The organism is Streptomyces sp. NPDC048671 (assembly GCF_055587045.1).
Genome location: NZ_JBVJHB010000005.1, coordinates 1 through 226,210, shown reverse-complemented (window position 1 = coordinate 226,210; position 226,210 = coordinate 1). Strand labels below are relative to the sequence as shown.

The 226,210-nt window shown below is 70.3% G+C and carries 201 protein-coding genes, 2 tRNA genes, 1 other RNA gene, 7 pseudogenes and 1 riboswitch (1 of these 212 cut by a window edge); of the genes and pseudogenes, 79 read left to right on the top strand and 132 right to left on the bottom strand.

What is annotated here, in order from left to right; all coding sequences use genetic code 11:
- Nucleotides 1-2,869 carry the 3' portion of a Z1 domain-containing protein gene (locus ACZ6S6_RS12140; RefSeq protein WP_469705273.1) on the top strand. Its footprint begins 62 nt before the window's first position, so only the last 2,869 of its 2,931 coding nucleotides appear in the window; the start codon falls outside the window, past its left edge; the stop codon is at nt 2,867-2,869.
- Between the two features lie 13 nt (nt 2,870-2,882).
- The gene (locus ACZ6S6_RS12135; RefSeq protein ID WP_469705270.1) at nt 2,883-3,350 is read left to right on the top strand and encodes a very short patch repair endonuclease; all 468 of its coding nucleotides are present in this window, start codon (nt 2,883-2,885) and stop codon (nt 3,348-3,350) included.
- Here the strand turns inward: ACZ6S6_RS12135 and ACZ6S6_RS12130 are convergent.
- The 7 genes from ACZ6S6_RS12130 to ACZ6S6_RS12100 all read right to left on the bottom strand — a co-directional run bounded on the left by ACZ6S6_RS12130 (nt 3,285) and on the right by ACZ6S6_RS12100 (nt 9,589).
- Nucleotides 3,285-4,580 (bottom strand): DNA cytosine methyltransferase, encoded by a 1,296-nt coding sequence (locus ACZ6S6_RS12130; protein WP_469705605.1) that lies wholly within the window; start codon nt 4,578-4,580, stop codon nt 3,285-3,287. The two genes, ACZ6S6_RS12135 and ACZ6S6_RS12130, sit on opposite strands and share 66 nt — an antisense overlap.
- Before the next feature lie 374 nt (nt 4,581-4,954).
- On the bottom strand, nt 4,955-5,692 hold the full coding sequence (locus ACZ6S6_RS12125) for a class I SAM-dependent methyltransferase (RefSeq protein ID WP_469705268.1): 738 nt from the start codon (nt 5,690-5,692) through the stop codon (nt 4,955-4,957).
- Nucleotides 5,693-5,755: 63 nt separating this feature from the next.
- Nucleotides 5,756-7,150, bottom strand: a complete 1,395-nt coding sequence (locus tag ACZ6S6_RS12120) for a hypothetical protein (protein WP_469705266.1) — start codon at nt 7,148-7,150, stop codon at nt 5,756-5,758.
- Between the two features lie 2 nt (nt 7,151-7,152).
- Nucleotides 7,153-7,917, bottom strand: a complete 765-nt coding sequence (locus ACZ6S6_RS12115; RefSeq protein WP_469705264.1) for a hypothetical protein — start codon at nt 7,915-7,917, stop codon at nt 7,153-7,155.
- Nucleotides 7,918-7,955: 38 nt separating this feature from the next.
- Nucleotides 7,956-8,540, bottom strand: a complete 585-nt coding sequence (locus ACZ6S6_RS12110; RefSeq protein WP_469705262.1) for a hypothetical protein — start codon at nt 8,538-8,540, stop codon at nt 7,956-7,958.
- Nucleotides 8,541-8,699: 159 nt separating this feature from the next.
- Nucleotides 8,700-8,999 (bottom strand): hypothetical protein, encoded by a 300-nt coding sequence (locus ACZ6S6_RS12105; RefSeq protein ID WP_469705260.1) that lies wholly within the window; start codon nt 8,997-8,999, stop codon nt 8,700-8,702.
- A gap of 80 nt (nt 9,000-9,079) precedes the next feature.
- Nucleotides 9,080-9,589, bottom strand: a complete 510-nt coding sequence (locus tag ACZ6S6_RS12100) for a nucleoside-diphosphate kinase (RefSeq protein ID WP_469705258.1) — start codon at nt 9,587-9,589, stop codon at nt 9,080-9,082.
- Nucleotides 9,590-9,990: 401 nt separating this feature from the next.
- Here ACZ6S6_RS12100 and ACZ6S6_RS12095 point away from each other — a divergent pair, with 401 nt between their 5' ends.
- Both ACZ6S6_RS12095 and ACZ6S6_RS12090 read left to right on the top strand, forming a co-directional pair.
- The gene (locus tag ACZ6S6_RS12095) at nt 9,991-10,650 is read left to right on the top strand and encodes an NUDIX hydrolase (RefSeq protein WP_469705256.1); all 660 of its coding nucleotides are present in this window, start codon (nt 9,991-9,993) and stop codon (nt 10,648-10,650) included.
- Entirely contained in the window at nt 10,647-11,060 is a 414-nt protein-coding gene (locus tag ACZ6S6_RS12090; RefSeq protein ID WP_469705254.1) for an NUDIX hydrolase, read from the top strand. The genes ACZ6S6_RS12095 and ACZ6S6_RS12090 overlap by 4 nt, the downstream gene beginning before the upstream one ends.
- Nucleotides 11,061-11,228: 168 nt before the next feature.
- On the opposite strand, the gene ACZ6S6_RS12085 is transcribed toward ACZ6S6_RS12090, so the two are convergent.
- From ACZ6S6_RS12085 to ACZ6S6_RS12070, 4 genes are all read right to left on the bottom strand, one after another.
- Nucleotides 11,229-11,828 carry a protein NO VEIN domain-containing protein gene (locus ACZ6S6_RS12085; protein WP_469705252.1) on the bottom strand — a complete coding sequence of 200 codons (600 nt, stop codon included), beginning with the start codon at nt 11,826-11,828 and terminating at the stop codon, nt 11,229-11,231.
- Between the two features lie 151 nt (nt 11,829-11,979).
- Nucleotides 11,980-13,806, bottom strand: a complete 1,827-nt coding sequence (locus ACZ6S6_RS12080) for a DEAD/DEAH box helicase (RefSeq protein WP_469705603.1) — start codon at nt 13,804-13,806, stop codon at nt 11,980-11,982.
- A gap of 2 nt (nt 13,807-13,808) precedes the next feature.
- Complete coding sequence (locus tag ACZ6S6_RS12075) at nt 13,809-15,236, bottom strand: ParB N-terminal domain-containing protein (RefSeq protein WP_469705250.1); 1,428 nt, start codon at nt 15,234-15,236, stop codon at nt 13,809-13,811.
- 89 nt (nt 15,237-15,325) lie between these two features.
- Nucleotides 15,326-16,012, bottom strand: coding sequence for a hypothetical protein (locus ACZ6S6_RS12070; protein ID WP_469705248.1), 687 nt, complete (start codon nt 16,010-16,012; stop codon nt 15,326-15,328).
- Between the two features lie 214 nt (nt 16,013-16,226).
- On the opposite strand from ACZ6S6_RS12070, the gene ACZ6S6_RS12065 reads away from it, so the two are divergent.
- Nucleotides 16,227-17,033: a hypothetical protein gene (locus tag ACZ6S6_RS12065; RefSeq protein WP_469705245.1), complete on the top strand. Its 807-nt coding sequence runs from the start codon at nt 16,227-16,229 to the stop codon at nt 17,031-17,033.
- 17 nt (nt 17,034-17,050) lie between these two features.
- Here the strand turns inward: ACZ6S6_RS12065 and ACZ6S6_RS12060 are convergent, their stop codons facing one another.
- Complete coding sequence (locus tag ACZ6S6_RS12060) at nt 17,051-17,368, bottom strand: hypothetical protein (protein ID WP_469705243.1); 318 nt, start codon at nt 17,366-17,368, stop codon at nt 17,051-17,053.
- Nucleotides 17,369-17,431: 63 nt separating this feature from the next.
- Between ACZ6S6_RS12060 and ACZ6S6_RS12055 the strand changes: the two are divergent.
- A pseudogene (locus ACZ6S6_RS12055) lies at nt 17,432-18,299 on the top strand (helix-turn-helix domain-containing protein).
- Nucleotides 18,280-18,489: a DUF397 domain-containing protein gene (locus tag ACZ6S6_RS12050; protein WP_469705241.1), complete on the top strand. Its 210-nt coding sequence runs from the start codon at nt 18,280-18,282 to the stop codon at nt 18,487-18,489. The pseudogene ACZ6S6_RS12055 and the gene ACZ6S6_RS12050 overlap by 20 nt, the downstream one beginning before the upstream one ends.
- Nucleotides 18,490-18,633: 144 nt before the next feature.
- Here ACZ6S6_RS12050 and ACZ6S6_RS12045 read toward each other — a convergent pair whose 3' ends face one another.
- From ACZ6S6_RS12045 to ACZ6S6_RS12035, 3 genes are all read right to left on the bottom strand, one after another.
- Nucleotides 18,634-19,008: a hypothetical protein gene (locus ACZ6S6_RS12045; protein WP_469705239.1), complete on the bottom strand. Its 375-nt coding sequence runs from the start codon at nt 19,006-19,008 to the stop codon at nt 18,634-18,636.
- The gene (locus ACZ6S6_RS12040) at nt 18,914-19,129 is read right to left on the bottom strand and encodes an Lsr2 family DNA-binding protein (RefSeq protein ID WP_469705601.1); all 216 of its coding nucleotides are present in this window, start codon (nt 19,127-19,129) and stop codon (nt 18,914-18,916) included. Before ACZ6S6_RS12040 ends, ACZ6S6_RS12045 begins: the two co-directional genes overlap by 95 nt.
- Nucleotides 19,130-19,248: 119 nt before the next feature.
- Nucleotides 19,249-19,980, bottom strand: coding sequence for a DUF5919 domain-containing protein (locus tag ACZ6S6_RS12035; protein ID WP_362957817.1), 732 nt, complete (start codon nt 19,978-19,980; stop codon nt 19,249-19,251).
- A 1,404-nt stretch (nt 19,981-21,384) separates the two neighbouring features.
- On the opposite strand from ACZ6S6_RS12035, the gene ACZ6S6_RS12030 reads away from it, so the two are divergent.
- On the top strand, nt 21,385-22,491 hold the full coding sequence (locus ACZ6S6_RS12030) for a hypothetical protein (RefSeq protein ID WP_469705237.1): 1,107 nt from the start codon (nt 21,385-21,387) through the stop codon (nt 22,489-22,491).
- Between the two features lie 777 nt (nt 22,492-23,268).
- Here ACZ6S6_RS12030 and ACZ6S6_RS12025 read toward each other — a convergent pair.
- Together ACZ6S6_RS12025 and ACZ6S6_RS12020 are read right to left on the bottom strand one after the other, a co-directional pair.
- The gene (locus ACZ6S6_RS12025) at nt 23,269-24,219 is read right to left on the bottom strand and encodes an SMI1/KNR4 family protein (protein WP_469705235.1); all 951 of its coding nucleotides are present in this window, start codon (nt 24,217-24,219) and stop codon (nt 23,269-23,271) included.
- Nucleotides 24,220-24,379: 160 nt separating this feature from the next.
- Nucleotides 24,380-24,973 (bottom strand): TetR/AcrR family transcriptional regulator, encoded by a 594-nt coding sequence (locus ACZ6S6_RS12020; RefSeq protein WP_469705233.1) that lies wholly within the window; start codon nt 24,971-24,973, stop codon nt 24,380-24,382.
- Between the two features lie 89 nt (nt 24,974-25,062).
- Here ACZ6S6_RS12020 and ACZ6S6_RS12015 point away from each other — a divergent pair, with 89 nt between their 5' ends.
- On the top strand, nt 25,063-25,488 hold the full coding sequence (locus tag ACZ6S6_RS12015; protein WP_469705231.1) for a nuclear transport factor 2 family protein: 426 nt from the start codon (nt 25,063-25,065) through the stop codon (nt 25,486-25,488).
- A complete protein-coding gene (locus ACZ6S6_RS12010; RefSeq protein WP_469705229.1) occupies nt 25,485-26,339 on the top strand; it encodes an NmrA family NAD(P)-binding protein in 855 nt (284 codons plus the stop codon). The genes ACZ6S6_RS12015 and ACZ6S6_RS12010 overlap by 4 nt, the downstream gene beginning before the upstream one ends.
- A 9-nt stretch (nt 26,340-26,348) precedes the next feature.
- Here ACZ6S6_RS12010 and ACZ6S6_RS12005 read toward each other — a convergent pair.
- From ACZ6S6_RS12005 to ACZ6S6_RS11990, 4 genes and pseudogenes are all read right to left on the bottom strand, one after another.
- Nucleotides 26,349-27,092: pseudogene (locus tag ACZ6S6_RS12005) on the bottom strand (serine/threonine-protein kinase); the annotation flags it as partial.
- Nucleotides 27,093-27,239: 147 nt separating this feature from the next.
- Nucleotides 27,240-27,899: pseudogene (locus ACZ6S6_RS12000) on the bottom strand (SPFH domain-containing protein); the annotation flags it as partial.
- Nucleotides 27,900-28,135: 236 nt separating this feature from the next.
- Nucleotides 28,136-28,774: a zinc ribbon domain-containing protein gene (locus ACZ6S6_RS11995; protein WP_362957831.1), complete on the bottom strand. Its 639-nt coding sequence runs from the start codon at nt 28,772-28,774 to the stop codon at nt 28,136-28,138.
- Between the two features lie 167 nt (nt 28,775-28,941).
- Nucleotides 28,942-29,481 carry a TetR/AcrR family transcriptional regulator gene (locus ACZ6S6_RS11990; protein WP_362957833.1) on the bottom strand — a complete coding sequence of 180 codons (540 nt, stop codon included), beginning with the start codon at nt 29,479-29,481 and terminating at the stop codon, nt 28,942-28,944.
- A gap of 282 nt (nt 29,482-29,763) precedes the next feature.
- On the opposite strand from ACZ6S6_RS11990, the gene ACZ6S6_RS11985 reads away from it, so the two are divergent.
- Both ACZ6S6_RS11985 and ACZ6S6_RS11980 read left to right on the top strand, forming a co-directional pair.
- Nucleotides 29,764-31,443: a cellulase family glycosylhydrolase gene (locus ACZ6S6_RS11985; protein ID WP_469705226.1), complete on the top strand. Its 1,680-nt coding sequence runs from the start codon at nt 29,764-29,766 to the stop codon at nt 31,441-31,443.
- A gap of 201 nt (nt 31,444-31,644) precedes the next feature.
- On the top strand, nt 31,645-32,457 hold the full coding sequence (locus ACZ6S6_RS11980; protein ID WP_469705224.1) for an alpha/beta fold hydrolase: 813 nt from the start codon (nt 31,645-31,647) through the stop codon (nt 32,455-32,457).
- On the opposite strand, the gene ACZ6S6_RS11975 is transcribed toward ACZ6S6_RS11980, so the two are convergent.
- The 4 genes from ACZ6S6_RS11975 to ACZ6S6_RS11960 all read right to left on the bottom strand — a co-directional run bounded on the left by ACZ6S6_RS11975 (nt 32,451) and on the right by ACZ6S6_RS11960 (nt 36,552).
- Nucleotides 32,451-34,430 carry a protein kinase domain-containing protein gene (locus ACZ6S6_RS11975; RefSeq protein WP_469705222.1) on the bottom strand — a complete coding sequence of 660 codons (1,980 nt, stop codon included), beginning with the start codon at nt 34,428-34,430 and terminating at the stop codon, nt 32,451-32,453. The genes ACZ6S6_RS11980 and ACZ6S6_RS11975 overlap by 7 nt on opposite strands.
- Nucleotides 34,431-34,556: 126 nt before the next feature.
- Nucleotides 34,557-35,177: a dihydrofolate reductase family protein gene (locus ACZ6S6_RS11970; RefSeq protein WP_469705220.1), complete on the bottom strand. Its 621-nt coding sequence runs from the start codon at nt 35,175-35,177 to the stop codon at nt 34,557-34,559.
- Nucleotides 35,178-35,374: 197 nt separating this feature from the next.
- Nucleotides 35,375-35,758, bottom strand: a complete 384-nt coding sequence (locus tag ACZ6S6_RS11965; RefSeq protein WP_469705217.1) for a hypothetical protein — start codon at nt 35,756-35,758, stop codon at nt 35,375-35,377.
- Nucleotides 35,759-35,925: 167 nt separating this feature from the next.
- Nucleotides 35,926-36,552 (bottom strand): hypothetical protein, encoded by a 627-nt coding sequence (locus tag ACZ6S6_RS11960; RefSeq protein ID WP_469705215.1) that lies wholly within the window; start codon nt 36,550-36,552, stop codon nt 35,926-35,928.
- A 199-nt stretch (nt 36,553-36,751) separates the two neighbouring features.
- Here ACZ6S6_RS11960 and ACZ6S6_RS11955 point away from each other — a divergent pair, with 199 nt between their 5' ends.
- Nucleotides 36,752-37,498 carry a DUF1838 family protein gene (locus ACZ6S6_RS11955; RefSeq protein ID WP_469705213.1) on the top strand — a complete coding sequence of 249 codons (747 nt, stop codon included), beginning with the start codon at nt 36,752-36,754 and terminating at the stop codon, nt 37,496-37,498.
- A gap of 101 nt (nt 37,499-37,599) precedes the next feature.
- Here the strand turns inward: ACZ6S6_RS11955 and ACZ6S6_RS11950 are convergent, their stop codons facing one another.
- The 4 genes from ACZ6S6_RS11950 to ACZ6S6_RS11935 form a co-directional block, all read right to left on the bottom strand.
- The gene (locus ACZ6S6_RS11950; RefSeq protein WP_469705599.1) at nt 37,600-38,412 is read right to left on the bottom strand and encodes an IS982 family transposase; all 813 of its coding nucleotides are present in this window, start codon (nt 38,410-38,412) and stop codon (nt 37,600-37,602) included.
- Between the two features lie 129 nt (nt 38,413-38,541).
- Complete coding sequence (locus ACZ6S6_RS11945) at nt 38,542-39,480, bottom strand: helix-turn-helix domain-containing protein (RefSeq protein WP_469705211.1); 939 nt, start codon at nt 39,478-39,480, stop codon at nt 38,542-38,544.
- 195 nt (nt 39,481-39,675) lie between these two features.
- Nucleotides 39,676-40,278: a GNAT family N-acetyltransferase gene (locus tag ACZ6S6_RS11940; protein WP_469705209.1), complete on the bottom strand. Its 603-nt coding sequence runs from the start codon at nt 40,276-40,278 to the stop codon at nt 39,676-39,678.
- A 37-nt stretch (nt 40,279-40,315) separates the two neighbouring features.
- Nucleotides 40,316-41,245 carry an acetamidase/formamidase family protein gene (locus tag ACZ6S6_RS11935; protein WP_469705206.1) on the bottom strand — a complete coding sequence of 310 codons (930 nt, stop codon included), beginning with the start codon at nt 41,243-41,245 and terminating at the stop codon, nt 40,316-40,318.
- Nucleotides 41,246-41,616: 371 nt separating this feature from the next.
- Here ACZ6S6_RS11935 and ACZ6S6_RS11930 point away from each other — a divergent pair, with 371 nt between their 5' ends.
- Nucleotides 41,617-41,964: a hypothetical protein gene (locus ACZ6S6_RS11930; protein WP_362957864.1), complete on the top strand. Its 348-nt coding sequence runs from the start codon at nt 41,617-41,619 to the stop codon at nt 41,962-41,964.
- Between the two features lie 33 nt (nt 41,965-41,997).
- Here the strand turns inward: ACZ6S6_RS11930 and ACZ6S6_RS11925 are convergent, their stop codons facing one another.
- Nucleotides 41,998-42,585 carry an ArsR/SmtB family transcription factor gene (locus ACZ6S6_RS11925; RefSeq protein WP_469705204.1) on the bottom strand — a complete coding sequence of 196 codons (588 nt, stop codon included), beginning with the start codon at nt 42,583-42,585 and terminating at the stop codon, nt 41,998-42,000.
- Nucleotides 42,586-42,726: 141 nt separating this feature from the next.
- Here ACZ6S6_RS11925 and def point away from each other — a divergent pair, with 141 nt between their 5' ends.
- A complete protein-coding gene (gene def, locus ACZ6S6_RS11920) occupies nt 42,727-43,341 on the top strand; it encodes a peptide deformylase (RefSeq protein WP_469705595.1) in 615 nt (204 codons plus the stop codon).
- 156 nt (nt 43,342-43,497) lie between these two features.
- On the opposite strand, the gene ACZ6S6_RS11915 is transcribed toward def, so the two are convergent.
- The 9 genes from ACZ6S6_RS11915 to ACZ6S6_RS11875 all read right to left on the bottom strand — a co-directional run bounded on the left by ACZ6S6_RS11915 (nt 43,498) and on the right by ACZ6S6_RS11875 (nt 50,581).
- Complete coding sequence (locus ACZ6S6_RS11915; protein ID WP_469705201.1) at nt 43,498-44,052, bottom strand: hypothetical protein; 555 nt, start codon at nt 44,050-44,052, stop codon at nt 43,498-43,500.
- 100 nt (nt 44,053-44,152) lie between these two features.
- On the bottom strand, nt 44,153-44,707 hold the full coding sequence (locus ACZ6S6_RS11910; RefSeq protein WP_362957874.1) for a hypothetical protein: 555 nt from the start codon (nt 44,705-44,707) through the stop codon (nt 44,153-44,155).
- Nucleotides 44,676-44,909 (bottom strand): hypothetical protein, encoded by a 234-nt coding sequence (locus ACZ6S6_RS11905; protein WP_362957877.1) that lies wholly within the window; start codon nt 44,907-44,909, stop codon nt 44,676-44,678. Before ACZ6S6_RS11905 ends, ACZ6S6_RS11910 begins: the two co-directional genes overlap by 32 nt.
- Nucleotides 44,890-46,410 (bottom strand): hypothetical protein, encoded by a 1,521-nt coding sequence (locus ACZ6S6_RS11900; RefSeq protein WP_362957879.1) that lies wholly within the window; start codon nt 46,408-46,410, stop codon nt 44,890-44,892. The genes ACZ6S6_RS11905 and ACZ6S6_RS11900 overlap by 20 nt, the downstream gene beginning before the upstream one ends.
- Before the next feature lie 5 nt (nt 46,411-46,415).
- Entirely contained in the window at nt 46,416-47,132 is a 717-nt protein-coding gene (locus ACZ6S6_RS11895) for an ABC transporter ATP-binding protein (protein WP_362957882.1), read from the bottom strand.
- Nucleotides 47,133-47,216: 84 nt separating this feature from the next.
- Entirely contained in the window at nt 47,217-47,549 is a 333-nt protein-coding gene (locus ACZ6S6_RS11890; protein ID WP_362957885.1) for a hypothetical protein, read from the bottom strand.
- Between the two features lie 227 nt (nt 47,550-47,776).
- Nucleotides 47,777-48,019, bottom strand: coding sequence for a helix-turn-helix domain-containing protein (locus ACZ6S6_RS11885; RefSeq protein ID WP_469705196.1), 243 nt, complete (start codon nt 48,017-48,019; stop codon nt 47,777-47,779).
- Nucleotides 48,020-48,494: 475 nt separating this feature from the next.
- Nucleotides 48,495-49,073, bottom strand: coding sequence for a TetR/AcrR family transcriptional regulator (locus ACZ6S6_RS11880; protein ID WP_362964989.1), 579 nt, complete (start codon nt 49,071-49,073; stop codon nt 48,495-48,497).
- Complete coding sequence (locus ACZ6S6_RS11875) at nt 49,070-50,581, bottom strand: MFS transporter (RefSeq protein WP_469705193.1); 1,512 nt, start codon at nt 50,579-50,581, stop codon at nt 49,070-49,072. Before ACZ6S6_RS11875 ends, ACZ6S6_RS11880 begins: the two co-directional genes overlap by 4 nt.
- 179 nt (nt 50,582-50,760) lie before the next feature.
- On the opposite strand from ACZ6S6_RS11875, the gene ACZ6S6_RS11870 reads away from it, so the two are divergent.
- The 3 genes from ACZ6S6_RS11870 to ACZ6S6_RS11860 all read left to right on the top strand — a co-directional run bounded on the left by ACZ6S6_RS11870 (nt 50,761) and on the right by ACZ6S6_RS11860 (nt 53,611).
- On the top strand, nt 50,761-51,063 hold the full coding sequence (locus ACZ6S6_RS11870) for a hypothetical protein (RefSeq protein WP_362964994.1): 303 nt from the start codon (nt 50,761-50,763) through the stop codon (nt 51,061-51,063).
- A 104-nt stretch (nt 51,064-51,167) separates the two neighbouring features.
- Nucleotides 51,168-51,596 (top strand): hypothetical protein, encoded by a 429-nt coding sequence (locus tag ACZ6S6_RS11865; protein WP_362964996.1) that lies wholly within the window; start codon nt 51,168-51,170, stop codon nt 51,594-51,596.
- Nucleotides 51,593-53,611, top strand: coding sequence for a CHAT domain-containing protein (locus tag ACZ6S6_RS11860; protein WP_469705191.1), 2,019 nt, complete (start codon nt 51,593-51,595; stop codon nt 53,609-53,611). The genes ACZ6S6_RS11865 and ACZ6S6_RS11860 overlap by 4 nt, the downstream gene beginning before the upstream one ends.
- 35 nt (nt 53,612-53,646) lie before the next feature.
- Here the strand turns inward: ACZ6S6_RS11860 and ACZ6S6_RS11855 are convergent, their stop codons facing one another.
- The gene (locus ACZ6S6_RS11855) at nt 53,647-55,035 is read right to left on the bottom strand and encodes a DUF445 domain-containing protein (RefSeq protein ID WP_469705189.1); all 1,389 of its coding nucleotides are present in this window, start codon (nt 55,033-55,035) and stop codon (nt 53,647-53,649) included.
- 144 nt (nt 55,036-55,179) lie between these two features.
- Between ACZ6S6_RS11855 and ACZ6S6_RS11850 the strand changes: the two genes are divergently transcribed.
- Nucleotides 55,180-56,424, top strand: coding sequence for an SGNH/GDSL hydrolase family protein (locus ACZ6S6_RS11850; RefSeq protein WP_362965002.1), 1,245 nt, complete (start codon nt 55,180-55,182; stop codon nt 56,422-56,424).
- 30 nt (nt 56,425-56,454) lie between these two features.
- On the opposite strand, the gene ACZ6S6_RS11845 is transcribed toward ACZ6S6_RS11850, so the two are convergent.
- Genes ACZ6S6_RS11845 through ACZ6S6_RS11830 form a run of 4 tightly spaced genes read right to left on the bottom strand, consistent with a single transcriptional unit; the run spans nt 56,455 to nt 59,902 of the window.
- Nucleotides 56,455-57,156 (bottom strand): DUF1707 SHOCT-like domain-containing protein, encoded by a 702-nt coding sequence (locus tag ACZ6S6_RS11845; protein ID WP_469705593.1) that lies wholly within the window; start codon nt 57,154-57,156, stop codon nt 56,455-56,457.
- A gap of 31 nt (nt 57,157-57,187) precedes the next feature.
- Nucleotides 57,188-58,210 carry an ABC transporter ATP-binding protein gene (locus tag ACZ6S6_RS11840; RefSeq protein ID WP_362965066.1) on the bottom strand — a complete coding sequence of 341 codons (1,023 nt, stop codon included), beginning with the start codon at nt 58,208-58,210 and terminating at the stop codon, nt 57,188-57,190.
- 29 nt (nt 58,211-58,239) lie between these two features.
- On the bottom strand, nt 58,240-59,109 hold the full coding sequence (locus tag ACZ6S6_RS11835) for an ABC transporter permease (protein WP_469705186.1): 870 nt from the start codon (nt 59,107-59,109) through the stop codon (nt 58,240-58,242).
- A complete protein-coding gene (locus ACZ6S6_RS11830) occupies nt 59,102-59,902 on the bottom strand; it encodes an ABC transporter permease (RefSeq protein WP_362965004.1) in 801 nt (266 codons plus the stop codon). The genes ACZ6S6_RS11835 and ACZ6S6_RS11830 overlap by 8 nt, the downstream gene beginning before the upstream one ends.
- Before the next feature lie 172 nt (nt 59,903-60,074).
- On the opposite strand from ACZ6S6_RS11830, the gene ACZ6S6_RS11825 reads away from it, so the two are divergent.
- On the top strand, nt 60,075-62,498 hold the full coding sequence (locus ACZ6S6_RS11825; RefSeq protein WP_469705183.1) for a transglycosylase domain-containing protein: 2,424 nt from the start codon (nt 60,075-60,077) through the stop codon (nt 62,496-62,498).
- Between the two features lie 142 nt (nt 62,499-62,640).
- Nucleotides 62,641-62,865 carry a hypothetical protein gene (locus ACZ6S6_RS11820; protein WP_469705181.1) on the top strand — a complete coding sequence of 75 codons (225 nt, stop codon included), beginning with the start codon at nt 62,641-62,643 and terminating at the stop codon, nt 62,863-62,865.
- A gap of 4 nt (nt 62,866-62,869) precedes the next feature.
- Here the strand turns inward: ACZ6S6_RS11820 and ACZ6S6_RS11815 are convergent, their stop codons facing one another.
- From ACZ6S6_RS11815 to ACZ6S6_RS11805, 3 genes are all read right to left on the bottom strand, one after another.
- On the bottom strand, nt 62,870-63,190 hold the full coding sequence (locus ACZ6S6_RS11815; RefSeq protein WP_362965010.1) for a DMT family transporter: 321 nt from the start codon (nt 63,188-63,190) through the stop codon (nt 62,870-62,872).
- Nucleotides 63,191-63,230: 40 nt separating this feature from the next.
- Nucleotides 63,231-63,296, bottom strand: a riboswitch (guanidine-III (ykkC-III) riboswitch).
- A 78-nt stretch (nt 63,297-63,374) separates the two neighbouring features.
- Nucleotides 63,375-63,713: a GroES family chaperonin gene (locus ACZ6S6_RS11810; RefSeq protein WP_024491022.1), complete on the bottom strand. Its 339-nt coding sequence runs from the start codon at nt 63,711-63,713 to the stop codon at nt 63,375-63,377.
- Nucleotides 63,714-63,779: 66 nt separating this feature from the next.
- Nucleotides 63,780-64,100 carry a DUF3618 domain-containing protein gene (locus tag ACZ6S6_RS11805; protein ID WP_469705178.1) on the bottom strand — a complete coding sequence of 107 codons (321 nt, stop codon included), beginning with the start codon at nt 64,098-64,100 and terminating at the stop codon, nt 63,780-63,782.
- A gap of 128 nt (nt 64,101-64,228) precedes the next feature.
- Here ACZ6S6_RS11805 and bcp point away from each other — a divergent pair, with 128 nt between their 5' ends.
- The 3 genes from bcp to ACZ6S6_RS11790 all read left to right on the top strand — a co-directional run bounded on the left by bcp (nt 64,229) and on the right by ACZ6S6_RS11790 (nt 66,601).
- A complete protein-coding gene (gene bcp / locus ACZ6S6_RS11800; RefSeq protein ID WP_362965015.1) occupies nt 64,229-64,696 on the top strand; it encodes a thioredoxin-dependent thiol peroxidase in 468 nt (155 codons plus the stop codon).
- A gap of 129 nt (nt 64,697-64,825) precedes the next feature.
- The gene (gene proP / locus ACZ6S6_RS11795; RefSeq protein WP_362965017.1) at nt 64,826-66,322 is read left to right on the top strand and encodes a glycine betaine/L-proline transporter ProP; all 1,497 of its coding nucleotides are present in this window, start codon (nt 64,826-64,828) and stop codon (nt 66,320-66,322) included.
- Nucleotides 66,323-66,517: 195 nt separating this feature from the next.
- Nucleotides 66,518-66,601, top strand: a tRNA-Leu gene (locus tag ACZ6S6_RS11790).
- 62 nt (nt 66,602-66,663) lie between these two features.
- Here ACZ6S6_RS11790 and rdgB read toward each other — a convergent pair.
- From rdgB to ACZ6S6_RS11775, 3 genes are all read right to left on the bottom strand, one after another.
- On the bottom strand, nt 66,664-67,266 hold the full coding sequence (gene rdgB, locus ACZ6S6_RS11785; RefSeq protein WP_469705174.1) for an RdgB/HAM1 family non-canonical purine NTP pyrophosphatase: 603 nt from the start codon (nt 67,264-67,266) through the stop codon (nt 66,664-66,666).
- Nucleotides 67,267-67,440: 174 nt separating this feature from the next.
- Nucleotides 67,441-68,178: a ribonuclease PH gene (gene rph / locus ACZ6S6_RS11780; RefSeq protein WP_469705172.1), complete on the bottom strand. Its 738-nt coding sequence runs from the start codon at nt 68,176-68,178 to the stop codon at nt 67,441-67,443.
- A 167-nt stretch (nt 68,179-68,345) separates the two neighbouring features.
- Complete coding sequence (locus ACZ6S6_RS11775) at nt 68,346-68,579, bottom strand: PTS sugar transporter subunit IIB (RefSeq protein WP_018517946.1); 234 nt, start codon at nt 68,577-68,579, stop codon at nt 68,346-68,348.
- A gap of 222 nt (nt 68,580-68,801) precedes the next feature.
- Here ACZ6S6_RS11775 and ACZ6S6_RS11770 point away from each other — a divergent pair, with 222 nt between their 5' ends.
- A complete protein-coding gene (locus ACZ6S6_RS11770) occupies nt 68,802-70,112 on the top strand; it encodes a PTS transporter subunit EIIC (RefSeq protein ID WP_362965023.1) in 1,311 nt (436 codons plus the stop codon).
- Nucleotides 70,113-70,374: 262 nt separating this feature from the next.
- Nucleotides 70,375-71,652: a PTS transporter subunit EIIC gene (locus ACZ6S6_RS11765; RefSeq protein ID WP_362965025.1), complete on the top strand. Its 1,278-nt coding sequence runs from the start codon at nt 70,375-70,377 to the stop codon at nt 71,650-71,652.
- A 374-nt stretch (nt 71,653-72,026) separates the two neighbouring features.
- Here the strand turns inward: ACZ6S6_RS11765 and ACZ6S6_RS11760 are convergent, their stop codons facing one another.
- From ACZ6S6_RS11760 to clpS, 8 genes are all read right to left on the bottom strand, one after another.
- Nucleotides 72,027-72,779: an MBL fold metallo-hydrolase gene (locus ACZ6S6_RS11760; RefSeq protein WP_362965027.1), complete on the bottom strand. Its 753-nt coding sequence runs from the start codon at nt 72,777-72,779 to the stop codon at nt 72,027-72,029.
- A gap of 386 nt (nt 72,780-73,165) precedes the next feature.
- Nucleotides 73,166-74,116, bottom strand: coding sequence for a PLP-dependent cysteine synthase family protein (locus ACZ6S6_RS11755; protein ID WP_362965029.1), 951 nt, complete (start codon nt 74,114-74,116; stop codon nt 73,166-73,168).
- The gene (locus tag ACZ6S6_RS11750; RefSeq protein WP_362965031.1) at nt 74,116-74,394 is read right to left on the bottom strand and encodes a MoaD/ThiS family protein; all 279 of its coding nucleotides are present in this window, start codon (nt 74,392-74,394) and stop codon (nt 74,116-74,118) included. The genes ACZ6S6_RS11755 and ACZ6S6_RS11750 overlap by 1 nt, the downstream gene beginning before the upstream one ends.
- Nucleotides 74,395-74,518: 124 nt before the next feature.
- Nucleotides 74,519-74,644 (bottom strand): putative leader peptide, encoded by a 126-nt coding sequence (locus tag ACZ6S6_RS11745; RefSeq protein ID WP_311305474.1) that lies wholly within the window; start codon nt 74,642-74,644, stop codon nt 74,519-74,521.
- Nucleotides 74,645-74,777: 133 nt separating this feature from the next.
- Complete coding sequence (locus ACZ6S6_RS11740) at nt 74,778-75,209, bottom strand: M67 family metallopeptidase (protein WP_362965033.1); 432 nt, start codon at nt 75,207-75,209, stop codon at nt 74,778-74,780.
- Between the two features lie 138 nt (nt 75,210-75,347).
- Nucleotides 75,348-76,781, bottom strand: coding sequence for an amino acid permease (locus tag ACZ6S6_RS11735; protein ID WP_469705166.1), 1,434 nt, complete (start codon nt 76,779-76,781; stop codon nt 75,348-75,350).
- Between the two features lie 151 nt (nt 76,782-76,932).
- Nucleotides 76,933-77,517, bottom strand: coding sequence for a DUF2017 domain-containing protein (locus ACZ6S6_RS11730; protein WP_469705164.1), 585 nt, complete (start codon nt 77,515-77,517; stop codon nt 76,933-76,935).
- A gap of 65 nt (nt 77,518-77,582) precedes the next feature.
- Nucleotides 77,583-77,888, bottom strand: a complete 306-nt coding sequence (clpS, locus tag ACZ6S6_RS11725; protein ID WP_018555894.1) for an ATP-dependent Clp protease adapter ClpS — start codon at nt 77,886-77,888, stop codon at nt 77,583-77,585.
- A gap of 111 nt (nt 77,889-77,999) precedes the next feature.
- Between clpS and ACZ6S6_RS11720 the strand changes: the two genes are divergently transcribed.
- Entirely contained in the window at nt 78,000-79,328 is a 1,329-nt protein-coding gene (locus ACZ6S6_RS11720) for a nicotinate phosphoribosyltransferase (RefSeq protein ID WP_362965039.1), read from the top strand.
- Between the two features lie 180 nt (nt 79,329-79,508).
- The gene (locus ACZ6S6_RS11715) at nt 79,509-80,093 is read left to right on the top strand and encodes an isochorismatase family protein (RefSeq protein ID WP_362965041.1); all 585 of its coding nucleotides are present in this window, start codon (nt 79,509-79,511) and stop codon (nt 80,091-80,093) included.
- A gap of 10 nt (nt 80,094-80,103) precedes the next feature.
- Here the strand turns inward: ACZ6S6_RS11715 and ACZ6S6_RS11710 are convergent, their stop codons facing one another.
- Nucleotides 80,104-80,436 carry a hypothetical protein gene (locus tag ACZ6S6_RS11710; protein ID WP_362965043.1) on the bottom strand — a complete coding sequence of 111 codons (333 nt, stop codon included), beginning with the start codon at nt 80,434-80,436 and terminating at the stop codon, nt 80,104-80,106.
- A gap of 124 nt (nt 80,437-80,560) precedes the next feature.
- Nucleotides 80,561-82,960 (bottom strand): immune inhibitor A domain-containing protein, encoded by a 2,400-nt coding sequence (locus ACZ6S6_RS11705; RefSeq protein ID WP_362965045.1) that lies wholly within the window; start codon nt 82,958-82,960, stop codon nt 80,561-80,563.
- A gap of 369 nt (nt 82,961-83,329) precedes the next feature.
- Between ACZ6S6_RS11705 and ACZ6S6_RS11700 the strand changes: the two genes are divergently transcribed.
- Nucleotides 83,330-83,656 carry a hypothetical protein gene (locus tag ACZ6S6_RS11700; protein WP_469705159.1) on the top strand — a complete coding sequence of 109 codons (327 nt, stop codon included), beginning with the start codon at nt 83,330-83,332 and terminating at the stop codon, nt 83,654-83,656.
- 183 nt (nt 83,657-83,839) lie between these two features.
- Here the strand turns inward: ACZ6S6_RS11700 and ACZ6S6_RS11695 are convergent, their stop codons facing one another.
- Nucleotides 83,840-84,514: an RDD family protein gene (locus ACZ6S6_RS11695; protein WP_362965049.1), complete on the bottom strand. Its 675-nt coding sequence runs from the start codon at nt 84,512-84,514 to the stop codon at nt 83,840-83,842.
- 175 nt (nt 84,515-84,689) lie between these two features.
- Entirely contained in the window at nt 84,690-86,426 is a 1,737-nt protein-coding gene (locus ACZ6S6_RS11690) for an RDD family protein (RefSeq protein ID WP_469705156.1), read from the bottom strand.
- 209 nt (nt 86,427-86,635) lie between these two features.
- Between ACZ6S6_RS11690 and ACZ6S6_RS11685 the strand changes: the two genes are divergently transcribed.
- Complete coding sequence (locus ACZ6S6_RS11685) at nt 86,636-87,112, top strand: SsgA family sporulation/cell division regulator (protein WP_362965053.1); 477 nt, start codon at nt 86,636-86,638, stop codon at nt 87,110-87,112.
- Between the two features lie 23 nt (nt 87,113-87,135).
- Here the strand turns inward: ACZ6S6_RS11685 and ACZ6S6_RS11680 are convergent, their stop codons facing one another.
- Complete coding sequence (locus ACZ6S6_RS11680; RefSeq protein WP_469705153.1) at nt 87,136-88,503, bottom strand: FAD-binding oxidoreductase; 1,368 nt, start codon at nt 88,501-88,503, stop codon at nt 87,136-87,138.
- A gap of 97 nt (nt 88,504-88,600) precedes the next feature.
- Here ACZ6S6_RS11680 and ACZ6S6_RS11675 point away from each other — a divergent pair, with 97 nt between their 5' ends.
- Nucleotides 88,601-90,286 (top strand): tetratricopeptide repeat protein, encoded by a 1,686-nt coding sequence (locus ACZ6S6_RS11675; RefSeq protein WP_469705151.1) that lies wholly within the window; start codon nt 88,601-88,603, stop codon nt 90,284-90,286.
- Nucleotides 90,287-90,640: 354 nt separating this feature from the next.
- On the opposite strand, the gene ACZ6S6_RS11670 is transcribed toward ACZ6S6_RS11675, so the two are convergent.
- Together ACZ6S6_RS11670 and ACZ6S6_RS11665 are read right to left on the bottom strand one after the other, a co-directional pair.
- Nucleotides 90,641-90,784, bottom strand: a complete 144-nt coding sequence (locus ACZ6S6_RS11670; RefSeq protein ID WP_469705149.1) for a hypothetical protein — start codon at nt 90,782-90,784, stop codon at nt 90,641-90,643.
- A 41-nt stretch (nt 90,785-90,825) separates the two neighbouring features.
- Nucleotides 90,826-91,365 carry an HPP family protein gene (locus tag ACZ6S6_RS11665; RefSeq protein WP_469705147.1) on the bottom strand — a complete coding sequence of 180 codons (540 nt, stop codon included), beginning with the start codon at nt 91,363-91,365 and terminating at the stop codon, nt 90,826-90,828.
- A gap of 121 nt (nt 91,366-91,486) precedes the next feature.
- Between ACZ6S6_RS11665 and ACZ6S6_RS11660 the strand changes: the two genes are divergently transcribed.
- On the top strand, nt 91,487-92,104 hold the full coding sequence (locus ACZ6S6_RS11660; protein WP_469705145.1) for a CGNR zinc finger domain-containing protein: 618 nt from the start codon (nt 91,487-91,489) through the stop codon (nt 92,102-92,104).
- A 7-nt stretch (nt 92,105-92,111) separates the two neighbouring features.
- On the opposite strand, the gene ACZ6S6_RS11655 is transcribed toward ACZ6S6_RS11660, so the two are convergent.
- The 4 genes from ACZ6S6_RS11655 to ACZ6S6_RS11640 form a co-directional block, all read right to left on the bottom strand.
- Nucleotides 92,112-93,767 (bottom strand): AMP-binding protein, encoded by a 1,656-nt coding sequence (locus tag ACZ6S6_RS11655; RefSeq protein WP_469705143.1) that lies wholly within the window; start codon nt 93,765-93,767, stop codon nt 92,112-92,114.
- Complete coding sequence (locus ACZ6S6_RS11650) at nt 93,764-96,955, bottom strand: FAD/NAD(P)-binding protein (RefSeq protein WP_469705141.1); 3,192 nt, start codon at nt 96,953-96,955, stop codon at nt 93,764-93,766. Before ACZ6S6_RS11650 ends, ACZ6S6_RS11655 begins: the two co-directional genes overlap by 4 nt.
- Nucleotides 96,952-97,458 (bottom strand): cobalamin B12-binding domain-containing protein, encoded by a 507-nt coding sequence (locus ACZ6S6_RS11645; protein WP_362966613.1) that lies wholly within the window; start codon nt 97,456-97,458, stop codon nt 96,952-96,954. The genes ACZ6S6_RS11650 and ACZ6S6_RS11645 overlap by 4 nt, the downstream gene beginning before the upstream one ends.
- A 97-nt stretch (nt 97,459-97,555) precedes the next feature.
- The gene (locus ACZ6S6_RS11640) at nt 97,556-97,984 is read right to left on the bottom strand and encodes a cupin domain-containing protein (protein ID WP_362966611.1); all 429 of its coding nucleotides are present in this window, start codon (nt 97,982-97,984) and stop codon (nt 97,556-97,558) included.
- Nucleotides 97,985-98,278: 294 nt separating this feature from the next.
- Here ACZ6S6_RS11640 and ACZ6S6_RS11635 point away from each other — a divergent pair, with 294 nt between their 5' ends.
- Nucleotides 98,279-98,857, top strand: coding sequence for a CGNR zinc finger domain-containing protein (locus tag ACZ6S6_RS11635; protein WP_362966609.1), 579 nt, complete (start codon nt 98,279-98,281; stop codon nt 98,855-98,857).
- 421 nt (nt 98,858-99,278) lie between these two features.
- Complete coding sequence (locus tag ACZ6S6_RS11630) at nt 99,279-99,815, top strand: hypothetical protein (RefSeq protein ID WP_469705137.1); 537 nt, start codon at nt 99,279-99,281, stop codon at nt 99,813-99,815.
- 36 nt (nt 99,816-99,851) lie between these two features.
- Here the strand turns inward: ACZ6S6_RS11630 and ACZ6S6_RS11625 are convergent, their stop codons facing one another.
- The 3 genes from ACZ6S6_RS11625 to ACZ6S6_RS11615 are packed head-to-tail and all read right to left on the bottom strand — an operon-like array spanning nt 99,852 to nt 100,982.
- Entirely contained in the window at nt 99,852-100,283 is a 432-nt protein-coding gene (locus ACZ6S6_RS11625; protein ID WP_362966604.1) for a DUF7848 domain-containing protein, read from the bottom strand.
- Complete coding sequence (locus ACZ6S6_RS11620; protein ID WP_469705135.1) at nt 100,273-100,695, bottom strand: ATP-binding protein; 423 nt, start codon at nt 100,693-100,695, stop codon at nt 100,273-100,275. Before ACZ6S6_RS11620 ends, ACZ6S6_RS11625 begins: the two co-directional genes overlap by 11 nt.
- Nucleotides 100,692-100,982, bottom strand: a complete 291-nt coding sequence (locus ACZ6S6_RS11615; protein ID WP_362966600.1) for a hypothetical protein — start codon at nt 100,980-100,982, stop codon at nt 100,692-100,694. The genes ACZ6S6_RS11620 and ACZ6S6_RS11615 overlap by 4 nt, the downstream gene beginning before the upstream one ends.
- A 226-nt stretch (nt 100,983-101,208) precedes the next feature.
- Here ACZ6S6_RS11615 and ACZ6S6_RS11610 point away from each other — a divergent pair, with 226 nt between their 5' ends.
- On the top strand, nt 101,209-102,060 hold the full coding sequence (locus ACZ6S6_RS11610) for a helix-turn-helix domain-containing protein (RefSeq protein WP_362966598.1): 852 nt from the start codon (nt 101,209-101,211) through the stop codon (nt 102,058-102,060).
- A 22-nt stretch (nt 102,061-102,082) separates the two neighbouring features.
- Nucleotides 102,083-102,286 carry a DUF397 domain-containing protein gene (locus tag ACZ6S6_RS11605; protein ID WP_469705133.1) on the top strand — a complete coding sequence of 68 codons (204 nt, stop codon included), beginning with the start codon at nt 102,083-102,085 and terminating at the stop codon, nt 102,284-102,286.
- A gap of 119 nt (nt 102,287-102,405) precedes the next feature.
- Here ACZ6S6_RS11605 and ACZ6S6_RS11600 read toward each other — a convergent pair whose 3' ends face one another.
- The gene (locus ACZ6S6_RS11600; RefSeq protein WP_469705131.1) at nt 102,406-103,179 is read right to left on the bottom strand and encodes a glycosyltransferase family 2 protein; all 774 of its coding nucleotides are present in this window, start codon (nt 103,177-103,179) and stop codon (nt 102,406-102,408) included.
- 211 nt (nt 103,180-103,390) lie between these two features.
- Between ACZ6S6_RS11600 and ACZ6S6_RS11595 the strand changes: the two genes are divergently transcribed.
- Entirely contained in the window at nt 103,391-104,074 is a 684-nt protein-coding gene (locus ACZ6S6_RS11595) for a phosphotransferase family protein (RefSeq protein ID WP_469705129.1), read from the top strand.
- Between the two features lie 48 nt (nt 104,075-104,122).
- On the opposite strand, the gene ACZ6S6_RS11590 is transcribed toward ACZ6S6_RS11595, so the two are convergent.
- Genes ACZ6S6_RS11590 through ACZ6S6_RS11575 form a run of 4 tightly spaced genes read right to left on the bottom strand, consistent with a single transcriptional unit; the run spans nt 104,123 to nt 108,264 of the window.
- Nucleotides 104,123-105,169 carry a UDP-N-acetylmuramate dehydrogenase gene (locus ACZ6S6_RS11590; RefSeq protein ID WP_469705126.1) on the bottom strand — a complete coding sequence of 349 codons (1,047 nt, stop codon included), beginning with the start codon at nt 105,167-105,169 and terminating at the stop codon, nt 104,123-104,125.
- A gap of 16 nt (nt 105,170-105,185) precedes the next feature.
- Nucleotides 105,186-106,223 carry a serine hydrolase domain-containing protein gene (locus ACZ6S6_RS11585; RefSeq protein WP_469705124.1) on the bottom strand — a complete coding sequence of 346 codons (1,038 nt, stop codon included), beginning with the start codon at nt 106,221-106,223 and terminating at the stop codon, nt 105,186-105,188.
- A complete protein-coding gene (locus ACZ6S6_RS11580) occupies nt 106,223-107,533 on the bottom strand; it encodes a UDP-N-acetylglucosamine 1-carboxyvinyltransferase (protein WP_362966588.1) in 1,311 nt (436 codons plus the stop codon). Before ACZ6S6_RS11580 ends, ACZ6S6_RS11585 begins: the two co-directional genes overlap by 1 nt.
- Before the next feature lie 5 nt (nt 107,534-107,538).
- Entirely contained in the window at nt 107,539-108,264 is a 726-nt protein-coding gene (locus ACZ6S6_RS11575; RefSeq protein ID WP_469705121.1) for an LbetaH domain-containing protein, read from the bottom strand.
- Between the two features lie 239 nt (nt 108,265-108,503).
- Between ACZ6S6_RS11575 and ACZ6S6_RS11570 the strand changes: the two are divergent.
- Nucleotides 108,504-108,662 (top strand): annotated as a pseudogene (locus tag ACZ6S6_RS11570) (helix-turn-helix domain-containing protein); the annotation flags it as partial.
- A 216-nt stretch (nt 108,663-108,878) separates the two neighbouring features.
- On the top strand, nt 108,879-109,859 hold the full coding sequence (locus ACZ6S6_RS11565) for an XRE family transcriptional regulator (protein ID WP_469705590.1): 981 nt from the start codon (nt 108,879-108,881) through the stop codon (nt 109,857-109,859).
- Between the two features lie 45 nt (nt 109,860-109,904).
- On the opposite strand, the gene ACZ6S6_RS11560 is transcribed toward ACZ6S6_RS11565, so the two are convergent.
- The 5 genes from ACZ6S6_RS11560 to hppD form a co-directional block, all read right to left on the bottom strand.
- Nucleotides 109,905-110,168: a hypothetical protein gene (locus ACZ6S6_RS11560; protein WP_469705119.1), complete on the bottom strand. Its 264-nt coding sequence runs from the start codon at nt 110,166-110,168 to the stop codon at nt 109,905-109,907.
- 43 nt (nt 110,169-110,211) lie between these two features.
- Complete coding sequence (locus tag ACZ6S6_RS11555; RefSeq protein WP_469705117.1) at nt 110,212-110,628, bottom strand: hypothetical protein; 417 nt, start codon at nt 110,626-110,628, stop codon at nt 110,212-110,214.
- A gap of 114 nt (nt 110,629-110,742) precedes the next feature.
- A complete protein-coding gene (locus ACZ6S6_RS11550; RefSeq protein WP_469705115.1) occupies nt 110,743-111,612 on the bottom strand; it encodes an RNA polymerase sigma-70 factor in 870 nt (289 codons plus the stop codon).
- Nucleotides 111,609-112,187 carry a carboxymuconolactone decarboxylase family protein gene (locus tag ACZ6S6_RS11545; protein WP_469705112.1) on the bottom strand — a complete coding sequence of 193 codons (579 nt, stop codon included), beginning with the start codon at nt 112,185-112,187 and terminating at the stop codon, nt 111,609-111,611. Before ACZ6S6_RS11545 ends, ACZ6S6_RS11550 begins: the two co-directional genes overlap by 4 nt.
- Nucleotides 112,188-112,394: 207 nt before the next feature.
- The gene (hppD, locus tag ACZ6S6_RS11540; RefSeq protein ID WP_362966576.1) at nt 112,395-113,540 is read right to left on the bottom strand and encodes a 4-hydroxyphenylpyruvate dioxygenase; all 1,146 of its coding nucleotides are present in this window, start codon (nt 113,538-113,540) and stop codon (nt 112,395-112,397) included.
- Between the two features lie 133 nt (nt 113,541-113,673).
- Here hppD and ACZ6S6_RS11535 point away from each other — a divergent pair, with 133 nt between their 5' ends.
- The 8 genes from ACZ6S6_RS11535 (at nt 113,674) to ACZ6S6_RS11500 (ending at nt 120,362) form a co-directional block, all read left to right on the top strand.
- Nucleotides 113,674-114,147 (top strand): Lrp/AsnC family transcriptional regulator, encoded by a 474-nt coding sequence (locus ACZ6S6_RS11535; RefSeq protein ID WP_362966574.1) that lies wholly within the window; start codon nt 113,674-113,676, stop codon nt 114,145-114,147.
- A 15-nt stretch (nt 114,148-114,162) separates the two neighbouring features.
- On the top strand, nt 114,163-114,810 hold the full coding sequence (locus ACZ6S6_RS11530; RefSeq protein WP_362966572.1) for an ABC transporter permease: 648 nt from the start codon (nt 114,163-114,165) through the stop codon (nt 114,808-114,810).
- On the top strand, nt 114,803-116,065 hold the full coding sequence (locus ACZ6S6_RS11525) for an ABC transporter ATP-binding protein (protein WP_362966570.1): 1,263 nt from the start codon (nt 114,803-114,805) through the stop codon (nt 116,063-116,065). Before ACZ6S6_RS11530 ends, ACZ6S6_RS11525 begins: the two co-directional genes overlap by 8 nt.
- Nucleotides 116,062-116,943: an ABC transporter permease gene (locus ACZ6S6_RS11520; RefSeq protein WP_362966569.1), complete on the top strand. Its 882-nt coding sequence runs from the start codon at nt 116,062-116,064 to the stop codon at nt 116,941-116,943. The genes ACZ6S6_RS11525 and ACZ6S6_RS11520 overlap by 4 nt, the downstream gene beginning before the upstream one ends.
- 44 nt (nt 116,944-116,987) lie before the next feature.
- A complete protein-coding gene (locus ACZ6S6_RS11515; RefSeq protein WP_469705588.1) occupies nt 116,988-117,968 on the top strand; it encodes a glycine betaine ABC transporter substrate-binding protein in 981 nt (326 codons plus the stop codon).
- Nucleotides 117,969-118,094: 126 nt separating this feature from the next.
- Nucleotides 118,095-118,709 (top strand): ArsR/SmtB family transcription factor, encoded by a 615-nt coding sequence (locus tag ACZ6S6_RS11510; RefSeq protein WP_469705109.1) that lies wholly within the window; start codon nt 118,095-118,097, stop codon nt 118,707-118,709.
- Between the two features lie 81 nt (nt 118,710-118,790).
- Nucleotides 118,791-119,003 (top strand): hypothetical protein, encoded by a 213-nt coding sequence (locus ACZ6S6_RS11505; RefSeq protein WP_362966563.1) that lies wholly within the window; start codon nt 118,791-118,793, stop codon nt 119,001-119,003.
- Between the two features lie 3 nt (nt 119,004-119,006).
- Nucleotides 119,007-120,362 (top strand): MFS transporter, encoded by a 1,356-nt coding sequence (locus ACZ6S6_RS11500; RefSeq protein ID WP_469705107.1) that lies wholly within the window; start codon nt 119,007-119,009, stop codon nt 120,360-120,362.
- On the opposite strand, the gene ACZ6S6_RS11495 is transcribed toward ACZ6S6_RS11500, so the two are convergent.
- From ACZ6S6_RS11495 to ACZ6S6_RS11480, 4 genes are all read right to left on the bottom strand, one after another.
- Entirely contained in the window at nt 120,292-121,080 is a 789-nt protein-coding gene (locus ACZ6S6_RS11495) for a S16 family serine protease (protein ID WP_362966559.1), read from the bottom strand. The two genes, ACZ6S6_RS11500 and ACZ6S6_RS11495, sit on opposite strands and share 71 nt — an antisense overlap.
- A 115-nt stretch (nt 121,081-121,195) precedes the next feature.
- A complete protein-coding gene (locus ACZ6S6_RS11490; protein WP_024489166.1) occupies nt 121,196-121,837 on the bottom strand; it encodes an IclR family transcriptional regulator in 642 nt (213 codons plus the stop codon).
- 336 nt (nt 121,838-122,173) lie between these two features.
- Nucleotides 122,174-124,192 carry a hypothetical protein gene (locus tag ACZ6S6_RS11485; protein ID WP_362961309.1) on the bottom strand — a complete coding sequence of 673 codons (2,019 nt, stop codon included), beginning with the start codon at nt 124,190-124,192 and terminating at the stop codon, nt 122,174-122,176.
- Nucleotides 124,193-124,371: 179 nt separating this feature from the next.
- Nucleotides 124,372-125,994 (bottom strand): WxL domain-containing protein, encoded by a 1,623-nt coding sequence (locus ACZ6S6_RS11480; RefSeq protein ID WP_469705104.1) that lies wholly within the window; start codon nt 125,992-125,994, stop codon nt 124,372-124,374.
- A gap of 275 nt (nt 125,995-126,269) precedes the next feature.
- Here ACZ6S6_RS11480 and ACZ6S6_RS11475 point away from each other — a divergent pair, with 275 nt between their 5' ends.
- Nucleotides 126,270-126,821: a hypothetical protein gene (locus ACZ6S6_RS11475; protein WP_469705102.1), complete on the top strand. Its 552-nt coding sequence runs from the start codon at nt 126,270-126,272 to the stop codon at nt 126,819-126,821.
- A gap of 118 nt (nt 126,822-126,939) precedes the next feature.
- On the opposite strand, the gene ACZ6S6_RS11470 is transcribed toward ACZ6S6_RS11475, so the two are convergent.
- From ACZ6S6_RS11470 to ACZ6S6_RS11455, 4 genes are all read right to left on the bottom strand, one after another.
- On the bottom strand, nt 126,940-128,721 hold the full coding sequence (locus ACZ6S6_RS11470) for a DEAD/DEAH box helicase (protein WP_469705100.1): 1,782 nt from the start codon (nt 128,719-128,721) through the stop codon (nt 126,940-126,942).
- A 151-nt stretch (nt 128,722-128,872) separates the two neighbouring features.
- Nucleotides 128,873-129,262, bottom strand: a complete 390-nt coding sequence (locus ACZ6S6_RS11465; RefSeq protein WP_469705097.1) for a type II toxin-antitoxin system death-on-curing family toxin — start codon at nt 129,260-129,262, stop codon at nt 128,873-128,875.
- The gene (locus ACZ6S6_RS11460; protein WP_073738190.1) at nt 129,259-129,459 is read right to left on the bottom strand and encodes a ribbon-helix-helix protein, CopG family; all 201 of its coding nucleotides are present in this window, start codon (nt 129,457-129,459) and stop codon (nt 129,259-129,261) included. Before ACZ6S6_RS11460 ends, ACZ6S6_RS11465 begins: the two co-directional genes overlap by 4 nt.
- A gap of 40 nt (nt 129,460-129,499) precedes the next feature.
- Complete coding sequence (locus ACZ6S6_RS11455) at nt 129,500-130,978, bottom strand: MFS transporter (RefSeq protein WP_469705094.1); 1,479 nt, start codon at nt 130,976-130,978, stop codon at nt 129,500-129,502.
- Between the two features lie 182 nt (nt 130,979-131,160).
- On the opposite strand from ACZ6S6_RS11455, the gene ACZ6S6_RS11450 reads away from it, so the two are divergent.
- Nucleotides 131,161-131,232: transfer RNA gene (locus ACZ6S6_RS11450), tRNA-Cys, on the top strand.
- A gap of 62 nt (nt 131,233-131,294) precedes the next feature.
- Here ACZ6S6_RS11450 and ACZ6S6_RS11445 read toward each other — a convergent pair.
- Nucleotides 131,295-131,513, bottom strand: coding sequence for a hypothetical protein (locus ACZ6S6_RS11445; protein ID WP_469705091.1), 219 nt, complete (start codon nt 131,511-131,513; stop codon nt 131,295-131,297).
- A gap of 8 nt (nt 131,514-131,521) precedes the next feature.
- A pseudogene (locus tag ACZ6S6_RS11440) lies at nt 131,522-132,288 on the bottom strand (amino acid permease).
- Nucleotides 132,289-132,491: 203 nt separating this feature from the next.
- On the opposite strand from ACZ6S6_RS11440, the gene ACZ6S6_RS11435 reads away from it, so the two are divergent.
- From ACZ6S6_RS11435 to ACZ6S6_RS11425, 3 genes and pseudogenes are all read left to right on the top strand, one after another.
- Nucleotides 132,492-133,391: a protein kinase family protein gene (locus tag ACZ6S6_RS11435; protein ID WP_362961323.1), complete on the top strand. Its 900-nt coding sequence runs from the start codon at nt 132,492-132,494 to the stop codon at nt 133,389-133,391.
- A 3-nt stretch (nt 133,392-133,394) separates the two neighbouring features.
- A complete protein-coding gene (locus ACZ6S6_RS11430) occupies nt 133,395-135,581 on the top strand; it encodes a protein kinase domain-containing protein (RefSeq protein ID WP_362961325.1) in 2,187 nt (728 codons plus the stop codon).
- A 130-nt stretch (nt 135,582-135,711) separates the two neighbouring features.
- A pseudogene (locus ACZ6S6_RS11425) lies at nt 135,712-136,698 on the top strand (serine/threonine-protein kinase); the annotation flags it as partial.
- 4 nt (nt 136,699-136,702) lie between these two features.
- On the opposite strand, the gene ACZ6S6_RS11420 reads toward ACZ6S6_RS11425, so the two are convergent.
- The 10 genes from ACZ6S6_RS11420 to ACZ6S6_RS11375 all read right to left on the bottom strand — a co-directional run bounded on the left by ACZ6S6_RS11420 (nt 136,703) and on the right by ACZ6S6_RS11375 (nt 149,213).
- Nucleotides 136,703-137,932, bottom strand: coding sequence for a S8 family serine peptidase (locus ACZ6S6_RS11420; RefSeq protein ID WP_362961327.1), 1,230 nt, complete (start codon nt 137,930-137,932; stop codon nt 136,703-136,705).
- A gap of 122 nt (nt 137,933-138,054) precedes the next feature.
- Nucleotides 138,055-140,400, bottom strand: coding sequence for a xanthine dehydrogenase family protein molybdopterin-binding subunit (locus ACZ6S6_RS11415; RefSeq protein ID WP_362961329.1), 2,346 nt, complete (start codon nt 140,398-140,400; stop codon nt 138,055-138,057).
- On the bottom strand, nt 140,397-142,085 hold the full coding sequence (locus ACZ6S6_RS11410) for a (2Fe-2S)-binding protein (protein ID WP_469705088.1): 1,689 nt from the start codon (nt 142,083-142,085) through the stop codon (nt 140,397-140,399). Before ACZ6S6_RS11410 ends, ACZ6S6_RS11415 begins: the two co-directional genes overlap by 4 nt.
- Nucleotides 142,082-142,978, bottom strand: a complete 897-nt coding sequence (locus ACZ6S6_RS11405; protein ID WP_073738181.1) for an FAD binding domain-containing protein — start codon at nt 142,976-142,978, stop codon at nt 142,082-142,084. Before ACZ6S6_RS11405 ends, ACZ6S6_RS11410 begins: the two co-directional genes overlap by 4 nt.
- 350 nt (nt 142,979-143,328) lie before the next feature.
- Nucleotides 143,329-144,972, bottom strand: coding sequence for a beta-N-acetylhexosaminidase (locus ACZ6S6_RS11400; protein WP_469705085.1), 1,644 nt, complete (start codon nt 144,970-144,972; stop codon nt 143,329-143,331).
- Between the two features lies 1 nt (nt 144,973).
- Nucleotides 144,974-145,822: a carbohydrate ABC transporter permease gene (locus ACZ6S6_RS11395; RefSeq protein ID WP_362961337.1), complete on the bottom strand. Its 849-nt coding sequence runs from the start codon at nt 145,820-145,822 to the stop codon at nt 144,974-144,976.
- Nucleotides 145,819-146,793 (bottom strand): carbohydrate ABC transporter permease, encoded by a 975-nt coding sequence (locus ACZ6S6_RS11390; RefSeq protein ID WP_469705082.1) that lies wholly within the window; start codon nt 146,791-146,793, stop codon nt 145,819-145,821. Before ACZ6S6_RS11390 ends, ACZ6S6_RS11395 begins: the two co-directional genes overlap by 4 nt.
- A 2-nt stretch (nt 146,794-146,795) precedes the next feature.
- On the bottom strand, nt 146,796-148,100 hold the full coding sequence (locus tag ACZ6S6_RS11385; protein WP_469705080.1) for an extracellular solute-binding protein: 1,305 nt from the start codon (nt 148,098-148,100) through the stop codon (nt 146,796-146,798).
- 228 nt (nt 148,101-148,328) lie between these two features.
- Nucleotides 148,329-148,622, bottom strand: a complete 294-nt coding sequence (locus tag ACZ6S6_RS11380; RefSeq protein WP_073723799.1) for a DUF3039 domain-containing protein — start codon at nt 148,620-148,622, stop codon at nt 148,329-148,331.
- A gap of 30 nt (nt 148,623-148,652) precedes the next feature.
- Nucleotides 148,653-149,213 carry a YqgE/AlgH family protein gene (locus ACZ6S6_RS11375; RefSeq protein WP_362961343.1) on the bottom strand — a complete coding sequence of 187 codons (561 nt, stop codon included), beginning with the start codon at nt 149,211-149,213 and terminating at the stop codon, nt 148,653-148,655.
- A gap of 274 nt (nt 149,214-149,487) precedes the next feature.
- On the opposite strand from ACZ6S6_RS11375, the gene murA reads away from it, so the two are divergent.
- Nucleotides 149,488-150,828, top strand: a complete 1,341-nt coding sequence (murA, locus tag ACZ6S6_RS11370; RefSeq protein ID WP_350996665.1) for a UDP-N-acetylglucosamine 1-carboxyvinyltransferase — start codon at nt 149,488-149,490, stop codon at nt 150,826-150,828.
- A 185-nt stretch (nt 150,829-151,013) separates the two neighbouring features.
- On the opposite strand, the gene ACZ6S6_RS11365 is transcribed toward murA, so the two are convergent.
- The 5 genes from ACZ6S6_RS11365 to ACZ6S6_RS11345 form a co-directional block, all read right to left on the bottom strand.
- The gene (locus ACZ6S6_RS11365; RefSeq protein WP_003968811.1) at nt 151,014-151,295 is read right to left on the bottom strand and encodes an HU family DNA-binding protein; all 282 of its coding nucleotides are present in this window, start codon (nt 151,293-151,295) and stop codon (nt 151,014-151,016) included.
- Nucleotides 151,296-151,636: 341 nt separating this feature from the next.
- Nucleotides 151,637-153,070: an NAD-dependent malic enzyme gene (locus tag ACZ6S6_RS11360; RefSeq protein WP_362961345.1), complete on the bottom strand. Its 1,434-nt coding sequence runs from the start codon at nt 153,068-153,070 to the stop codon at nt 151,637-151,639.
- Between the two features lie 519 nt (nt 153,071-153,589).
- Nucleotides 153,590-155,899, bottom strand: coding sequence for a HelD family protein (locus ACZ6S6_RS11355; protein WP_469705586.1), 2,310 nt, complete (start codon nt 155,897-155,899; stop codon nt 153,590-153,592).
- Between the two features lie 389 nt (nt 155,900-156,288).
- A complete protein-coding gene (locus ACZ6S6_RS11350; protein WP_469705584.1) occupies nt 156,289-156,897 on the bottom strand; it encodes a CGNR zinc finger domain-containing protein in 609 nt (202 codons plus the stop codon).
- Between the two features lie 103 nt (nt 156,898-157,000).
- The gene (locus ACZ6S6_RS11345; RefSeq protein WP_469705077.1) at nt 157,001-157,585 is read right to left on the bottom strand and encodes a GNAT family N-acetyltransferase; all 585 of its coding nucleotides are present in this window, start codon (nt 157,583-157,585) and stop codon (nt 157,001-157,003) included.
- A gap of 105 nt (nt 157,586-157,690) precedes the next feature.
- Here ACZ6S6_RS11345 and ACZ6S6_RS11340 point away from each other — a divergent pair, with 105 nt between their 5' ends.
- Nucleotides 157,691-158,260, top strand: coding sequence for an anthrone oxygenase family protein (locus tag ACZ6S6_RS11340; RefSeq protein WP_469705075.1), 570 nt, complete (start codon nt 157,691-157,693; stop codon nt 158,258-158,260).
- Here the strand turns inward: ACZ6S6_RS11340 and ACZ6S6_RS11335 are convergent.
- The 4 genes from ACZ6S6_RS11335 to ACZ6S6_RS11320 all read right to left on the bottom strand — a co-directional run bounded on the left by ACZ6S6_RS11335 (nt 158,209) and on the right by ACZ6S6_RS11320 (nt 163,889).
- Nucleotides 158,209-159,351, bottom strand: a complete 1,143-nt coding sequence (locus tag ACZ6S6_RS11335; RefSeq protein ID WP_469705582.1) for a uroporphyrinogen-III synthase — start codon at nt 159,349-159,351, stop codon at nt 158,209-158,211. The genes ACZ6S6_RS11340 and ACZ6S6_RS11335 overlap by 52 nt on opposite strands.
- A gap of 228 nt (nt 159,352-159,579) precedes the next feature.
- Nucleotides 159,580-161,007 carry an acyltransferase family protein gene (locus ACZ6S6_RS11330; protein ID WP_469705073.1) on the bottom strand — a complete coding sequence of 476 codons (1,428 nt, stop codon included), beginning with the start codon at nt 161,005-161,007 and terminating at the stop codon, nt 159,580-159,582.
- Entirely contained in the window at nt 161,004-163,199 is a 2,196-nt protein-coding gene (locus ACZ6S6_RS11325; RefSeq protein ID WP_362961355.1) for a bifunctional polysaccharide deacetylase/glycosyltransferase family 2 protein, read from the bottom strand. The genes ACZ6S6_RS11330 and ACZ6S6_RS11325 overlap by 4 nt, the downstream gene beginning before the upstream one ends.
- Nucleotides 163,200-163,889: a hypothetical protein gene (locus ACZ6S6_RS11320; protein ID WP_469705070.1), complete on the bottom strand. Its 690-nt coding sequence runs from the start codon at nt 163,887-163,889 to the stop codon at nt 163,200-163,202.
- 635 nt (nt 163,890-164,524) lie between these two features.
- Between ACZ6S6_RS11320 and ACZ6S6_RS11315 the strand changes: the two genes are divergently transcribed.
- Both ACZ6S6_RS11315 and ACZ6S6_RS11310 read left to right on the top strand, forming a co-directional pair.
- The gene (locus ACZ6S6_RS11315; protein ID WP_362961359.1) at nt 164,525-164,953 is read left to right on the top strand and encodes a type II toxin-antitoxin system HicB family antitoxin; all 429 of its coding nucleotides are present in this window, start codon (nt 164,525-164,527) and stop codon (nt 164,951-164,953) included.
- Between the two features lie 180 nt (nt 164,954-165,133).
- Nucleotides 165,134-165,685, top strand: a complete 552-nt coding sequence (locus tag ACZ6S6_RS11310; RefSeq protein WP_469705578.1) for a GNAT family N-acetyltransferase — start codon at nt 165,134-165,136, stop codon at nt 165,683-165,685.
- A gap of 366 nt (nt 165,686-166,051) precedes the next feature.
- Here the strand turns inward: ACZ6S6_RS11310 and ssrA are convergent.
- From ssrA to ftsE, 5 genes are all read right to left on the bottom strand, one after another.
- Nucleotides 166,052-166,439: a transfer-messenger RNA gene (gene ssrA / locus ACZ6S6_RS11305) on the bottom strand.
- Between the two features lie 122 nt (nt 166,440-166,561).
- On the bottom strand, nt 166,562-167,050 hold the full coding sequence (gene smpB, locus ACZ6S6_RS11300; protein ID WP_469705068.1) for an SsrA-binding protein SmpB: 489 nt from the start codon (nt 167,048-167,050) through the stop codon (nt 166,562-166,564).
- Nucleotides 167,051-167,068: 18 nt separating this feature from the next.
- Nucleotides 167,069-168,256 (bottom strand): S41 family peptidase, encoded by a 1,188-nt coding sequence (locus ACZ6S6_RS11295; protein WP_469705066.1) that lies wholly within the window; start codon nt 168,254-168,256, stop codon nt 167,069-167,071.
- Nucleotides 168,257-168,324: 68 nt separating this feature from the next.
- Nucleotides 168,325-169,242, bottom strand: coding sequence for a permease-like cell division protein FtsX (ftsX, locus tag ACZ6S6_RS11290; RefSeq protein WP_362961367.1), 918 nt, complete (start codon nt 169,240-169,242; stop codon nt 168,325-168,327).
- Between the two features lie 23 nt (nt 169,243-169,265).
- The gene (ftsE, locus tag ACZ6S6_RS11285) at nt 169,266-169,955 is read right to left on the bottom strand and encodes a cell division ATP-binding protein FtsE (RefSeq protein ID WP_327337139.1); all 690 of its coding nucleotides are present in this window, start codon (nt 169,953-169,955) and stop codon (nt 169,266-169,268) included.
- Nucleotides 169,956-170,214: 259 nt separating this feature from the next.
- On the opposite strand from ftsE, the gene ACZ6S6_RS11280 reads away from it, so the two are divergent.
- Nucleotides 170,215-170,418, top strand: a complete 204-nt coding sequence (locus tag ACZ6S6_RS11280) for a hypothetical protein (protein ID WP_024489200.1) — start codon at nt 170,215-170,217, stop codon at nt 170,416-170,418.
- A 75-nt stretch (nt 170,419-170,493) separates the two neighbouring features.
- On the opposite strand, the gene ACZ6S6_RS11275 is transcribed toward ACZ6S6_RS11280, so the two are convergent.
- Both ACZ6S6_RS11275 and ACZ6S6_RS11270 read right to left on the bottom strand, forming a co-directional pair.
- Complete coding sequence (locus ACZ6S6_RS11275) at nt 170,494-172,056, bottom strand: class I adenylate-forming enzyme family protein (protein ID WP_469705063.1); 1,563 nt, start codon at nt 172,054-172,056, stop codon at nt 170,494-170,496.
- Nucleotides 172,057-172,060: 4 nt separating this feature from the next.
- A complete protein-coding gene (locus ACZ6S6_RS11270; RefSeq protein ID WP_362961372.1) occupies nt 172,061-173,596 on the bottom strand; it encodes an Orn/Lys/Arg family decarboxylase in 1,536 nt (511 codons plus the stop codon).
- A gap of 313 nt (nt 173,597-173,909) precedes the next feature.
- On the opposite strand from ACZ6S6_RS11270, the pseudogene ACZ6S6_RS11265 reads away from it, so the two are divergent.
- Nucleotides 173,910-175,100, top strand: a pseudogene (locus ACZ6S6_RS11265) (IS701 family transposase); the annotation flags it as partial.
- Between the two features lie 116 nt (nt 175,101-175,216).
- Here ACZ6S6_RS11265 and ACZ6S6_RS11260 read toward each other — a convergent pair.
- Complete coding sequence (locus ACZ6S6_RS11260) at nt 175,217-177,169, bottom strand: helix-turn-helix domain-containing protein (RefSeq protein ID WP_469705060.1); 1,953 nt, start codon at nt 177,167-177,169, stop codon at nt 175,217-175,219.
- Between the two features lie 279 nt (nt 177,170-177,448).
- Here ACZ6S6_RS11260 and ACZ6S6_RS11255 point away from each other — a divergent pair, with 279 nt between their 5' ends.
- Nucleotides 177,449-178,165, top strand: a complete 717-nt coding sequence (locus ACZ6S6_RS11255) for a class I SAM-dependent methyltransferase (RefSeq protein WP_362961448.1) — start codon at nt 177,449-177,451, stop codon at nt 178,163-178,165.
- Between the two features lie 61 nt (nt 178,166-178,226).
- On the opposite strand, the gene ACZ6S6_RS11250 is transcribed toward ACZ6S6_RS11255, so the two are convergent.
- On the bottom strand, nt 178,227-179,141 hold the full coding sequence (locus ACZ6S6_RS11250) for a beta/alpha barrel domain-containing protein (RefSeq protein WP_362961378.1): 915 nt from the start codon (nt 179,139-179,141) through the stop codon (nt 178,227-178,229).
- A 231-nt stretch (nt 179,142-179,372) separates the two neighbouring features.
- Between ACZ6S6_RS11250 and ACZ6S6_RS11245 the strand changes: the two genes are divergently transcribed.
- From ACZ6S6_RS11245 to ACZ6S6_RS11195, 11 genes are read left to right on the top strand one after another with little or no spacing between them, the layout of a single operon-like run.
- Entirely contained in the window at nt 179,373-179,561 is a 189-nt protein-coding gene (locus ACZ6S6_RS11245) for a lysine biosynthesis protein LysW (protein WP_362961380.1), read from the top strand.
- Complete coding sequence (locus ACZ6S6_RS11240; protein ID WP_362961382.1) at nt 179,558-180,439, top strand: RimK family alpha-L-glutamate ligase; 882 nt, start codon at nt 179,558-179,560, stop codon at nt 180,437-180,439. Before ACZ6S6_RS11245 ends, ACZ6S6_RS11240 begins: the two co-directional genes overlap by 4 nt.
- A gap of 20 nt (nt 180,440-180,459) precedes the next feature.
- Nucleotides 180,460-181,089 carry a degT/DnrJ/EryC1/StrS aminotransferase gene (locus ACZ6S6_RS11235; RefSeq protein ID WP_362961384.1) on the top strand — a complete coding sequence of 210 codons (630 nt, stop codon included), beginning with the start codon at nt 180,460-180,462 and terminating at the stop codon, nt 181,087-181,089.
- Complete coding sequence (locus ACZ6S6_RS11230; protein WP_469705056.1) at nt 181,086-182,405, top strand: aminotransferase class I/II-fold pyridoxal phosphate-dependent enzyme; 1,320 nt, start codon at nt 181,086-181,088, stop codon at nt 182,403-182,405. Before ACZ6S6_RS11235 ends, ACZ6S6_RS11230 begins: the two co-directional genes overlap by 4 nt.
- Complete coding sequence (gene argC, locus ACZ6S6_RS11225) at nt 182,398-183,471, top strand: N-acetyl-gamma-glutamyl-phosphate reductase (RefSeq protein WP_469705054.1); 1,074 nt, start codon at nt 182,398-182,400, stop codon at nt 183,469-183,471. The genes ACZ6S6_RS11230 and argC overlap by 8 nt, the downstream gene beginning before the upstream one ends.
- Nucleotides 183,468-185,321 (top strand): M20/M25/M40 family metallo-hydrolase, encoded by a 1,854-nt coding sequence (locus tag ACZ6S6_RS11220; RefSeq protein ID WP_362961390.1) that lies wholly within the window; start codon nt 183,468-183,470, stop codon nt 185,319-185,321. The genes argC and ACZ6S6_RS11220 overlap by 4 nt, the downstream gene beginning before the upstream one ends.
- Nucleotides 185,321-186,157, top strand: coding sequence for a thiamine pyrophosphate-dependent enzyme (locus ACZ6S6_RS11215; RefSeq protein WP_469705052.1), 837 nt, complete (start codon nt 185,321-185,323; stop codon nt 186,155-186,157). The genes ACZ6S6_RS11220 and ACZ6S6_RS11215 overlap by 1 nt, the downstream gene beginning before the upstream one ends.
- Nucleotides 186,154-187,098 (top strand): transketolase family protein, encoded by a 945-nt coding sequence (locus ACZ6S6_RS11210; RefSeq protein WP_469705050.1) that lies wholly within the window; start codon nt 186,154-186,156, stop codon nt 187,096-187,098. The genes ACZ6S6_RS11215 and ACZ6S6_RS11210 overlap by 4 nt, the downstream gene beginning before the upstream one ends.
- Before the next feature lie 49 nt (nt 187,099-187,147).
- Nucleotides 187,148-188,401, top strand: coding sequence for an ATP-grasp domain-containing protein (locus ACZ6S6_RS11205; protein WP_469705048.1), 1,254 nt, complete (start codon nt 187,148-187,150; stop codon nt 188,399-188,401).
- Entirely contained in the window at nt 188,401-189,711 is a 1,311-nt protein-coding gene (locus ACZ6S6_RS11200; protein WP_362961398.1) for a hydrolase, read from the top strand. Before ACZ6S6_RS11205 ends, ACZ6S6_RS11200 begins: the two co-directional genes overlap by 1 nt.
- A complete protein-coding gene (locus ACZ6S6_RS11195; protein WP_469705045.1) occupies nt 189,708-190,997 on the top strand; it encodes an MFS transporter in 1,290 nt (429 codons plus the stop codon). Before ACZ6S6_RS11200 ends, ACZ6S6_RS11195 begins: the two co-directional genes overlap by 4 nt.
- 94 nt (nt 190,998-191,091) lie before the next feature.
- On the opposite strand, the gene ACZ6S6_RS11190 is transcribed toward ACZ6S6_RS11195, so the two are convergent.
- The 4 genes from ACZ6S6_RS11190 to ACZ6S6_RS11175 form a co-directional block, all read right to left on the bottom strand.
- Entirely contained in the window at nt 191,092-191,991 is a 900-nt protein-coding gene (locus ACZ6S6_RS11190) for an LPXTG cell wall anchor domain-containing protein (RefSeq protein ID WP_469705043.1), read from the bottom strand.
- Between the two features lie 348 nt (nt 191,992-192,339).
- A complete protein-coding gene (gene prfB / locus ACZ6S6_RS11185; RefSeq protein WP_362961404.1) occupies nt 192,340-193,446 on the bottom strand; it encodes a peptide chain release factor 2 in 1,107 nt (368 codons plus the stop codon).
- A gap of 103 nt (nt 193,447-193,549) precedes the next feature.
- Nucleotides 193,550-194,800, bottom strand: a complete 1,251-nt coding sequence (locus ACZ6S6_RS11180; RefSeq protein WP_363073542.1) for a serine/threonine-protein kinase — start codon at nt 194,798-194,800, stop codon at nt 193,550-193,552.
- 203 nt (nt 194,801-195,003) lie between these two features.
- On the bottom strand, nt 195,004-196,662 hold the full coding sequence (locus ACZ6S6_RS11175) for a serine/threonine-protein kinase (RefSeq protein ID WP_362961408.1): 1,659 nt from the start codon (nt 196,660-196,662) through the stop codon (nt 195,004-195,006).
- Nucleotides 196,663-197,160: 498 nt separating this feature from the next.
- On the opposite strand from ACZ6S6_RS11175, the gene ACZ6S6_RS11170 reads away from it, so the two are divergent.
- The 5 genes from ACZ6S6_RS11170 to ACZ6S6_RS11150 all read left to right on the top strand — a co-directional run bounded on the left by ACZ6S6_RS11170 (nt 197,161) and on the right by ACZ6S6_RS11150 (nt 207,538).
- Nucleotides 197,161-200,979, top strand: a complete 3,819-nt coding sequence (locus tag ACZ6S6_RS11170) for an FHA domain-containing protein (protein ID WP_469705038.1) — start codon at nt 197,161-197,163, stop codon at nt 200,977-200,979.
- A gap of 260 nt (nt 200,980-201,239) precedes the next feature.
- On the top strand, nt 201,240-202,610 hold the full coding sequence (locus ACZ6S6_RS11165) for an ABC transporter substrate-binding protein (RefSeq protein ID WP_362961412.1): 1,371 nt from the start codon (nt 201,240-201,242) through the stop codon (nt 202,608-202,610).
- A gap of 4 nt (nt 202,611-202,614) precedes the next feature.
- Nucleotides 202,615-204,039 carry a carbohydrate ABC transporter permease gene (locus tag ACZ6S6_RS11160; RefSeq protein WP_362961414.1) on the top strand — a complete coding sequence of 475 codons (1,425 nt, stop codon included), beginning with the start codon at nt 202,615-202,617 and terminating at the stop codon, nt 204,037-204,039.
- Nucleotides 204,036-204,959 (top strand): carbohydrate ABC transporter permease, encoded by a 924-nt coding sequence (locus ACZ6S6_RS11155; protein ID WP_362961416.1) that lies wholly within the window; start codon nt 204,036-204,038, stop codon nt 204,957-204,959. The genes ACZ6S6_RS11160 and ACZ6S6_RS11155 overlap by 4 nt, the downstream gene beginning before the upstream one ends.
- A 404-nt stretch (nt 204,960-205,363) precedes the next feature.
- Complete coding sequence (locus ACZ6S6_RS11150) at nt 205,364-207,538, top strand: bifunctional glycosyltransferase/CDP-glycerol:glycerophosphate glycerophosphotransferase (RefSeq protein WP_362961418.1); 2,175 nt, start codon at nt 205,364-205,366, stop codon at nt 207,536-207,538.
- A gap of 80 nt (nt 207,539-207,618) precedes the next feature.
- Here the strand turns inward: ACZ6S6_RS11150 and ACZ6S6_RS11145 are convergent, their stop codons facing one another.
- The 5 genes from ACZ6S6_RS11145 to ACZ6S6_RS11125 all read right to left on the bottom strand — a co-directional run bounded on the left by ACZ6S6_RS11145 (nt 207,619) and on the right by ACZ6S6_RS11125 (nt 215,715).
- Nucleotides 207,619-207,993, bottom strand: a complete 375-nt coding sequence (locus tag ACZ6S6_RS11145) for a DMT family transporter (protein ID WP_469705034.1) — start codon at nt 207,991-207,993, stop codon at nt 207,619-207,621.
- 70 nt (nt 207,994-208,063) lie between these two features.
- Complete coding sequence (locus tag ACZ6S6_RS11140; protein ID WP_362961422.1) at nt 208,064-209,578, bottom strand: bifunctional glycosyltransferase/class I SAM-dependent methyltransferase; 1,515 nt, start codon at nt 209,576-209,578, stop codon at nt 208,064-208,066.
- A gap of 84 nt (nt 209,579-209,662) precedes the next feature.
- The gene (locus tag ACZ6S6_RS11135) at nt 209,663-210,871 is read right to left on the bottom strand and encodes a glycosyltransferase family 39 protein (protein WP_469705032.1); all 1,209 of its coding nucleotides are present in this window, start codon (nt 210,869-210,871) and stop codon (nt 209,663-209,665) included.
- A gap of 303 nt (nt 210,872-211,174) precedes the next feature.
- Nucleotides 211,175-214,720: a bifunctional glycosyltransferase/CDP-glycerol:glycerophosphate glycerophosphotransferase gene (locus ACZ6S6_RS11130; RefSeq protein ID WP_469705030.1), complete on the bottom strand. Its 3,546-nt coding sequence runs from the start codon at nt 214,718-214,720 to the stop codon at nt 211,175-211,177.
- A gap of 377 nt (nt 214,721-215,097) precedes the next feature.
- Nucleotides 215,098-215,715 (bottom strand): TetR/AcrR family transcriptional regulator, encoded by a 618-nt coding sequence (locus ACZ6S6_RS11125; RefSeq protein ID WP_362961428.1) that lies wholly within the window; start codon nt 215,713-215,715, stop codon nt 215,098-215,100.
- Between the two features lie 117 nt (nt 215,716-215,832).
- Here ACZ6S6_RS11125 and ACZ6S6_RS11120 point away from each other — a divergent pair, with 117 nt between their 5' ends.
- Both ACZ6S6_RS11120 and ACZ6S6_RS11115 read left to right on the top strand, forming a co-directional pair.
- A complete protein-coding gene (locus ACZ6S6_RS11120; RefSeq protein ID WP_469705028.1) occupies nt 215,833-216,774 on the top strand; it encodes an ABC transporter permease in 942 nt (313 codons plus the stop codon).
- The gene (locus tag ACZ6S6_RS11115; RefSeq protein WP_469705026.1) at nt 216,680-217,546 is read left to right on the top strand and encodes an ABC transporter ATP-binding protein; all 867 of its coding nucleotides are present in this window, start codon (nt 216,680-216,682) and stop codon (nt 217,544-217,546) included. Before ACZ6S6_RS11120 ends, ACZ6S6_RS11115 begins: the two co-directional genes overlap by 95 nt.
- A 104-nt stretch (nt 217,547-217,650) precedes the next feature.
- On the opposite strand, the gene ACZ6S6_RS11110 is transcribed toward ACZ6S6_RS11115, so the two are convergent.
- Entirely contained in the window at nt 217,651-222,717 is a 5,067-nt protein-coding gene (locus ACZ6S6_RS11110) for an NAD-glutamate dehydrogenase (RefSeq protein ID WP_469705024.1), read from the bottom strand.
- Between the two features lie 390 nt (nt 222,718-223,107).
- Between ACZ6S6_RS11110 and ACZ6S6_RS11105 the strand changes: the two genes are divergently transcribed.
- Nucleotides 223,108-223,674 carry a DJ-1/PfpI family protein gene (locus ACZ6S6_RS11105; protein WP_469705022.1) on the top strand — a complete coding sequence of 189 codons (567 nt, stop codon included), beginning with the start codon at nt 223,108-223,110 and terminating at the stop codon, nt 223,672-223,674.
- Nucleotides 223,675-223,824: 150 nt separating this feature from the next.
- On the opposite strand, the gene ACZ6S6_RS11100 is transcribed toward ACZ6S6_RS11105, so the two are convergent.
- The gene (locus ACZ6S6_RS11100; protein ID WP_362961436.1) at nt 223,825-224,496 is read right to left on the bottom strand and encodes an HAD family hydrolase; all 672 of its coding nucleotides are present in this window, start codon (nt 224,494-224,496) and stop codon (nt 223,825-223,827) included.
- An 80-nt stretch (nt 224,497-224,576) separates the two neighbouring features.
- Complete coding sequence (locus ACZ6S6_RS11095) at nt 224,577-225,083, bottom strand: DUF6912 family protein (protein WP_362961438.1); 507 nt, start codon at nt 225,081-225,083, stop codon at nt 224,577-224,579.
- A gap of 290 nt (nt 225,084-225,373) precedes the next feature.
- On the opposite strand from ACZ6S6_RS11095, the gene ACZ6S6_RS11090 reads away from it, so the two are divergent.
- Nucleotides 225,374-225,793, top strand: coding sequence for an Rv3235 family protein (locus tag ACZ6S6_RS11090; RefSeq protein WP_362961440.1), 420 nt, complete (start codon nt 225,374-225,376; stop codon nt 225,791-225,793).
- The last annotated feature ends 417 nt before the right edge of the window (nt 225,794-226,210 follow it).

Below are 226,210 nucleotides of genomic sequence, written 5' to 3'. Positions count from 1 at the left end.
GCCCTTCGCCAAGCTCGCCTTCGTCCTCTCCGAGGCCGAGGAGCCGGCCGACACCGCGCTCGGCCACTTCCGGGACCGGGTCGTCGCCGCCGATCCGGGCGACGGACTCATCGCGCTCTGGCACCGCGCCCTGACCGCCTGGGACCTCGCGGAGCAGGCCGACTGGTCGCCGGCTCCGGCCCGTACCGACGCCCGCCGTGCGGACGCGTACGACCGGCTGGGCTTCGGCCCCGACCTGCGCAAGGCGCTCGACGGGGCAGTCCCGGTGTTCAAGGAGCCCGGCCCGGCGGTCATCAGCAAGGAGTTCGCCTCCTGGTACTCGCGCGACGTCGCAGCCGCCCGCTCCTTCTACTGGAACTCCTACGAGCAGCTCCTGCGCAGAAAAGGCTGGTCCGACGCGGCGGTGGCCGGCCTCGACGAAGCAAGCCATGCCGTGGTCGAGCGGCTCTCCGACCCCACCAGGACCGAGGCCTACGGTTCCCGTGGCCTCGTCGTCGGATACGTCCAGTCGGGCAAGACCGCGAACTTCACGGGTGTCACGGCCAAGGCCATCGATGCCGGGTACCGCCTGGTCATCGTGCTCGGCGGCACCCTGAACCTGCTCCGCAGCCAGACGCAGCGCCGTCTGGACATGGAGCTGATCGGCCGGGAGAACATCCTGCGCGGCGCCGACCCGGCCGACCCCGACGCCCTGGTCGGCATCGACTACCAGGACGACGAGGACTGGCCGGAGAAATTCGTCAGCCACGGCGGCCGCCCCTCCGCCCGGGGCGCGTTCGACATCGAGCGCCTGACCACCCGCGACGACGACTACAAGAGCCTGCTGAACGGCATCCGGGCCCTCGATATCGAGAAGCAGGCCCGGACCCAGCCTCTGTACGCCCCGGCCAACCTGCACCACGCGGCAGCCCGCGTCATGGTCGTGAAGAAGAACAAGTCCGTGCTGGACAAGCTGATCAAGGACCTGAAGAGGATCGGGCCGATCCTCTCCGAGATCCCCGCGCTGATCATCGACGACGAGTCCGACCAGGCCTCGGTCAACACCACGGACCCGAAGAAGTGGGAGGACGGCAAGGTGACCCGTACGGCCATCAACAGCCAGATCTCCCAGTTGCTCGGCCTGCTCCCGCGCGCCCAGTACGTCGGCTACACGGCGACGCCCTTCGCCAACGTCTTCGTCGACCCGGGCGACGGGGAGGACATCTTCCCGCGCGATTTCCTCGTCTCGCTGCCCCGCCCGGCCGGCTACATGGGCGTCCAGGACTTCCACGACCTCGAAACGGAAGGCACGGCGGAGGAGACCCACGTCCGAGGCATCTACGACGACACGGGCGACCGCCTCCAGGAGGCCCTGGACGCCTTCATCCTCACCGGCGCGCTCAAGCTGTACCGGGCGGACCGCGGCGTGGACGACGGCCCGTTCCGCCACCACACGATGCTCGTCCACGAGTCGGTGCGGATGGCCGAGCACGCGGCCCTCGCCCTCCGTATCAACTCCATGTGGCACCGCGCCGCCTACACCGGCCAGGAGGGCCACGACCGCCTGGCCGCCCTCCTGGCCTCCGACTTCCAGCACTTCGCCGATGACGACCTGCCCACCCCGGCGTCGTACGACGACCTCAGACCGTACGTCTCGCGGGCCCGTCAGCTCATCAACTCCGGCGGCACACCCGTGCTCGTGATCAACGGCGACACCGAACGCGACTACGCCCAGCCCGACCTGGACTTCGACCGCACCCCCCACGTGTGGAAGATCCTGGTCGGCGGCACCAAGCTCTCCCGCGGCTTCACGGTCGAGGGCCTCACGGTGACGTACTACCGCCGCACCACCCAGCAGGCCGACACTCTGATGCAGATGGGCCGCTGGTTCGGCTTCCGCCCCGGCTACCAGGACCTGGTACGCCTCTACATCGGCCGCGAGGAACCGATGGGCAAGTCGAAGACGGTCGACCTGTACGAGGCCTTCGAGGCCATCTGCCGCGACGAAGAAACGTTCCGCGCCCAACTCACCCGCTACGCGACCCTGGTGGACGGCAAACCCCAGGTCACTCCGGCCCAGATCCCCCCGCTGGTCTCCCAGCACCTGTCCTGGATCAGGCCCTCGGCCCGCAACAAGATGTTCAACGCGGAGCTGGTGGAGATCCGGTCGCCGGGACAGTGGGTGGAACCGACGGCATACCCGACGGGGGCGGAGGAGCTGCGGCACAACGCCGAAATCTGGCGGCCGGCCCTCGAGTCCCTGGGGCAGGACATCTCTGTTTTCGTCACGGTCTCCAATGACGACCGCGGCAGCTATACCCGCTATCCGGCCAAGACAGCGATCCTCAGCCACAGTCAGCTGCTGGGCATCATGACAAGTCTTTCCTGGGGCCGACCAGACCTCATCGCTCCCCACCTGGCCTATCTCAAGGACGCCAGCGACGCTGGCTGCGCAACCGACGACTGGACACTGATTCTTCCCCAGACGTCCGGTCCGACGAGCGTGGAAGCCAGCATCCTCGGGTCCCAGCCCGTCACGCTTGTACAGCGCAAGCGGAACGCCCGGGGCGTCTTCAACCGCATCTCCGGTGTGTCGCACCGCCAGTCCGCCGAGCGGATCGCGGGCCTCCACCCGGTCAGCGATGATGACCCCTTCGCGTCTCAGCTGCATCAGCCCCGCCGGGGAGCTGTGCTCCTCTACCCGGTGGCAGACCATGATCTCGGCACTGCCGCAGGTCTCGTGACTGGCGGCAGTATCGATCCGGCCAGGGTGGTACTGGCAGCAGCATTCATCCCGGCAACCAGCGCGACAGGGAAGTCGGTACCCTACGTTCGCTTCCGCGCAGTCGACTCGTCCCGCCTCGGTGAAGCCACTGTTGAAGTCCCGTGACGACGATTCTGGAGTGACCTCGGTGTCTGATCCCGCAGACTGGACCCCGCCAGACGGCTCGTGGGCCTCGTCTGCGGCACGCAGAAGGAACATGCAGGCAATTCGCAGCCGTGACACACAGCCGGAGCGGCTCATCCGTCGGCTCGTGCACGCGAATGGCCTTCGGTACCGTGTCGCCGCCAGGCCGCTGCCGGACCTTCGCCGGACGGCTGACCTGGTCTTCCGTCCGGCGAAGGTAGCCGTATTCATCGATGGCTGCTACTGGCACGGCTGCCCCGAGCACTATGTCGCGCCCAAGACCAACTCAGGCTACTGGTCAGACAAAGTGGCTCGGAACGTGGCCAGGGACCGCGACACTGACAAGCACCTCACTGAGGCTGGCTGGCTGGTCCTGCGCTTCTGGGAACACCAGGACTCAGGCTCGTGCGCTCTCACGATCGTCGACGCTGTCCGTGAGCGCCGGCGTCACCTGCCCGGGTAGAACGCCTGCGGGCCCAGGCTGGCGGCGGTCACGCTCATGGGCCGCGCGCAGCACGTCCGCGATCGCCTTGCCCACTGCGGCTGCGACGGGGGGCGGGAACGCGTTTCCGACCTGCCGATACTGTGCGGTCTTTCCCCCAGAGAATTTCCAGTTATCTGGGAAGCCCTGAATGATCGCGGCTTGCTCAACGGTAAGCATGGGGCCGGTGTCGCGAAACAGGTCCCTGTCCTGACTCTTCTTCTTCATGCTTTCTTCGTGCGAGTTGGCAACACCAACCCCCGAGACGCCCAGCAGAGCCCAGGCAGCCTTCGCACGACTCGGCCCGAGGTCGGCACCGCCGTGCTTCTTCGAACCGCCAACCAGGGTGGGCGCAACGCCGAAGTCTTTTTTACTCTCGGCCTTTCGCGCCTTCTCCTTCCACCTGCCAAGGCGTTCTTCCGCCAGGCGGGCCACATCTCCACTCATTTTCAGATATGGCGCATACCTGGCGTTCATGGACTTCTCAAGCGCGCGGAAGACGCTGTTAGGGCTTCCCGTAGCGGTGGGCCACACAAACTTAAGGTCACCCAGCACATCCCTGCGGATGGCTACAAGGACTGCCCTTGGGCGCAACTGCGGCACGCCAAAATCACTAGCCTCAAGCACCTCCCACTCACAGACTTCGTAGCCGAGTCCCTCAAAGTCTTCTTCGATGCCCGTGACGGGATGCTTGGCCCATCCCCCCTGAAGACGTGCCTCAATGTAAGTACGATACTCTTCAAATTTCGTGTCTCTAATTCCGCGAACGTTTTCAATCATCACCGCTTTTGGGTGAAGCTCTTCAGCTAGTTCAAGAATCCGCGGGAAGAGGTCGCGCTCGTCATCCTTCCCCAGCTGCTTTCCAGCATGCGAGAAGGGAGGGCACGGAACGCCGCCAGCGAGAAGGCTGAGGTCGCCCTTTGCCAGCGGTTTGCCGAGGTATTTCAGCGCCTTCTTTACGTCGGACTCACGGCCCCCCTCGGGAGGAATCGGCGAGAAATCGTTAACGTCACCAGAAATGACGTCGCAGTATTTCCTTTCCCAACTCCACTCCTTCAGGATCTCAATGTTTCCCCGAAGAGTCTCCGCGGCATACGAGTCAATCTCCACAAGCGCCAGGTGCTTGAAACCGGCCTCATGGAGACCGATGGCCTGCCCTCCGGCCCCAGCGCAGATCTCAATTGAGGTCAGCACGTCGTCGCTGGGACCCATCGGATCCTCCTGGTGTGCCTGGAGGCCCATCGGCTCCGCTCTCCTCTTCGTATGTTTGATTGACCGCAAAACAGGTGTCGCATCGAGGTGGACGCCAGCCGGGCGCCCAAGCCTCGCGAGCAAGCCTTCGGGTCCAAAGTTGATAGGCGATACGCGCAGAGCCTACCGGGCTGCGGGCACTGGTCGCCTGGCAAGGCTCCGACCCTGGCTCGCATACCGGAGCCTGGCCGGCACGTCGGAGCCTGCAGAGACACAGCCGCCAGTATATTCGAACACGCGCGCTAAATTAGGCCGATCCCCACCCACTCTTGCGGCGCGTCGAAACACGCAGTGCCAGTCTGGGGCCGTCCCGGACTCGCGGGCTGCTTGCGGGGTCACTTGGCGGCGACGACGTAGACGCTGCCCCAGCGGCGCTTCGGGCTGGCCATGGCGGGGTCGACCGGCCAGGGCTCGACGGTGGTGAAGCCGGCCTCGGTGAAGAGGTGGACGAGCTTCTCGCGGTCATAGGCCCACAGGTGCGGGGTGTATGTGGGGTCGTCGTCCTGGTCGCGGAAGACGAGATTGACGAGGTCGAGTCGCGTGTTGATGTCGCCGCGGCAGTCGCGCTTGGCGTACCAGCGCTCGATCGTCTCGTCTGTGGTGTCCAAGGGGCCGGGGTACTGATTGAGGGCGAACGCGGCGTCGGGAACGCCTGTGATGATCTGGCCGCCCGTCGCGAGGACGCGGTGGGCCTCGCGGACGTAGGACTTGACCGAGCGGGGGTAGTCGATGTGCTCCAGGAAGTGCTCGGAGAAGATCACGTCGGTGCTGTCGTCCTGGAGGGGAATGCCCTCGCGGACGTCCCAGAGGAGGTCGGCCGGTGGGACGAGGTCGATGTTGAAGAAACCGTCGATCCGGTGGGCTCCGCCGCCGATCTGGACCTTGGCCGGCTTGTCGTCGATCCGGCCGTTGAGCCAGGTGCGCCGGCTGGCGCGGTGGTAGCGATGGAGGTCGATCTCTTTGGCGGCGGCCCGGAGGGTGCGGGCGAGGCCGTGGGTGGTGGCGGGGTCGGCGAGGACGGCGTTGATCTGCTCGCCTAGGTGGTCGACGGAGGGCATGCCGGAGGGACTCATCACGGGGTCTCCTGGGTGTGAGGTCGTTAGGGGTGGGACGGGCCGCGGATCACGGCGGGATGATCAGGCGACGCTGGGCGCGGGGGCCGTCCACTGGTTGTTGCGCATCAGGGTGTACTTGATGTCCACCAGCCGCGGGGAGATGGCCAGTGAGAGCTCTTCGGCCGGATAGAGGTGGCCGGTATCGTCCTGCTCTGCGCGCCAGACGCGGTAGTCGAGGTTGGGATAGGCCGGGTTGATGCCGATCTCGCCCTTGGGCATCGTGCCGTTGAACGGGGCGACGATGTCCATGTGGTTCCAGTAGTTCCAGGCTTGCAGCGCCTTGTACTGGTCGAAGTAGAAGTAGAAGTCGGGGTAACGGCCGAAGGTGCGCAGCTCCCGGTGGATGAGGTGGCCCAGGAGCGGTCCGAGCTGGTTGGCCAGGGCGTCGAACTCCCAGCGCGTGTGGTGCCAGGCTTCGGGGGCATCACCAGCTGCGAAGAGGCGGGCGGCGACGAGGTAGCTGATCCGCTCAACCAGGTAGGCGTTCGCGTGGCTGGTGTCGATGGCCGGGTCGACTCGGTGGATGAGCGCGGCCAGCTGCTTCGGGCGGGGGCGGAACCTTGCGAGGTCGAACTTGCCGGCCATGGCGGGGAAGGAGGCGAACAGCATCTTCTTGTACAGCCAGTTGTTCAGCTCGCCGAGTTCGGCCAGGCGCCGGGTGTGGTGGGAAGCCGAGTGGAGCATCAGGTACTCGGCGACGGCTTCGAAGTACAGGTAGCCGAGGATCGGCAGGCGGGGGATCGTCTCGTCGAGCAGTTTGAGGAACGGCTCGGCGTCGACTTGGGTGCCCTGGTAGGCGACGGCGGCAGCGGTGGCGAGGAACGCGGTCGAGTTCTTGACCCGGCTGACAACGGTCTCGCGCAGCTGGTGCCGTTCGTTCTTGCTCAGGAGGTATTCGAGGTGGCTGTAGATCTGCAGGTGGATGAGGCCCAGCCGCAGGTAGTCCACTCCGGCGAGCCCGCGGTAAGCCTGCTGCGGGGTGTCGATCTCGAAGATCAGCGGGGTGGGAATGCGATCGGTGACGCCGAGCTTCGCCAGGAAGGCTGGCGCTTCCTTGGTCAGGACGTAGGCGCCGAGGTTGTGCATGCGGAAGCCCCGGTCGGCCACGGTGAGTGGTGCACAGTAGATGCTTCCGACGAGGCAGCCGCCCGACGGGTAGAGCACTCCCTGCCGGCTGATCTCCTCCAGGGCGTGGGTGACGTGCAGCAGGTGCAGCTTGCCGCTGCCGCTCAGCACCTCGAAGAGGGCGTTCCGTCGAAGCAGGTGGCCGTTCGGGGTCTCCTCGGCGAGCCGTCTGTCCCAGCCAGCGGCCTGGGTGGCGAGGGGGCCGGTGTGGGCGGCGGGGCCGGGGATGAGGGCGGAGTCGAAGAAGGCGTGGGCATCGGCCCACAGGTGGTAGGCGTCCAGGAAGTCCACGGTCAGACCAGGCCCTTCTCAGCGAGCGCGTGGCGTACGGATTCGGCACCGCCGACCCCGGCGAGGCAGGCCCGCTCCGAGACCAGGACAAGGTCGAAGGCGAGGCCGCGCAACTGGTCGAAAGCGGGCTCGCGCACGTAGCGCGCGTCCGGCCACCACTTCAGCTTCGGCAGACGGTAGCGGTCCAGGGCATCGGCGGCCTTGACCACGTCGGTAATGCGCTCGGCCCGGCTGTGGTCGGTCTTGTCGTCTGAGGTAAACGCCTCGTACGGGATGTCATGCAGGCGAACGGCGGTAGACGCTTGCACGATTCGCCGTGGTGCGGCTGTGAGGCCGAAGTGGCTCCAGGCGGCGTCAGCGTTCGAGGCGAGCCAGATGGCCGCGCGGGCGCCATGCCCGCGGTCGTCCTTGTCGTGGCGCCGCTGACAGTCGTGTACGGCGGCGGCGAGGACCGCCGTAGCGGCGTCGGCGTCGTCGAGGCCGTTCGCCTCGGCGAGGACTGCGGCGAGCGCCGCCGTCCTCATGGCGTGCCGGACGCCGTGGAGCGACGTGTACAGGCGAGGGTCAGCCCACCACCGGGTGGGCAGTCCGCCGTGTGCGAGCAGTTCCTTCGACTGCGGGCGCAAGACCGGCGTGGCCGGGGGCGGAAGGTCAGGCCTGTGGTCGCTGATCCATGCGATGGTGGCGTGGTCCATGTGCTGGTGGAGGGGGAGCTGCCTCCGGGCAGCCAGGTCGGTCAGACTTGCGGTCAACGGGGTCGTGCTCATTCGTGCCACCCCCTTGGTGGTCTCCGCAGTGATGTTCTCTACCGGATCGGCGCGGCCTGCTGCTCGCGCTCCTTGCGCTCCCTCTCGGCGGCCTCGAAGGCTGCGGTGAAGTCGGCCAGCTCCTGCTCCGTCATCAAGGTCACGCCGAGCGCCGTGGCGACGTCCTTGATCCTGGCCTCTGCCTCGGCACGGGCTGCGTCCGAGGCGCCGTCCTCCAACAGGACCTCGAACTCGGCGTGGTAGCCCCACGCCTCGCTCCACTTGACCGCGATCTCGACATCGTCGAAGCGGAAGTTGTGACGGAAGTTGAACGCCTCGTGCATCGCCGTCTCGAACCCGAGGGCGTTGAACACCTTCACCGCGGCGGAGACGTCAGCGGGATCGATGGCGAACTCGGTCTCCACGAAGGCCGCCCCACGCCCGATCCTGCTTCCCTTGAGGGTGATCTTCGCGGTGCCGGCAGCGGTGTTGTCGGTGACCTTCAGGAGCTGGTCTGGGAGCACGTAGAAGTAGATGTGCTTGTCGTCGGGACCCAGGTCCTCCCCGTCCTCCCGCAGTCGGGTGACGAGCTGGTCGTGGGCCTCTTCGCTGAAGCGGGCGCGCATCTCGATCTCGACGGCCACGGGGCTGTTGCCTCCTCATTTCAGGCATGGCGAAGCTAGCCGGACCCTGCCGCGAGGGGGCCTGTCCGGTGGGGTGATCGCTATGGGACTGGTGGTCAAGCAGGGGTGATGCGGCCGATGCGGGTGGCCTGCCGCATCACCCCAGTGGATCTGTGGGTGTCAGCCGAGCGTGCCGAAGCGCCTCTCGACAACTCCCGAGTGCAGGTAGGTCGGCAGCTGGACACCTCCCACCGACGCGCGGCCGGTGGCCACCTGCTCCTCCGTCTCACTGGGGAAGCCCTCCAGCAGACGCAGGCACTGCTGGGCCCACTCCTGCGACGCGGGCCAGTCGCCCAGGTCTCGGTGGCGCACTGCCAGGGCGTACGCGGTCTCGGTGGCCGCCCACGGGTCGGTCGCCAGCTCACGCTGGTAGATCGACTCCAGCTCGTCGGTGGAGGCCAGGCGGGTCTGGTTGGTCATGGTGCCCTCTCGGATCAAACGGTCGTGCCCCAGTGGTGATCAACGCCTCAGCGTTCCTGCGGTGACGCCGTGACCCGCTGCTAATACGTGTAGATCTCGGCCAGCGTCTTGTAGTCCTGCAGTTCGTCCTTGTCGAACCACAGCTCTACCTCCTGCTTGGCCTCCTCCGCGTTGCCGGAGGCGTGCACGAGGTTGGCGACCGCCTTGCCCGAGGCGATGCTGGCTGCGGCGCTGTAGTGCGAGAGATCGCCTCGCACCGTGCCGGCCGGAGCCTGATTCGGATACGTGCTGCCGACGATCTTGCGGACGGTGGCAATCGCGTCGAAGCCTTCCAGCACCAGGGCGATAACTGGCCCCTGCTGCATGAAGGTCGACGTGACGTTGTAGACCTCCGAACCCAGCCGCTCTTCAAGGTCGGAATAGTGCTGCCGGGTGAACTCCTCGTCCATCCACTTCATCTTCGTGCCGACGATCTTCAGCGCGGCATCCTCGAACCGCGTAATGACTCTTCCTGCCAGGCCCCGCGCCAGCGCGTCGGGCTTGAGCAGGACGAGCGTGCGCTCGACAGTGTGTGCCTGAACCTCGGGCATTGAATCCCTTCCGCCTTGCCAGCAAGTGAACATGACGCGCGATCAGCCGTCATCCGATGAGGTTACCGGCGCCGGCGGGGCGGTTCAGGCATGCGGGCAATGCCCCGGGCGGGTGAACGCTGGCCAGCGTGAAGATCAGCCGTCCAAGAGATCTGATTCAGCCACCTTTTCTGTCTCCGCTATCCGCTTGGGGCAGCCACCTAGAATCTCCCCGTGGTCGTCTGACGCTTTCGCGCATCTCCTGCGCCTCCCAAAGACTGGAACTCCGGCGGGTGTTTCCTTGCCCGGGTGACTCCCATTCTTCCAAGGCCTCTCGCGCGCGACCATGAAGTGCCAGTGCAGTGGGAGTGCACTTCCGGCGCGCGAAACCCTGCACCGGTACAGCAACGAGGGGCAGCCTTATGGACGTAATCGAGCGCTGGAGCGGCCGGTATGCCTGCCTGTTGCAGTCCGCCCTGCGACTCGGCAACGAGCAGTTCGCCGCGCACCTGGGCATCGCTGTGCGGACGGTAGCGGCCTGGCACGCAGACGCGTCCGTCGTCCCCCGCCGCGAGATGCAGCAACTCCTCGACACGGCCCATGAGCAGGCCGCTCCGGCTGCGCGACAGCGCTTCGCGCTCCTGCTGGCGAAAGAACAGGCCCCAGTGGACTCGATGCCCCCAGGCGTCCAGGCGCTGCGGGTGGCTATCGCGGTGGTCATCCGCGACAGCGATGTCCTTCTGGTGTGCCGACGTGGCGACGACGCCGCTGGAATCACGTGGCAGTTCCCTGCCGGGGTCATCAAGCCGGGAAGCAAGGCAGAGCTCACCACCGTGCGGGAGACCTTGGATGAGACGGGAGTCCACTGTGCGGTGCGTCAGCACCTCGGGAGCCGGCTTCACCCCGCGACCGGCGTGTTGTGCGAATACTTCCTGTGCGAGTACCTGGCCGGCGAGGCCACGAACAGCGACGCGGCCGAGAACATCGACGTCATGTGGGTCCCCAGAAACTCGGTGCCCCGCTTCATCCCCGTCGATACGATCTTCCTACCCATCCTGGCCGCCCTGGAGGAGCAGACGTGACGCAGCAGAACACGGACGAGCGTCCGGGCATCGCCGCCGCCATCGTCGTGAACGAGGGGCGCGTGCTGATGGTGCGTCGCCGGGTCAGCGAAGGACAGCTCTCCTGGCAGTTCCCGGCCGGAGAGGTTGAGCCCGGCGAGACCCGTGAGGGCGCCGCTGTACGGGAGACCGGGGAGGAGACGGGACTGACCGTAGCGGCGGTGCGGGTGCTCGGCGAACGTGTGCACCCGAAAACCGGACGGCTGATGTCATACACCGCTTGCGACGTCCTGGGCGGCACCGCCCACGTCGCGGACACCGAGGAACTCGCCGAACTGGCCTGGGTCGCCCATGAGGAGATTCCGGAGTACGTGCCGTACGGGCTGTTCGAGGCAGTGCAGGACTACCTCGACCAGGCCCTTCTCTCCTGACCGGCGGCCGGGGCGATGTTCCCTTGTCGCCGTCAAGTGGCCTTGCACAAGAGCACTCGTGGGCAGCCATCGTGTGATCTCTGAGCCGCAGTGACGGGAACGAGTCATGCCTGATCGCCGGAAGGCGTCTGCGTCGCAGCCTCGAGTCGCCGGGTTTGGCTACTTGGCTCAGGCAGACACCAACGGTGACAGCTGGAACGCCCAGACAGGACTGAGTGGCAACAGCCCGTCTGGCAGCAGCTGCCACGTCTCCGTAGCCAGCCCTGGTGTGATGGCGTAAGGCGGGACCTCAAGTCGGGACGACTCCCAGCGCCCGTAATTTGTCCGGTCAGCTGGAACCGCTGAACCGAGCCACTCGCGATCTATCGTGGCGACGTTCAGCGCGTTCCCATCGCCGCTGACAAGAACAGCGGCCAGGCACCATTCAGCATCAGCCGTCATGACTTCGTACTCATGCCGCGTCAGGTGGATCACCAGACGCGTCGGGTCAGTAGTGGACTTGACCTCGATGTGGGCCCGCTCAGCGATGGACCGAGCGGCCGCTATGTCGTAGCCGTAGGCGTCAGACTCCGCGGCCACATGCCTGACGTGCGGTACCCCGCCCTCCCACAGAAGCCGGAGCAGCGCCTGCTCGCCGGCCGCTCCGATGGCCGCCCTCGCTTCCTCGGCGGCCCGGTTCCACTGCACGCGAGGCACCGTGGCCGGCCCCGTATCCATCAACTCGCTCTCACCTATCTCCACCACAGGCCGTCCCGTCACGGTCACCATGCCCATCCGTCTGAGCCAGGCAAGGCCCTCCGCATACTGGGCCGGAGTGAGGTCCGCGTACCCCGGATGGTGCGTGAAGAGCACCCGCACCCGGGGCACACCAGCGACCCGTAACTCGCTCAGCCAGCGAAGCGCCGCACGACGCGTCGCCTCAGTGGGCAGCGACGGCATTGGCATGGTTCAGCAGCGCGCGGATGTCCGCCATATCCATGCCGGCGGCGCCCGACGGCTCATCCTCCAGGTCAGCGAGCTGCTGTACTGAGGGATCGTCCAGGATCTGTCCCATGAATTCGAGCTTCTCCTCCAGTCTCATTGCCACCACCTCATCAATCGTGCCCTCAACCGCAAGCACGGTGACGCGCGTCTGGGTATCGGGTGCGAGACCGAGCCGGTGAATACGGTCCAGGCTCTGGAGGAATCGTCCTGCCATGAAGTCGCGGTCAACGTATACGGCGTCATGGCAGACGTGGTGCAGGCTGATGCCTTCGCCGAGGGTGGCAGGGTTGGAGAGGAGAACGTGGCAGTCAGGATCTTCTCGGAAGCGTCTGATCTGCTCCTCCCGGTCAGGCGTGCCACCGTGCACGACGGCGGGCTGGTACGCGGCGAACAGGTTCTCCATTGTCGTGATGCTGCGCACGAACGTCGTCCAGACCAGAGTCTTCCTGCCCATTGCGGCATTCTTCGCAACGATGTTGAGGGCTTCCTTGTACTTGGGGGACAGTTCATGCGCCGGCAGGTTCCGCATCAACGAGTACAGCGACTCGTTCTGCGGTACTTCAAGCGGCGGCACTTGATAGGTCAGCGGCTCATAGCGGCTGCCGCCTTCGATGAGCAGTGCCGGGCTGGTAGCTGCCATGAGAAGGCGAAGCATCGCCTTGCCCAGGGCATCGAAGTCGGCACGGGATGCCTCTGCCCTTGATGTGAACCGTCCTACGAGGGCGTCGTACACCTCTCGGTGCAGTTCCGGCATCTGCAAGCGCCGGATACGTGTCTCAAAGGGGGGCAGCCCCAGCTCGTTCTTCGTCGTCCGCGTGAACAGCGGCCGCAGTACCGAACTCGCGTGCGCGAGGCTGCCACCAGCGACAGCCTGTGTCACCACTCTCCGCCCATGGCCAGGCCACACAAATGACAGCAGGTTCTCCAGGTCCCGCGCCCCGTTCGGAGCCGGAGTCCCCGTGAGAATCAGACGTCGGCGGGTAAGCGGTCCGAGCGCCATGCACGCGCTTCCGTACGTCCCCTGAGCTCCGAGCTTCATGCGATGCGCCTCATCGAGAATGATCATGGAAGGCGCGCCCCGCAGCCAGGATGCCAACGACGCCAGCGACCGGTCGAGACGCTCATAGTTGACGATCAGAATCTCGGCCCTGTGGTCTGGGTTCTTCCCCATGACGGTGGTGAGTGGAGGCTCCTTGAAGCACAGCTCGCTCTCCGTGAGCCATGACTCGTACGCCGATTTCGGGCTCACGACCAGCATTCGGCGGACCTCGCCGCGTTCGCGCATGGCCGCGTACACCGCCAGTCCGACCCGGGTTTTCCCGGCGCCAGGAACGCTGAAGTTGGCGCCGTGCTGCAGTGACAGGAGCCGTGCAATGTCCCGCTGCTGGAACTCGGTGAGGTCAGCACGCCACGTCAGACCCAGCGCCGCTTCCACAGCGCTGTCGTCCCACGCCGTGTCGGGGACGGGTGTCTGAAGCTGCTGTTCAACCCGATCAGCATCGTCAAGTACCTGCCCTACCAGGGCACTCAGCTCATCTGTCCAGACAACGGACTCGGGGTACGGCCAGTCGGCAAGGACGTCGATGCCTACCAGGAAGTCATCGAGTTCCAGCTCCAGGGTGAGACGGCCACGCAGACCGCCCCCGGGAAATCTGGCTGCGATCCGGGTCAGATCACTGCGGTGCTGCTCGCTGGCACGCAGCACCGCCTTCGTCCGCGTGACGTCGAAGCCGATATGCAGGGACGATTCCGCAGGCGTCATGGTCACGACTGTTCCTGCCGGACAGCGTCCCGCAGCCACTCGACGCCCTCGCCGGGCACTTCAATGGTCTGCGCAGTCGCCTGAGCCAGCTTCTTCAGGGTGGCCTTCAGCCTGAGAACAGCCTCGTCCAGGGCCTCCTCGTCCAAGCTCCGGGAAGCACTCGCCAGCACCATGTCGGTGATGCACTGTTCGATGTCCTGGCAGGCATCGTTGAGCCGGTCGGGGGCGGCCTGCTTGCGCTTGCGCACGCGGGCATCCTTGCCGGCGGGCTCAAGGGCGTCCTCGACGGCCCTGTGCGCCACCTCGAAAACGGTGGTGGCCTCATCCAGCTGGGCTGAGGGAACCTTCTCCTTCGCGCGGACCACCGCCTTCGCGCGAAGCACCGAGTCGGTGAAGGCGCGAGCCGCGGCCACCTGGGGCACATCCGCCTTGACCGTGCGGTTGATTCCGGGGATCACACGCGCTGGGGCTGCGGCAGGGGCCGCCGGCTTCAACTCGTCCGGCAGCCGTTGCTCCAGGTAGCGGCCTCGGAAGTCCGCTTCGATGAGCCGGACGTCAGTCTTGGAGAAGTTCATCACGATGGCGGCAAGACGGTTCTCCTTGAGGAGTTCGGCCTTCTGGGCGTCAGCCTTCGACTCCTTGGCGTATGCGCGGTGAACCTCGCGAAGCCTCTCCTGAGCATCCTCGAAGTCCAGCAGCCGCAGCTGTACATCGCCAGTCGCAGACCTGTCGCTCAGGTCCCGGAGGCAGGAGAGCACCCAGAGGTCCTGTTCAGCCGTGGACTCCCTGATGCGGAAGTCACGCGCGACCTCCTTCAGCGGCCGGCCCGCTTCCACCTGCTCGTCAATCGTGAGGAGCCTGTTGATGTACGAATACGGCCGCCGGGTGTCATGGCGCAGCTGAAGGGAGAGTTCGACCCTGTTGATGTCCGCCCAAGTGCAGGAGTCCGGAAGAACAGCCACCCGGATGTCAGGAACGGCCAGCTCACGCAGAGCTGCCGCCCTGGTGTTGCCGTTAACGAGGATGCCCTCGCGGGTGATCAGGCCCGGCTCGTTCTGCTTGAAGTCACTAAGGCTCTGCTTCAGCGCATCGAAGTCCTTGTCCCGCTTCGACGGGTCAGACGGCTCCGCCTGAAGGAGGTACGCAAGATAGTCCTGACTCTCATCGCTCCAGGGATCGTCATCGAGCCGGCGGTCGAGCTGCGGATCGTAACTGCGCTGGGCCCTGATCCGGTGAGTCCCCGGGTTGTAGTAGAGCGAGTCCACCGACATGTCGATGACCTGGACGACCTGCGGCTTTGAACGCCACTCGATCGTCAGGGTTTCCTGAAGCCCCCCACCAGCGGCTACGTCCTTGAGACGCTTCTCTACGACGTCCTTGTTCTTAGCGGCATGCGGCGGCAGGCCGAAGTCCCCGGCATCCTTGATCACGGTTCGTTCTCCTCTGGCTAATGAAGGTTCATCTCAGCTCATGGTGGGGCCGCTGGTCACAGCGGCCCCACCATGCTTCCGGGCACGTCTCAGGCGGGCGGCAGCCCGAGGGCGTCACGGACCTTGTCCCGGGACTCCGCCGGCAGCGTACGGAAGTCGGCCCAGAGCCGTTCCACGACGCTGAACTCGCGCTCGTCGCCAGCTACCCAGTCCGTGAGCGTCTGCCGCTGCAGCCCGCCCAGCTTGGAGACGCCTTCCAGTACGGCCCCCAGGTCGGCTTCCAGGGTGCGCCCGCCTACGCGACAGCGGTTGCACTCCGCGATCGGCTGCACCGCTGAAGTGCCGTTGGGCAGCTTCACCTTCCGCCGGGCGATGTCGATCTGGGCGGTCTCGAACGTGCCGGCATAGGACTGACCGGGCGTGATCCCGCAGGACCGGCAGCGGTTGCCGTCGCTGGCCAAGACCTTCCGCCGCTGCGTGTCAGTGATGGCCGAGCTGTCCTTAGTGGCCTTGCCCGGCTCCCAGACGGGCTGCCCCTTCGCGACGAACCGCTGCTCGTGCTGACCCAGAAAGGCGTCTTCCCGGTGCGTGTCGATCTTCCAGCCATAGTCGCGCAGGTCGCGAACCCGGCGATCGGCCTGGCTGATTCCAGGGAAGGCGTTCTTTACGTCCTCCTTGGTGAAGACGTTGCCCTCCCCCACCACAGTCAGCAGCCACAGCGCGGCACGCTTCATCGTCCCGAGCTTCTCTTCATCCCGCCACGACGGCAGAGTCATCACAACCCCCAGATATGTCAGGTGCACGGCAATGTCGCACCGGGTGCTGGCACCCCTTGCGGACACCACCACTCTGATCGCTTGACGGCCCATCACGCCAGGTTCTGCAAGGTTTCGAGGGATTATGGAAAACATCCACGCACTCCCGAAAGTCAACCGAGTCCTCCACAATTGGTGCTCACCGTCTGACCCATCAACCGAACGGACTGCGTGCGTGACGCCCAACCCGAGGCCGTGGAAACAGCTGCCGTCTGACATCACCGCCGCCCACCGTGCACTGGTGACAGCGTTGCGCGAGGTCAGGGAATGCAGCACGCGAACGCAGGCGGAGATCGCCAAGGATGCCCATCAGGAGCCGACCACTCTCTCGAACCATCTGAATGCTGGCCGCATCCCTGAGGAAACGCTCCTGCGGGACTTCTACGCAGTGGTGGAGAAGGATGTCGCGGGGCTCGTCCCGCTGCCTCACACGCTGGACGAGCTTCTCAGGCTCCGCGCACACGCCAAGAAGAAGCACTGCGAATGCTGCGCTGTCGGGTACCCGGATGCGACCGGCCAGGCCGCACAGAAGCAGCCGGCTTCCCGCATCGTCGCGAATCCCGACCTGGTGCGGGCACGCCGCCTTCGCCGCCGAGCCCGGCAGCGAGAAATTTCGGTGCCTCAGGAACGCATCAGGGTGCCGGTCCCCCTGCCGGAGGGGGACCGGCACCCCGCAGGCGCGGCAGAGCTCACCTGGCCAGAAACCGCGGTGGTGGCCCGATACCTTGCCGACGGCCAGAAACGTGACGCCGGATTCCTGCTCTGGCAGGCGGGAACGTCCTATTCGGCCGCGGATATCGTGCAGGCCGTCGGCTCCTGCCGAGCCGCTGACCTGCACGACGCCGCCGACGCGATACTGATCAACGCAGCTGAACGAGCGGACAGGCAAGCGGTCTTGAACATCACTGCAGCACTGAACGACGCCGGCCGGCACAAGGACGTCACCTTCATGCTGACAGCCGCGATGCGGACCGCGAAATGATCCCGGGCGGGGAGCCTCTACGCCGCCTCGGCCACACCTTCCATCCCGCTCTCCGCCTCGAAGTGCATCCGCGCCCTGCCCAGCAGGCCGTCTGGATCGCCTCCCCGGGCGGCTGCCCAGTGCAGGAGATCGGCGATCAGGCCGGTCGCAGACTCCTCCAGAATGTAGCCCGCACGGCTCTCCAGCTGCGGGTGCGTTCCGGCATCACGCCGGTACTCCCTCAGGACCGCCTCAGCCCTGAGGACCTTGGGGCAGTGCAACTCCGGAGCGGCTGACAACTCGCACCAGACAGCCTTGCCCGTCGCCGTCAGCAACGTGCCCCAGTCGACGGCCATGCCGGCGAGCAGATGCAGCCCCGGCCACATTCGTCATCGCAGGAGGCCGGGCTGAGAACCGGGATGTCAGCCAGGGCCACCACCCGTCGCCGGCACCTCGGTGCGACCATGCGCAAGCTGCGTGCCCGCGCGGGAATGACACTGGAGGGAGGCCGGACAGCTCGTCGGCGTTTCCAAAGCCACCATCAGCCGGTACGAGACGACCGAGGGGCCGGTCAAGTGGCTCGTGATTGACGCGCTGTGCCGCGAGTACGGAGCAAAGGATGCCGAGCGCGGGGCGATTGTGGCTCTGGCGAAGGACTCCAAGCAGCAGGGCTGGTGGAGTTCGTTCGCCGATCACATCCCCGAGACGATGAACCTCATGCTCACCCTCGAAGACGAGGCGGTACGCGAGGACCACTTCTGCTGCGTGTACGTTCCGGGGCTGCTCCAGACTCGGAGGTACACGACCGCGCTACAGCAGGCCAACGAGATGCGCCGGTCTCCCGAGGACATCGAACGTCTGGTGGACATCCGCATGCGCCGCCAGGAGATCCTCGACCGTCCCAACGCCCCGCACCTCTGGGCCATCCTCGATGAGTCCGTCCTCCGCCGGGTGATGGGCTCGACGGCCATCATGCGCGAGCAGCTCGACCACCTCCTCACCAGCAGCGGCTCCGGGAACGTGACACTTCAGGTTCTGCCGTTCTCCCGGGGCGCCCACTGTGCCGCCCTCGGCAGCTTCGTCATCCTCGGTGGCACCGAACCGTCGCTTGACGTGGTGTACGTGGACCTCCATGTCGGATCAGTCTTCATGGAGAAGGACGAGGAACTGGAACGCTACCGACTTGCATTCGAATACCTGCGCGCACAAGCCTTGGACATCGAAGCTTCCCGGGAGCTGATCGGCCGTGCCAAGGAGGACCTGAAGGATGCGAAGGACGAACACTGAGGTTCCGGAGTCCGCTTGGTTCAAGTCGTCGCACAGCGGGGGCAACGAGACGGAGTGCGTTGAAGCGGCCTTCACCACGGCCGGCGCCTCCCTGCGCGACAGCAAGTGGCCGAGCGGAGGACGGTTCCACGTAAGCCCAGGGGCTTGGGCGGACTTCGTCGGATCGGTGTGCATAGGCGAGTTGCGCTGACAGAGAGCTGCGGTTGCCCTGGCAGCCGGGCAGTCGCAGCCCTGCGGCCACGGGCTCTGGACTCCGGACTCCATGGTGTAGATGGCAGGGGTACCAGGCCTATCACCGCCGGACGCCACGGGCGGTCCAACACCAGTGCGTGTTCTAGACGTTGCCGGTGTTCTGGATGATCCGTCCGGCAAAGTCGCGGGCGGCCATCCAGATCGTGAGGTCGGCGGCGATCCGCCCGACGCTGGTCTCTGTGGCGATGGCGTGCTCGCGGCGGGTGGTGTCGCGGCGGACGACTTCGTAGCCGCCTTCGTCCAGGGTCGCGACGGAGGCGAACCAATCCGGGACGTCTTCCTCGGGCTGGATGACGACGAAGGTGTTGTCCGAGTTGTTCAGGTCGTCGATCAGCATGAACAGCGCGTCCTCGGACGGGTCGTCAATGTGATCCCCGTCCTCGCTGTCGGCTCGGTAATACGCAGCACCCATCGCCTCTGTCTCCCCTCGCCGCTCTGAGCTGACCGCGGTCAGCATGCCATGTGGGGCTGACAGAGAAGGCAGGGATACGCCCACGATCGTTTACGAGACAGCCGTTGGCGCGTGCCCAGAGGCGTGCGCGCGCCTGTCGGACGAGGACCGAGCTCGCGGCACCCAGCAGGCTTGCCAGGGCCTCAAGTGAACCCGCGGCTTCCGGTCTCAGAGCACGAGATCGACTATCGGCATCGGCTCCGTAGGCCCCAGGTCAGCGGCCGGGGCCCCTTGCGGCCTGCGAGTCTAGGCGGACACTGGCACGCCCCGACTCCATAGCTCCTCGGCGTGTTCGGCGAACCGGTCAAACATCCCGCCGTCACCCTGACGCCGAAGGTGAAGCAACGGCGAATCGTGTCCGACAAGTCGCGCAAGGTGCGGAGTAACCAGCGCCTGCTGATCGAATCGGAACACGGACAGCGACACGTGGTTGACAGCGTCCTCATGGCTGCTGAAGCGCGCCTCCACGCGGCTGGCGGCACCCAGGCGCCCCAAGTGCTCAAGGGTGATCCGGACCCGCGTGGAAACACTCAGAGCGACATCCTCGACCATCTCGCGCTGGCGGGTCACCTCATCGTCTGGATCCCCCAACAGGAACCGGACGCGGCAACCCGTATCGATCTTCCTGCGAAGGGTCTCGACGAAGGCCGGCTGCTCAAGCCAAAGGAAGTAGTTCGTGTATCCGGCCAGGTAAATCTGCTCCACGGCCCCTTCGACCAAATCACCCCAAACGGTCGACGGACACGCGGACCGGTAGGGGTAGGCCTGAACGAGCTCCCGGTCATGGCCCGACTTCACCCGGTCCTGCACAGCCTTCGGCCAGATCATCTGTTCATCCACCTTCAGTGCCTGACAGGCGTCAATACGGTTTCTTGCGTGGGGTACAAGCTCAGCATCGGCCAGCCATCGCTCTACAGTCTTCGGTGCAACCCCAATACGAGCCGCGAGCCTGCGAGGCGACAACTGGGCTTCCGACATAGCTGATCGTAGAGCGACATTCAAGACTTCCCCCTGCGACGTTTGGGCCTTCTTGGACCATAGCGACAGCCCGCCCAACTGTCCCTACAGTTGGCGGAGATACGTCCCATAGGGGCAGTCATCCTTCCGCCATGAAGACCCCCAAGCCGGGAATCACCCAGCCCTTCGAGCTCCCCGTCCCGCCTGCACCACCGGAACCGTGCGACAACTGCAGCGTCTGCTCCGACTTGGCCGAGCAACGACGAGCAGCCAGAGGTGCGGGAGACTACTCGCGCGCTACCGACGCTTCCGTAATGATTCGCAGGCACCCTCATGCACCTCAAGGAAACCGGTGACCGGTGTTGCCCGCCCCGGGGGGCGGGAGGGCTACGCAGCAGCCCTGGCGGCAAGCGAAGGTCTAAGGGCGGCTCTTGCGGGACTGGGCCTCCCCGAACGCAGCTACCGCAGCATCCAGCCGGTGATGACTTCCACCGGCAGGCCGTACGTCTACGTCGGAATCTTGAACGCAGCGGCCGTTGAGGCGCTCACTGCGGTACTGCAGCGTGAACCCACCGGTACGGGCCGCCCTGACGAGACGGCCACTATTGCAAACGCCCGACCGACTCAGCAATCGCAGCGGGATGATGTGGCACGCCCGCTCCACGCCAACACCCCCAAGCGGACGTCAGCCGGCCAAGGCGTGCGCCCTTCACCGCCACTCGACGCCACATACTCACCCTCCATCCCGCACTGCAGCTGCGCACGGAGGGAAGAACGTCCGGGGCCGGTAGAGCAGTAGTCCGCTGCGGATCACCTACACGCCCGGAGTAGCGCGACCGCGCCCGGGCCGAACGGCGAGCCAAGCCCTGATCGTGCTCTCCCGCCAGGCGGGAGAGCGGCCGAACTGGTCATCGGGGAGTGGGAAGTCCGCGGGCCTGACGCGGAGATCGTCGGTCACGCGTTTGCGGGTGCGCTTGAGGTACAGGCGGACGGTGGCTGCCGTAATTCCCGCAGCTTCCGCGACACCCCCGGTGTCAAGCAGTCGCTCGGATGGCGTGTCCATCTCTCCCCTTTACCCATGTCGTGGAGGCAAAGATACCGAGAGGTCGGCGGACGAAAGAAGCTCCGCCCCTGTCGTATCTTCTTGATTCGCCACATGTTTGACCCTGTCATGGGATCATTTTTGTGTCTGAACCCTTCCATGCCCCACCCGTCTGCCGTACGTCCCGCCATGTGCCCGGCGCTTCTGCCGTGGCCTGCCCTCCCTTCATTCCCTGGACTGTGATGCGTCGTGTTCTCGGCGCGGCCCCGTGCCGCGTCTCTCAGCCATGCCCGGTTCCGGATTGGCGGCCCGTCCCTGGCCCGTTGCAGGAGGCGGACGCGACGAGCGCCCGGCATGCGCAGCCCCGGGCGTGGTTGCGGGCTGTGGTGTGGCTGGTCGAGGAGGCCGGGCTCCATCCGAGGACCGGGCAGGCGACGTTACGCGTCGCGCGGGACCTGGCCGGGCGGATGGACTACATCTCGGGAACCGTCCTGTACGACCTCGACGGAACGGCCGCGCGCTGCGCTCTGTCGAGGGCGACGGTCAAGCGTCACGTCGGATATCTGCGGGAGTTGGGGGCGCTGGTCTGGGTTCGGCACGGGTCGCGACGCAATCTGCGACTTCCCGGACGTCTGTACGCGGGTACGGCAACGGTCTACGCGGCCGCCATCCCGTACGTCTACGACCAGGCGCACGGCAACCGGATCGAGGGTCAGGGGTTCGGGGCCCGGGTGGTCGGGGTGTCGGTGCCGCCCGTGCACACCTCAGCGGCGGACGGTTCTCGCTGTCGGTCGCGTGAGCCCCAATCTCTCACTGCCCGCCCCCGCAAATCTGTAGCTGAGGCAGACGAGAAGTGTAGAGACACCCCGCTCAGGCACGCGAGGGCACGGACCACCTCCCGCCCCGAACACTCGACGCCAAGAAGCCCGCTACAGGTCGCCGCCGACATCCGGATCGCCGCTCAGGTCCGGCCGCACGTCCCTTGGACCCAAGGCGAGGGGCTGCGTCGACTCGCTTACTCGCTGCGGCCGTTGATCGACCAGGGCCTCGCTGCCCACGACATCGCCGCCGAGCTGACCTCTTGGTGGGTCAGCTGGCGCCCCGCGCGGCCCGCCGCGTACATCTCCGCGCAGCTCCGGAACCGGGCTGCTGTCGCACCGTCCGAATCCCTATCGACCGAGGCTGCCCACCCGCACACCGCTGAGCCCACCAATAATCCCGCATGGCAGGAATGGCTACGACAACGCGCCACGGCAACGGAGTTCCGCGAACCGCAGCGCACCGACCACGACCGCCGCCACGCCCGCCTCTACAGCTGGGACCGATGGGCGGAGATCGCCGACCACTACGCCACAGACCCCGACGACGCCCTGGACCTCTACGGCACCCGCCTGTGCGGCTACGCGGCCAAACGCGCTTCGGCCGCCACCGGCGACCTCATCGAGGTCGAACAACGCCGGCTCGACACCTACGAGCGCCTTCCCGCATGAGCGGAAGGGCGGCGCTCGTGCGGCATGGCGCCGTCTCCTGCGACGGAGCCGGCACCCGGAGCACCAGGGGCAGGCGCCCAGGGCACCAGCGAAACCAAAGCGTCATCACGAAATATCTGGACCAGGCACACAGGATCCCCACATAAGTCTTAAGATCTCACCCGTCCGGCGCTCTGGGTGACTCACACCTCAGCGACCGGCGTGCACCCACGGCGCAGCATGCAGACGTGGGGCGGCAGCAATGATCGAGAACAAGAATCAGGGGGCGACATGTCTCTTCGGGATGCTCCGAGATCTTCGATATCCAACGGTGCCCAGGGCATGAAGAACGGAAGGAAGGCGCGCCGGGCCTACGGAGCCCTGGTGGTCGGTCTCATGGCCCTCTCCGTCAGCATCTCAGCGTGCTCCGGTGGGGACCAGGGCACGTCCTCGGCTGCGGCAAGCGCATCGACTGCACCTTCCGTCACAGCCTCGGCCGCCCCTTCGGCCACGGTGTCGACGTCCCCGCCCGCCAGCGCTTCGACGTCCCCGTCCGCGACCCCCTCGAAGAAGCCTGTCGTCATGGAGACGGTGAGCGACTACGCCGGGTGGAACCTCCGGAAGGCCGTGGCAGACGCTCGCGGACACCACGTCACGTCCGTGTCATACGCCGATGCGAGCGAGCTTCGGCGTTCCGTGGTGCACACCTCCAACTGGAAGGTGTGCTCGCAGAGCCCATCCCTCGGTACCGATAGCACGCCCACCAAGCTCGCATTCAGAATCGTGGAGGCAGACGAGTCATGCGCGCACCCGCCGCGCTCCTCGTCCAGCAGTACGTCCAATAGTGGCGGTTCGTCCTCGTCCAGTGGCAGCAGCGGAAGCGGCGGCGCCAGCTCGGGTGGGAGTACGTCGGCGGGCGGCAGCAACGCCACGACGCAGCTGTGCAGCATCCGGTCCAACGCCGGGAACTGCTACCACGCCGGACAGTTCTGCCGGAAGGCCGATGTCGGCGCGACGACGACGGACGCCGCCGGACGAAAGATCGCGTGCGGCTTCGAAGCCGGCGCGAACCGGTGGCACTACTGAGTACGCCTGCAAGGCGCCGGGCACGCACTTCGTCGCGCACCGACGGCCGCTGGTGCGCCGCCGAGTGCCGGGCGGCGGTGATACGGAGCAGCACCGCCTCGTGGTAGCCACCGGCGAAGAACTGGTGCGGACGAGGCTGTCCCTCCACGGCGAATCCCAGCCTGCGACAGAGCGCGAGGGAGGCGTCGTTGATGCGTAGACCTCGACCTCGCACTTGTAGTGGTGCTGCTCGGCGAGCATGTAGGTAGTGCGGCAGCGTTCAACCTGTTCGACCACCGCTCGGTGCCGGGGTTCGGGGGTTCGGCTGCGCGGGGACGGCTTGAGCGCCTGGGCGTTCGCGTCGTTCGCGTCGTTCGCGTTGAAGTCCGCCAGGTCGTCGAACGTGCCGTCCGCGAGGAGGCCCCGCCAGACCGTCGTCTCGCTGATTATCCCGGCGCAGGAGAACAGTTGGCCTGCCAGCCAGCCGCTGTCACTCGATCCGTTGTGTCTCTGGAGCGACAGCGTGACCGCCTCGGGCAATGAGGCATCCAGTTCCGCCTCAACCGCGGCTATGTCCTCTGCGGTGGCCGGGGGCAGCAGGAAGTGGGCGGCGTCGCGCTCGGCGTACCACTCCTCGATCCGTGCCCGGATCGAGGAGACGGTTTCGGGGGCCTGTCCGGACAAGGGAGTTCCTCCTGACGTGGCGTGACGGTTCGGTCGGCCATTCATGGAGCCATGACTCGGGGTGCCATGGGTCGGGGAGCCATGGGTCGGGGAGCCGTGGGTCGGAGCGCGCTGTTTCGCGCAGCTCTGGTTCGCGGCTTCCGGGTCCCCCGCGAGGCGTTCAGTCCAGCGGCGCAGGGGAATCCAGCACCCTCGCGGTGAAGGCGGCCAGCTGGGCGCGCATTCCCTCGCGGGTCGTGCGCTGTTGGCCGACGAGGTGTTCGACCAGGTCGGCGCGGACCGCGGCCAGTAGGGCGTGCGCGGTGAAATCGGCGTCGTCGAGTCCGGGGATCTGCTCCAGTGCGGCCCGGAGCGTGTTGTGCCACAGCTCGTAGTGCTCCGCCTCGTACGGGCTGTCGCGGCCGGTTCCCTCCAGCGCCAATGCCAGGTGGCGGTTGTCGAGCTTGAAGCACAGGACGGCATCGAGGAGAGCGGGGACGCGCTGGAGCGGCGGGGTGGCGGGCCCCAGGGGCGGTGCGCCTTCCTCGGTCGCCTGCCTGATCGGTGCGAGCCGTGCTTCGTACAGCGCGTGGATGAGGCCGGTGCGGTCGCCGAAGCCGCGGAAGAGGGTCGCTTTCCCGACGCCTGCCGCTGTCGCGATGTCGGCCATGGTGACCGCCTCGGGGCTCTCGCAGCGGGCGAAGAGCGTGTCGGCGGCGACGAGGACGGCCTCCCGGTTGCGAGCGGCGTCCACCCGCGGCTTGCGGTCGGTCATCGTTCCTCCGTTTTACAAAGCGGACCACGGGTCCGTATCGTGGAAGCGAAACGGACCGTCGGTCCGTATCGTACGGGACGGAGTCACCCATGAGCGCGAATCCCACACCTGCGGACCTGTACCGCCGCGGCCTGCGGCTGCTGCTGGACAAGGACATCCCCGGCTGGATCGGCCTGTGGGCCGAGCGCGGGACCCTCGAACTCCCCTTCGCACCGGAGGGCTGGCCGAAGCGGTTGGAGGGCAAGGCGGCCGTCGCCGATTACATGCGCGACTACCCCGACCACATCGACCTCCACGACTTCCCCCACGTCGAGATCCACCAGACCCTCGCCCCGGAGACCATCGTGGTCGAGATACGAGGGGTGGGCCGCCTCGTGGACAGCGACAGCCCCTTCGACATGTCGTACATCGCCGTCGTCACCGTCGAGGACGGCCTCATCACCCAATACCGCGACTACTGGAACCCTCTCGCCCTCCAGGACCCCGCCACCCACTTCGCCGGGAGCAACCGATGACGGATTCCGAGAAGTTCACCCTGGTCGTCGGGGCCACCGGCACCACCGGCAGCCGCGTCGCCGCCCGGCTGGTCTCCGCCGGCGTGCGGGTGAAAGCCGCCGGGCGGCGTGCCACTCCTGTGGACGGGGCCCGCCCCGTGCGGTTCGACTGGGACGACCCCTCGTCCTACGTAGGCGCCCTCGACGGAACGGACCGGGTCTACCTCATTCCGCCGCTGGGATCGTCGGACCCGGCAGCCGTCATGCTGCCCTTCCTCCGGCAGGCCCGGACCGCGGGAGTCCGGCGCGCGGTGCTGCTCAGCTCGTCGGCGATTCCCGCCGGCGGTCCCGCCGTGGGGCAGGTGCACCGGGCGCTGCCCGGCCTGTTCCCCGAGTGGGCGGTCCTGCGGCCCTCGTGGTTCATGCAGAACTTCACCGGCGACCACGCCCACGCCCGCACCATCGAAGCGGACGGCACCATCCGCACCGCAACCGGTGAGGGCCGTGTCGGGTTCGTCGACGCCGACGACATCGCCGCCGTCGCCGTACACGCGCTGACCGGGACACCCGCCCCGAACACCGACCTGATCATCACCGGTCCCGAAGCGCTGAGCTACGGCGACATCGCCGCCATCGCCTCCCGGGTCACCGGGAGGACCATCACCCACCACCAACTGACGTACGAGCAGATGCGCGACCGCCTGGCCGCCGACATCCCCGCCGAGTTCGCCGCGATGCTCGCGGGGATGGACCGCACCATCGCAGACGGTGCCGAGGACCGCACCACCGACACGGTCCTGCGCCTCACCGGCCGCCCGGCGCGCGGTTTCCGGGCCTTCGCGGAACGGGAGATGGGCGGGCCGCCCAGCTGACAGCCTGGCTCAGCGGGCAGTCGGAGCGTTGTGGAAGTCGACCATGGTCCGGACGGGGGGAGGCAGCCAGTCGTCGGACTTCTGGCGGATTCGCGTGAGCCGTTCCAGGACCTGCGTGCAGTTCGGGCGCTGGGCGGGATCGTGCTTGAGGCAGCGGGTGATGACATCGACGAGGGTCGATGGCAGCAGTTCCAGGGCCGATTCAAGCGTCTCGCCGTCCGGGAAGGGAACGGCGCCGGCGGCGTGGCACAGCACCATGCCGTAGGCGTAGAGGTCGCTGGCAGGTGTGGGTGCCTGCCCCGCGAGTTGCTCCGGGGCGAGGAAACCCTGCGTGCCGACGACGAAGTTGGTCCGGGTGAGCGAGGTGCTGTCCAGGGCTCGCGCGATACCGAAGTCGATGACGCGGGGACCCGCGGTGGAGACGATGATGTTGCTCGGCTTGAGGTCCCGGTGGATGATGCCGCAGGAGTGGATTCCCTCAAGGGCCTCGGCGATGCCGAGAGCGAGAGAGTTCAGCGTTCTCGGCGGCATCGCGCCGTGCTGCTTGAGAACATCGTGCAGCGACGGGCCGGGAATGTACTCGGTGACCAGCCAGGGGTGCTCGCCTTCCGCGTCCGCGTCGACCACGGCGGCGGTGTGGAAGCCGCCCACACGACGTGCGGCTTCGATCTCGCGGGTGAATCGCTTCCGGAATGTCGGATCGGAGGCGAACTCGGCGTGGATGACTTTGACGGCGACCATGCGCTCGCCCGGGGACCGGCCGAGAAAGACCGTTCCCATTCCTCCCTGGCCCAGCCTCGCCATGAGGTGGTAGCGGCCGATTCGGCGGGGGTCCTTTTCCCGTAACGGCTGGTGGCCGGGAGGCGGAGCCAACGGGTCGGGCAACGGTTGTGCCGTACGAGCCGCCTCCGCCTTGCCTGCGAGGATCGCCGCCACGTCCCGTTCCGTCTCCGCCTTCATCACCGCCTCCGCTCGGGTCGCCTCGGCGCGCAGGATGGCTGCCTTCTTGTCGAAGTCCGCGCGCATCTGCCTCTCCATCGAATCCTGGACGGGTTTGGGCAGCTCGATCGCCTTGAGTTCGAGGCGGTGGACCTGGATGCCCCACTTGCCTGTGGCCTCGCCGAGGACTCTGCGCAGAGAGGCGGAGATCTCCTCGCGGGAGGCGACCGCCTTCACCAGGCTCATGCCGCTGATGACGATGCGGAGAGTCACGACGAGCAGCTGCTCTATGGCCTGGATGTAGCTCGCGACCTCATACGTCGCCGCCCGAACGTCAATGACGCTGTAATAGATGACTGTGTCGATGGTGACGACCAGACTGTCCTGCGTCGTCACCGGCTGCGGCGGGAAGGGCACGACCTGTTCACGACGGTCGATCCGGTTTCGGATGGAGTCGACGAACGGAACGACGATGTGCAGGCCCGGGTCGAGGGTGCGGTGGTACCGGCCGAAACGCTCCAGGACGGCGCTGCTGGACCCCGGAATGAGCTGAACGGCTTTGAACAGGGCTGCGACCACGAGCAGCCCCAGCACGATCGCACTGATAATGACCGCTACCACGGTTGGCTCCTGCCCTCGTGTATCCCCTGCGCCCTGCCGGGCGCTCTCCCGGTCGGAGTCTCCCAGAATCCGCTCCACGAGGGTCAGTAAGTGGGGTAAGTGGCCCACGACTGCTGGCTTGTTGAGCGGAAGGAGCCGGTGCGGCCCCTCATACAGGCCGGTGACGGCTCCACCGGGCGGCCGGCCAGCAAGCGAGCAGGCCCCCGCCGCCCGGTGGACAACGAAGCCGGAAACCCTCAGCTCAGGCCGTTTCCGCAGCCGCAACAGAACCTGGACGCGGCCGGGTTGACGGTGGAGCAGGAGGCGCACGTCTTCTCCTGCCGCAGCGAGGTACCGCACTCGCCGCAGAAGCTCCCGCCGAGCGCCTGTGCCCCGCAGGACGGGCATCGGGGCTGCGCCTGCTGGCCGACGTTGAGGCCCTGCGTGAGGTTCGTGGTCTGGAGTTGGTCCGCGATCTGGCGTCGCCGGGCCTCGGCCTGGAGCTGGGCGATCTCCTCCGTGGCGATGGGGGAGCAGCGGGCGCACTGGCCGACCTGGCCGTTCCAGCAGATCTCTCCGCAGACCCAGTCGCCGCACCCTCGGCACTGGTTGAAGCGGCTGGCTATCTCGTTGACGGCGGTGCGCATCGCCTTGTCCTTGGCGGCGGAGTTCGTACCGCGGTCCAGCAACCGGTCAGCGGCGTTGCTGATGTTGTTGAACGACCCGCCGAAGAGATTGCTCACCCCGCGCACGAGGTTCTGGCCGGTTTCGCGGAGGTCACGCTCGAAGGCGGAGCGGTAGCCGTTGCCGCAGCGCTCGCAGTGGAACTCGAACTGGTAGCCCTGCGTGTTGGAGAGGTCGCGGATGTTGTCGGTGAACGGAACGGCTTCAGACACGTCTTGTTCCCATTTCTACTTCTACTCTCTGTCTCGATCTCGATCAACGGGTCGACCCGGCGTCGGCCCTGCGTCAGCCCGGCATCGGCCCTGCGTCCGCCTCGGCGACGACCCCGGCGTCGTGCCCCGGCGTCGCCCCCGGCGTTGACGTCGTAACGGGCCGCTGGTCAGGAGCCGAGAACCAGTCCCGTGAGCGGTTCGAAGCCGTGCCGGGCGGCGTAGCGGGGACCTTCCATGAGCAGCAGCGTGTTGATCAGCATCCCGCGGCCCATGAATCCGGCGATCTCCGGTTCCGTCGCGCCCGAGGAAGCCAGGAGCTGGTGGATCTCGCCGAACAGGCGTCGCGACTCCTCCCCGATCACCGGCTCGCCGGCGGCCGCGGAGAACGCGTGCGCGAAGACGAGCACGGCGGGCCCCTGTCGCAGGACGAGTTCCCGGTAGGCCGATCCGATGCGGGACGGGTCGAAACCCCCGTCCGCGAGACCGGTACGGAAGGCGCGCAGGACCTTCTCGCCCGAGAACCGGTGGGTCAGTACGAAGAGGTTCCGTTTCGAACGGAACGCCTGCATCACGTAAGGCTGCGACACCCCCATCTCAGCAGCCACTTCGGCCGTCGAGGTCCCGAAGTAACCACGCCTCGCGAACGCGCGCTCCGCTGCCGCGAGGAGCTCGTCCGAGCGTGCCGGCAACCGCGCCGCGTCGCTCACGCCGTCACCCACCCTGCCTCTTACATTGGCTGAAATATTATCAGGCGATAAGTGCGGGGGCATGGCTCGCGAGCCACCGGATGAGACTCCGTGAACCCCTCCCCCGCACCGACCACCGTCGCCCCGGCGGCCACCGCCAACCCTGCCCAACCCTGCCCGCTCTCTTGACGTGCCCCTGACTGGATGGCTTCATGGGAGCGCGCAAATATGGGAGCGCTCCCATGAAGCCATGGAACGTCTGTCGATGCTCAGCTCTTGATCCGTCCACCCTCTGGAGCCGCAGTGAGAACAAGAAGCACGGCTGAGAACCCAGCGCGCAGGACTCCCGTCACCACCCTTCTGACCGTCCTGGCCACCCTCCTCGGGCTGATCGCCCTCGGCGGTCTCGCCCCGGCGCAGGCCGCCACCGCCCCCACGCCCGCCGCCGCCATCGGTCTCCACATCAGCGACGGCCGGCTGCTCGAAGGCAACGGGAACGACTTCGTCATGCGCGGGGTCAACCACGCCCACGCCTGGTACCCGAGCGAGACCCAGTCGCTCGCCGACATCAAGGCGACCGGCGCCAACACCGCGCGCGTCGTCCTCTCCGACGGATACCGCTGGAGCGAGAACAGCCCGGAGGACGTCGCCGCCGTCATCGCCCAGTGCAAGGCCAACCGGCTCATCTGCGTGCTGGAGGTGCACGACACCACCGGTTACGGAGAGGACTCCGCCGCCGGCACGCTCGATCACGCCGCCGACTACTGGATCAGCCTGAAGGACGTCCTCGCCGGCCAGGAGGACTACGTCGTCATCAACATCGGCAACGAGCCCTGGGGTAACACCGATCCGGCCGGCTGGACCGCTCCCACCACCGCCGCGATCCAGAAGCTGCGCGCGGCCGGGTTCGCGCACACGATCATGGTGGACGCGCCCAACTGGGGGCAGGACTGGGAAAACGTCATGCGTGACAACGCACAGGCGATCTACGACGCCGACTCCACCGGCAACCTGATCTTCTCGGTCCACATGTACAGCGTCTACGACACCGCCGCGAAGGTCACCGACTATCTGCACGCCTTCGTGGACGCCGGACTGCCCCTGGTTATCGGTGAGTTCGGCGGTCCCGCCGATCAGTACGGCGATCCGGACGAGGACACCATGATGGCCACCGCCGAGCAGCTCGAGCTCGGCTACATCGCCTGGTCGTGGAGCGGCAACACCGACCCCGTCCTCGACCTGACGATCGGCTTCGACCCCACGCGGCTCAGCCCCTGGGGTGAGCGCATCTTCCACGGCGCCGACGGCATCGCCCAGACCTCCCGCGAGGCCACCGTCTACGGCGGTGCCCCGGAGGGCGACACCGAGGCCCCGACCGCCCCCGGCGCTCCGACCGCCTCCGCCGTGACGGCCACCTCCGCGACCCTCAGCTGGGCCGCCGCCACCGACAATGTCGCCGTCACCGGCTACGACGTCGTCCGCGTCAGCGGTGGCGCGGAGAGCAACGTCGCCTCCACCACCACCAACTACGTCGCCGTGACCGGGCTCAGCGCCGACACCACGTACACCTTCGCCGTCTACGCCCGCGACGCGGCCGGGAACCGTTCGGTGCGCTCGGCCACGGTCGGCGTCACCACGGAGGCGGGCGGCACAACGCCCGGTGCCGGCTGCTCCGTCGGATACCACGTCGTCGGTGAGTGGCCCGACGGCTTCCAGGGCGAGATCACCATCCGCAACACCGGCACCACCGCCATCGACGGCTGGACGCTCGGGTTCTCCTTCGCCAACGGCCAGACCATCACCAACATGTGGGGCGGAACCCCCAGCCAGACCGGCGGTTCGGTGAGCGTCACCCCCGCCTCGTACACCTCCACGATCGCCGCCGACGGATCGGTCACGGTCGGATTCACCGGCAGCCAGAACGGTACGAACACCGCACCGACCGCGTTCACCCTCAGCGGCGCCACCTGCACCGCTGCCTGACGCCGTCGCCCGACGCCGTCGCCCGACGCCGTCGCCTGACGTGGCCGCCTCACGCCGCGTCACAGCGTCACAGCAGCACCGCAGCACCGCAGCACCGCGCCGACCGGCCGGGCCACCGTCCCGTGCCGGTCGGCGTGCGAAACCTGCTGGCCCTCCCTTGGCACTCCTGATCTACTGGCCCTTTACGTCCCGGAGGCCCGTATGTCCTGGTCCGAGCGCACGGTGACGCGGGACGGTGTCCGGCTCGTCTGCCGGGACTGGGGCGGGCCGGGGCAGCCCGTCATCCTGCTGCACGGCCTGGCAGGCCACGCCGGTGAATGGGACACGGTGGCCCGGACCTTGAGCCCCGGACTCCGGATCGTCGCGGTCGATCAGCGCGGCCACGGCGCCGCCGAGCGTCAACCGCAGGACGTCTCCCGCGCTGCCTACGTCTGCGACGTCGTCGCCGTGGCCGACCAGCTCGAACTGCGGCGGCCCGTCCTCATCGGACAGTCCCTGGGCGCCCACACCGCCATGCTCACCGCCGCCGCCCACCCCGAGTACGTACGCGCACTCGTCCTCGTCGAGGCGGGGCCGGGCATCGCCGACCCGAACACCCCGGCCAAGATCGGCAGTTGGCTCGACACCTGGCCGACGCCGTTCGCCTCGCGCGAAGCCGCCGTCCGCTTCTTCGGCGGAGGGCCGCTCGGCGAGGGATGGGCGAGCGGACTGGAGGAACGCGACGACGGCTGGTGGCCGCGGTTCGACCGGGACGTCATGGTCGGCTCACTGGCGGAGAACGCACGCCGTCCCTTCTGGGACGAGTGGGGCGCCGTCACCTGCCCGACCCTGCTCGCCCTGGGCCAGTCCGGCTTCGTCCCGCCGCAGGAGTTCGACGAGATGTTGCGCCGGCGCCCCGCCACCGCGGCCGTCAGCTTCCCCGGGACCGGCCACGATCTGCACCTGGAACGGCCCGACGCGCTGTGCGCCGTGATCTCCGGGTTCCTGGACCCGGTGATCGACCGCGCTCACTGAGGAACCGTGCCGCACCAGGTCTCCGCCCAGGCGGAGGCACCGTACTTATTGGCCGCGCGCACCGAGACGCAGATCTCGTCGTCGGAGTACGGGCCCTTGATCGTGTAGTTGGTGCCGCTCGTGGAGTAGATGGTGTCAACGTTCTTCTTTGTGAAGATGCTGCCCTTGTTGGTGTAGTGGACGTCGTAGCGAGTCGCTCGGGAGACCGGTGTCCAGCTCACGTTGAGCGGCATGTCGCACGCCCCGACACAGGAGTTGGTGTAGAGGAGCTTGTAGCCCTTCATGGCCGGCGGCGGGGAGCCGGTGGACGAGCCGCCCGAGTCGGACGAGCCTCCACCGCCGCTGCCCGAGGAGCCCGTGGACGAGCCGCTGGAGCCGGATGAGCCACCTGTCTTCGAGCCCGAAGAGCCCGACGAACCCGAGGAGCCCGACGAGCCGGACGAGCCCGAGGACGAGCTGCCGGAGCCGGATGAGCCACCTGCTTTGGAGCCCGGGGCGTCCACGGAATCGGACGCCGCGTCGCCGGAACCGGCTGTAGCCCCGCCGGACTTCTCCTGCTTCTCGCCACCCTGCTCCGTGGCTCCGCTCTTGCCGCCCCCGCCACCCTTACCGTCCTTGCCCTTCCCTTCCCCGGATGGTGAACCGCCCGGCCTGCCGGGCGAGCTGCTGCCGCCGGAGGTGGGGCTCACGCTGCTGCCGGGCGTCTGGACGTGCACCCCGTCGCTGCTGTCGGTCCAGGGCTGGAGGACGGCCACCGTGCCTCCCCCGGCGGCGAGAAAGACGAAGACGGGCACCGCGACGATGGTCCGGCGCCGGCGGGGGCGTTTGCCGGGTCGCGCCTTCGTCTCGGGGCCCGCGTCGGCCGTCGGGACGACAGCGCCCGGCTCGGCCGCCTGGACCACGGCGCTCGGCTCGGCCGCCCGGACCACGGCGCTCGGCTCGGCCTGCGGGCGCAGGCCTACGGTCGCCCGGTCCGCAGGCTCCTCACGCAGGGGCTGCACCTCGGCGTCGAGCAGCCTGGCGGTCTGCCGGGCGATGTGCGTGAGTACGTCCGGCGGCAACCATGCCCGTCCGGCCGCCATCGGTCCGACCCGGCCGGGGTCCGCCAACAGTTCGTCCACACTGGGTCGTTGCTCGACATCCTTGGTCAGACACCGCGCGATGAGCGACCGGAGGGCGGGATTCCCGACCGCCTCCAGATCCGGTTCCTCCTGCACGATCCGGTACATGACGGCGTGCTGGTTGGTGGCCCCCTGCCCGAACGGCAGCCTCCCCGTCGCCGCGTACGTGAGTACGCACCCGACGGTGAACACATCGCTCTTGGGCACGGCGCCGTCCCCGCGCAACTGCTCCGGCGCCATGAAACCGGGCGACCCGATGATCATTCCCGTACTGGTCAGCAGCGCCTCGACGGAGGTCTCCATGGCCCGCGCGATCCCGAAGTCGATGACCTTGGTCCCGTCCACGGTCAGCATGACGTTCGAGGGCTTCAGGTCGCGGTGCACGATCCCCGCGTCATGGATGTCCTTCAGGGCGCGCAGCAGCCCGTCCGCGAGGGTGTGCAGCGACGAAGCGGGGAGCGGCCCGTGCCGACGTACGACTTGCTCCAGCGAGAGGCCCGGCACGTACCCGGTCGCCACCCACGGCGGGTCCTCGTCGGGCCCGGAGTCCAGCACCGGCGCGGTGTACCGCTCGGAAACCCGCCCCGCCGCCTCGATCTCCCGCCGGAACCGTGCCCTGAACCGCTCGTCGGACACATGCTCCTCGTGGACCACCTTCATGGCGACGGTGCGCCCGCTGTCCGACCGCGCGAGGAACACCCGCCCCATGCCCCCGGCGCCGAGCCGGCCGAGCAGCAGGTACGGCCCGATGCGCGCCGGGTCGAAGGCGGTGAGCGGTTTGAGGCCCCCGTCGACGTAGTCTTCCGGCCCGCTGCGGCCGTCCCCGTCCCCGTCCCCGTTCGCACCGCTCATGCTGATAAGCCTCCCCGAACTCATATCAGCTGACTGCCAGTTGGCCGCCAGTTCAATGCCGTCGAGAATAGGGGCATTGAGGTTCCGGCGAAGTCGAGGACGTGGGAAGGCGGCCGGACGGTTCTGTCAGTCGGTGACGGAGAGGGTGATGGTCGTGGTGGCGCACTCGTACGTCAGGAACAGCGCCCCGCTGTCCAGGACCTTGTGATCCGTGAGCGTCCAGCTCAACGGGTTGAACGTGGCCTTGTCGGAGAAGAGCGGGATGCCCGCGCCGAGGGTCACCGGGCTCAGCTTGACGATCAGCGTGTCGATCTCGGAGTACAGCGCGCCCGCCAGCTCCCCGCCGCCAACCAGCCAGATGTCCTTGCCCTCCTCCTGCTTCAGCTCCCTGACCCGCGCCACCGGGTCGCCGGACACGATCTCCACCCCGGTGTCCGGGCTCTCGCCCAGCGTCCGGGAGAACACGATGTGCCGCAGATGCGGGTAGGCGTCCGCCACGCCGACCCTGAGGCCGATCTCGTAGGACCTGCGCCCTTCGAGGACGGTGTCGAAGTGCGTGCCCCGCGCCGAGACGGACAGCGCGGTACGGGCGGGGCCGGGCAGGGTCTCCGGGTACTCGGCTATCAGGTGCCCGATGTAGTCCTCCGGGACCGGCCAGAATCCGTCCGGTCCGCTGGGGTCGGCGCCGTCCGGACCGGCTATGAAGCCGTCCAGGGTGGAGGCGATGAAGTACACGAGCTTGCGCACGGAGGGCCTTTCGTCCACGGCGGCCGCCACGGGGCGGGCGGTGCTCGGCCGCCAGGATCAAACAGACGCGGCCGGCGCGCAACGGGAATCCCGGCTTCCACGCGCCCTCCTCCCCTCCCCCTGCGGCCCGCCGACCCGTCACGGCCGGCGTACCCGCCCTCCTGCGGTCCGGAGGGCGGGTACGGCACGGAACGCCGTCAGCAGTGCGGGAGACCGGGCGCCGGGTCCACGTTGGTGAAGACGCGGGACGCGGGGATGTAGCCGTAGTTCCCGCTGTCGTCGCCGTTGGTGTAGTACCAGAGGTCGTTGCCGCCGCTGTGCTTCTCGCCGTGCACGTAGCACTTGAACCAGCTGTACGTGGTGCGCAGGGTGTCGACCTGGAAGACGCGGGTCCCACAGCTGGGTGACGGCTCGTAACAGGAGTGGTTCAGCAGTGCGGTCGGGGCGTAGTTGCCGCAGTTCATGCCCGAACTGCCCCCGGAGCAGCTGTCGGCATGGGCCGCCGGGGCTCCGAGGACGAGTGTGCCGGCGATCAGTGCGGAGCCTGCGGCGAGTCGGCTGAGGTTCTTGAGCGTGGGCATGGTGTCCCCCGTTTACTCGGGTCGGTCAGTGATTGCGTCAACCCTGAAGCCGTGGCCGCGCCCCCGGTCCGTATTTCGACGAGCCCGCAATAAGAGAGACGACTTCCGGGCGACGGCAGACCGCCCCCAGCCATGCCCAGCCCAACCGAGCCGAGCCGAGCCGAGCCCTACAGTCTGCGCGCTGCGATCTTCTCCCCGTGGGATCCACGGACGACGAGGTTCTGGGCCTTCCCGTCCCCGTCGTCGCCGTCCCACCACTCGGCGAACTCGGCCGACATCTCCTCGGCGTCGAACCTGTCGGCAGCGCGGGGCCGGTAGTCCGTCGTCAGCTCGACGTCGAAGTCGAGGCCGGGCGTCCCCAGTTCCACGACGGTGATCGCGCTGACGTGTGTCGAGAGCGCGCGATCGTCCTCGTCCCCGAGCCATTCCAGGAATTCGGGAAGGAGGCCCTTCTCCTGCGTCCTCACGGTCACCCGGCCGTCAGGCGGGTCCTCGGCGAGCTCGCTCACCCCGTCCAGGCATCCCCCGACCCAGGCCCCTCGGTCCGCCTCTGCCAACTGCCCCGCGTCGAGGGCCCGTCGCGTACAGCCGCCCCATACGACTTCGGCGATCGACGCCCCCTTGCCGCTCGACTCCCGCACGGCCCGGCCCTTCTCGTACCCGGCCTCGTAGGCGTCCCGTGCCGTCTGCTTCTCGTTCCTGACCGGGGCCGGCTCCGTGCACGACGACACGGTCGCGGCCGCGAGCACGCAGCAGGACAGGGCGAGACACCACAGGCGATGCGATGAACGCACAGTTCCCAGTCCTCTCCCAGGCTTCTTCCGGTCTTCTACCGGTCTTCTACCGTCCCTCTCCCGTCCCTCTCCCGTCCCTGATACAGATGGCGGGGAGAGCGGATCGGTGCCAGAGCGGCGCCGCCGTCTCTTGCGAATCTCGACGGGAACCGGGGTGTTTCCCGCCCGGCCGGGGCAACGGCCGCGCAGAGTAGCGCGTATGACGACACCCGCAGAGCTGCTCCGCTCCTTCGCCCGCACCCGCGCCTCGCTCGACGGCGAGGAGGTCACGTACTGGTGGTCCGGAGACGTGTACGCCTGGTCCCCCGACGAGCCCTACCAGCGCGTCTTCGGCTTCGAAGGACTCAACGTCGCCCGCCTGGTCCAGGATGCCGAGGCCGGACCGGACGCCTACCAACTGCTCACCCGCGAGGCCGCCTTCTACCTGGACCCCACGAGCCGCGAGATCCTGGAGACCTGGCAGGACCTGCCGGTGGTGCACGTCTGGAACGACCCGGCGAACCAGAAGTGGCGCCCCTTCCCGATCCCGACGACCGAGCTCGGCGGCCAGGTCTGCTTCAGCCTGGAGATCCCGCTCGCCTACCCCTCGCCGCTGCCGGTGGCCCAGTACCCCGTCCACTCGGCCGGTGACACGTACAAGGCCCTGGAGCTCTTCCAGTTCTTCGCCGACCGCGCCGACCTGGCCGGCCCGGCGCCCAGCGTCCCGGCCACCATGTCGTGGACCCGGATGTCCCCGTGGCTCCCGTGGATGGCCCGCGGCCAGCGGCCCGGCGGCCTCACCTTCCACTGCCGGGGCCGCAAGCTCGGCTCGTACGGCGAGGTCCCCGAGCGGACCCGTGCCTACATCCGCGACCACCACCCGGAGTTCGCCCAGGCCCCGGAGAAGTGGAGCGAGCCGAACGAAACCAGCTGGACGTACTTCCGCAAGCTCAACCCGCCCGCGTAGCACCCGGGCTCCTGGATGAATGAGACCAAGAGGTGTCGTTACGGTCAGTGATCGTAGGCCGTGAGTGATCGCTTGACGGGCTGTCCAGTTTGGTCGTTGTGTCAGATCGCCGCTGTGAGTGCGAGGATCCGGCACAAGACCCGGGCTGACACCCTTGCAGGGCTCTTGCCACCGTGTCGTTCCAGGTTGAGCTGCCCCTTGAAGGTCTGATTGATCGACTCGATGACCTGCCGCAGCGGTTTGAACAGGTATGACCCGGCTGGCTCGGTTTCCCCCTTGCGGGCTGGCCGCAGCAACTTCAGGTGACGCTCGGCAAGGCCGTGCTCGAACTCTCGGCCGAAGTAGTTCCTGTCCCCGATGATCGTCTGCCCAGGGTGAACGGCGAGGACGTCTGGAGCGGTATCAAGCATGTCGCGCAGCGTTTCGCGCTCGTCCGCCTTGGCCCCGGTGAGCGCGAACAGGACCGGCAGTCCGCCGGGTGTGCACACCAGGTGCAGACGCAGCCCCCAGAAGTATCGCGAGTGTGACGCGCAGTAGCCGTACTGGGCCCAGCCTGCCAGGTCCGAGCGTTTGGCCGTCTCGCGGGTGCAACCGGAACCGACCGGCGTGGAGTCGACCGGCCACACATCGTCGCTCCACAGCGAGGTATCGCGGGCCACGATCCGGATCACGCTGGTGAGCACTGAGAACGCGGCGCGCAGCCGCTTGTTGTAGCCGGACGGCTGGGGCACGTAGGGAAACAGGTGGCCGAAGTCCCGCCCGACGCGGCGAAGCCAGCGCCGCTCAGAGGTGTATCCGAGCAGCGCTGACGTGACCGCGAGCGTGATCAGCTCGGCGTCGGTGAGCTTGGGCGTGATTCCGACGGCAGGCCGCCACGGCGCGAGCCACGGCGAAGCCTTCAACTCGTCGTCAATCCGGGCATGGAGTGCCGTTGCGAGGTGTCCAGGTCGTTAGTCACACATCGACGTTGGACGCCCTCGTCTCATGTCCGCAGGCGATTTCTCGGACTCATTCAGGGATCCGGGGCGGTGCCCACTGCGTGACTACGCGTCACGGTCATTTCGCAGGGCCTGGATGAGCCAGGGGTGCACCGGGATCAGGTTCGGTACTACCTGCCAGCCGTTGATGATCCACACCAGCCGCCAGTACCGGTCCACCCGGGGATCGTGCACCTCTTCGAACTGCTGGGCCATCCAGTCCCGGAATTCCGTGTCAGGGGTGCGCGCGAACACCTCGGCAAAGCGGTGCACGAGGTCGTCGATGACGGGTGCGACCCTGTCGCTGCGCGGGTCGATGCCCGACTCCGTGGCCTCGGCCACCCTCTGACGGGTGAATTCCATCAGTTCCTCGCCGGCGTCGCGTTCGATGCCGAACGGGCGCCCGGCGGCCTGACGTACGGCCGCCCGGCACATCCGGGCACGGAAATCCTCGTCGCCGACCAGCTCGGCGAGCTCCACCCACGCGGCGACCTGCTCGCTGGTCGGATCATCGGGGAGGTCGGGAGTGGCAACGCGAACCATGGCCACCGCGATCGGGTCGGCATCCACTGTGCCGAAGGTGCCATCCACGAAATCGTCGATCAAACGTCGGCGTTCCTCGCCGGACAACTGCGTGAGCCTGTGCATGAGCCTGGTCTCCTCGGGACTGGACCCGCGTCTGGCCACGACTCGCAGAACGCTCCGACGCAGTTGCAGCATCCGGATCTGGACGTCCATGGCGTCGGCGTGCGCCGCGGCGACTTCCGCCACCGAGAGCTCGCGGTCCAGCACCCGTTGAATCGTGGCCAGGTCCATTCCCAACTCACGTAGTGTGCGAAGGAGTTCCAGACGAAGCAGTGCGTCGAGGTCGTAGAGCCGATAACCGGCGGGACTACGGGTGGTCGGCGCTACCACCCCCGAATCGGAGTAGAACCGGATGGTCCTCACAGACAAGCCGGTCCGCCGGGAAAGCTCCCCGATCGAGTAGAGGGTCGTAGCGTCCATGTCCCCCACTCTGCTGTCTCCAGTCACTGGAGACTCAAGGCCGTTCCCCAGCCGGGCCGCGTCCCAGACGTCCACCGAGTCGCTGAAGCATGCGTCGCGTACTCTCCGCCGACCTCCGAATGAAACGGGCACGCCTTGCACGTGCTGGGCGGGCGATGGCAGCGACATGCGACACCACTCACCGGCGGCCTACGGCTACGAGCCCTTGGACTCAATCATCCAGGGCCTGACCCGGGCGTGGAGGTGTACGTCGTGCCGGCCGTCCGCGTGCAGCCACGCCCCGCGCCGGATGCCCTCCGCCTCGAATCCGGCCTTGACCGCCACCCGGCAGGACGCGTGGTTGGCGGTCGAGTGTTCCAGCTCGATGCGGTGGAACCCGCGCTCGTACAGCGCCCACCGGGTGAGCACCTCGGCCGCCCGGGGGCACAGGCCCCGGCCGCGTGCCGACGGGACGGTCCAGTAGGCGATCTCAGCCGTACCGTCCCGCAGCGCGAAGGACTTGAGGGCGACCCTGCCCAACAACTGGTCGCTCTCCGCGTCGACGAGCGCCCAGTGCGCGCCCGTCTCCGACCGCCATTCGCCCTGCCACGCCTCGATCCAGCCCTCGGCCTCGGCCACCGAATCGGCCCTCCGCAGGTGCCAGTGCTGGATCGCCGGGTCCCGGAACGCCTCCCGCACCGCTGCGGCGTCGGTCAGCAGCCAGGGGCGCAGCAGCGCCTCGCCGGCCACGGGCAGGGTGGGCTGGCCCGTCGCGGCCAGGGCGCCGGCAGGTATCGCGGGAGCAACCAAGTACGGCATGACCGGAATTGTCACAGACGGATCCGTGGGTGCGGGTCTACGCCTGCGCCCCGTTCAGCAGCGCCCGCTCCACATGGGCCGTGACCACCCAGTTCGGCGCGTCCACGATCTCGGAGATCCGCAGGTCCGCCGCCACGCTCGCCAGCAGGTACGCGTCCTGCGGAACGAGCCCCGTACGGGCCGAGATCTCGTCGATAAGCGCACGGACGGCGTCCTTCGCCGCCTCCATCAGATCCGGTCCGATGCCCGTCGTGGCCAGGGCTGCGCCGGTACGGGCGCTGACCGGGTCCGTCTCGATGACCGGGGTGCGGGGCGCCGCGCCCTTGCGGACGTCCACCCGCAGCCGGGCCGTCGCCCGCGTCTCGATACCCGTACCGCACACCTCGCCGTCGCCCATCGCCGCGTGTGCGTCGCCCGCCGAGAGCAGGGCGCCCGCGACCCCGACGGGCAGGATGAGCCGGGCGCCGGGGCCGATGTGGCGGATGTCCATGTTGCCGCCCCAGCGGCGGGGCGGGATGACCGAGTGCGGTCCGGGCTCGGGCGGGGCGACGCCGATCGTCCCGATCATCGGCACCACCGGGATCCGCAGGCCGGGCAGCAGTTTGGCGTATCCGCCGGCGATCGTCGAGACGCGCAGATACGGGTCGGGGAAGTCGTCGGCGAGCAGTCCGAAACCGGGCAGGCAGGCCGTCCAGCCCCACTCCCCGACCTGTACGTCGAGGATGTCGACGACCAGCGCGTCACCGGGCTCGGCCCCGGTCACGTACAGGGGGCCGGTGACCGGGTCGAGGGTGGCGAAGTCGAGCTCTTCGAGGTCTGCGGAGGTCGACCCGGCGACCAGCTGGCCGCCGCTCGCGTCCTGGAACTCCAGGACCGCTTCGTCACCGGGGGCGAGCGTGGCGACGGGCTTGAACGTCCGGTCCCAGGCGTGGTGCACCTGTCCGCGGTGGATGCTGAAGTCACTCATGAAACGTGGGGCCTCCAGGTCGAGTTCAGCGCGGTGCGGTGCGGTGCGGTGTGCGGCGGTGCGGCGGTGCGATGTGCGGCGGTGCCGTGCGGCGCGGTGCCGATCCTGGCGCGGCCGGCCGGGTTGCACAACACACCGGGTTCGGCGCGGCCCGCCCCGGGGCGTGACCCACATGGCCGACGGCGAACCGATTCGGCGGTTCCCGTACGGGTGAGCGCGTACAGCGTGCGAGTGAATCCGTGGCTCTGCGCGGTCGGTGCCGGGACAGACTCGGGCCGGAACGATCTTGTCTCGTTCCGGCCCGACCTCGAATGAACCGCGCGACGAACCCCGTGATCCGCGCGACGAACCCCACAAGGAGTGCCCCCACCATGCGACTTCGTACCGCTGCCGCTGCCGCCCTCGGCGCGCTCGCGCTCATCGTGAGCCTGCCCGGCTCGGCCAGCGCGGCCGACGGCGACTTCCTCTACACGTACACCACCGCGCTCGGACACCGTCAGGAGGTCGCCCTACTCGACCCGCCGAGCCGGGAGTGCGTCACCCTGCCCGGACTGGCCGACCCGGAGGCCTCGGACCCGGCCGACACGCCCTGGAACAACACCGGTTCCACCGCGACGGTCTTCACCGGCCCGGACTGCGACGGCGACCACTACACCCTGCGGCCCAACGGCGGCCACGCCTCCAGCCGGCTGAAGCTCCGGTCGGTCGTCTTCAGCTGATACGGCTCCGGGGCGCGGCCCTTCACCGTTCCGTCAGGCCCTCGCCGGCCGGCCGGGGCTGTCGGGCAGCAGGGGGAAGAGCCTGGTGACCGCGGCCACGGCCACGGCGTCCGCGGGGCGCGCCCCGGGGTGCTGGTCCCGGTCGCGGTAACCGGCCAGCAAGCGGCGTACGGAGGCGGCGAGTTCAGCCGTCTCCGCCGGGGTGAGGTGGACCACGGCGCTGAAGGACTCGTCCTGCCGCCACTCGGCCGGCGCCTGGTCGCGGTGGCTCAGCCAGTGCTGATAGCTCTCGTCCTCCAGTCCGCGTGCCAGCGCGTCGAACTCCTCCGGCGCCTCCCCGCCCGGCTCGCCGGAGGGCTCCCAGCGGAGCCGCCACGGCCGCACCCGGCCGCCCGTGTGCGGCGCCTCCTCGATGAGGCCGTGCGCGGCGAGCTGGCGCAGATGGAAGGAGCAGAGGCCGGAGCTGTGTCCGAGGCGGGCGGCCGCCTCCGTGGACGTCACCGTGCCGGCCTCGGCGAGCAGGTCCAGCAGGGCCACGCGCACGGGGTGGTCCGGGAGCGGTTTGCGGGCGCGGTGGGGCAGGGGGCCCGTGGATGCGGATTGACGCTTCTCATCGCTCATTTTGCAAAGAGTGCTACTTTGCAAAGCGTTCGGTCAAGCCGGCCGCCGTCGGCAGCCCCGGCCGACTCCCGTATGCGCGGAAGGCGTTGGTACTCCATGGCCGCTCGGTCCGACGACAGCTCGCAGGACCTCCGGGTACGCATGCAGGGCGTACCCGTCGACTCCTTTCCCCGGTTCGCGCCGGAGGCCGAACGGGGTGCGGTGCGCCGCATCACCGTCGTCGGGGAGGAGATTCTGCATCGGCCGTGCCGGGAGGTCACCGAGTTCGGCACCCCTGAGCTCGCGCGGCTGGTCGACGACATGTTCGCCACCAACCAGGTGGCGGAGGGCGCCGGACTCGCCGCCAACCAGGTCGACGTGGACCTGCGGCTGTTCATGTGGGACATCACGGACGAGTGGGGGGTGCGCCATGTCGGGCACATCGCCAATCCCGTCCTGGACGAGGTGGCGCCCGAGCAGCGCCGGCTGGTCGAGGAGTCCGAGGGGTGCCTGTCCGTCCCGGGCCCCTACCGCATGGTGCCGCGCCTGGACCGTACCGTCGTACGCGGCCGCGACAAGGACGGCGGTCCGCTGGTGATCGAGGGCCGTGGCTACTTCGCCCGCTGCCTCCAGCACGAGACGGACCACCTGCGCGGCCACCTCTATCTGGACCGGCTCGGCCGGCGGGAGCGGACGACGGCCCTGCGCGAGATGGCCGCTTCCCAGGACGAGATGTTCGCCCGGCGTGCCGCGCTGGCCGCGAAACTGGGCAAGTGACTCCGGGGCCGGGGCCGGGACCGCGGCAGGGGCCGGAGCCGGGGCCGGGGCCGGAGCCGGGACCGGGGCCGGAGCCGGGGCCGGGACCGGGGCCGGAGCCGGGACCGGGGCCGGAGCCGGGACCGGTTCAGGACCCCGGGATCACAGGACCCCGGATCAGCGGTAGTACTCCGGGTGTCCCTGCATCCAGGTGTTGACGCGGTCGCGCGTGCCGGTCAGGTCCTTGAAGTGCTTCTCCAGGTTGGCCGTTGACGTGTCACCGGCCAGCTCGGTGCGCAGCGCGGCCGTCCACGCCAGCGGCTCCTTGAAGTGGCCGGGACCCTGCTGGTCGGCCTTCATCGCCGCGTCCAGCCCGGTCAGTTCCTCGTTCACCCGGCCCAGGAAGTAGGCGCAGTCCCCGGCGCCGGGGGTGCAGGTGTCATAGAGGGTGACCTGGAGGCCGGCGAAGGCGTCCCGAACCTTCTCGGGTCCGGGGGACGGTGCCTCCTGCGCGTCCCCGTCCCCGCCCGCGCCCGCCGTCTCCGCGGCGACTTCGGTCGTCCCGGCCTGCTCGGCCGACGCGAGCACCGACGGGACCACCTGCGGGACATCGCTCCCGGGGCCCTGCGACGTGGTCGCCTCGGAGCAGCCCGCCAGGGATGCCACCAGAGCGGCCGCCGCGGCGAGTGCCGCCGCGTTTCTGCGGGCGCGGATGCGGATACGGACAGACACAGGAGGCCCCCCTCGTCGGATGGCCCAGACCCTACCTTGGCCGGTCAGCCCGTGATCAGCCCTCGGTCGCCGCGGGACGGGCAGTCCTCGGCAGCCGTGATCAAACAGTCCCCTCGTCCACGCAGCGGGAATCGTGAACACCGCTGGAACGGGAATCACGGACGCCGCGCCACAACGCCCGGCCGTCACCGAAGACGGGCAGGAGGAACGCGAGGTGCGTGAGGTACCACCAGGCCAGGGACCGGTCGAGCCCGGAAAGCCACAGAACGGCGCCCACCGCGACGCAGGACAACGGCCCCGCGAGAGCCACCGCAACGGCCTGACGCCCCGTCATGGTCCCTTCCGGGATCACCGATGTGCGCCACGCCGTCCGCTCCAGCACGATCCGCGTGACCGTGGGAATACGCCTCAGGAGGACGACGTGGGCCGACTCGTGCAGGGCGAACGGGACCACCAGCCCGAGGACGGCCGGCTTGACCAGCAGCACCCACGCCATCGTGGCCGGTACCGCGTCGCCGGAGCGCGCCCACCAGAAAAGTGCCATGGCCAGCAGGGCGCCGGCGAACGCCGGCAGTGGCCACACCTGGGTGGCCACCGCCCAGGCGACGGCACGGACCTTCGGGTCAGCTGCCCGACCCGCTGAGGAGCTCCTCACGGCGCTGCTTCAACCCCCGGTAGATGGTCTGGATCATCACCAGGACGCCGGTGATCACGAGGAACAGGACGATGAGCGGGACCGGGTTCTCGACGCCGGTGGTGATGCCCAGCGCCCCGTCGTGCTTCTTCACGGTCTGGAACATCATCGACCCGAAGAACACTCTCCGATCGACGATCTCGTCAGTGCCTGTTGAGAACATGAGCGTGAGCAGGGTCGCCGCCACGATGCCCAGCGTCAGCAGTGCGGCCCCTACGGCGGACGTCACTACCGACCGTGCCTTGAACATTCCTTCTCCTCGACTCGCTTGCGTGGATTCCTTGAACCGCGTACCAGACGAATGCGACGGCCGCTCCGGTCAGGCAGACCACCACCGCCCAGGGCGGGAGACTGAGCAGCCCCAGTCCGATCAGTGACAGGCCCAGGACGACGAGGACCACGGACAGCCCCAGGAAGACGGAGAACGGGTTGTCCTTCTCCGCCGGGAACACGATGCTGATGCACGTGGTCATGGCCGCTCCGCCCAGGCAGGACGCCAGAGCCGCACCGCCGGCGGCGGCCCGTTCCGGGTAGATCGCGACGGTGAGCGCGAAGACCGGTACGGCGAACACCGCGAGCAGGACCACCTGCGCCCTGATGAGCCGGGCGTAGACCCGCCAGGCCGAGTCCCGCACCCCGGGCAGCATCCGGAGCTGCTGGGTGGCGGTGAACTGGTACAGCCCGCCGAAGGACAGGGCCGCGAGCCCCCACATGGGGTGCACAGACGGCTTGACCACCAGGTAGACGAACACGGCCAGGGCCATCGCGGCGGCGGCCACGGTCTGCGCGCTGCGCAGCAGGCACCAGTCGTACGGCCCGAGGACGCCTCGCAGCCGGACGCTTCCGGGGAGCTTCAGGTAACGGGACTGGCGTACGTGCTGGTTGGGGGCGAGCGCGAAGGTCAGCGCCACGAGCACGGCCGACAGGGCCACGGCGGCGGCCAGCGTCGGCAAGGGGCCGTGTTCGTGCCAGGCCCAGGACACCGACGTGACCCAGGTGTACTCGGCGCGCTTGTTCAGGTACGCACCCGAGATGTCCTGGATCATCGGGGTCATCCGCGCCGAGTAGTACGCCAGCACGGCGAACAGGGCGAGCGCGTTGAGGACGCCCGCCATCCGGCTGAGGCCGATCAGCATCCACAGCCGGGTCAGCGACTGGTACAGGACGGACAGCGTCAGGTAGGTCAGGGCGGTGGGGACGACGATCGCGGTGGTGATGTATCCGGCCGCGGACGGGCCGAGGAGGATCAGCGCGCTCACGGCGAGGGAGACGAGTCCGGCGGCGGCCACCGTGGCGGTCATCGCCGCTTCGTACATGAGGAACGCGGTCGCACGCTCCCTGTTGGTGACCGGCAGCTGGTAGCTGAGCCGGAGCATTCCTTCGGCGTTGATGAACAACACCTTCACCAGCAGGAAGGCGATCTGCACCCACAGCAGGAGGGACACCGTCGCGGTGTCGAACAGCAGCCGCCACACGCCGGCTTCGCCGGCCAGGGGACGCAGGAAGAAGTAGGAGCCGGTGCACATCGCGCCGAGCAGCACCACGGCCGCCACCGCGACGAACACGCGGACCGGGGCAGACTTCAGGACGCCGACCCGCAGCACCCGGCGGCTGAAGAAGACCAGGAGCATCCGGGCCAGAACGGCGGAATGCCGCAGCCTCACCCCTGTCACCGCTCCGCCGTCTCGAGGTAGTCGAACACCATGGCGGCCACGGACCCGTGTTCTTCCACCAGGTCCTTCGTCGGCTCGTCACAGACCAGGAAGCCCAGATCGAGGAAGAGCGTCCGGTCGGCCAGGCGCTCCAGTACGGCGAAGTCGTGCGTGCACAGCAGGATCGAGCGGCCCTCGTCGCGGACCCGCCTGAATGCCTCCTCCGCGAGGTGCAGCGCTTCGAGGTCGATGCCGTTGAGGGTCTCGTCGATGACGGTCAGCGGCGGCCGGATGACGAGCGAGGAGACCAACTGCGTCTTCTTGCGCATGCCGTGCGAGTAATCCTCGATGAGGTCGTCGTAGCGGCCCCCCATGGAGAACTTGCGGAACAGGGCGACGGCTTCGTCGTGATCGACCTTCACATCGAACAGTTTGCCCATCATCGAGACGTACTCGCGGGCGGTGAGGAACTCGGGAAGGTAGTCATTGCTGGACAGATACATGCCCAGCCGCTTCGCCGCGGGCCGGGCGTGTTCGTGGCCGCCGACAAGAATGGTTCCGGTCTGCAGGCGCACCAGATCGAAGATGTTTCTGATCAGCGTGGACTTGCCGGAGCCATTCGGCCCGACGAGACCGACGATCGTGCCTTCCTCGACCGTGAAGGACACATCCAACAGGACGTTGACAATGCCGTCATAGGAATAGCTGACGTCGTTGACATTCAGGAGAGACACTATCGCGTTGATCCTTTACCGAGTCCGTCGAATCAGGGCGGTGCCCAGGAAGCCGGAGCTTCCTGGGCACCTTGCGTCAGGCAACTACTTGCACTCGGCGCTGACCTTCAGGCCGAAGTTCTTGAAGGACCAGGAGCCGCTGAACTTCTTGTGCTGCTTCACCACACACCAGACGACCAGTCCGGCGAAGATGCTGGCGCCCAGACCGAGCACGACAGCGGTGAAGATCAGGAACCAGGCGTCGTACCGGACGAGACCCTTGTCCACCTTCGACCTGATGGACGCGAGGGCGCGCTCGGGCGCCGTGGTCGCCGCCACGTACGCGCCGATCGACGCGGACGTGTACGCGCTGACGGCCTTCGCCTCCACGGGTTCGACGGAGGTGGCGGATTCCCGGACCAGAGTTGATGCAGACACGGTTGTTCTCCCCTGTGATTGATATCGACCTGACGAAAGGTGTCATGCGAAAAACGGGGGACGCTAAGGGCTGTCCCGCAATTCCTGGTGGATCAGCGCGCGGCGTCAGATGCGGTGCATCGCAAGGCGGAGGGACGCCCGAATACTGGATGTATTCGGGCGTTCCGACAACGCAGCGAGGTGCCGTAGCTGTCGTCGTGCGCCCGCCAGGAATTGCGGGACAGCCCTTAGTGTCCCCAAGGGCACCGTGCCGCACATTTCCGGTAGGTCGCTATCACGGCCGCTTCCGCCCGCGAGGAGATCGCCAGCTTGATGAAAACGCTGGTGACATGCTTCTTGACGGTCCTTTCGGCCACGCACCAACGGCCCGCCATGGCGTTGTTGGACAGGCAGTCGCCCAACGCGACAAGGACTTCGTTTTCACGTGCGGTGAGGAGCGAGAGATCCGCATCGCGCACCCATGGCGGCATACTGCAGCCGTGGCCCGGCTCATGATCGTCGCGGGTCTGTGATGCGCCTGACGTAATGGGTCTGTTCGGTGCGTTCGCTGCGTCTGGAGTGGTCGGCGTGCCAGGCGTGCCAGGTTGTCTGTTCGGTGGCAGTTGCAAAGCTATTCCCCCGTACCGACGGGCGGTCACCCGCGCGTTCGATTCGATTGCGACCAAGGAGGCTGGTCAGACCCCCGGTCGCAAACCGCGACAGTAAGCGTCGCGTATAAATCGGGTCAAGGAATAGCGACGGAGTGACGGTGATGCAAGCCGATAACTTTCAGCCCTGCGGCTCCTCCGAGGCCTCCGCGACCTCCTTGATCCAGCGGCCTCGACCCACCGCGTCGACCAGAACAGGCCAATCCCGAATCCCGAGCCACGACACGCAGGGGAGCCCGGCGCCCGGGACGGACGCGAGCGGCCGGCCCAGGCCATATCGCGCCGGGGCGGCCGCCAGTCAGCCCGTGATCAGCTTCTGGAGCGCGGGCGCGTAGAGGTCGGCGATGCGTTCCGGGGAGGCCAGGGCGCCGGCTCCCTCGCGGTGGAGGCTGAGCGTCGCGCCGAGGCCGAGGAGGTGGCCGGCCAGGAGCTCGGCGCGCAGGGCGCGGTCCCGGCCGGAGAGGCGGGCGGTCAGGGCGTCGGTGACCTGTTCGTGGAACCGGTCGCGCAGGAGCGAGCGTTCGTCCTGGTTGCCGAGGGAGAACACCACGCGCAGGAGCGGGTCGGACTTGAGCTCGCGGCGGCGGGTCACCAGCGTGACGACCATGTGGCGGCCCAGCAGGCCGAGCGGGGCGTCGAACAGTTCCGCGGCGGCCGGGCCGAAGTCGGCCACGGTGTTGAACAGCTCTTCCTTGCGGCCGAAGTGCTTGACCACGAGGGCCGGGCTCACCCCGGCATCCGCGGCGATCTGGCGGATCGTCACCTCGGCGTACGGGCGCTGGGTGAACGCCCGCCGCGCCGCGCGCAGGATCGCGCCCCGGCCGGTGCCCGCGTCCGCGGACCCGGGGGCCGGTGCGATGGCCTGGCCGCCGGTCATGCGCCCTCCTGGATCTGTGCTGTCCGTACACCGCCCTCGCGGATGCCCGGCGCCTTGCGGCTCTCCCCGACCGTACCCGCCACGGCCGGCTTCCCGCCCGGCAGGAACAGCGTGACGGCCAGGGCCGCGAGCGCCGCTCCCGCCGCGATCACGAAGACCAGCTGGTACGCGTGGAGGGTCGGGGCCGTCCTGCCCCCCGCCCGGAACGTGATGTTGGCCAGCACCGCGGCCACCGTCGCGCTGCAGAAGGCCTGGCCGATCGACCGCATGAGGGTGTTCAGACCGTTGGCGGCCCCGGTCTCACTGACCGGGACTCCGCGCATCACGAGGGCGGGCAGGGCCGAGTAGGCGATCGCGGTGCCCGAGGCGACGACCGTGGCGCCCGCGATGATCAGCCACAGGCTGTGGCTGGTGAAGTACCGCACCCCGTAGCCGACGGCGATGATCCCGGCGGCCAGCGCCAGGCTGACCTTCGGACCGCGCTTGGCCGATATCCGCGCCGATACGGGCGAGAGTGCCACCATCGCCACCCCGCCCGGCAGCAGGCACAGCCCGCTGACGACGAGCGAGACGCCGAGCCCGTACCCCGTGGCCTTCGGCTCCTGCACCATCTGGGCGGTGACCAGCGAGTTCGCGTAGAACGCGAAGCCGATCAGCAGGGCCGCGATGTTGGTGAGCAGTACGGCCGGGCGGGCCGAGACCCGCAGGTCGACCATGGGCGTCGTGACGCGGAGCTCGTACGCGCCCCAGAGCAGTGCCACCACGACGGCCGTCGCGAGCAGGCCGACCGTCCGGACCGATCCCCAGCCCCAGTCGGCGCCCTGGGTGACCGCGAGCAGCAGGCAGACGAGCGCGACGGACAGGCCGAGCGCGCCGACGGCGTCGAAGCGGCCGCGGCTGCGCAGCGGTGACTCCGGCACGCAGCGCAGGACCAGCGCGATGTCGATGAGACCGATCACTCCGGAGACCCAGAACATCGTGTGCCAGTCGAAGTTCTCGATGACCAGGGCCGCGACCGGCAGGCCGATGGCCGCGCCGATCCCGAGCGTGGAGCTCATCAGCGCGACGGCGGACAGGACGCGCTCGGGCGGGAGCTCGTCGCGCAGGATGCTGATGCCCAGCGGTACGACGGCGATGGCCGCGCCCTGAAGCGCGCGGCCGGTGATCAGCACGCCGATGTGGGAGCTGACCGCACAGAGCACCGAGCCCACCACCAGCACCGCGAGCGAGGCGACGAGCACCCGCCGCTTGCCGTACATGTCGCCGACCCGGCCCAGGACCGGGGTGAAGACCGCGCCGGTGAGGAGGGTGACGGTGACCAGCCAGCTCGCGGCGGCGGGGGTGGCGCCGGTCAGCGCGGGGATGTGCGGCAGCAGCGGGACGACGATCGTCTGCATCACCGCGACCACGACACCGCAGAACGCCAGCACGCCGACGGCGAAGCGGGGGTGCGGGGCCTGGGCGGCGGGGGGCGCGGGATCGACTGGGACCGGTATGTCCGCGGGCATGTTTCTCCGTACGGTGCTCGGCGTCAAGGCGGGGGTGTACGTGCGTTCACCCCTAGGGTAAACGCACGTACACCCCCTCGGCGACGGGTCGCCCGAACGCCGCGTTAGCCTCGGTTCCGAGAAGCGGATCCGGGAAAACGGGTCCGGACGACGGACGAGAACAGGTGGAGGTGGCCGCGATGGCGAGGATTCCGGCAGCAGCGGTGGCGGCGGGCGGACTGGTCGGCGGCTACGCCGTCGCGCGGTGGACCAGGAAGCGCCCGCTGGGCGGGGTCGCCCTCGCCGCCGCGGGCACCGCCGCGGCGTACGAGTGGAACCGGCAGGCCGGGCCGCGCGCCGCCGCCGGGCTGACCACCGCCTATGTCGCCGCCTTCGCGGGATCGCACCCGCTCGCCAAGAGGATCGGCGCCTGGCCGGCGGTCTTCACCGTGGCGGGCACGGTGGCCGCCGCGTCCTGGGCGGTCACCCGCCGCGCGGCCTGAGCGCGGAGCCCTCCCCGCCCCGCGCCCCCGGGGATGTACCCGAACAACTCCCGTACAGCGGCGGTGAGTCGTAGGGTTGTGGGCAGAAGACCGGGGGGGTCTACGTGGTGGAGCCGAAGTCCGACGGAAGGTTCGCTTGCGAACTGGTCCTCAACGGGGACCCACGAGCGGAGACCACCGCCGCTCTGGGCCAAAAGCTGTCCGAGAACGGGGCCGAGCGGGTCGTACCGGCCTACGCCTCACGGCCCGCGCCCGGACGGCGCTCGGGCGGTGTCGCCGAGGTGGCCACCCTCGTGGTGACCTGGGCCGGAACCCTGGTCCCGATCATCGACACGGTGCGCGGCTGGCTGATCGAGGGACGTAACGCCCCTTCGGGAAGCGGGGGGAACGGGACGGACCCGGCGGACGGCACCGGCCGCGTCACGTCGATCACGGTCATCATCGGCGACGACCGGGTGGAGATCGTCCAGCCCTCCACCGCGTCCGAGGAGCGGCTCGTCGAAGCGTTCATCCGACGGAACAGCCCGTCATGAGCCAGCCGGACACGCTGAACGTCACGGTCATCACACAGGGCATGACCGTTCGCTACCAATACGAGCTGCGGGTCGGTGGTCCCGCCGGCGACAGCACTCCGCTCGACATGGAGTACACGGTCGACGTCGACCCCGGCCTGGTGAAAAGCTGCCGCGCCGCGATCGACCAGGCCCTGACGAAGGCGGCCGCCGGGGAATCGGGCCCCGGGCCCGGCCCGGCCACGGAGCTGGCCAACCTGGGCAAGCTGCTCCACGGGCAGCTGTTCCCCCGGTTACAGGGCAATGAGGCCAAGCTGGTGAGCCGGCTGCACGCGTCGTCCGGCCCCCTCCAGATCCGTACGAACGAGCACGAGGTCCCGTGGGAACTGCTGCACGACGGTGAGGACTTCCTCGCTCTTCAGCACGACCTCGGGTGCTGGCTGAAGAGCGGGAACCCCGCCGTCGAAGGGCGCGGCCTCAACCGGGTCGGCCGCGCGCTGATCGTGGGCGACACCCTCGGCGACCTGCCCTCCGCCCGTGAGGAGGCGGCCAAGGTCGCGGCGTGGCTCCGTGACCGCGGCATCGAGTGCACGGTCCTGCTGGGGCAGGAGGCCACCCAGCTCGACGTCCTCGCGGAGCTGGCCTCGCAGGAAACTCCCTACGACCTCTTCCACTTCTGCGGTCATGTGGCGACCGGCTCCGGCACGACCGGGCTGATGCTGCACGACCGCCAGCTGCTGGGTGAGGTCGCCCTGCAGACCCTCTCGTCGCACGGCGCGCCGCCCGTGGCCTTCATCAACGGCTGCGCCTCCGCCGGGAAGGGCGAAGTGGCCAACCTGTGCGTGTCCTTCATGGCCCTGGGCGCGAAGACCGTCGTCGGCACCCGCACCGACGTGGCCGACGAGGGCGCCTGGCAGTTCGCCGCCGAGTTCTACGGGCAACTGCTCGCGGGCGTACCGGCCGGTGCCGCGGTCCGGGCGGCCCGCACCGCGCTCCGTGACCGGCCGGACGCGGCCTGGGCGTCCTTCATGCTGTACGGCGACCCGGCCGCGGGCATCGCCGGGAACGTGACTCCGGGGAGCCCCCGGCCGCCCGAACCGCCCGAGGACGACCTGACGACCACGCTGGCCCCCGACGCCCAGCAGCTGATGCGGCGGGTGAGCGCGGCCTGTGCCGGCCGGGGCGGAGTCGGCTCGGTCGATCTGCTGCGAGGGCTGCTCGGTGAGGCGGACATCAGGCGGCGGATCGAGGAGAGCATCGGGGCCAGGACCATGGAAGCCCTCGACCGGGTGATCGATCAGGTTCTCAGCCGCAATTCGGGCCCGGACGGCAGCCCCGGCCCGGACGGCGACTCAGGCCCGGACGGCAACTCCGTCCCGGACCACGACGGCACGGGCCCGGACCACGACGGCAGCATCCGGTCCGACACGGTCAACCGGGTGTTCGCGGACGCGGCCACCCGCGCCGCCACGGACGGCAGGAGCGCCGTCACCACGGCCGACATCACCGAGGCCTTCGTCGCCCTGGGCGGCGGCATCGCCTCCCGGCTGCTGGAACTGAGCGGGGTCCCGCTGGCCCGGCTGCTGCCGGACAGCGGCACGGACAACGGCGACGACCGGCTGCCGATGGACGACTTCGGCCGCAGTGCCGCCGGCGTCGTGCGGCTCGCGAACCTGCTGGCCGACACCCGCGGCGAGGTGATCGGCACCTACACGCTCCTGCTCGCCTTCGGCGCGATGGGCAGCGAGGTGCTGGAGCGCGCCATGCACGAACAGGGGACGGCCGGGGAGCTGGCCTACCGGAATCTCTCCGGGATGCTCACCCCCCGGCGCCGCGACCTGTCCCCGCGGGTCCACGACGTGCTGGAACAGGCCCGCCGGCGCAGCGCGGCCGGGCGCACATCCGCCGGCCGCGTCGGCGAGGCCGCCATCCTCCTCGCCCTGCTCCAGGACGAGGAGTCGTCGGGGCGCGAGCTGCTGCGCAGGAGCGGCGTCGACCCCGATCTGCTCATCCAGTCCCTGCGCCGGGGCCGCTGACTTCCGTCCACTGTGCGGCCTGGGGGATTCGCCGGTTACGCTCCCAGCGCCCGTGACACCGTGTAGATCGCCAGCCCGGCCAGCGCGCCCACCACCGTGCCGTTGATGCGGATGAACTGCAGGTCGCGGCCGATGTGCGCCTCGATCTTCTTCGATGTCTGGTCCGCGTCCCAGCCGGCCACCGTGTCGCTGATCAGCGAGGTGATCTCCGCCCGGTACGTCGTCACGACGTACACCGCCGCGTCCTCCAGCCAGCCCTCCAGTTTCGCCTGGAGACGGCCGTCCGTCGCCAGGCGGGCGCCCAGGGACATCAGGGAGGCACGGGCGCGCAGGCGCAGCTCGCTCTGTTCGTCCTCGGCCGCCGCGATCACCATCGTGCGGACCGAGGACCAGGCGGACGCGATGACGTCCTGGACCTCGCCGCGCCCCAGGACCTCCGACTTCAGCCGTTCCACCCGGGCCCTGGTCTCCGAGTCCGTCTGGAGGTCGGCCGCGAAGTCCGTCAGGAACGTGTCGATCGAGCCGCGCGCCGGGTGCTCCGGCATGTCACGCATCTCCGTGATGAAGCGCAGCAGCTCCTTGTAGACCCGCTCTCCCACCCGCTTGTCGACGAACCGCGGGGTCCAGCCCGGCGCACCGCCCTGCACCGCGTCCATCACCGAGTCACCGTGCAGCACCAGCCAGTCGTGGGCCCGGACACAGACCAGGTCCACCACCTTGCGGTGGCCGCCGTCGGAGACGACCTTCTCCAGCATCTTGCCGAGGCTCGGGCCGATCTCCGCCGCGTTCGCCCGCCGGGTGATCGCCTCACCCACCACGGCCTGCACATCCGAGTCGCGCAGCACCGTCAGCGCGCCGCGCAGCGCGGTCGACAGCTCGGCGGTGACCCGGTCGGCGTGCTCCGGTTCGGCGAGCCACGCCCCGACCCTGCCGCCGATACCGAGGGAGTGGATGCGGTCCCGTACGACACCGCCCGACAGAAAGTTCTCACCCACGAAGGAACCGAGCGAGGCCCCGAGCTGGTCCTTCTTGGTGGGAATGATGGCGGTGTGCGGAATCGGCAGGCCGAGCGGACGCTTGAAGAGTGCCGTGACGGCGAACCAGTCGGCCAGCGCACCCACCATGCCCGCCTCGGCGGCCGCGGCGACGAAGCCCGGCCAGCCGCCCACCCCCTCGTTCTTCGCCCAGGTGGCGAGGACGTACACGAGCGCGACCAGCAGAAGGAGGCCGGTGGCCATGGTCTTCATACGGCGTACGCCGCGACGCTTCTCCTCGTCCGCGGCGGTGTACGAGAACGAGGCCAGGGAGGCGGAGCGGCGGGTGCCCGCGCCCCTGCCCCCCGCGCTCTCGTCCGCGTCCGCGCCCTCGCCCGCCTGCGCACCGGCACCGCGCTCGCCGGGTCCGCTGTCTTCGGTCCGTTCCATCCGCTCCACCCGTCCGCGTACGCATCGCCCCCGACGCCCCGTACGCATTGTTCCTTGCCTGACCTACTCCCGGGCCGCACGTTGAGTTCCCCGCGCCCTGCCGCATCATGGAACCGGCCCACGAACAGAGGAGACACACCGCCCATGCCCAGGCGCCAGGGGTACGCCCTGCTCATAGCCCTCGTGGCCGGCACCGCCGCGCTCGCCGCCGTCGTGGCGTTCACCGGCTCCCTGCTGTTCTCCGGGCCCCGGGCGAAGGCCTCCGCCGCCACCGGGTCGCAGGGCACGGCCCGGACGCCCGCGGCACCGGCCCGCTCCTCCGGGCTCTGGCTCGCCACCTGGGCGGCCGCGCCCGTCCTCGGGGCGGCCGACCCGAACCACGGCCAGGACCTGGTCCACCGCACCATCCGTAACGTCGTGCACACCAGCATCGGCGGTGACGCGGCGCGCGTCACCCTCTCCAACCTCTTCGGTACGCAGCCGCTGCTGATCGACAACGTCACCGTGAACACCCGCCCGGTGACGTTCCGCGGCGCCCCGAACACGACCGTCGGCGCCGGCCGGAGCATCGTCAGCGACCCCGTCGCCGTCCCGGTCGCCGCCGACGCCGACCTCGTCGTCACCCTGCGCACCCCCGCCGCCCGCGGCCCGGTCACCGTGCACCCCAACAGCCACCAGAGCTCCTACGTGGAGACCGGACAGGGCACCTGGCGCAGCACCGCCTGGCGCTACCTCACCGGCGTGGACGTGCACAGCCCGACCGCCACCGGGACCGTCGTCGCGTTCGGCGACTCGCTGACCGCCGGCACCGGCTCCACCACCGACGCGAACAGCCGCTGGCCCGACGTCCTGTCCGACCGGCTGAACGGCCGGTACGCGGTGGTGAACCAGGGCATCGGCGGCAACCGCGTCCTGCGCCACGGCGTCGGGCCGCGCGCGCTCGACCGCTTCGAGCGCGATGTGCTGGGCGTCACCGGCGCGAAGACCGTCATCATCGCCCTCGGCATCAACGATGTGCAGGGCTACCCCCAGGAGAAGGACCCGCAGCGGATCACGGACGCCCTGCGCACCCTGACGGAGCGGGCCCACGCACGCGGACTGCGGGTCATCGGCGCGACCCTGATGCCGTACGACGGCTACCGCAGCTGGACCCCCGCCCAGAACGCCGTACGCGACCGGGTCAACGAGACGATCCGGGCCGGCGGAGTCTTCGACCAGGTCCTCGACTTCGACCGCGACATGCGCGACCCGGCCCACCCGGACCGGCTGCGTCCCGCCTACGACTCCGGCGACCACCTCCACCTGAACGACGCGGGCTACCAGCGCCTGGGCTCCCTGGTGGACCTGGCCGACCTGGTACGCGTCCGGCCGACGTCCGACGCGCTCTGAGCGGCCGTCGGGCGGGGCGGACGCGCTCCGTCACCTGCCCCGGTCGCCCTTGTCCAGCCGGTCCCCCTTCTCCGGCCGGCCGCCCTTCTCCAGCCGGCCGCGCGAGCGCTCCGCCTCCCGCAGCCGCTGCTTCTCCGCCTTGCTCCGCTTGCGCTCCACACCGACGCCGCCCATCAGCGCGAAACCGGTGACCCGGACCCGGGGGGAATCCGGTGCCGGGATGCCCTCGTCCTTCGTGTTCTCCCCGAATCCGCCCATGATGCCGATGCCCTGGACCTCGACATTCAGGTCCGGCGGGACCGTCACCTGCATGCCGCCCATGATCGTGAAGCAGCGGATGACCACCTCGCGGTCCTCGAAGTTCGCCTCGCGCAGATCGATCTCACCGCCGCCCCACATCGCGAACGCGGTGAACGTCCGGCCCACCGTCCAGTTGCCCCGGCGGTGGAACCCGCCCCAGAACGCGAAGGCGCCGCCCGATGTCGCGGGCTTGCCCACCCGGTCCGACCAGCGGGCCATCGAGCCGGTACGGGGCTGCCCCGCGGCCACCGGCGCCACCGCGGCACCGACCGCCGGAAGGTCGCGGACGATCGGTTCCAGCTCCCCGTGCGTACGGGCCTTGTAGGTGGCGTCGAGGCGCTGGTCGAACTCCTCCATCTCCAGCCGGCCCTCCGCCACCGCCTCGCGCAGAATCTCGGCGATACGTTCACGCTCGGCGTCGGAGGCGCGCATTTCGGGAAGTTCACTAGTCATACCGCGCAGCCTATTGAACGCGTAGGCTTCCGTCACCGACCCATGTGCCCGTGGCCGACGCGTACATCTTCGCGATCACGGCCTCGATGTCCGGCTCCCGCACCGAGAGATCCACCATCGGGTACTCCGCGGCGATCCGCGCCACCAGCGGTGCCGCCGACGCGGACGCCGGGAACGCCAGCCACTGCCGCGGCCCCTCCACCTTCACCGTGCGCACCGATGGCTCCGACTCCAGCCGGATCGGCGGGAGTTCACGCTCCAGATCGACCACCAGCGTCCGCTCGCTCTCCCCCACCTCGTGCAGACCGGACAGCGCCCCGTCGTACATCAGACGGCCGTGGTCGATCACCATCACCCGCTTGCACAACTGCTCGATGTCCGTCAGATCATGGGTCGTGAGCAGCACCGTCGTACCGCGCTCCGCGTTCAAGTCCCGCAGAAATCCACGCACCTTGGCCTTCGACACCACATCCAGGCCGATCGTCGGCTCGTCGAGGTACAGCACCTCCGGATCGTGCAGCAGCGCCGCCGCGATGTCGCCGCGCATCCGCTGCCCCAGCGAAAGCTGCCGCACGGGAACGTCCAACAGCTCCTTCAGGTCGAGGAGTTCGATGCAACGGTCCATGTTGGCCCGGAAGCGGGCGTCGGGGACGCGGTACATCCGGTGGACCAGACGGTACGAGTCGCGCAGCGGCAGGTCCCACCAGAGCGTGGTGCGCTGCCCGAAGACCACACCGATCCGGTGCGCCAGCCTCGTACGCTCCCGGGAGGGATCGATACCCGCCACCCGCAGCGAACCGCCGCTCGGGGTGAGGATGCCCGTCAGCATCTTGATCGTCGTCGACTTCCCCGCCCCGTTCGGGCCGATGTAGCCGACCATCTCACCGCGCGCCACCCGGAAGCTGATGCCGTCGACGGCCCGCACCTCACGGCGCTCGCTGCGCATGAAGCCCGTCCGGCGGCGGACGTCGAAGACCTTCTCCAGCCCGTTCAGCTCGATGAAGCCGCTGCCCTCGCCGCTCTCCGCGCCCATGTCCCGTACCCCGTTCCGCTCGATGTCCGTCAACTTCCCGTACTCCGGTACGACCGCAGACCCGCGCGCCAGGCCAGAGAGGCGACCGCCCAGCAGCCGGCCGCCACCACCGGCGGCAGGAACGCCACCCACTGCGGCAGGCCCAGCGGATACTCCCGGCCCAGCACGTACAGCGCCGGCAGCCAGTTCACGAACGCCAGCGGCACGACGAACGTCACCCCGCGCACGAGATCCTTCGCGAAGACCGTCGGCGGGTACTGGAGCAGTGTGTTGCCCCCGTACGTGAAGGAGTTCTGCACCTCCGAGGCGTCCTGCGCGAAGAACTGGAACGCCGCCCCGACCACGAACACCGCCCCGAAGATCGCCGCCCCGCTCAGCAGCATCAGCGGCACCATCACCACCTTCAGAAGGGTCCACTCGATGTCCAGCGTCACCAGCGCGTAGCCGAGCACCAGCAGCCCCTGCGTGATCCGCCCCAGCCTGCGCAGCGCGAACCGGTCCGCCGCCACCTGCGCGAGCACCGGGACCGGCCGCACCAGCAGCGTGTCCAGCGTCCCGTCCCGCACCCGGCGGCCCAGCCGGTCCATCGACCCCATCGCCAGATCCGCCAGGCCGAACGCCGTACCCGCCGCCCCGTACAACAGGGCGATCTCCGGCAGCGTGTAACCACCCAGCACGTCCACGTGCGAGAACATCAGCATGATCGCGACGAAGTCGAACGCCGTCGCCGCGAAATTGCCGACCGCCGTCATCACGAACGACGCCCGGTAGGCCATCGTCGAACGCAGCCACATCGCCGCGATCAGCCCGTACGCCCTCAATCCCTCGACCACCCGCGAGCGCGGCGCGAACACCACCGCGGGCCCGCCCTCCACGTCCACCGCCACCGGCTCAGCCACCCTGGACCACCACCCTCCGCGTCGCCGCCGACTGCAACAGCCGCCCCGCCAGCAGCAGCACCAGCGCCCAGCCCGCCTGGAACCCGTACGCCCGCACCAGACCCCACCCCGTGTGCTTGCCGAGGAAGACGTCGGCCGGCACCTGGAGCAGCGCCGACCACGGCAACGCCCGCGCCACCTCGCCCAGCAGCCCCGGGAACAGGTTCAGCGGCAGCAGCAGCCCGGAGAAGAACATCCCCGCCAGGAACGCGACCTGCGCCGCACCCGCCCCGTCCATCAGCCAGAACGCGGACAGTGCGACCAGATAGCGGATCGCGAAACTCACCACGACCCCCAGCGCCACCGAGACCAGGAACGCCGGCCAGATCCCCGGCGACGTGGGCAGTGCCAGATCGAAGGCAAGCGAACCCAGCAGCATCGGCACGATGCCGCGCCCCAGCAGATGGAACGCCGCACGCCCCAAATCCCCTGCCATCCACCACAGTTGAAGATCGATCGGCCGGTAGAGATCGACCGCGACATCTCCGGTACGGATCCGCTCGATCAGCTCGTCCTCGAAACCGCCGCCCATCATCGCGCACGTCATCAGCAGCGCCTGCCCCAGCCACACGTACGTGAGCGCCTGCGACATGTCGTAACCACCGAGCTGCGGACGCTCGTCCCACAGCGCCACATAGGTGTACGCCATGATGAAACCGAAGACGGTGTTGGTGAACACCCCCGCGACCGTCGCGATCCGGTACGTGGCGTAGCGCCGGAACCCGCCCGCCGCCACCACCGCATAGAGCCGCACAGCACCCACCCCCCGGCACATGGGCGCCGCACCGACCGCGGACACCAAAGCGCACGAGCCTAGTCCAGCCGGGGCAGCCGCCGCGACCGCTTTTCGGGGGTCGATCCGGTGCTTATTCCGGAGAAAAGTGCACTATGGGGGAACTGACCTCGGCCGAGGAGTCTGCACCGACATGAGCGACGAGCCACAGCAGCGAAGTGGGGACCCCGACCCCCGGGGCTGGAACCCCAGAGACCTGCCTGCCGACGCCGCCGCCGCCGGAGAACAGGGCGCCCCGGCCACGGACACCACCACCGGGAAGAAGCGGAAGAAGCCCAAACGCCCCAAGCGCAAGGGCTGGCGCCGTGCCGTCCCCACCTGGCGGATGGTGCTCGGCGGCATCCTCCTCATCGCCCTGGTCCTGATCGGCGGCTTCATCGCCGGGTACCAGCTCGTCGACATCCCCTCCGCCAACGCCAGCGCCACCGCCCAGTCCAACGTCTACCTCTACGAGGACGGCAGCGTCATCGCCCGCGACGGCGAGATCAACCGGGAGAGCATCAGACTCGCCCAGGTCCCCCTCACCGTCCAGCACACGGTCCTCGCCGCCGAGGACCGCGACTTCTACTCCGAACGCGCCGTCGACGTCAAGGCGATGTTCCGGGCCGGCTGGAACACCCTCACCGGCAAGGGCACACAGGGCGGCTCGACCATCACCCAGCAGTACGTCAAGAACTACTACCTGGGCCAGGAACAGACCGTCGGCCGCAAGATCAAGGAATTCTTCATCGCGATCAAGCTCAACCGCGAGGAATCCAAGAACCAGATCTTCGAGGGCTACCTCAACACCAGCTACTTCGGCCGCAACGCCTACGGCATCCAGGCCGCGGCCCAGGCCTACTACAGCAAGGACGTCGGCGACATCACCACCGCCGAGGGCGCCTACCTCGCCTCCCTGCTCAACGCGCCCAGCGCCTACGACGTCGTCACCCACCCCGAGAACAAGAGCGCGGCCGTCGACCGCTGGAACTACGTACTCGACGGCATGGTCAAGGAGAACTGGCTCGGCGCCGGCCAACGCGCCGCCATGACGTTCCCCGTGCCCGGCCGGGTCAAGCCCGCCAACAGTCTCTCCGGCCAACGCGGCTACATCGTCCAGGCCGTCGAGGACTACCTCGTACAGAACGACATCCTCGACGAGAAGACCCTCGCCACCCGCGGCTACCGGATCACCACCACGCTGCAGAAGAAGAAACAGGACGCCCTCGTCGAAGCCGTCGACGACAACGTCATGTCCAAGACGAGCACACAGCGCGAGGGCGACCGCAACGTCCGCGTCGGCGGCGCCTCCATCGACCCCGCGACCGGCCACGTCGTCGCCATGTACGGCGGCATCGACTACACCAAGCAGTACGTCAACAACGCGACCCGCACCGACTACCAGGTCGGCTCCACCTTCAAGCCGTTCGTCTTCACCTCCGCCGTCGCCAACGGCTCCACCACCCGGGACGGCCGGCGCATCACCCCCAGCACCATCTATGACGGCACCAACAAACGCATGGTCCAGGGCCCCGACGGACCCACCGGATACGCCCCGTCCAACGAGGACGACGTCAGCTACGGGCCCGTCACCGTCCGCACCGCCACCGACAAGTCCATCAACGCCGTCTACGCCCAGATGGCCGAGGACGTCGGCCCCGGCAAGGTCCGGCAGACCGCCGTGGACCTCGGCATCCCCAAGGACACCCCCGACCTCACGGCATCCCCCTCGATCGCGCTCGGCCCCGCCACCGCCAGCGTCCTCGACATGACCGACGCCTACGCCACCCTCGCCGGCCACGGCAAGCACGGCGCCCACACCCTCGTCGTCAAGGTCACCAAGGACGGCACGGCCGTCAAGCTCCCCGGCCGCAGCACCAAGCAGGCCGTCGACCGCCAGGCGGCCGACACCACCACCTCGATCCTCCAGAGCGTCGTGGACGGCGGCACCGGAACCGCCGCCCAGGGCGCGGGCCGCCCCGCCGCCGGCAAGACCGGCACCGCCGAGGAGGACAAGGCCGCCTGGTTCGCCGGCTACACCCCGAACCTCGCCACCGTCATCGCCGTCATGGGCCAGGACCCCACCACCGGCGTACAGAAACCGCTCTACAACACACTCGGACTGCCCCGCGTCAACGGCGGCGGCGCCCCCGCCGAGACCTGGGCCCAGTACACCGGCGCCGCCCTGCGCGGCACCCCCGTCAAGAACTTCGACCTCGATCTGGAGAGCGGCAGCGACGACACCGAACTGCCCAGCGAGGAGAGCACCGCGCCCGGCAGCCACACCGGGAAGCCGACCCGGTCACCCTCCAGCACCGCGCCGGGCACCCCCTCCACCACGCCGCCCACCACCCCGTCCGCCCCGGACAGCCCACCCGCCACCACCGGCGCCCCCACCGGCGGCACCGACACCGGGGGCAGCACGGACGGCGGCACGGGCGGGGACACGGACGGCGGCACCGACACCGGGGGCGGCGACAGCGGCGGAGGGGACAGCGGCGGCGCGGACAACGGCGGCGGCACCAACGGCGGCCTCCTCGAAGGCGCCCGCGGCACCCGCGCCCCGGGCCGCCCGTGAGCGCTGGCACGCGGCCCCCGGCCGATGTGCCCGCCGTGGCCCCGGACGGTGATGCTGTACTCTCGGGCCGCCTCGGGGCTCATCCCGGCGGCGCGCCGGCGAGCCTCGGTCAGGAGCCGGTCACCGGAGGAGTCGGAGCTGCGTGAAATCGATATGGGGCATGGGTTTCGCCGTGGGCGCGGTCCCGGTCGTCGTACTCGTATGGCACTTCGGCAGCCGGACCGGCCAGCTGCGCCCCTGGGGCGAGTCCCTCTGCGTGGGCCTGGGAATCGGCGCACTCCTCGGCGTGCAGATCTGGTGGGGATCGCGACGCGGGAAACCGGCCCCGGACAAGACCGGCCAGGACCAGGGGCCGGGCACCACCTGACGCGTCAGTGACCCGAAGTCGCCTTCAGCCCCACGACGGCCACCAGCAGCAGACACACGAAGAAGATCCGGGCCGCCGTCACCGGCTCATGCAGCACCACCATGCCCAGCACCGCCGCACCCGCCGCACCGATGCCCACCCACACGCCGTAGGCCGTACCGATGGGCAGCGTCCGCGCCGCCTGGGACAGCAACACCATGCTCGCGACGATCCCGAGACCCGTGAACACACTCGGCCACAACCGGGTGAACCCCTCGGTGTACTTCATCCCGATCGACCAGGCCACTTCCAGCAGACCGGCGACCAGCAGCAGAACCCACGCCATGACAGCACCTCCGACGACACAGAACACGTGAACAACACGGGGTGCGTCGTCTTTGCGGAAGCCCGGTACGGCGCGTCTCGTCGGGGTCCCACCACCGTAGCAAAGAACATGCAAAAAGCCTGGTGACAACGGCCACCAGGCCACACCACCACGGTCACACGGAGGTACGACAGGCACCGACCGACTACAAGTACAGGCCCGTCGAATCCACCGAGCCCTCGAACCGGTCAGCGGCCACCGCATGCAGATCCCGCTCCCGCATCAGCACGTACGCCACCCCCCGCACCTCGACCTCGGCACGGTCCTCGGGGTCGTACAGCACCCGGTCCCCCGGCTCCACCGTCCGCACGTTCTGCCCCACCGCGACCACCACGGCCCAGGCCAGCCGGCGACCGACCGCGGCCGTCGCCGGGATCAGGATGCCCCCGCCGGAACGCCGCTCGCCCTCGGGCGAATCGGACCGGACCAGCACACGGTCGTGCAGCATCCGGATGGGCAGCTTGTCGTCCGCGTTCTCGCTCACGCCCCGCAACCTACCTGGCCGACCCGGCACCGCACGCCCGAGGGGGCACCCCGCGACGCGGAACCCCTACTTCCTGCGCCGCCGCGCCGACATGGTGAGCAGACCCACCACACCCACCGCGAGCAGCGCCGCCGGGATCACCCGCTCCAGCCGCGGCGCGCCGCCCTCCGTCACGAACTGGGCCCGCACGTCCGACACCGTCCGGTTCACCGCGACGAACGCCCGCCCGGCCGTCCGGTCCACGGCCTCGGCGGCCTTCGCCTTCGCATCACCAATGATCGTCTGCGGGTGCACCCGCACCCCGATCTCATCGAGCACCACCGCGAGCTGCTCACGCCTGGTGATGATGTCCGCCTCGATCTGCGCAGGGCTCCTGGCATCCGACACTGCGCCGCCTCCGTGGTCCTCGTCCGGTAAACCTTCATCGACAGTCTGTCAGCTCGGCCGCTCCCGCACCCGGCGGCACCCCCTATTACTCTCGGTCCCGTACACCCCGCGTACCAACGAGGAGAACCATGAGCGAGCGACTCCAGCCCGGCGACACCGCCCCCGCCTTCACTCTTCCCGACGCCGACGGCAAGGACATCGCGCTCGCCGACCACAAGGGCCGCAAGGTCATCGTCTACTTCTACCCCGCCGCCCTCACCCCCGGCTGCACCAAGCAGGCCTGCGACTTCACCGACAACCTCGACCTCCTGGCCGGCGCCGGATACGACGTCATCGGCGTCTCCCCCGACAAGCCCGAGAAGCTCGCCAAGTTCCGCGAGAAGGAGAACCTCAAGGTCACCCTCGTCGGCGATCCGGCCAAGGAGACCCTGGAGGCCTACGGCGCCTTCGGCGAGAAGAAGCTCTACGGCAAAACGGTGACGGGCGTCATCCGCTCCACGATCGTCGTCGACGAAAACGGCAAGGTCGAGCACGCGTTCTACAACGTCAAGGCCACCGGCCACGTCGCCAAGATCATCAGGGACCTCGGCATCTGACAGCCTCGGATTGGGCCGAATGGCCGAAACAATGTGATGGACATCCCAATCTCTCGCCGATTCGGTTTGCGGCCGTCATGACCGCGCAGAAGCCTTCCCTGGAACACCCACCGAGGAAAGGACCCGGCCATGGCGGCCTCCGACCCCCACCAGGCGGCCGATCCCGAAGCGGTCAAACGCCACCCCGCTCTCTTCCGGGCCATCCGCAAGCGCAAGAACCCGAAGCTGCGCCTGACCGACATCACCATCACGGACGACCAGGCCGTCAAGCGGGCCGTGAAGGCGGCCTCGCTCGGCAACGCCATGGAGTGGTTCGACTTCGGTATCTACTCCTACATGGCCGCCACCCTGGGGCACGTCTTCTTCCCGTCGGGGAGCGACACCACCCAGCTCCTCTCCTCCTTCGCGACCTTCGCCGTCGCCTTCCTCGTACGCCCCCTCGGTGGCATGTTCTTCGGCCCCATGGGCGACAAGGTCGGCCGCAAGAAGATCCTCGCCCTCACCATGATCATGATGGCGATCGGCACCTTCGCGATCGGGCTCATCCCCTCCCACGGCTCCATCGGCGTATGGGCCCCGGTCCTGCTCATCTTCTTCCGGATGCTCCAGGGCTTCTCGACCGGCGGCGAGTACGGCGGCGCCTCCACCTTCATCGCCGAGTACGCCCCCGACAAGCGACGCGGCTACTTCGGCAGCTTCCTCGAATTCGGCACGCTCGCCGGCTACGTCGGGGCCTCGGGACTGGTCACCCTGCTCTACGCGCTCCTGGACACCGGACAGATGGAGACCTGGGGCTGGCGCATCCCCTTCCTCGTCGCCGGCCCGCTCGGCCTCGTCGGCCTCTACCTGCGACTGCGCCTCGACGAGACCCCCGCCTTCCAGAAGCTGGAGGGCGGCACGGCACACGCCACCGAGGCCGCGGACGGCGTGGAGGTGAGCGCGAAGGGCGACCTCGCCAAGATCTTCCGCGACTACTGGCCGACGCTGATCCTCTGCATCTGCCTGGTCGGCGCGTACAACATCACCGACTACATGCTGCTGTCGTACATGCCGACGTACCTCTCCGACGAGCTCGGCTACAGCGAGACCCACGGACTGCTCATCCTGCTCGGCGTCATGGTCTTCCTGATGACGATCATCAGTCAGGTCGGCAAGCTCTCCGACCACTTCGGCCGCAAGCCGCTCCTGATGACGGGCATGCTCGGCTTCCTGATCCTCTCCCTCCCCGCCTTCCTGCTCATCCGGCAGGGCAGCATCCCGGCCGTCACCATCGGCATGCTGATGCTGGGCCTCTCCCTGGTCTGCATGCTCGGCACCATGTCCGCCGCCCTCCCGGCCCTGTTCCCCACCCAGGTCCGCTACGGCTCCCTGTCGGTGGGCTACAACCTGTCGGCGTCGATCTTCGGCGGCACGACCCCGTTCGTCATCACGGCCCTGATCAGCGTGTCCGGCACCAACCTGATGCCGGCGTACTACGCGATGGGCGCGGCCGTGGTCGGCGTGATCGCCGTGGCCTGCATGAAGGAGACGGCGAACAAGCCCCTGGACGGCTCGCCGCCCTCGGTGGAGACGAGCGAGGAAGCGGAGGAACTGGTCGCGAACCAGACACCGGACCCGAAGTTCTGACCCGTCCCGTACGGGGAACGGCCCGCCCCACTTCGGTTGTCGCCGAGGCGAAGAACCGGGCAGAGGACCTTCGCTGCCTCTGCCCCAACTGCCATACGCTCACTGAGACGTGGTGCCGCCACCGACGCCCTGCCAGATCAGCCGCTCCATAACTCTTCAGGGCTGTGGCATCTCTCCTTGTAGACTGCGGGAGCGGCGCGAGTGCTGGAATTGGTGAGACAGGCTGGTTTTAGGTACCAGTGCCCTAGCGGCGTGAGGGTTCGAGTCCCTCCTCGCGCACCCCGGCAACAGGCCCGGCTCACTTCTGCAGCGAGCCGGGCCTGCGGCTTCGTGGGAGGACGTCACCCCACAAGCTCCCGCACCACCCGCACCAGTGCCCGGAACGCCAGACCGCGGTGGCTGATCGCGTTCTTCTCCGCCGGGGTCAGTTCCGCGCAGGTCCGGGTCTCGCCCTCCGGCTGGAGGATCGGGTCGTAGCCGAAGCCGTGGGTGCCGGACGGGGTGTGGCGCAGGGTGCCCAGGAGGCGGCCCTCGACGACGCGTTCCGTGCCGTCGGGGAGCGCGAGGGCGGCGGCGCAGGCGAAGTGGGCGGCGCGGTGGGGGGCGTCGATGTCGGAGAGCTGGGCCAGGAGCAGGTCCAGGTTGGCCCGGTCGTCGCCGTGGGTGCCGGCCCAGCGGGCGGAGAAGATGCCGGGGGCGCCGCCGAGCACGTCGACGCAGAGGCCGGAGTCGTCGGCGATGGCGGGATGGCCGGTGGCCCGTGCCAGGGCGTGGGCCTTGAGGAGGGCGTTCTCGGCGAAGGTGACGCCGGTCTCCTTGACGTCGGGGATCTCCGGGTACGCGTCCGCGCCGACGAGTTCGTGGGTGAGGCCTGCGTCGGCGAGGATCGCGTGGAGTTCGGTGATCTTCCCGGCGTTGCGGGTGGCGAGGATGAGGCGGGTCATGTCCCGATTATCGCCGCCCGTGCCGGCGGGGATCACGGGGTGCAGATCTGGCCGATCTCCGTGGCCGGGGGCGGATACGCGGACGGGCGCACGGTTCGGCCCGTGCGCCCGTACCCGTATCGGCGCTGTGGGGTGGGTACTTGGTTGCTCCTCTACCCGGCCCCGCGCCCGTCCCTACGCGCCGAGGGTGCGGGTGAGGGCGTCGTTCTGGAGCGCGGTGAGGTCGGCGCAGCCCGCGGTGGCGAGGTCGAGGAGGGCGTTCAGCTCCTTGCGGTCGAAGGGTTCGGCCTCGGCGGTTCCCTGGACCTCGACGAAGCGGCCGTCGCCGGTGCAGACGACGTTCATGTCGGTCTCGGCGCGGACGTCCTCCTCGTAGCAGAGGTCGAGGAGGGGGGTGCCGTCGACGATGCCGACGCTGATGGCGGAGACGGTCCCGGTCAGCGGCTTGCGGCCGTGCTTGATGATCTTCTTGCCCTGGCCCCAGGCGATGGCGTCGGCGAGGGCGACGTAGGCGCCGGTGATGGCGGCGGTGCGGGTGCCGCCGTCGGCCTGGAGGACGTCGCAGTCCAGGACGATGGTGTTCTCGCCGAGGGCCTTGTAGTCGATGACGGCGCGCAGGGAGCGGCCGATGAGGCGGCTGATCTCGTGCGTGCGGCCGCCGATCCTGCCGCGTACGGATTCGCGGTCGCCGCGGGTGTTGGTGGAGCGGGGCAGCATGGAGTACTCGGCGGTGACCCAGCCTTCGCCGCTGCCCTTGCGCCAGCGCGGGACGCCTTCGGTGACGGAGGCGGTGCAGAAGACTTTGGTGTCGCCGAAGGAGATGAGTACGGATCCTTCGGCGTGCTTGCTCCATCCGCGTTCGATGGTGACGGGGCGGAGCTGGTCAGGGGTGCGGCCGTCGATACGAGACATGGCGTCGACTTTATCGGGTGCGGGGAGTGGGCCGTTGCGGTGCGGTGAGTGGGCCGTTCCGGTGTGCGGGAGGGGTGCCCGCGGCCGGGTGCGCCGCAGGCCCCGTCCTGGTGGGGGCGGGGCCTGCGGGTGTCGGGCGGGCGGGCCCGTACGGGTTCAGCGGTGGGTCACATCATGTCTTCGATGTCGGCGGCGATGGGGTCCGCGTCGGTGCCGATGACGACCTGGATCGCGGTGCCCATCTTGACGACGCCGTGCGCGCCGGCGGCCTTGAGCGCGGCTTCGTCGACCTTGCTCGGGTCGATGACCTCGGTACGGAGGCGGGTGATGCAGCCTTCGACCTCTTCGATGTTCTCGATTCCGCCGAGCCCGGCGACGATCTTCTCAGCCTTGCTGGCCATGGCCTTCTCCCTGGTTCTTCACGTACATGTGACGGCCCACCATGGGTCCGTTTCGTCACGGTAACGCACGGTTGGCCCAACTTCGCGAGCGAGCAGCCGAGCCATCACCAATGATGACGATCACCGGCGCCCTGTCTTCCGGACGGGCTCCGCACCGTACCGCAACTGGTCTACACCAGTGTGCAACGACCCCCAATTGCGCTTTGTTCCGGGAGGACGCCGATGAGCTCCAGCAGCGCAGCGATCCCACAGAAGCAGTGGTGGAACGGCCTGTTCCAAGGCCTCCAGAAGATGGGGCGCAGCCTTCAGCTGCCGATCGCCGTGCTGCCGGCGGCCGGCATTCTCAACCGGCTCGGTCAGCCGGACGTCTTCGGTGACGACGGTCTCGGCTGGACCAATATCGCCAAGGTGTTCGCTGCTGCCGGTGGTGCGCTGCTGGACTCGGGGCTCGGTCTTCCTCTGTTGTTCTGTGTCGGTGTCGCGATCGGTATGGCGAAGAAGTCGGACGGTTCGACCGCTCTGGCGGCGGTGACGGGCTTCCTCGTCTACTACGCGGTGCTGCACGCCTTCCCGGTGGACTGCGGGGGCGGTTCGACGTTCGTGTCGGGCGGCACCTGGTTCGGTACGTGTGTCACGGACGACGCGCAGGTGACGGCCGCCGCGTACCAGAACCCGGGGGTGTTCGGCGGGATCGTGATGGGGCTGATGTCGGCCTGGTTCTGGCAGCGGTTCCACCGGGTCAAGCTGGTGGACTGGCTGGGCTTCTTCAACGGCCGGCGGCTCGTCCCGATCATCATGGCGTTCGTCGCGCTGCTCTTCGCGGCGCTGTGCGCGTGGCTGTGGCAGCCGATCGGTGACGGTCTGACGAGCTTCTCGAAGTGGCTGGTGGACCTGAACTGGCTGGGGTCGGGCATCTTCGGTGTGGCCAACCGCGCCTTGCTGGTGATCGGTATGCATCAGTTCCTGAACACGTTCGTCTGGTTCCAGTTCGGTGACTTCACCAAACCGGACGGGACGGTCGTGCACGGTGACATCAACCGGTTCCTGGCGGGTGACCCGACGGCCGGTCAGTTCACCACGGGCTTCTTCCCGATCATGATGTTCGCCCTGCCGGCGGCCGCGCTGGCGATCTACCACTGCGCGAAGCCGCATCGCCGCAAGGCGGTCGGCGGCATGATGGTGTCGGTCGGCCTGACGTCGTTCGTGACGGGAATCACGGAGCCGATCGAGTACTCGTTCCTGTTCGTCGCGCCCGTGCTGTACGCGATCCACGCGGTGCTGACGGGTGTGTCGATGGCGCTCTCGTGGGCGCTCGGGGTGAAGGACGGTTTCAGCTTCTCGGCGGGTCTGATCGACTACGTCATCAACTGGAGTCTGGCCACCAAACCATGGCTGATCATCCCGATCGGCGTGGCGTTCGCCGTGGTGTATTACCTGATCTTCCGGTTCGCGATCACCAGGTTCAACCTCCAGACCCCGGGCCGCGAGCCCGACGAGGTGGAGGAAGAGATCGAGAGCAACCTCACGAAGTAGCCGCTGAACGGGGCCGCAGCCCCGTCCGGCCAAGGCCCTCGGACCACTCGGTCCGGGGGCCTTCGGCATGTCACCGTGCGTGGACGGTGGCTACTGCGAAGTAGTCGGAAATTGCAGGTTCCTTATCTAACCCTCACCGTGCTAGAACTGGTCTACACCACTCAGTGGTCCAGACCACGCGCCGTTCTGCGGCGCGTTTCTCGAGTCGCCGCCCACCCGGAACCCCTGTCCCCGGCGGCGCCTTGCCCAATGGAGGAAGTTGATGTCCACGGCTGGCACCGCTCCCGCGGTCACCAAGAAGAAGGGCGCCGGAGCGATGGCTGTCATGCAGCGCATCGGCCGCAGCCTCATGCTGCCGGTCGCGGTGCTGCCCGCAGCCGCCCTGCTGGTCCGCTTCGGACAGGGCGACATGCTCGGCAAGGAGTCCTTCCCGGACTTCATCAACAAGATCGCCGGCTACATGGCGGCGGGCGGCGGCGCGCTGCTCGACAACATGCCGCTGCTGTTCTGCGTCGGTATCGCGATCGGCTTCGCCAAGAAGTCGGACGGCTCGACGGCCCTCGCGGCCGTCACGGGTTACCTGGTCTTCCAGAAGGTGCTCGCCACCTTCACCGACAGCAACCTTCCCAAGGTCGCTGCCGTGGCCGACGGCAAGATCGTCATGAACGAGGCCCCGGTCGACGCCGGTGTGCTCGGTGGCGTCGTCATGGGCATAATCGTCGCCCTGCTCTACCAGAAGTTCTACCGGACCAAGCTGCCGGACTGGGCGGGCTTCTTCGGTGGCCGCCGTCTGGTCCCGATCCTCTCGGCCTTCGCGGGCCTGGTGGCCGGCATCGTCTTCGGTCTGATCTGGCCGGTCCTCGGCGCCGGGCTGCACAACCTCAGTGAGTGGCTCGTCGGATCCGGTGCTGTCGGCGCGGGCATCTTCGGTGTCTTCAACCGTGCGCTGATCCCGATCGGAATGCACCACCTCCTGAACTCCTTCCCGTGGTTCCAGGCCGGTTCGTACACCGACGGCGGCGTGGAGTACCACGGCGACATCGCGCGCTTCCTGCACGGCGACCCGAGCGCGGGCCAGTTCATGACCGGCTTCTTCCCGATCATGATGTTCGCCCTCCCGGCCGCCTGCCTCGCGATCACCCACTGCGCCCGCCCGGAACGCCGCAAGGTCGTCGGCGGCATGATGTTCTCGCTCGCCGCCACCGCGTTCGTCACCGGTGTGACCGAGCCGATCGAGTTCACCTTCATGTTCATCGCCCCGGTGCTGTACGCGATCCACGCGGTGCTGACCGGTGTCTCGATGGCGCTCACCTGGGCCCTCGGCATGAAGGACGGCTTCGGCTTCTCCGCCGGTGCGGTCGACTACTTGCTGAACCTCGGTATCGCGGAGAAGCCATGGCTGCTCGCGCTGGTCGGTCTCTGCTTCGCGGCGATCTACTACGTGGTCTTCCGCTTCGCGATCACCAAGTTCAATCTGCCGACGCCGGGCCGTGAGTCCGACGAGGAGCTTGCCGAGCTCCAGAAGGCCGAGGCCAAGTAGGCGCAGCGGGCAGGGCGCCGCAGCCTTCCCCACCCTCCCTCACCGGACCTTGCGGTCCGGTGAGGGAGGGTGTTCTGCGTTGCCGGCCGTGTCCTGCTCATCGACTCGGCGTGGGCAGCAGCGTGACCGACGACTTCCGCATGCTCAGGCAACTGCTCGACGAGATCACCCCGGCCTGCGACAGCACCCTGTAGGCGGCCGGGGGCGGGGCGCTAGGGTCTTTCGTTTGGATCAGGCTGGATCAGGGAGCGGGGTCCGGTGCCGTGCATCGCAAGGCGGAGGAGGGAGTCATGGCGGAGTCATGGCGACCGACGACAACGCCGCGAGGTGCGGCACCGGACCCCGCGAGCCCAGCATGATCCAAACGAGAGGCCCTAGATCTCGTAGACCGCGCCCGGGACCGCCAGCTCCGTCGGGCCGTCGAAGACCTCGCGGGCGTCGCACAGGTTGCGCCCGGCGTCGGTCCACGGCGGGATGTGGGTGAGGACCAGGCGCCCCACCCCGGCGCGGGCGGCGAGCTCGCCTGCCTCGCGGCCGTTGAGGTGGAGGTCCGGGATGTCCTCCTTGCCGTGGACGAACGACGCCTCGCAGAGGAAGAGGTCGGCGCCCTCGGCCAGCTCGTCCAGGGCCTCGCAGATGCCGGTGTCGCCCGAGTACGTGAGCGACCTGCCGCCGTGCTCGATGCGGATGCCGAACGTTTCGACGGGGTGGCGGAGCTTCTCCGTACGGACCGAGAAGGGGCCGATCTCGAACGAGCCGGGCTTCAGCGTGTGGAAGTCGAAGACCTCGCCCATCGCGTCGTCGGACGGGGTGTCGGCGTGGGCGGTGGTGAGCCGCTGCTCCGTGCCGTCGGGACCGTAGACCGGGATGGGGGCCAGTCGTCCGCCCTCGTGCGGGTAGTAGCGGACGACGAAGTACGCGCACATGTCGATGCAGTGATCGGCATGGAGGTGGCTGAGGAAGATGGCGTCGAGGTCGTAGAGACCGACGTGGCGCTGCAGCTCGCCGAGGGCGCCGTTGCCCATGTCGAGGAGCAGCCTGAAGCCGTCGGCCTCTACGAGGTAGCTCGAGCATGCCGATCCCGCGGACGGGAACGAGCCGGAGCATCCGACGACGGTGAGCTTCATGGAGCGTGAACCTCCGAGACGTGGGAGCGGGGAGGGTTCGTGCGGTTCGTGGAGCGGTTTGTTGAGCGTAAGGCGCGAAAGACCTGGTCGCTCCTCCGGGGCCTGCCGTTGTGGGGGAACTCACCCGCGCTGTCACCGGTTCGATGGAAGGGGTGCGGGTGGGCGGGGGTGCGGTGCGGGTGGGGCGCGCGGGTGGGGGTTCGCCTGCGGCGCGCCTTGTCCCCTCCCCGTCCCTTCCCGTGACCGGGGCTCCGAGCGAATCAAGCCCCTCCGGCGATTGAGGAGCGGGGGTCCGGGGGCAGCGCCCCCGGGAACGGCGAACGCCGGGGGCCAGGACCGGTGTGGTCCGAGCCCCCGGCGTCCGGGGTGGGTAACGGCGTGCGGGCCTACGCCCAGAGCTGGCCCTGGAGCGTCTCGATCGCGGCCTCCGTCGTGGGCGCCGTGTACACGCCCGTGGACAGGTACTTCCAGCCGCCGTCGGCGACGACGAAGACGATGTCGGCCGGTTCGCCGGCCTTGACCGCCTTGTTGCCCACACCGATCGCGGCGTGCAGCGCGGCGCCGGTGGAGACGCCCGCGAAGATGCCCTCCTGCTGGAGGAGTTCGCGGGTACGGGTGACGGCGTCGGCGGAGCCGACGGAGAAGCGGGTGGTGAGGACCGAGGCGTCGTAGAGCTCGGGGACGAAGCCCTCGTCGAGGTTGCGCAGGCCGTAGACCAGGTCGTCGTAGCGCGGCTCGGCCGCGACGATCCTGATGCCCTCGACGTGCTCGCGCAGATAGCGGCCCACGCCCATGAGCGTGCCCGTCGTGCCGAGGCCCGCCACGAAGTGGGTGATCGACGGGAGGTCGGCGAGGATCTCCGGGCCGGTGGTGGCGTAGTGGGCGCCCGCGTTGTCCGGGTTGCCGTACTGGTAGAGCATCACCCAGTCGGGGTGCTGCGCCGACAGCTCCTTGGCGACGCGGACGGCGGTGTTGGAGCCGCCGGCCGCCGGGGAGGAGATGATCTCGGCGCCCCACATGGTGAGCAGGTCGCGCCGTTCCTTCGAGGTGTTCTCGGGCATGACGCAGACGATGCGGTAGCCCTTGAGCCTGGCCGCCATGGCGAGCGAGATGCCGGTGTTGCCGCTGGTGGGTTCGAGGATGGTGCAGCCGGGGGTGAGCCGGCCGTCCTTCTCCGCCTGCTCGACCATGTGGAGCGCGGGGCGGTCCTTGATCGAGCCGGTGGGGTTGCGGTCCTCCAGCTTGGCCCAGATGCGGACGTCGTCCGACGGTGACAGCCGCGGCAGGCGGACGAGCGGGGTGTTGCCCACTGCGGCGAGCGGGCTGTCGTAGCGCATCAGTTCATGCCGCCGGCGACGGCCGGGAGGATGGTGATGCTGTCGCCGTCGCTGAGCTTGGTGGAGATGCCGTCGAGGAAGCGGACGTCCTCGTCGTTGAGGTACACGTTCACGAAGCGGCGGAGCTCCTCGCCGTCGACGATGCGCTCACGGATGCCGGTGTGGCGGGTCTCCAGGTCCTTGAAGAGGTCGGCGAGGGTCTCTCCGTTGGCCTCGACGGCCTTGGCGCCGTCGGTGTAGGTGCGGAGGATGGTCGGGATGCGGACCTCGATGGCCATGGCGTGGGCTCCTGTCGAAGCGGAGTGGTGGCGGTGGGCGTGGGACGCGCGGCTGTGCCCCCGCGCGGGGTGGTACGTGTGTGTGGTTGCGCCCGGCCGGGGCGGCGCCGGGCCTCGGCCCGGCTCAGGCCTCGCGGCCGGCGGTCCGATGGTTCGTACAGATCGCACTGGAGAGCCGGCACAGATCGACGTGCAGGCGCGCCACGAGCAGCGTGCCCGGCGTCTTGTCGCTCACGTCATGGAGAACCATGCGCTCATCGTATCGATTCCCGGTCCGGAATCCGGAATGTGATCTCAGCTGGTGGATGGTCTACGTTCGACAGGCGGACAGGGCCGCGGTGGCGGCCCTGTCCGGCCGCAGAAGCGGGTCCCGGTGGCCGGGGTCAGGCGGCGCTGTAGGCGTCGACGACCTCGACGTCCTCCTCGGTGATCTCGCCGTCCACGATGCGGTACGAGCGGAACTGGAAGGGCCCCGCGCCGTCGATGTCGGCGGTCGACACGAGGACGTAGTGGGCGCCGGGTTCGTTGGCGTAGGTGACATCGGTGCGGGAGGGGTAGGCCTCGGTCGCCGTGTGCGAGTGGTAGACGATCACGGGTTCCTCGTCGCGGTCGTCCATGCCGCGGTAGAGCTTGAGGAGATCGGCCGAGTCGAATTCGTAGAACGTGGGCGAGCGGGCCGCGTTGAGCATGGGGATGAAGCGTTCGGCGCGGTCCGTTCCGGCCGGCCCGGCGACCACGCCGCACGCCTCGTCGGGGTGGTCGGCGCGGGAGTGCGCGACGATCTGGTCGTACAGCGCCTGGGTGATGGTCAGCATGGCGCCCAGGATAGGACGACCGGCCCCCGCGTACCGAGGAGTGGTACGCGGGGGCCCGCATCGTGGACGCGACCCTTGGGGCGACTGCCGGACCGACTGCCGGGCCGGCTGCCCCCGTCCGGGGAGGTGCCGGTGGTCTCAGCGGCCGGCGAAGGCCTTGTTCCCCGGGTTGCGGGCCCTGAGCACCAGGTACGAGACGCCGAGGATCAGGGCCCACAGCGGCGCGCAGTACAGCGAGATCCTGGCGTCCTTGTCGATGCCCATCATCACGATGACCATGCCGATGAAGGCGAGGGCGAAGACGCTGGTGTACGGGGCGCCGGGGGCCCGGAAGCCGGACTGCGGCAGGACGCCGCGGTCGGCCAGCCGGCGGTAGCGGAGCTGGCTGATCAGGATCATGATCCAGGCCCACATGCCGGAGATGGTGGCGAAGGAGACGACGTAGGTGAAGGCGTCCCCTGGCCACTGGTAGTTGATCCAGACGCCGACGAGCATCAGGGCGGCCGAGACGGTGGTGCCGACGAGCGGGGTGCCGCTCCTGGTCAGCCGGGTGAAGGCCCTCGGGCCCTGTCCGTTGAGCGCGAGGTCGCGCAGCATACGGCCGGTGGAGTACATGCCGGAGTTGCAGGAGGAGAGCGCCGCGGTGAGGACCACGAAGTTGACGATGCCCGCGCCGAGACCCAGGCCCATCTTCTGGAAGGCGGCGACGAAGGGCGAGATGCCCGGCTGGAACTCGGTCCAGGGGACCACCGAGAGGATCATGACGAGGGCGCCGACGTAGAAGAGGGCGATGCGCCACGGCACGGTGTTGATCGCCTTGGGCAGGACGCTCTTCGGGTCCTTGGACTCGCCCGCGGTGACGCCGACGAGCTCGACGGCGAGGAAGGCGAACATCACGATCTGCAGGGTCATCAGGGTGCCCGAGATGCCGTGCGGGAAGAAGCCGCCGTCCGCCCAGAGGTGGGTGACGGACGCGGAGTCACCGGCGTCGGAGAAGCCGAGGGTGAGGATGCCGGCGCAGATGAGGATCATGCCGACGATGGCGGTGACCTTGACCATCGAGAACCAGAATTCGAGTTCACCGAAGACCTTCACGGAGATCAGGTTCACGCCGTACAGAATGACCGTGAAGATCAGTGCGGACACCCATTGCGGGATGTCGAACCAGAACGTCATGTACTGGGCCGCCGCGGTGACTTCGGTGATTCCGGTGACGACCCAGAACAGCCAGTACGTCCAGCCGGTCACAAAGCCGGCGAAGGGCCCGATGAATTCGCGGGCGTACTCCGAGAAGGAGCCCGAGACCGGGCGGTACATGAGGAGTTCGCCCAGGGCCCGCATGATGAAGAAGATCACCAGGCCCGCGACGGCATAGGCCAGGACGAGGCTGGGACCGGCCCTGGCGATGGCCTTGCCGGCGCCGAGGAAGAGGCCGGTGCCGATGGCCCCGCCGATCGCGATCATCTGGATCTGGCGTGCCCCGAGGGCGCGCTGGTAGCCCTCGGCCGAGGTCGCGTCCGCTACCGCGGCCTGCGGTTCCTCCTGTCCCTCTTCGACTTTCGGCGATGTCATGTGGTGCGCCTTCCTCCACGCCGTTCCGCGCCTCGCGGCTGCGGACCAGGCCCGATCCACCGGACATTACGTGGCACACATCACAGGAGAAAGCGGACGAAGGCATTCGGGTTGCCGCACAGAAACGGATCCGGCCCTCGGCCGGGCCGCGTTACGGCATAAGGGTCTCGATCAGCGTTTCCTGGAGTGCGCCCAGCCAGAGATAGGCCATGACCATGGGCTTGCGCGGATCGCTGTCGGGGAGCCGGTAGAGGGAGCCCTCCTCGCCGCCGTCCTCGTCGGAGACCTCCAGCCGGGCGCCGATGGTCAGCCGCAGGTCGTTGAGGGTCCCCAGCCAGCTGCGGCACTCCTCGGCGGTGAGCCGGAGCACGGCGCCGCCGTCCCCGGCGGGCGCGAGCCCGTCCAGGGTGCGTACGACGGCGAGGGCGTCGTCGCGCTTGCGGGTGCGCAGGTCGTTCTCGGTGAAGCGGCGGAACTCGGCGGAAGCGGCGCGCAGTTCGTCGTCCTCGTCGCCGTAGGCCTCGGGGAAGAGGCGGGCGAGGGCCGGGTCGGTGGGCGGTTCGCTGGGGCCCTCGGCGAAGAGCGCGGCGAGCGGGTCCTCACCCTCGGCGGGTTCGTCTCCGGGGCCGATGAGCTCCAGCAGCTGGACGACGAGGGAGCGCAGGATCGCGATCTCCACCTCGTCGAGCGCGACGGCCGCGCCGCCGCCGGGGGTGGCCTCGAAGTGGCCGGCCATGGGTTCTCTCCGATGGTGGTCGGTCGGGCGGGTGAGGTGGGGCGGGGCGGGTCCGCTAGTGGCGGTTAGTTGCGGTCCTGGGTGAGTGTGGCCCACAGCCCGTAGCCGTGCATCGCCTGGACGTCGCGTTCCATCTCCTCGCGGCTTCCGCTGGAGACGACGGCGCGGCCCTTCTGATGGACGTCGAGCATGAGCTTGTGGGCCTTGTCCTTGGAATAGCCGAAGTAGGCCTGGAAGACATAGGTCACATAGCTCATGAGGTTGACCGGGTCGTTGTGGACCAGCGTCACCCAGGGGACGTCGGGCTCGGGGACAACGAGGTTCTCCTCGGCCGATTCGGGACGTTCGATCTCTACGGGGGCGACGCTCACCTACCCCATGCTGCCACTTGGGAGGGGGCATCGCACAAACGGCCCCGGCACCGCGCGGGGCGCGACACCCCCATCTCGTCACTTTGACGAAATAGGGGTAGCATCCCCGGCATGAACTCTGCGGACCTTGGGCGACGGGTCGGTGTGCCCTCGACAGCGCTCTTCACCGACCAGTACGAGCTCACGATGGTGCAGGCCGCGCTGAAGGCCGGCACCGCCGACCGGCGCTCGGTCTTCGAGGCGTTCACCCGCCGGCTGCCCGAGGGACGGCGCTACGGCGTCGTCGCGGGCATCGGACGGGTTCTGGACGCGGTCGAGAACTTCCACTTCGACGACGAGATGCTCGCCTTCCTCCGCGACCAGGACGTCGTGGACGGACCGACGCTCGACTATCTGGCCGATTACCGCTTCAGCGGGGACATCTGGGGCTATCCGGAGGGCGAGGTCTACTTCCCCGGCTCGCCGATCCTGCGGGTGGAGGGCTCCTTCGCCGAGTGCGTGCTGCTGGAGACGGTGATCCTGTCGATCCTCAACCACGACTCGGCGATCGCCGCCGCGGCCTCGCGGATGTCGTCGGCGGCGGGCGGGCGCGGGCTGATCGAGATGGGTGCACGACGCACGCATGAGCTGTCGGCGGTGGCCTCGGCCCGTGCCGCGTACATCGGCGGTTTCGACACCACCTCCGACCTTGCCGCGGGCTTCCGCTACAACATCCCGACCGTCGGGACGAGCGCCCACGCCTTCACCCTGCTGCACGACTCCGAGCGCGACGCGTTCCGGGCCCAGGTCGACTCGCTGGGGCGCGACACGACGCTGCTGGTCGACACGTACGACGTGACGGCGGCGGTCCGTACGGCGGTCGAGGTGGCCGGGACCGAGCTGGGGGCGGTCCGGATCGACTCCGGCGACCTGCTGCTGGTCGCGCACCGGGTGCGCCAGCAGCTCGACGAGCTGGGCGCGACGGGCACGAAGATCGTGGTGACCTCGGACCTGGACGAGTACGCCATCGCCTCGCTGGCCGCGGCGCCCGTGGACGCGTACGGGGTGGGCACGCAGCTGGTGACCGGCAGCGGGCAGCCCACCTGCTCGATGGTCTACAAGCTGGTGGCGCGGGCCGCCTCCGCCGATCCGGCGGACCCGCTGCGGCCGGTGGCGAAGAAGTCGCTGGGCGCGAAGACCTCCATCGGCGGCCGCAAGTGGGCGGCGCGCCGGCTGGACGAGGACGGCGTGGCCGAGACCGAGGTGATCGGGACCGGCCCGGTGCCGCCGGAGCTGGCCGGCCGGCAGCTGCTGGTGGAGCTGGTCAAGGCCGGCGAGGTGGTCGCGCGGGAGCCGCTGGACGCGGCCCGGGAGCGGCACATCGCCTCGCGGGCGGGGCTGCCGATGTCCGCGATGCAGCTGTCGCGGGGCGAGCCGGTGATTCCCACGGAGTACGTGTGAGGCGGGCGGGCGGTGGTGCGGGGGGCCGGGGGCGCCCGGTGGTCACCTTGCCCTCGATCGCCGGACGGGCTCGATATGGCCGCGCCTCTCCCTGAGGCCCGTCCGAGTCCCTAGGCTCGTCGTCACCCCCGTAATCACCCCCGTAACCGCCGCCCCCTCCCCCACCGAAGGACACCCGCCATGCACCGCGCCTTGATCGTCGTGGACGTTCAGAACGACTTCTGTGAGGGCGGGAGCCTCGCCGTGGCGGGGGGTGCCGATGTCGCCGCCGCCATTACCGACCTGATCGGTGAGGCCCAGCCCGGCTACCGGCATGTCGTGGCCACCCGGGATCACCACATCGACCCCGGCGGCCACTTCTCGTCGGCGCCGGACTTCGAGCACTCCTGGCCGCCGCACTGTGTGGCCGGCACGGAGGGAGTGGGCTTCCACCCCAATTTCGCGCCCGCGGTCGCCTCCGGCGCGATCGACACGGTCTTCGACAAGGGGGCGTACGCCGCGGCGTACAGCGGCTTCGAGGGCCTGGACGAGAACGGTGTGGGGCTGGCCGAGTGGCTGCGCGACCGCGGGGTGACCGCGGTCGACGTGGTCGGTATCGCGACCGACCACTGCGTCCGGGCCACCGCGCTGGACGCGGTCCGCGAGGGCTTCGCCACGCACGTACTGCTCGACCTGACCGCGGGCGTCGCCGAGGCGACCACGGACCGGGCGCTCACAGAGCTCCGGGAGGCGGGCGTGGCGCTCGCCGGCAAGCCCGTGGTGTAGCGGGACCGGGTCAGCTCTGCCGGGCCGGCAGGGCGGGCCTCAGGAGCGCCCGGATCGGGTGCCAGAGTTCCTGGGCCCGCTCGGGTCTCGCCCGCCACAGCACGCCGTCCGGGTGGTGCAGGACGGCGGTGATCTCGTCCGGGGTGGGTGGCTCGGCGTTGCCCCGGAGGTAGACGGCGCGCAGTCCCAGATTGCGCAGCCGGGTCAGTGCGCGGGCCCGGTTGGCCGCGTGCACCAGGACGCGGACCGGCGTGTCCGGCCCCACGCTCTGCGCCGGACTGGGCAGGGTGATCGCGACGACCACCCTGCCGTTCGGCAACTTGCTGAATCCTCCGCCTGCCATACTCCGCGCTCCCCCGTGAGACGTTGTGTCAATAAGAAACGGAACAAGAGGCACCTAAACACGATCGGCCGCCGCCCGCTAGAGGGCGACGGCCGATCATGCTCTGACCTGCGGTGATGCCGGATTACTTGTGCGAGGCGCCAACCTGGACGGTCATCGTGGAGCCGCTGAGCGGCTCGCTGATGATCGAAATCCTGGTGTTGGTGTCAGCGACCTGCACGCTTCCGGTCTTGTTCTCCTTGTACCAGTAGGTTCCCTTGTGGTCGTCGAAGACCGGCACGCCGAGCTGCGGCTTGATCTTCGTGGCCACGTCACCGAGGTGGAGCGTGAAACCGTCGGTGGGGTACCAGCTGAACGGAGCGTCGAAGGGCTGGATCTTGTTACGGATGACGGTGCCGTCAGACCACTTCAGCGGCTTGGCGTGCGCGTCGACCGGCAGGATCAGGCCCTGGCCCGGGTGGGCCGAGACGTTGTTGTCCTTCTGGGAGGTGTCCCAGAGCCAGACGAGCAGACCGTTCTGGTACGGGAAGTGCTCGACCCAGTCCGGACGGGTGTTGGAGAAGCCGAAGTTGTACGGGCCGACCTTGAGGGTCTGGTCGTAGCTGACGTACTGGCGGTTCTCCGCGAGGTAGTACTGCGGGTAGTCCTTGGTGAACGACTTGCCGACCCGCGAGAAGCCCTTGGCGGTCCAGCCGTTGTCGTCGCCCTCGGCGTTGTCCGTGAAGAGCGCGGCACCGTCCGCGTTGACCGCGATGGTGTCGGCCGCGAAGCCGATGCCGCCCGCGCCGCCGTCGGTGGCGTAGCGGAAGCGGATGTCGATCTTCTTGCCCGCGTAGGCGTCCAGCGGGAACGAGAGCTTCTGGTACTTGCCGGAGACGTCGGTCAGGGCCGGCTTGTCACTGGCGTCGCGCGGGATCGCCTTGCCGTCGGCGGTGCCGTCGATCGCGGTCCAGCTGGTGCCGCCGTTCTCGGAGACCTCGGTGTAGAGGTAGTCGTAGTCCGCCTCGATGTCCCACCAGCCGGCGAGGTCGAGGGAGGCCTTGGACTTGCCGGTGAGGTCGACCGGGCGGGACAGGGTGTTGCTGAGGTTGTCACCCATGTCGCTCCACCACTGCTTGGCGCCCTCCGCGGGCTCCGTGACGGCGGTGGTGACGGCCTTCTCGGGCAGCGTGACGACGAGCGCCTGCTTGTCCTTGGTGTTGTACTCGGACACGCCCAGTTTGTGGGTCGACTTCGTCGCGGCCTTGGCCTCGCCGTAGTTGAGCCAGCCCAGCTGGAGCTTGTCCCAGGCGGTCATGTCGCCCGGCATGTCACCGATGCTGTTCTTACCGGTGCCGAGCCAGGAGCCCGCCGACATCAGGGACCAGAAACCGACCGAGTTCTCGGCGGTGTTGGTGGTGTCGTAGAGGTCCGGCAGACCGAGGTCGTGGCCGTACTCGTGGGCGAAGACGCCCAGGCCGCCGTTCTCGGGCTGCGCGGTGTAGTCACCGACCCAGATGCCGGTGTCACCGATCTGGGCGCCGCCGGCCTTGTTCTCGGCCGGGCCGGTCGCGCCGGCGTCCGTGCCGTAGGCGTACCAGCGGTGCGCCCAGATGGCGTTGGTGCCCTCGACGCCGCCGCCGGCCGACTCGTCCTCGCCGGCGTGCACGACCTGGAAGTGGTCGATGTAGCCGTCCGGCTCGTTGAAGTCGCCGTCGTTGTCGTAGTCGTAGCGGTCCCACTGGTCGTACTGGGCGAGATCGGTCTTGATCTGCTCGGGCGTACGGCCCTTGGCCTTCTGGTCGGCGGCCCAGGCGTTCACGCCGTCCTTGATCATGTCCCAGGCGTTGGAGCAGTTGGACGAGCCGCAGTAGTTGGAACCGTAGCGCGCCTCGTTGTACGGGACCTTGACCCAGTCGGAGACCTCGCCGTCCACCGAGTAGCGCCCGGAGGACGTCTTCTCGTAGTACGTCTTGAGCGAGTCCTTGCCGGCGCCCGCGCCGAAGTACAGGTCCTGGAAGTGGGCCTGGTTGTAATCGGCCTGCCAGGCGGTGCTGTTGTCCTTCTTGGGGTCCGGCTTGGCTATCTTGTTGTGCGCCGGTCCAGGGGTGCCGCCGTACTTCGGGACGGGAGGCTTGGGGCCGTCGCCGTCCGGGTCGTACGTGGTCGTGTTGTCGACCTTGTCGCCGAACTCCACCAGGATGGTGAAGATCTTGTCGGTCTTCTCCCGGCCGAGCTCGACGTACTTGTTGGCGTCGAGCTTGACGACGTTGGAACCGCCGCGCTTGGACACCTTCTTGTCGCCGGATATGACCTGTTCCATGGCGGCCTGACGCTGGGCGTCCTGCTGCTTGCTGAACGGGCCTTCCAGGTTGTGCGCGTTGCCCTCGGCCGACCCCGGGTCCCGGCGGTCGACGACGGAGGCAGCGGTGCCTGACGCCTTGTCATCAGCCTGAGCGGTGGCGAAGGCGGATGCGGTGGCGGCGGTCGCGGCCATGGCCACGACAACCGCTCCGGTGCGAAGCGCCCGTCTCTTAATGATCACGTGATGCAGTCCTCCCCGGCGCCCGCGACTGCGGCCTGGAGAGTGAGAGGGCCGCGCGCGGAAACGCGTCACAAGTGACGACATTCGACCGGAGTTACGTGAGAAAAGACAGACCTTGACTTGAACAGACCAAGTGCACTATGCAGGAGCACATTTCCGCTATCCGGACGACTGCTCCACGCCCAACCGGCGCGCCGAAGGCGTTCTTTGGCGCGGAGAATGACTCCGTGCGCCCCCCGTGCTCCGGCACTGTGGGTTAGGTCATGCTTACTACCCGTTCCGCGAGGGCATCCACCGTCGTAGAGTCGCTTGACAGTGCGACCCGTGTTGAGAGACCGCCCATCCGACGTCCCGAGGACGGATAACGCCATGCCGCGTCCTACTGCTGCACAGCTCTCCTACGGTTCGGTCACCGTTGTCTTCTCGACCCTCGCCATGCTGCTGCTGTCCCGTACGAGTTCGGACCTCGGCATCGCCGTGATCACTACGGCCGCGCTCGCGCTCGGCCTGCTGGTGGCCGTCACCGTGCCCGCTCCGGCACGCCGGAGGACGGCGACGACGCGGGACGCGGTGTCCGCACACCAGGAGACCCGCCCGGCCGCCGAGCCCGAGGGCAGCGCCCTGGGCCACGTACAGCGCACGATCCCGGCCGCACGCACCTCCGCACGGGTGGGCGAGCACTCACTGCGGCGCTGACGACCGGCGCGACCGGCGCGACCGGCGGAGCCGGGAAGGTCACGAGAGCCGCGAGACCCGGGAGAGTGCCGACACGCCCTCCCGGCCCGGCCCGGCCCGGCCCGGCCCGGCCCACACTGACCCGGACTGCCCCTGCCCCTGCCCCGGACTGCCCCTGACTGAACGAACCACGCTGCGCGGCTCTCAGACCGCGCCCTGGTTACTGGTGGTCACCACCACAGTCTTGGCCGCCTTGTCCTGGAGGCCCTGCCGGTACGGCTTGTCCGTGAACATCAGCACGATGTTGATCAGCCACCACAGGCACGGGCAGCACAGCAGCGCCGGCAGCCAGAGCACCACGGCCCGCAGGAACGAACTCCCGGTGTCCGGCACACTGCCGTCGTTGAGCATCGCGACCCGCAGTTTCAGCAGCCGCTTGCCGGGCGTGCGGCCGTCCTTGTGCGTGAAGTACGTGTCGTACCCGACGTAGATCACCAGGCCGATCAGCGACCAGAGCAGCTGATGGCCGCTGTACGTCTGGGCGAAGAGGTCACCGACACCGTCGTTGCCGTTGTTGTTGTTCGAGACCTCCACCGCGCCGCCCCAGGGCAGTGAGATCAGGTACAGCGGGATCGAGATGATCAGGAAGTCGATCAGCCGGGCCAGGACGCGCTTGCCGGGCTCGGCGAGCGGCGGCATGCCCGCCAGCGGGTCCGCCGCACCGAACTGGCCTCCGCCATGGGAGCCGGGGCCGTACGGCGGAGGCGGCGGCGCGCTGTCGTAGGGCGAACCCGATGACGGCGGCTGGGGCTCGTGCGGCTTCTTGAGGAACGGGTCGTCCTCGGGCGGCTGACCGGACGTCGGCTGATCGTTGCTCATGGGGGCAGTGCACCCCGCCCCACGGGCTCCCGCAACGGCTCAGGTGCTTTCGGGGGAACGGAGACCGTCCGACGGCCCATCACCCGATGAGCCGTCAGCCGTGCGGGTCCGAGCCGGCCGCGAGGGTACGGACCCGCTGAGCCGTCCGAGAAGGTTCCGAGAAGGTACGTCCCGCTCAGCCGGCCACGAAGGTGCGGGCCGCCTTGTCGTGCCAGCACTGGCGCCACGGCTTGTCGATCAGGCACCACAGCACGTTGACCGCCCCGATCACCAGGACGCCCAGCACGCCGTAGACCAGCCAGCGGCGCAGGGCGGCGCCGAAGGTGGGCGCCGATCCTGACTCGATGTCCCGTACGTCGAGTCCGCAGAGCTTCTTGCCGAGCGTACGGCCCCACTTCGCGGTCGGCAGCGCCTCCAGGAGGACACCCAGCACCAGGAACGCGACGAGGACCGCGGCGGCCAGGCCGGCCGTGGTGGAGTCCAGCAGCCAGACGGTGACCGTCTCGCCGGACAGTTTGGCCGCGTCGATCTTCTCGTTGATGTGGTCCGTGGCCCGCGTCGCGAGGGGGAGGGCCACGGCGCCGACGAGCGCGGCCAGCACCGCGGTGTCGATGAGCCGGGCGGCGAACCGCTTGCCGAGCGCGGCCGGCCGGGCGGCCGTCCGGGCCGCCGCGAGCTGCTGGAAGTGGTCGTTGACCGGGGGCTTCCAGGGCACGACGGGCTGGTGGGGCTGGTCAGGCTGGTGGGGCTGGTCAGGCTGAGGCGCCTGGGACTGCTGGGGCCCCTGGGGCTGGTGAGGCGTCTGAGACTGCTGGGGTGCTCGGGACTGCTGAGGTGTCTGCGACTGGTGAGGGGCCTGCGACTGCTGAGGGAACGCGGCCTGTTGCCGGCGCGCGGGTGCCTGAGGCAGGGCGGCCTGTTCGGGCCGGGCCTGCTGCGGGGCCTGCTGCGGGGCCTGCTGGGCCCAGGAGGTGCCGCCTCCGGGGCCACGCGTGGGCGGGCCGTCGAGCCGGGCCGGGTCCTGGGCGGCCCGGTCCTGCCGCGCGGGGCCCGGAGCGGGCGCGGAGGCCTGCGGGGCGGCCGCGGAGACGGCCGGGCCGATCGCACGGATCGCCATGGTGCCGTCCACGGCGGGCTGTTCGGCGGGCTGCCGTTCCGCGTCGCGCGGGACCGGCGGCCGGCGGCCGGGTCCCACGGCGCGGATCGAGACCGTGCCGTCGGCGGGCGGACGCCCCGCGTCGCGGTCGCCGCCACCGGAGCGGTCGGGGCGGGCGGCCCGGATGGCGACGGCGTTCTCAGGCCCGTCGCCGCCGTCCCGCATGCCCGGCACCACGCCGCGCTCGGGTTCCGGCCGCACGGGCCGGCGCGGGTCCGCGGGAGCACGGTCGGTGCCGGGGCGGACGGCCGGCGAACGGTCGCCGGACGAGCGGATCGCCGGGGAGCGGTCAGCGGGCGGGCCGGCCGCCGGGGAACTGCCCGCGGGCGTACGCGGGTCGGGGCCGGGCGCCGGCTGTTCGCCCTGGTGCGCGGGCTGTCCGCCGCCCCAGGAGACCCGGCGGTCGCGCTCGCCGCCGAAGCCGTTCTGCCGGGAGACGTCGGCCTGCCAGGCGTGCGACGGTCCGGGCCGGCCGTCGTCCTGCGGCTCCTCGTCGAAGAAGACCGGACCGGTCTCGTCCACCGGGGCGGGGTCGGGCCGCTGCGGTTCGGGGCGTTGAGGTTCGGGCCGCTGTGGTTCGGCCGCCTCCGGGACGGGTGCCGACGGCATCGCCTCGCCTGTCTGCGGGGCGGGCCTGCTCGTACCGGGCACCCACGAAGCGCCGTTCCAGTACCGGACGTATCCGGGAATGGACGGGTCTGGGTAGTACCCCTCGCGGGGGCTTTCGTCACCGGGTGCCGGGGTTGGGGCGCTCATCACCGTGGTCCCGTATCTCTTCGAGTCTCAGTACAGGGGTCCACATCTACCAGACACCCGCGTACCCCCGTGCCGGTCCGGGCGTTTGGCCCGCTTTCCGGTCACGCCAAACTTTTTCCCCGAAGTCGCGTAATGGATGGCGGGGAGGGCGCTCTCTCCCTGTGAAGGCCGGTCGCGGGACCGGCTCACAGGTCTCGAAAGGACGCCTCATGCACACCGTCGTGGAACGCGAGCTGGAGCTCAAGCTGGTCCTGTCGCCCGAGCGCAGCATCCCCGTGCCCGCCCGGCTGACGTATCGCACCCTGGACCCGTACGCCGTGCACATCACCTTCCACATCGGCTCGGACGCCCCCGTGTACTGGACGTTCGCCCGCGATCTGCTGGTGGAGGGCGTGTTCCGGCCGTGCGGGCACGGGGACGTACGGATCTGGCCCACCAAGATCGACGGGCGCAACATCATCTGCGTGGCGCTGACCTCGCCCGACGGCAACGCCCTGCTGGAGGTGCCGTCCGCCGCGGTGGCCGCCTGGGTGGAGCGGACGCTGCGGGTGGTTCCGCCCGGCACGGAGTCCGAGCGGCTCGGCATCGACGAGGGCCTCGCCGAGCTGCTGGCGCCGCTGCCGGCCGACGACCTGTGGATGAGCGATCCCTGGCCGTCGGACGAGGCGCAGGACGGGGAGAGTTGAGCGGGCGCGGCGGGGACGCCGGGTCAGAACACCTTGCCCGGGTTGAGCAGCCCGAGCGGGTCGAAGGCCTGCTTGATGCCCCGGTGCAGTTCCACGCTCACCTCGCCGAGTTCCCGGGCGAGCCACTCCTTCTTGAGCACGCCCACGCCGTGTTCGCCGGTGATCGTGCCGCCGAGTTCGAGGCCGAGCGCCATGATCTCGTCGAAGGACTCGCGGGCCCGCCGGGACTCGTCGGCGTCGGTGTGGTCGAAGCAGACGACGGGGTGGGTGTTGCCGTCGCCCGCGTGGGCGCAGACGCCGATGGTGAGGTCGTACTTCTCGGCGACGGCCGCGGTGCCCTCCAGCATGGCGCCGAGCTTGGAGCGCGGTACGCACACGTCGTCGATCATCGTGGCGGACTTGACGGTCTCCAGGGCGGTGAGCGACATCCGCCGGGCCTGGAGCAGCATCTCGGACTCGGCCGCGTCCTCCGCCGGGACGACCTCGGTGGCGCCCGCGGCCGTGCACAGCTCGGCGACGGCGGCCAGATCGGCCGCGGGGTCCGGCGTGTCGAAGGCGGCGAGCAGGAGGGCCTCGGTGGAGTCGGGGAGGCCCATGTTCGCCATCTTGTTGACGGCGTGGACCGTCGTACGGTCCATCAGTTCGAGGAGTGACGGGGTGTGACCCCGCTCCATGATCGCGCAGACCGCGTCGCAGGCACTGGCCGCGCTGGGGAACTCGGCGGCCAGGGCGAGCTGCCGGGGCGGCTTCGGCTTGAGCGCGAGCACGGCCTTGACGACGATCCCGAGGCTGCCCTCGGAGCCGACGAGGAGCCGGGTGAGGTCGTAGCCGGCGACGCCCTTCGCGGTGCGGCGGCCGGTGCTGAGGAGGCGTCCGTCCGCGAGGACGACGTCGAGGCCGAGGACGTATTCGGCGGTGACCCCGTACTTGACGCAGCACAGGCCGCCGGAGGCGGTCCCGATGTTGCCGCCGATGGTGCACATCTCCCAGCTGGAGGGGTCCGGCGGGTAGTACAGCCCCTGCTCGTCGACCGCGCGGGAGAGCACCGCGTTGATGACGCCCGGTTCCACCACGGCGATCCGGTCGACGGGGCTGATCTCCAGGATGCGGTCCATCCTGATCAGGGAGAGCACGATGCAGCCGTCGGAGGCGTTGGCGGCGCCCGACAGGCCCGTGCGGGCGCCCTGCGGGACGACCGGGACGCGCAGCGCCGTTGCGGTGCGCATGATGTGCTGGACCTGCTCGACGGTGCGTGGGAGTGCGACGACGGCAGGGGCGCCCGCGTCGCAGAAGCTCGCCATGTCGTTGGCGTAGGAGGCGGTGATGTCCGGGTCGGTGATCAGGGCCTCGGCCGGGAGCCCCGCACGCAGCAGTTCGAGAAGATCGTCCATGATCCAAGACTGGCATCCGGGCCCATTGGTGTGAACCCGTATGCGCCAGCCATCCCAAGACGCGGTGCGATCTTCGTACTGACGCAGAGTGATCGGCATGGACGTCACTCCGCAGCAGACCCCGGCGGCCCCCGGGCCGGACCACTCCCCCGACACCGCTTACGCCCCGCCCTGCGAATCCCCTCCGCGCCTGCCGCCGGACCCCGCGTCCCTGGCCGAGCCGCCGCCCGCCTCGCTGCGCACGACCCTGCGCCGGGCCGCGTTCGGCGTGGTGGCGGGCGCGGTGCTGGTGACGGGTGCGGTGGTCGCCGTGCCCGACGAGGACAAGGACGCGGCGCCGCCCCTGTCCGGTCCGGTGTCGCGGGCGATGACCGCGACGGCGGCCGGCTCCCCCGCCTCGCTCTCCGATCTGACGGCGCTCATCGGGGACCGGCAGGCGTGGGTGGGCACCCATCCGTCGGACGCGCAGTCGTGGGCGGTGCTGGGCTCCGCGTACGTGGAGTGGGGGCGGCGGGCCGCGGACGCGGCGTACTACACCCGGGCCGAGCAGGCGCTGAAGCGCTCGCTGAACGTGCGGCCGGGTGACCGGGGGAACGAGGCGGCCTGGGTCGGGCTCGCCTCGCTGGCCAACGCCCGGCGCGACTTCGTCACGGCGAAGAAGTGGGGCGAGACGGTACGGGCCCGGCTGCCGAAGCAGTGGACGGTGTACCCGGAGCTGATCGACGCGTACAACGGCCTCGGCGACCTCAAGTCGGCGACCACGGCGGTGGAGAAGTACGCGTCGCTGCGGGCGGGCGTCCCATCGCTGGGCCGGACGGCGGATATGTACCGCGACCGGGGCTGGCGCGAGGACGCGCTCGCCACCGCGCAGGACGCCGCGAACCGGGCGAGGACGCCCGCGGAGAAGGCGGCCTGCCTCTCCCGGCTGGGCGAGCTGGCCTGGGAGCGGGGCGAGCCGGAGGAGGCCGTGGCCCAGTACGGGGCGGCGCTGCGCACCGACCGCGCCCACCACGCCTCCCTCGCCGGCCGGGCGCGGGCGCTGGCGGCCCTCGGCCGCACCGACGAGGCCCAGCGGGACTACCAGGCGGCGCTGGCCAAGTCCCCCCGGCCCGAGTACCTGCTGGAGCTGGGCGAGTTGTACGAGTCGCTCGGCCTGGACGGCGACTCCGTCAACCAGTACACCCGGCTGCGCGAGGCGCTGTCCCGCGCCGGGGCCCAGGGCGTGGACGAGGCCCTGCTCCTCGGCCGCTTCGAGGCCGCCCACGGCGACGCGGACGCGGCGGCGGAGCAGCTGCGGGCGGAGTGGGACCGCGGGCACCACAGCGCGGCGGTGGCCGATGCGCTGGGCTGGGCGCTGCACCGCTCGGGCGACTCGGACTCGGCCCTGGAGTACGCGCGGAAGGCGGTCGACTCGGGCGGCCAGAACGCGTCGTACGCGTACCACTTGGGCATGGTCCAGCGCGCGTTGAACGACTTCGGTCCGGCCCGCCGCAGTCTGGAGGAGGCGCTGCGCACCAACCCGAAGTTCTCGCCGCTGGACGCCCCGAGGGCGCAGGAGGCCCTGGACACCATGGGGGAGCCCCCGGCGGGTGGCCCGCAGGACATGCGGCCCGCGCCGCCGCAGGCCCCGGCACCGGCGCCGCCGCGGGCCGAGCAGCCGCAGGTGCCGGCCCCGTCTCCGGCACCTCCGGAGCAGGGGGCGGCGGGCGCGGCGGGCGCGGCGGGCCCACCGGCGGCGTCCGCGGCGAAGCCGTCGGCGGCGGGGGCGTCGGCGGGCCGCTGACGTCTCCCCTGACGGTTCCGCGCCCGCGCCGGATCACTTGAGCCTGCGGGAGGCTCCTCGGGTCAGCGGGTGCAGATGGTGGACGCCTGCACCTGCGCCTGCGCCTGGGCCTGGGCCTGGGCCTGCGCAGAACGTTCAGGCACATCGGGCCGGGCCGCCTCGGACCGCAGTGAGCTCCATTGGGTTGCCAGATCCACAGCGCTCCTCCCTTCCTGTCCCCCTCTTGACGGGGAAGGAGCCTCGCCTGCTGCACGACCCCATTGAGACCTGCGTCACAGGGAAGGTCCCAACACGCGAGGGCGGGCCGATGCCCTGGAGGTCACCGGCCCGCTGCGCCGTCAGGACCCCGGCCGCTCAGCTCCGGGTGCGGCGACGGCGCAGCGCGATGCAGCCCGGCGCGCCCGCTCCGGTCACGACGAGGGCCGCCGCGGCCACGGCGATTACCGGGACACCGCTGCTCCCGGTCGAGGCCGGCTGCTGGATTCGCGCGGCCGCCACCGGCGCCGGCTCCGTCCCCCTCGCTCCCGCAGCGGGTCCGATCACCACCAGTACACGGGGTAGGTCTGCTTGCCGACGCGATTGCCGACGATGCCCACGGCGACGAGGATCACCGTGGCCAGCGCGAGCATCGCGAGGAACGTGCCGATCGGGGGGCTGGAGAGCGCGACGATGACAGCGGTTGCCGCGGCGGGCGAGTGACCGACGCGGAGGGCGAGCATGGCGCCGAGCGCCAGGCCGCCGGCGACCGCGGCGCTCCACATTCCCGCTCCGCCGATGGCGAGAACGAGGTATCCGGTGAGTGCGGAGACCAGCTGGCCTCCGATCACGTTGCGAGGCTGCCCCAGCGGCGTGGCACTGGCGCCTGCCACCAGGGCCATGCTCGCGGCCAGCGGGGGAATGAGGACGGTTTCGTCGAGCCACTTGCCGGCTGCGACGAGAGCGAGGAGAGCGACCACGCTCGTGGCCGTGGCGATGAGCATCGCGAGTGGGCTCAATCGAGCCGGGGCCTTGCTTGCGTACCAAGCCCGCGCTCGTGACGTCCCAGCCTCGCTACGGGAGGGGGCCGTTGCTTGAGTCATCTGATTGAACCCTTCGTTCCGAGATGGCTTCATCGTCGTTTGCTAATGGCAGTGCCATTAGCAAACGACGATGACTCTCCCATGCCTACTAATGTATTGCAAGGCGAGATACCATTAGCTCATGAGAGAAGTGACGATGGCTGACGTCCCGGTGCATGGCGAGCCGCTCGCTCTGGACCTGGTGAACACGACGTTCGTCAGGGGTGGGCTGCGCGGGCATGTCGTCGATGCCCTGTGCGGGCCCGAGGCGCTGCACGAGTGGCTGGCCGCCCACCGCAACGAGTTGGGGGCCGAGGCCTTGGAGAGCCCGGCCGGGGTGAGCGTCGGCGACCTTGAGGTACAGCGCTTTCAGGAACTGCGCCAGGCCCTGCGCGAGGCACTGACCGCCGAGACCTCGGGTACCACCTGGCCGGACACCGCCGTTCGCCGTATCAATCGTGCTGTCCACGGAGCGACGCGATGGAGGGAACTGTCCGCGACCGCCCCTGCTGGATCGGTCGAGGTGTGGTCGACGAAGGACTGGGCCACCGCGGCGCTGGTCCGAGTGGCGGAGTCCGGCGTCGCGCTGCTCTCCGGAGAGCAGCGCGACGCCTTGCGAGCCTGCCGGGCGCCAGGCTGCATCCTGTTCTTCGTGCAGAGCGGCCCCGCCCGGCAGTGGTGCTCATCGGGGTGCGGCAACCGGGTCAGGGTGGCCCGGTACGCAAGCCGGAGGAAGAGCGCCGTCGACGACAGGGGTTGAGGTTTCCTCACCCGGAGAGCGCGGAGCGACGGACCTTCCCGGAGGTCGTCCGGGGCAGGCGCGGGGTGAACTCGACCGATCGGGGGCACAGCTCCGGTGCGAGCCGATCCGAGCAGTGGTGCAGCAGCGCTTGTGCCGAGACGTCGTCCGCGTGCCTGCCGGGGACGAGTTCGACGACGGCGTGCGGTGTGAACCCACCCACTCGGTGGGGTCTGGGGATCACCGCGGCCTCGGCCACGGCGGGATGGGATTTCAGGACTGCTTCCAGTTCGTAGGGGGAGATGCGGTGGTCGAAGGACTTGAACACGTCGTCGGTGCGGCCCAGGATGCGGAAGTAGCCGCCGGCGTCACAGGTGGCGAGGTCCCCTGTGCGGTAGATCCCCTCCGCCGAGGCCGGTTTCAGGGTTCCGGACTCGTCCAGGTACCCGGCCATGAGACCGGCCGGGCGCCCGCCTTCGAGGTCGACGCAGATCTCACCCTGGCCGGGGCCGGGACTCCCGTCCGGGGCCCTCAGGACGATGCGGTATCCCGGCAGCACCCTGCCCAGGCGGCCGGGCCTGCGGGGCAGGCCGGGACTGGTGCCGATCATCGCGGTCGCCTCGCTCTGTCCGTACCCGTCCCTGAGCGTGACCCCCCATGCCGCGGCGACCTCTTCGACGATCTGCTCCGTCAGGGGTTCCCCGGCACTGGTGGCTTCGCGCAGCGCGGGTCGAGCGGTGCCGAGGTGCGGTCGCACCGCCTGCCATGTACTGGCCGGCGCGCAGACGGAGGTGACTCCGTGGTCCTTCAGCAGGCCGGGCAGGGTGCCGGGATCGAGCGGGCCGGGTGGTGTGGCCACGATGGTCGCCTCGGCGTTCCAGGGTACGAACAGGCTGCTCCAGGAGTGCTTGGCCCAGCCCGGGGCCGAGATGTTGAGATGGCGGTCCCCGGGCCGCAGGCCGTTCCAGTACAGGCTCGACAGGTGGCCGATGGGGTAACTGCTGTGGGTGTGGGCGACCAGCTTGGGCGCCGAGGTGGTGCCCGACGTGAAGTAGCAGAAGGCGACGTCATCGGCGCCTGTCGGAGCTTGCGGGAGGAAGCGGGGTTCGTGCGAGAGCCGGTCCCGATAGGAGGACCAGCCTTCGGTGCTTCCGGGGACGGCGGCGCGCAGCCCGCTGACCGGTCCGGTGATCAGGTGTGTCAGATCGTCACGGCAGATGACGTGCCGGATACGTCCCCGGCGCAGGCGGTCGGCCGCCTCCGCCGCCGTGAGGCTGGTGTACGTGGGGACGACCACGGCGCCGATCTTCAGGCAGGCGAGGAGGACCTCCCACAGTTCCCGCTGTTGCGCGAGCACCACCATCACGTGGTCGCCCCGTCGCACTCCGGCCGCGAGCAACCAGTTGGCGGTGCGGTCCGACTCGGCCGAGAGCTGCGCGAAGCTCAGGGTTTCGCCGGCGCCGCCGTCCTGGAGCAGTTGCAGAGCGGGCCGGTCGTTATCGCGAGCGATGACGTCGAACCATTCCAGGGCCCAGTTGAAGAACTCGGGCCGGGGCCAGCTGAAGAGCGCGGAGGCCGCTTCGTGGTCGTCGCGAAGGTCGAGGAGCAGGTCGCGCGAGCGCAGGAAGTCGCCGTGTGCGGCCGTGTGCCGGTACTGCCAGTAGTCCGCGGGCGGTTCACTCATGAGCCGGCCCCCGTCCGCAGGGACAGCCGTGCGGGTGCGAGGGTGACGAGATCCCCGGCGATGGCGTCGGCGTCAGCCATGAACTCTCCCCATGCACCGGGTCTGCTGCTGCCCACCTGAGTGAACCAGCGCGTGTGTTCGGTCGGGATGCCGAGGGCGTACAGATCCGTCACGGGCTGACCATGGGTGTCGATGGGGTGGAACGGCGCCTTGGTGACGGCCATCCCGCCCGTGTCGAACACCGCGTCGTCGTCAACGTTCGCGTAGCTGGTGACCGTGCCCTGGAGCAGTAGGTCCCGAATGAGGGTGGACGTGTCCGCACGGACGTCGGGGGTGGGGATCCGGGCGTCCATGACCGCGTCCAGGTGCGCGGGTTCCTGGCTGACGTACGGCGAATGGGCGGTGAAACACCCCCGCTCGGGATCGGCGGCGAACTGGACACCGGGGCCGATGAGTTCAAGCACCCCGGCCTCCATCAGGGCCAGCACCTGGCGGAGCCTGATCGCCGGCGGGCCCGCGGCCAGGTGGGAACTGATGGGCGCGAAGGAACCCAGGAAGTCCTCTTCGTGGGAGCGGGCGGTGAGCCCGGACAGGTCGACCGCGGCCCGGATGGTGGAGCGGACATCGCGCAGGGTGTCCAGAGCGGCCTTGACCGGGCCGTGCGCGTTCCCCTTCTCCGCTTCCAGGAGGTCGAGGCGGATGACACCTGCGACAGCGCGCTGGTAGGCGTCCCGGTCCGCGAACCGCTCCCGCACAAAGGGCCTGGCCCACTGGCGCAGATCGACGGGAGGCATTCCCTGGACACCGAAGCGGGCGGCCTGCTGGACCACGGCGAGATCCGGCGCGGAGTCGTCACGGGCTGCCCGCACCGCCTGATCGACGAACAGTTCACAGATCCGCTCGCCCCGGCGCGCGCGGATCTCCGTGGCGTAGTAGACGAGTGTGACCTCGGCCAGCAGCCACGGAAGAACCTGCCGGTCGAAGTCCAGCTTGCCGCGGGACCGCAGCCCTTCGATGCGTTCCCTGGTGAAGATGCGGGCCTGATAGGAGTGATCGGCCGTCTTCTGGTTGCGCCCTCGGGCCGGCAGCGGGACGCCGCTGCGTGAGCCGGCGATCAGCCGTGGTTCCCGGCCGCTGGGGACGTAGCGCAGCTCGCCGCGTTCGGTGACGTAGCGGCCGCCGCGCCCTTCCGTGAGGAGACTCATGACGTCGTAGAACGCCAGGCCGAGCCCGAGGACTCCCACACGGCTTCCGGGCGCCAGTCCGGCCAGCGGCATATCGGCCGCGGAGTCGCCGCGTACGTAGTGCACGCGAGGACGCTCCGCCGCGAAGTCGGACAGCGTCTGCTGGTCCGGGAGCATCGCCGTCACCGGGTGCCCGGTGGCCAGCACCACCCGGTCGGCCTCGATCGTCCGTCCCTTGTCCAGAGTCAGCGTCCATCCGGCGCCCACGCCGGTGCGTCGCATCCGGTGCACCCGCCCGCGCACGCGGTGGAGCCGAACGCGGTCCGGCAAGCCGCTCTCGACAGCGTCGAGGACGAAGCTCAGGTACCGGCCGTAGGTGCCACGCGGCGCATAGGCGTAAGGATCGCCCTCCGCGGGTGAATCCCTGACCCACCACTGGGCCAGTGAGGGGCCCGCTCCGGGACGCGCCGGGCCGTCGTCCTGCGGTCCGGAGAACATGGTGACCTCACCGGCCGGCGTGTTCATGAGCAGCCACTGAGGCTGGTCGGGCCGCCAGATCCGGCCGGGACCCGGTTCCGACGCGTCGATCGCGTACAGCTCCACCGGCTCCGAACCGGAGTCCTGGGCGAGGCGGGCCGCCGTGCGCTCAAGCACCGCCAGTCCGCGCGGCCCGACACCGACGACCGCCACCCGGTGCGGACCCTGAGCGGTTTCGACGGCCTTCGGCTCGCAGCCGGAGTCGAGGCCGAGCCGATCCTGCTGGTCCGCGGTGAAGTTCAGCATGCCCAGGAGTTCCGCGGACCGGAGGCGGCCGCGTGGGCGACTCGCCCGGGAGAGGGGCAGCCGACCGGTCTGCGCCCACCCCAGACGGCCGTCGTCGTCTACGGCGCCTTGAGTGAGTCCCCGGTTGTCGGCGTGCAGGCAGTAGGGCACGTCCAGGGTTCCTTCGCGGAACGCGGAGAGCAGGCCCGCGCCGATGTCGCCATGCTGCAGGACCGCTCCCATCAGGGCACGTGACTCGGCGATGATCTCGCCGGCGTCGACCTGATGCGCCCAGGGAAGGTCGCTGCCGGCTCGGGCCCACTGTGCCCGAGCATCCGATTCCCGCAACGCCGTGAGGTTCTCCCCCACGGTGGGAATCCGGTGCGCCTCGGCGACGGTTTTGACGATCAGCCGTTCGGCACCGCCACGGACCGCGATCTCAGCGCTGCTGTTCAGCAGCGTCTGCGCACCAGCGGCGGTACGGGGGAAGACACCCATGTACGTGTACAGAACGATGTGGCGTTCCACCCACGTGGGAAGGAACTCGTCCGCCAGGATCCGCAGGGCTGCCAGCGCCTCGATGTCCTGGATCGCGTGAGTCTGCTGGGCATAACTCAACGACACGCTCTCGACACCCTGCTGGGCGAAGAACAGTGCCTCCAGCACGCTCATCGCCACCAGCATGGAAGGCGGGCAGAGCTGACCGAGCAGGCACCCGCCGAAGGTCTCCAGATGCGCGCGCGTTCCCCCGGCCCGGCATTCGCCGGCGAGCAGTGCGCTCGCGTCGCGCCACGCGGCGACGGATTCGGCCAGTGGCACGCGTCCGTAGGGCAGGCAGTAGGAAACCGGGCCGCCTTCACTCGCCGACAGACCCGCGGCGGCCATCGTGGCGAAGATGGCCGCCGGAGCGGCCGAGCCGTGGCGCACCTGAACAGGAACTCTTCCCGCTGCCACGGCGGCGACTTCCGCGGTCACCTCAGCACCATGCGCGACCAGGGGAAAGCCGTTGAGCGGTTGGGATGTGCTCAGTGCGCTTCGGGCACCGTCGTGGTCCCCCACCCGGGTGTAGCTGTCGAGAGTGATCGTGGCGACCGTGCGCGGCCCTGCCGCAGCGACCGCTGCGACACCGGCCGCCATCTCCCGCTGTGTCGCCATCCCCATGCGCGGCTGCACGACGAGCCTGCCTGTGCGAGCGGACTCCCGCACGTACTCCCCGAAGTCCTGCGAGCGGACGACCGTCATGACGAAGCAGCTCCTTCGAGGGCCGCCGCACGCAGCAGCGATCCCGTGTCCGAGCTGCTTTCGAGCTGGCTGAGGTAGGAGGTCAGCGCCTCGGGGCCGGCATCGGTGAAGACCGCGTCGAATCCAGCCTCGATCAGCGAACTGGAATGTAATTGGTTCTCATCACCCAGGATTCCCAGCTTCCCCCCGATGATCGCCGGTATGTCGCAACCGACGGAGTCGGCGCGCAGGGCCCGCGCCATCCGGCTTCCGTCGAGGAAACCGTGACCATTCACCGAACTCACCACAATCGCATCCGGCCGGTGACTCCGTACGGACTCCAGGAACAGCGAATCCGGAACGCACGGGCCGATATTTATCACCTCGTTCCCGTGCTCCTCAAGGAAAAGCTGAAGGAATACCAGGTTCCAGGTGTGCGAGTCGGAGGAGACGGTGGACAGAAGTATTCGACGTTTCCGCTGTTTGAGCTGTTTGAGCTGTTCGGGCTGTTCGGGCTGTTTCATTTCGGGGTTCCCCGTTCATCCGGAGTGCGGCTTCGTTGGCGGAGGCGGGGGCGCGCACCCATTGGTTCCACTGAGTGCGCGCCCGCAAGACACCGCGTCAGGCCGACTGCCGGTTACGGGATCCGAGCCGCGACTCAGCGATTTCGCCCTCGAGCGCGTCCCGGGCGGCGGCCGGTCGCGTCCTGACGGCGAGGACGGTGCAGCCTTGCTCGCTGGACATCTGGTGACGCGTTCCCGGACCCTCCACGATCAGGTCGCCCTGGCTGAACGTCCGGCCGTCACTGTGGTCCAGGGCCCCTTCCAGGACGAGCATCAACTCGTAGCCGAGGTGCTCGTGGAAGTCCCCGTGGGCGCCGGCGGGGAAACGCAGGAGCAGGCCGACCGACCGCTCTTCCTCGTTGTCGGGAGTCCACAACGGGTAGTGTTCGACTCCCGCGCGGCCCGGCTCGACCCACGGAACCCACTTGAGGTCGGTCAATTCGAAACCGCTTCGGAACACATTTGAAATTACTTCGATTTCAGACATAAATCCCCCCCAGGGAATTATCGAATCAGAAGTGGAGCTGGAACACGTAACGAGCGAGCCAATCGGAAGACCGACCCGCACCCAACCAATGCGGCACTACCTGTGAATGGACACGGAGCAACAGGAGGGCGGCGCACTGCGCCGGATCGACGAATCTACGCCAATACCCCTTCGAGGAAGAACACAGTCCCAAATATTCCTAACGGGCATGGCGTTAGCCGTCACGCGAGAGACTACCTCAGAAATCAGCCAGAGGAACCCCTATCTTTCGATACGAGATCGCGAAAGGCGGAGATGGACACACACGGGCGTACGACGATCGAAATCAGGCCATCAGAACCATTGGCGGTAGAATTCACCAGTTCCTGGCACTATGCGGGAAACACCCTTATTGACGAGTTCAGCACGGTTGAGAGCATGGCGAACTGGATCGTGACGTACCGGGACCGCCTGGGCATGCCTCCCGACGGCCCGGTCATGGCCGATCACTCGGATATGGAAAGGGCGATCGAAGCGCGCGAAGCCGTCAGGGAGCTGCTGGACTCCGTCGTCGACGAGAGCCGGCCAGGGGCGGCGGCGTTGCGCCTCATCAACAAGGAAGCTCACCGCATCCACGTCGCGACACTCGCCTGGACACCCAACGGCCCGCATCTGCGCTGGCCGCCCGGGACGTCCACCGCGGATCAGCTCGTCTCGCAGGTGTGCGCCTCGGCGGTACGGGTCCTCAGCTCTCCACGCCGGCACCTGCTGCGCCGATGCCCCGCACCCCGCTGCGTGCTGTTCTTCTCGGCCCTGCGTACTGGGCAGATGTGGTGCAGCCAGGCATGCGGCAACCGCGCTCGTGTGGCTCGCCACAGCGCCCGTAGCCACTAGCCAGTAGTCAGTGGCCGGTAGTCAGTGGCCGGTGGCTTTCCGCCGAGAATCCGCCTCGACGCCGGACGTCTACCTCACGGCACCGCCCGACCGGATCGGAGCCGTCTCCGGCCTCGTCCTGGATGGCTGGGTGGCGGCCCCGCAGACCGACAACACCACGCAGATCCACGCACGCGTCACCCCGAGTACGGCGACATCGTTGTCCGCGAGATCCGCGTCGGCACGGGCTCCATCACTGATCTCTTCGAGCGACTGCGCGACTGCGCGACCGCGCGACCGCGGGCATCGACACGCTGATCCTGGCCGGGACCAGCACCAGCGGCGTCGTTGGCCGCTCGCCGGTAGGCCGTGACACACTCCTGCCTCGAACGCAGGGGCCCATCGATCCCCGCGACTTGGGGATTGGACGACTGTGAGCAGAATGAAGTGGGCTGCCCTGCCGATAGCGGTCATCGCGCTCGGGGTCACGGGCTGCGGCACGAGCGACGCCGGCACCGGAGCGGCCGCCGCTTCGGTGCCGGCATCGCCCCGGCCCAAGGGCACTGGTCCCCTCACGGAGAAGGTCGTGCGCACGGACCTCGACACCTCGACCGCGAACGCGGGCGTTCCGGCGAACGCACCGGACTACGCCCGCTCTGCCGAAGAACGGTCGGACGGCTCGCCGGCATCGTGCGCCGTCACGTTCAAGGGCTTCGGTACGGAGACCACGCGTGTCGACCTCAGCCGCTTGGAGGGCGTGGTCAGCGAGCTGCGCAAGCGCGACTGGCAGCAGTCCCGGAAACGGGAGGAGCGCAAGCAAGCAGACGACATCGTCGAGGCCCGGGTGGTTCTGAAGCAGCGCGGCTGGACCCTGACAGCGACGTACCAGGACTTCGCGGAGAAAGGCGTGATCACCCTGTGGGCCGCCGAGGACGCGTGCATGAAGAAGATCGGCGCCGACACGGATCTGCTCGGCTGACCGGCGCCCTCGCGCGCGGGGAAGGCGGGCACCACGTCAGTGGCGGGCGTTGTCGACCGTGACCGCGCGCAGCAGTCCGACGCGCAGGGCCAGGAACCCGGTGTGCCCCGTCCGGTCCGCATGCTCGGCGCACCACAGGTGCCGTACGGCAACGTCCTGCGACACGGTGGGCTCCGGGCCCTCGCCACACGTGGTGCACTCCGTTTCATGTACCGCCGGGCTGCCGGACGCGTCCTCGACGAGCACCTGGCCCGGCGGCGCCGACGGCTCGGGCGCCGGCACGGTGACCAGCTGACCGGCGGGCACCCGCAGCGGACGGCCCCCTCCGGCGAAGGTCAGCACGACCGCCATGCCGCCGGTCGCGTACCGGTCCAGCCGCACGGCACACACCTCACGCCACTCCCCCTGTACGCGTACGAGATCGCCGCGCCTCATGCGTACCGCGCACCGGAGCTGTTCAGACGGCATCCACCACACCCCCGTCCCCCAGGGGAAGCGCGCACTCCGCCCAGACGACCTTCCCCGGCCCGTTGCGGTCGGCGCTTCCCCACCGGTCCGCGAGCGCGGCCACGAGGAACAGCCCGCGCCCGTCATCGGCGTCCAGCGCGGGTTCGCGGCCGACCGGGCGGACGGACGAGGCGTCGTGCACCTCGATCCGCACCCTGTCCGGCAGCCGGACGAAGCGGGTCTCGATCTCCCGCCCCGGCGAGACCCGGGCGTGCCGTCCGGCATTGGTGAGCAACTCCGACAGGACGAGCAACGCGGTGTCGGTGACCGGAACCAGCGCCCAGCCGGAGAGCGCCGTACGCAGTTCAGCGCGCGCCCGGCCGACCTGACGAGGATGCCGGCTCCACCGCCGCACCACCTGATCCGGCGTCACCACTTCACCGCCACACCGTGGATGAGTCCCGGCCTTGCGTCGACGCCTTGAGTAGCCAGCCACAACACGGTTCGGTGCGCACGCCGTTGCCGGTTCGCGGCGCGCTCCCAGCGGGCCCATGCGGCGGGCGAGTACGGGCCGGGTGCGGCGGCCAGCCGCGCGTCCGCCAGGGCGATGGCCCCGGACCGGGGCTTGACCGGGAAGGGCGGTGGGAGGGGGCGGAGTTGAAGGGACGACTTCATGGACCGCAGCAGCGGACCAAACAGCCAGTCGATAACATGCTTCATGTCGACGCTCCTGTAGGGCGTGGGCCACGCCCCCGGACCGGTGCAGGTCGCGGGGGTTTTTTGCATGGACGAATACGCACGCTGCGCAACCAAGCTGTCGCGGTGTGCTACGGATTCAGGATGCCCTGGAATCCGTTCTCATCGCAACCGAATCAATAGGAAACTGTTCCAAGATCTTTTTGGGCCACTAATCTTGGCCCGTCACCATTCACAAAGGGGGCTACGCATGGTCGATTCCCGGCCTTCTGTACGACGACGAAGGCTCGCCACGACACTCGTCCAACTCCGGGAAGCAGCCGGAAGGTCACCGGAAGAGGCCGCCGACCGCATCGGATGCCACCGTTCGAAGATCAGCCGCATCGAGAACGCCCACCTCGGCATCTCTCTCGGTGAACTACGCGACCTGCTCACGTTCTACGGGGTTCAGGACGATGTACTCATCGAGGACCTGGTCACTCTTGCCCGACGCCGCAACGAACGGGGGTGGACACGAAACCTGGGCACGACTCTGCCTTCGTACGCGGATCACATCGACTACGAGCAGACGTCGGACTACATCCGGTCCTTTCAACCGCTGCTCGTTGCGGGGCTGTTCCAGACTCCGGACTACGCAAGGGCCCTGTACCGAGCCAACCCTGAGATGCTCAGCTCCGAGCGAGTGGACGAACTCGTCGGCATGCGGATGCAACGACAGGAAGTGCTCGCGTACGAACGGGCGCCGCGCATCTGTGTCATCGAGGGTGAGGCGGCCTTGCGCAGCGAGGTGGGTGGCGCTTCCGTGATGCGACCGCAACTCGACCAGCTACTGGCACTGGGCGATCGACCGAACATCGAGATCCAGGTCATGCCCTTCAGCGCGGGAGCCCACGCCGGGCTGGTCGGGGCATTCGTCGTGTTCGGCTTCCCCACCCCCACCTTCTCGGATGTCGTGTGCGTTGAGCACGTCACCGGAACGCTGCACTTGGAGACACCCGACGAAACGGACCGTTATACGCTCGCGTTTGACTCGTTGAGATCGGCGGCTTTGAGCCCCGTGGACAGCCGTGACCTCATCCACCGGATCAGACTCAAGCTGTAGCCGACAGAAAGAGGTATCCACCATGCTCGCTCCCGAACTCGCCAGTGCCGTCTGGCGCAAGAGCAGCTACAGCGGCGGCGGATCGTCGGGCGGCGACTGCATAGAGGTCGCGGGCCTCACCACCCGCACCGCCGTCCGCGACAGCAAGAACCCCACCGGCCCCACCCTCATCCTCGGCAACCGGGCCTGGGCCGCCTTCGTCGCGGAGGCCAAGCAGCGTCCCTGAGCACGCGACAACCACCACAACCGCGAACGGGCGGCCCGGAAGAATCCGGCCCGCCCGTCTCGTACTCCGGCATCGCTCAGAGGTTGCCGCGCACCCGGCTCCCGTGCCCGTGCCCGGAGTCAAATCCGTGAATTGCGCAGCGACTGCCACACGGCGCCGGCCAGCGCCCGCGTCGACTGTGGGACCGACAGATGCTCGTGCTCGCGGTACAAGTTCCAGTTGTACGGGACGAGCGACAGCTTGTTGGACGACAGCGATCCCGCCTGGTGGGCCCTGTACACCGCAAGCGGCTCGGCAAGGCCGCGGGCGTCAGCGCCGTCCCGCATGATCGACAGCCACAGGGCGTAGTCCTGGCGCTTGCGCATCTCCGGCATCAGCCTCGTGCCCAGGACATTGCGGTCGTACATGGCGGTGAGAGCACCGATGTGGTCCTGGACCAGCATCGCGCGGTAGTCCACGTGCGCCCGCGCACGGACCACCCGCCCGTTCGGAACCCAGTCGGTGCTCTCGCCGTCGTAGGCGGCGTCCATCTTGAAGTACGAGGTGAACGTCAAAGGCGCAGTCGACTCGACAGCGAAGGCGAGCTGCTTCTCGGTCTTCTCCGGCAGCCACATGTCGTCGCTGTCGAGGAAGGCGATGTAGTCCCCGCGAGATCGCTCGATCGCGAGGTTGCGGGCCCGGCCCGCACCACCCCGCTCGGGCGCCGACTCCGGCAGGACGCGCTTGTCCTGCGCGGCAAACTGGCGGAGCAGGTCCATGGAGCCATCGGAGGACTGGTCGTCGGTGACCAGCAGTTCCAGATCGCTATGGGTCTGTGTGAGCACTGACCGGACCGCTGCGCTCAACGTCGCGGCCGAGTTGTACACAGGCATCACGACAGACACCAGGGGCACAGCGCATCTCCTTGCCGGATCAGGAACGACGGTCCATTCAAGCACCGCAGTCGAGCAGGAGCTGACATGCAGGAAGCCGTCGCCGGTGAGGCTATGCAGGCCCCCCTTGCTCGTCGGCCCGTCGAGGACGTCGAAGACGGACTCGTATCCGCCGTGTCGCTGTACGCGATGGATGTGACGAACGGCCGTCGAGCGGGGCATTCTGAGCGGCATGGATCTCCAGCCGGGCGAGCGCGCCTCGGAGGCGTTCCAGCAGTCACTGACCGCCCAGGAGATTGGGGAGATCTGCCGCCGGGCCTTCGGACCTGCGGCCGTGCCCGCCTCTGCAGTCGAGCTGAGCACAGGGATGTACAACAACGTCTACCGTGTGACCCTGACCGGGCGGGCGGAGCCGGTGATCCTGCGGGTCGCGCCGGAGGAAGCCCGCCAGTTCCGCAGCGAGCGCCACCTGATGCGGAACGAGTACGCGAGCCAGCCCTGGCTGACGGTGATCGCGCCACTGATGCCGCAGGTGCTCGCCGCGGACTGGTCACACGAGGTGATCGGCAGGGACTGGATGATCCAGACCTGTCTGGACGGCGTCCCGGCGCCGGAGCAGTTGGGAGCGTATCCGCGTACGGAGTGGCCGGCGTTCTTCCGGCAGATGGGTGCCATCGCCCGTTCCGTGCACGACGTGCGCGGCCCGTACTTCGGCCCCGTCGACGGTCCGGAGCACGGAACGTGGAGCGAGGCGGTGCTCACGTCGCTGGAGGAGATCGCCGCAGACCTGGACGGTGCCGGTCTTGACACGGGCGACGTACGGAAGGTCGCCGCGATGGCCTCGCGCGGCTGGGCCGCGCTCGACGAGGTCACGGAACCAAGGCTGCTGACCTGCGATCTGTGGACAGTTCACTAGGCAAGTGCCTCGTCGGAATTGGAGTTGTCGGGTTCTGGGCAGCCGCTGTCAGCTGTGCGCCAGCGACTCGACAGAGGTTGGCCGGACAGGTTCCGGGGTGAGACGGACTGTGGTGGTCGCGAGGACTCGTGATGCCAGGGTCTGCAGCGCGGTGCCAAAGGACGAGGCGGTGGCGTCGTTGTGTGCTGTGAGCGTCAGGGTCCGGCGAGTGGAGCAGGAGACTCCGGGCGTGACTTGGGTAGCTGGGTGGTACCCGGCCTGTTCAAGGAGCCATCCGGCGCTCGCACGCAGGCGCCCGTTCTGGTCGCGGTACACCGGGCCGTCGGCGGCCCGTACCGTTGCCGCCTGGGCCCGGGTGATGGGTGGATTGAGGAAGACGGAACCGACCTGGCGGGCGTCCGGTCCACGAGATGGCAGGCAGAGACCGCGGTTGCGGCGGTCGTTGAGTACACCCTGGGCCGCTTCGGCGAGCGGTGGCCGGGCGCCGAGGGGAACCGCCAAGGCTTCCGCGAGGTGCGGATAGGCGACCGACGCGGCGTACGGGCTGAGGGTGAGCCGTAAGACGATGTCGAGGATCGTCCACCGGCCGGGTTGGGTCTTGAAGGCGCTGGTGCGGTAGCCGAATTCGCAGCCGGCGGTTCGTAGTTCGACGGTGCGGCTGAGGTGCCAGTCGTAGGCGGTGATGCGGGTGAGGGTGTCGGATATCTGCTGGCTGTAGGCGCCGGTGTTCCGGACCGGGGCGGCGCCGACGGTGCCCGGGATGCCGCCGAGGTACTCGATGCCGGACAGTCCTTCGGCGACAGTGAACGCGACGAGCGCGGAAAGCGGTTCGCCGGCCTGGGTGACGACCTCCACGAGGCCGTCACCGAGCGGACGTACGATGATGCCGCGCGTGGCCATGCGGATCACCGTCCCCGGGTATCCGGCGTCGGCGGCCAGTGTGTTGCTGCCGCCGCCGAGCACGAACGGTGCCGCCCGCTCGCCCCGCACGGAGTGGGCGAGGCTGGGCCAGTCGGCGGGGTCGGTGTGGGTGAGGAACCGGTCGGCGGGGCCGCCGAGGTGGAGAGTGGTGTGGTCGGCCAGTAGCTCACCCATGGGGTGCCTCCGTACGTCAGGTGGCGGAGATCGTCTTGAGTGCGAGGGCCCGCAGCGGGGCGATCTTGGTGCGGGCGTTGCCGTGGTAGACGGCGTTGGTGCAGATCACCAGGTAGCGACCGGTCTCCGGTGCGAGGTAGAGGCTCGTGCCGGTGAAGCCGTGGTGGTACGCGACCTGGCCGCCGGCGGCGAGGACCCATGACAGGCCCCGGTCGAGGCCCGGTTCGATCTGAGCCTGGGGGATGAGGCTGGCGTGCAGCCACTCGCCCAGTCCGTGGTCGTCGCCGTCCGCGTGCGCGGTCAGGAGCCGCTGGGCGTATACGGCGAGGTCGCCCGGGGTGGAGAAGACGCCTGCGTGTCCGGCGATGCCGCCGAGTAGGCCGGCGTTGTCGTCGTGCGGGGTTCCCCAGATCCGTGGGGCGCCGGGGATTCGCTGCTCGGTCGGGGCGACCTGGTGGGTGCGGGCGACGGGACCGTACACGGTGGCGTTCATCCCGAGCGTCCTCCACAGGGCTCCGCCGAGCTGGTCGAGTGGGAGGTCGTTGATGTGGGCGAGGGCGAGGCCGAGCAGGATGTAGCCGCGGTTGATGTACCGGTGCCGGCCGGGAGCGTCTTCCAGCGGTTCGCGGCAGAGAAGTTCGTGGAGCGGCAGGTCGGCGCCGCGGTAGTGGTCGAGGCGGGTGGAGGCCCGTAGCCCCGAGGTGTGGGCGATCAGCTGGCGGACGGTTGCCTCGCCGCTGGGGGTCTCGCTGTTCATCGGCGGCAGGAAGTCGCGGATCGGGGCGTCGAGGTCGAGCAGCCCGGCATCCAGAGCCTGCCCAAGGAGGGGCCAGGTGGCGACGACCTTCGTCAGGGAGGCGATGTCGTAGGCGGTGTCCCGGTCGGGTTCGATGTCGCCGCACTCGGGGGCCACCTTGCCGACACTGAGGAACTGGGGGTTGGCGCCGGTGGTTCCGTAAGCGATGGCACCGCCCGGGGTCGCGCCGTCGGTGACGACCTGGTCGAAGGTGTCCCACAGGCGGGTGGTGTCATCGGCGGTGAACGGGACGGGCATCAGGAGCCTCCGGGGATGGTGGTGATCTCGGCTCCCAGCGTGGCGAGATTGGGCAGCAGGTGACCGTAGCCGCGCCGGAGATGGAACATTCCTCGGATCGTAGAGGTGCCGTCGGCTGCGAGAGCGGCGATCAGCAGCGCGGTCACCGCACGAATATCTGCGGCCTCGACCTGGGTGCCACGGAGTCGTGCGGTCCCGCGGACGCGGATCATGGAGCCGGTGGCGGTGATGTCGCCGCCGAGCGCGCGCAGCCCCTGGACGTGGGTGTCACGGCGGGGGTAGACGCGTTCGCCGATGAGCGAGGTGCCGTCGGCCTGCGTAAGCATCGCGGCCAGTTGGGGTGCGGTGTCGGTAGGCAGCCCCGGGTGCGGGCCGGTCACTGCCTCAATGGCCCGCAGCGGCCCGTGCAGTTGCGTACGCATGCCACCGCTCGGGGTGTCGGTCAGGGTGATGCCGGCTTCTGAGAGAGCGCGGGTGAGATTTTCGGGGAAGTCGGTGGTGGTGATGTTGTCGAGGTGGACGGTGCCGCCGGTCGCGGCTGCGGCCATGACCATGGTGGCCGCCTCGATCCGGTCCCCGGCCACCGCGAACGTGCCGCCGGCGATCCAGTCGCCGCCGGACACGTGCAAGCCCTCGTGGTCGAAGTGGACGAGGACGCCCCGGTCGGCGAGGAAGCGGGCGGTCTCGGTGACCTCCGGCTCGATGGACGGGTGGGTGATCAGGCTGGTGCCGTGGGCGCGGGCGGCCAGCAGTATCGCGGACACCGTCGCTCCGAGGCTCGGCCCGTACGGCGTGTTCACGTCCACCGTGAACGCCCTCACCCCGCGGGCACCGCACAGGGCGCGGATGCCGGTGTCGCCCACGATGACTTCGGCGCCGGCGGCCTGCATCGCCGCGAGGTGCCGGTCGATGAGCCTCGGACAGAACGCGTCGCCGCCGGGACAGGGGAAGGCCACCTGTCCGGTCCGGGCCAGCACCGCGGCGGCCAGCACAGCGGTCGTACGGACCCGATGGCCGAGCCCGGGATGGATGACCGGGCACATATCACTCGGCGAGGACACCATGAAGCGGCCATCGTCGTATGTGACTTGGGCTCCGGTGCGGCGCAGGATTTGCGCGCACACTCCGGTGTCGATGATGTCCGGCGCGCCCGTCAGGACGACCGGGACGTCGGCCAGGAGGGCGGCGGCGTAGAGGTGGAGGGCGATGTTCTTGCTGCCTTGCACCGGGATCCGGCCGGACAGCAGGTGCCCGCCGGTGACCTGCACGAGGGTGGTATCCATGGCGTCGTGGGTGGGTGCGGTGGTCATGGCTGTCACCGGACCCGGGAGCCGGCGGGCAGGAAGCCGCCGATGTGGTCACGGGGGTAGACCACTGTGCCGGGCCCGATCAGAGTGCCCGGCGAGAGCACGGTTCCGGCGGGCAGGGCCACCTCGTCGCCGATGACGGCGCCGAACTTCGTCTGGCCGGTGGGAATGCGCTGCCCGTCGAGGTTGACGGTGATCTCCTCCAGCGCCGGTTCAGCAATGGGGCCGCGGTCGCACCGTAGTCCGGTGGTGGAGCAGAACGAGCCGATGTTGACACGACGTCCGATCACGGAGTCGCCGATGAAGCAGGGGTGCTTCGTGAAGACGTGCTCGGCCAGCAGGCTGCGGGTGATTTCCGCGCCGAACCCGATTCGGCAGCCTGGGCCGATCACGCTGTGGTCGCGGACCAGTGCGCCGGCCGCCACGACGGCGCTGGTGCAGATCAGGACCGGCCCGATCACCTGGGCGCCCGCCTCGATCCGGGCCCCGGTCTGGACGATCACTTCCCCCTGGAGCAGGGCGCCGTCCTCGACGACGCCCTGGCCGTCGCGCAGGTGCTCGCCGCCTTGGTCGAGGTCGGAGGCCATGGCGGCCTTGATGTCGAAGACGGTTGCGCACCCGGCCAACAGGGCGTTGACGTACGGGCCGAGGCCCTCGGAGCGAATGTAGTAGGCGGGGGTGAGACGGGCATCGGCGGCGAGCGCGGTGGGCTGGATGGGATTCGCGGACTGCATCAGGACCTCCCGGAATCGGGGCGGCCTCTGTCAGCGGGCCGCTCGTTCTCGAAGGTCGCCGCGATTGGCCCGCTGGCGGGAGGGGCGCTGTCCTGCCCTGCAAAGCCGTTTGCATCTCATGCAAACGACCTGTTGGCCGCGCTGTCCCAGGACTACGGTTGAAGCGGCGCAGCCTCGGCTATCGGCGGGAACGAGGTACTGATGCGGTTAGCGAAGCATGAGCGGCCCTTGGGGCCGATGTGAAGCCTGGGGAGCTGATACGGCAGACCCGGCAGGCAAAGGGCCTCACGCTCGCCGAACTGGGGAAGTTGACCGGATACTCCGGGGCCCAGGTTTCCCGGTATGAGCGGGGCATCTCCCCGATGACCGACGTCGATGTGCTGCGGTGCTTCGCCGACTCCCTTGAACTCCCGCACCAGGCATTCGGCCTGGCCCCGCTCATGCCGCGACCGGAGATCCGACACGGTCAACCGATCGGCGCAACTGCTGCCTTCCCCCGCATGCCCGCCCATAGGCTGGGTAGACCCGGATCGGAGGGCGGTGAAGATCCTTTGCAGCGACGGGAGTTGCTTGCGGGCCTGGCGGCCACCGCCGCCGCAGCGGCCGCAACCCCAGTGCTTGGGAGCGGAACCGCACAGGCAGATGAAGCCCTCCTCGGCGAGCTGCTCGTCGCCCGCTTGCGGGACGCAATGCTCGGCCTGGGCAAGGCCCCTGCCGCACCACCGGCCGACACCCTCGCCACCGACTTCACTCGCGCGCTCGCCGACTTCGACGCCTGCCGTTACGCCTCCCTCGCCGTGCGCCTGCCCCGCCTCATCCGCGCCGGCCACGCACACACACCTGGCGGCACCGAGGACGACTACAAGCTCCTGGCCATGAGCTACCTGCTGGCCACCCGCATGCTCGTCAAACTGGACGAGCAGCAGCTGGGCTGGATGGCCGCCGACCGGGCCCGCCAGTTCGCCGAGGCCGCCGGCGACGTCCTCGCGGTCGCCGAGTCAGCCCGCCAACTCGCCGTCCTCGCCCGCAAGGCCGGATGGCACGGGGAGGCCCTGTCGATCGCGCTGTCCGCCGCCGACCACCCCGACCTGCGCGACGCCGGACGAGCCGGTGCCGCAGTACGCGGTCTCCTTGTCCAGAGTGCGGCCTACACCGTGGCCAGGCGGGGCGACCGCGACGGAATGCGGGAGCTGACCGACGAGGCCGCGGCCATCGCCAAGGAACTCGGCGGCGCCACCCTGGTCCGCGACCACGGCGGTGGCTTCAGCCCTCTCACCGTGCAGCTCCACCGCATCTCCGCCGAGAACTACGCCGGAGATCCACTGGCCGCGCTCGCCGCCGCCCGCTCCATCTCCCTCAGGGCACTGCCCAGTGTCGAGCGCCGCTCCCGGGCACTGAGCGACGTTGCCGTCACCTACGACCGGCTCGGCCGCCGCAGCGACTGCATCCGCACCCTCCTGGCCGCCGAGCACTGCGCTCCCCAGGAGACCCACGCCCGCCCGGCGACCAAGTCGCTCATCTCCAGCCTCCTGGTGTCCGGACCCACCTCAACGGAGCTACGCGGTCTCGCGGTACGCAGCGGCGTCCTCGCATAGAACGAGGGGCCGGGTAACCCCCGGGGCATCTCATCGGGGAGGCAGTCAGGCTACGGCGGAGAGAACCTGTGCCATCGACTCGTAGCTGTCTCTTACGCCCTCGCTGTTGCCGAGGCGGTGACACTCCAGGCGGATGGCGCCGAGATGCCCGGCCTCGTAGATCTGCCGCCGCCACCCAGCGTCCTCGGACTCGTCCAAGGACCCGTAGGTGTCCCAGAAAGCCCGTCGCTCATCGGACTTGGCCATGACCATACGGATGGTCCAGTCGGCCGCCGGGTCGCCCCACAGAGTGCGGTCAAAGTCGTACACGCCGCTGAGTGTGGGTACGGGGGCCACGGCATCAAGAAGACAGTCAATTGTCCAGTAAATCGCCTGAAAGTAGCCGAGGTTCTGAAATCTCGTCGAATGCGGTGCGGTGCTCGTCAACAAGGCCGGCGGCCTTGCGCAGGTCTGCGGCGTCCAGCCCGGCGGCATCGAGGTCGGTGGCGATGTCAGCGAAGCTCGCGGCGAGCGCGTCACCCCACGAGGCATGTCCGGGCCCGGAGGTCACCGTCGATAAGACCACGCCGATCACCCTCACCGAGCACGACGACCACACCTGGGCCGACCGGACCCAACTCCCCGGGGTCAGCGACGCCGTACGGGAACTGATCACCCGCTGACCGCCCGGCCACCGATCACGCGCCACGACAGCGAACTCATCACCCAGGCCCGCGCCGCCGGGTACGACGCCCTCCGCGTCGCCGCGATCGTCGTCCGCACCGGCCACCCGCTCACGCTCCGACGCGTTGCGACCGGCTGACGCAACGGCCGCTGACCAGCCGTGGGTGTTCCGGGCGACCCCATCGCCCGGAACACCCACGCTGCCGCACCAGCGACACGTTCACCTGGTGATCTCGGCCAGTTCATCGATCCGCGTCAGCTTCCACGGGTTCCGCACCACGTAGATCCGGGTGATCCGCCCGTCCTCCACCACGAGGCTCACCGCGGAGGGTTCGCCGTCGAACTCGATCCGGCCCGCGAGTGCGCCGTTGAGCCACACGGTCGTCGTCCTGAGCACGGCCACCTTCTGGTTCACGCCCGCGAGCAACCGCGCCACCACATCGGCCCCCTGGATCGGAGCCATCGCGGCGGGCACGATCCCGCCACCGTCGGCGATCATGACCACGTCCGGCGCCATCACCTCCAGCAACTCCTGCAACTGCCCCGTCCGCAGCGCGAGCAGGAACCGCTCCACCACAGCCCGCTGCTCCGACCGTCCCACTCGCACCCGCGGTCGCCGGGCCGCCACGTGGTCGCGGGCCCGGCGCGCGATCTGCCGCACCGCGGCCGCGGATTTGCCGACGGCCTCGGCGATCTCGCCGTACGGCATCTCGAAGACCTCGCGGAGCACGAACACCGCGCGCTCGGTCGGCCCGAGCGTTTCGAGGACTGTCAGCATCGCGATCGAGACGCTCTCCGCGAGTTCGACGTCCTCCGCGACATCCGGGCTGGTCAGCAGCGGTTCCGGCAGCCACTCGCCCACGTAGTCCTCACGGCTGCGCGACAGGGCTCGCAGGCGGTTGAGCGCTTGCCTCGTGACGGTGCGGACGAGGTACGCCCGCGGCTCGCGCACCTGCGACCGGTCGACATCGGCCCACCGCAGCCAGGACTCCTGCAGCACGTCCTCCGCGTCGGCCGCCGACCCGAGCATCTCGTAGGCGACGGTGAACAGGAGGCCGCGGTGGGTGACGAACGGATCCTCTGCCGTCATGACGTCGACGCTGCGCCGGAGTTCCGAGGGCGCGCGGCTAGGGGGACCTCGCAGGCGTCGGAGAGGCCCTGCGACGAGATCCCGTTCGCGTTGTTGTTCCTGGTCGCCATGTTCACGAAGGCGATGTACGCGGTGAGTTCGACCATCGCCGCCGCGCCGAGCCGGTCGAGCAGGCTCGCGTGCAGTTCGTCGGTGACGGTCGGGGGCGTGTTCGTCATGGCCTCGGCGTACTCCAGGACGTCCCGCTCCAAAGGCGTGAACACCTCCGACTCCCGCCAGCGCGGCACCTGGCTCGCCTTGGTCAGGTCCAGGTTCTGATTCTGTGCCTGGAAGTAGCCGACGTCGAGACACCAGGCGCAGCCGACCTGCGACGCGACGGCCATGTGCGCGAACGACTTGAGGCTCGCGTCGGCCGCTTTCCACTCGCCCAGCCTGGCCGAGAACTCCAGGTTGGACATGGCGACCTCGGGGTTGTGCCACACCACTTCGACGGGCTCGGCCACGACGCCGAGCTGCTTGATCATGTTCTCGCTCATCTCGGTGCTGAGCTCGGCCTTCGGAACGCGGGGCGCCATGGTGTTCTCCTCAGTCGATTCGCCTGTCCGGCTGTTCGGCATGAAGACACCGCCGGGTCCGCGGATGTGACACCCACCGTCGCGCGCTTGTCGCCGGCACGTCAGTGCCCGGCATCCCGCACGGCCGGGAACTGGCGCGGCAGCCGCCACAACCGCGACGGGCGGGCCGGAAGATCCGGCCCGCCCGCCTTCGTACCCACACACCCCTCAGAGGTTGCCGCGGCGCTCCTGCTCGCGCTCGATCGCCTCGAACAGGGCCTTGAAGTTGCCCTTGCCGAAGCCCATCGAGCCGTGGCGCTCGATCATCTCGAAGAACACTGTCGGCCGGTCCTGGACCGGCTTGGTGAAGATCTGGAGCAGGTAGCCGTCCTCGTCGCGGTCCACGAGGATCTTCTGCTCGCGCAGGGTCTCCACCGGTACCCGGGTCTCGCCCGCCCACTCGCCCAGCGTGTCGTAGTACGAGTCCGGGGTGTCCAGGAACTGGACGCCGGCCGCGCGCATCGCGCGCACCGAGGCGACGATGTCGTTCGTGGCGAGCGCGATGTGCTGGACGCCCGCGCTGCCGTAGAACTCCAGGTACTCGTCGATCTGGGACTTCTTCTTGGCGACGGCCGGCTCGTTGATCGGGAACTTGACCTTCAGGGTGCCGTCCGCGACCACCTTGGACATGAGCGCGGAGTACTCGGTGGCGATGTCGTCGCCCACGAACTCCTTCATGTTGGTGAAGCCCATGACCTTGTTGTAGAAGCCGACCCACTCGTTCATCCGGCCGAGCTCGACGTTGCCGACGCAGTGGTCGATGGCCTGGAAGGTCCGCTTGGCGGGCGTCTCGACGATCGGTGCGGCCTCGGCGTAGCCGGGGAGGTAGGGGCCGTCGTAGCCGGTGCGCTCGACGAGGGTGTGGCGGGTCGTGCCGTACGTGGCGATGGCGGCCAGGACGACGGTGCCGTGCTCGTCCTTCATCTCGTGCGGCTCGGTGAGGCCGAGGGCGCCGTGCTCGACCGCGTAGGCGTACGCGGCGCGCGCGTCCGGGACCTCGATGGCCAGGTCGACGACGCCGTCGCCGTGCTCGGCGACGTGGTCGGCGAGGAAGCGGCCGTGGTCCGTGGACGCCTTGATGACGGAGGTGAGGACGAAGCGGGCGGAGCCGTTGGTCAGGACGTAACTGGCCGTCTCGCGGCTGCCGTTCTCCGGTCCGGAGTAGGCGACCAGCTTCATGCCGAAGGCGGTCGAGTAGTAGTGCGCGGCCTGCTTGGCGTTGCCGACGGCGAAGACGACGGCGTCCATTCCCTTGACCGGGAAGGGGTCGGCCTGCCGTGCACTGTCGGGGGTGCTGTGCGTCGTCTCAGTCATGTCCGAAGGTTCTCGCCGCTTTGCAAGATGCGCAACAGTTCGCGGAATCGCTGGGCAGTCTGTGCAGTGGATGACCATGATGGGCGGGCGATCTGTACATGCTGACCATCACAGGACTTCCCGGAGGCCGACCGTGGCGATCGATCATCTGGACGGGCGGCTCATCGTGCTGCTGGCGCGTGAGCCCAGGATCGGGGTACTGGAGGCTTCGCGCAGGCTCGGCGTGGCGCGCGGGACCGTGCAGGCGCGCCTCGACCGCCTTCAATCGAATGGCGTCATTCGCGGATTCGGCCCGGACGTGGATCCGGCGGCCCTCGGCTACCCGGTCACCGCTTTCGCGACGCTGGAGATCAAACAGGGCCAAGGAGCGGACGTACGGGCGCACTTGGGCGGCGTACCGGAGGTACTTGAACTGCACACCACCACCGGGCAGGGCGACATGTTCTGCCGGCTCGTGGCCCGTTCCAACGCGGATCTTCAACGGGTGATCGACCTGGTTGTCGGGTTTGATGGCATTGTCCGGGCCTCCACGGCCATCGTCATGGAGAACCCCGTACCCCTGCGCATCATCCCGCTCGTCGAGCAGGCGGCGCGGGACACCGACTGAGCCGAGGAGTGCCGTGTGAGCTTCTGGGAGTATCTGGGCAATCGGCACCAGCAGCTGCTCACCGACGCGTTCCAGCACGTCAGCGCCGTGTTCCAGTGCATGGTCATCGCGACCGTGCTGGGCGTCCTGATCGGCGTCCTCAGCTATCGCAGCGGCTGGGGCGGCTCGCTGGCGATCACCTCGACGGCGGCGATCCTGACCATTCCGTCCCTGGCCGCGATCGGTCTGCTGATCCCGCTGGTCGGGCTCGGTGTGGCGCCGACCGTGATCACCCTGACGCTGTACGGGCTGCTGCCCATCGTCCGTAACTCCATCGTCGGTCTGCGCGGCGTCGATCCGGCGCTCGTGGACGCGGCGAAGGGCATCGGGATGTCGCGGATCGCCCGGCTCTGCAAGGTGGAACTGCCGCTCGCCTGGCCGCCGATCCTCACCGGCATCCGGGTCTCCACCCAGATGCTGATGGGCATCGCCGCCATCGCCGCGTACGCCTCGGGGCCGGGGCTCGGCAACGAGATCTTCCGCGGTATCGCCTCGCTGGGCAGTGCCAACGCGATCAATCAGGTGCTCGCGGGCACGCTCGGCATCGTCGTACTCGCCCTGCTCTTCGACGCCGCGTACGTACTGCTGGGGCGGCTCACCATCCCGAGGGGGATCCGTGTCTGAGACCGCGGCGGAAGCCGGACAGACGCCCGCCGTGAACGCCACCTCCGGTGCCACCATCCAGCTGGAGAACCTCACCAAGCTCTACCCGGGCAATCCGAACCCGGCCGTGGAAAACGTCTCGATGGACATCAAGGCCGGCGAGACCGTCATCCTCGTCGGCCCGTCCGGCTGCGGGAAGTCGACCACCCTGAAGATGATCAACCGGCTGATCGAGCCGACCTCCGGCCGCATCCGGATCGGCGACGAGGACGTCACCGACATGGACCCGGTGAAGCTGCGCCGGAAGATCGGGTACGCGATCCAGTCGTCCGGGCTCTTCCCGCACATGACGGTCGCGGAGAACATCGCCCTGGTCCCGAAGATGATCGGCTGGTCGAAGACGAAGGTGAAGGACCGGGTCGAGGAGATGCTCGACCTGGTCGGGCTCGACCCGCGCGAGTACCACGGCCGCTATCCGCGCGGCCTCTCCGGCGGTCAGCAGCAGCGGGTGGGCGTGGCGCGGGCGCTGGCCGCCGATCCGCCGGTGCTGCTGATGGACGAGCCGTTCGGCGCGGTCGACCCGATCACCCGCGACCACCTCCAGGACGAGCTGATCCGGCTCCAGCACGAGCTGCACAAGACGATCGTCTTCGTCACCCACGACTTCGACGAGGCCATCAAGCTGGGCGACCGGATCGCCGTGCTGCGCGAGCGCTCGCACATCGCGCAGTTCGACACCCCCGAGGCCATCCTGACCAACCCGACGGACGACTTCGTCTCGGGCTTCGTCGGGGCCGGTGCGGCGCTGAAGCGGCTCAACCTCACCCGGGTGCGGGACGTGGAGATCGCCGAGTTCCCGACGGTGACGGTCGACGACCCGCTCCAGTCGATCTTCAACAAGCTGCGCAGCGGCCCGCACAACGAGCTGCTGATGCTGGACCGCCGCAACCGCCCCTACAAGTGGCTGCGGCGCGGTGACCTGATGCGGGCCCGCGGTTCGCTGGCGCGGGCCGGGCAGCTGGTGCACGACACGGTGACCAGGGACGCGACGCTGCACGACGCGCTGGAGGCGGTGCTGATCGACAGCGGCGGGCGGGTCGCGGTGACCGGGCGGCGCGGCGAGTTCATCGGGGTCGTCGACATGCACACCCTGATGAACTCCGTGCACGAACTGCTGGAGGCCGACCGGCTCACCGCCATCGAGCACCAGCACGAGCTCCAGGAACTGCGCAGCCATCAGACCGTGCAGGAGCTGGAGGGCGGTGCGGACGTATGACTCCCAGCTCTCAGTCCGGCCGCCGCCCCACCGGTCCGGTCCCCTCGTCCGACCGGGACCGTCCGCCGGGCGAGCACGACGTCAAGGGCCATGCCTTCCGTGACGAGGAGGCTGAGCCCTCGCCTCCCCAGGCCCGGCCCGCCCGCCGGATCACCTGGCGCAAGCTGGTGATGATGCCGGCGGTACTCGCGGTGGTCCTGGTCATCACGTACGTGTGGATCAACAACATCCACCTCGACTCGATCGCGCGGAACTCGCTCGCGGGCGACACGGTTCAGCTGCGCTGGTGGCAGCACGTCAGGCTGACCGCCATCTCGACCTTCTGGGTGCTGATCATCGCCATTCCGCTGGGCATCGCGCTGACCCGGTCGGGGCTGCGCAAGGGCGCCCCGGTGGTCACGTCGATCGCCAACATCGGGCAGGCGACCCCGGCGATCGGTCTGCTGGCGCTGCTGGTGATCTGGCTGGGCATCGGCCCGTCGACCGCGATCACGGGCATGGTGATCTACGCGGTGCTGCCGGTGCTCTCCAACACGGTCGCCGGGCTCAAGGCGATCGAGCCGACCCTGGTGGAGGCCTCGCGCGGCATCGGGATGTCGGCGATGGGGACGCTCACCAAGGTCGAACTGCCGCTCGCGGTGCCGCTGATCCTGGCCGGGGTACGGACCGCGCTGGTGCTCAACGTGGGCACGGCGACCCTGGCCACGTTCGGGGGCGGCGGCGGGCTCGGGGACCTGATCACCTCGGGCATCCAGACCCAGCGGATGCCGGTGCTGGTGCTCGGTTCCGTACTGACGGTGGTGCTGGCGCTGCTGGTGGACTGGCTGGCCTCGCTGGTCGAGGTGGCGCTGACGCCGCGCGGACTGGAGGTGGGGTGATGGGCCCGGTGGGGAAGCGGACGAGGCGCGGGGCGCGGACCGGAATGCGGACCGGCGGGCGGCGGACCTGGCTCGTGGGCGCGGCGGCGCTGGCACTGGCGCTCTCCGGGTGCGGCCTGAAGAGCGGATCGCCGATGGTCGACGACGTGACGCCGGGGTCCGTGGGGAAGGGCGAGCCGCTGAAGGGCGCCTCGCTGACCGTCACCTCGAAGAACTTCAGCGAGAACATCATCCTGGGCCAGATGATCGGCCTGATCTTCAAGGCCGCCGGGGCCGAGGTGCTCGACCGGACGAACCTGCCCGGTTCGATCAGCGCACGCGAGGCGATCATCCAGGGCAACGCCGATGCGATGTACGAGTACACGGGAACCGCCTGGATCACGTATCTGGGCCATTCGAAGCCGATCACCAACCCGCTGAAACAGTGGGAGGCGGTGCGCGACGCGGACCGGAAGAACGGGGTGACATGGCTGCCGCAGTCCACCCTCAACAACACGTACGCGCTCGCCATCAGCAAGAAGAACAACGCGAAGTACCACCTGAAGACGCTCTCCGACGTCGCCGCGCTGTCGAAGAAGAACCCCTCGGCGGTGACGATCTGCGTGGAGAACGAGTTCGCCTCCCGCAACGACGGGCTGCCGGGCATGGAGAAGGCGTACGGGATGTCCGTCCCGGCCGGCAACATCAAGAAGATGGACGCCGGGATCGTCTACACCCAGGTCTCCAAGTCCAACTCCTGCCTGCTGGGTGAGGTGTTCACCACCGACGGCCGGATCAAGGCGATGAAGCTCGACGTGCTGACGGACAACAAGCACTTCTTCCCCAACTACAACGCGGCGCCCGTCATCCACACCCCGACCTTCGACAAGTACCCCGTGATCGCCTCCCTGTTGGACCCGCTCAGCGCGCGACTGACCACGGAGGTCGCGCAGGAACTGAACGCCAAGGTGGACGTCGACGGGGACGACCCGCACCAGGTGGCGAAGGACTGGCTGGTGGCTGAGGGGTTCATCAAGGTGGGGTGAGGGGGCGGGGGGCTGGGGTGGCGGAGCCCGCCTTCTCACCTCAGCCGGGCGGAGCCGCCCGAGTTACAAAGAAAGTGATGCAAAGGATCTGTTGCAAAGCTTCCTTTGTAACTCTATGGTTGAGACATGACAGAGAACGAGACCGGTCAGGACGGCGTCCCGGACGGCACCCCGACCATGCACACGGTGGACGCCCGCTCCCTGCGCGGGCTGGCCCACCCCCTGCGGATGCGGCTGCTGACCGCCCTCCGGGAGTTCGGCCCGGCCACCGCGTCCGGTCTCGCGGACCGGCTCGGCGAGTCCAGCGGTGCCACCAGCTACCACCTGCGGCAGCTCGCCTCGTACGGCTTCGTGGAGGACGACCCGGAGCGCGGCAAGGGTCGCGAGCGGTGGTGGCGGGCCGTCCACGGAGGTATGGCGTTCCACCACAGCGCGGACTTCCTCCACGACCCGGACCCGGAGATCCGCGGCGCCATGGGAGTCGTCCTGCACGAGAGCGCCACCCGGCACGCCCAGGAGCTGAACACCTGGCTCGGCACCATGCACGAATGGCCCAAGGAGTGGGTGGGCTCCTCCGACCTCAGCGACTTCAAGATGCGCCTCACGCCCGAACTCGCCCTGGAAATGGCGGAGAAGGTCCACGAGCTCGTCGAGAGCTACTGGGGCCGGGTCCCGGAGGGCACCGAGGGCTCCGCCCTGGTCCGCACCCACCTGCACGTCTTCCCGCGCCCCACCGACTGACCGGCCGGCTCACCGACCGCCCGGCTCACTGACTGACTCACCAACTTCACCGACTTCACCGACTGAAGGGACCACCACGCCATGCATCCCGAGACGCACCTTCAGCTTCACAACCTCCGCTCCACCGAACTGCGGCGCCACGCCGACGACTTCCGCCTCGCCCACCCCCGTACGGCCACCCGCGCCCCGCGCACGGGCATGCGGACCCGGCTGGGCTGGACCATGGTCGAGCTGGGCCTGCGGGTGCTCCCGGACCGGTCCGCCGCGCCGTCCGGCGCCCCTCGTACGGCCTAGTCCGTGGGCGGGGGGAAAAGCACGCCGGACCGGGTACCGCTCGTAGCCGTACTGGCCGCCAACTCCATATCCACAGCAGGTACTTCACTCACCCTCATCGGCGTTCCGTGGTTCGTCCTCGAAACCACCGGCAGCGCCGGCCGGGCCGGGTTCGTCGCCTTCTGCGCGACCCTCCCCATCGTCGTCTCCGCCCTGATCGGCGGGCCCTTCATCGACCGGATCGGCCGCCGCCGGGTCTCCGTCGCCTCCGACACGGTGTGCGGACTCGCCGTCGCCGCAGTCCCGTTGCTCCACTACGGCGACGCACTCGACTTCTGGATGCTCTGCGTCCTGATGGCCGTCAACGGCCTGTTCCACACGCCCGGCAACACCGCGCGCTACGTCCTGGTCCCCGACCTCGCCGAACACGCCGGCACCACCCTCCCCCGCGCCGCCAGCCTCTTCGACGCGGTCTCGCGCGGGGCCAGGATGGTCGGCGCGGCGCTGGCCGGGGTACTGATCGCGCTGGTCGGCGCGGAGACCGTGCTGCTGCTGGACGCGGCGACCTTCCTCACCTCCGCCGCGCTCATCGCGGCAGGCCTGCGGGGCGTCCGCGCGGCCGAGCCCCTCAAGGCCGAGGCACCCGTATCCCTGCCCACCTACAAGCGTGAACTACGCGAGGGATACGCCTACTTGCTCGGCAACCGGCTGCTGCTGGGCGTCGTCGTGATGGTGCTGTTCATGAACGGCACCGACCAGGGCTGGAACGCCGTGCTGCTGCCGGTGCACGCGTCGGCCGAGCTGGGCGGGGCGCGGGATCTCGGGCTGCTCACCGCACTGTTCGGCGCGGGTGGCCTGACCGGGGCACTGCTGTACGGGGCGGTGGGGCACCGCTACTCGCGGCGGGCCGTGTTCAGCGTCTGCGTGATCCTGTGCGGGGCGCCGAGGTTCCTGGTCGCGGCGCTGACCGGGACGACGCTGCCGCTGGCCGTGACGATGGTGCTGAGCGGGGTCGCGGGCGGCGTCCTGAACCCGATCCTGGCGACCGTGATCTACGGAAGCGTCCCCGACGCGCTGCGCAGCCGGGTCTCCGGAGCGCTCACCGCCGGGTGCGAGCTGGCCATGCCGGTGGGCGGGCTGGCGGCCGGGCTGCTGGTGGAGAGCGCCGGCGCCTCGGGGGCGCTGCTGGCGATGGGCGGGGTGTACCTGCTCGCGACGCTGAGCCCGCTGGTCTTCCCGGCCTGGCGCACGATGGACGACGAGCCGGGCGCCGGTCCGGCTGGAGCCTCGGGCCCTGTGGAGCGGCCCGTCAGCAGTTCGGGACCTTGCCCCCGTGATCCAGCGCCCGCAGCGAGGAGACCGCGCCCTTCAGGGTCGTGACCGGGATCAGCCGGAGCCCGTCGGGAAGCTCGGCGTGCGCCTCCTTGCACTCGGCCTTCGGTACGAGGAAGACGCTCGCCCCGTCCCGGCGGGCCGCCTGCGTCTTGAGCGAGACGCCGCCGACCGCGCCGACCTTTCCGTCCGCCTGGATGGTGCCGGTGCCGGCGATGGTACGGCCGCCGGTGAGGTCGCCCCCGGAGCCGTCGCCGTCGAGCTTGTCGACGATGCCGAGCGCGAAGAACAGGCCCGCACTGGGGCCGCCCACGTCGGCGAGGTGCAGGGTGACATCGACCGAGCCGGGCTTCTTGCCGAGATAGTTCAGGGCGGCGTCCACCGCCGAGTCCTGCGACTGCACCATGTCGTCAAGGTTGTGCTTCTCGATCTCCTTCTCGGAGCCGCCGGTCGGGTAGACGGAGTCGCGGGGCATGACCGCCTGGTCCGTACGGAACCAGCTGTCGATCACGTCACCGATCCCGACATCTGCGTCGGGCCCGGTCGCCACGATCGTCGTCATCCGCAGCTGGCCCTTGGTGGGCCGGGTGGGGGTGCCCTTGATGGTGATCACCGGTGTGCCGTGGTCGTCCCCGAGCACGTTCGCCGTCGTACCGGGCTGCGCCAGCGTGAACGGCAACGGCGCGAAGGCGGCCACACCGAAGAGGGCGAGCACGGGCAGGGCGCAGAGGGCGAGGGTGCGGGGGCGCGAGAGACGTGTGAGCACCCGCCCAATCTAACCGGGGTTCCTCGGTGCGGGGTTCCTGGGCTCGGGGTTCCGTCCTCAATCGCCGGACGGGCTTGAGGACAAGAACCCGCACCCCGGAACCCCGCACCCCGCGCTAGCGCAGCGCGTCCGCGACCTCGCGGGCCGCGTCCACGACCCGGGGGCCGACCCGTTCCGGGACCGCGTCCGCGAGCATCACCACGCCCACGCTTCCCTCGACCCCCGTCACCCCCATCAGCGCGGCCGCCGCGCCGCTCGCCCCGGCTTCGAGCTCGCCGTGGGTGAGGGTGAACGCGGTCTCGCCCACCGGCTTCTGCCGTGCGGCGAGGATCGCCCGGCCCGCGGCACCCCGGTCGAGCGGGTGGCGGAAGCCGGCCCGGTACGCCACGTGGTAGTCGGTCCAGGTCGGTTCGACGACCGCGACCGCCAGCGCGTCCGTGCCGTCGACGAGCGTGAGGTGGGCCGTGGCGCCTATGTCCTCGGCCAGGGAGCGCAGCGCGGGCAGCGCGGCCTCCCGGACGAGGGGATGCACCTGTCGGCCCAGGCGCAGCACGCCCAGGCCGACTCTGGCCCGGCCGCCCAAGTCACGTCTGATCAGGGTGTGTTGTTCCAGGGTTGCGAGCAGACGGTAGACCACCGTGCGGTTGACGCCGAGTTTGTTGGACAACTCGGTGACCGTCAGTCCGTGGTCGGTGTCGGCAAGCAGCTTGAGGACACGCAGTCCTCGGTCGAGCGTCTGCGAGGTCTCCGCGGTCACGACGCCCTCTCCTCTTTGGTGAGCGGCAGCGGCTGGTTCCCACGGATTGTGCGTCACCGGTCCCAGCGGCGACGCACGGAGAGGCCGCCGGCCTGGCCAAGGCACCGGCTGCGCTCCGCGGCGGCGTTGCCACGGGGCGTTCACATTTTGGGACAGTAGCGAGCCAGTCCGCTCAGCGGAAGACCTCGTCCAGAATCCGGGCGCTTCCGGAAAAGCGTTTGTGCCGGACGAGCATAAGTGCCGGTCAGCGGGGCGTCGGCCGAATGGCGCACATCTACGCGCGTCCATGTCGGCCGACTCCCTCGCGACGCTCCGTACACCGGAGGTGAACCGGCGTTAACTCACCGTGAACAATTGCTGAACAGTTTTACCGTTCACCAGTACTTCGCAGGCCCGGATCGACTTCGTCGCCGGGTCCCGGACGGTGAAGTTGAGGGCGAAGGTGCCGTCGAGCCCGATGATCCGGGTGACGTAGGAGTCGGCGGTCTGCTTCCCGTCCGCGGTGCGTCCGGTCACGGAGACCGTGGCGACGGGCGCGAAGCCGCGGCCGGTCACCTGGACCACCGTGCCGACCGGCCCTTCGGGCGGCGAGAGCGCGAAGGACGCCCCGGCCGGGGCTGTGCCGTCCTGAACGGTGAAGGCGGCCGTCTCGGTGCGCGGGTTGACGAGGACCTCCCGGACCCGGATCGCGACGGTGTCGGCCGCGTTGACGGTGAAGGTCTGCGAGAACGCCCCGTCGAGGCCGACCACCTTGGTCCGTACCGAATCGGAGGTCTGTGAGCCGTCCGCCCGCAGCCCGACGATCGACACGGTCGCCACCTTCGCGAAGCCCTGTCCGAGAACGGTGACCGCGGTGCCCTTCGGCCCGGCCGCCGGGGTGAGGACGACGAAGGTCGGGGAGACCGTCAGCTGGGTGAGTGCCTCTGAGCCGCCCGCGGTGACGCGGAGCGCGTACACGTCGCGCGGGGTGGCTCCGGCGACGGTGACCGTACCCGTGAGGGTGCCGTCGGCAGTGATCTTGAGGGTGGAGCCGCTGACGCGGGCCGCGTCGCAGCCGCTGCCGTCGGCGGCGCACAGCGCGGCGGCCGGGGTGACGCCGGACGGCCAGCCCTCACCGGAGACGCCGATGGTCCCGCCCGGTTTGACCTTGGCCGTGCCCGCCGAGAGTGTCGCGGTGGCCTCGGTCACGGTGAACGGGGTGGTCAGTACGGTCGCCGGGTCATTGCCCTCGTCGACCTGGATCGCGGCGATCGCCGGGTCCGAGACGGTGAGCTCGACGCTGAACTTCCCGTCCGACCCGCTCTTCACGTAGACGGCGGTGTCGTCGAGGGTCGCCCCGCTCGCGTCGAGGGCGACGGTGTTGATCCACCGGTCCTGGAGGTAGTTGCTCCCGGTGACGGTGATGACGCTGCCGACCGGCCCGCTGCCGCGGGACAGCGCGATCGCGCGGGGCCCGTCGGGAACGAAGGCCCGGACGGTCAGGGGCGCGGTCGCCTCCTTCGCACCGTCGCCGACCTTCAGGAGGTACGAGCCGTCCGGCACGGCGCCCGCCTCGGCGAGCACCGCGTTGCCGGTCAGCTGCCCGGAGCCGTCGATCGCGAGGGTGGAGCCGGCGAACTTGGCGGGGTCGCAGCCGCCGCCGTCCGCCGCGCAGAGCGACGGTACGGGACTGGCGGACGGTGTCCACCGGCTGCCCGCCAGGGTGAGCGCGGTGGACGGCCGCACCGGGGTGGTGGGGGCGATCAGCGTGGGCGGCTGCCCGGCGCTGCCCTCCGCGGTGACGGTGCCGATGGACCCGCCGCCGGCGGTCACGACGCACGGTGTCTCGTAGTTGGAGCCGAGCACCTTCGTACGGGTCAGATTGCGCAGCGGGGTGAAGGAGATCGGCCCGCTCGCGTCGGCGGGCACGAGGAAGTCCCCTTCGTACGGCGGGATCTCGATCGGCTTCCCGGACGGGACGTCGAGGGAGACCTGAGGTCCGGTGACGGTCACCGTGCCGGTGGCGCCGCCGGACATCGCGAGGTCGAGGCTCGGGGTGGTGGGCACGTCGCTGAGGCTGAGCCCGCTGGTGGCGGGGGACGGGCCGAGCGTCACCTTCGCGTGGACCTTGCCGCCCGGGTCGACGACGTCGGGCGTGAGTTCGACCTTCATCTCCTGCGGCCCGGTCGCCTCGCCCTGGCCGGCCGGCAGGGTGCAGTGGACGGTCGGGGTGACCGTACCGGCGTGGGCGAGGGGTGCCAGGGCGGCGGATCCGCCGGTCCAGACGAGCAGGGTCGTGGCGCCCAGGGCGACGGCCCGGCGTAGTGCCGAGCCACCCGGCCCTCTCGGGCCGGCGGGTCTGCGATGCGCGAACATACGGCTCCTCCAAAGGAAGCGGAATGTGAATGATCCGAATACGAATGATCCGAACGCGGGTGATCCGAACGCGGACGGCCCGAACTCGGACGGTCCGAAAGCGGAATACGAAACGCCCGTCCGCTCCATTGCCGTATGGAGCAGACGGGCGTCCGGAAGGGCTTGTCCCGGCGACCCCGTTACAGCAGGGTCAGGGTCAGGGTGGCGCTGTAATCTCCGGGCCGGGTGAATTCGGGAACCGTGAGCGTGAGACCGGCATCGGCGTCGAATCGGCCACCGGTGAACGGACGTGATCCGTCCGGATCCATCCGGCAGAGGCTCGCCGCCTCGCTCCCGAGCGCGGCGGGCGATCCGGCGACCGGCGCCCCCGTGCTCCCGGACTGCGCGGTGCAGGCCGGTGTCCACCGCACGGCGTCGGCCGCGATGGTGTTCCCGTCGGCGCTTGTGAAGCCGGTGAGGGTGGCGGTCAGCGACCATCCGCTGTTGACGCCGCGGGCGTCCTCCACCTCGACCCGGTTGAGCCGGGCCTTCTGCACACCGGTGTCCGTGCCGAGCACCGTGGTGCCGAAGTCGACGGTGTCACCGGCCTGGGTCATGGACAGCGTCCCGGCCCTGACCTCGGTGGTCAGCCGCTGTTCGCTCTCGCCGCCGCCCCCGCCGCCGCCCTCGGTGGTGACGGTGAACGGCGTCGTGCGTACGGTCGCCGGGTCGTTGCCCTCGTCGGCCTGGACGGCGACGACCGCATCGGAGATGACGGTGAACTCGACGGCGAAGGTGCCGTCCGTGGCGCTCTTGACGTAGACCGCGCTGTCGTCGAGCCCGTTGCCCGCGGCGTCGAGGCCGATGATGTTGATCCAGCGGTCGGGGTTGTAGTTCCGCCCGCTGACGGTGACCACGCTGCCGACCGGCCCGCTGTCCGCGGACAGCGATATCTCCCGGTTGCCGGCGGCGACGGCCTTGACGGTGAGGGGTGCGGTCGCCTCCTTCGTGCCGTCGTTGACCTTCACCTCGTAACTGCCGTCGGGCACCGCCCCGGCCTCGCCGAGGGTCGCGGTGCCGGTGAGCGTGCCGTAGGAGTCGATCCTCAGGGTGTGCGAGGCGAACTTCAGCGGATCGCAGCCGCCACCGCCCACCGCGCAGAGCGACGGTACGGGGGCTGCGTCCGGTGTCCACTGCGAACCGCGCAGCTTGACCGCGGTGTTCGGGCGCACCGGATCGGCGGGGGCGGTCAGGGTGGCGGGCTCGGAAGCGGAACCCTCCGCCGTGACGGTGCCGACGCTGCCCACGTCGCCGACGACGTCGCACGGTGTCTCGAAGACCGATCCGAGCACCTTGGTCTGGGTCAGGGTGCGGACCGGAGCGAGTGAGATCTCACCGGAGGCGTCCGCCGGAACCAGGAAGTCGCCCTCGTACGCGGGGATCTCGATGGGCTCCCCGGCCGGGACGTCCATGGTGAACTCGGCGCCCCGCACGGTGACGGTGCCGGTGGCCCCGCCGGACATCGCGAGGTCGAGGCTGGGGATGGTCGGCACGTCGTCCAGGGCGATGGCGCTGGTGGCGGGGGACGCCCCGAGCGTCACCTCGGCGTGCACCTTGCCGCCCGGGGCGACGACCGCGGGCGACAGCACGACGGTCATCTCCTGCGGCCCGGTCGCCTCTCCCTGGCCCGCGGGCAGGGTGCAGTGGACGGTCGGGGCGACCGTGCCGGCCGCGGCCGCCGTGGCGTGGTAGGGCGGAAGCGGCGCGGCGGCCCCGACACAGCCCAGCGACAGCACGAAGCAGGCTGCGAGCAGACCGGTCACCCCGGATCTTCGACGTCGGATCACCTGACACCCTTTCATGGCCCATTGATTGCGCATATTGAGGAGGTCACGTGCAGAGAAGTCAAGAGAGACCGAATTGATCCTTTCGGAAATGCCCGAAAAGCATTTCAGCACGCGTTTCCTGCGCATCTGTTGACATCTTCGAAGATCACCGTTTCACTGCACCCGACATGCCGGGCCCGGCACGCAGATCCGCAGGCTGGTGCAGCTACAGCGAATCTGCGGAATTCAAACCGGAAGGAGTTCCACCCGTCATGTCGATCTCTTCAGGCCACACCCCGAGCCGAAGACGCCTGCCGCTGGTGCTGGGCGCGGCGTGTTCCGCCGGCGCACTGCTCGCGCTGTCGTCCCCCACGGCCTCGGCCGTGGCCCCGCTCACCGCGACGGCGAGCTACGACTGCGGCTCCTGGGGCAAGGGTCTCGCCACCCTGACCGCCGCCGACTCGGGCACGAGCAAGACCATCAAGATCACCTCCACGGCGATCACCATGCCGACCGGCACGAGCGCCGACCCGAACAGCATCACCACGACGCTGACCCTCGCCAAGACCTCGGGCGGCGTCACCAGTCAGGTCCAGTTCTCCGCGAAGACCAACCCCGGTCTGAGCGGCGGCAACCCGATCACCCTCGGCCCGCTGAAGCTCAGCTCCGGCACCCTCGCGGCCGGGGACAGCACCGACTCCGTGGTGCTGCCCACTCCCCCGACCACCTCCAACTGGTCGCTACGGATCGTGGCCTCGTCCCCGACGTCGGCCACCGTGCCGTGCGTGGCGACGTCCACACAGTCCGCCGCGTTCCTCTGGTAGCGGCGGACCCCTCATGACACCGGCCTCAGCCCCATGAAGCCGGCCCGCTCATGACACCGGCCCGGGGCGAGGACAACTGTCCCGCGCCCCGGGCCGGTGCCCGCGTGCTCCGGTGGGCTCACGTCATACGGGTGGCCCACTCCTGGACCTTCTTGATCCGCTGCTCGATCTGCCCGGCCGTGGCCTCCGCGCTCGGCGGGCCGCCGCACACCCGCCGCAGCTCGGTGTGGATGACCCCGTGCGGCTTGCCGCTCTGGTGCGTGTAGGCCGACACCATGGTGTTCAGCTGCTTGCGCAGCCCCAGCAGCTGCTTGTGCGTGACCACCGGACGGTCCTCGGCCGGCTTCTCCAGCAGATCGGCCTCGGAGGCCGGCCTCTGGCGGCTGTGCGCGATCTGCCGGGTCTGCCGCTTCTGGAGCAGCAGCTGCACCTGGTCGGGTTCGAGCAGCCCCGGGATCCCGAGGTAGTCCTGCTCCTCCTCGCTGCCCGGATGCGCCTGCATGCCGAACTCGGCACCGTCGTACAGCACCCGGTCGAAGACCGCGTCGGATTCGAGGGCCTCGAAGGGCAGCTGCTCCTCGGTCTCCTCGTCCTCCAGCTTCTCCGCGTCGGCGAGGAGCTTGTCCTCCTCGGCGAACGGGTTCTCCTCGTCACCGCCCTTCTTGGGCTTGTCGAGGACGTGGTCCCGTTCGACCTCCATCTCGTTGGCGAAGTCGAGGAGCATCGGGATCGTCGGTACGAAGACCGAGGCGGTCTCGCCGCGCCTGCGCGAGCGCACGAAGCGGCCGACGGCCTGGGCGAAGAAGAGCGGCGTCGAGATGGTGGTGGCGTACACACCGACCGCGAGGCGCGGCACGTCGACGCCCTCCGACACCATGCGGACGGCGACCATCCAGCGCGATCCGTCGTCGGTGAACTGGTCGATCCTCTTCGACGCGGCCTTCTCGTCGGACAGGACGACGGTGGCCTTCTCGCCGGTGACCCTCTTGAGGATCTTGGCGTACTCGCGGGCGGACTCCTGGTCGGTCGCGATGACCAGACCGCCCGCGTCGGGAATGCCCTTGCGGACCTCGGTCAGCCGCTTGTCGGCGGCGCTGAGCACATTGGGGATCCAGTCGCCGGTGGGCGCCAGCGCGGTGCGCCAGGCCTGCCCGATGGCGTCCTTGGTCATCGGCTCGCCGAGCCGGGCGGCGATCTCGTCACCGGCCTTGGTGCGCCAGCGCATGTTGCCGCTGTAGCTGAGGAAGATCACCGGGCGGACGACGCCGTCGGCGAGCGCGTTGCCGTAGCCGTAGGTGTAGTCGGCCGAGGAACGCCGGATCCCGTCGTTGCCCTCCTCGTACACGACGAAGGGGATCGGGTTGGTGTCGGAGCGGAACGGCGTACCGGTGAGCGAGAGCCGGCGGGTCGCCGGGTCGAACGCCTCCTGGCACGCCTCGCCCCAGGACTTCGAGTCACCGGCGTGGTGGATCTCGTCGAGGATCACCAGGGTCTTGCGCTGCTCGCACCGGTTGCGGTGCAGCATCGGGCGGACCCCGACGCCCGCGTACGTCACCGCGACCCCGTGGTAGTCCTTGCTCACGGGGCCGGCGCTGTAGTCCGGGTCGAGCTTGATCCCTATCCGGGCGGCGGCCTCCGCCCACTGCTTCTTGAGGTGCTCGGTCGGCGCGACGACGGTGATCTGCTGCACGACGTGGTGGTGCAGCAGCCATGACGCGAGGGTCAGCGCGAAGGTGGTCTTGCCGGCGCCGGGGGTCGCGACCGCGAGGAAGTCGCGCGGCTGCTCCTGGATGTACCTCTCCATGGCGCCCTGCTGCCAGGCTCGCAGCTTCCCGGCCGTACCCCAGGGGGCGCGACCGGGAAAGGCGGGTGAGAGGTGGTGGGAGGCGGTAGTAGTCACGGTCTCCGGTTCGGGTCTCTCGGGTACGTGGGGCGCTGTCAGCACGGGCCGGGACGGGCACGCACGCGATACGACAACCGGGCCACCCTACCGGGGGGCGGGGTGCGATCCGCCCTGGACTCCGTCACCCCGGGGCGAATTGCGACGGCTCTCACACGTGGTCGGCGACCAGGTCGCGCAGCCCCTGGGAGATGACCTTCACCTCGTCCGCCTCCCCCGTGGCAACGGCGATGACCAGGCGTTCCGCCGCGTCGATGTCCGGGCGGAGATCGACGTCATTCATCACAAGGAAGGTCACGCAGGACAGCCAGGCGGTGCGCTTGTTGCCGTCGAAGAGCGGATGGTTGATCGCCAGGGACTGGAGCAGCGCGGCCGCCTTGTCCACGACGTCCGGATACGCCTCCTCGCCGAACATGGCCGCGGACGGCCGGTGGGCCGCCGATTCGAGGAGTCCGGCGTCGCGGACCACGATCTGCATGTCAGGGCAGGCGTGTTCGGCGATGACGAGGATGTCTTCGGAGGACAGGTAGATACAGCTCACTTGAGCCGCTCCATGAGCTCGCCCCACTTGGCCGCCTGCTCCTTCGCCGTCTTGCGGACGATGGCCTGCTGGGCGGTCCTGGCCAGGTAGTCGTCCACGGCCTGGAGCAATATGGCGTGCATACTCGTCCCCTCCTGCTCGGCGCGCTGCTTGAGGGCTTCGGTCTGGTCGTCACGAAGACGCAGGTTCATGGCCATACCAGAACGGTACCACCACATGGGGCCAGACTGGTACCACTCAGCGCTCCCGCACCCGCGTCGCCACCCACGCCCCCACCAGCGCGACCCCCGCCATCGGCAGGAACACCACCGCGAACGCCCCCGGATGCGAGCCGGACGCCCCCGCTTCGACGGCCTCGTGCACGGCCCCCACCGCTCCCCCGCCGAGCGCGCCGAACGCCGCGCCGCCCGCGGCCAGGAGCAGGGCGTTGGAGAGCCCGTCGGAGATCTGCAGGGCCGCGGAGTTCGCCCCCGCCTCCTGCGGCGCGGACAGCTTCAGCAGCAGCACGCTCGTCGACGCGATCACCGCGCCCATGCCGAGGCAGCCGACCGCCCAGGCCGCGGCGACCGTCCAGACCGGCACCCCGTCGATCAGCACGGTGGGCGCGGCCGCGATCGCCAGGGCGACCAGCACCATGCCGCCCACCATCAGCCGCTCGCGGTGCGGCTCCAGACGCGGCCGGGACTGCAGGAACGAACCCAGCGCCCAGGTCGCGCCGCCGGCCGCGAGCGACAGCCCGGCCATCGTCGGGGACAGGCCGCGCTGGGTGACCAGCATCAGCGGCACGAACGACTCGGCGGCGATGAACGACCCGGCCGCCACCCCGCGCAGCAGCACCACCGAGGGCAGCCCGCGCGCCGCCCGCCCGGTGCCCGGGGGCAGCAGTCCGCGGACCGCGGGGACGAGCAGGGCGATCCCGGCGGCGGCCGGCAGCAGCGAGAACCAGTTCCGCTCCTGCCCGGCGTACTGGAGCAGCCCCGCACCCAGCGAGATCGCCAGCGCGAGCACGATGCGCCGGCGGTCGAACGGCTCGACGGGCGCCGCCGGATCGGCGGGCCCGGACGCCATCCGCCGGATCGCGGGCAGCGCGAGCGCCAGCGGGAAGACCACCAGGACCGGGATGCCGACGAAGACCCAGCGCCAGCCCAGGTGCTCGGTCACGCTCCCGGAGGCCAGCGGCCCGACGACGGACGGGATCACCCAGCTCGCGGCGAACCCGGCCATGATCGCCGGCCGCAGCGGATCCGGGTAGGCCCGGCTGACCACCACGTACAGCGCGACGATCACCAGCCCGCCGCCGAGCCCCTGCACGGCCCGCCCCGCGATGAACATCCACATGGTGCCCGCGGTCCCGGACAGCAGCAGGCCCACCCCGAAGGAGGTGATCCCGGCGGCGAGCGGCCCCAGCGGCCCGCGCCGGTCGGCCCACTGGCCGGAGAGCACCATGGCGAAGAGGCTGGTGGTGAAGTACGCCGAGAACGCGAACGCGTACAGCGGGATGCCGTGCAGCTCGCGGGCGGCGACCGGCATCGCGGTCCCCACCGCGGTCGCCTCGAAGGCGATCAGGAACACGACGGAGACGATGCCGATGCTGAGCGCCCGATAGGTCCGCCCGAGCACTCCTTCCGGTACTGCGGCGACGACGGTCTCATGCAGGTCATCGGTGTCTTCGGTGCGGGCCGAGACCTCGGCGTCACGCGGTTCCAGGGCGGTCATGAACCCTAGAGTAAGGGGCGAAACCCACCATGGCCCCTGTCCCGGGTTGCTCCCGTTCTCGTCCGTTGGTCGTAGGACCGGACGGTCGGACGTGAACGGCGTGTGGCAGTCGCGTTGCGGGGCCGTCCGCACCCTTGGCGCCGGAGCCCCCGAGGCATACGGTCGGGACCGGAACAACGCACGGCCGTGTGCCCGAGAGGCTCAGGGGCTCGACTGCAACTCGAGTTACACCGGTTCGAATCCGGTCACGGCCTCGGTGTACACGCAACCGCCCCGCCCCTCGTCCGTGAGGGGCGGGCGCTCTGCGTTCGGCGGGTCAGCGGGTGGAGACCGAGTCCGGCGCGGGGGCGCCCTCGCCCACGGTCACGGCCGGCGCGGGACGGCTGCCACGCGCCTTGCACACCGCGTACGCGACGAGAACGACGGCCAGGCTGCCGATGCTGGTGAGCAGTTGGGTGCGCTGGTCGGCGATGGCCACCAGCACCGCGGCGAAGCCGGCCATCACCACCCAGGTGAGGTACGGGAAGAGCCGCATGCGCAGGGTCAGCCGCTCGGGCTCCTCGCGTTCCAGCCGACCACGGTGCCGGCCAGGATCGCGCGGACCGGAACCTGGCGCTTGTTCGTCGCCACCGGCCAGGTGGGGGCGTCGCCATGGGTGGCGAGCGCCCGCATGATCCGCGAGGAGACGTAGACGGAGGAGTTGAGCACGCTCAGCACGGCCGTGAGGATCACGATGTCCATCACGACGCCCGCACCCGGCAGCCCGATGATCTTCCAGGCCGCGACGTACGGGCTGGCCAGGACCTGGGCGCTGTCCCACGGCACAATGGTGACCACCAGGACGATGGAGCCCACGTAGAAGAGGATGATCCGCCAGATGATCCCGGTGGTGGTGCGGGCCACCGAGCGCTCGGGCTCCTTGCTCTCGGGCTCCTTGCTCTCGGCGGCGGCGATGAGACGATCTCGGCTCCGCCGAAGGCAAAGATGACCTCCACGATCGCGGCGACCTTGACGGAGGAGAACCAGAACTCGAACTCGCCGAACGACTTCACGGAGAGCAGGTTGGTCGCGGTCATCACGATCATCAGGCCCATGGCCAGGACCCAGAGCGGCAGGTCGATCCACGCGTGCAGGATCGCCGCGCCCGCGACGGCCTCCACGGCCACGATGATGACGTAGTAGGACCAGTACAGCCATCCGATGGTGAAGCCCGCCCACGGCCCGATGGCGGTGCGGGCGTAGTCGGCGAAGGAGCCCGCGGACGGCTTCGCCACGACCATCTCGCCGAGCATCCGCATGGTGCACAGCACCAGCGCGCCGGCCAGGCAGTAGGACACGATCGCGGCGGGCCCGGAAATCCGGACCTCGGCGTCGCGACGGCCGGCACCGGCACCGGCACCGAGACATGCTGTCGTAGGCCCCCTGACCACCCCGCGTCCCGCCCATGAGGTACCGGCCCCGACCGCTGAGTAGGCTGCCCCTGTTCCGATGACGTCCGGGGGGATATCCGTTCATGAAGTCGCCGCACCGTGCTCCGTCCCGGCAGATCGGCCCCTACCTCGTCGTCGCACGGCTGGACCCAACCGGCCCCGGTGCCACCGCCGTTCCCGAGCAGCGACTGATCGGCCGCACCCCGGACGGCGAGCGGACCGCGATGGTGAGCGTGCCGCTCGACTCCACCGATCCGGCCAGGTTCCTCGCCGAGGCACAGGCCGCCCGGTTCCTGCTCGGCCCGTGGGCCTCCCCCGTCACCGAGCACGCGGAGCCCGGCGCGGCCGTGTGGTGCGCGCGCCCCTACGTCCCCGCACTCCCCCTGCCGGCCGCCCTGGCCGTCAACGGCGGGCCGCTGCAGGAGGAAACACTGCGTGTCCTGGCCCGCTGCCTCGCCGAGACACTGGTCACCGCCCATGCGGCCGGGGTGACCCACGCCGGGGTGTCGCCCGCCGCCGTACTGCTGGCCGGGGACGGGCCACGGCTGACCTGCTTCGGCGCGGCGCGCACCGCCGCGAAGGACGGCAGCCCCCGGTCGGGGCTCCCGGGTCTCGACCCCGGCAGCCTCCCGCCCGAGCAGGCCGCCGGCGGACGCCCGCGGCCCCCCGGCGACGTCTACGCACTGGGCGCGGTCCTCTCGTACGCGGCAACCGGCCACACAGTCCCCGACCGGGACGAGCTCCCCCTCCTGCTGCGCGCACTCGTGCCCGCGTGTCTCTCCCGCGACCCTGCCGCCCGGCCCCGGGCGGCCGACGTCCTCGAAGCCCTCGCCCCGCCGGCGACCGCCGCCCCGGTCGCCACCGTCCCGGGTCCCCTCTCCGGGGCGGGCGGGCTGCGGCTGCCCGGCCGGGTCGTCGCAGCCGTTGCCCGGCAGTCCGCGGACGTCCTGGCGGCCGATGTCCGCCCACACCCCGGAGCCTGACCGATGATCGAACCCCTGCTCCACGACGACCCGTCGCACATAGGCGGCTACCGGCTGGCCGCCCGGCTCGGCAGCGGTGGCATGGGCACGGTGTACCTGGCCCGTACGCCCGGCGGCGCGACCGTCGCCCTCAAGACGGTGCACGTGCACATCGCGGCCGACGCCGCGTTCCGCACCCGGTTCCGGCTGGAGACCGACGCGGCCCGGGTGATCGGCGGCGTTCACGGCGCCCGGGTCGTCGACGCCGATCCGCTCGCCCAGGTGCCCTGGCTGGCGACCGAGTACGTCCTCGGCCCGCCCCTGGACGAGGCGGTGACCGCGGGCGGCCCCCTGCCCGAGGCGGCCGTACGGGCCGTGGGTGCGGCGCTGTGCGGCGCGCTCGGGCAGCTGCACCGCTCCGACGTGGTGCACCGCGACCTGAAGCCGTCCAACGTCATGATCACCGCGTACGGACCGAAGGTCATCGACTTCGGCATCGCCCGCGCCCTCGGCGACGACCGTCTCACCCAGGTGGGCGCGGTCGCCGGAACGCCGGCGTTCATGTCCCCCGAGCAGGCGACCGGGCAGGAGCACACCCCGGCCGGTGACGTGTTCGCGCTCGCCGGTGTCCTCGTCTTCGCCGCCACGGGCCACGGCCCGTTCGGCAGCGGGCAGCCCGCCGATCTCCTCTACCGCGTCCGGTACGCCGATCCGGACCTGTCCGGCGTACCGGCGGGGCCGGCCGCGGTGCTCGCCCGCTGTCTGACGAAGGATCCGGCGCTGCGCCCGGACACCGGGGAGCTGGCTGCCGCGCTCCACGACGGGCACGGCGAGTTCGCCGACCATCTTCCCCACCCGCTCCTCGCGGAGATCTCCCGTCGCGCCGCGGAGGTCTGGCACCCGTATCCGCAACGGCTCCCGGCTCCCGACGAGCCGGCCGTCACCGACGCACCGGCACCTCGGCGCGCGCGGCTGTCCCGCCGCGGGCTCCTGGCCCTGGCCGGTGCGGCGGCGGCCGGGGCGGTCGCGGGCGGCGGACTGTGGCTGGCGTCCGGCAGGTCCGACGCACCGGCGTCGGCCGCGTCCGGTGCGGGCGCGGCCGGTTCCCCGCCGGGACCGTGGGACGTGCTGTGGACCAGCGACCAGGGGGAGGCCGACGCCACGATGCCGCCCCTGTTCGTGGGCAAGGGCATCGTGGTCGCCACGGCGAACCAACTGCGCGGCATCGACCCGGCGGACGGCAGCGAGCGCTGGGCGTTCTCCCAGGGGTTGTCCGAGAGCCCGGCCGTCACGGACGGCTCCCAGCTCTACTGGACGACCGGCATGACCACCGACAGTCACGCGGTCATCACGGTCGACACGGACACCGGCGAGCAGGACCGTACGGTGACCAGGCTCTCGGACCTGGGCCTGCCGACGAACAGGAGCGCCGAGCTCCTCTGCGCCACCGCCGACACGGTGTACCTGACCACCTGGGACGGGCAAGCAGAGTCGTCCGGACGGCATCTGTACGCGGTGAACGCACGGACGGGAAAGGTCCGCTGGGACACCGCCCTCGATGTGGGGAAGGACGGCGGCCGCTACATCGGGGTGTTCGGCAAGGTCGCCGGGGACCGGATCGTGGTCGGTCAGAGTCTGCTCGACCTCGCGCTCAGCGCGTTCGACACCGGCTCGGGCAAGCAGCTGTGGCAGACGTCCTTGACGGGGGCGGCCGACTTGCACTCCACCCTGGTGAGCAGCGGGGCGCAGCTGGCGGACGACGGTACACACCTCTACATCGGGTCGACCGTGCTCCACTCGATCGCCCTGTCCAACGGTGCGGTGGTGTGGGCGTTCGGCCGCGACCGCGAGTTCGGTGAACGGACGGACGGCAGTGACCACTACGGGCCGCCGACCGTGCGGGACGGTGTGGTGTACGCGGCCGAGGGCGACCGGGGCATCCTCGCCGTGGAGACGAAGCGCGGCGAACTCCTCTGGGAGGTCATGGTTCCCGAGGGCAGCGCGACCACCCGGGCAGCGCCACCCGTGGTCTGCGGCGGGCACCTCTACTACGGGGACCAGTCGGGGCTGGGAGCGATCGAGCTGGCCGGCCACACGTACGTACGCTCGCTCCAGAGCTCGATCCGCACCTTCGCGCTCACACCCGGCAAGGACATCCTCGTCGGCAGCGGTAACCGGCGCGGGGTGGAGGCCCTGCGGCTGGACGGCTGACCCGGGGCCGGCCCTGCCCGGATCGCACCGGGCCCCACCGACCGGCACGGCACGCCCGGCCCCAGCCGAAAGACCATGAACGCCGCGCGCTCACCGACCAGTTCACCGACTTCCGCGAGAAGGAACCGTCATGAAACCGCTCGGCCCAGGAGACCCGCTCCGGCTCGGCCCGTACCGTCTGCTCCGCGTGCTCGGTGAGGGCGGGATGGGCAAGGTCTACTTCGGTCAGGACAGCCACGGCCACCGGGCCGCGGTCAAGTCACTGCGGCCCGAACTCGCCCACGACAAGCAGCTGGTGCAGCGCTTCGTCCGCGAAGCGCACACGGCACGGTCCGTCACCGGTACGGGCGTGGCCCGGGTGCTGGACGCACAGGTCGAGGGCGGGCGACCGTGGATCGCAGCCGAATTCCTGGCCGGCCCCGACCTGGAGCAGGCCGTCGCCGTCCACGGTCCGCTCGACGCCGCCGCGGTGCACGTCCTGGCCTCGGCCCTGGCCCGCGCCCTGCGGGAGATCCATGCTGCCGGCCTCGTGCACCGCGACCTCAAGCCCGCGAACATCGTGCTGACGTCGGACGGGCCCCGCATCATCGACTTCGGTATCGCCCGCCCGGAACACGGCCTCACCCTCACGACCACAGGCCAGATCCCCGTCACGCCCGGCTACGGCGCCCCGGAACAGGTGCTCGGCCACCGGGTGGGCCCGGCCGCCGACGTCTTCTCGCTGGGCGCGGTGCTGGTGTACGCGGCGGGCGGCCAACGCGCCTTCACAGGCGGACACGTTGCCGTGGTGCAGTACGAAGTCGTGCACGGACAGCCGCGGTTGTCACACGTACCTGAGCCGTTGCGGGCCCTCGTCGAGCCCTGTCTCGCCAAGGATCCGGGCGCGCGTCCGGGCCCGGACCGGATCGCCCACGCGTTCGCTCCCCCGCGCCGGGCGGCGAAGGTATGGCGGCAGGGGGACCTGGCGGAACTGATCGGCCGGTACGAGTCCGAGGCGGCCCGCCTCCTCCCGGCCGGCGCCGGCGCCGGTCCGATGGACCGGAGCCGGCGCAGCTTCCTGACCGCGCTCGCCGGCGGCGGGGCCGTGCTCGCCGTGGGCGGCGGCACGGCCGCCTGGCGGCTCAAGGACGACTGAGCCCGGCCGGCCGGGCCCGTCGCCGGCCGGCCAGCAGCGGCGGGACCGCGAAGCCGACGCAGAGCAGCCCCGCGGCGCACACCGCGAGCGCGAGCCAGAAGGCCCCGCTGTGGCCGTCGGCCGGCTCCGCGGCGGCGGGTGTGCCCGCCGCCGGGCCTTCGGGCTCCTGCGAGACCGGCGCCAACGCGGTCGCCGACGGCGCTCCGGAGCCCGAAGGCCCGGAGCTGGGCGACGCGGTGCGGTAGTCGGGGATGGGGTCCCGGTCGGCCGCCCCCGGGTCGCCCGGATCCTTCAGCACGAGACGGGGACGCACGGTCCCGTATCCGAGGTAGTCGCTGCGCACCGCCCCGTTATTCGGGCCACCGGCCGTGTCGATCATGACGCGCAGGACCTGGTTGGCCGTCCACCCGGGGTGCTCGGCCCAGATCAGCGCAGCGGAGGCGGAGACGATCGCGGTCGCCATCGCGGTGCCCTTGGACCTGCACAGCCCCGTGCCGCCACCCGAGCAGGCACTGATGATGTCCTCGCCGGGGGCGCTGAGGTCCACTTCGAGGCCCGTGCCCGCCTTCTTGAGGCTCGTCGCGGTCTTGTCGACGGCGCTGACGCCGACGACTCCGGGCGTCGCGGCCGGGTAACCCACCAGCGGGTGGTCGATCGTGTCCTCACCGACGGCCGCGAAGATCAGCTTGCCCTTGCTCCGGGCGTAGTTCACGGCCGACCGCACCGCCTCGTCGTCCGCGGACGCGGCGAGCGACACACTGATGATCTTCGCCTCCGAATCGGCCGCGTAGCGGAGGGCCGGGGCGATTCCGGCGTTGATCGCGTCGTTCTGTGCGGCGAGGGTCCGCTCCTTGGTGCCCTGGCCGTCGGAGACCTCCAGCGGGAGCACCTTCGCCCCGGGGGCGAGCCCGTACGCGCTGTCCCGGCCGCCGGCCCCCTTGCCCGTACCGGCGATCACGGAGGCGGCGGTGGTGCCGAAGTCGTGGCGCTCGGCGACGGTCCCCTTGCGGAAGTCCTTGCCGGGCAGCAGCCGGCCGGAGAGCTCGGGGACCGCGACGACCCGGGTGTCGATGAGCGCGACCGTGACGCCCTTCCCGGTGCTGGTCCGCCACATCTCCTGGGCCTTCATCCGGGTGAGGTGCCACTGGTCGGAGAGCACGGTGTCCGCGTGTGCGGGCGCCGTGCCCGTCCCGAGCGCCAGCAGGGCCGCGGCCATCGGAAGTACCGTACGGAACAGGCCCGTTCGGGCCCGGCCGGATGTCGCCGGTTTCCTGGCGTCCAGATCGCACGGCAGCACGGCAACCTCCCCCTTAGGGCCTGTATTGGATTGTCCCGCCTTCAGGACTTGGGGGCCGCGACCGCTGCCTGGGGCCGGATCGGGAGCCGGTTGATCGGGCGGCCGGTGGCCGAGCGGACCGCGGCGGCCACGGCGGCCGGGGACGTCACCACGGGGGCCGCGGAAGCCGGCTTGGCGCCGAAGGGGGCCACCACATCGCGTTCCTCGACGAGCCTGACGATGCGGATGTCCGGCGCGTCGAGGGAGGTCGGCAGGGCGTAACCGGTCAGGTCGGGGTGGCGGATCAGACCGCGTGCGGTGCGGAGGTTCTCCGTCAGGGCGGTGCCGATACCCTGGGTGACGCCCGCCTCGATCCGGGTCGCCAGCTGGGACGGGTTGAGGACCCGGCCGACGTCCTGGGCGACGGCCATCTCCACGACACGGACCGAGCCGAGCTCGATGTCGACGTCCACCACCGCGCGGATCGCGCAGAACGCGAGGCCCACGAAGGCGTCTCCCTGCCCGGACTCGTCGAGCGGCTCGGTGGGGTGCGGGCGGCACTGGGCGGTGGCCCAGAGCTCCTTGCCGTCCATCGCCTCGGTGACGGTCGTGGACAGCACCCCGTCGTACGAGGTGATCTTGCCGTCGGCGATCTGGAGCAGCTCGGTGGACATGCCGAACTTGTGGGCCAGCGGCTGGAGCAGCTGGGTGCGGACCATCTTCGCGGCGCGTTCGACCGCCCCGGCGGAGACCCAGGTGTGACGGCCGTGCGTGGCCGGGCCCGCCGGGGGCTGGTCGGTGTCGACGGAGGCCACGTGGACCTCCTCGATGCCCAGGGTCTCCTGGACGACCTGGCGGGCCAGCGTCGAGAAGCCCTGGCCCGTCTCGACCGCGGCGCAGATGACGGTGGCGACCCCGTCGTGGACCCGGACCGTGGCCGTGGAGACCTCGTCGGCGCCCTCGGCGCCGAGCATGTGGACCATGCCGAGCGCGTATCCGACGCCGCGCCGCACCGCGCCGGGCTCGCCCGCGCCCTCCGGGCCGCCCGGCAGCAGCCAGTCGTCCTCCGGGGAGTCCTTGGGGAGCGAGGGGAGCGGGAAGTCCCGTACCGAAGCCAGGAGTTCGGCGACGGGGGCGGGGCAGGTCACGGTCTGTCCTGTGGGCAGGATGTCGCCGGTGGACAGGACGTTGCGCATCCGCAGCTCGGCCGGGTCGATGGAGAGCTTGGCGGCCAGCTTGTCCATCTGGCCCTCGTACGCGGCGCAGACCTGCATCGCGCCCTCGCCCCGGACGTGGCCGGACGGCGGGTTGTTCGTACGGACGGCCCAGCCCTCGATGAAGGCGTGCGGGACGACGTAGGGGCCGCAGGCGAACGCGACGGCGGCGGCCAGCGACTCGGACGAGGCGTCGGCGTACGCGCCCGCGTCGAGGAGGATCTGCGCCTCGACCTTCACCAGACGGCCCTCGGCGTCCGCGTGGTGGCGGTAGCGGAGCAGGGTCGGGTGGCGGTGCGCGTGGCCGAGGAAGGACTCCTCGCGGGTGGCGGCCAGTTTGACCGGGCAGCCGGTGCGCAGGGCGAGCAGGCCCAGCGGGAGCTGGAATCCGGGGTCCTCGCGGTCGCCGGTCGCGCCGGGGACGCCGGTGACGACGACCTTCACCCGGTCGGGTTCGAGGCCGAAGCAGGCGGCGGCGAGGTCGCGGTCGGTGTGCGGGTCGGTGGAGGCGGTGTAGATCTCGACGCCGCCGTCGGGGCGGGGCACGGCGAGCCCGGCCTCGGCACCGATGGGCGCCGGGTCCTGGCGGCCGATGCGGTACAGGCCCTCGACGATGACCTCGCCCACGATCTCCGGGTCGCCGTAGCGCAGCGGGATGTGGCGGATCAGATTGCCGTCGGGGTGCAGCGGTTCGGCGGCGAATGCCTTCTCCGGGTCGGTGACCGGTTCCAGCACCTCGTACTCGACGGCGATGGCGGCGGCGGCCAGCCGGGCCGTGTCGGGGTGGTCGGCGGCGACCGCGGCGATCGGCTCGCCGTGGTGGCGGACCAGTTCGGAGGCGAAGACCGGGCGGTCCACGACACGACGCCCGTAGGCGCTCTCGCCGGGGACGTCCTCGTGGGTGACGACCGCGCGTACGCCCGGCATCTCTACGGCGGCCGAGGTGTCGATCGACAGGATGCGGGCATGAGGGTGCGGAGAGCGGAGCACGGCCGCCCAGAGCAGTCCCTCGGCCCACAGGTCGGCGGCGTAGGGAAAGGTGCCCTCGGTCTTGGCGCGGGCGTCGGCCGGCGGCAGCGAGGCGCCCAGGCCGAACAGCGGCTGCTCGGTCCCGGGGCCGTCCGGGCCGTCCAGTGAAGGGATGCTGATCGCCGTGTGGGTCGCGCCGGCCGCGGTGGCTGCGTCGTTGCTCACGCCAGGCCTCCGTCCTGCAGATGGGCCTGCACACTACCCGCGCCGGGGGCCGCCTGGTGCGGGATGCGGGCCTCGTCCTGTTCCGCGGATTCCGTTACGGGCGCCGAGGCCGCCTCGGAGGCGGCCTCGCGGCCCGCGATGACCTCGTTCACGGCGTCGAGCACGCCCCGGTAGCCGGAACAGCGGCAGAGGTTGCCGCAGAGCGCCTGGCGGGTCTCCAGCTCGCTGGGGGCGTGGTTGCCCTCCAGCAGGTCGTGGACGGTCATCGCCATTCCCGGGATGCAGAAGCCGCACTGCACGGCTCCGCAGTCGGCCAGCGCCCGCTGTACGTCGGACGGCTCGCCGTCGACGGCCAGACCTTCGACGGTACGGACCTCGCTGCCCGCCGCGGTGGCCGCGGGGACCAGGCAGGAGGCCACGAGACGGCCGTCCACCTGGACGTTGCAGGCACCGCACTCACCCTGCGAGCAGCCGTCCTTGGCCCCGGCGAGGCCGAGGCGCTCGCGCAGCACGTAGAGCAGCGACTCGCCGATCCAGGCGTCGGTGACGGGGCGGTCGGCGCCGTTCACATGCAGCAGGTACGAGGCGGCGGGGTGTTCGCTGGGCAGGTCGAGCGGGGCGGCCGGGGCGGCGTCGGGGTCCGTGGCGTCCGCGTCCATCGCGTCGGGGTCCATGGCGTCGGCGTCCGTGACGTCCGCGTCCGGTGCCGTCTCGACGTCCGTGACCTCGGCGTCCGGTGCCGTCGCGGTGTCAAGTGCCGCTTCGACGACCGGTTCGACGACCGGTTCGGCTGTGCCGGGGGGCTCCGTGCCGGGGTGCGGTGCGTCCTGGAGGGCTGCCTCCGGCGGGACTTCGTGTCCGGCGTCGTGTCCGGGCTCGTGTCCGGCCTCGTGCGTGCCGGCGGTCGGCTCCGGGGGCGGCGCGTCGGCGTTTCCGTCCGCTTCCGCGGTGTCGTCCGGCGCGTCCGGTGTTCCGGGGTCCGTCCCCTGCGGCGGGATGTCGTCCCCGGCCGCGGGCTCCGGCTCCGGTGTCGCCCAGGGCGCGGGCGCGCCGCCGGGCAGGGTGGCCGGCGGGGGCCGGTCCGCGTACCAGCCGGCGGCCAGCGCGGAGGCCGAGAACTCGCCGGACTCCTCCGGGAGATCGCCGTCGGCGACCGGGATCTGCCACTGACCGGTGTGCCCCGCGGGCTCGGCGGACCCGGCTGACCCGGCGGACCCGGCTGACTCGGCGAAGTTCCACTGGCCGGTGTCGGCCCGGTTGTCGCGGTACCGGTCCGGGTACTGCTCCCCGGGCGCCTGCGGCTGGTGCGGGGGATGCGGCTGGTGCGGGGGATGCGGCTGGTGCGGGGGCTGCGGGTATCCGTACGGCGTCTGCTGCTGGTTCGGGTCGGGCCAGTGCACCGTCTCGGGGGCCGGCTGGTCCGCCTCCGTACGGCGGTCCGGCCGGTCCTGCTGGTCCGGTGTCCGGACGACCCAGCTGCCGGTGGCTGCCGGGTCGGTCCCGGCGGCCGGGGTCAGCGGAAGGATCATCGGCGGCACGTAGCCCTGGCCGGGCGCGGCCAGCGGGATGTTCGCCAGGTCCTCCGGCGGCAGGTGGACGAAGGCGGTCGCCTCGGCGTCGTACTCGCCGCTCTGGGGGGTCGGCTCCCATCCCCCGTGCTGTTCGGTGTGGTCCTCGTTGCTCACGACAGTGCCCTCCCCAGTGCGCGTCGGGCCAGCGCGGCGACGGTGCGCCGCAGGTGCAGTACGGCGGGGGACAGCGGTGGCGCCTCTCCCCCGTCGGCGGGCGGTGGCTCGTCCGGGATGCAGGCGGCGGCGACGTACTCGCCGAAGGCGGCCAGCGCGTCGGGCGCCAGGCCCCGTTCACCGTCCCAGTCGATCAGCGAGGCGATCCAGCGTTCGGCCTCCAGCGGCCGCAGCGGCATCGGTGCGATGGCGCCGACCGCGCAGCGCACTCCGCGCCGGGCCGGGTCGAGGACGATCGCGACGGAAGCGGTGGCACGGCCGGGGCCGGTGCGTCCGGTCGCCTTGAGGAAGACCTGCGGGGCGTGCAGCAGCGGGACGCGGACGAAGCCGATCAGTTCGGCGGGCTCCAGCATCTCGCGGCCTGCCAGCAGGTGCGAGACCGGGATCTCGCGGCGGGCGCCGCCGGGGCCCGCGATGACCAGCTCGGCCTCCAGCGCGGCGAGCACCGGCAGGGCGTCGCCGGTCGGGGCGGCGGTGGCGATGTTGCCGCCGAGCGTTCCGGCGTTGCGGATCTGGGGCGGTCCCGCGGCGCGCGCGGACGCGGCCAGGGCCGGAATGAGGGCGGCGAAGTCGGGGCGCCCCATGCGGGCGTGGGTGAGTCCGGCGCCGAGCAGGGCGTGGCCGTCCTGGTAGTGCCAGCCCCGGAGTTCGCTGATCCGGCCGAGGCCGACCAGCCCGGAGGGGCGCAGGAGGCCCTTGTTGACAGCCGACATCAGGTCCGTGCCGCCTGCCACGGGGACGGCGGCAGGCATGGCGCCGAGTGCCGCCACTGCCTCGTCCAGCGAGGCCGGCAGCGTGACGGACTGCGTCGCCTGCGGTGCTTGCGTGGTCAACCCAGCTGCCCCTTCCCGGTGTCCCGGCTGTCCCGTCTGTTTCGCCGTACGGTACGTGCTCAAAGCCTGGACGTGGCAACTCTGGCACATCTTCGGACCGGCCCGACGCGAGGGTCCGCGAAGGGAGTATCCGTCCCTGGCCAGGGGGATGGTCCCGATTCGCACCTCTTCGGCGCGGAGTGCGAATTGCCACTATTCAGCGAGCTTGTACGGCTTACTCCGTTCCACGGGAGAGTCATGGCAGAGCCACGGGAGAGTGCGGGAGGACGGGCGGGAAGCTGTGCCGGAACAACGCGGAAGGGAGCGGTTCCGGCTGCCGCGGCAGCCGGAACCGCTCCCTTCGCGCGGGCTCACACGCGCGGGGGCGCTCCCTCGATCGGGCGTCCCAGGATGCCGGGCCGCCGCTGCCAGGGCAGCGGACCGCCCGGCGGCCGGTAGTCGACGCCGAGCGCGTCAAGTCGCCCGTAGTGCGTGGCCATCCGCCGCTCGAAGCCGGCGAAGTCCCGGTCCTCGGAGGCGGGCAGGGCCGACCAGGCGACCTCGGCGAAGGCGGCGAGGCGCGGGAAGACCTGGTAGTCGACGCGGGCCCGGTTCTGCATGACCTCGGTCCAGACGTTGGCCTGGGTGCCGAGGATGTGCCGGGCCGCCTCCTCGGAGAGGCCCGGCGGAACCGGTTCGAAGCGGTACACGTCCTCCAGGGTGCGGACGTAGCCGATCGGCATCGGCTCGTCGGGGCCGCCGTCCTGACGGTGGTCCAGGTAGACCTGCTGCTCCGGACACATCACGACGTCGTGCCCGGCCTCGGCGGCGGCGATGCCGCCCGCGTAACCTCGCCACGAGGAGACGGCCGCCCCCTCGGCGAGCCCGCCCTCCAGGATCTCGTCCCAGCCGATGAGACGGCGGCCCCGTGCGGTGAGCCAGCGGTCGAAGTGCCGGATGAACCAGGACTGCAGCTCGTCCTCGTCGGCCAGACCGAGTTCCTTGATGCGCGCCTGGGCCGTCGGCGACTGCTTCCACTGGTCCTTGGGGCACTCGTCGCCGCCGACGTGGATGAACGGCGAGGTGGCGGCGGGGAAGAGTTCGAGGACCTCCTCGAAGACGCCCTCGAAGAAGCGCAGGGTGGTCTCGGTGGGGGCGAGTACGTTCGGGGCGACGCCCCAGTCGTCCCAGACGGAGAGGGCGGCGGTGTCGATGACGTCGGTGTTGCCGAGCTCCGGGTAGGCGGTGATGGTCGCCTGCGAGTGGCCCGGGATGTCGATCTCGGGGACGACACGGATGTGCCGGGCGGCGGCGTACGCCACGATCTCGCGGATGTCGTCCTGCGTGTAGAAACCGCCGTGCGGGGTGTCGTCCCAGAGTTCGGAGGCCCGGTGGCCGTGCTTCGTGCGCGAGCGCCAGGAGCCGGCCTCGGTCAGGCGCGGGTGGCGCTTGATCTCGATGCGCCAGCCCTGGTCGTCGGTGAGGTGGAAGTGGAAGACGTTCAGCTTGTGGGCGGCGAGGAGGTCGAGGTAGCGCAGGACGTCGGTCTTGGGCATGAAGTGCCGTGACACGTCGAGCATCATGCCGCGCCAGGCGAAGCGCGGGCGGTCCCGGACGGTGCAGCTCGGTACGGTCCAGACCCGGTCCGGGTTCACCGGCGCCTGCCGGTAGGCCTCCGGGCCGAGCAGCTGGCGCAGCGTCTGGATGCCCCAGTGCAGCCCGGCCGGGGCCGCGGCCCGCAGGGTGACGGCGTCGGCGTCCACGGCGAGCAGGTAGCCCTCGGGCCCCTGTCCGTCCGCTGCCCCGGGGTCGAGCCGCAGCCGGATCGCCCGCCCGGAGTCGCCCCCGCCCGGTGCGAGCGGCAGCCCGGTCGCGGCGCCCAGGGTGGCACGCAGCAGGCGCGCGACCCCCTCGGTGCCCGATGGCGCGTCGATCACGGTGTCCTGATCCAGAACGAAGCCGGCCGCATCGGTGAGGTATTCGGCGCTCAGGGGCGCCGGGATCAGATTGACCACGTCAGTCCTTAACCGCTCCGCCCAGTCCTGAGACCAGGCGTCGCTGTACGAGTACGAAGAAGACCAGCACGGGAACGGTCATCACCGTCGAGGCTGCCATGATCCCGCCCCAGTCGTTCTCGTCGGGTTTGAAGAAGACCAGCAGCGCCATCGGGAGCGTCGACTGGGAGGTGTCGCTGATGATGAACGACTTCGCGAAAAGGAAGTCGTTCCAGGTCGAGATGAACGAGAAGACGCTGGTCGCCACCAGTCCGGGGAAGACCAGCGGGAAGAGGATCTGCCACAGGAAGCGGGCCCGGCTCGCCCCGTCGATGTACGCCGCCTCCTCCAGTGCGTCCGGGACGGCCTTGACGAAGCCGCGCAGCATCCAGATCGCGAACGGCAGCGAGAAGGCGAGGTGCGGCAGGATCAGCGAGCCGAGCGTGTTCAGCTGGCCGAAGTCCCGCATCAGGAAGAACAGCGGGATCGTCAGCGCCTCGACCGGCACCATCTGCGCGACCAGGAACATGATCAGCAGTGTGGTGCGGAAGCGGAATCTGAACCGGGTCACCGCCGTCGCCGCCAGGAAGGCGATCAGCGCGGAGACGATGACGACCGTGCCCGCGACGAGCAGGCTGTTGAGGAAGTAGCGCCCGAAGTCCTGCTGCTGGAAGACCCGGCGGAAGGAGTCCAGGGACGGCGAGAGCGTCCACGGCCTGGGGTGCGCGGACTGGATCTCGCCGGCCGGTTTGAGGGCCGAGAGCACCATCCAGTACAGCGGGAAGGCCACGGCGGCGGCGATCAGCAGGGCCGCGGCCTCGGCGGCGAGCCGGCCGGGCCGGCGGACGCGCGACAGGGACGGCAGGCTCACAGTTCCTCCCCCTGGCGCCTCACCAGGCGCAGATAGACCAGCGTGACCGCCAGCAGGATGACCAGCATCACGACGCCGATCGCCGAGCCGAGGCTGTACTGCGAGGACGCGAACGCCTTCTGGTACGCGTACACGTTGAGCACCAGGTTCTGGCCGGCTATGCCGCCGCCGTTGGTCATGACGTAGATCTGGGTGAAGACCTTGAAGTCCCAGATGATCGACTGGATGGTGACGACGATCAGGATCGGCCGCAGCATCGGCGCCATGACCGACCGCCAGATCCGCCACTGCGAGGCACCGTCCAGCGCCGCCGCCTCCAGCACCTCGGTGGGGATCGCCCGGATGCCCGCGTACACGGTGACCATCACGAACGGGAACGAGCACCACAGGACTTCGAGGAGCACCAGTGCGAAGGCGCTGTAGCGCCCGTACGTCCAGGAGAAGTCGCCGAGCCCCAGCACCCGGTTGACCGGCCCGAAGTCGGCGTCGAAGAGGAAGACCCAGACGGTCGACCCGGTGATCGCGGGGGTCGCCCAGGCGCCGAGCGCGGCCATCATCAGCGCGAGCCGCGGCAGGGCCCGCACCCGGGTCAGCAGGACGGCCAGCGCGCAGCCGACGAGCAGGGTGGCCAGCACGCAGACCGCCGCGAAGACCACGGTGGCCAGCAGCACCTGCCAGAACTGGCTGTCGTGGAAGAGCGTCGCGTAGTTGCCGAACCCCTGGAAGGTGGCCGGCTCACCTCCGCTCACCTGGGCCTGGGTGTACTCCAGGAAGGAGATCAGGCCGAGCTGGTAGATCGGGTAGACCAGCAGCCCGCCGAGGAGGACGAGCGCGGGCAGCAGGTAGAGCCAGGGGGTCCAGCCGGACCGCCGGGCCAGGGAGGCCGGGGGGCGGCGCCGGAGCGGGCGGGGGGCGCCCCTGCCCGCTCCGGGTGTGCGGGGCGTTTTGTACGCCGTGCTGTTCGCCGTCATCGTCAGCCCGCGTCGGCGAACGCGGCGTCCATCTTCTTCGCGGCGTCGTCCGAGGCACCGGCCACGTCCTTACGGCCGCTGACGATCTCCTGGAACATCGTCGGCAGGATCATCGAGGAGTCGATCTGGCCCCAGGCGGGCGAGGCCGGGACGAACTTGGCGCCCGCACCGAGTGTCCTGACGAACGGTTCGACGAACGGCTCCTTCTTCGCGGCCGCCGCCAGCACGTCCGTGTACGTGGGCAGGAAGCCCATCGCGTCGAACATCTTCGCCTGGGTCTCCTTGCCGGTCAGCGACTTCATCAGGTCGACGGCGAGGGTGCGGTGCCCGCTGCTCTTCAGTACGCCGATGTTGTTGCCGCCCGCGAACGCCGGGGCGACGGAGTTCTCGGCCAGGCCCGGCAGCGGCACGACCGCGTACTTGCCCTTCACCGTGCCGGCCTCGACGGCCGCGTGGCTGAAGTCGCCGCCGATGGCCATGGCCGCCTTACCGGAGGCGAAGGCGGTGACGGTCGCGTTGCCGCCCATGGCGGCGCACTTGGCGGCCGGGCAGTTGGCGTCGCCGAAGAGCGAGGTGTAGGCGGCGATGCCCTTGCGGGCCTTCGCGCTGTTGATGGCCGCCTTGTACGAGGCGCCGCTCCCGTCGGCCAGTTCGCCGCCGTTGGCCCAGATGAACGGCATCGCGCCGTAGGTGTACGCGCCGCCGACCGCGAGTCCGTACAGGCCGGGCTTCTTCCGGTGGATCTTCTTCGCGGTGGAGATCAGCTCCGCCTGGGACTTGGGCGCCCCGATGCCCAGGTCCTCGAAGACGTCGGTGCGGTAGTACAACGCCCTGACGCCGACGAAGAGCGGGGCCCCGTAGACCTTCCCGTCCACGGTCACGGACTGCTTGGCGGTCGGGTCGGTGTCCTTGGCGTCCGCCCAGGCACCGAACTCGGCGCTGACATCGGCCAGTCCGCCGTCCTTCACGTAGCCGGCGGTGTCGGTGTTGCCGTACTCGATCAGGTCCGGCGCGCTCTTGGGGTCGTTGAACGCGGCCTTGACGCGCTGGGCGCGGGTCTCGACGGGTATGTACTCGATCTCGACCTTCGCGCCCTCGTGGGCCTTCCCGAAGTCCGCGACCGCGGCGTCGACGACCTTCTCCTTGGGCTTGTTGCCCACCTCCTGGAACAGCCAGACACGCAGCGTGCCGGTCTTCTCGTCCCCCTTGGCGCCGGTGTCGGAGGTCTGCGGTGCGCAGGCGGTGGCGGTGAGACCCGCCAGCACAAGCGCCGCAACCGGGGCGGCGATTCGGGCAGAAAGCTTCATCCGGGACCCCTACCGGTAGTCGTTGCAACATGCGCAACGCGCGTTTCGTTCTGCACAACTTGCAGGAGGGTAGGTCCAGACGAAGTCGCCGACAAGTGGTCTCAACCACTCTGTGACCCGCGGAAGCACCCCGTGCAACGCCGCGGGCCCGGAACAGCGGAGAACCCCCGGGGCACGCGGCTGCGTGCCCCGGGGGTTCTCCCGGAAGGTCGGTTCTGCTGCTGCGGACTACTTCTTGTCCTTGCCGCCCTTGCCCTTGTCCTTGTCGCCACCGGCGCCCATGGACTCGTAGATCTCCTTGCACATGGGACACACCGGGTACTTCTTGGGGTCGCGCCCCGGCACCCAGACCTTGCCGCACAGCGCCACCACGGGAGTGCCCTCAAGGGCACTCGCCATGATCTTGTCCTTCTGGACGTAATGGGCGTAGCGCTCGTGGTCGCCGTCGCCGTTCGACACCTGTGGCGTCGGCTCCACGAGGGTTCCCGTACCTGCCCCGCGATCGGGCTCAAGAGTGCTCATAACCGCCAAGCGTACTGAAAGCCCGGGGGATCAGTTCAGCGAAGGGTCGTCCGGGTACGTGGCGACCATGGCCAGTTCGCTGCGCTGACGGCGCAGGACGGCCCTCCAGAGGCTCTCCGGGCGCGGCGACGAGACGTCCCCCGGCTCCGACTCGACGACGTACCAGGCGCCCTCGGAGAGTTCCGCCTCCAGCTGTCCGGGCCCCCAGCCGGCGTAACCGGCGAAGATCCGCAGCGAGCCGAGGGCCGCGGCCAGCAGCTCGGGGGGCGCCTCCAGGTCCACCAGGCCGATCGCCCCGTACACCCGGCGCCAGCCGAGGGGGCCCTCCTCCCCGGGGATCACCGCCACCCCGAGCGCGGAGTCGAGGGAGACCGGGCCGCCCTGGAAGACGACATCGGGTTCACCGGCCAGACCGGCCCAGGACGCCAGGATGTCGGCGACCCCGACCGGGGTCGGGCGGTTCAGGACCACGCCGAGCGAGCCCTCCTCGTCGTGGTCGAGGAGCAGCACCACCGCGCGGTCGAAATTCGGGTCCGCCAGGGCGGGTGCGGCCACGAGCAGCCGCCCTGTGAGCGAGGACACCTCGGTCATGCCAGAAATGATCCCGCATCTTCGGCTTTCACGGGGGCCAAGTCACCCGGTCGTCGCCCCGGGTGCCCGAGCGCAGCTCAGGGCGCACTGGTGCACGAGGAGCGCACAGCCGGGCACCCATCCGGACGGTCACCCTCCGCAAGATCCAGGACGCGGAGCGTGTTGTGGCGGATTCATGACGTTCGTACACCCCCCGCTTTCTTACGGAAGGGGGGCGCACGGCCATTACCCTTTCGATTGGCCCCCTGCCCGACCACTCCGGAACGCGAGATTCATGACCGGCACAGACGATGTCCTGCTTGTCCACGGCGGAACCCCGCTGGAGGGCGAGATCCGCGTCCGAGGCGCCAAGAACCTGGTGCCGAAGGCAATGGTCGCCGCGCTGCTCGGCAGCGGGCCCAGCCGACTCCGCAACGTGCCCGACATCCGCGATGTGCGGGTGGTCCGCGGGCTCCTCCAGCTGCACGGCGTGACGGTCCGTCCGGGTGACGAACCGGGCGAGCTGATCCTCGATCCCACGCACGTCGAGAGCGCGAACGTCGCCGACATCGACGCCCACGCGGGCTCGTCGCGCATCCCGATCCTCTTCTGCGGCCCGCTGCTGCACCGGCTGGGCCACGCGTTCATCCCGGGGCTCGGCGGCTGCGACATCGGCGGCCGGCCGATCGACTTCCACTTCGACGTGCTGCGCCAGTTCGGCGCGACGATCGAGAAGCGGGCGGACGGCCAGTACCTGGAGGCCCCGCAGCGGCTGCGCGGCACCAAGATCCGGCTGCCGTACCCGTCGGTGGGCTCCACCGAGCAGGTGCTGCTGACGGCGGTGCTCGCCGAGGGCGTCACCGAGCTTTCCAACGCGGCCGTGGAGCCGGAGATCGAGGACCTCATCTGCGTACTGCAGAAGATGGGCGCGATCATCTCCATGGACACCGACCGGACCATCCGGATCACCGGTGTCGACCGTCTCGACGGCTACACCCACCGGGCCATCCCGGACCGCCTGGAGGCCGCCTCCTGGGCGTCCGCGGCACTGGCGACCGAGGGCAACATCTACGTCCACGGGGCGCAGCAGCGCTCGATGATGACGTTCCTGAACACCTTCCGCCGGGTCGGCGGTGCCTTCGAGATCGACGACGAGGGCATCCGCTTCTGGCATCCGGGCGGCGCGCTGAACGCCATCGCGCTGGAGACGGACGTGCACCCCGGCTTCCAGACGGACTGGCAGCAGCCGCTGGTCGTGGCGCTGACGCAGGCCGCGGGCCTGTCGATCGTCCACGAGACGGTGTACGAGTCCCGGCTCGGCTTCACCTCGGCGCTCAACCAGATGGGTGCGCACATCCAGCTCTACCGCGAGTGCCTGGGCGGCTCCGACTGCCGCTTCGGACAGCGCAACTTCCTGCACTCCGCGGTCGTCTCCGGGCCGACGAAGCTCCAGGGCGCGGATCTGGTCATCCCGGACCTGCGCGGCGGTTTCTCGTACCTGATCGCCGCTCTGGCGGCGCAGGGGACGTCCCGGGTGCACGGGATCGACCTGATCAACCGCGGCTACGAGAACTTCATGGACAAGCTGGAGAAGCTCGGCGCGAAGGTCGAGCTGCCGGGCGGTTCACTCGTCTGACACGCGCGTACGGACAGACGGGCGGGGGTTCGGGGCACTGCCCCGGGCCCCCGCCCGTCTGTCGCCGGGGGCCGGCAACGGCAACGCAGGGCCCTCAGGGGCCAGGAACGGCCCTTCTGCGGCCCGTACGCCAAAGAGCGGCCACCCTGGTCGGGGTGACCGCCCTTCGTCGTGCCCAGGGGGTGTTACTTGCCCTTGGCGGCTTCCTTGAGCTTCGAGCCCGCGGAGACCTTCACGCTGTAGCCGGCCGGGATGTTGATCGGGTCGCCGGTCTGCGGGTTACGCGCGGTGCGAGCGGCACGGTGGGTGCGCTCGAAGGTCAGGAAACCGGGGATGGTGACCTTCTCGTCGCCCTTGGCGACGATCTCACCGACGGTCTCGGCGAGCGCGGCCAGCACGGCGTCGGCGTCCTTGCGAGTCACCTCGGCGCGGTCGGCCAGGGCGGCCACCAGCTCACTGCGGTTCATGTTGTTACTCCCGTGTTCTTCTTGCCTGTGAGGCGTGAGATCGAAGCCGATGCTGCCAGGGCCCTCGGACAGTCCCCGGACTCGGGTCCGTGTTAGACCCTCGCGCCCCGTGGGGTCTCCCCCCGGACGAAGTCCTTGGGAAAGCATCCTGCCCCCACCTGCGGCGGGAAAGCCAATCCGGCACCCTCCGGAGTCACACGAAAAGCGCCACTGCCTCGTCGTGGTGACGTTCCGTCGACTCCCCGAAAACGATCCGCAGCGGGTGCGGGGCTCCGCGGGACGCGTCGCCCGCCCACCCTAAAGGGGCGTTTGGGGCGCCGCGACCCGCGACGCGCCAAACATCAGACGGACGTGGGACCCGTCACAGCCGCGCCGGTCGACTTGGCGGCGTCCCGGACGGCTCCGGCGACCGCTCCGGCGACCTTGTCGTTGAAGACCGACGGGATGATGTAGTTCGCGTTCACCTCGTCCGGGGCGACGACATCGGCGAGGGCGTGCGCGGCGGCGAGCATCATCTCCGTGTTGACGGCGCGGGACTGGGCGTCCAGAAGTCCGCGGAAGACGCCGGGGAAGACCAGGACGTTGTTGATCTGGTTGGGGAAGTCGGAGCGGCCGGTGGCCACGACCGCCGCCGTCTCGCGGGCTACCGCGGGGTCGACCTCGGGGTCCGGGTTCGCGAGCGCGAACACGATCGCGCCCTCCGCCATGGCCGCGACATCGCCCCCGTCCAGCACGTTCGGGGCCGAGACGCCGATGAAGACGTCGGCGCCCACGACAGCCTGCTTGAGGGTGCCGGTGACGGACTCCGGGTTGGTGTTGTCGGCGATCCAGCGCAACGGCGAGTCGGGCGCGGCGGAGACCAGGTCCTCGCGGCCCGCGTGCACCACTCCGTGGATGTCGGCGACGACCGCGTGCTTGACGCCCGCGGCGATGAGGAGCTTCAGGATGGCCGTACCGGCCGCCCCGGCGCCGGACATGACGACCCGCACGTCCCCGATGGCCTTGCCCACCACGCGCAGCGCGTTGGTCAGCGAGGCCAGCACGACGATGGCGGTGCCGTGCTGGTCGTCGTGGAAGACGGGGATGTCCAGGGCCTCGCGCAGCCGGGCCTCGATCTCGAAGCAGCGCGGCGCGGAGATGTCCTCCAGGTTGATGCCCGCGAAGCCGGGTGCGATCGCCTTGACGATCGCGACGATCTCGTCGGTGTTCTGGGTGTCCAGGCAGATCGGCCAGGCGTCGATGCCGGCGAACCGCTTGAAGAGGGCCGCCTTGCCCTCCATCACCGGGAGAGCGGCCATCGGGCCGATGTTGCCGAGGCCGAGCACCGCGGAACCGTCCGTCACGACTGCGACGGAGTTGCGCTTGATGGTGAGGCGGCGGGCGTCCTCGGGGTTCTCGGCGATCGCCATGCAGACCCGGGCCACACCGGGGGTGTAGATCATCGAGAGGTCGTCACGGTTGCGGATGGGGTGCTTCGACTGCATCTCGATCTTGCCGCCGAGGTGCATCAGGAACGTACGGTCGGACACCTTGCCGAGGACGACGCCCTCGATGTCGCGCAGGCCTTCGACGATCTCGTCGGCGTGCGAGGTGGAGGAGGCCGCGATCGTGACGTCGATCCGAAGCTTGTCGTGGCCGGAAGCGGTCACGTCGAGGCCGGTGACCGAACCACCTGAGGACTCCACGGCCGTGGTGAGCTGGGAGACCGCTGTGCCGCTCGCGGGCACCTCCAGCCTGACCGTCATCGAGTACGAGACGCTGGGCGCCGTTGCCATGGCCGAGTCCTTCGCTTTCCTTAGCTTCATTGCTACGCGGCCGGGGCGGCAAAAACGAGAACAGCCCCGCACACGCTTTCAGATATTCGCACCTACCGGTGGGTAGCCGGTAATGACTGCCGCACTTCGGAAAGCATTTTCCACCATACGAGATATGAGGGCTCCAGCGGAACCCCCGGCGGGCCCGCGTCCCACCCTGCGCCCCGACGCATTCGGGCCACATCCGGGCCCCGTCAGGGCCGCGTCCGGCCCCGTGAACAGAAGCAGCGTCCGGCCCCCTGAACAGAAACAGACCCGCGTCACCGGGAGGCGACGCGGGTCTGTTTCTTCGGTCAAGCGGCACCGGCCCGCCATGCTCGCCTCGCGGCAAGTGGTCGCTCGAAGCGACTAAGGTTGGGCCCGGGGGCTTGGATCGAGCCGATGCCGACTCCAGGCTAACAAACCCCCCGGAGAAGTGATTCCCTCGGCGCGGGTTGACCCGGAAAGGGCCCCTCGGCCCGCTGCCGTACCGGTGGCGCGTCAGTCCCTCAGCAGGTCCGGCACCCCGTCCTCGTCGGGCAGGTCCCGCTCCCCCGACACGACCGTGAGCTGCTGCGTGGCCCGCGTCAACGCGACGTACAGCACCCGCAGCCCCGCCGGGGACTCGTCCGCGATCTCCGCGGGCGAGACGACCACCGTGGCGTCGTACTCCAGGCCCTTCGCCTCCAGGCTGCCCAGCGCGACCACCCGTTCGCCGAGCTCCGCGAGCCACTTGCGGGCCTGGACCCGCCGGTTCATCGCGACGACGACACCGACCGTGCCGTCGACCTCACCGAGCAGCCGGCGTGCCTCCTCGCGCACGGTCGCGGCCAGATCGCCGTCCCGCACGGTCTCGAAGCGCGGCCGGACGCCCGTGGAGCGGACGGCGGCCGGTGACTCCATGCCGGGCATCGCGAGCGCGAGGACCTTGGCGGCGAGCTCGGCGATCTCCGCCGGGTTCCGGTAGTTGACGGTCAGGGTGAACCGGCGGCGCGGACGGTTGCCGAGGGCCTCGTCGCGCGCCGCGGCCGCCTCGTCCGGGTCGGACCAGGAGGACTGCGCCGGGTCCCCGACGATCGTCCAGGTGGCGTGCCGGCCGCGGCGGCCGACCATCCGCCACTGCATGGGCGTGAGGTCCTGCGCCTCGTCCACGATGACGTGCGCGTACTCCGTGCGCTCCGCCGCGAGCCGTTCGGCCCGCTCCCACTGGGTCTCCTCCCGCTGCGGCATCAGCTCCTCCAGACCGGTGAGGTGGTCCAGCGGATCGAACTCGCGTTTGCGCTTCGGCCTGTTCGGGGTGCCGATCAGGTACTGCAACTCGTCCAGCATCGCCACGTCGTGGACGGACAGCGGCCCCTGCCCCGCGCTGTCGAGGCGCTTCAGGGAGCGCGCGAGCCGGCGCACCTCGCCCTGGTTGAGGGTCCGGCGCGCCCAGCGGGCGAGCCGCTTCTCGTCCGACATCGCGGCGAGCACCCCGCGCGGGGTGAGCTCGGGCCACCAGGCGTTCAGGAACCGGATGAACGGCGTCTCGGTGGAGACGTCCTCGTCGAACGACGAGCGCAGTTCGGCGGCCAGCTCCTGATCGGTGTAGCGGCCCCGGCCGGACGACCTGCTCCACAGCGCGTCCAGCAGCAGTTTGCGGGCGCGCGGGCGCAGCAGGTTGACCGGTGCGGTGCCGCTGAGGACGTTGTTCCGGATGCGCCGGAGCTCGTCCTCGTTCAGCTCGACCCGGGCGCCGAAGGCCACCACCCGCAGCCGGGTGGGCGTGGCGGCCTCCTGCGGGGCCTCCTCCGCGTCCCCGAACGCCAGCTGGCCGTCGTCCCCGGCGGCCGGCCGGGCCGCGGTGGGCTGTTCCAGCGCCCCGCGGGCCGCCTTGCGCAGCACATGGAGGATCCGGGACGAGCCCTTGATCCGGGCGACGGCCGGTTCGTCGTAGGTGGTGGCGCCCGCCGTGCCCGCCGCCTCGTCCGACAGCGAGCCGACCGCACGGATCGCGACCTGGCCCTCCTCACCGAGCGAGGGCAGCACCCCTTCGGTGTACGCGACGAGCAGCGGGGTCGGCGAGACGACGAGGATGCCGCCCGCGTACCGCCGCCGGTCCTGGTAGAGCAGGTACGCGGCCCGGTGCAGGGCGACCGCGGTCTTGCCGGTGCCGGGACCGCCCGAGACCTCGGTGACCGAGGCGGCGGGCGCCCGGATCACCATGTCCTGCTCGGCCTGGATGGAGGAGACGATGTCCCGCATGGTGTGGCTGCGGGCCTGCCCGAGCGCCGCCATCAGCGCTCCGTCCCCGATGACGGGGAGCTTCTCGCCCCCCTGGTACGCGGTCAGCTCGGGACGCATCAGGTCGTCCTCGACCCCCAGGACCCTGCGGCCCTTGGAGCGGATGACCCGGCGGCGTACCACCCTGCCCGGTTCCTTCGGCGTCGACCGGTAGAAGGGCGCGGCTGCCGGCGCCCGCCAGTCGATGACCAGGGGCGCGTAGTCGGAGTCGAGGACCCCGATCCGGCCGATGTGCAGCGTCTCCGCGATGTCGGCGGTGCTGTCCTCCCGTACTGCGTCGTCGGCCGGCTCCACGGAGGTGAAGGCGCCGTCGGGGCCGCGCTCACCGTCCTTGCCGAGCAGCAGGTCGATCCTTCCGAAGAGGAAGTCCTCGAACTCGCTGTTCAGCCGGTTGAGGTGGATTCCGGCCCGGAACACCTGGGCGTCGCGCTCGGCGAGCGCTCCGGGTGTCCCGACCTGGCCGCGTTTGACGGCATCAGTCATGAGAAATTCCGCCTCGTGGATCTTCTCCTCGAGGCGGCGGTACACATGGTCGAGATGTTCCTGCTCGACACCGATTTCCCGGTCCCGCAACGAATCGACAGCGGCATCCTGCGCGGCCACTGAGACCCCCTTCTGACGTGCATTGGGCAGCCGTCAACCCTATGCGACGCGGGGCCCGTCGCGCACCTGCCACGAGCATGTGATCTCGCCGGCCGGATCAGCGGCCCGCCCGGACCGGGCGGTCGGGGCCGAAGTGGCTACGCGCCGACGCTCACCAGCCGCTTCCCGTGGGACGTACGCGCCTCGAAGGCGGTGGCGTCGGCATCGTCCAGGATTCCCGGGGCGCACGCGCCCACGGCATCGTGCCCGGCCCCGGCCCCGGAGCCGGAAGGGCCGGCGGGGAGGCCTCAGCAGGGCGCGGCAGGGCTCCGGGGTCACGGCCTCGCGGGCGGGCCGGCCGGGTCCGCGTTGCGCCGCCGGTGCCGGGCGACCCGTTCGCGGTTCCCGCACACCTCGCTGGAGCACCAGCGCCGGCGCCGGCCTCGCGAGGTGTCCAGGTAGATCCGGCGGCAGTTGTCGCCCTCGCAGCGGCGCAGCCCGCCCAGGGCCGCCGGGTCGGTGAGCAGCTCCACGGCGTCGCGTGCCACGGTGGCGAGCAGCGCCCGGCAGTCGGGTTCGGTGCTGAGCCCGCGCACCAGGGCGCCGTTCCCGGTGCGCACGGCGCGCACCGCGGGCGGCGCTCCGGCGGCGAGGGCGTTGACGCGCTCCAGGGCGCCCTCGGCTCCGCGGCCGCCGAGTTGTGCGGTCAGCAGCCGGTCGACGGCGGTCCTCAATTCACGGAAGAGCACGAGCCAGTTGTGGTCCGCGGCCGCGAGCCGGGTGCCCTGCGGTACGGCCCCGGAGGCCACCAGCCAGTGGGCGAGCCGCTCGGGCCGGTCCAGCGGATCGGGGGCGTCGGCGCTGCCCTCCCCCGTCGCCACCAGGTCGAGACAGAGCCGCCCGGCGTCGAACCGCCAGTCGCACGAGCCCTTGCGCGTCGCCATGCGCATGTCACCGCCTTGGGTCCGGCCGCCGTCCACACCAGAGTGCCCCTACCGGACCCCGCCCGTAACCCCTGCCGCCGCGCGGACCCCGGCGGCGGGCGCCTCAGACGCCGCGCGCGACCGGTTCCCCGGTCAACGGGCCGTCGTGCAGGATGCGTTGGAAGAGGCGGTGATCGCGCCATTCGCCGTCGATGTGCATATAGCGCGGGGCCGTGCCGAAGTGCTCGAAGCCGCACTTGGCGAGCACCCGCTGCGACGCCACGTTGTCCAGAACCGTTCCCGCCTCGATCCGGTGCAGCCGCAGCTCGTCCCGGGCCAGCTCGCAGATCTTGCGCACCGCGGCGGTGGCCAGCCCACGGCCCGCGTACTCGACGTCCACCCAGTAGCCGAGCGTGGCACTGCGGAAGGACCCGAGCACCACGGCGTTGAGGTGGAACCCGCCGATCGCCCGGTCCTCCCCGTCCACCAGCGACCAGGGCATCACGCGCCCGGCCTCGCGTTCGGCCAGCAGTCCGGCCACCCGCTCCCGCTGCCCCCGCTCGGTGTAGAAGGCGTCGGGCCGCCGGGGTTCCCAGGGGCGCATGTACGTACGGCTGCGGGTCATCGATGCGGCGAGGGAGGCCGCGTCGGCCTCGGTGACGGGACGGAGCCGTACCTCCGCGTCGAGCCGGTGGGCGTCATTGATCATCCCCGCACGGTATCCCGGCGGTCCCGGGCGCCCCTTGGACGCCCGCGTAGGGAGCTGCGCGCCTGAGCGATGGAGCCGGGACGGCCCCGCCACTTCACTGGAGCCATGACAAACAGCCAGGCCCACCGGCCGGACCGCGCCCTCCACCATCTCGTGCTCGGTGGCGCCGCCGTCACCACCGGCCTCGTCGCGGGCACGTTCTACGTCTTCTCCTGCGCGGTCATGCCCGCGCTCGGCCGCAGCGACGACCGGACCTTCATCGAGGTCATGCGGAACATCAACGACGTCATAGAGAACCCGGTGTTCTTCGCCGGCTTCTTCGGAGCGCCGGCCCTCACCGCGGCGGCCGCCTGGCAGCAGCGCCGCTCCCCCGGCCCGCGCGGGTGGCTCTTCGCCGCGTTCGCCGTGTACGCCGTCGCCTTCCTGCTCACCTCGGGCGTCAGCGTCCCGCTCAACGACGAGCTCGCGCGGGCCGGGAACCCGGCGCGCATCGCCGACCCGGCGGCCGTGCGGGACCGGTTCGAGAACGCGTGGGTCGCCTGGAACGCGGTACGGGCGGCCCTGTGCACCGCCGCGCTCGCCCTCCTCCTGCGGGCTTCCCGCCTGCTGGGGCGACAGCTCCCTCAGGAGTCCGCGCACCCGGCTTCCGACGCCGGGTCCAGGGCCAGCCGGTAACCGCGTTTGACGACCGTCTGGACGATCCGGGGCACGCCGAGCGCGGTACGCAGCCGGGCCATGGCCGTCTCCACCGCGTGCTCGTCCGTACCGCTGCCGGGCAGGGCGCGCAGCAGATCGGCGCGGGCCACCACCCAGCCCGGCCTGCGGGCCAGGGTGTGCAGCAGGGCCATCCCCGCCGGCGGCACCGGGCGCAGCTCGCCGTCGACCAGGACCGCGTGGCCGCGGATCTCGACCCGGTGCCCGGCGACGGGCAACGTACGTGCCCGGGTGGGCAGTTCACGGCAGAGCACCTGGACGAGCGGGCCGAGCCGGAAGCGCTCCGGCTGGATGGTGTCGAGCCCGTGGGCCTGCAACGGGAGTGCGGTGACCGGTCCGACGCAGGCCGATACGACGTCGTCCCGCAGAGCGCTCAGGAGCTCGGGGAGCATGCCGCGCTCCCCGGCGCGGCGCAGCAGCGAGGCGGCGGCCGGGGCGCTGGTGAAGGTGAGGGCGTCCAGGCCGCGAGCGATGGTGAGGTCGAGGAGCCGGTCGAGCGGGCCGATGTCCTCGGGCGGCATCCAGCGGTAGACCGGGACGCCGATGACCTCGGCGCCGGCCGCCCGCAGCGACTCCACGAAGCCGGGGAGCGGTTCGCCGTGCAGCTGGAGGGCGATGCGGCGGCCCTCGATGCCCTGTGCCAGGAGCCGTTCCAGCACTTCCGCCATGGACTCGGAGGCGGGTGACCACGTCTCCGTCAGCCCGGCGGCCCGGACCGCGCCCTTGACCTTGGGGCCGCGGGCCAGCAGCTCGACGCCGCGCAGCCGGTCCAGCAGCCGGGCCCCGACGCCCCAGCCGTCGGCGGCCTCGATCCAGCCCCGGAAGCCGATCGCGGTGGTGGCGATGACCACGTCGGGGGCGCTGTCGAGGAGTTCCTCGGTGGCGGCGAGGAGTTCGCTGTCGTCGGCGAGCGGCACGGTCCGCAGGGCGGGCGCGTGCACCACGGCGGCGCCCCGCCGCCGCAGCAGCGTGGCGAGTTCGTCCGCCCGGCGCGCGGCGGTGACGCCGACCGTGAAGCCCGCGAGGGGCCCGTGCTGTTCGTCGTCGTGCATAGGGTCTACCCGGCTCTCGTCCCGCTGCTGCTCGATGGTGCGCAGGACCGACCCTGCCAACGATGCGTGACGGGCTCGGTTCGCCCGCATTTCCCGCCCGTTACGTCACCCGACACCGTGCGGCCATCATCACACCTCGGCATGGCCGAGCCGGGGCTCAGCCGGGGCTTCGCCGGCACGGCCGCGGGGCGGCGAAGGTATACCGTGCCGCCGGCCCGGTGCGGGCGCTCACCGCCGGCGCGGTCCCGGGGGCCGGGCCGGTTCCGGTTCCGGTTCCGGTTCCGGTTGCGGTGTGCCGCGTCCCGCGGCCCGCTTCCCGGTCCGCTTCGGTGCGCCGTTGGGCCAGAGCCGGGGCCGCCGTTTCGCCGCCACGTCCTCGACCCAGCCGACCGCGACGATCATCACCCCTATCAGGGGCCAGATCAGGATCAGCACGAGCGCGTCGTACGAGGCGTCGATGTACGTATCGAGGTGTTCACCGACCCATGGGATGTTCCACAGCTGATCGATGATCGGCATCGTCGCCATGAGCAGCATGTTGTGCCAGAGGTAGATCGTCACGGCCCGGTTGTTGGCCAGGGTGATCGGGCCGTCCCAGCCGGCCAGCCGGCCCGGCAGTTCCTTCCACGAGGGCGCGTACTGGAGCAGGATCGCGCAGAAGCCCAGTGACCAGGTGGCCTGGGCGAGCGGGATCTCGTCCAGGTTCCAGCCCTCGTCGGTGAGGTGCCCGGACGCCCACCAGAGGCCGAAGGCCATGATGAGCGCGGCCGATGAGACCGAGATGTAGCGCGGGATCTTGCGCAGCAGCCCGTCGTTGTGGGCGAAGCCCAGGATCCAGCAGGAGCCGAACGTGCCGAAGTCGACGAGCGCCTCGCCCGTCGCTCCGGGAACGGTCACCAGACCGGTGCCGATGACGGCCGTGAGGCCGATCGGCGCGAGCAGCGTCGCCCACGGCAGCCGGCGGAACGCCTTCAGCAGCAGCGGGGAGGCCAGGACGAACCAGAGGTAGGCGCGGATGTACCAGAGCGGGCCCGCCGCCTGTTCGGCCCACGACTGCTCCAGGAACCCGCTTTCGGAACCGCTCACCCACGGGTACGGCGGCGAGCCGACCGGCAGGATGTAGCAGCCCAGCTTCAGGAACCACCAGATGCCCTCCTCCCGCACCGGCTTGAGGCCCATCACGAACATCATCGGTACGACGAGGGCGGCGAACGCCCACATCGGCGGCAGCAGTCTGCGCAGCCGGCCGCGCAGGACGCTCCAGGCAGGCCGGGCCAGCGACCTGGCCATCAGGGAGCCGGCCAGGGCGAACATCACGCCCATGGACGGGAACAGGATGGTCAGCCAGGCCCAGCCGAACAGGTGGAAGATGACGACGCGGACGAGCGCGACGGCACGGAGCAGGTCGAGGTAGCGGTCGCGGCCGCCCGCCTTCGGCGCGTTGGCCGCCGGCTCCTTCGCGGGGGCGGGCACCGCCGCCGCGGTCTCGGGGGGCAGCGCGTACCGGGCGTCGGCGGGCGGGGCGTACCGGGCGTCGACGGGCGGGTACTGCCCCTGCCCGGCGGGTGCCCACTGCTGCTGCGCCGGGAACGGCACCGTGTGCGGCTCCCCGGGCGGCTGCTGCGGGTAGGCCGAGGGGTGGCTCGGGTGGGTCATGCGACGGGCCTCCGGTCATTGCTGCTGCCGCGCCGCTGGCTGGGTATCGAGCCGGGCGCCTCCACGGCTCCGGTGCGGCGCAGCTTCTGCCACCGCAGCCGGCCGCCGGTGAGAGCGGTGATCCAGGACTGGAGCAGCACCACGTACATGAGCTGCCGGTAGAGGATCTGCTGGAGGGGCAGCGAGATCAGATACGTCATGCGTTCCCGGTCGAGCCGGAAGGCGTACGCGGCGCAGACGGCCTGCACCGCCAGGACGCCGAGCCAGGCGAGGACCGTCTTCTGAGTGGGGCCGAAGACGAGTCCGTACAACAGGAAGACGTCGATGAGGGGCGCGAGCAGCGGGGCGACGACCATGAACAGGGCGACGAACGGCAGCCCGACGCGTCCGAAACGGCCGGACGGCCCGCGCTCGACGACCGCGCGGCGGTGCTTCCAGATGGCCTGCATCGTGCCGTACGACCACCGGTAGCGCTGCGACCACAGCTGCTGCACGGTCTCCGGCGCCTCGGTCCAGGCGCGGGCGTTCTCCGCGTACACGACGCGCCAGCCGTCCCGGTGCAGGGCCATCGTGACGTCGGTGTCCTCGGCGAGGGTGTCCTCGCTCATGCCGCCGATCCGGTCCAGCGCGCCACGGCGGAACGCCCCGACCGCGCCGGGGATGGTGGGCATGCAGCGCAGCAGGTCGTACATCCTGCGGTCGAGGTTGAAGCCCATCACGTACTCGATGTGCTGCCAGGCCCCGATCATCGAGTCCCGGTTGCCGACCTTGGCGTTGCCCGCGACGGCCCCGACCCGGGGATCGGCGAAGGGCTGCACGAGCTCGCGGACGGTGGCCGGCTCGAAGACCGTGTCGCCGTCCATCATCACGATGATGTCGTGGCGGGCGTGCGCGATGCCGTTGTTGAGGGCCGCGGGCTTCCCGGCGTTGCGCTGGCGCACCACCCGTACGTTCGGCAGCCACATCGCCTCGACGATGTCCGCGGTGCCGTCCGTGGAGCCGTCGTCGATCACGATGACTTCGACCGGATAGTCACTTGCCACCAGGGAGCGCACCGTGTTGGCGATGCACTCGCGTTCGTTGTACGCGGGCACCAGGACGGTCACCGGTCGGGTGACCGGCTCGCCCCAGCTGAAGTCCCGTTTCCGGACCCGGCGCGCGTGCACGAAGGAGAGCAGCAGCATCAGTCCGAAGCGGCTGATGACGAGCACCCCGATGACAGCGAGACCGGCCGCCATCACATCGGTGATGTGCTCCGAGACAGCGACGGCGTGGACGAACGCCTTGCCCTTCCAGAGCGCGAGGCCGGTGACCGGGGTGTGCGCGCTGGGGCCGCCGAGGGCGGTGGTGAGGTTGGCGAACTCGTACCCCTCGTCCTGCATCCTGGGCAGGAAGCGGTCGAGCGCGGCCACGGACTGGGACCGGTCGCCTCCGGAGTCGTGCATCAGGACGATGGCGCCCTTGCCGTGCTTCGGGGTGGCGTTCTTGATGATGGTGCGGACACCGGGGCGCTTCCAGTCCTCGCTGTCGGTGTTGTTGACGACGGTGAGGTAGCCGCGGCTGCCGATGTACTGGGTGACCGGCCAGGACTTGTCGTCCATGGCGTCGGCGAACGAGGAGTACGGCGGGCGGAACAGCGACGTACGGATTCCGGCCGCGCCCGCCAGCACCAGCTGGTTCTGCGAGAGCTCCCAGTCGATGCGGGAGTGGGACTGGTAGGAGAGGTCGGGGTGGTTGAAGGTGTGCAGCCCGACCTCGTGCCCCTCGTCGACCATGCGCTTCACCAGCTCGGGATAGCGCGAGGCCATGGTGCCGGTGACGAAGAAGACGGCGTGTGCGTCGTACTCCTTGAGCTTGTCGAGCACCCGCGGGGTCCACACCGGGTCGGGGCCGTCGTCGAAGGTCAGCACGATGTGGTGATCGGGGATGCGCAGGGTCTTGGCGGGCTCGGTCGCGCTGCGCGCGTCGATGACCGGTCCGCCTTCGAGGACCTGCTGGGGCACCTGGTCGGTGGCCGCAGGTGGCTGGATCCGGTGGTCGGCGAGGATTTCGCTGTGCACGTATCCGCGCAGCATCAGCATGGCGAGCAGGGCGACGAGGAGCAGGAACGGCAGCAGATAGCGCATGGGGAGCCTGCGCCGCCGGGTCCGCTTCCTGCGGTTGTGCCTGCCCCGCGTGACGGGGGTGGTCATTTACTTGGCGCCTTCTTGCTCTTGCGCAGGAGGGTCCGTGGACTCGACGGGCGGTGTCACGGTGTCCGGCGGCGGCGTCTCGGGGTCGGCGGGAGGCGTCGCGGTGCTGGTGGGCGGGGCGGAGACCGGGGTGTCGGCGGTCGGCGCGGTGCCACCACCGCCGCCGCCGCCGCCGGTCTCGGTCCGGTCCCCGGCCGGCACGATGGGGGCCGGTGCCGAGAAGCCGGTACCGGGCGCCGGGGAACCGGCGGTGGCGGAGCTGCCCGGCACCACCGGGGCGCTGCTCCCGTTCACCGGGGCGGACGGCGAGGAGCCGGCCGACGCACCGGGCGTCACCAGGGCGCCCGCGCTCTCGCCCGGCGTCGGAGGCACCTGCACCTCTTCCGCCTTCTTGTGCTCGTTCTGGCCGGAAAGCGGCAGAAACGGAGCGCTGGAGTTGCCGCCGAGGACGGCACCGACGAGCGTCACCGCGAAGCAGACGCAGACCGCCGCGATCACCCAGCCGAACCGCCGGAGCGTCTTGCTCCGCCGCCCGCTCTCGTCGACGAAAACAGGGCCGTCGGAGCCTTCCGGAGCGCCGGGTTCCGGTAGCAGCTCGGAGAGCTGCCGTCCCAGACCGTCGAGTTGGATGGTGACTTCGTTCGGCTCGTGTGTATGCCCCGCATGGGCACCTTCACGCCAAGTTTCCACTGTTGTACGCACTTCCCCCACTCAGGATCGGGTGCGCGCGAATGACCGGTTGTGTGTCGCCGGACCGGGCCCCCACCCTGTCCCAGCGCCCCCTACCACAGCGCACCCGGACGATGAATGTAGCGCACGCCGAGGATGCTCCGACCCTACTGTCCGGTGTTGTTCATCATGAGACATACATCTGTTCCGACGAACAGTGCGGGCGCCGCCCGGGGCGGCCTGACAGCGGGCGCGCGCTGTCGGTCCGCGCGCCGGGGCACACGCTCCCGCGCGCTGATCATGTCCGCCGCGCCGCGCCGCGGACAGCGAAAAGCGAGGCCCCAAGGTCGGGTCACCGCCGCTTGCGCGGAGAGCACCGCCTCCCCCTGAGCCGATCGGCACCTGGTGGTTTGTGCGCAAGCACCCGCGTCCGGAGGCCTCCGGGCGGGCACAGCCTCAAGATTCTAGTCCGACTTGAGTGCAGACTCAAGTCAGACTAGAATCGGCGCGATCAAAGTCCATGTCCCCCGGCACTCCGAGATCGCGGAGGGCACCGCCGCATCGATCATCCGGACGGCCGAGGAGGCGTAAGCCCCCTCGGCCTCCGGGCCAACCGTCTCCACATCATCGAACTGAGCGAAAAAGGGGCGCACTGAATGACCACGCACAAGGCAACAGCAGAGCGTCAGGGACGCTTTTGGGTCGTGAGCATCGACGGTCTCCCAAAAGGGGAGCAGAACGTCACACAGGGCCTCACTTGGACCGAGGCCCACGAGAACGCGCGGGATCTGGTCAGTCTCGTTCTGGATATCGAGGACGATCCGGCTGCCTACACCGTCGACCTCGTCCCGGCCGACCCGGCGATGTTCGAGGTCGTGCGGGAGGCCGAAGAAGCCGACGCTGCCGCGCAAGAGGCGGAGAGGCGCCGCCGCGCGGCGATGACACGAGCAGCGAAGACACTCGTCGGCCTCGGGCTGACGCAGGCCGAGGCCGGTCGCATGCTCGGCGTCACACACCAGCGGATCGCCCAGCTCGCACCCAAGGCAGCGAGCAAGAGCGCCAAGAAGAAGCCCGTTGCCGCCTGACAGGCATGACGTGAGTGGTGGTTCTGCTGACGCGTTCGACTCGCCGCCTGGCTGACGCGTTCGACTGTCAATCGACGGCACCTGGGAGCGCGCCTTCGCCGCCCTGCTCGCCCAGGCCTACGCCGAGGGTGACGACCGCCCTCACGATCGGAGCCCCCGGTGACCGACCCTGACCCCACCCTGTGGATCGCCACGAAGACCTGCGCCCTGGGCCCGTACCGGCCTGACCTGGTGGAGACGTACTGGCGGTGGGAGCAGGATCCTACGCTGATGGTCGGCTACGGCCGCCAGGTTCCGGAGTCCCTGGAGGCCCGTACCGAGGGCATGGCCCACCAGGTCCGTGGTACGAACCCGCGCTTCACCGTCTACGACCTGACCGGCGGCCGGCCCGTCCCGGTGGGGGTGACCACGCTCCTGCCCGACGACGCCGTACGAACGGCGGAGTTCGTGATCATGCTCAGCCGTGAAGCCCGCGGTCGGGGCCTGGGCTCCGGGGCTACCCGGCTGACCCTGGACTACGCCTTCCACGTCGCCAATCTGCGCATGGTCTGGTTGAAGGTGCTGGAGCCCAACACCGCCGGGATCAAGGCTTACGAGAAGGCGGGGTTCCAGCGCGCCGGAGTGCTCCGCGGGGCCGGCTACTGGCTCGGCGCGGTCTGCGGCGAAGTCCTCATGGACGCCCTGGCGGAGGACTTCACCGGCCCCTCCTCCGTGAAGGCGTTGTTCGGCTGACCGCCGGGCGCATCGGGTAACGAGTCGGCCCCCTGCCTCTTGGAGGCAGGGGGCCGAAGAACGCTGACGATCAGGCGATGACGTCCGTGACACCGTCTTCGCTGATCTGGTGGGCGATCACGGTGCCCGGAGGCGGGACAGACGGCAGCTTGCCGTCCTTCCGCTTCGTCTCGACGTATCCGTATCCGATGGCGCGGGCCTGTGCCGTGGAGGATGACGAAGACCGCGTGCCCCCTGGCCCTGTTGCTGTGCGGGCGTACGCGGTCGCGTGGCGGTATGCACGGGGTCTGACGCTCCCACGGTGCTCCCATATAAAGGGGTGGCCCCCTGCCCTGCGACGGAATCGCAGGGCAGGGGGCCGATCAGCTGTGGAGATGGCGGGAATCGAACCCGCGTCCAACGGTGCGGAATCAGGGCTTCTCCGAGTGCAGTTCGCTGCGCTTTTCTCGGCCCCGGAGGTCACGCGAACAAGCCTCCGACAGGCCCAGTCACTGTTTGATTTCCTTCAGGGCCCCGTGACCGGGCCTAGAAGTTTAGATCCCTAAATGATGCCAGGATCCGGGTCGGGATCACCCCCGGGCTGACACTCCGCAGAGTCTTCGCTTAGCTGCTAATTAGGCAGCGAGGGCGAAGGCGGAGGAATCGCGCTTGGAATTGGCGATTATTGGTTGCGACATATGGTTAACGAGATCATTGCCGCTTCCTCGACTCGCTTCCCCTGCTTCGACATCCGCTGTCGAAACCGATCATCCCCATGTTGATTTTTCAAAGGTGGTACACACCCCGTGGGGTGCAGTGCCATCGTACGTGACCAACGCACGCCGATGCCAGCGTATTCCTGGCGGACCGGCCGCCGGCCGGTCCCCGCGGGTCAGGTCAGGCGCTCCGCTGGCGCCGGCGGGCCGCCGAGACCGCCCGGTTAGTCTCCCTCGTGTCCTGCTTCTCACGCAGCGTCTGCCGCTTGTCGTACTCCTTCTTGCCCTTCGCCAGCGCGATCTCGACCTTGACCCGGCCGCCCCGGAAGTACAGGGCGAGCGGCACGATCGTGTGGCCGGTCTCCTGCGACTTCGACTCCAGCTTGTCGATCTCGGCCCGGTGCATCAGCAGCTTGCGCTTGCGCTTGGCCGAGTGGTTGGTCCAGGTGCCCTGGACGTACTCCGGGACGTGGATGTTGTGCAGCCACGCCTCGCCGCCGTCGATCTGCACGAAGCCGTCCACCAGTGAGGCCCGGCCCATGCGCAGCGATTTGACCTCGGTGCCCATCAGCGCGAGGCCGCACTCGTAGGTGTCGAGGATGGTGTAGTCGTGGCGCGCCTTCTTGTTCTGCGCGATGATCTTGCGCCCGGTGTCCTTTTCCTTAGCCATAGTGCGGCCATTTTCGCACTACGACCCACCCCCGAGGCCACTCAATACCGTCTCGGCCCGTTCCTGGGCCCGCGAGCTCACCGCGAGGTCCGGTGTGATGCCCCGGTCGTCGACGCTCCGGCCCGCCGGAGTCCGGTAGTGGCCCACGGTCAGCTCGGCCACCGAGCCGCCCGCGAGCTTGCTCGGCATCTGGACGGAACCCTTGCCGAAGGTGCGCGAGCCGACCGTGACGGCCCGCCCCCGGTCCTGGAGGGCGCCGGTCAGCAGCTCGGCCGCGCTCATCGTGCCGCCGTCGATGAGGACGACGACGGGGCGCACGGTGTCACCGCCGCCGTCCGCGTACAGGGCGCGCTGCTCGCCGTGCACGTCGTAGGTGGCGACCAGGCCGCCGTCCAGGAAGGCGGAGGCGGCGGTGACGGCCTCGGTGACCAGCCCGCCGGAGTTGCCGCGCAGGTCCAGCAGCACACCGGCGCCCGCCGGTGCCTCCCGGACGGCGTCACGGATCTCGTCGCCCGAACCCTTGGTGAACGAGCCGACCTCGATCAGTACAGCCTCGGAGGAATCGGAACGGTCCGGTCCGAGCCGCCGCACGGTGACGGCCTCGGTGGTGAGACGGGCCCGGTGCAGCGTCTGCGTCCGGTCGGCGGAGCCCCGCTGCACCCCCAGGACGACGGTGCTCCCCGCCGCCGCGCCGGTACGGTCACCGCGCAGCAGGGCCACCACGTCGGAGACCGGGCGGCGGTCGACCCGGCGGCCGTCGACCGTGCGGATCAGGTCGCCCGCGCGGATACCGGCCCGGTCGGCGGGGCTGCCCGGCTGGACCCGGGCCACCGCGACCAGCCCGTCGGCGGAGCGTCTGGCGGCGATCCCGACCCCCGTGTACGAGCCGTCGAGGGCCTGCTCGAACTCCTGGTACTCCCGCTCGTCGTACACCGCGCCCCAGCGGTCCCCGCTGCGGCTGACGACCTCCTCGGCCGCCTCGGTGCCGGACTTGCCGTCCGCCACGGCGTCGGCGGCGGCCTCGGCCACCGCGTCCCGGTCCGTGAAGGAGGCGACGGGCCGGGTCTTCGTCTCGGTACCGCGCCCGTCGCCGCGCGGCAGCGAACCGGTGGCGGCGCCGGTGGCGAGAACGCTCGCGAAGACCAATGTCAGGGCCGCCCCGCGACAGAGTCCGCGGGGCCCGACACGATGTACGGGGCCAGACATGGCGTTGAGTCTAGAGGTACGGCTCCCCGGCGCGCGGTCCGTCGGCCGCGCGCCTCAGGAGGTGATCGTCATACCTTGAGGTACTTGCGCAGCGCGAAGAGAGCGGCGACCGCGGGCATCAGCAGACCGATCGCCAGGACCAGCGGGAGCTTGGTGAGGACCGCGTCGTAGCCGATGAAGTCGATCAGATTCAGCTTGTCCTGGAGCGCCAGGCCGCCGTCGATCAGGAAGTAGCGGCCGGCCAGCAGCATGACGCAGGCCAGTACGCCGCCGATGAGACCGGCGAACGCGGCCTCCATGATGAACGGCATCTGGATGTAGAAGCCGGAGGCGCCGACGAGCCGCATGATGCCCGTCTCGCGCCGTCGGCTGAACGCGGACACCCGGACCGTGTTCACGATCAGCATCAGCGCGATGACCAGCATCAGCGCCATCACGAAGAGCGCGGCGACGTTCATGCCGTTCATCAGACCGAAGAGGTTGTCCAGGATGCTTCTCTGGTCCTGCACCGACTGCACCCCGTTGCGGCCGGCGAAGGCCGTGGCGACGACCTTGTACTTGGTCGGGTCGTGGAGTTTGACGCGGAACGACTCCGGCATCTGGTCCGGCGTGATGTTGCCGGCCATCGGGGAGTCGCCGAACTCCTCCTGGTAGTGCTTGTACGCCTGGTCGGACGACTCGTACGTCACCGTCTCGACGACGTCCATCTTCCTGAGATCGCCCTCGATCTCCTTCTTCTGCTCCCCGGTGACCGCACCCTTGGCGCACTGGACCACCGTCTCCGAATCCCCCTTGCCGCAGAGGTAGATGGAGACGTTGACCTTGTCGTACCAGTAGTCCTTCATCGTGCTGACCTGCTCGCGCATGAGCAGCGCGCCACCGAACAGGGCGAGCGAGAGGGCGACGGAGACGACGACGGCGAAGGTCATCGTGAGGTTGCGACGGAGGCCGACGCCGATCTCCGACAGGACGAACTGGGCGCGCATGGCGTCCTTTCAGTGCTGGGTGCTCAGTGCTGGTAGCCGTAGACGCCGCGCGCCTGGTCACGTACGAGACGGCCCTGCTCGAGCTCGATGACGCGTTTGCGCATCTGGTCGACGATGTTCTGGTCGTGGGTCGCCATGATCACGGTGGTCCCGGTCCGGTTGATCCGGTCCAGGAGCTTCATGATGCCGACCGAGGTCTGCGGGTCGAGGTTGCCGGTCGGCTCGTCCGCGATCAGCAGCATGGGCCGGTTCACGAAGGCCCGCGCGATCGCCACGCGCTGCTGCTCACCACCGGAGAGCTCACCGGGCATCCGGTCCTCCTTGCCGCCGAGGCCGACGAGGTCGAGGACCTGCGGAACGGCCTTGCGGATCTCACCGCGCGGCTTGCCGATCACTTCCTGGGCGAACGCCACGTTCTCCGCGACGGTCTTGTTGGGAAGCAGCCGGAAGTCCTGGAAGACGGTGCCCAGCTGGCGGCGCATGTGCGGCACCTTCCAGTTGGACATGCGCGCGAGGTCCTTGCCCAGGACGTGGACCATGCCCTGGCTGGCGCGCTCCTCGCGGAGGATGAGTCGCATGAAGGTGGACTTGCCGGAGCCGGAGGAGCCCACCAGGAAGACGAACTCGCCCTTCTCGATATCGAGAGACACATCCCGTAGAGCGGGACGGCTCTGCCTGGGGTAGGTCTTGGAGACGTTGTCGAATCGGATCACGGATGCACCACGGTCGGCCGGGAGTAGGTGAGCGTGACCATACGCGAACCGGACTGGCGCGTGCAGGCACGCGTACCGGGATGGGTGATTTATGACGGAACGCAAGCAGGAGCGAAACGGGAGCTTCCGTGACCTGTCCGGCGGGCCGCGCCGAAATCCTCGCGAGCTGGCACAGTGGTAGGGGGAACGGTGGCGTTTCCGTGAGCGTTGTGCGGAGTGAGGGCTTGTGCGGCTCCGCCGCGCGGGAGGAGGAAAGCGCATGACCTACGACCGATTGGTGTGCGCGAACTGTGCGGCGCCCGTGGCCGAGGGGCGCTGCCCCGTGTGCCGGGCCAGCCGCGCGCGGCTGGAGCAGCAGGGACAGGGGCAGGGCCCCTTCGGCGGGATGAACCCGATGATGCTGATCGCCCTGCTGGTGGTGCTGCTGTGCGCGCTGGCACTGCTCGCCCACCAGGCGGCGTGACCGATGCTCGCCCACCGGGCGGCGTGACCGACCGGAGCCACCCGGTCACCCGGAACGGCCCGCTCACCTGAACGCTCAGGCCACCGGCTCCCGCGCGAGTACGCGCGGGAGCACCCGCGCCAGCAGCTCCCCCGCCCGTGCCTTGCCGGTCGGGCTGTACGGGATCGAGGCGACCCGCACCACATGGGCGGGGAGGCACGGCACCCTGCTCGCACAGGCGGCCCGGACCGCGCTCTCGCCCTCGGCCCCGCGCTCCGGGGAGACCGGGACGAAGGGCACGATCAGGGCATCGCCGACGCCCGGCAGGTCGACGCGCAGGACCGCGGTGTCCCGTACGCAGTCGAGGTCCATCAGGTCGTATTCGAGCCCGAAGACATTGACGTCCAGCGGCGCCGTCCCGTCCACCTTGGAGACGCCGTCCGTGCGCCCGGTGAGTTCGAGGCGCCCCTCCTCGTCGAGCACGCCGCTGTCGCCGGTGAGCAGGAACCGCCGGATGCCCTCGCCGTCGCCCGTGTCGAGGTCCAGGAAGACCGGCACGCCCATCGCGTAGTCGTCCATCAGCTGGAAGCTCGCGACGGCGACACGGCCCCGGACGCCCGGCGCCACGAGGCGCCCCCGCGCGTCGACCACCGCGACTGCGCTGCCCTCCATGGCCCGGCCCGCGCGGCTGGGGGCGGTGTGCAGGTCGTCGGGGGTGATGAGGGTGTTCAGGCCGGTCTCGGTGGTGCCGTAGTACAGGTGCAGAACGGGTCCGAGCCGCTTCCACGCGGTGTCGATCAGCCATCGGTTGAGATGCCGGCCGCCGGAGAGCACGAAGCGCAGCCGGGGGCAGGCGGCCAGGTCCGCGGAGTCGGGGTGCGACACCAGGGACGCCAGATCGGGCGGTACCACCAGGGTGGTGGAGACGCCCTCCGTACGGATCAGCCGGGCCATCTGCTCCGGGTCGCCCGGCGGGCACAGGACGAGCCGGCCGCCGACGGCGAGGAACACCCGCGCCCAGCCGGGGCCCGAGGAGTGGTGGAGCGGAACGGTCAGCAGGTGCACGTCGTCCCGGCCGAACGCGAACCGCTCGACCAGCAGGGCCAGTCGGCGTGCCTCGAACGAGGTGTGCCGGATCACCATGCGGGGCGTGCCGCTGGTCCCGGAGGTGAAGCAGTACATCGCGAAGGGCTGCTCGACCGGGTCCACGTCGCGGGGTTCGGTGGCCGCCAGCGCGGCGTAGCTGCGGGCGCTCGCGGCGGGGCCGTCGAGGTGGACGGCGAGCGCGTCGCCGCCCGGTCCGGCCCCGGCGGCGGCCGTCAGCAGGGCGCGGTGCGGGGCGGTGCTGAACAGCACGGTGGGGCGCAGCTGTTCCAGGGCGCGGGCGGTGGCTTCGGGCGTCGCGGTGAAGTCCAGGCCGACGCACGGGATGCCGAGGGTCGAGCAGGCGGCCATGACGACGACGAGCTGCCAGCTGTTCCCGGCGGCGAACGCCGCGCGGGCCGGGCGGCCGGGCGGCAGGAGCGCGTGCAGTCCGGCCGTCACCCGGCTCACCTGGTCCTCGAACTGCCGCCAGGTCAGCCGCGCCGGGCCGTCGACGACGGCTGTGTGTGCGGGGCGGTCGGCCGCGTGCCTGCGGATGTCGACGAGTTTGAGCATGGGGTCACTCCGTATCTGCCGTTCCACTGAGGAGGGAGGATGCCGGAGCCGGATGGGCCGCTGTGCCCCCCTGGCGCAGCGTGTAGATCTCGACTCCGCTGGTGCGCAGCGCGTCGAGTTCCTCGCGGGTCCGGGCGGAGAGCTTCTCGCCGGGCACCGTGATCGGGATGCCGGGCGGGTAGGCGATGATGAAGTGTTCGGCGGTGTCCCCGGCCAGTGCCTCGGACGTGGCCCGGTAGGTGCGCTGAAGGGTGCGCAGCGCGTCGAGCAGCCGCAGCAGGGTCCCCTCGTCGACGCCGATGTGGACGTGGAAGACGACGGCGTCGCCGCTCTCCCTGGCGACGTACAGGGCGTACTCGTCGAACAGGATGCGGCGGAACTCGGCCGCGGTGATGCCGAGGGCGCCGATGTCCACCAGGACGCGGGTGGGGTCCTCGTGGACGAGCAGCGCCGGGTCGGTCAGGTGCCCCTCCGGCCCGAGCACCCGGAAGGCCGAGAGCCTGGGGTCGGAGCGGATCTCGGCGCGCAGGGTCCTGGCCAGGTTCAACGAGCGCTCCAGCAGCGCCTCCCCCTCGGTCTCGGCCTGCAGCCTGGCCAGGTCGAGACTGGCCAGCACGGGCCAGCTCGGCGAGGTGGTGTGGTGCTGGAACAGGGACTGCGCGACGCGCTCCCGCAGCTCGCCGTCGCCCATCAGATGCAGATAGGACCCCTGCCGCAGCGCCGACATGGACTTGTGGGCGGAGTGGGTCACCGCGACCGTCATCGGCAGTCCCGGCTCGGTCTCGCGCAGCCGGCGCACCGCCTCCAGCGCGGTCAGCGACCGCAGCCTGGGGTGGTAGTGGTGGACGGCGCCCCACGCCTCGTCGACCAGGACGGATACGGACGGGTGCAGTTCGGCCAGAGCGCGCAGCAGTGACGGCAGGTCGTAGCGGACCCCGTCGTAGGAGACGGCGGAGAGCACCACGGTGTCGTAGGGCACGCCCTCGGCGACGGCGAGGGCGAACATGTCGAGCAGTTGCCGCAGGTCGGCGAAGGTCCGCGGGCAGTTGGCGCAGCAGCGGCGCATCGGCGCGTACTCGGTCACCGCGTCGAGGTCACCGAGTGCGAAGTGCACGGACTGGTGGCAGCTGCGGTCGGCCAGCACCCTGCCGCCGGCCGGTACCAGGGCGCCGAGCGCGACCCGGTTGGCGGTGCTGGTGCCGGCGGACAGGAAGACGGTGGCGTCCGCGCCGAAGCTGCTCGCCGCCAGCCGCTGTGCGGCGCGCAGCGGTCCGCGCGGGCGGAAGAACGAGTCGAGCATCGTGCCGCTGTAGGACACCTCGGCGGCGAGCTGCGCCTGCCCGAACAGCGCCTCGTAGACGTCGCGGACCTTCGAGTTCCTGATGGAGCCCCCGTGCGAGAGGGGCAGGGCGTGGAAGGAGGCGATGTCCCGCCGGGCCACGGCGAGCACCGCCTCGGCCAGCGGGGCGCCGCTCCGGCCGGGAGCGGTCTGGGCGCCGGGCCCCGGACGTACAGCAGAACCGCTACCGGGTTCAAGCATGTCTGTGCACTCCAGAAGGTGAGGGAACACCCGGTCAGGGGTGCCGGGGTGCCACTCTGCGCAGCCGCGTGCGGATGCGTCAGCGGCTCTCCCCGGCCCTGTCAGTTGCGGGTGACTTCGTCAGGTGTTCCGTCACGTGCTCCGTCACCTCCGGCGTACCGGGGTGGTGCCCCCACCACACCCGTCACAGCCCCCACACCGGGTGATCCGGGCTTCCGGGCCGCCCTGATGGTGGCCGGAGCACCATGACACGGGGGGATCTGGTGCCCGGCGCACCTCGTCCGGCACGGGTCGCCGGGGTCACCGTTGGCGTATGAGTGGAGCCCTGAACCAAGTCCGGGACGTATTCGCCGGTTTCCCGGACGCAGACGAACCGTCCGATGTGGTCTCCGAGCTGGCCGCCACGGTGTTCTCCGCGTCCCTGCGCCGGAGGGACCAGCGCCTGAAGGGGGAGCAGTACCTGCGCGGGCTGCTGACCGTGGGCGGTCGCAAGACGATGCGCAACATCGCCTCCCTCACCGGGGGTTCGGCCGCCGAGCAGAGTCTTCAGCACTTCATCTCCAGTTCCACCTGGGACTGGGCGCCCGTCCGGGAGGCCCTGGCCGGCTATGTGCAGCGGACGGTTCCGCCGCAGGCCTGGGTGCTCCAGCAGATGTCGATCCCCAAGGCCGGTGACCAGTCGGTGGGTGTGGCTCCGGGTACGCCCGGGGGCGGCGGGGCGGCCGGGCAGCGCGCCTTCGGGCTGTGGTTCGCCTCGGAGGAGATGAGTGTGCCGGTCAACTGGCGCCTGCATCTGCCCGAGTTCTGGCTCCAGGACGCCGTGCGGCGGCGGCGCGCGGACATTCCGGCGGAGACCGTGGCGGAGTCCCCGGACGAGTGCGCGGCGGCCGTGGTCCTGGAGACGATGAACCGCTGGCCGGTGCCGCCCAGGCCGCTGCTGCTCAATGCCTGCGGCCACGATCTCCCCTTGCTGATGCGGGAGTTCGGCGCCGCCGGGATGCCGGTGCTGGCCCGGATCGGTCCGTCGAGCCGGCTGGCGGTGGCCGATCCGGCACTGCCGGGGTACGGCGCCGGTGTGGTGTCCGCGCAGCAGATCGTCGAGACGGTCAAGGGGCTGCGCCACCAGGTGCGCTGGGGCGCGTCGAGCGCGCTGGTCGTCGCGGTGCGGGTGGTGTTCGGGCAGCGGGTCCCGTACGCGCGGGCCGGGGCGCCGAACCGGGGGCAGCGCAGCCTGCTGCTGCTCGGGGTGTGGAACGATCCGCTGCGCCCGGCGGGGGAGCTGTTCCTCACCGATATGACGCAGGCCCCGCTGCCCGCGCTGCTGCGGATGAGCCGGCTGAGCCGCGGGGTCGCACGGGACTTCACCGAGGTCGGCGAGCGGGTCGGGCTGCGGGACTTCGAGGGCCGTTCGTTCCGCGGCTGGCACCGGCACATCACGCTGGCGTCCGTGGCGCACGCGGCCGCGCTGCTCGGCGGGACGAGCCGGGGCGGGCCGGCTCCCCGGCAGCCCTTCCCGGTCGCCGTGCCCGGTCCGGGGGCGCAGCGCCAGCCCTGGGAACACCTGCGCGCGGCGGGCCCGGAGCCGGAGCGCGCGGTCCGGACCGTGCGGCTGCCCAGCCCCTACGTGGCCGGCGCCTCGGCCTGAGGGGGCGCGGTGCCCGTCCGGCGCAGCGTGTGCCGGGCGCGCTGGAGCCGCAGCGCGAGCTGCACCTCCAGCGCGCGTACGGGCTCCTGCCAGCCGGCGCCCAGGAGGTCGGTGATGCGCTCCAGCCGTCGCGAGACGGTGTTGGGGTGCACATGCAGACTCTCCGCCGCCCGGGTGGGGCTGTTCCCGGCGGCGAAGTACGCCTCCAGGGTGCGCACCAGCTCGGTGAACTGCTGGGTGTCGTAGTCGAGTACGGGCCCGATGGTGGAGCCGATGAAGGAGGCCGTGTCCGGCCGGTCGGACAGCAGCATGCCGAGGAATCCGAGCTCTTCGGGCGACGCGGTGGCGCCGGTGCTCCCGAGCGCGGTCAGCGCGTCCAGGCAGCGCCGTGCCTCGCGGTAGGTGAGGATGATGGAGACGGGGTCGGTGATCGGTCCGGCCGCGCCCACGGTCACCGGATGGCCGAGTACCGAGGACAGTTCGCGCGAGACGTCGCGGGCCCGGGACCCCGGATCGGTGCCGGGCAGCAGCAGGACGATGCAGCCTCCCTCGGTGGTCTTCAGGCCGGAGAGCCGGTGGGCGTACGAGGACGCCCAGACGACGGCCTTGCCCTGTACGCCGCCCTCCGGCCGTGCCACCACCGTCACATGAGGTTCCGTCAGGTCGACGGCGAGTCTGCGGGCCCGCTCCGCGAGCTGCCCTGCGGTGTACTGCGAGGTGCTGAGCAGTTCGTGGAAGAGCTGGTCGCGCATGTGCCCCTCGGCCGCGGCGGCGCTGCGCTGGACCTGGAGCAGGACCGCGGTGGTCTGGGCGGCCGTCCGCAGCAGCTGGAGGGTGTGGTCGGTGGCCGGTTCGTCCGGTGCGAGCACCAGGGTGGCGAGGATCTCGTCGCCCGCGGCGGCCGGGCAGCACCACAGGCCGGCGGCCGACCGGGTGGGGGCGCGCTCGGTGTGGGCGTCCAGGACCGTCTTGAGCAGTTCGCCCTCGTCGAGCTCCGGCGCGGCGCCGGAGGCCGCCATCGGCCTCCCGGCCACGTCGCGGATCAGCAGGGTGCCGCCGAGCGCCTCGCCCGCGGCCACGGCCAGCTCGTGCAGGTCCCGGCCGCGCAGCACCAGGTCGGTCAGCCGGCTCTGGGTCTCGCGCAGATGCCGGGAGGCGGAGGAGGAGTCCAGGGCGCGGGAGGAGTCGAGCTCCAGCTCGGATATCTCCTCCCTGGCCCGGGCGAGCAGCCGGGTCTTCTTGATCGCCACGGAGACCAGGTCGCCGAGCGAGGACATCTGGGTGATCTCGTCGGGCGTGAAGTGCCGTACGTTCCGGTCGGCGACGTACAGGGAGCCGAAGACCTGGTTCCCGTCGTGCAGCGGGACCGACATGAGGGCGTGGAGCCCTTCGGCGCGCACCACTTCGTCGATGACGGCGGAGTGCGGAAAGCGTTCGTCCGTGAGGTAGTCGGGGGACCAGAAGGGGCCCGCGAGCGATCTCGACCGGTTGCCCACCCCGCCGGAGCCGGGGATGCGGAACCCGACGGTGATCGCGGAGGCGTGCCCGTCGGCCGCGCGGACGTACGAGCAGTCCTCGGCTGGGTCGTGAAAGCTGATCCAGGACATGTCGAGGTTGAGCAGGAGCCGGGCGCGGCGGGTGATGACCTTGAGCAGTGCGTCCAGGTCGTAGGGCAGGGTGAGTTCCCTGGCCGTGTCGACGAGGGCGGCGAGTCCGGCCTCGCGCTGATGGCGTCGGGCGAACAGGCTGTGGATGTCCAGGGCGAGGCCGCGGGCGCGCTCCAGCAGCGCGGCGGACTCGGCGTCGTCACCGCCTTCGGACCGGGCGGTGCGCAGTAAGTCCTCGAAGCGGTCGGGCGGCGCTTCGGTCGCGAGCAGTTCGAGCAGGCCGAACAGGGCACTGCTCACCGGGTCGGCATCGCGTGGCATCGCTGGTTCCCTCCCCCAGGGCCGCCCCAGCTGTTCCGGGACGCGGGACCACGAAAGTCCTGCCGCGAACCTAAAACCTGCGGGCGGCCCGGGTCAACCAGTGGCTTGTTTTGTGAAGTTGCTGGTCAGAGTGGGTGAGGGTGGCCGGAGCACCACGTCGGTACCGGAGGCTGTGGCCGGGACACCTTCCTGCGGGCACGGCCCCGAAGGCATCGTCAGGGCCGGAGCGCCGCTCTGGGTGCTCAGCCGATGACACACCGAAACGGGGATGCACACGTGATGCGAGTCCAGTGCTACGAACGCTCTCTGCAACGCAGCCACGCCTCCCTCACCCGGGCCGACCGGCCGCCCGTCTTCTCCATGGCCGGCCGGGAATGGGATCTGCTGGACGAGGTCTTCGCCCCTGTCTACTCGCCGTCGACCGAGGCCGCGATCGGTTTCCTGGGGCTGGCCGGCGGGCCGGCGAAGGCCCCGCGCGGATCGTTCCTGGAGATCGGCTGCGGCACCGGCGTCATCGCCGTGCTCAGTGCGCTGAACGGCTGCCCTCGGGTGGTGGCCGCCGACATCAGCCGTCCCGCCGTACGGAACGCGGAGCTGAACGCCGAGCGCCACGGTGTGCGGGACCGGCTGGACGCGGTGCACAGCGATCTGTTCTCGGGACTCCCCGGCGAGCGCTTCGACACCGTCTTCTGGAGCTCCAACTATGTTCGCGCGCCCGACACATACACGTACGGCTCCATTCACGAGGCGGCCTACGTGGACCCGGGCTACCGCACCCATCGCCGCTTCCTGGCCCAGGCGCCGGACGCCGTCACCGGGAACGGCCGGGTGCTGCTGCACTTCAGCGACCGCGGGGACCTGGACCGGCTGCACGAGATCGCCGCCGAGTGCGGGCGCACGCTGCGCACCGTCGCGAGCGAGCTGACGGTCGAGGGCGAGTACAGCAGCGACCTGGTCGAGCACATGCTGCTCGAAGTCGCCGTCGCGGGCGGCTGAGGAGGCGTCATGCGGACCCTGCTCGTCGACAACCACGGCCCCTTCGCCGCGGGTCCCGCGCTCAGGAGCGGGCCGGCCGGCCCGCTCCGCCGTGAGCGCTCTCCAGCGCGTGCGACACCTCCGCCATGTCGATGCCCAGCTCGTCCAGCCCCGCCAGCGCTGCGCGCCCCGCCGCGTCCCGCTTCAGCAGCGTGTCGCCGTTCGGGGCGCCGTGGGCGGTCGCCTCCTCCAGCACCTCGGCGGACACCGCCTGCCCGGTCCGCCAGCCCACCAGCGCGGTCAGCTGGTGCGGCCGGGGCTCGGTCCACAGCAGGCGCGGGGGCCTGGCGCCGGCGGCCCGCAGGACCCGCCACCACTCCTCGCCCAGCTTCTCCTCACGTATCCGGAACACCAGCCTGGCCACGGCCAGTGCCGCCGTGCCGCGGTGGTCCAGGGCCTTCTTCGAGGCCAGCCGGTCCAGCCGGGCGTCGACCTCCGCGTCGAGCTGTCCCACCGGCACCGAGATGACGGCGGTGAGCCGTTCCAGGGAGAGCCCGGCGGCCAGCGCCTGTTCGAGTCCGGTGAAGTACGCGTCCATGGCCTCGACGCAGTCGTCCAGGGAGCAGACGTGCGCGATGTCGACGCCGAGCCCGGCGGCGAGCGCGGAGGTCGCCGCCCGCAGGCCCGGACCGTCCGGCGTGGTGCGCAGCAGCAGGTTGGGCCGGTCCACGGCCCGGCAGGTGTCCCGGTCGACCGCGGCGGAGACCAGTCCGTCGTCGCCGTCCCCCGCCTCGTACATCCGCAGCAGCGCGTCGCAGGCGTCGCGCACGGAGTCGGCCGTACCGGCGGCGGAGAGCAGACCCCGGAAGATCCCCTTCCCGGTGAGCCGGCCGAGCCGGGCCCGGCTGAAGGGCGAGGCCGCGTTCTCCGCGAGCCAGCCTGCCACGCCTTCTGCGGCCAGTTGCCGCAGCAGCGCGGCGGCCGGTGGACTGATCATGGGAGCCGAGATTAGAGGAGCCCGCGGACGCGTGGAAGTCCCGCTCCGGTTCTCCGTCAAGTCGCCCGACGCAGCGTCAGATTCCGGACTCTCCGTCAGTCTCCGGGGCCCTAGTTGACTTATTCCGGAGCAGTTGACGGAATGCCCCGGCACCCTTTGCCCGACTCCCGGCGAGAGCGCGATATTCGGTGCGGTCGCCGAGCCGGTGACCGCCGAGACGGGAGGAACGCAATGCCTGCAACCATTTCCGCGCCGCAGTGCCTGGTGTGCGACACGGACTTCGTTATCCAGGACGACTGGGAGAAGGGCGAGATAACCGAGTGCGGTGCCTGCGGGCAGGAGCACGAGGTCGTCGAGAAGGACGACGCCGTCGTCCGCGTCGCGCTGGCCCCCGAGGTGGAAGAGGACTGGGGCGAGTGACCTCGGCCCCCGAGGTCCTGCTCTCGGTCACCATGCTGCGGCCGGACGAGAAGCTCCTTCTCAGCGCACTGCGCGAAGAGGGACTGAACGCCCGGCCGCTGCTGGCGGCGGACCTCGCGAAGGTGGTCTCGGGCGTACAGCCCCCGCCCGCCTTCGCCATGATCCGCAACCTCTCCCACCGTGACGCCGTCGGCGTCGCCCGCCGCCTCGAATGCACCGGCGTCACGACGCTCAACCGGGCCGACGCCATCGAGACCTGCAACGACAAGGGCCTTCAGGCCCTGCTGTTCGCCCGGCACTCCATCGCGCACCCGGTCTCCCGCCACGCCTTCAGCTACGACCAGGTGCGCGACACGGTGGCGGAACTCGGCCTGCCGGCCGTCATCAAGCCCGTCAGCGGGTCGTGGGGGCGGGGTGTCACCAAGGTGACCGGCTCGGACTCGGTCGAGGCATGGGTCGGTGGCCGCGAGTCGGCGGACGCCGGGGGAAAGCTGTTCCCCGTCCTGGTCCAGGAGTACATCGACAAGCCCGGCCACGATCTGCGGGTCGTGGTGGTGGGACGTACCCCGGTGGTCGCCATCCAGCGGGTGTCGGACCACTGGCGCACCAACACGCATCTGGGCGCCCGGGTCGAGCGACTGGAGATCACCGGCCGGATCGAGAAGCTCTGCGGACAGGTGGTGGACGCGCTCGGCGAGGGCTTTTACGGAATCGACCTGATCGAGGATCTCGCCACCGGCGAACTGCTGGTTCTCGAAGTGAACGCGAATCCCGAGTTCGCCCGCTCCTCCGCCGTGCACGGCGTGAATGTGGCAGGCCATCTGGCCGCCTACATCGCGCAATTGTGCACCGACACCCCGCTGCCCGCGGCCGCGTGACACGAAGGAAGACAGATCTCATGGAACTGTTCGACACCGCGACCGTACTCACCCGGGTGATGACCTCGGGTGTGGTCATGAGCATCGAGAAGAGCGACCGCGAACTACCGGGCCTGGAGCGCCTGCTGACCAAGCGGACCGGGCGTTCCCACGCCGTTCTGCTCAACAGCCGCAGCGCCGCCGTGCACGCGGCTCTCGCCGGCCAGGGCATCGGCCACGGCGACACCGTCCACGCGCCGGATCTGTCCGCCAAGGACACCGCGTTTCTGAGCTGGCTGGGCATCGCCGCGACGAGCGATCCGGGACCGGCCGCCTTCGACCACATCTCGCTGGACGCCGGCCGGGACCAGTTGTTCGACGACCGGGCCCGCGACCGGTCCGCCCCCGCCCTGGTGGTGGACCTCACCGGTCTCGGTTTCGGCCCCGCCGCCGCGATGCTCACCGACGACCGCGCGGTCTGGGCCCGCGCCGAACGGCTGAAGATCTTCGGCGCCCACGACCTGCGCACCATGTGGACGCAGGAGGAGGCCGACCCGGACCTGATCCCCGGCGTGCAGTTCAACTACCGGCTGAGCCCGCTCGTCGCGGCCTGTGTCCGGATGGCACTCAGCCAGGCCGCGCGCCCCCTCACCACCGGAGCCCCGTCATGATCACCGACTTTCCCTCCGCCCCGCTTCCGCTGCCCTCCGCCGAGGAACTCACCGCCGAACTGGCCGCCTTCGGCGGCGAGGCGCTGATCCCCAAGGAACTGCGTCGCACGCTCTTCCCGGTCATCACCAAGGAAGACGTCTTCAACATGCTTCTCTCGCAGCGCCGTTCGCCCGAGAAGGTCGTCGCCGACTTCGCCGAGGCGTACCGCGGATATGTCGGTGCGGAGTACGCGCTGCCCACCGCGAGCGGCACCTCCAGCCTGCATCTCGCCCTGATCGGCGCCGGTGTGCAGCCTGGCGACGAGGTCATCGTGCCCGCGTTCACCTTCATCGCCACCGCGCAGGCCGTCGTCGCCGCGCACGCGGTCCCGGTGTTCGTCGACATCGACCCGCGTACCTACTGTATGGACCCGGCGGCCGCGGCCGCCGCCGTCACCGACCGGACCCGGGCCCTGATGCCGGTGCACGTGCACGGCCTCCCGGCCGATGTGCCCGCGCTGCGGGCGCTGGCCGACCGGCACGGCATCGCGCTCGTCGAGGACGCCTCGCACGCCCACTCGGCCCGGATCGGGGACCGGGTCGCCGGCTCGTTCGGCGACGCCGCCGGCCAGAGCCTGATGGCCGACAAGAACTTCCCGCTCGGCGGCGAGGGCGGCATCGCCTTCTTCGCGACCGAGGAGGCCCACCGGCGCGCCGCCGACCACACCCGGGTCAACGGCATCGACTACGAGATGTCCTGGGTCGCCGCCGCGTTCGGCGCGAGCCAGCTGGAGCGGCTGCCGTACTACGACGAGGTGCGGGCCCGTAACTCCCGGCTGATCGCGGACACGCTGAACGCCACCGGGTTCTTCCGCGCCCCGTACGTGCCCGAGGGCCACGTCCACGCGTACAACATGTACCGGATCTCGCTGCGGCCCGAGGCCGTCGGCCTGGAGGACCTCCCGGTGTGGGCGGTCAAGGACGCGGTGCACGATCTGCTGGTCGCCGAGGGCGTACCGGCGCGGGAGTGGCAGAACACCCCGATCCCCTGCCACCTGCCGTTCGTGCACCGGGCGGGGTTCGGCAACGGCTACCCGTTCACGCTCAACCCCGGGGCGGTGCGCGACCACCGGCCGCAGGACTTCCCGGCGACCCTCGCCATGCTCGACTCGACGCTGGTCCTCTGCCGCGAGCTGCGCTCACCGGTCGAGTACGAGCGGGCGCTGCGGTACGCGGACGCCTTCACCAAGGTCGCCCGCCGCCCGGACGCCATCCGCAAGCTCGTCCAGGACGGCGACTACCGCCGGCCCTACGAGAAGGCGGCCCGCCTTGGCTGAGCAGGCGACACTCCAGAACCCCCCGTCCGAACGCAAGACCCGCGTCGCGGTGATCGGCGCGAGCGGCTACACCGGTGGCGAGGTCATCCGGCTGCTGCTCAACCACCCCCACGTGGAGCTCGCCTTCCTGTCCGCCGAGCGCGGAGCCGGGAAGCAGGTGGGCGCCGTCCACCCCTGGCTGCGCAACCACCCCCGGCTGGCCGGGATCAAGCTGCGGCCGCTGGACCAGCTCGGTGAGGTCGACGTGGCCATCACCTGCCTGCCCACCGGGGCGCTGCCCGAGCGGCTGCCGCGGATCGCGGACCGCGCCAAGTACGTGCTCAACCTGGCCGGGGACTTCCGGCTGACCAACCCGCAGGAACAGGCCAAGCACTATCCGGCGTCGGTGGCCCACCCGCCGGCCGACGAGTTCCTCTACTACGTACCGGATCTGTCGGAGTCACTGCCGGAGGGCAGGTTCATCAACCTGCCCGGCTGCATGGCCGCGGCGACGATCTACGCGCTCTACCCGCTCTTCGCCGACGGACTGGTCGAGCGGGACGTGGTGGTCGACGCCAAGACCGGCTCCACCGGTGGCGGCCGAGGCGGCTCCGAGCAGCCGGCCGAGCGCTCGGGGAACTTCCGGGTGCACAAGCTGCACGGCCACCGCCATCTACCGGAGATCACCCAGGCGTTGACGCACTTCACCGGCAGCGCCCCCGATCTGCGCTTCTCCACGCACAGCCTGGACGTGCCGCGCGGCATCCTGATCTCCGCGTACAGCAGGCTGAAGGACGGCGTCTCCCCACTGGACGTCAAGCGCGCCTACGCCAGGGCCTACGCCGGCAAGGCGTTCCTGCGGGTACGGCCCTCCCCCAAGGCCCCGCAGGACTTCCCGATGCTGAAGGCCGTCGTCGGTTCGAACATCGCCGAGGTCGCGGTCTCCGTGGAGGGCGACGCGTGCGTGTCCATCGCCGCGATCGACAACCTCATCAAGGGAGCGGCGGGCCAGGCGGTCCAGGCGATGAACCTGGCCCTCGGGTACGCCGAGTGGACCGGTCTCAGCTGCGCGGCGGTGGCACCGTGAACCGTCCCCTGTACGTGGTCAAGGTCGGCAGCGCCACCCTGGACCGCGGCTCCGTGTACGCGGAACTGGCCTCGCTCGTCGCACGCGGCGCCCGGGTCCTGCTGGTCGCCGGGGGCGCCGCCGGTATCGAGCGGCACTACGGCGCCATCGGCCGGTCCATGCCGCAACTGCGGCTCGCCAACGGGGACGCGGTGCGCTACTGCCCGCCCGAGGAGATGACGCATCTGGTCGACGCCTACGAGCGGGTCACCCTGCCCGCGGTCGAGGACGGTCTGCGCGCGCTGGGCGTCGATGTGTTCACCGCGGTCGCCGCACGCGGCGGCCTGGTCACCGGCCGCGCCAACCGGCCGCTGAAGACGGTGGGTCCAGAGGGCCGCAGCCGGGTGGTGCGCGACCACCGGGCCGGGGTGCCGGACGGGATCGACACGGCCCGGCTGCGGGCCCTGCTGGACGCGTACGACGTGGTGTGCCTCTCCGCGCCGGTACGTGACCGGGAGGGCGGCGCCCCGCTGAACGTGGACGCCGACGTGCTCGCCGCCGCGCTCTCCAACGCGCTGGGCGCCGACCACCTCCGCCTGGTCACCGGCACCGCCGGACTCCTCACCGACCCTTCCGACCCGGCGTCGACGCTGCGCCACGCCCACCCGGGCGAGGCGGCGCGGTACGCCGGCGGCAGGATGCGGCAGAAGGTGCGTGCCGCCGAGATGGCGCTGGAGGGCGGCAGCGCCGACATCGCCATCACCGGTCCGCACACACTGGCCGACCCGTCCGGCTGGACCCGGTTCTGGCGGGGCGGCCGGCCCGAGGAGGACCTGACCCTGCTCGGCCGGGCGGTCGGGGTCCCCTCGGTCTCCGGCGACGAGCACGAACTCGCCGCGTACCTGCTGGACTGGTGCGCCGAACGCGGCATCGACGCCAAGATCGACGCCGCCGGGAACCTGGTGGCCACCAAGGGCACCGGGGACCGCGGCCTGCTGCTGCTCGGCCATCTGGACACGGTCCCGCACCACTGGCCCGCCGAGTGGCGCGAGGGCGAACTGCACGGCCGGGGCAGCGTGGACGCCAAGGGCAGCCTCGCCGCGTTCCTGGAGGTGCTGGCCGCCGCCGACGTACCGGCCGACGGCCGGCTGCGGGTGGTGGGCGCGGTCGAGGAGGAGATCTCCTCCTCCAAGGGCGCCTTCCACGCCCGCGACCACTATCCGGCCGACGCCGTCGTGATCGGTGAGCCCAGCGGCAGCGACAAGCTGACGCTCGGCTACTACGGCCTGTTCAAGCTCCGCGTCACGGCCTCCGTGGACAGCGGGCACTCGGCGGGCATGGACGCGGTGTCCGCGCCCGACACGCTGATCCGGGCCGTGGACGCCATCAGGGCGTCGGTGACCGAGCAGGCCCCGGACGCCCTCAGCGCCGTCATCGACGTCCGCTGCGAGACCGGCCGGGAACGCCACCGCGCCGTCGGCATCCTCAACTTCCGGGTGCCGCCGGGCGCGGACCTCGACGCGCTGCGCACCGCCGCCCTGGCGCACGAGGGCGACGGCGTCGGGATCGTGATGGAGCGGGCCACCCCCGGCCACAGCGGAGGCCGTACCAGCTCGCTGGTGAAGGTCTTCACCCGTGCCTTCGGGCAGACGGGCGTGCGGCCCCGGTTCGTCGTCAAGAAGGGCACCTCGGACATGAACACGCTCGCCACCACCTGGCGCGGCGTGCCGATGGTCGCCTACGGCCCCGGTGACTCCGCACTCGACCACACGGACCAGGAGCACATCGGCGCCGAGGAGTACCGCACCGCGCGGTCGCTGCTGGGCGACGCGGTGGCCCGCTGGTTCGCACTGCCGGAAGGGAGCAGGTGATGACCGTACTGACCGACACGATCGACGCACAGGGTCCCGCGGCCGCCGCCGGCCCGGACCACGGACTGCTGGTGGAGCGGGCGCTGCGGGCCCGCAGACTCGTCGTCGACATGGCCGCGAGCCCGCGCGGCTGCCACCTCGGGGGCAGCCTGTCCGTACTGGACATCCTGATCGCGGCACTGCACCGGGCCGCGTCCGGTGACGGCACGGAGGTGGTCCTCAGCAAGGGCCATGCCGCCGCCGGTCTGTACGCGGCCCTGTACGTGAACGGCACCCTGCCGGAGAACCCGGCCCCGCTGTACGGCATGGCGGGCCACCCCTACACCGGCCATCCGGGCCCCAAGGTGCCCGGGGTGCGCTTCCCGACCGGCAGCCTCGGGCACGGTGTGCCGTACGCGGCCGGCTGGGCGATGTCCCGCCGGCTCGCCCGCCGGCCGGGCCTCGGGATCGCCGTGACGGGCGACGGCGAGCTCCAGGAGGGCCTCGTCTGGGAGACCTGCCAGGTCGCCGCCGCCCAGCGGCTGGGCAACTTCGTGCTGGTGGTCGACCGCAACGGCGGCCAGAACGACGGGATGGTCGCGGACGTCTCACCGCTGCCGCGGCTGGCCGAGCGCTTCGCCGCCTTCGGGTTCGAGACGGCCGAGGTGGACGGACACGACCTCGGCGCCCTCACCGAGGTGCTGTCCGGCGACCGTTCGGCGGCCACCCGGCCGCTCGCGGTCGTCGCCGACACGGTCAAGGGCAAGGGCGTCCCCGCCGTGGAGGGCAAGGCCGCCTCCCACTACGTCACGATCGACGCGGCGCGCGCCGCCAAGTGGAAGCGAGCGATCCGATGACGGCGACCGTGACGGAGGCGCAGACCCAGCGGGCGGCGCCGAAGGCCCTCTCGGGCCGGGACGCCTACCGCGACGAGCTGACCGCGATCGCCGCGCGGGACCCCCGGGTGCTCTGCCTGGAGGCCGACCTCGGCGGCAAGAAACACCCCTTCCAACTGGCCCACCCGGAGCGGTTCTTCAACCTCGGCATCGCCGAGGGCGCCATGGTGGACATGGCCGCCGGTCTCGCGGTGGGCGGCTACCGCCCGTTCGTGTCGACCTTCGCCCCGTTCGCCGCGCTCAGGGCGGCCGAGAGCCTCAAGCTCACGCTGGGCTACCTGGGCGCCGGGGTCACCGTCGTCGCGCCCTACGCCGGCGTCTCCGGGGCCTGGTTCGGGACGACCCACCACTGCCTGGAGGACCTCGCGGTCCTGCGCAGCGTGCCCGGCGTGACCATCGCGGCGCCGTACGGGGAGGCCGAGATGCGGGCCGTCGTGCGCGCCGCGGCCCGCTCCGGCAAGCCGTACTACATCCGTACCGGGCGCAACGCCTCGTACACCTCGCTGCCGGCGGACGGCCCCGAACCGCCCCTGGTGAACTGGGACGCCGAGGGCCGCTCCGGTGAACCCTGCCTCGTCTCCGTGGGCGAGGAGGGCACCCGGCTGGCGCTCGAAGCACGCGAGCGGCGCCCGGAGCTCGGCCACGCACATCTCGTCCATCTGGACCACGCCCACCTCGCCGACGCGGCCGACGAACTGGCCGGAAAGCACCGGCGGTTCGTGGTCGTCGAGGAGCACCGGCGCGAGGGCGGTGCCGCCGAGGCCCTGGCGCTCCTGATGCCCCGGTGCGAGGTCGTGGGCGTGAACGCGGGCCACACCTGGCCCACCGAGGGCGGCGATCACCGCGAGGTGATGGCCGGGCTCGGATTCGATCTGCCCGCCGTGCTCGCCGCGGCCGCCTGACCGCCGCACCCCTGAACTCCCCCGATCCTGCCGAGAAAAGGAATCTCCCATGCACATCCTCATGGTCGAATGCAACCCGAACGGCATCGCCGGCATCGCCAACGCCCTCCAGCTGGGGCACGACGTCACCTTCGTCTCCGCCGACCCCGACTTCTACCTCGGCGCCTCGCCGCTGGCCGAGGCGGCGTTCGCCCACCCCAAGTGCGATGTGATCAAGAGCGTCGAGGCCTTCTCCATCGATGAGCTGGAGCGGCTCGCCAAGGAGATCCACGCCGCCAAGCCGGTGCACGGCGTCACGACGTACAGCGAGTACCACACGGTGCACGCCGCGTCGGTGGCCCGCTCGCTGGGCCTGCCCGGAATGAGCGTGGAGGGCGCCCTCAACGCCCGCCACAAGCACCGCACCCGCCTCACCCTGGAGCACACGGACGTGCGCCAGCCGCGCTTCGTGGCCGTCGCGGACCCGAAGGACATGGTGGCGGCGGTCCACGAGATCGGCTTCCCCTGCGTGGTGAAGCCGTCCGACGGCACGGCGAGCCTGCACGTGCTCCTGCTCCGCGACGACCAGGAGCTCACCGACTACCTGGCCGACCTGGCGAAGGTGGACGACTACGGCCGCGGGGTCACCCGCATCCCGGAGATCGTCGTCGAGGAGTTCATCGAGGGCGAGTTGGTCTCGGTCGAGGCCTGCGTGCTCCAGGGCGGCGAGATCGTCAACCTCGGCATCACCGACCGCAACCTCAGCGGCTTCCCGTACTTCATCGAGATGGGCCTGACCTACTTCCGCGGCCACCCGCTGGAAGCGGAGCTGTTCACGATGAACGAGAAGGTCCTCAAGGGCCTCGGTGTCGACTTCGGCTTCATCCACGCCGAGTACTTCCTCGCCGCCGACGGCCCCGTCCTCTGCGAGGTCAACGGCCGGCTCACCGGCGGCATCGTGCCGCAGCTGATGGAGCTGTCCAGCGGCGTCAACCCCTACCTGGAGGTCATCCGCCAGGCGCTGGGCGAGCGGCCCGAACTTCCCTTCCCCGGCGAGGTCATCGCCGGCGGCCACTGGTTCGGCTCGCCCGTCGACGGCGAGATCGTCTCCATCGGCTTCGACCGCCTCAAGGGCACCCCGGGCTTCGAGGAGGCGCTGGCGTACGCCAAGCCCGGCCGCACGGTCTCCCGGCTCTCCAAGAGCAACTTCGACTGGCTCGGCCACCTGATCTACACCGGCAAGGACCGCGACGAGGCGGCCGGCCGGGTGCGGGCGGCGCTCGACGACATCGAGTTCACCATCACGGCGAAGGTGGCCCGCTGATGCGCGTCGCCATCCCGGAGCTCGACCCGGGCTCGCTGTACGAAGTCGCGGTGGAGGACGGGCACTTCGCCTCGGTCCGGGCCGTCGCGGACCGGGACGCGGACGACCGCGTCACGCCCGAGCTGTGGCCCGGCTTCACCGAGGCCCACGCCCACCTCGGGCTGCCCGCCAACTTCGACGACTCACTGGACGACCCGCGCATCTGTGCGATGCAGTACCTCTACCACGGGGTCACCCACGTCGTGGACATGTTCGGCTTCCCGCTGGTCAAGGACGGCTGGGAGCAGGGCAGGAGGGAGTCGGGGCTGCCCTGGCCCGAGGTGGCCCACTGCGGTTACGCGGCCACGGCCACCAAGGACATCGACGGCCACTACGGCCACGGGGTCGAATTCCCGGCCCCCGTCTTCATGCTGGGCGTCCAGGACGACCTGGCCACGGTGCTGGCGGCCAACGCGGTGCGCGGCGCCACCTTCCTGAAGGTCATGTTCACCGAGGGCGCCGAACAGCCGGAGAGCGCCAAGCGCTTCTCCCGGCTGCCGGCCGACATCCTCGCCCACGTACCGAGGCTGGCCGCCGAGGCCGGTCTGAGGACGGTCATCGACTGCAACACCCGCGACGAGGTGATGCAGGCCTACTCCTTCGGCTTCCGGATCTTCGCCCACCCGGTGCGGGACGTCGGCCTGTCGGCCGCCGACTGGCAGCAGTTGGAGGGCGCCCGGTTCGTCTCCACCCTCAGCGGGCTGCGCCCCATGATCATGGAGCGCGAGGACTTCCTGCGCGAGTACGAGCGGCCCGGTTTCCGCGAGACCCAGGATCTCGCCAACCTCGCGTACGTGTCGGAGATCGAGGAGCCGTTCGGCATCCAGTTCCAGGTCCAGGACACCCGGACCGCGGCGCTGGTCAACATGCGCGACAACAGCCTGGCGGCGCTGGAGCGCGGAAAGCTGCTGATCGGCACGGACTGCGGCAACACCGGTGCCTTCCACGGCGACGCGCTCAAGGGCGAGCTGGATCTGCTGGCCGGTGACGACCTGGGCAAGCCGGGGCTGCGCGAGGCGCTGCTGCGTACGGCGACCAGCACGGCCCGCGGCTTCTTCGACGAGCTGTCGGGGCGCGAGCCGGTGACGGACCTGATCGCGCAAGGCCTTCCGGCCACCTTCAACCTGATCGCCCCGGCCGCCGCCGGCCGTCCCCTGTCGGAGCTTCCGCAGGCCACCTACGTACAGGGCAGAGCTGTCGACCGCGACGCGATCGTGGCGGCGATCCGCGGCCTGCGCGCCACCCCCACCCAAGGAAAGGTCACCGTATGAGCCGCCAGGAACGCCATGTCCTGAGCCCGGAGACCCGCAAGGTCCTGCTGGGCGTCAACTCCGGCATCGCGCTCGCCCACATCGGCAACTACATCTGGTTCCCGCATCTGATCTCGACGCTCGGCGTGGAGTACAGCGGCTTCTGGGCCGGGTTCGTGATGTTCCTGACGTACGTGGGCCGGCTGAGCGCCACCTTCTTCTACGAGGGGGTAGCCGCCCGGTTCGGTACGCGGTCGAGCATCATCGTCGGCATCGCCGTGGAGGCCGTCGCGCTGGGCGGCATGGGCTTCGCGCACGGGGTGCTGTTCTACAGCCTGCTCGCCTTCTTCGTCGGCTTCGGCTCCGGGGTGTCCTTCCCCGGCCTGAAGAACATCCTGGGCACACTGCCGGAGAAGGACCGCCCCAAGGCCTTCTCCTCGTTCCAGATGTCCTGCCAGCTCGGTGTCATCGCGGGCTCGGTGATCGGCGGGATCTTCCTCGGCTCGTCCATGGCGATCCTGTTCCTGGTGGTGTTCGTCCTGTTCGCCGGGTACTGCGCCGCCGCGGCCTCGTTCATCCCCGCCGACGCGGGCGCGAAGGCCGACCCGTCGGCCGCGAGGGCGCCCCTGGTCAACGTCGCGATCCTCAAGGGCCTCCAGCTCGGCGGTGGCGGCAGCTACTTCCTGCTCTCCAGCGTCTTCTGGGTCCTGTCGATCACCTTCCTGGTCGGCATGCCGCTGCACATGGAGGAGTTCGTCTCCGAGATGCCGGTCTCCACCCCCTTCTGGATCACCGGTCTCGCGCTCCTCGTCTTGCAGTACCCGGCGTTCCGCTACATGTCCAAGCGGCTGCGCCCCGGCCAGGTCATGGGCGTCGCGTTCCTGGCGATGGCGGTGGCGTACACCCTGTTCGGCGCGGGCCAGACGGCGACCTGGGTGGTCGTGGGCTGCCTGGTCGTGGTCTTCGGCGACATCCTGTTCACCCCGTCCTTCGACCTCTGGGTCGCCAACCGGATGCCGGCGGACCGGCTCGCGCGGGCGATGGGCGCGATGCACTTCTTCCGCAGCTTCGGCAACATGATCGGCACCCTGTCCGCCGGGGCGCTCTACGATCTCTCGCGCTCCACCGACACCCCGGGCCTCAACTGGTACGTGGTCGGGGCGATCGCGCTGGTCTGCGCGGGCGTCAGCTTCCTCTCCGCACGGCGGGAGGGCGTTCCCGCCACGAGCGAGCCGGCGAAGGCCGCGCCGACCGCGCAGGTGCCGCCCGCTCCGGAGCCCCGGGAGACGGCCGGGACCACGGCTTGATCCCGCTTCCCCCCACGTACGGCGTACGAACAGAGGGACCCGGTCCGCTTCCGCGGACCGGGTCCCTCTGTTCGTACAGGTACCACTAGCGCACTCAGGCGGCCGTGCGGCCGTTCACCAGGCGCGGGAGGAACCGGAAGCCGATGCCTCCGGCGATCATCGTCGCGGCGCCGACCAGCAGGAACGTGGTCTCGGCGGCACCGGTCTCGGCGAGCTCGTCCTTGCCCTTGCCCTGCTCGGCCGGCTGGTTGCCGACCGAGTCGGTGTCGGTGTTGTCGGCGCACTCGGCGCCGTCGAGGTCGACGGTGCAGGTGCCCGCGTTGCCGCCGGCGGTCCCGGAGCCGGAGCCACCGGTCGCCGCGTCGCCACCACCGGTGGCATCTCCGCCACCGGCCGCCGCGTCGCCACCACCGGCAGCAGCGTCACCTCCACCGGCCGTGGCGTCCCCGCCACCAGCGGCGGCATCGCCACCACCAGCCGCAGCGTCCCCGCCACCGGCGGCAGCGTCGCCACCACCAGCAGCATCTTCACCACCAGCCGCAGCGTCGCCACCACCAGCAGCGTCCTCACCACCGGCCGCAGCGTCGCCACCACCAGCAGCGTCCTCACCACCAGCGGCAGCATCACCACCACCGGCAGCGTCCTCACCACCGGCCGCGGCTTCGCCGCCACCGGCGTCATCGGCGCCACCGGCCACGTCAGCGCCACCGGCCACATCGGCGCCACCGGCCACATCGGCGCCACCAGCGACATCGGCGCCACCAGCCGCGTCGCCACCACCAGCGGCGTCCTCGCCACCCGTGGCGTCACCGCCGTCGGTCGCGTCGTCGTCGCCGGAGACACCGATGTTCACGCCGTCCTGGCTGGTCTCGGCACTGATGCCGATACCGATTCCGACGGCCTGCGCCGCACCGGCGGCGGTGAGCGAGGCGCCTGCGGCGATGACCGCACCCGCGGCGATCCGCGCGACGCGTACTCGCGTCTTCTTCGTCATGTGCTGCTACCCCCAGTAGCTGTTCTCGTCAGTGGAGCAGCCATATGCGGGCCACGGCCCTGCGGGGTTTGCTCCGAACGCCGGCCGACGTCGTGCCGTGGCCGTGCCGCCCGCCCCCGATCACACCCGTCCCAGACATACGCGCGCTGCTCCAGCAGCCTGTCCAGAGTTAAGGACTACGTCAAGGCCGTTCCGCGCAATGTGCCCCGGTTTGGCGGCCGTTGCCCTTCATTCGGAACCACGACTGTGACGCATTCACCACGGCACCCCCTCAACTCGCCCGCTCCGGAACGAGAAGGGCCCCGGGCGGTGGTGACTGCCCGGGGCTCAACTGCTGTAAGGACGAGACTACTTCTCGTTCTGCTTGCGCCAGCGGATGCCCGCCTCGACGAAGCCGTCGATCTCGCCGTTGAAGACCGCTTCCGGGTTGCCCATCTCGAACTCCGTACGCAGGTCCTTGACCATCTGGTACGGGTGCAGGACGTACGACCGCATCTGGTTGCCCCAGGAGTTGCCGCCGTCGCCCTTGAGGGCGTTCATCTTCGCCTGCTCCTCCTGGCGGCGGCGCTCAAGGAGCTTCGCCTGGAGGACGTTCATCGCGGATGCCTTGTTCTGGATCTGCGAGCGCTCGTTCTGGCAGGAGACGACGATGCCGGTCGGCAGGTGGGTCAGCCGGACCGCGGAGTCCGTGGTGTTGACGCCCTGGCCGCCGGGGCCCGAGGAGCGGTACACGTCGATGCGGAGCTCGGACTCGTCGATCTCGACGTGGTCCGTCTGCTCGACCACCGGCAGCACCTCGACGCCCGCGAAGGACGTCTGGCGGCGGCCCTGGTTGTCGAAGGGCGAGATCCGCACGAGCCGGTGGGTGCCCTGCTCGACGGAGAGCGTGCCGTAGGCGTACGGCACCTCCACGGCGAAGGTGGTCGACTTGATGCCGGCCTCTTCGGCGTAGGCCGTCTCGTAGACCTCGGTCTTGTAGTTGTGCCGCTCGGCCCAGCGCAGGTACATGCGCTGGAGCTTCTCGGCGAAGTCCGCGGCGTCGACGCCGCCGGCCTCGGCCCGGATGGTGACCAGGGCCTCGCGCGCGTCGTACTCGCCGGACAGGAGGGTGCGGACCTCCATCTCGTCGAGCGCCTTCCTGACGGAGACCAGCTCCGACTCGGCCTCGGCGAGCGCGTCGGCGTCGCCCTCGTCCTCGGCGAGCTCGAAGAGGACTTCGAGATCGTCGATCCTGCTGCGCAGGGCCTCGGTCTTGCGGACCTCGGCCTGGATGTGCGAAAGCTTGCTGGTGATCTTCTGCGCCGCCTCCGGGTCATCCCAGAGGGACGGCGCTGCCGCCTGCTCCTCGAGCGCGGCGATGTCCGCCCTCAGCGCATCCAGGTCCAGGACGGCCTCGATCGACCCCATGGTCGAGGAGAGGGACTTCAGCTCTTCGGAAATATCGACGACTGCCACGGGTCCAGCGTAACGGCTGTCGGCGCGGACGTTCCTCGGGCCGGGCGATCGCCGTTCCGCGGCCCCGCCCCCTTCGGCCCGGCGGGGCCGGGTTCCGCCGTGCTCAGGGGGTACCGGGGGCGGAGTTCCCGGAGTCCTGCGGGGTCGCGCCCGCGTCGTCGCCGCTCATCGCCAGCCAGCCGCCGAAGCCGAGTCCGGCGACCAGCACCAGCGCCGCCGCGCCCAGCGTGATGCGGCGCTTGCGGATGGCCGCCGACTTGTTGCGCGCCGAGCCGGGCCGGGGGCGGCCGGGGGCGCGCGGGGCGCGGGCGGTGCCACGGGGGCCGCCGGACAGCTCGTCGGGGGCCGGGACGCGCATGCTCGTGTGGGTGTCCCGGTTGGAGTCGGGGGACGAGCCGGGGACCAGCGGCACCGCGCCGCGGCGGCGGGGCTCCTCGGCCGCCGGGGTGTACTGCTGCTCGTCGTAGCTCTGCCCGTGCGGCTGGGGCTCCGGCTCGTCGTCCGGCTCGTCCACGTCCAGCGGCGGGATGCCGGCCAGCTGCGGGAGCTGCTCGCGCAGCCGGGCCGCCAGCTCGGAGGCGCGCAGCCGGGAGGCCGGGGCCTTGGCCAGGCACTGGACCAGCAGCTGCCAGAGCTCCTCGGGGATGCCGGGGAGCGGGACGACCGTCTCGGTGACATGGCGGCGCAGGACGGCGCCAGGGTGGCCGCCACCGAAGGGCGTGAAGCCCGCCAGGAGCTCGTACAGCACCGTCGCGAGGGCGTAGATGTCGACGGCGGCGCGCGGCGGGAGGCCCTCGACGATCTCGGGGGCCAGATAGTCCGGCGTCCCGATGATCTTGGTGGCCTTGGTGCGGCGCGGGGTGTCGATCAGCTTGGCCACGCCGAAGTCGGTGAGGAGCGCGGGGTGGGAGTTGCCGGGGCCGAGCGGACCCTCCATGTCGAGCAGGATGTTCTCCGGCTTGACGTCGCGGTGGACCACCCCGGCGGCGTGCGCGGCGGCCAGGCCGTCGGCCACGTCCGCGACGATCGCGACGGCGGCCTCGGGCGCCAGCCTGCGTTCGCGGTCGAGCCGGGTGCGCAGATCCGTGCCGCGGACCAGGTCCATGACCAGGGCCAGGTCGTTGCCGTCCACCACGAGGTCGCGGACGGCGACGATGTGCGGATGGTCGAGTCCGAGCAGGGCGGTGCGCTCCTGGACGAACCGCCCGACGAGTTCCTGATCCGCCGCGAGGTCCTCGCGGAGCAGTTTGATGGCGACGGGCCCCTCGGGGCCGTCGCCGAGCCACACCGTGCCGGCGCTGCCGCGCCCCAGGATCTGGTGGGCGGTGTACCGGCTGCCGATATTCCGTGCCAAGACTGCTCCCTCAGCGGCTGGCGATTGGGCCTTCGCGCAACAACCCCCGGTCGACAAAGTTACGCGGCGATCGGGGGGTTGCGTGCCCTGGATGGCACCAACCTTCACTTCTGCGTACGAATTGCCAGGGGATTGGTACGCAGAAGTCGATATAGCTACAGAATTGACGGGGCGTCCGACTGGATCGGCGGCGCCCCGCTCCGTCAGTTGCCGCTGCCGCCCAGCTTGGAGATCCAGTCGGAGACGGTACCGGCGGCGTCGCTGATCGCGTCCCAGTAGCCCTCGCCCTGGCCGATCCAGTCCTTCAGCGGGGTGAGTTCCCAGATCAGCCAGCTCGCGACGACGAGCAGGACCACCGTGAACAGGCAGCCCTTCAGGCAGCCGAGGCCGGGGATCTTCATCGGGTTGGCGCCGCGCTGCCTGGGCTCGCGGGGCGGACGCTGAGCGGGCTGCTGGGGCTGTTGGGGCTGCTGCTGCTGCGGCGGCGGCGCGTACTGCTGGCGCTGCTGCTGCGGCTGGTACTGCTGCTGCGGCTGTTGTTGCTGGTACTGCTGTTGCTGCGGCTGGTACTGCTGCTGTTGCTGCCGGTCCTGCGGCGGGTACTGCTGCTGCCGGCGCGGCTGTTGCTGCTGCTGGGGCGGCTGCTGACGCTGGGGGCGGCGGCGCAGCGGGTCCTGGCTCGGGTCGAGGTACTGGACCTGCGTCTGGTCGTTGCGGTCGCGGGCGGCCTGGAGCTGGGACTGCCAGGGGTGCGGCCCGTCGGACTGCGGGGCCCCCTCGGGCTGCGGCGGGACGGGCGGCAGGACCGCGGTCGGGTCGGCGTGGCCGCCGCCCGGTCCGGCGTTCTGCTGCATGACGCTGGTGGCCGCGTTCGGGTCGTACGAACCGGCGTTGCTCGGCAGCACCTGTGTCGGGTCCGCCGCTCCGGGCGTCTCCGGGACGGCCGTCGGCGCCGGGTCGGGCGCGAGCAGGGCGGCCACCCCGTCGGCTGCCGCGATCTGCGCGGAGTTCGCGTGCACGCCGATGCCGTCGGCGACGGTACGCAGCGCGCGGGCCAGGTTCTCGGCGCTGGGCCGCCGGTCGGGGTCCTTGCTCAGGCAGCGCTCGATGACCGTCCACAGCGGCGCGGGGACGTTGCCGGGGCGGCGGGGCTCCTCGCTGAGGTGCCGTTGCAGGACTTCGAGCGCGGTGCCGCCGGCGAACGGCGGCCGGCCGGTGAGCAGCTCGTACAGCAGGATTCCGGCGCCGTAGATGTCGACGGCCGAGGTCTGCGGGCGGCCCTCGGCCGACTCGGGCGCCACATAGGCCGGTGTGCCGACGAACTCGTGCGTCCGGGTCAGCCCCGGGGAGTCCGCGAGCCGGGCGATGCCGAAGTCGGTGAGCATCGGGTGCATCACGCCGTCGCGCTCGGAGACCAGCACGTTGGCGGGCTTCAGGTCGCGGTGCACGACGCCGTCGGCGTGGCTGGCGGCGAGCGCGTCGGCGATCTGCGCGGTGAGCAGCGAGGCGGCGACCGGGGTGAGCGGGCCGTTGTCGCGGAGATAGCGGTGCAGGTCCGGGCCGTCGATCAGGTCCATCACCAGGGCGAGGAGGTCGCCCTCGACGACCAGGTCCCGGGTGCGCACGATGTTCTCGTGGGTCAGTCGCAGCAGCACGGAGCGCTCGCGCAGGAACCGCATCACGACGTCCGCGTCGTTGGCGAGCTCCTCCTTGAGGACCTTGATCGCGACGAGCTCGCCGGGCTGGCCCGTGACGGCCGCCTCGGCTCCCGCGGCCTCACGCTGGCGGGCGCGCCAGACGGTGCCCGTGGCGCCGCGTCCCAGCGGCTCCTCGAGCAGGTACTTGCTGCCTACCGGCCGCACGTCATGCGCTCCCTGCTGATCGTGGTGCTTGCGGTCCCCCGGATTCCTCCAGGAGTTTCCGGCCCACTCTAGAGCCTGTCCGGCGGTGGGTGGCCGGCTCCGCCCGGTTGCCGCTTTGTCCGGAATTCCCGGGGGGCCGGTTCTGCCCGCCCCGGAGCGCACCGGTTGCGGAGGAAGACGCTCACTTCGGACGGATGGTTGCCGTGCCCGGCCGTGCGCGAGGTCCCCGGGGGCCGGTTCCGGCCGTATCGGCACTGCCGAAGAACGGGCCAAGCAGGCACTTTTGGGCGCACAGCCGACCTTTCAAGATCACTTAGTGGTGACCCGCGGGCGGGTTGTCAGTGGCAGGTGCGAGGATGCCTCCAGCACGGAACTGTGGGGTGGGGAGCCCTGCGGCACGTGACGAACCTGTACCGGACGACGCGTCCGTGCCGGGTGGGGGGAATCACAGGGCGTTTCCCCTGCCGGGCACCCCGCGCAGAAGGGACCGCTGACGCGATGCAGATCCGGCTGACCGTCCTCGCGCCGCGCAGCGGCCAGACCCCGGCGCGCGCCTGCGATGTGCTGGTCACCGCCCCAGCGGGGACGGCGCTGGCCACCGTGGCGTCCGGCCTGGCCGCGGCCGTCTCCGGGCCCGACGGCTCCCTCGGCAGCGGTGCGGTGGTGCTGTTCGCCGGGCGGGAGCGGCTCGACGCACAGCGCAGCGCCCTCGGTGAGCCGCCCCTGGTCGACGGGGCGGTGCTCTCGCTCCAGGTCCCGGGCGAGGACGAGTCGACGGACGACGCCGTTCCGGCGCGGCTGCACGTGATCGCCGGACCTGACGCGGGCGGGGTCCATCTCCTGCACGGTGGGCAGATCCGGATCGGCCGCTCGGCCGAGGCCGATGTCCCGCTCGACGACCCCGACGTCTCGCGGCTGCACTGCGCGGTGACCGTCTCCGACGACGGCCGGGTCGCGGTGGCCGACCTGGGCTCCACCAACGGCACCTCGCTGGACGGCACGGAGGTCCGCGACCGTCCGGTCCGGCTGAAACCCGGTGCGCTGCTGCGGCTCGGCGAGTCGACGCTCCGGCTGACCTCGGGGGCGCGTACGCCGACGCTGAGCACGGCGCCGGACGGCGAGGGCCATCTGCGGGTGGCCAGGGCGCCGGGCGCCCCGGACCAGGACTGGGACCAGGACTGGGACCAGGCCCCGGACCCGGACTCGGGACACGGTTACGGGGACGGCTCCGCCCACGGGTACGGCGCCCACGAGGAGGCCGCCTTCCACGGCCACGAGCGCGGCGCCCAGGACGACGACGACCGGGACGGGCCCGCCGCGGCCCATCCCCGGCCCGGCTCCGGGCGCCCCGGCCGCTCCCCGGACGAGGAGGCGCCCCGGCGGGGGATAGGCGCCTGGGCCCGCCGGCTCGCGGGCGGCAAGGGCGATCCGGTGCACGAGAGCGCGCCCGACGAGACGGCTGCGCCGGCCCCGGACCCCGCCACCTTCACCGCGCTGCCCACCGCCCCGGAGGGCACCTGGCCCGATCCGGCGTCCGTACTGCTGACCGCGCTCGGACCGGGCCCCCGGCTGTGGGAGCGCGACCCCGCGCATCCGGAGGCGCTGGTGGTCCGGCTGGGCACGACCGAGCGGGCCGAGCTGCCGGCCGTGCCGGTGACCGTGGGGCTGCGGGAGGCGGGCTCGCTGGGGCTCGCCGGGCCGCGGGACCGGCTGACGGGGCTCGCCCGCTCGGCGGTGGCGCAGCTGGCCGCCCTGCACTCCCCCGCCGATCTGGAGATCGTGCTGATCAGCACGGACCGGGCGCGCGGGGTGGAGGAGCGGCGGCGCGAGTGGGCCTGGCTCGGCTGGCTGCCGCATCTGCGCCCGATGCACGGCCAGGACTGCCGGCTGCTGCTCGCGTACGACCGTGAGCAGGCCGCCGCCCGGACCACGGAGCTGGTGCGCCGGCTGGACGAGGGGCCGCTGGGGCCCGGCTGGGCGAGTCTGGACCGCGCGACGGTCGCCGAGGCCGCCCTGCACTACGAGGGCCCGTTCACCGTGGTGATCGTGGACGGCGACCCCGGCTCCTCGGCGCTGCGCGAGAGCACCGCCCGGCTGGCCGGGGCGGGCGCGGCGGCGGGCATCCATCTGATCTGTCTGGCCGAGACCCCGGCCGCCACCCCGACGTCCCCGGTCGCCGCGACCTACGAGGCGGCCTGTCATGCCTCGATCGCCTTCCGGGAGTGCGGGGCGGTGGCGATGCTCAGCGGCGATGTGGCGACGGCGCTGCGGCTGCTGCGCACGGCGGGCGGCCGGGCGGCCGGCCACGGCACGGTCGCCGCGGTGGACGCGGTGTCGGCGCACTGGGCGGAACGGTTCGGCCGGGCCCTGGCCCCGCTGCGCGCGGAGGGGCAGGGCGGGCCGCCCGGCCGGCCGGCCGCGGTGGCGCTCCCGCCCTCCGCCCGCCTCCTGGACGAGCTGGGCCTCGCCCGCGCCACCCCGGCCTCCCTGATGGCCCGCTGGGCCTCCACGGCGGACGACCAGCCGGGCGCGACGGTCCGCGGCTCGGGCGGCGCCGGTGGCGCGGCCCCCCGCGTGGGGGCCCAGCGCACGAGCGCCGAGGCACCCCGCCCGTCCGGGGCACGGGGCACGGACGCGCCGGGCTCGGGCCGCACGCCGTACCCGCGGGACGCGACCGGCCGGGGCTCGGGACGCACCCCGTACCCGAACGCCGTGGAGAACCAGGGCTCGGGCCGCACCCCCCACCCCGACGGCACGTACGCGCCGGGCTCGGGCCGCACCCCGTACCCCCGCGGCCTCGACGGTCGCGCCGGCCCCAACGAGACCCACGCGGGCATACCGCGCGGCGCCTCCGGCCTCGGCGAGGCGTACGACGGCACGGGCTCCGGCCGCACCCCGTACCCCGGCCGCCCGGACGCGTACGACCGCTCGGGCTCGGGCCGCACCCCGTACCCCGAGCGCACCGACACCCCCGCGTCCGGCCGCACCCCCCACCCCCGTGTGGGCGGGCAGCGGTACGACGGGGGGCCCGGGGACACCCCGAGTTCGCGCACCCTGTCCGGCTCCGACACCCGCGCCTGGGACGGGTCCACGGACGGGTCCTCCGATGTGAGGGACAACGACAGCCTCCGCTCCGCCGGTTCGGGGCGTTCCTCGAACCGGGTCAGCGGGCCGCGTCAGGGCGACGCCCCGCGGATCGCCGCACGCGGCTCAGGTCCCGGCGGCGGCGCGGCGGACACCGGCTCCCGTCCGGCCGCCTCCGCCGGCGTGGGCGCCGCCTTCGCCGGGCGGCCCGTCGTGGTGCTCGGGGCCGGGCCGCGGGGACCGGTGAGTGTGGATCTCGCCGACGAGGGGCCGCACCTCCTCATCGAGGGGCCGGGCGGCAGCGGACGTACCGAGCTGCTGAGGGCCGTCGCCGCGTCGCTGGCGGCCGCCGCCCGGCCCGACCGGCTCGGCATCCTGCTGGTCGACGGGGCCGGGGGCGAGCGCGGCGAGAGCCTGCGTCCCTGTACCGAACTCCCGCACGTGTTCACGCACTTGGTGGCCTCCGACCCGGTCAGGATGCGGGAGTTCGCGCAGGCGCTGGCCGCCGAGATCAAGCGGCGGGCCGAACTGCTCGGCGGGCTCGACTTCGCCGAGTGGCACAGCCTCCCCGGGGCGGCGCGGCGCACGGGCGGCCAGTGGCCGCCGAGCGCGTCCGAGCAGCGCGGCGACGTGGACTCCCAGATGAGCGGCACCCTGCAACTGCGGCCCGCCGCGGCCCGGCCGCCGGAGCCGGGACCTCCGCCGCTGCCCAGGCTCGTCGTGCTCGTGGACGACTTCGACGCGCTGATCGCCCCGGCGCTCGGCAGTCCGGGGCGGCCGGCCGCGGGTTCGGTCGTCAGGGCGCTGGAGGCCGTGGCCAGGGAGGGCGGCAGACTCGGCGTCCACCTGGTCGCGACGTCCGCCCGCCCGGAGCGCACGGAGGACACCGACCTGGCCCGCGGGGCCCGGCTGCGGGTGGTGCTCGATGCGCCCGTCGTCCCGCCCTCGCCGGACGGCCCGGCGCCGGGCCGCGGACGGCTGGGCCATCCGGACGGGCGGGTGACGCCGTTCCAGGGCGGCCGGGTCACGGGCCGCATTCCGCGTACGGCGACGCTGCGTCCCACGGTCGTACCGCTGGAGTGGGAGCGGATGGGCGACCCGCCCACCCGCCGCCCGGTGCGCGAGTTGGGCAACGGGCCGACGGACCTGGCGCTGCTGGCCAGTGCGCTGGAGCGCGCGGCGCGTTCGGTGAACGCCGCGCCGCTGGCGCCGCTCGCGCCCGCTCACCTCTGAGAGCCGGTCGGCCTGCCGACCGGCTCTCAGAGGGGCGACGGCCCGGGGGTTCGGGCCTGTCGTCCCCCAATCTCCGGATACCGTCACTGACTCGACGTCACGAGCCCATCACGATCATCTAGTTGGGCCCGATAGTGGTATTGCGGCACCCGGATGCCGGGCGTAGGACTGTGCGCACACGACCACATGATGAATGACCGGCACCGTCGGAAGTCCGACGGTGCCGGTCGGTGCAAGCGCACAGGAGAGACGGGGCAGGGATGCGCACAACGCTTCGGATTCGCAGAGCCGCCATGGTTTTCACAGCCATCGGCGCACTGGCCCTCACCGGCTGCGGCGACGACGGTGACGGCGGAAAGAACAAGACCGACGGGGGCGGCTCCGAAGGAAGCAAGGACACGGCGTCGAGCGTCGTACTGCCGAAACTGAACGGCGAGAAGATCTCCGTCGCGGCGGTCTGGACCGGCCCGGAACAGGCCAACTTCGTCAAGGTGCTGAAGGAGTTCGAGAAGCGCACGGGGGCGACGGTCACCTTCGTCCCGGCGCAGGACCCGATCGTCAACTTCCTCGGTACGAAGATCGCGGGCGGCCAGCCGCCGGACGTCGCGATGATCCCGCAGGTCGGGGCGATCCAGCAGGCCGTCGCGAAGAAGTGGGCGAAGCCGGCCGGCGCCGAGGCGAAGGCCCAGCTGGCCAAGAACTACTCCAAGGTCTGGCAGGACCTGGGCTCGGTGGACGGTACCCAGTACGGCGTGTACTTCAAGGCCGCCAACAAGTCCCTGATCTGGTACAACGCCAAGGCGTTCGAGAACGCGGGCGCGTCGGAGCCGAAGACCTGGAAGGACTTCCTGGCGACCGCCGAGACGGTGTCCGCCTCGGGCGTCACCCCGGTCTCGGTCGCCGGCGCGGACGGCTGGACGCTCACCGACTGGTTCGAGAACATCTACCTCTCCCAGGCGGGCCCCGAGAAGTACGACCAGCTGGCCCAGCACAAGATCAAGTGGACGGACGGGTCCGTCAAGGACGCGCTGACCACGCTCGGGCAGCTCTTCGGGAAGCCCGCCCTGATCGCGGGCGGCGCCGACGGCGCGCTCCAGACGGAGTTCCCGGCCTCGGTCACCCAGACGTTCACCGGCGGTGACCAGCCCAAGGGCGCGATGGTCTTCGAGGGCGACTTCGTCGGCGTCAACATCGCGCAGACCAAGGCCAAGATCGGTACGGACGCCAAGGTGTTCCCGTTCCCCGCGGTCGGCCCCGAGTCGCCCGTGGTGACCGGCGGGGACGCGGCGGTGGCCCTGAAGGACAGCAAGGGCGCCCAGGCCCTGCTGACCTGGCTGGCCTCCACCGACGCCGCGAAGATCTGGGCCGAGCAGGGCGGGTTCATCTCGCCCAACAAGGCCCTGGACGCCACCGCGTACCCGAACGAGGTGCAGCGCACGATGGCGAAGGCGCTGATCTCGGCCGGGGACGCCGTCCGGTTCGACATGTCCGACCAGGCCCCGCAGTCGTTCGGCGGGACGCCCGGCAAGGGTGAGTGGAAGACCCTCCAGGACTTCCTGAAGAGCCCGAAGGACATCGCGGGGACCCAGGCGAAACTGGAGTCCGACGCGGCCAAGGCGTACAAGAGCTGACGGGATGACGACAGCCGCAGCGGGGGGCGCCGACGAGGCGCCCCCCGCCGACACCCAAGCCCGCGGCGGGACCTCGGTACCCGCCCCCAGAGAGCCCGGCTCCGGGCAGCCGCCCACCCGCAAGGTGCCCAGCCGCAAGAGCGTCACCGGCACCCGCAGGGTCATCGCGGCGCTCTTCCTGCTGCCCGCACTGGTGCTGCTCGGCGCGCTCGTCGTGTATCCGATCGTGTACTCCGTCTACCGGTCCTTCTTCGACCAGGCGGGGACCGGTTTCGCCGGACTCGACAACTACAAGGCGCTGTTCTCCGACGACACCATCCGTACCGCGATCAAGAACAACGCGATCTGGGTCGTCCTCGCACCGACCGTCTCCACCGTTCTCGGCCTGATCTTCGCCGTGCTGACCGAACGGATCCGCTGGGGCACGGCGTTCAAGCTGATCGTCTTCATGCCGATGGCGATCTCGATGCTCGCCGCGGGCATCATCTTCCGGCTGGTGTACGACCAGGCACCGGAGCGCGGGGTCGCCAACGCCGTATGGGTGGGCGTGCACGACACGTTCTCCGAATCGGCGGGCTTCCCCAAGGCGCATCCGCTGCCCGTCCACCCGCTGAAGGCGGCCGGCGGCGGGTCCTTCGTGACCAAGGTGCCGGTCCGGGCCGGCGAGCCGGTCCAACTGCCCCTGGTCGGGGTACTGCCCGCGAAGATGCCCACCGACGCGAAGCCCGCACGGACGCCCGCGACGGTGAACGACGGGAAGATCACCGGCACCGCCTGGCTGGACTTCACCCAGGGCGGCGGCGGCAAGCCCAACGTCATCGACCCCAAGGAGCTCGGCCTCAAGGGCATCGAGGTCGAGGCCGTCAAGGACGGCAAGGTGGTCGCCTCGGCCACCGCGGGCGCCGACGGCACGTTCACCCTGCCCGCCGCGGCGGACGGGGCCGAACTCCGGCTCCCGGCGTCCAACTTCAAGGAGCCGTACAACGGGGTCGACTGGCTCGGGCCGACCCTCGTGACCCCCGGCATCATCGGCAGCTACGTCTGGATGTGGGCGGGCTTCGCCATGGTGCTGATCGCGGCCGGCCTGGCGGGCCTGCCGCGCGAACTCCTCGAAGCGGCCCGGGTCGACGGGGCCAACGAGTGGCAGGTGTTCCGCCGGATCACGGTGCCGATGCTCGGCCCCGTCCTCGCGGTGGTGCTGGTGACGCTGATGATCAACGTCCTGAAGGTCTTCGACCTGGTCTTCATCATCGCGCCCGGCTCCTCGCAGGACGACGCGAACGTACTGGCGCTCCAGCTCTACCGGTCCTCGTTCGGCACGGACGCGGACCTGGGGATCGGCAGCGCCATCGCCGTACTCCTGCTGCTGCTGGTGATCCCGGTGATGCTCTTCAACATCAGGCGGATAAGGAAGGAGGGGCGCCGATGACGACACCCTCGACCACGGCCCCGCCCGCCGGGGCGGACGACGCCCCGGACACCGGCACGGCGAAGGCCCGGCGCTCGCTCAGCGCCCGGATCGCGGCACGGGCCGGCGGCGGCGTGATGCGGGTCGTCCTGGTGCTGGTGGCCCTGTTCTGGCTGATGCCCACCATCGGGCTGCTGCTGTCCTCGCTGCGCAGCCCGGACAAGATCGCGGCGACCGGCTGGTGGAAGGTCTTCACCGTCCCGTCCCAGCTGACCTTCGACAACTACTCCCGGCTGCTGCACAATTCGACGATCACCGATTCGCTGTTCAGCACCATCATGATCACCGTCCCGTCGACCGTCCTGGTCGTGGTGATCGGCTCGCTCGCCGGATACGCCTTCGCCTGGATGCAGTTCCCCGGCCGCGACTGGTGGTTCCTGGTGGTGGTGGGGCTCCTGGTGGTCCCGGTGCAGGTCGCGCTGATCCCGGTCTCCAAGCTCTTCGGCGCGGTCGGCATCTTCGAGACGACCTTCGGCGTGATCATCTTCCACACCGCGTTCGGCCTGCCCTTCGCGATCTTCCTGTTGCGCAACTTCTTCGCGGAGATCCCGCGGGAACTGCTGGAGGCGGCCCGGCTCGACGGGGCGGGTGAGATCCGGCTCTTCACCCGGGTCGTGATGCCGCTCGGCGGTCCCGCGATCGCCTCGCTCGGGATCTTCCAGTTCCTCTGGGTGTGGAACGACATGCTGGTCGCCCTGATCTTCGCGGACTCCGGTTCGCCGCCGATCACGGTCGCACTCCAGCAGCAGGTACGGCAGTTCGGCAACAACATCGACGTCCTGGCGCCCGGCGCCTTCGTCTCGATGGTGATCCCGCTCGCGGTGTTCTTCGCCTTCCAGCGCCAGTTCGTCTCCGGCGTCATGGCGGGCGCGGTCAAGTAGCCGCCGGGGCGCGATCCACGCCCCGGCGGGTCATGCGCGTCAACGCGGGGCAGTCCGGTCAACGACCCTGGGCTGCCCCGTCCGCGTGCCCGGGGGCGTCACGGCCCCGGCGCCCCCGGGATGTCCAAGGTTCGCTTAAGGGCGTGGGTAGTATGATAAGTGGGGCCTTCATCAGCCGCGCGGTCGACCACATCGACGGCAGAGTGTTGTGTCTGCCGGTTCCGGCCGGAATATCCGCGTCCGTGTCCATCGATCGGATGGCTCGGCCGACCGGCCGCCCCACCGGGGCCCGACCCGCCCGCCTCCCCGACCGTCGCACCGTTGTCAGCCCCCTGCCCGTCCTGCTGAGCGCTCCGCAGTAATCTGTGTGCGCCCCAGTACGCACAGTCCGAGAAAGAGTCTGTATGCCCCGGCTGAGTGTCATCATCCCCGTCCGCCGCGCCCGGGGAAGTCTGCGCGAGTGCCTGGAGTCGGTGCTCTCGCAGTCGTTCACGGACATCGAGGTCATCGGTGTGGATGACGGCGCTCCGGACGGTTCGGGACTGGTGCTGGACGAGTTCGCCGCCCTCGACAGCCGGGTCCAGGCGATCCACCTGCCCGAGGGCGCGGGAGCCCACGGCCGGCGCAACGCCGGAGCCGAGCGGGCCACCGGGGACTACCTCCTCTTCCTTGAGGGGCACTACATCCACCTGCCCGGCGCGCTGCGGGACATCGCGGACCGGCTGGACTCCACCGACGATCCCGACGTGCTGGTGTTCGGCCACCGCAAGCGCCCGTTCCGCGGCAAGACCCGGATGACCCGGTCGCTGGAGCTGCTGAGCGCCATGCCCGCGGGCCCGCACACCCTCGCCGCCCGCCCCGGCCTCCTCGACATCGCGCCGGTGTCCTGGAACCGGGCGGTGCGCCGCACCCTCGCCGAGAGCGAGAGCCTGTCCTTCGGCCCCGGCCAGCACGGCGAGCGCATGTACGCGCTGAAGACCCTCGCCGTCGCCGGTTCGGTCGCCACGCTGGGCAGCGCCTGTGTCGAGCACCGCCAGCAGCGCTACCTGCCCGGCCTCGCGGACGAGGCGGAGCCGACGACCGGCACGACGCCGCTTGAGCTGGTCGACGCCTACGCGGACCTGATGACCTTCGTCGAGGCGCGCCCGGCCCTGAACCCCGTGCGCGAGCTGCTCTTCGACCGCGCCGTCCAGGAGCTCCTGTCCGCGTACCCGGCGGTGACGAAGCGCCGCAGGCAGTACGTCAGCGCCGTCGCCTCCTTCCACAGCGCCCACCGCCCCGACGGCTTCACGTTCCCGGGCGGCGCCAAGGGGCTCCGGCCGCAGCTGATGGGCGGCGGGAAGTACGCCGCGCTCGGCGCCCTCGACACCGCGCTCGCCACCCGCCGGGGCCTGCGCACGGCCCCCGGCACGGCGCGCGCCAAGGCGAAGAAGTCGTTCACCGCGCGCTACTACAAGGCGCAGCGCAAGCTTCCGCTGGACCCGAAGCTCGCCGTCTACGCGGCCTACTGGAACCGCGGCGTGAGCTGCAACCCCGAGGCGATCTACCGCAAGGCCCAGGAGCTGGCCCCCGATGTGCACGGGGTCTGGGTGGTGTCGAAGAACCAGGTGGACACGCTGCCCAAGGGCATCGACTACGTGGTGCCCGGCACCCGCCGCTACTGGTCGGTGCTGGCCCGTGCCACGTACTTCTTCAACAACGTCAACTTCGCCGACCACCTGGTCAAGCGCCCCGGCCAGATCCATGTGATGACCCACCACGGCACCCCGCTGAAGATCATGGGGATGGACCAGCAGAACTATCCGGCGGCCGCGCAGGGGCTCAACTTCGACCGGCTGCTGAAGCGGGTCGACCGGTGGGACTGGAGCGTCTCCGCCAACCCGCACTCGACCGAGGTGTGGTCCCGCGCCTACCCGAGCGCCGCGCGCTCGCTGGAGACGGGCTACCCCCGCAACGACGTCTTCGCGACGGCGACGCCGGAGCAGATCGAGAAGATCCGCGAGGGACTCGGCATCCGTCCCGGACAGCGCGCCCTGCTGTACGCGCCCACCCACCGCGACTACGAGGCCGGCTTCACCAGCCGCCTCGACCTGGCGCGGTTCTGCGAGACCGTGGGCCCGGACACCGTGGTCATGGTGCGCGCGCACTACTTCTACGGCGGCGCCGGACTCCCCGAGGACCCGTCGATCATCGACGTCAGCGACCACCCGCGGATCGAGGACCTCTGCCTGGCCGCCGACGCGCTGATCACGGACTACTCGTCGGTGATGTTCGACTACGCCCACCTCAACCGCCCGATCGTGGTGCACGCCCCGGACTGGGACACGTACCGCACGGTCCGCGGTGTGGTCTTCGACCTGCTCTCCGGCAAGCCCGGTGAGACCCCGGGTGCCGTCGCGACGACCACGGACGAGTTGGCGCGGGCGTTCACCGACGGCAGCTGGGACAGCCCCGCGAACGAGGCGCTGCTGAAGGCGTTCCGCGAGCGGTTCTGCCCGTACGACGACGGCCGCGCCGCGGAGCGCGTGGTGCGCCGGGTCCTGCTGGGCGAGGAGCCCCAGGCTTCCGGAACCGTCTGACCCACCTGTTCGGACCGAGGGGCCCGTCACCGGAACAATCCCGGTGACGGGCCCCTCTTCGTGACGGTCTCCGCGCGGGCTCAGCGTTGCTGGCCCGCCATGACCGTGGCCAGGCCGACGACCACGAGCAGCGAGCCGCCCCAGGTCCACATGGAGGTCCGCTCGTGCAGCACGGTCGCCCCGGCCAGCACGATCAGCAGATAGCCGAGCGCGTTGAACGGGTACGCGATGGAGAGCGGCACCTTGGCCAGGGTGGACATCCAGGCGAGGGCGGAGACCGCGAAGATCACCAGCCCGGCCACCACCCAGGGGCTGGTGGCGGCCCGCAGGGCGACGGAGCCGCCGTGCTCCCCGGCGGCGGCCGCGGCGCCCTTCATCCCGTGTTTGAGCATGATCTGGCCGCCCGCGGACGAGAACACGGCGAACAGCAGCAGCATCAGACTGGGGAGGGTCAAGACCTTGCTCCTGAGGGCGGCGGCCGGGCTCCCGGACGCTTGGGCGGCGGTGGGTCGGGGAACGGTCCCCTCAGACGCCGACCCGGTCGGCGGGGACGTACTGTCGGTTGAGGATGTCCTGTACATCGACGTGCTCTCCAGCGATGATCGTCTCGGCCGCATGCGGGGTGAGCAGTGCGACGTGCTGATAGCCGAACAGCGTCGGCCGGATCCGGGTCAGCAGCCTCGAAAGACCGCCGAGTACCGCGGCGAGCGGACCGCGCCCGAGCAGCGACCAGAACGGCGCCCCCGTCGAGGCGATGTCCAGGACGTCGTAGCCCGCATCGCGCACCGTGCGGCGCAGGCTGGCCCGGGTGAAGAAGCGCAGATGCGTCTCGTCGAGGATGCCCCGGCGGTCGTAGTCGAAGGCTCCGATCGCGACCCGCATCCGTGAGTACCAGTGGCTGAAGTTCGGGACGGACAGCAGCACCTGGCCGCCGGGCCTGAGCACGGTGGCGACCTCGGTGAGGACCCGCTCGGGGCGGGAGAGGTGCTCGATGACGTCCCCGGCGACGACGTAGTCGAAGTCGACGCCGACCTCGGGCGGCAGGCCCTCCTCCAGGTTGGCGAGGTGGAAGTACGTGCACTTCTCGCGCACTCCGGGCACCTCGACGAAGTCCACACCGGTCACCTCGTGGCCGAGTGCCTCCAGCCGCTCCGCGAACAGGCCGCCGGAGCAGCCGAGGTCCAGGACCCGGCCGGGCGGCAGTTTCCGCATCTTCTCCAGGATGACCGCGTGCGAGGAGCCGTCGCCCTCCTTGAAGGCGTACTCGACGGGCTTCGGGATCCAGGCGCAGGTGCCGAACCCCTTGACCGCCAGGCGGTATTCGAGGACGTCCTTGATGACGTCCTTCGCGTACTTCATGCCGTTGACGTAGCAGATCTCGTCGCCGTAGTACGTGGGCACGGGGATCTCCTTGATCCGCATTCCCGCGTCGAGCAGCTGGACGATGATCTGGGTGTCGAAGTCGAAGGCGTCGGTGTTCCGGTCGATCGGCAGCCTCTTCAGCGCCTCGACGCTGTAGGCGCGGTACCCGGAGTGGAACTCGGTCAGCTGCGAACCGAGGAGGCTGTTCTCCAGCCGGGTGAGAATGCGGTTGCCCAGCCATTTGTACATCGGCATACCGCCCTTGAGGGCGTTGCCGGATTTCATCATCCGCGATCCGAACACCGCTTCGCATTCGCCGCGTTCGATCGGGGCGACCATGTCGGGGAGGAGTTCCGGGGCGTACTGTCCGTCGCCGTGCAGCAGCACGATGATGTCCAGTCCGTGTGCGGCGGCCAGCGCGTATCCGGCCTTCTGGTTTCCGCCGTATCCGAGGTTCTTGGTGTGCCGCATCACCACGGTCCGCGGCATTCCCTCCGCCTGGGACCAACGGCAGCCGGCGGTGAAGGTCGCGTCATGACTCGCGTCGTCGAGAATGAGGATCTCGTCGATCCGGGACCGGAAGTCCTCCGGAATCCGGTCGAGGGTCTTCTCCAGCGTTGTCTCCGCGTTGTACGCGACCACCAGGATGCCGATCCTGGGACTCGGGCTTTCCTTCACGGGGCGTTCTCCAGTTGCGCTCGGTGCTCGGTGCTGAGGTCGGGAACGGGTCGGTGGGGGGGGATGCGGCGCCGGTGTGCGCGGTCAGTTGACGGCGGAACCGGAGGGCTGCGAGGTACGGGAAGAGGTGAGCGGCGCGCGCTCGGCGGGGGTCTTCGGGGAGGTGCCGGGCCGGCTCGCGAGGATGCGGCGGATGCCGGTGGTGAGGCCGGCCGCCAGGACGAGCCAGCCGGCGGCGCCCAGTTCCAGCACCGGCTCGCTCCACTGCACGGCGGAGCGCCCGCTGTAGCCGAGGACGGCCGTCAGCCCCAGCACACAGCTGTACGCGAGCCCTTCCCAGAACCCGAGAACGAACGTTCCGGCGGCCGCCCAGGTCAGGTACTGCAGACCGGAGGCGGTGGACAGGAGCAGCAGCAGGCCCAGCGTGACGGCGACGACCCCGGGCAGCCGCGCGGGCCGCAGCCAGGCCAGCCAGACCCCGGCGGCCACGCAGACCAGCACGAAGAGGAAGTGGCCGCCGCCCTGGATGAAGGTGATGACGGACTCCGGCAGTCCGAGGACGTCGGCGAACCGGACGAGCCCCCAGAGGCGGTAGGTGCCGCCCCCGTACTCCAGGACGTTCTCCCTGAGGGGCTGCGGCACGGTGACCAGGGCCGGCCCCCACACCAGGGCGAACAGTGCGCCGAACCCGGCGGCGAAGCGGACCAGCACCGGCCGGCCGCCGCGCAGCGCGGCAACGAACAGCGCCGGGACCACCACCACCGGAATGAACTTGACGCTGATCGAGAGCGCCGCGGCCACCCCCGCGGCCAGCGGCGACTTCCGGTCGGCCAGCAGATGGGCGGCGGCCAGGGCGAACGCGATGGCGACGGCGTCGGTGTTGCCGTGGTAGCCGGAGGTGGCGATCAGTACCGGGCTGACGGCGACTCCGATGCCGCACAGCACCGCCGTCCCCTGGGAGGCACGCCGCCGGACGATCTCGAACACGAGAACCGCGCAGCAGAAGTCGGCGATGGACGCGGGTGACCGGATGAGCGTGGCGAACGACATTCCGAGTTCGGAGAGACCGTTCAGGCCGAGCAGCATCCAGCCGGCGAGCGGCGGGTGGTTGTAGACGGGCAGTCCGGGCAGCGGGTGTTCGTAGATCCGAACGGGACCGTACGCGGCGACCGCCTTGGCGAACCCGGCGAAGATGCGGACATCGGTCGGGCCCGGCGTATTCGCCGCGATGACCATGCGAGTCACGAGGCCGACGGCCGCGGCGACGAGCACAACGGCTCTTGCGCGTCGCACGTCCCAGGATTCGCACCGCATTCGGATACCCATGAAAACAGAACGTAGCAACCCGGCGACGCTATGCGACGCACCGATCAACACACTTATGGGGCCCACGGCTCGGGTGCCCTGCGGGTCTGCACAAACGCCGGGAATACCGAATCACTCGAACGGTTCACGCAGTTCGCACAGTTCGTACGTCAATTTCCGTTCACCGCGGTGCCGCCCCGCGGTTCACCACACGCCGGTGCCCGGCCGGTACGGGTACCGGCCGGGCACGTGTGCCCCTGCGGGGGGGCGGGGTTTGGCGCGGGACGCGGACTACAGCATCCGGTCGACCACCCGGGCGGCCGCCCGGCCGTCGTCGAGGTCGCAGAAGTCCCGCCGAAATGCCTCGTACGCTTCCGCGTGTCCCGCGATGGCCCGGACCGGGTCGCGCAGGGCGTCGATCAGGTCGTCGGAGCCCGGGATCAGCGGGCCGGGAGCACGCGCCTCGAAGTCGAAGCTGAATCCGCGCAGCGTGTCGCGGTAGTGCTCCAGGTCGTAGGTGTGGAAGAGCATCGGACGGCCGGTCTGGGCGAAGTCGAACATCAGCGAGGAGTAGTCGGTGACCAGCGCGTCGCTGATCAGCATCAGCTCGCCGACGTCCGGGTAGCGAGAGACGTCGTGGACGAATCCGGTGCCGCTGTCCGGGAGCCGGTCGGTGACCATGTAGTGACGGCGCACCAGCAGGACGGTGTCCGCGCCCAGTTCGCGTTCGGCCGCGGCCAGGTCGAGCTGGAGGCCCAGCGAGTAGCGCCCGCCGCCCAGCTGCTGGTCCTCGCGCCAGGTCGGCGCGTACAGCACGACCCGCTTGCCCTCGGGAATCCCGAGCCTCTCCCGTACCGCCTGGGCGACCTTCCTCCGGTCGGGGGCGTGGAAGAGGTCGTTACGGGGATAGCCGCACTCCAGGACCTCGCCCTCGAAGCCGAAGGAACGGCGCAGGACGGGGGTGGAGAAGGTGTTCGGGGAGACCAGGAAGCTCCACTGCGCGGCGCGCCGCTTGAGCGTGCCGATGTAGGTGGCGTTCGACTGGACCGTGCCCGCGAGCTCAAGGCCGATGCGCTTGAGCGGGGTGCCGTGCCAGGTCTGGACGACGGTCTGGTCCTCGCGCCGCACGAACCACTCGGGCAGCTGCGTGTTGGTGACGATGTGCCGGCTGCGGGCCAGCGCCTCGTGCCAGGCGGCCGAGCCGTGCTCCACGGCGGTGGCGCCCGCGGGGACGATGGCCTGCTGGTCGCGCACCACCCACAGGTGCTCCAGCTCGACCCCCCTGAGCACCAGTTCCTCGTACACCGCACGCGGCGAGTCGGAGACCTGGCGGCCGTCGAAGCTGCTGTAGAGGGCGGCCTCGCGCAGCGGCTCGGTGCGCTGAACGGCGTAGGTGTCGCTCAGCAGCTTCTTGGCGCGCAGGCCGCGCTCCGAGGCGGAGAGCACCGGGGCGGAGACGACCAGGAGCTGGTCGCCGAAGCGCCGCTCGATGGTGTAGTCGCGGCCGGAGAGAGTGCGGGTGGCGGGCAGGGTGCGGAAGGCCGCGGCCGGGATGCGCAGCGCGATGTCGCCGCTCTCGTCGCCCGCGCCCTTCTCGCGGAAGAAGAAGTACCAGTTGCCCTCACCCAGCGGGAGCGGGCCGCCGGGCCCCTCGACGGCGTCGGGCCGCAGTTCGGCCCGGAAGCGCCGTGCGTCCTCGTCGCCGGAGAACTCGACCGGGAAGGTCGCCTCCTCGCGGTGGGCGCTGTTCTGGACCACCAGCTCGACGGGGTGTTCCCGGTCCTCGGGGAACGTGCCCTCCAGGAACAGCCGCCCGTCATCGGTCCAGCTCGCCAGCTCGACGCAGGGCTGCACGGTGCGGTCGCTGATCAGCAGGTTCCCGCGGGAGCTCGTGACGAAGGCGAGCTCGCGGCGTTCGCCGTCCGCGCTGTCGCCGAGCGGGTAGCGGCCGGGCAGCACGGGGCCGGGCACGTCGATCGGCGTCTTCTCGTCCTTGGGGCCGACCAGGTGGACGCTGTAGCCGAGGCTCTTCGGTGCGTCGTCCGCCGTGGGACGGGCCTCGGTGACGGCCGCGAGCGGGAGCTCCGCGGTGAAGCGGCGCCAGCCGGCGGCCGAGGACTCGGTGCCCTCGCCCACCGTGACGGGGACGTCGTACGCGGTGTCGGTGGCCTTGTGCGTGAGGCCGAGCCGCAGGTCGCCGCCGGCGAGGCGGTCGCGGACCATGCCGGACACCACGACGGTGCCGGCCGTGTCGCCCGCGCGGTGGGTCTCGAACCGGGCGTCGATCCGCTCCGCGTGCAGCACCAGCTTGTCGCCGTCGAAGGCCGGGACGATCCGGTGGTCGCCGTCCGGCCGGTACGCGGGCGGCGCGACGGAGGCCTCGCGGACGGAGGGGAAGGAGCGGCGCAGCAGGCCGTTCCTGGCGATGCCGACCTCCAGGCGCCAGGTGAGCTGCTTGGGGGTGCCGTCGGCGCCGATGCGGAGCTTGGCCGGGTCGATGACGGCCTCGAAGCCCGCCCGCTCGTAGTCGTGCAGGCTCTGGCGGGAGCGCGCGGTGGCCTCCGGCTCGTCGGTCCTGCGCAGCCGCAGCGGCACCACGTTGCGCCGGCCGGCCCGCAGCCAGCCGATCCGGAACTCGCTGGGTCCGGAGGCGACGGGCAGGTTGCGGATGTAGGCGTACCCCTTGAGGTGCAGCTTGCCGTCGCGCCACTGGGCGTCCCGCAGCCGGGCGGCGAGCGGGAGGTCGCGGTCGGCGACGCGCAGCACCTGGGCCGGCACCGGCTGCTTCAGCACCGGGTACTCGGCCTGCCGGCGGCGCACGCCGCGTACGGCGAAGGCCCCGGGCTCGCGCTTGTCGTACGCGAGCAGCTCCAGCAGCTCCTCCATGCGGTGCTCGCGCACCAGGTACCACATCAGGCGCAGCCGCAGCGGGAGTCCGTCGAGAACCGCCGGGTCGACCTGGTCGATGAAGGCGTTGCAGTGCGTGACGAAGGCGTCGCGGTACTCCGCGTCACCGTCCGGCAGGACCTCCATGAAGTACCAGAGGTCGTTGGCGAGGGCGTGGGACTCGTAGTGGTTCTTGTCGGCGGCCGGGCGGTTCTCCGCCAGGAAGGTGGAGACGCCCTGCACGTGCGCCACCCGGTCGCGGACGCCGCGGACGACGGCCCGGCTGGTGGTGATCGAGCCGGGGCGGTCCCGCCAGTGGTAGACGGGGTCCTTCACGATGTCGACCGAGCCGGCCAGGAAGTGGGCCGGCAGCACGACGGGAATGTCCTCGTACAGCGCGCCGACCGGGAAGGCGAACTCGTGCTTGTCCCAGAAGGAGCGGCGGAAGACCTTGTTGCAGGCGATCCGGTCGCCGAGGAGATCCAGGTCGCGGGAGACGTGGGTGCGCAGCCGGGTCGTGGCCATGGGCTTGCGGAACATCGGCGACTGCTGGAGCTTGCCGCCGGCGCGCAGCCGCAGCACGTTGCCGGACGCGAGGTCCGATCCGGTCTCCTCCAGCGCCCCGACGAGCAGTTCGTAGGCGTTCGGCGGGATGATGTCGTCACTGTCGACGAAGGCCAGGTAGCGGCTCTCCGGGTCGCAGTTGCGGACACCGGTGTTGCGGGCGTGCCCCAGTCCGCCGTTCTTCTGGCTCACCAGCCGGAAGCGGTCGTCCTGCGCGGCGAACTCGGCGGCCAGAGCCGCACTGCCGTCGGTGGACCCGTCGTCGACCATCACCACCTCGAGGTCGGTCATGGTCTGCTCCGCGAGGGACTTCAGGCAGTCCGTCAGGAAGAGTTCCACGTTATAGACGGGGACAACGACACTGAGCCGTGGCGGCATGTTGAGCACGTCCGTTCATCGGGGGCCTGGCTGTCCGTATGGCTCAACCGTGTGAACGGTCGGGGGTCACCGGTTACGGTCCCGAACGAGTGACTACGCCTGCACCGTGCTCACCCCGTGGGCAAAGCCGTTCCGGTCCAGGGGTTCGTCCTCGGCGTTACGGCAGTGCCCGGGGCTTCGCCCGGACGGCCCTGGGCACACGGTGTGGCGCATGCTCCGGGAGGCCCGGTGGGCGGCCCGCCCACCAGACTATCCGATGGACCGGCGGCTCTTGAAAGCACACTCACACCCCGGTCCGAAGCGCAACCGGGCACCGGCACACTCGGGACCACCGGGCCTGCCACCAGAGGAGACGCGGAGCGCGCGGGGCCGGTTGCCTCCCCCGGTCAGCGGGTGAGCGCGGCCACGGCCGAGGCCGCCAGGTCGTCCAGATACCCGGCGGGCAGCTCGCCCCGGACCACCGCGAGGCGCCAGTAGAGCGGGCCGACGATCAGGTCGAGGGCGCGGTCGGGGTCGCTGCCCTCCGGCAGTTCCCCGCGCGCCACGGCGTCCCGTACGACCACGGCGGCGATGCCCAGTTGCGGGTCGAGCAGGGCGGCCTTGATGGTGGCGGCGATCTCCGGGTTCCGGGCCGCCTCGACGAGCAGGTCCGGGATGACCTGGGAGGCCAGCGGGTGGCGCAGGGCGTAGGCGGCCAGTTCGAGCACGGCGCGCACGTCCCCGTACAGCGAACCGGTGGCCGGGGCGGGCATGCCCTGCACCGCGACGGCGGAGACCAGGTCGAGGACCAGGTGCAGTTTGGACTTCCAGCGGCGGTAGACCGCGGTCTTGCCGACGCCCGCGCGCCGGGCGATGCCCTCGATGGACATCCGGGCGAAGCCGACCGCGGCCAGTTCCTCGAAGACCGCGCTGCGGATCGCATCGGTCACGTCCTCGCGCAGCACGGCGGCTCCGGCGGGGACACGGCGGCGGCTTCCCGGGTCGGTGGTCATGGCCCGAATCATAGTCCGCGACGACGAAACGGTTGCGTTGCGACGTCGTCACGTCCTACCCTCGGCGTTGCGACGATACGGTTCCGTCCCGTCGCTCATGTGTGTTCCTGCCCCCCGACGAAAGCGATCGTGGTGAGCCAGACAACAGCCCCGGCGGCCCCGGTGGACACCCCGCCGCCCCTGCTCCCGCCCGTGTACGCACCGGGAGATCTCGCCGCCCTCGCCGCCCGGCACGGGCTGACCGTGAGCGGGGCGAGGCCGTCCCTTCCCGCGTACGTCCGGGAGCTGTGGGGACGGCGGCACTTCATCACGGCGTTCGCCACCGCCAAGCTGACCGCCCAGTACAGCCAGGCGAAACTCGGCCAGGTCTGGCAGATCATGACCCCGCTGCTCAACGCGACGGTCTACTACTTCATCTTCGGCGTCCTGATGAAGACGAAGCACGGCGTCCCGGACTACGTCCCGTTCCTGGTCACCGGCGTCTTCATCTGGACCTTCACCAGCAGCTCGATCACCGTGGGCACCCGCGCGATCAGCGGCAACATCGGGCTCGTGCGGGCCCTGCACTTCCCGCGCGCCTCGCTGCCGATCGCCCTGGCCCTGCAACAGCTCCAGCAGCTCCTCTTCTCACTGGGCGCACTGGTGCTGATCCTGCTGGCGTTCGGCCAGTACCCGCAGCCCTCCTGGCTGCTGGCGGTGCCGGCCCTGACGCTCCAGGCCGTCTTCAACACCGGCATCTCGATGGTCATCGCGCGCCTCGCCGCGCGGACCCCGGACATCGCGCAGCTGACGCCGTTCGTCCTGCGCACCTGGATGTACGCGTCGGGCGTCATGTGGAGCGTCGGCACGATGCTCCAGGGCAGCCGGGTCCCGCACCTGGTGAAGCTGGCGCTGGAGGTCAATCCGGCCGCCGTCTTCATCAACCTGATGCGGTTCGCGCTCATCGACAGCTTCGACGGCGGACAGCTCCCCCCGCATGTGTGGGCCATCGCCGCGGGCTGGGCCCTGGTGTGCGGCGTGGGCGGGTTCATCTACTTCTGGCAGGCCGAGGAGAGTTACGGACGTGGCTGACAGCACTTCGCCCGGAGTACCGACGGTCGTCGTCGACGACGTCCACATCACGTACAAGGTCAACGGCGCCCGCACCGGCAAGGGCAGCGCCACCTCGGCCCTCAGCCGGCTCACCTCGCGCCGGCAGTCCCCCGGAGTGCGCGAGGTGCACGCCGTGAAGGGGGTCAGCTTCGCCGCGTACAAGGGGGAGGCGATAGGCCTGATCGGCTCCAACGGCTCGGGGAAGTCGACGCTGCTGAAGGCCATCGCCGGCCTGCTGCCCGCCACGAAGGGCCGCGTCCACACCCGGGGCCAGCCCTCGCTGCTCGGGGTGAACGCGGCGCTGATGAGCGATCTGACCGGCGAGCGCAACGTGGTACTCGGCGGACTCGCGATGGGCATGAGCCGCGGCGAGATCCGCGAGCGCTACGAGGGGATCGTCGACTTCTCCGGCATCAACGAGAAGGGCGACTTCATCACCCTGCCGATGCGCACGTACTCCTCCGGCATGGGCGCCCGGCTGCGCTTCTCGATCGCCGCTGCCAAGAACCACGACGTGCTGCTGATCGACGAGGCCCTGTCCACCGGCGACGCCAGGTTCCAGCGCCGCAGCAAGGACCGGATCATCGAACTGCGCCAGCAGGCCGGCACGGTCTTCCTGGTCAGCCACCACAACAAGTCGATCACCGAGACCTGTGACCGGGCGATCTGGCTGGAGTCGGGCACGCTGCGCATGGACGGCCCGGCGAAAGAAGTGGTCGCGGCCTACGAGAAGTTCACCGGCAAGAAATAACCGCCCCCGGAGCGGGGGCGGCATCTCAGGCCCGGCTGACGATCGAGGGGCGGGGCGGCCACCGGGCACACCCGGCGGCCGCCCCGCCCCTCAGCCGCGCATTGCTACACGTGCGTACGCAGCAGCGTCCGCATCGTCCGCATCGCCACCGACAGGTTCGCCAGGTCGAACGCGTCCGACCCCTGGATCTCCTCCAGCGTGGAGCGCGACCGCGTCAGGATCGCCGCGTTCTTCTCCTCCCACGCCTCGAACCGCTCCTGCGGCGTGGACCCCCCGCCGCCCGCACTCAGCACGTCACTCGTGAGCGCCGCGTGCGCGGCGTACAGGTCCTCGCGGATGGAGGCACGGGCCATCGACTGCCAGCGGTCGGCCCGCGGCAGCTCGATGATCCGGTCCATCAGCTGGGTGATGGACAGCCGGTCGCCGAGGTCGTAGTACACCTCGGCGACGGACAGCGGGTCCTTCCCCGTACGGTCCGCGATCGCCACGATGTCGAGCGCCGGGAAGGCGGACGAGAATCCGGCGACGCGTTGCGCCAGCTCGTCCGGGACACCCGCCTCGGTGAGCTCGTCCAGGATCGACCGGTACCACTCCCGGTCGGCGCCCATCAGCATCTTGGGCAGCTCGGCCCAGACCTGCTCGACACCGGCCCGGAAGAAGTCGATCGTCCCGGCGATCTCCAGCGGCTGCGGCCGGTTGCCGAGCAGCCAGCGCGAACCGCGCTCGACGAGCCGCCGCGAGTGCAGCCTGATCCGCGTCTGCACATCGGCGGGCACCCGGTTGTCGAGCGCCTCCACGGCGTCCCACACCCTGCTGAGCCCGAAGATCTCACGGGCCGCGACCTGCGCCCGCACGACTTCCTCGATCGAGGCGCCGGTCTCCTCCCGGAGCCGGTGCAGGAAGGTCGAACCGCCGCTGTTCACCGTGTCGTTGACCAGCACCGTGGTGATGATCTCGCGCCGCAGCGCGTGCGCGTCGACCGCCTCGGGGAACCGCTCGCGCAGTTGCCGCGGGAAGTAGGCGTGCAGCAGCTTCTGCAGGTACGCGTCGTCCGGCAGGCTCGTGCCGATCAGCTCCTGCGCCGCCGTGATCTTCGTGTAGGCGAGCAGCACGGCCAGCTCGGGCTGGCTGAGCCCCTTGCCGGCGCTCAGCAGCTCGCGGATCTGCCGGTCGGTGGGCAGGAACTCCAGCCCCCGGTCGAGATAGCCGTCGCGGCCCAGCCGGCGCATGAAGCGCTGGTGGGCGTGGAGCAGTGAGGGCGCCTGCGCGCTCGCGTTGGCGAGTGCCGTGTTCTGCGCGTAGTTGTTGCGCAGCACCAGATGACCGATCTCCTCGGTCATCTCGGCCAGCAGCTTGTTGCGCTGCTTGACGGTCATGTCGCCGTCCCGCACCAGACCGTTGAGCAGGATCTTGATGTTCACCTCGTGGTCGGAGGTGTCCACACCGGCGCTGTTGTCGATCGCGTCGGTGTTGATCCGGCCACCGGTGCGGGCGAACTCGATCCGGCCGAGCTGGGTGGCGCCGAGGTTGCCGCCCTCGCCGACGACCCTGGCCCGCAGGTCCTCGCCGTTGACGCGGATCGCGTCGTTGGCCTTGTCGCCGACGTCCGCGTTCGACTCGGCGGAGGACTTGATGTACGTGCCGATGCCGCCGTTCCACAGCAGGTCGACGCGGGCCCTGAGGATCGCCTGCATCAGGTCGGCGGGCGTCATCTTGGTGACCCCCGACTCGATGCCGAGCGCCTCGCGGACGTGCGCGTTGACCGGGATCGACTTGGCGGTGCGCGGGTGGACGCCGCCGCCCGAGGAGATCAGCTCCTTCTTGTAGTCGGCCCAGGAGCTGCGCGGCAGGTCGAAGAGGCGCCGCCGCTCGGCGTACGAGATCGTGGCGTCCGGCTTCGGGTCGATGAAGATGTGCCGGTGGTCGAAGGCCGCGACGAGCCGGATGTGCTCGGAGAGCAGCATCCCGTTGCCGAACACGTCACCCGACATGTCGCCGACGCCGGCGACGGTGAAGTCCTCGCTCTGGGTGTCGTGGCCGAGCTCGCGGAAGTGCCGCTTGACGGACTCCCAGGCGCCCCGCGCGGTGATGCCCATGCCCTTGTGGTCGTAGCCGGCGGAGCCGCCCGAGGCGAACGCGTCGCCCAGCCAGAATCCGTAGTCGACGGCGACCTCGTTGGCGATGTCGGAGAACTTCGCGGTGCCCTTGTCGGCGGCGACGACGAGGTAGGTGTCGTCCTCGTCGTGCCGGACGACGTCCTTGGGGTGCACGACCTCGCCGGTCACCATGTTGTCGGTGATGTCGAGCAGCGCCGAGATGAAGGTGCGGTACGAGGCGATGCCCTCGGCCAGCCAGGCGTCGCGGTCGGCGGCCGGGTCGGGGAGCTGCTTGGCGACGAAGCCGCCCTTGGCGCCGACCGGCACGATGACGGTGTTCTTCACCATCTGCGCCTTGACCAGGCCGAGGATCTCCGTACGGAAGTCCTCGCGCCGGTCGGACCAGCGCAGACCACCGCGGGCGACCTTGCCGAACCGCAGGTGGACGCCCTCGACCCGGGGCGAGTAGACCCAGATCTCGAACGCCGGGCGCGGCGCCGGGAGGTCCGGGATGGACTGCGGGTCGAACTTCATCGACACGTAGTTGTGCGGCAGGCCGCTCTCCGCGCGCTTGCCCCCCTTGTCGCTTGCCTCGCTCGCGCTCTGGAAGAAGTTGGTGCGCAGGGTGGCCTTGATGACGGTGAGGAAGGACCGCAGGATCCGGTCCTCGTCGAGCGAGGCGACCTGGTCCAGGGCCCCGTCGAGCTCTTCGAGGAGCCCGTCGGTGAGCTCGGTGCCCGCGCTCTGGCGCTCCGGCGACATCCGGGCCTCGAAGAGCGAGACCAGCAGCCGGGTGGTGTGGACGTTGTTCTGGAGAGTGCTCTCCATGTAGTCCTGGCTGAACGTCGATCCGGCCTGGCGCAGGTACTTCGCGTAGGCGCGCAGCACCATCGCCTGCCGCCAGTTCAGACCGGCGCTCAGCACCAGTGCGTTGAAGCCGTCGTTCTCGGCCTCGCCGGTCCACACGGCGGCGAAGGCCTCCTGGAACCGCTCGCGGGCGTCGTCGGCCAGGTAGCTGCCGTTGCCCGTGGCGTGCGGCATCCGCAGCCCGAAGTCGTAGATCCAGGCGTGTGTACCGTCCGCGCAGCGCAGCTCGTACGGACGCTCGTCGACGACCTCGACACCGAGGCGCTGGAGCGCCGGGAGGACGGCGGAGAGGGAGACCTGCTCACCGGTCCGGTAGATCTTGAAGCGGCGCTCGCCGGGGGCGGCGCCGACCGGCTCGTACAGGCTGAGGGCGAAGTCCCGCTCGTGCTCCTTGAGAGCTTCGAGGTGGACCATGTCGGCCACGGCGGCACGCGCCGAGTGGTCGGCCTTGTAGCCCTCGGGGAACGAGTGCCCGTAGTTGCGCAGCAGCTCGGCGGCGCGTTCCTCGCCGCACTCGGCGTTCAGCGCTTCCTGGAATCCGTCGGCCCAGGAGCGGGCGGCCTCGACGAGCCGGGCCTCGATGCGGTCGGCCTCGGCGTCGGTGAGGGCGGTCAGCTCGCTGCCGGGGGCGACCCGGACGACGAAGTGCAGCCTGGACAGGATCGACTCGGTGTTCCAGGCCGTGAAGTCGACGCTGGTGCCGTTCAGCTCCTCCTTGAGGATGTCGATCAGCCGCAGGCGCACGCCGGTGGTGTAGCGGTCGCGCGGCAGGTAGACGATCGCGGAGTAGTAGCGCCCGTACTCGTCCTGGCGCAGGTAGAGCCGGAGCCGGCGCCGCTCCTGGAGGTAGAGCACCGAGGTGACGATGGAGCGCAGCTGGTCGGGCGGCGTCTGGAACAGCTCGTCGCGCGGGTAGGTCTCCAGGATCTGGAGCAGGTCGCGGCCGTCGTGGCTGTTGTACGTGAAGCCCGCGCCCTCCAGCACCTCGGCGACCTTGCGGCGGACGACGGGCACCCGGCGCACGGACTCGGTGTAGGCGGCGGACGAGAACAGTCCGAGGAAGCGGCGCTCACCGATGACGTTGCCCTCGGTGTCGAACTTCTTCACGCCGACGTAGTCGAGGTAGCTGGGGCGGTGCACGGTCGCCCGGCTGTTGGCCTTGGTGAGGATGAGGAGCTTGTGTTCCCGCGCCTTGGCGCGGGCGTCGGCGGGCAGCCGGTCGAAGGAGGGGCTGACCGGGTGGGCCTCGTCCTCGGTGTGGTGCGGGTCGGAGCGCAGGATGCCGAGACCGGTGCCGGGTACGGCGGCCAGCGCGTCGGAGTCCCTCAGCTCGTACTCGCGGTAGCCCAGGAAGGTGAAGTGGTCGGCGGCGAGCCAGCGCAGCAGCTCCCTGGCCTCGTTCACCTCGTCGTCGGCGAGGTCGTCGAGCGGCTCGCCCGGCAGGTCGTCGGCGATGCGCAGCGCGGCGTCCCGCATCTTCTCCCAGTCCTCGACGGTCTCCCGTACGTCGGACAGCACGCGCAGCAGGTCGGCCTGGATCTGCTTGAGGTCGGCGCGGTCGGACTCGCGGTCGATCTCGACGTGGATCCAGGACTCGACGAGCGCGTCGTGCGGGAGCTCGGCCTTGGCGTCCTTCGCCCCCTTGGCGTTCTTGCGCCCGTTCTGCGCGCCGGCCGTGACGCCCGCGCCGTCGGTGAGGACCTCGATCAGCTTGCCGGCCACATCGCGTCGGACGATGACCTGCGGGTGGATCACGACGTGGATGCCGCGCCCCTGGCGGGACAGCTCATTGGTGACGGAGTCGACCAGGAACGGCATGTCGTCCGTGACGACCTCGACGACGGTGTGGCTGCAGGTCCAGCCGTTCTCCTCGACGGTCGGGGTGTGCACCCGGACGTTCGCCGTGCCCTGCGGGCGGTTCTCCGCCAGCCGGTAGTGCGAGGAGGCGGCGCCGAAGACGTCGACGGGGTCGCGGCCGCCGATGTCCTCCGGAGCGGTGTGGAGGTAGTAGCGCTGGAGATAGGCGAGCAGCACGTCCTGGCCAGGACGCTCCTGCCCGGCCCCGTTGCCGTTGTCCGCCCCGATGGCCGCAACGTGCACCCGGGGGCTGCCCCCCGGGCCACCGACACCACCGCCCGGGCTGTTGTCAGCTACCTTGGCGGCCCGTGCGAGCAGCTCGGCCTTGGCTTCGTCCAGCTTGGTCTGCATGTCCTCTGGCTCCTGTCGCGCGCCGTTGCGTGACGTAGGTGAAAAAAACGACGTACCGCCACGACACGGGGTTTCCGGTCTGAGTCGACGCTATGCCGCTATGAGAGACGCCCGGGACCTTATTGACCATTTTTGGCACTCTGGCCGGGCTGAGGGGATCAGTCAGGGCCCGGGTGCTGTGGCACTCCGGGCGCAGGCCGGGGGCTTCGCTGCCCCCGAGGCATATCGCGCTGATCACGGGGTCCAGGCTATCTCGCCCGCCCCGGTAACCGTCACGAGCCGTTTGTGTACAAAGACAGCCCCGAACTTTGACACTCTGGACAGCGCATCGCGCCGAGCTGTCGCACTCTTGTAACCGGAACAGGCCGACGAACCGTGGGGAGCCCCGCCATGGCACCGAAGATCCTGATCGTCACCGGCGACGCCGCCGAGTCCCTCGAAGTCCTCTATCCGTACCAGCGGCTGCGCGAGGAGGGTTACGAGGTCCACATCGCCGCCCCCTCCCGCAAGAAGCTCCGCTTCGTGGTCCACGACTTCGAGCCCGGCTTCGACACGTACACGGAGAAGCCCGGCTACACCTGGCCCGCCGACCTGGCCTTCACCGAGGTCGAGCCGGACGACTACGTGGCCCTGGTCGTCCCGGGCGGCCGCGCCCCCGAGTACCTCCGCAACGACGCCGACCTGCGCAAGATCCTCACGGCGTTCTTCGACACGGACCGCCCGGTGGCCCAGATCTGCCACGGCCCGCTGATGACGGCCGCGGCCGGCGCGCTGAAGAACCGCCGCGTCACGGCCTATCCCGCGCTGGAACCGGACATGGAGGCGGCCGGGGCCGCCTTCCAGGACACCGAGGTCGTGGTGGACGGCACCCTGGTCTCGTCCCGCGCCTGGCCCGACCACTCGGCCTGGATGCGTGAATTCCTGACCGTCCTGCGCACCAAGGCCCCGGTCACCTGAGCACCGGCCGGCAGCCGGGCGTGGCGGGACGACCACCTGCCGTCCTCCACGCCAAGGCCCCGGTCACCTGAGCACCGGCCGGCAGCCGGGCGTGGCGGGACGACCGCTACCTACCGGCCGGCTGCCGCTGCTGCCCGCCGCCCTCCACCGCTACCGGTCCAGCTGCTCGGCGAGCGCCGCCGCTTCGGCCAGGGTGTCCACGACGGGCACCCCGGCCGCCGCCAGGCTGGCCCGGCTGTGCGAACCGCCCGTGTAGAGCACCGCCCTCGCGCCGACGTGGGCCGCGGCCACCGCGTCGTCCACCGCGTCGCCGATGATCACCGCGTGTTCCGGGGATATCCCGTCCAGCGCCGCGAAATGCCGCTCCATGTGCTGCGCCTTGCTGCCGCCGGAGCGCCCGGTGCGGCCGTCGACGCGCACGAAGCGCGGCTCGATGCCGTATTCCCGCACCACGGGGACCAGCTCGTCGTGCCCGTACATGCTCAGCAGGGACTGGCTCCGGCCGGCCTGCTGCCACCGCGCGAGCAGCTCCGCGGCCCCCTCCGTCAGCCCGCAGCCCTCGCGCTGCTCGGTGTAGTGACGGTGGAAGGCCAGGTCCATCACGTCCCACTCGGCCTCGGTGGGCAGCCGGCCCATCAGCCGTTCGTAGAAACGGGGTATCGGGATGCAGTACATCTCCCGGTACTGGTCCAGGCTGATCGGCGCCACGCCGACCTCGCCGAACGCGGCGTTCGTCGCGCCGACGACCGCGATGTTGTCGTCGAGCAGCGTGCCGTTCCAGTCCCAGACCAGATGCGTGCGGTACTTCCCCTGCGTCCCCATGCCAAGAAAAATACCCGCCGCCACTGACAAGCCGGTGCGCCGGGCGCCGCTCGGGCCGTCCGGGCCGCTCCGCTGCGCCGTCAGCCGATCAGGTTCGCAATCTCCTGGATGCCGAACCACAGCAGCTCGTGGTCCTCCGCGCCGTCCACGGTGAACTGCGCGTCGTCGTCACCGAGGTCCGCCGCCCCCAGCGCGGCCGCGGCCGCCGTGACGTCCTTGTCCGCCTCGTCCGAGTCGATGTGCACCGCGGCCGCCTTCGCCAGCGCCACCGCGGAGGCGATCGTGACCTCGCCGAGCGACGAGGCGTCCAGGATGTGGTCCGGGTCGGCGACCGCGGCCCCGTCCGGCACATCGACCGCGACGACGACGCGACGGCGGGCGGCACCGGGGTCCCCGGCGATCATCCGCAGCGACGCGGACGCGGCCCGGTTGAGCGCCGCGTACTCCAGCTCCTCGATGTCGTCGGAGACGTACCACTCACGCAGTCCGGGGGTCACCGCGTACGCGGTGAGCGGACCGGGGCCCAGCTCGCCCGCCCTGTGCGCCGCTGCGAGACCGGAGAGGGTCAGGGGGACGTACACGCGCATGGCTTGGCCGCTTTCGTAGTCGGAGACGCCCTCAGGATACGTGCGGCGTCCCCCTTTGGGGTTACCTGCACGAGCCCCGCCCCGTCCACCCGGCAACCGCTGCTCACCCTGTCCGCCCCGGCCCCGTTCCCCTCCCCGAACCGGGTCCGCCACCCGGATAGGTGAATTCCGGGCCCCCTCCCCCGGCTCCCCGGACGCTTGCGGCGGCGTCCGCCACCCCCGTAGAAGATCCACAGCAGAAGTTACCGCCCGGTAGATGCCGGGCCTCTGAAGCACGGGGGCGATGAGCAGTGACCATGAACAGGACCCGGCCCGCCGGACGGCACGACGCACGCAGGCCCGAGACCGTCCCCCCGCAACGCCTCCGGACGCCCCGGCGCGTCCGCCCCCACCAGTGGTTCGCGGAACGCCTCCTGGCCGTCCTCAGCGGCCAGCGCCCCGTCCACTGGATGCTCGGCCACACCATCGGCGAGGCCTACGACCAGCTCGCCGAACTGGCCCCCGCCACCCCGCTCAGGAGCCGCGGCGCCCGCCCGGTGATCCGCATGTGCCGCGGCGCCCAGCCGGCCCCCGGCGTGGTGGAGGCCTGCGCGAGCATCGCGGCGGGCGAACAGGTCCGCGCCATGGCCTTCCGCCTGGAACAGGGCCCCGACCTCCGCTGGCGCTGCGCCGCAGTAGAACTGGGCAGCACCCCGGCCCGCCACCCCTGACCCCCGGAAAGCCGAGCCCCAACGGACCGGGCCGGCACCCTTGGGCCACCAACCCAGAGGGCCGGCCCCCACCACCGACCCCGCGGCCCGAGCCGGCCTGTACGGCCCCACACAGGCCCGTACAGGCCCGGCTCCAGCCCTTCCAACTCCTCCGCCGCCCAATCCCACCCCGCCGACCCACACAAGCCCGCACAGGCCCACACAGCCCCCTCCCGCCCCAACCCTTCCAGGCCGCCCTTTCCAGCCCCTCCGGCGTTTGAGGAGCGGGGTCCGGGGCGGAGCCCCGGTTACGGGAAGGGGCGGGGAGGGGACAAGCCCCGCCGCAGGCGCCCCCCCCCCCCGGCCCCCCCCCCCCCCCCCCCCCCCCCCCCCCCCCCCCACCCCCCCCCCCGCGCCCCCCCCCCCCCCCCCCCCCCG

Excerpts from the sequence above, each read along its gene's own strand:
- ACZ6S6_RS12130 (WP_469705605.1), bottom strand. The coding sequence starts at position 4,580 with ATGGGTCCCAGCGACGACGTGCTGACCTCAATTGAGATCTGCGCTGGG.
- ACZ6S6_RS12125 (WP_469705268.1), bottom strand. The coding sequence starts at position 5,692 with ATGAGTCCCTCCGGCATGCCCTCCGTCGACCACCTAGGCGAGCAGATC.
- ACZ6S6_RS12115 (WP_469705264.1), bottom strand. The coding sequence starts at position 7,917 with ATGAGCACGACCCCGTTGACCGCAAGTCTGACCGACCTGGCTGCCCGG.
- ACZ6S6_RS12105 (WP_469705260.1), bottom strand. The coding sequence starts at position 8,999 with ATGACCAACCAGACCCGCCTGGCCTCCACCGACGAGCTGGAGTCGATC.
- ACZ6S6_RS12100 (WP_469705258.1), bottom strand. The coding sequence starts at position 9,589 with ATGCCCGAGGTTCAGGCACACACTGTCGAGCGCACGCTCGTCCTGCTC.
- ACZ6S6_RS12095 (WP_469705256.1), top strand. The coding sequence starts at position 9,991 with ATGGACGTAATCGAGCGCTGGAGCGGCCGGTATGCCTGCCTGTTGCAG.
- ACZ6S6_RS12085 (WP_469705252.1), bottom strand. The coding sequence starts at position 11,828 with ATGGTGACCGTGACGGGACGGCCTGTGGTGGAGATAGGTGAGAGCGAG.
- ACZ6S6_RS12080 (WP_469705603.1), bottom strand. The coding sequence starts at position 13,806 with ATGACGCCTGCGGAATCGTCCCTGCATATCGGCTTCGACGTCACGCGG.
- ACZ6S6_RS12070 (WP_469705248.1), bottom strand. The coding sequence starts at position 16,012 with ATGACTCTGCCGTCGTGGCGGGATGAAGAGAAGCTCGGGACGATGAAG.
- ACZ6S6_RS12060 (WP_469705243.1), bottom strand. The coding sequence starts at position 17,368 with ATGGCCGTCGACTGGGGCACGTTGCTGACGGCGACGGGCAAGGCTGTC.
- ACZ6S6_RS12050 (WP_469705241.1), top strand. The coding sequence starts at position 18,280 with ATGCGAAGGACGAACACTGAGGTTCCGGAGTCCGCTTGGTTCAAGTCG.
- ACZ6S6_RS12045 (WP_469705239.1), bottom strand. The coding sequence starts at position 19,008 with ATGCTGACCGCGGTCAGCTCAGAGCGGCGAGGGGAGACAGAGGCGATG.
- ACZ6S6_RS12035 (WP_362957817.1), bottom strand. The coding sequence starts at position 19,980 with ATGTCGGAAGCCCAGTTGTCGCCTCGCAGGCTCGCGGCTCGTATTGGG.
- ACZ6S6_RS12020 (WP_469705233.1), bottom strand. The coding sequence starts at position 24,973 with ATGACCGACCGCAAGCCGCGGGTGGACGCCGCTCGCAACCGGGAGGCC.
- ACZ6S6_RS12015 (WP_469705231.1), top strand. The coding sequence starts at position 25,063 with ATGAGCGCGAATCCCACACCTGCGGACCTGTACCGCCGCGGCCTGCGG.
- ACZ6S6_RS12010 (WP_469705229.1), top strand. The coding sequence starts at position 25,485 with ATGACGGATTCCGAGAAGTTCACCCTGGTCGTCGGGGCCACCGGCACC.
- ACZ6S6_RS11980 (WP_469705224.1), top strand. The coding sequence starts at position 31,645 with ATGTCCTGGTCCGAGCGCACGGTGACGCGGGACGGTGTCCGGCTCGTC.
- ACZ6S6_RS11975 (WP_469705222.1), bottom strand. The coding sequence starts at position 34,430 with ATGAGCGGTGCGAACGGGGACGGGGACGGGGACGGCCGCAGCGGGCCG.
- ACZ6S6_RS11965 (WP_469705217.1), bottom strand. The coding sequence starts at position 35,758 with ATGCCCACGCTCAAGAACCTCAGCCGACTCGCCGCAGGCTCCGCACTG.
- ACZ6S6_RS11955 (WP_469705213.1), top strand. The coding sequence starts at position 36,752 with ATGACGACACCCGCAGAGCTGCTCCGCTCCTTCGCCCGCACCCGCGCC.
- ACZ6S6_RS11945 (WP_469705211.1), bottom strand. The coding sequence starts at position 39,480 with ATGGACGCTACGACCCTCTACTCGATCGGGGAGCTTTCCCGGCGGACC.
- ACZ6S6_RS11940 (WP_469705209.1), bottom strand. The coding sequence starts at position 40,278 with ATGCCGTACTTGGTTGCTCCCGCGATACCTGCCGGCGCCCTGGCCGCG.
- ACZ6S6_RS11935 (WP_469705206.1), bottom strand. The coding sequence starts at position 41,245 with ATGAGTGACTTCAGCATCCACCGCGGACAGGTGCACCACGCCTGGGAC.
- ACZ6S6_RS11930 (WP_362957864.1), top strand. The coding sequence starts at position 41,617 with ATGCGACTTCGTACCGCTGCCGCTGCCGCCCTCGGCGCGCTCGCGCTC.
- ACZ6S6_RS11925 (WP_469705204.1), bottom strand. The coding sequence starts at position 42,585 with ATGAGCGATGAGAAGCGTCAATCCGCATCCACGGGCCCCCTGCCCCAC.
- def (WP_469705595.1), top strand. The coding sequence starts at position 42,727 with ATGCAGGGCGTACCCGTCGACTCCTTTCCCCGGTTCGCGCCGGAGGCC.
- ACZ6S6_RS11905 (WP_362957877.1), bottom strand. The coding sequence starts at position 44,909 with ATGTTCTCAACAGGCACTGACGAGATCGTCGATCGGAGAGTGTTCTTC.
- ACZ6S6_RS11885 (WP_469705196.1), bottom strand. The coding sequence starts at position 48,019 with ATGCCGCCATGGGTGCGCGATGCGGATCTCTCGCTCCTCACCGCACGT.
- ACZ6S6_RS11880 (WP_362964989.1), bottom strand. The coding sequence starts at position 49,073 with ATGACCGGCGGCCAGGCCATCGCACCGGCCCCCGGGTCCGCGGACGCG.
- ACZ6S6_RS11875 (WP_469705193.1), bottom strand. The coding sequence starts at position 50,581 with ATGCCCGCGGACATACCGGTCCCAGTCGATCCCGCGCCCCCCGCCGCC.
- ACZ6S6_RS11870 (WP_362964994.1), top strand. The coding sequence starts at position 50,761 with ATGGCGAGGATTCCGGCAGCAGCGGTGGCGGCGGGCGGACTGGTCGGC.
- ACZ6S6_RS11860 (WP_469705191.1), top strand. The coding sequence starts at position 51,593 with ATGAGCCAGCCGGACACGCTGAACGTCACGGTCATCACACAGGGCATG.
- ACZ6S6_RS11855 (WP_469705189.1), bottom strand. The coding sequence starts at position 55,035 with ATGGAACGGACCGAAGACAGCGGACCCGGCGAGCGCGGTGCCGGTGCG.
- ACZ6S6_RS11850 (WP_362965002.1), top strand. The coding sequence starts at position 55,180 with ATGCCCAGGCGCCAGGGGTACGCCCTGCTCATAGCCCTCGTGGCCGGC.
- ACZ6S6_RS11845 (WP_469705593.1), bottom strand. The coding sequence starts at position 57,156 with ATGCGCGCCTCCGACGCCGAGCGTGAACGTATCGCCGAGATTCTGCGC.
- ACZ6S6_RS11840 (WP_362965066.1), bottom strand. The coding sequence starts at position 58,210 with ATGGGCGCGGAGAGCGGCGAGGGCAGCGGCTTCATCGAGCTGAACGGG.
- ACZ6S6_RS11825 (WP_469705183.1), top strand. The coding sequence starts at position 60,075 with ATGAGCGACGAGCCACAGCAGCGAAGTGGGGACCCCGACCCCCGGGGC.
- ACZ6S6_RS11815 (WP_362965010.1), bottom strand. The coding sequence starts at position 63,190 with ATGGCGTGGGTTCTGCTGCTGGTCGCCGGTCTGCTGGAAGTGGCCTGG.
- bcp (WP_362965015.1), top strand. The coding sequence starts at position 64,229 with ATGAGCGAGCGACTCCAGCCCGGCGACACCGCCCCCGCCTTCACTCTT.
- proP (WP_362965017.1), top strand. The coding sequence starts at position 64,826 with ATGGCGGCCTCCGACCCCCACCAGGCGGCCGATCCCGAAGCGGTCAAA.
- rdgB (WP_469705174.1), bottom strand. The coding sequence starts at position 67,266 with ATGACCCGCCTCATCCTCGCCACCCGCAACGCCGGGAAGATCACCGAA.
- rph (WP_469705172.1), bottom strand. The coding sequence starts at position 68,178 with ATGTCTCGTATCGACGGCCGCACCCCTGACCAGCTCCGCCCCGTCACC.
- ACZ6S6_RS11775 (WP_018517946.1), bottom strand. The coding sequence starts at position 68,579 with ATGGCCAGCAAGGCTGAGAAGATCGTCGCCGGGCTCGGCGGAATCGAG.
- ACZ6S6_RS11770 (WP_362965023.1), top strand. The coding sequence starts at position 68,802 with ATGAGCTCCAGCAGCGCAGCGATCCCACAGAAGCAGTGGTGGAACGGC.
- ACZ6S6_RS11765 (WP_362965025.1), top strand. The coding sequence starts at position 70,375 with ATGTCCACGGCTGGCACCGCTCCCGCGGTCACCAAGAAGAAGGGCGCC.
- ACZ6S6_RS11760 (WP_362965027.1), bottom strand. The coding sequence starts at position 72,779 with ATGAAGCTCACCGTCGTCGGATGCTCCGGCTCGTTCCCGTCCGCGGGA.
- ACZ6S6_RS11755 (WP_362965029.1), bottom strand. The coding sequence starts at position 74,116 with ATGCGCTACGACAGCCCGCTCGCCGCAGTGGGCAACACCCCGCTCGTC.
- ACZ6S6_RS11750 (WP_362965031.1), bottom strand. The coding sequence starts at position 74,394 with ATGGCCATCGAGGTCCGCATCCCGACCATCCTCCGCACCTACACCGAC.
- ACZ6S6_RS11745 (WP_311305474.1), bottom strand. The coding sequence starts at position 74,644 with ATGGTTCTCCATGACGTGAGCGACAAGACGCCGGGCACGCTGCTCGTG.
- ACZ6S6_RS11740 (WP_362965033.1), bottom strand. The coding sequence starts at position 75,209 with ATGCTGACCATCACCCAGGCGCTGTACGACCAGATCGTCGCGCACTCC.
- ACZ6S6_RS11735 (WP_469705166.1), bottom strand. The coding sequence starts at position 76,781 with ATGACATCGCCGAAAGTCGAAGAGGGACAGGAGGAACCGCAGGCCGCG.
- ACZ6S6_RS11730 (WP_469705164.1), bottom strand. The coding sequence starts at position 77,517 with ATGGCCGGCCACTTCGAGGCCACCCCCGGCGGCGGCGCGGCCGTCGCG.
- ACZ6S6_RS11720 (WP_362965039.1), top strand. The coding sequence starts at position 78,000 with ATGAACTCTGCGGACCTTGGGCGACGGGTCGGTGTGCCCTCGACAGCG.
- ACZ6S6_RS11715 (WP_362965041.1), top strand. The coding sequence starts at position 79,509 with ATGCACCGCGCCTTGATCGTCGTGGACGTTCAGAACGACTTCTGTGAG.
- ACZ6S6_RS11710 (WP_362965043.1), bottom strand. The coding sequence starts at position 80,436 with ATGGCAGGCGGAGGATTCAGCAAGTTGCCGAACGGCAGGGTGGTCGTC.
- ACZ6S6_RS11700 (WP_469705159.1), top strand. The coding sequence starts at position 83,330 with ATGCCGCGTCCTACTGCTGCACAGCTCTCCTACGGTTCGGTCACCGTT.
- ACZ6S6_RS11695 (WP_362965049.1), bottom strand. The coding sequence starts at position 84,514 with ATGAGCAACGATCAGCCGACGTCCGGTCAGCCGCCCGAGGACGACCCG.
- ACZ6S6_RS11690 (WP_469705156.1), bottom strand. The coding sequence starts at position 86,426 with ATGAGCGCCCCAACCCCGGCACCCGGTGACGAAAGCCCCCGCGAGGGG.
- ACZ6S6_RS11685 (WP_362965053.1), top strand. The coding sequence starts at position 86,636 with ATGCACACCGTCGTGGAACGCGAGCTGGAGCTCAAGCTGGTCCTGTCG.
- ACZ6S6_RS11680 (WP_469705153.1), bottom strand. The coding sequence starts at position 88,503 with ATGGACGATCTTCTCGAACTGCTGCGTGCGGGGCTCCCGGCCGAGGCC.
- ACZ6S6_RS11675 (WP_469705151.1), top strand. The coding sequence starts at position 88,601 with ATGGACGTCACTCCGCAGCAGACCCCGGCGGCCCCCGGGCCGGACCAC.
- ACZ6S6_RS11665 (WP_469705147.1), bottom strand. The coding sequence starts at position 91,365 with ATGACTCAAGCAACGGCCCCCTCCCGTAGCGAGGCTGGGACGTCACGA.
- ACZ6S6_RS11660 (WP_469705145.1), top strand. The coding sequence starts at position 91,487 with ATGAGAGAAGTGACGATGGCTGACGTCCCGGTGCATGGCGAGCCGCTC.
- ACZ6S6_RS11655 (WP_469705143.1), bottom strand. The coding sequence starts at position 93,767 with ATGAGTGAACCGCCCGCGGACTACTGGCAGTACCGGCACACGGCCGCA.
- ACZ6S6_RS11650 (WP_469705141.1), bottom strand. The coding sequence starts at position 96,955 with ATGACGGTCGTCCGCTCGCAGGACTTCGGGGAGTACGTGCGGGAGTCC.
- ACZ6S6_RS11645 (WP_362966613.1), bottom strand. The coding sequence starts at position 97,458 with ATGAAACAGCCCGAACAGCCCGAACAGCTCAAACAGCTCAAACAGCGG.
- ACZ6S6_RS11640 (WP_362966611.1), bottom strand. The coding sequence starts at position 97,984 with ATGTCTGAAATCGAAGTAATTTCAAATGTGTTCCGAAGCGGTTTCGAA.
- ACZ6S6_RS11635 (WP_362966609.1), top strand. The coding sequence starts at position 98,279 with ATGGACACACACGGGCGTACGACGATCGAAATCAGGCCATCAGAACCA.
- ACZ6S6_RS11630 (WP_469705137.1), top strand. The coding sequence starts at position 99,279 with ATGAAGTGGGCTGCCCTGCCGATAGCGGTCATCGCGCTCGGGGTCACG.
- ACZ6S6_RS11625 (WP_362966604.1), bottom strand. The coding sequence starts at position 100,283 with ATGCCGTCTGAACAGCTCCGGTGCGCGGTACGCATGAGGCGCGGCGAT.
- ACZ6S6_RS11615 (WP_362966600.1), bottom strand. The coding sequence starts at position 100,982 with ATGAAGCATGTTATCGACTGGCTGTTTGGTCCGCTGCTGCGGTCCATG.
- ACZ6S6_RS11610 (WP_362966598.1), top strand. The coding sequence starts at position 101,209 with ATGGTCGATTCCCGGCCTTCTGTACGACGACGAAGGCTCGCCACGACA.
- ACZ6S6_RS11605 (WP_469705133.1), top strand. The coding sequence starts at position 102,083 with ATGCTCGCTCCCGAACTCGCCAGTGCCGTCTGGCGCAAGAGCAGCTAC.
- ACZ6S6_RS11595 (WP_469705129.1), top strand. The coding sequence starts at position 103,391 with ATGGATCTCCAGCCGGGCGAGCGCGCCTCGGAGGCGTTCCAGCAGTCA.
- ACZ6S6_RS11590 (WP_469705126.1), bottom strand. The coding sequence starts at position 105,169 with ATGGGTGAGCTACTGGCCGACCACACCACTCTCCACCTCGGCGGCCCC.
- ACZ6S6_RS11585 (WP_469705124.1), bottom strand. The coding sequence starts at position 106,223 with ATGCCCGTCCCGTTCACCGCCGATGACACCACCCGCCTGTGGGACACC.
- ACZ6S6_RS11580 (WP_362966588.1), bottom strand. The coding sequence starts at position 107,533 with ATGACCACCGCACCCACCCACGACGCCATGGATACCACCCTCGTGCAG.
- ACZ6S6_RS11575 (WP_469705121.1), bottom strand. The coding sequence starts at position 108,264 with ATGCAGTCCGCGAATCCCATCCAGCCCACCGCGCTCGCCGCCGATGCC.
- ACZ6S6_RS11550 (WP_469705115.1), bottom strand. The coding sequence starts at position 111,612 with ATGACGGCAGAGGATCCGTTCGTCACCCACCGCGGCCTCCTGTTCACC.
- ACZ6S6_RS11545 (WP_469705112.1), bottom strand. The coding sequence starts at position 112,187 with ATGGCGCCCCGCGTTCCGAAGGCCGAGCTCAGCACCGAGATGAGCGAG.
- hppD (WP_362966576.1), bottom strand. The coding sequence starts at position 113,540 with ATGACTGAGACGACGCACAGCACCCCCGACAGTGCACGGCAGGCCGAC.
- ACZ6S6_RS11520 (WP_362966569.1), top strand. The coding sequence starts at position 116,062 with ATGACTCCCAGCTCTCAGTCCGGCCGCCGCCCCACCGGTCCGGTCCCC.
- ACZ6S6_RS11515 (WP_469705588.1), top strand. The coding sequence starts at position 116,988 with ATGCGGACCGGCGGGCGGCGGACCTGGCTCGTGGGCGCGGCGGCGCTG.
- ACZ6S6_RS11510 (WP_469705109.1), top strand. The coding sequence starts at position 118,095 with ATGACAGAGAACGAGACCGGTCAGGACGGCGTCCCGGACGGCACCCCG.
- ACZ6S6_RS11505 (WP_362966563.1), top strand. The coding sequence starts at position 118,791 with ATGCATCCCGAGACGCACCTTCAGCTTCACAACCTCCGCTCCACCGAA.
- ACZ6S6_RS11485 (WP_362961309.1), bottom strand. The coding sequence starts at position 124,192 with ATGTTCGCGCATCGCAGACCCGCCGGCCCGAGAGGGCCGGGTGGCTCG.
- ACZ6S6_RS11475 (WP_469705102.1), top strand. The coding sequence starts at position 126,270 with ATGTCGATCTCTTCAGGCCACACCCCGAGCCGAAGACGCCTGCCGCTG.
- ACZ6S6_RS11460 (WP_073738190.1), bottom strand. The coding sequence starts at position 129,459 with ATGGCCATGAACCTGCGTCTTCGTGACGACCAGACCGAAGCCCTCAAG.
- ACZ6S6_RS11455 (WP_469705094.1), bottom strand. The coding sequence starts at position 130,978 with ATGACCGCCCTGGAACCGCGTGACGCCGAGGTCTCGGCCCGCACCGAA.
- ACZ6S6_RS11445 (WP_469705091.1), bottom strand. The coding sequence starts at position 131,513 with ATGCGGCTCTTCCCGTACCTCACCTGGGTGGTGATGGCCGGCTTCGCC.
- ACZ6S6_RS11435 (WP_362961323.1), top strand. The coding sequence starts at position 132,492 with ATGAAGTCGCCGCACCGTGCTCCGTCCCGGCAGATCGGCCCCTACCTC.
- ACZ6S6_RS11430 (WP_362961325.1), top strand. The coding sequence starts at position 133,395 with ATGATCGAACCCCTGCTCCACGACGACCCGTCGCACATAGGCGGCTAC.
- ACZ6S6_RS11420 (WP_362961327.1), bottom strand. The coding sequence starts at position 137,932 with ATGGCCGCGGCCCTGCTGGCGCTCGGGACGGGCACGGCGCCCGCACAC.
- ACZ6S6_RS11390 (WP_469705082.1), bottom strand. The coding sequence starts at position 146,793 with ATGACGGCGAACAGCACGGCGTACAAAACGCCCCGCACACCCGGAGCG.
- ACZ6S6_RS11385 (WP_469705080.1), bottom strand. The coding sequence starts at position 148,100 with ATGAAGCTTTCTGCCCGAATCGCCGCCCCGGTTGCGGCGCTTGTGCTG.
- ACZ6S6_RS11380 (WP_073723799.1), bottom strand. The coding sequence starts at position 148,622 with ATGAGCACTCTTGAGCCCGATCGCGGGGCAGGTACGGGAACCCTCGTG.
- ACZ6S6_RS11375 (WP_362961343.1), bottom strand. The coding sequence starts at position 149,213 with ATGACCGAGGTGTCCTCGCTCACAGGGCGGCTGCTCGTGGCCGCACCC.
- murA (WP_350996665.1), top strand. The coding sequence starts at position 149,488 with ATGACCGGCACAGACGATGTCCTGCTTGTCCACGGCGGAACCCCGCTG.
- ACZ6S6_RS11365 (WP_003968811.1), bottom strand. The coding sequence starts at position 151,295 with ATGAACCGCAGTGAGCTGGTGGCCGCCCTGGCCGACCGCGCCGAGGTG.
- ACZ6S6_RS11360 (WP_362961345.1), bottom strand. The coding sequence starts at position 153,070 with ATGGCAACGGCGCCCAGCGTCTCGTACTCGATGACGGTCAGGCTGGAG.
- ACZ6S6_RS11350 (WP_469705584.1), bottom strand. The coding sequence starts at position 156,897 with ATGGCGACGCGCAAGGGCTCGTGCGACTGGCGGTTCGACGCCGGGCGG.
- ACZ6S6_RS11345 (WP_469705077.1), bottom strand. The coding sequence starts at position 157,585 with ATGATCAATGACGCCCACCGGCTCGACGCGGAGGTACGGCTCCGTCCC.
- ACZ6S6_RS11340 (WP_469705075.1), top strand. The coding sequence starts at position 157,691 with ATGACAAACAGCCAGGCCCACCGGCCGGACCGCGCCCTCCACCATCTC.
- ACZ6S6_RS11335 (WP_469705582.1), bottom strand. The coding sequence starts at position 159,351 with ATGCACGACGACGAACAGCACGGGCCCCTCGCGGGCTTCACGGTCGGC.
- ACZ6S6_RS11330 (WP_469705073.1), bottom strand. The coding sequence starts at position 161,007 with ATGACCCACCCGAGCCACCCCTCGGCCTACCCGCAGCAGCCGCCCGGG.
- ACZ6S6_RS11325 (WP_362961355.1), bottom strand. The coding sequence starts at position 163,199 with ATGACCACCCCCGTCACGCGGGGCAGGCACAACCGCAGGAAGCGGACC.
- ACZ6S6_RS11315 (WP_362961359.1), top strand. The coding sequence starts at position 164,525 with ATGACCACGCACAAGGCAACAGCAGAGCGTCAGGGACGCTTTTGGGTC.
- smpB (WP_469705068.1), bottom strand. The coding sequence starts at position 167,050 with ATGGCTAAGGAAAAGGACACCGGGCGCAAGATCATCGCGCAGAACAAG.
- ACZ6S6_RS11295 (WP_469705066.1), bottom strand. The coding sequence starts at position 168,256 with ATGTCTGGCCCCGTACATCGTGTCGGGCCCCGCGGACTCTGTCGCGGG.
- ftsX (WP_362961367.1), bottom strand. The coding sequence starts at position 169,242 with ATGCGCGCCCAGTTCGTCCTGTCGGAGATCGGCGTCGGCCTCCGTCGC.
- ACZ6S6_RS11280 (WP_024489200.1), top strand. The coding sequence starts at position 170,215 with ATGACCTACGACCGATTGGTGTGCGCGAACTGTGCGGCGCCCGTGGCC.
- ACZ6S6_RS11275 (WP_469705063.1), bottom strand. The coding sequence starts at position 172,056 with ATGCTCAAACTCGTCGACATCCGCAGGCACGCGGCCGACCGCCCCGCA.
- ACZ6S6_RS11270 (WP_362961372.1), bottom strand. The coding sequence starts at position 173,596 with ATGCTTGAACCCGGTAGCGGTTCTGCTGTACGTCCGGGGCCCGGCGCC.
- ACZ6S6_RS11260 (WP_469705060.1), bottom strand. The coding sequence starts at position 177,169 with ATGCCACGCGATGCCGACCCGGTGAGCAGTGCCCTGTTCGGCCTGCTC.
- ACZ6S6_RS11255 (WP_362961448.1), top strand. The coding sequence starts at position 177,449 with ATGCGAGTCCAGTGCTACGAACGCTCTCTGCAACGCAGCCACGCCTCC.
- ACZ6S6_RS11250 (WP_362961378.1), bottom strand. The coding sequence starts at position 179,141 with ATGATCAGTCCACCGGCCGCCGCGCTGCTGCGGCAACTGGCCGCAGAA.
- ACZ6S6_RS11245 (WP_362961380.1), top strand. The coding sequence starts at position 179,373 with ATGCCTGCAACCATTTCCGCGCCGCAGTGCCTGGTGTGCGACACGGAC.
- ACZ6S6_RS11235 (WP_362961384.1), top strand. The coding sequence starts at position 180,460 with ATGGAACTGTTCGACACCGCGACCGTACTCACCCGGGTGATGACCTCG.
- ACZ6S6_RS11230 (WP_469705056.1), top strand. The coding sequence starts at position 181,086 with ATGATCACCGACTTTCCCTCCGCCCCGCTTCCGCTGCCCTCCGCCGAG.
- ACZ6S6_RS11215 (WP_469705052.1), top strand. The coding sequence starts at position 185,321 with ATGACCGTACTGACCGACACGATCGACGCACAGGGTCCCGCGGCCGCC.
- ACZ6S6_RS11210 (WP_469705050.1), top strand. The coding sequence starts at position 186,154 with ATGACGGCGACCGTGACGGAGGCGCAGACCCAGCGGGCGGCGCCGAAG.
- ACZ6S6_RS11205 (WP_469705048.1), top strand. The coding sequence starts at position 187,148 with ATGCACATCCTCATGGTCGAATGCAACCCGAACGGCATCGCCGGCATC.
- ACZ6S6_RS11200 (WP_362961398.1), top strand. The coding sequence starts at position 188,401 with ATGCGCGTCGCCATCCCGGAGCTCGACCCGGGCTCGCTGTACGAAGTC.
- ACZ6S6_RS11195 (WP_469705045.1), top strand. The coding sequence starts at position 189,708 with ATGAGCCGCCAGGAACGCCATGTCCTGAGCCCGGAGACCCGCAAGGTC.
- ACZ6S6_RS11190 (WP_469705043.1), bottom strand. The coding sequence starts at position 191,991 with ATGACGAAGAAGACGCGAGTACGCGTCGCGCGGATCGCCGCGGGTGCG.
- ACZ6S6_RS11170 (WP_469705038.1), top strand. The coding sequence starts at position 197,161 with ATGCAGATCCGGCTGACCGTCCTCGCGCCGCGCAGCGGCCAGACCCCG.
- ACZ6S6_RS11165 (WP_362961412.1), top strand. The coding sequence starts at position 201,240 with ATGCGCACAACGCTTCGGATTCGCAGAGCCGCCATGGTTTTCACAGCC.
- ACZ6S6_RS11160 (WP_362961414.1), top strand. The coding sequence starts at position 202,615 with ATGACGACAGCCGCAGCGGGGGGCGCCGACGAGGCGCCCCCCGCCGAC.
- ACZ6S6_RS11155 (WP_362961416.1), top strand. The coding sequence starts at position 204,036 with ATGACGACACCCTCGACCACGGCCCCGCCCGCCGGGGCGGACGACGCC.
- ACZ6S6_RS11150 (WP_362961418.1), top strand. The coding sequence starts at position 205,364 with ATGCCCCGGCTGAGTGTCATCATCCCCGTCCGCCGCGCCCGGGGAAGT.
- ACZ6S6_RS11125 (WP_362961428.1), bottom strand. The coding sequence starts at position 215,715 with ATGATTCGGGCCATGACCACCGACCCGGGAAGCCGCCGCCGTGTCCCC.
- ACZ6S6_RS11115 (WP_469705026.1), top strand. The coding sequence starts at position 216,680 with ATGTGTGGGCCATCGCCGCGGGCTGGGCCCTGGTGTGCGGCGTGGGCG.
- ACZ6S6_RS11110 (WP_469705024.1), bottom strand. The coding sequence starts at position 222,717 with ATGCAGACCAAGCTGGACGAAGCCAAGGCCGAGCTGCTCGCACGGGCC.
- ACZ6S6_RS11105 (WP_469705022.1), top strand. The coding sequence starts at position 223,108 with ATGGCACCGAAGATCCTGATCGTCACCGGCGACGCCGCCGAGTCCCTC.
- ACZ6S6_RS11100 (WP_362961436.1), bottom strand. The coding sequence starts at position 224,496 with ATGGGGACGCAGGGGAAGTACCGCACGCATCTGGTCTGGGACTGGAAC.
- ACZ6S6_RS11095 (WP_362961438.1), bottom strand. The coding sequence starts at position 225,083 with ATGCGCGTGTACGTCCCCCTGACCCTCTCCGGTCTCGCAGCGGCGCAC.